The sequence below is a fragment of the Pseudomonas sp. S31 genome, from assembly GCF_016648105.1.
Classification (GTDB): Bacteria; Pseudomonadota; Gammaproteobacteria; order Pseudomonadales; family Pseudomonadaceae; genus Aquipseudomonas.
Window position 1 is genome coordinate 1 of sequence record NZ_JACVVE010000004.1, and the last position, 226,396, is coordinate 226,396.

Below are 226,396 nucleotides of genomic sequence, written 5' to 3' on the forward strand. Positions count from 1 at the left end.
CAACTGGAATCACAATCCAGCGCTCTACCAACTGAGCTACGCCCACCATATTGCAGTGTTGCGGTACAGCCTTACAGAAGCATGGTGCGGACGAAGAGACTCGAACTCTTACAGCTTGCGCCGCTGGAACCTAAATCCAGTGTGTCTACCAATTTCACCACGTCCGCGTAACGCTTAAAACAAAGGCGCCAGATGAACTATCGAGGCGCCTTTGAAGAATATGGGGTGGACGATGGGAATCGAACCCACGACAACTGGAATCACAATCCAGCGCTCTACCAACTGAGCTACGCCCACCATATCGCGATACAACCTTCACTTGCTTGCCCAGAGGCCTGATGGCGCACCCGGCAGGACTCGAACCTGCGACCATCCGCTTAGAAGGCGGATGCTCTATCCAGCTGAGCTACGGGCGCTTAAGCATTCAGCCTAACCGAACAAGCCACTTAACAGATAGCTGCTAAACCACTCATTCTGCCCGACTTGGCCGACCGGTGCTAGGCAGTGCCCGACAAGTGCGGCGAATCTTATAGGCGAGGTCCAGGGTCGTCAACACCTTTCTCAAAAAAATTTAAATTATTGAAGGGCTTAGGGGATTTGCCCGACCACCCGCCTTTGCCCTCGGCGCAGGTCGTGCGAGAATGCGCCCTCTTTAATGTTCCTTTCTCGATGGTTAATCACGCGTCTATGACTGCACACCTAATCGATGGCAAGGCGATCGCCGCCAACCTGCGCCAGCAGATCGCCCAACGTGTCGCGGAGCGTCGCCAGCAAGGCCTGCGCACGCCGGGCCTGGCTGTGATCCTGGTCGGCACCGACCCCGCCTCCCAAGTCTATGTCTCGCACAAGCGCAAGGACTGCGAAGAGGTCGGCTTCATTTCGCAGGCATTCGACCTGCCCAGCGAAACCACGCAGCAGGCCCTGACCGAGCTCATCGACCGCCTCAACGATGACCCGGCGGTGGATGGCATCCTCCTGCAATTGCCGCTGCCAGCGCACCTGGACGCCTCGCTGCTGCTCGAACGCATCCGCCCGGACAAGGACGTGGACGGTTTCCACCCCTACAACATCGGCCGTCTGGCCCAGCGTATCCCGCTGCTGCGCCCCTGCACGCCGAAAGGCATCATGACCCTGCTGCACAGCACCGGCCAGGACCTGTACGGCATGAACGCGGTAATCGTCGGCGCCTCCAACATCGTTGGCCGGCCGATGGCGATGGAACTGCTTCTGGCAGGCTGCACCGTGACCGTTTGCCACCGCTTCACCCAGGACCTCGCCGGCCACGTCGGGCGTGCCGACCTGGTGGTGGTGGCCGCCGGCAAGCCGGGCCTGGTCAAGGGTGAATGGGTCAAGGAAGGCGCGATCGTGATCGACGTCGGCATCAACCGCCAGGACGATGGCAAGCTGGTCGGCGATGTGGTCTACGAGACCGCCCTGCCCCGCGCCGGCTGGATCACCCCGGTACCGGGCGGCGTCGGCCCGATGACCCGCGCCTGCCTGCTGGAAAACACGCTGTACGCGGCTGAAGAGCTGCATAAGTAATACGGCGCAGTGTGAACAACGGCACCTCTGGCAGGTGCCGTTTTCTTTGCCTGGCGTTTGCCCGATAGCGTCGCAGCCGATTCGGCTGTTGCTCCTGGCTAAACAGCCGCCTCTGCTGACAGCCGCCCTGCCTTCAGCCAGGATCGCCAGCCTCCCGGGGGGATAATCATGGGGCAGCCCACTTCAGATGTGGCGCCGCCAGGAGGAGCCCCATGACCCGCTTTATCGATGTGCAAGACCTCGCCCGCCTGGTCAACCGCAAAGGCTTGGCCACCTGCGTCAAGGAGATGGCGGACTACATCCGCCAGGACTACCTGCGCTGGCACGAATTCGAAAAGTGTGCACGCCTGGCCAACCATTCGCCGGACGGGGTGATCGAGCTGATGCCGATTTCCGATACCAGCCGCTACACCTTCAAGTACGTCAACGGCCACCCGATCAACACGCGCAACGGCCTACCGACGGTCATGGCCTTCGGCGTACTCGCCGACGTCGCCACGGGCACCCCGCTGCTACTCAGTGAAATGACCCTGACCACGGCGATCCGCACCGCCGCCACCTCCGCCCTGGCCGCACGCTACCTGGCCCGCGAGGACAGCCGCAGCATGGCGCTGATCGGCAACGGCTCGCAGAGCGAATTCCAGGTCATCGCATTCAACACCTTGCTGGGCATCGACGAGGTGCGCCTGTACGACATCGACCCCAGCGCCTCGGCCAAGCTGGTGGCCAACCTGGCAGGGCGTCCAGGCCTCAAGCTGATCATCGCCAGCAGTGTCGCCGAGGCGGTCAAAGGCGCCGACATCGTCACCACGGTCACCGCCGACAAGGCCTACGCAACCATCCTCACCCCCGAGATGATCGAACCGGGCATGCACCTGAACGCCGTGGGTGGCGACTGCCCCGGCAAGACCGAGCTGCACCGCGATATCGTCGAACGGGCACGGGTGATCGTCGAGTACGAGCCGCAAAGCCGTGTCGAAGGGGAAATCCAACAGATGCCGGCCGATTCGCCCGTCACCGAGTTCTGGCAAGTGCTCGCCGGCCAAGCCCCAGGCCGCGAAGATCGGGCGCAGGTAACCCTGTTCGATTCGGTTGGGTTCGCCCTGGAGGACTACTCTGCCCTGCGTTATGTCATGGACGCGGCACAGGCACTGGGCATTGGCGAGGACATCGAACTGGTGCCAGCCCTGGCCAACCCCAAGGACCTGTACCACCTGCTGCAACCGCGCACCTTCACCAGCTGCGCGCTGCTCCATGCGCGCGAAGCCATGGCCTGAACGCGCCCCAGGCCTGCGTCGGGTTGCAGACGGGCGGCGTAGAAGCGCCTACCCTGTTCCATGCCCCTCCCCGCCACGAGGCCCGAGCATGGACAACAAGGCAAACGCCGCCTACCCGCTGGACCGCATCGACCAGGCCATCCTCGAGGTGTTGCGCCACGATGGCCGCATCACCTTCGAAAAGCTCTCCAGCCTGGTCCACCTCACTCCCCGGCCTTGCCTGGAGCGGGTCCGCAAGCTGGAGCGCAACGGCGTGATCCGCGGCTACGGGGCGATCATCGACCCACAGAAAGTGGCCCCCGGGCTTTCCCTGCTGGTGCTGGTAGCCATATCCAACCTCAGCGGGCGTACCGCGCAGAAGGCGTTCGAGACGACGATGCGCGACTGCCCCGAGGTTTTCGAATGCCAGCTGATCAGCGGCCATTTCGACTACAGCGTGCGCCTGCGCTGCCGTGACATGGAACACTATCGGGTATTGAGCGAGCGCTGGATGAACGACGCCGCGCTGCACATCGACAAACTGGTCGCGCACCCGGAGCTGGCGACGGTCAAGAGCACCCTGCCAGCAGCCTGAACCGTCGGCACGGGTGCTAACCGGCTAGCACCGGCCGCACCGGCAAATCCTCATGCTTGGGGTTTTCCTATGCAGAGCGGCCCAGCATGTCCACAGCACCTTCCTTTCACCTGGCGTTCGTCGATCGCCGTCTACCCACCTGGCTCAAAGCCGCCTCGCCCGCACAAAGGCGCCTGCTCGAACGGCGCATACGCGACAGCCATTCAGCCATGCGGCGCTTGCAGGCCGCCCTGGCCGGGGTGCAGGCACCCGAGCAGTTCTGCCGGACACGGCTCGAGCAATCACTGGCGCATGCGTTCCCCCAGCGCGAGCTACCCACTGTCGACGATGGCTGGTTGCGCCGCGAAGGCCAGGCAGGCGGCATGTCGTGGCTGGAAGCGGCCATGCAGAACTTCGATGCCGGTGACCCGGTGAAGCTCTATATGCATAAGCGCGATGCGACCCGTATGACCCTCGACAGCGAACACTTCGTCAAGGCGGTGCGTAATCTCGACCTCGGCGGCCTCTATCAGGCCCACCTGGGTGACCATCTGGGCAACGACAGCTTCCTCGAGCAATTGCGCCTGCATGATCGCGCCGCGTTCGCCGCCGAGCTGTACCTTGCCCGCTTGCAAGGCCACCTCGACGACAAGGGCATGGCGCTCGGCGATGCGGCCCTTGCCGCGTCGCCAGCTGGCGATGGCAACCATCCGCCCCTGCAATGCAGCTACCTGTCGCTTTTCGGCCTGCCCCTGGCTGGGCCGCTGCTGGTTCGTCGGCGCCCAGGCGACGCCGTCGAAGCCTGCCTGCTCTACCTGCCTGGGCACCCCACCCACGCCATGCGTCAATACCCGTCCCTCAATGCGCTTGGCCAGTCGCTCACGCAGATGCTCTGGCAGGACGGCGAGCGGCGGTTCTTTCTGCGCTACGTGGCCCATGCCGAACAAACACGCTTCGCCCTGAAGCTACGGGAAACCCTCTACCCGTCCTATCCGTACGAGCGCTTGCTGGCCGACACCCCGGTGCTCGAAAAAGGCCAACGGTTCAGTTGGATCAGCCGCGTGTTTCCCAGCCCAAGGGCGATATGGCAGGACACCCTCGACCAGAACGCACGCTTGCCCCTGGACCATACCCCATGGGCCAGGGATTGCTTCGCCGAGCGCGCACGCAGCCAACGCGAGCGCCATTGGCAAGATGCCGCCAGCATCGTGGTGCCCGTCGCGCAGCGCGACGCCGCAGCGCAACTGGCGCGCATCGAAGGCTGGCTACAAGCCGGGCTGAACGTCCTGAACGTGGCCAGCTTCTTCGTCCCTGGGCTGGCCGAGGTCATGTTGGCGGTGGGCGGTGCGCAATTGGTCGATGAGTTTCTCGAGGGCGTGCATGCCGCCAACCAGGCCGACGCCGACGCCGCCATCGGCCACTTGTTCGCAGTGTTCGAGGGCCTGGCGCAATTCGCCGCACTGGGCGCGGCTGGGCATTTCATCGAGCCGCAGGGCACGCTGCATGGCTGGCAACGTATCGGCACGGGTGAGCAGGAGCGCTTGTGGCACGGCAACCTCACGCCGTTCGCCCAACCCCGCCCCTGGCCGGAGGGCATGCCCTTGCCAACCACCGGCGTGCGCGAGTGGCAAGGCCAATCATGGCTGGAGCTCGACGGCCAGGCCCTGCCCGTCGAGGCCGCCGGGAAAGGCCGCTGGCGCCTGGCGGCGGCCCGAGGCCAGCGTCACCAACCCCACGCCCTGGGCAACGGCGAGGGCGCCTGGGTGTTGGACCACGAACGCCCGCTGGCCTGGAGCAGCCAAAGCCTGATGCGCAGGCTCCGCCCGGCGGGCACTGGCCTGGACGATGCCACCCTGGCCAAGGCCCTGCATTGCTCCGGCTACGATGAGGCCACCCTGCGCGAGGTGTTGGTCGACCATCGGCCGCTGCCCGCGCTGCTGCAGGACAGCCTCGAAGCGTTCGACGCCACGCCCACCGCCCTCGCCCAGGCCGGTGATAGCCAGGTGCTGGCCCGGGATTTCCCCGGGCTCAGCCCGCGCGTGCGCAACGAGATCCTGGCGCAGGCTACCCCCCACCAGCGCGCCGAGCTGCAGCGCAGCGGCCGCCTGCCCTTGGCGATGGCCGAAAGCGCCCGCCTGTACCTGCGCCAGACCCGTATCAACCGCGCCTTGGCGCACCTGTGCCGAACGCCGGGCGCCGATCCCGACCGCGATACCCTGGTGTTCGCCAACCTGGCGCGGCTGCCAGGCTGGACGGGCGACATCCGCCTGGAACTGTCCGAAGGGGGTCGGACCTCGCTGGCCGTTGGCCGTCCAGGGGCGACGCTCAAGCGGGTGACTCGCCTTGGCTCGCAATACGAACCCAGCGATGCCGGGGGCCAGGTGCTGGCCAACCGCGGCGACCTGTTCCATGCCATCCTCCGCGCCCTGCCCGACAGTGAACGGCAGGCGCTGGGCCTGCACGTCGGCGACAGCGACGGGCTGCGCGAAGCCCTCTATGCGCTGGCCGCCAACGACCGCGAAGGCACCGCGCGACACTTGGGCATGGCCGCCGTGCGACCGCTGTATCGCCTGCCAAGCCGTTTGCCAGGCAGCCACCGTCTGGGTTACGCGCTCAGTGGCCGTGGGCACGGCTGGCAGGCCGAGAGCGAGCTGTTCGATCAGTTGTATCCGGCAGCTCCCGGCGCTGAGCGGCAGGTGTTGCGCCAGCGCCTACGACACCAGGCCGGACCGCAGCCTGGGGCGCTCAACCGCCTGCTCGAAGGGCTGCGCGACGATTACCAGCAGCTCGATCACGACCTGCAAGCCTGGGTCGAGCAAGGCGCAGGCGAGCAACGCACCCTGCGCGACAATCAGGCCCAGAGCATCCGTCAGGCCTGGCGCCGGCAGAACCCCGAGGGAACGATCGACGACATCGACTACATCGTCCTCGACATCGACGCGCTGCAACTGCCCGACCTGCCCGTGCTCCGGGGCCAACTGGAGCATGTACGCCAATTGCGCGTGTCCGGCCTGATCGACCATGCCGATACCCGGCTCGATGGTTTCCTGCGGGCGTTTCCCCGCCTACGCCAACTGGACCTGGAAGACAATGCGCTGCGCTCGCTGCCCCCGGCCCTAGCCGAGCTTGGCGAACTGCAGATCCTCGACCTGGAGCACAACAATCTCGATTTCTCCCAGGGTGCCGCTGTGCAACCTCTGCTAGGCCTGCGTAACCTGCAGCAGCTCAATCTCAGCCACAGCCTCGACGACCTGCCGGTCGCAGCGCTGGAGCAACTGTCGGCGTTGCCCTCGCTGCAGTTCTTGCAGCTCGCGGACAATGGCCTGGCCCTGGGCGCCCAGCACTTCCAGGCACTGCAACGCTGGCCTGGCCTGACGCACCTGGAACTGGGGCGCAACGCGATCACCCTCAACGAGCAAAGCCGCAGCGCACTGGCGGCCCTGAACCGCCTGCAGCTGCTGTCGCTGCGCCACAACCCGCTGCAACTGGCGCCCGACCTGCGCGGTTGGGCGCGACTGGAGCAGCTGGACCTAGAGAACAGCGGGCTTTCCCATTGGCCCATAGGGCTCGCCGAGCTGATGCACCAGGAGCCCCTCAACCTGGTCGCCATCGACCTGAGCCTGAATACCCTGAGCGATGCGCCCGACCTTCGCGCCAGTACCTTCGCACGGCGAATCCGCGAGGGCGACATAGACCTGCACTACGCCTTCGAGGACAATTCGTTCAGCGAAGCGGCCCTGCGTAGCCTCGACGAGGCGGGCCTGCCGGTGGGCAACGACCTGGCAGAACACGACTGGTCGGAAGGCTGGCCGCCTGCCTTGCGCGTGCACCTCGCCGAATTCTGGCAAACCCCCGACTGGCAACCCCTGCACGACCTCTACCAACGCCTGCCCAGTACCGAAGCCTACGAACTCAGCCCTCTGGCCATGAATGAACGGATGCGCCATACCCTGCAAACCCTGGTCGACGGATCCCAGGATCCATCCGGCTGGGGTTTCAGCGAGTTGCAACAGCGCATCAACGATCGACTCGTGGATGCCGGTCAAGAGTGCGTGGACCAAGCCAGCCTGCTGTTCCAGCAGGTCGAGACCGAAGTATCGCTGTGGCGTACGGCGGCGCACGCCGCACCTGGGGCCGACCACGAACAGGTGGCCGTGGACAGCGCCGCCAGCCTGCTGCGCCAGCAACTGCTCGACCAACGTATCGGCGAGCTGTTCAATGCCCGCCGAGCACGCCGCACGGCCCTCGCCGAGGCCAACGATGACGCCGCCCGTCAAAGGGCGCCGGCACTGGCGAGGCATGACGCGCTCAGCGACCAGCAGCTCAGCGACCCACAACTGCCCCTGGACGAACTGGAAATGGCACTCTACGCCCGCATGCGCCTGCAGGACCGGCTGCGCCTGCCAGCGCAACCCGAGGGCATGCGTTTCGAATACCTCGCCCGCGTGCAAGACAGCACCCTGCAAAGCCTGGCCCAAGCAGTGTGGAACGAGGCATCGGCGTTGCGGCTGCAGCAATGGGTCGTCGACCAGCCGTTCTGGCCACGCTGGTTGCAACGCCTGCGTCCCGCCCCTTTCGAGGCCCTGCAAGTGGAATGGGAAGCGGCCTCGGAGTATTTCGACACGCTCAACGAGCCCGTGACGATCGGCGGCCCCTATATCGGGCCGACAGTGCCACAGGCCTACGTCGACAGCCTGGAAGCCGCGATGGACCAGGTTGCCTGGCGCCGAGCCGGCGTTCTGCAGCGGGTCGACCTGAGCGCTGACAGCGGCCTCTACGCTCAGGCCTCGGCACTGCTGCTGCAAGGCCGCCAGCAGGCCCATGAGCAGTTGCTGGTACGCCTCACCACCCTGCTCAGCCAGGCAAACCCTCAGGCATTCCTCCCCACCGCCAACTGACGCAGGCCCCCACATGCTGCCTGGCAAGCTGCTTGCACAGCAGAGAGCCAGGCGCATGGCTGGGCCTGATCGCGTTGTTTCACGAGCAATCGGATGCACCGCGATAGAGCGCCCGGAGTGCCAATGCCCCACAACTGGTCAGACCGGTAAGGCCATAAACCCTTGCGCAATGCGATTTTTCGCGCTTTCATGGCCACGCGCTGAACATACCGGTAAGACCACAATAATTAAGTCCTGCGCTCTTTCGCCCCCTGCGGCACCGAAGCAAGGACACCGACCAGAGATCACTCCCATGCTCAAATGGTGCTCGCGTTCGATCTTCCTGCAAGTCGTGCTCGGCCTTGCCCTCGGCATCGCCTGCGGCCTCAGCTTCCCCGACCTTTCCTTGCAGCTCAAACCCCTGGGCGACGGCTTCATCAAGCTGATCAAGATGCTCATCGGGCTGATCGTGTTCTGCGTGGTGGTCAGCGGTATCTCCGGCGCTGGCGATCTGAAGAAGGTCGGGCGCATCGGCCTGAAGTCGGTGATCTACTTCGAAGTCCTCACCACCCTGGCCCTGGTCATCGGCCTGGTGTTCGCCTTCAGCAGCGGCATCGGTAGCGGCGCCAACATCCACCTCGACCAGTTGTCCAGCGCCGACGCCAGCAGCCTGGCAGAGCGCGGCCAGCATATTCATGGCGCCACTGCTTTCTTCATGGACCTGATCCCCACCTCGGTGGTAGGTGCCTTCGCCGACAACAATATCCTCCAGGTGCTGCTGTTCTCGGTGCTGTTCGGCAGCGCGCTGAACCTGGTGGGCGACTCGGCCGCCGGCATCTCGCGGCTGATCAACGAACTCAGCCACGTGGTGTTCCGCATCATGGGCATGATCGTGCGCCTGGCGCCGATCGGCGTGTTCGGCGCCATCGCCTTCACCACCAGCAAGTACGGCCTGGAGTCGCTGCAGCACCTGGGCGGTCTGGTGGCGCTGTTCTACCTGACCTGCGCCGGCTTCGTGCTGATCGTCCTCGGCACGGTGATGCGCCTGTCCGGGCTGAAGCTGCTGCCGTTCATCAAGTACCTGCGCGAGGAACTGACCATCGTCCTCGGCACCGCCTCGTCCGACGCCGTGCTGCCGCAGATCATGCGCAAGCTGGAACACCTGGGCATCGGCAGCTCCACCGTTGGCCTGGTGATCCCCACCGGTTATTCGTTCAACCTCGACGGTTTCTCGATCTACCTGACCCTGGCCATCGTGTTCATCGCCAACGCCACCGGCACGCCACTGGAGATGACCGACCTGCTGACCATCCTGCTGGTGTCGCTGGTGACGTCCAAGGGCGCCCATGGCATCCCAGGCTCAGCGCTGGTGATTCTCGCCGCTACCCTGACCGCCGTGCCGGCCATCCCCGTGGTGGGCCTGGTACTGGTGCTGGCGGTGGACTGGTTCATGGGCATCGGCCGGGCGCTGACCAACCTGATCGGCAACTGCGTCGCCACCGTGGCCATCGCGCGCTGGGAGAAGGACATCGACCTGGAACGCGCGCACAACGTGCTCGACGGCAAGCCAGGCTTTGCCCATGCTCCGCGCAAGCCGGGCAATGCCCAGCAACAGGAATTCTGACCAAAGCCGGCCGGCATCGCGCCGGCCACTCCAGGAGCACACCGTGATCAGCTCATCGACCGTCGTCAACTCAGTGGTGGAAAAACTGCGCAAGGCCCTCGCCCGCGGGCAATGGCGCAGCGGCGACATGCTGCCCGGCCAACGCGAACTGGCCGAACAGCTGGGCATCAGCCGCCCCAGCCTGCGCGAAGCGGTGATCGTGCTGGAAACCTTGGGCCTGGTGCGTTCGCTGCCGGGCAAGGGCGTGCTGGTGCTCGATGCCGAGCCAGACAACGCCGAGTCGCCCGGCAGCGAGGCCAGCGCCGCCGCCAGCCTGGCCGACGTGCTGGAGCTGCGCTACACCCTCGAGCCTTTCATCGTCGGCCTGGTCGCACAGTCGGCCAACAGCCAGGACATCGGCCAGTTGCGCCTGACCCTGATGGACATGCGCGAAGCCCTCGAAGCCGAGGACAGCGAAGCCGGCGTGACAGCCTACATCGCCTTCCACGAGGCGCTGTTCGCCCTGACCAGCAACCCGATCTTCCAGAGTGTGGTGCAACAGACCGGCAACGCCCTCAAGCAGAGCGCCGAGATGCTGCGCAACTCACCCGAACACCTGCAAGCGCGCCTGCGCGAGAACGAAGCGGTGGTACGTGCCATCCGCGAGCGCAACAGCGCCCAGGCCAGTTCCCAGATGCGCCAGCATATTCTCGCCGAAGGCCAGCGCATGGGTATCGAGCTGAACATCCCCGAAGAACAACCAGGCCCCTAGCCGTTGGAGCGCGCCATGACTGCCTACCTGCCCGCCTTACTCGCCAACGGCGAAACCCGCCTGTCGGCCGAGCAGATCTACCCTCGCCTGTTCGACGCGATCCTCGAACAACGCCTGCCACCGGGCAGCCTGCTGCCCGAGCAAGCCCTGGGCGATGCCTTCGGCGTCAGCCGCACGGTGATCCGCCGCGTGCTCGGGCGCTTGTCGGACCAGCAGGTGGTAGTGCAGCGCCCCAGCCACACCGCCCACCTGGCTGCCCCCGACCCGCAGCAGGCGCGCCAGGTACTGAGCGCCCGGCGCCTGGCCGAAACCACGCTGATCGGCCTGGCCACCCAACGCGCACGGCCCACACAGATCCGCCAACTGCGCCAACTGGTGGAACGCGAACGCCAGCACCATGAGCGCGGCGAGCGCTGCGCCGCCATCCGCCTGGGTGGGGAGTTTCACCTCAAGCTTGCGCAGGTAGCCGCCAACGCCCCCTTGGCGCGCTTTCTCAACGGCCTGGTGCCGATGACCTCGCTGATCATCGCCCGCTACGAATCGCCCTGCTGCGAGCACTGCGCCTGGGAGGAGCATGCGGCGATCATCGACGCGGTCGAACGCACCGATGGCCCGGCCGCGCTGGCCTTGATGCACGAGCACCTGGACCGCCTGGAAGCCAAGCTCGACCTGGGCTGAACCGGCGATGGGCTGCCAGGCAGTTGCGCGAACACCCCCCTATACTCGGGGAACCCCCGCCTCTCCCCCAAGGAGGCAGCCAAGTGAGCCTGCGCTGTCCAATCCTGCTTTGCCTGCTGCTGGCCCTTGCCGGCTGCGCGAGCAAACGCCCGCCCCCACCACCGCCCCCGGTGGCATTGACGCCGGCGATGTGGCAACGCCTGGACCGCGAGCTGATCGACGCTTCGGTCGGCGCCGCCGGCTCCGCCAACGACTATGCGCGACGCTCGATGCGGGTATGGAAGGAGCAGGTGCAGCAACGCACCGAGCAGGATTTCATCCCCTGGTTCACCGGCTACTGGACCCAGCAGTGGCTGACGCTGAAGGTGGCCTGGTACAAGATCGACAGCGGCGAAGGCCGTGAACCTGCCGAAAAGCGCCTGGCCCTGTACCTGCAGGAGCAATACCAGGAACGGGTGATCGAGCCAGTGGCCGAGCAGATCAACCCCGAAGGCATCCGCGACCGCGCCTGCGAGCTGTACCTGCAACTGTTCGCCCAGCAATTGCCGGCACTGATCGCCCGCTACAACGCGCCTCCCGAACAGGTCAGCCAGCGCCTCAACCGCATCCCCGCCATCGCCCTGGGCCCGCCGGATGCGCGCAACGCCAGCCTGTACCAGCTGCTGCGGGCCAAGCCGCTGGACCAGCAACCGGCTTGGCAAGCCTTGCGCCAGCACCTGCATGTGCAGGCCAGCAAAGGGCCGGGACGGACTGACGTGGGGCTGTCGTCGGTGGCCACCCAGGCCAGCGAGAAGCTGAGCGCCACCCTGGCGCCACGGGGCATCGCCAGCGCCGTCGCCTCGGCGGTGGGCAAGGTGGCCGGGGCGATGATCTCGGTGGCGACGGCCGGCTACGGCATGATCACCCATGATCGTGAACAACCGCAGATGGTCGAGCAACTGCGGGTGATTCTCAACGTGGCGCTGAACCAGGAATGGCAGGAGCTGATGGAGAATCGCCAGAGCGGCGCCATGGCCGGGGTGTACTACCTGTCCGGCCAGGTGGAGGACAGCCTGCTGGCCAGCGCCCCTCGATCGCAGCCGCAGGAGCCGCTGCTGATCCGCCTACCCCCATGACCCCGCCGCACGGCCGTGTAGGAGCGGCTTCAGCCGCGAACACGGGCATCGCCCGTGCCATGCGGCGCCGATCTCAGGCCGCCACCGCCCGCCCGACCTTGCCCCGCCGCACCCAGGCCAGCACCACCGCCGCCATCAGCACGAAGCCCAGGTAGCCGAAGAACGGATACACCTCACCCACCAGGCTGATGAACCCCACCAGGCTGCAGACGAATGCCGCCACCCCGGTCACCACCGAGCCCCAGCGGAACCGCGCGGTGCCCACCGGCAACAGCCGCGAGAGGAACGAGAACAGCGTCCCCACCGCCGTGTTGACGATCATGCCGAAGATGATCAGGCACATCACCACCCCCAGCACCGGCGAAACTTCGCTGGCGATCGACAGCATCGGCATCGGTAGGTCGGCGACGCTGTCCAGGCGCGACAACAACCCCGCGCTCATCACCAGCATCAACCCGCCCAACGCCAGGCCACCGAGCAATCCACCCCAGATAGCGGTCTTCTCGCCCTTGGCCGAGCCCCCGAGAATCGCCAGGATCGGCGCCCCGGCGACGATGTTGTACGACACATACAGCAACGCCCCCAGCAACCAGTGCCGGGTCCCGGCCTGCTGCTGGCTGGCCAGCACATCCAGGGCCGCGAAGCTCTGCTCGCGGGTGAATACCCCGTACAGGGCGATGGCCGACGCCACCAGGATCAGCAGCGGCGTGATCGCGCCGATGGCGAGGATGACATTGCGCACGTCCAGGCACACGATGCCCACCACCAGCAGGGTCACCAGCACGCTGCCGGCCAGCGCCGGGATGCCGAACTGCTGCTCCAGCAAGGCGCCACCGCCCGCCAGCATCACCACGGTGACGGCGAACATGAAGAAGGTGATCAGCCAGTCGACGAACAGCCCCAGGTGGCGCCCGCAGATCGCCTGGATCACATCCTTGTGCGAGGTCGCCCGCTGGCGATTGCCCAACCCTGCCAGGGCCATGCCGAGGAAGGTGAAGAGCGCGGCGCTGACCAGCGCGCCCAGCAGCCCCCAGACCCCGAAATCGACGAAGAACAGCAACAGTTCCCGCCCGGACGCAAAGCCCGCCCCCACGATGACGCCGACGAACGCGCCGGCGATTTTCAGCTGTTCCTGCATGTGGACCTCTGGATTTATTGTTGTTGTGCCCGGCGACCGAACCTGGTTCAGCCGACGTACGCCTGGACTTCGATCTCCACGTCCACGCCCAGCGCCAGGGCCGACGCCACCGTGGAGCGCACCGGCAGCGCAGCGCCGAAGAATTCCTTGTAGACCTCGTTGAAACCGGCGAAATGGCTCATGTCCGACAGCCACACCGTGACCTTGACCACCTGGTCGAAACGCGCCTCGCACGCCGCCAGGCTCTCGGCGATGCGCTCGCAGGCGGCGCGGGTCTGGGCCTGGATATCGCCGCGCACGACTTCACCGCTCGGCGTCATCGGCACCTGGCCGGAGAGGAACAGGAAGCCACCGGCCTTCACCGCACGAGAGAACGGGAACGGCAGGCTGCTGGGAACGCGCTGGATGTCATTGCTCATGAAAATAGCCTCTTGGGTTTATTGGAAACGGGCCGGGGACAAGCGCGCAGGGCTCACCCCCTGGGCAGTCAGGCTCGGGCACAGCGGGCGCCCGAGCAGCAGGTCGGCAGCCAGGCGCGAAGCCCCGGCGGCCGACTGGATGCCATAGCCGCCCTGTGCCGCCAGCCAGAAAAACGCCGGCATGTGCGCATCGAAGCCGATCACCAGGTCGCCATCGGCGACGAACGAGCGCAACCCCGCCCAGCTATGGCTGGGCCGACGGATCGCCAGGGTGGTCATGGCTTCGATGTTGTAGATGCCCAGGGCTATGTCCAGCTCCTCGGGCACCACGTCCTGTGGCTCGACCGGGTCGGCGTTGGCTGGGGAGCCCAGCAGCTGGCCGGCATCGGGCTTGAAATAGAAGCTTTCGTCGACACCGATCACCGCTGGCCAGGCGGCAAAATCCTGGTCGGCCGGGCCAGGGAAGGTGAACGCGCTGCGCCGGCAGGGTTGCAGGCCGATACGCGCCACCCCCGCCTGCTCCGCCACCTGGTCGGCCCAGGCCCCCGCAGCATTGACCAATTGCCGGGCCTGGAGCTGGCTACCATCGGCCAGGCGCACCTGCCACAGCTCATCCTGGTAACGGGCCTGCAACAACTCGGCATTGCAACGCAGCTCGCCGCCGGCCGCCTTGAAACCCCGCAGGAAACCCTGGTGCAGGGCATGCACATCCAGATCCATGGCCCCAGGTTCGTGAACCGCACCAGCAAGAATATCGCCACGCAGGCTCGGCACCATGGCCAGCGCCGCGTCGCGATCGAGCAGGCTCACCTCGGTGCCGTTGGCCTGGTTCTGCGCGTAGGTATCGGCCAGCAATTCGCGCTGTTCGACGCTGGCCACGTACAGGCAGCCACGCGGCTCCAGCAGCGGGTGCTCGCAGAAACCGGCCGGTGGCGCCTCGTAGAACGCCCGGCTGGCCCGGGTCAGTGCCTGGATCTGCGGCGTGCCGTAGGCCTCCATGAACATCGCCGCTGAGCGCCCGGTGGCATGGTAGCCGGGCTGCGACTCGCGCTCGAGCAACAGCACCCGGTGCTCGCCAGCCAGGCGATAGCCCAGGGATGCGCCAGCGATGCCGGCGCCGATGATCAGGGTGTCGTAGATCTGCGTCATGCACGCTCCTGTCGGAAATTATCATTTATGAGAATTCTAATATATGAGAATTTATCAATGTGCAAGCGCCCACGGTAAGATGCCGACCAAAGCCGTACTTCCCTTGCTGTGAATGAGAGCCCGATGCCCGATCAACGCCCCACCCTCCCAGGCCACCCCGGCGAGCTCCCGCTGCTCGACCGCAGCGAGGTCGGCGGCCGCTTGCGCCAGGTACGCAAGGCGCGGCAACTGACGCTCAAGCAGCTGTCGGCACTCAGCGGCGTGCCGGTGTCGACACTGTCGAAAATGGAGTTGGCGCAGGTGTCGGTGAGCTACGAGAAACTGGCCGCTGCCGCCCGCGCCCTGGAGGTGGACATCGCCCAGTTGTTCCGCCCCAGTGGTGCCGTCAGCGCGCCGGGGCCTGCCACGGTGGTGGTCGATTCGCTGCCCGACGCCGCCGGCTACTCCACCGGCACCTACGATTACCATCCGATCGCGGGGGGCTTTCCAGGGCGGCGCATGACCCCCGCCTATGCCCGCATCATCGCCCGCGAACGCGGCCAGTTCGACGATTTTATCCGCCATCCAGGCCAGGAGTTCGCGGTGGTACTGAACGGCCGGGTGCGGATCGAGTTCGAAACCGGCGAGGCGGTGAGCATCGGCCCACAGGAAACAGCCTATTTCGACAGCCAGGTAGGGCACATCTACCTGTCGGAGAGCGAAGATGGCGGCGACGCCCACGTGATGGTCGTGATGACGGATCGCTGAGGCAGGCCGCCTTGGCAGGCCGGTTATAACCTAATAACGAACAAGTCTATTTGGCTATAAAAAAATCTATATGCTGCTTCCATCCGATAACGGGCAAAGCTGGGCAGTCGAGTAGCGTATGGATGTAGGTTCTTTCGGTTTCACCATTGCCGGACTGGTGGTGGGTTTCATCGTCGGCATGACCGGCGTGGGCGGCGGCTCGCTGATGACGCCGATCCTGCTCTGGTTCGGGATCAACCCTGCCACCGCCGTGGGCACCGACCTGCTCTACGCCGCCATCACCAAGGCCAGTGGCGTCTGGGTGCATGGCCGCAACAAGAACATCGACTGGAAGATCACCGGCTACCTGAGCCTGGGCAGCGTACCCGCCGCGGCGCTGACCCTGTGGTTCCTCAGTACCCTGCACACCGACACCTCGGCACTCAACGCGATCATCAAGCAGGGCCTGGCGGCAGTGCTGATCCTCACCGCGCTGGCGATCCTGTTCAAGTCGCGCCTGCAGGCGTTCGCCAACCGCCACGCCGGTGACCACTACCACCTCAGCGACCGCACCCTGAATACCCTGACCGTGCTCACCGGCGTGGTGCTGGGCGTGATGGTCACGCTGACCTCGATCGGTGCCGGCGCACTGGGTACCGTGGCCCTGTTCCTGCTGTACCCGTTCCTGCAGACCCGCCGCCTGGTCGGCACCGAAATCGCCCACGCCGTACCGTTGACCCTGGTCGCCGGCCTGGGCCATGCCGGCATGGGCAACCTCGACTGGTCGCTGCTGGGCTACCTGCTGCTCGGCTCGCTGCCGGGCATCTACCTGGGCAGCCACCTGACCGGGCGCATCTCCGACCGCGTGCTGCGGCCGTGCCTGGCTGGCATGCTGCTGCTGATCGGCTACAAGCTGGCGTTCTGAGCCCCCTTCAGCTCAGGCGCAAGCGCCACTGCCCGGTGTAGCTCAGGCACACGCGGGACAGTGGCAATACGTCGATGCACGAGTGCGCCGCCAATGGCGCGCCCAACACGTCTACCAGCACGGCGCGGATGACCAGCGGATGGGTCACCGCCAGCCAATGCCCTGCCCCCTCGAATGCGCCCAACCAGGCCGCCACCCGCTGGCACAGTTCGGCGAACGACTCGCCCCCATGTGGCTTGCCGTGAGGGTCGCTCAGCCACTGCGCCAGGGCCTCGGGGCGTTCGGCCTGCAACTGCTTGAGCGCCACCCCCTGCCAGCTACCCAGGTCGCAATCGGCCAGCGCCGGCTCCAGCCGAACGGGCTCGCCGAGTAGCGCGGCAGTGTCCTGGGCACGGCGCTCCGGAGCGCTCAACACCTTGGCCAAGGGGTCATGGCCCCACGGTAGTTCGCTCAGCGGCAGGATCGGATCGTCATGACCCGGCAAATGGCCGGTGCGCTGGGCATCGGTCAGGGCATGGCAGACCAAGGTGAGGTGCACGGCTTTCATCGCAAGACTGTTCGTTCGGGGCCAGCCCACTCGTTTATCACGCCATGGCGTTTTTGTCGCGGCCCACGGGAACGCTGCGGTAGGATGCCACTCCAATCTAGGCACATTGCCAGCAGAGCCCGATCGATGTCGACCCGCCCTACCCCCTCCCCCTTGCTGCTCGCCCTGCGTGCAGGTACCCGCGCTTGCCACACGGCCCTGGAGGAACGCCTGCCGTTTTTCCGTGAGGGTTTCGATGTGGCCGGCTACCGTCGGCTGCTCAGTGCCTACTACGGCTTCCATGCACCGCTGGAGCTGACCCTTGCTGGGTATCAAGGCGTCGAACGGGCCAAGGCGCCCGCGCTGGTGCGTGACCTCCTGGCCCTGGGACTGAGCGCGGCGGACATCGATGCCTTGCCGCTGTGCCAGGCACTGCCGGCTGTCGAAGATGAAGCCCGTGCGCTGGGTGTGATGTATGTGCTGGAGGGCTCGACCCTGGGTGGCCAGGTCTTGAAGCGAGCCATGGCCGAACGCCTGGGGCTAGCGCCTGACCGCGGCTTGGGCTTTCTCGATGTGTATGGTGCGGCGTCCGGCAGCTATTGGCGCGCGTTCCTCGAAAGGCTCGCCGATGCCGCGTGCACGCAAGCCGCGCAGGCCGCCACGGTGCAGGCGGCCATCGATACGTTCGTGTGCTTCGAGCGGTGGCTGGCGCAGCGTGGGGTGCTGGATCAGGCAAACACCTGTACCACCCCCCATGCGGGCACCAGAGCCACCAATCCCGCCGCCGTCCTGGGCCAATAGGGCAACAGCGACACGACCAGCAATCCCGCCAGCGACATCATCCCGAACCAGGCCACCGGACCCATGGCCCAGCCCCAGGCCTGGGCACACAGCAACAGGCTGGACAACAGCCCCAGCCAGCCGAGCCCACGCAGCAACCGGCGCAGGGCTTGCGGGCAGGTGCGGCCCCAAACCTGCTTGAAGTGCCGTTCGAGGCCCTGGCACAGAGCAAGCATGCCCGCGTAGGCCAGCACCGCTGCCCCCATCATCGACAGCATCATGCCGTGGCCTCCCCGCGCGCAGACGCCCGCGCAGCGCGCGGCGTCGCCTCGTGATGATGGACGCGCCAGGCGGTCAGGCCCAGCCCGGCACCCAGCACCAGGGCGGTGATGACCACCGCCAGGCGCATGCTGTCGGCCAAACTGCCGAGCAGACCCAGGCTGCAACACAACAACGCCGTCAAGCCCAGTTGCTCGACCCACGCGCGCCGCGCCGGGCGCAATCCGGCATGCAGCAACGCCAACAGCCACACCCCGAAGAACGCCCGCACCTCCCAGTCTTGCCGCAGGGCAAGCTCGGCCGGTAACAGCCGGCTGGCCCAGAGCAGCGCGACACAGGCCAGCAGCAGTCCGCTGATGAACCCCACGTTGCACACCTCGGCCAGCCGGTACCAGCGGCGCGCCGAGGCATCCGCCGTGGCCGTGGTGTATTTACGCCCACGCTTGACGCAGAACAGCACCAGGCCGCTGGCGATCATCAGGCAACTGACCAGCCCGCAGACGAAATACAGCCAGCGCATCGGGTAACCGCCAAATTGGGCGAAGTGCAGGCCGACCATCACCCGCTGGGTGAGTGGCGCCGGGCGCCAATCGGCCACGTCGCTGAGCAGCTCGCCGGTCGTACCGTCGAAGACCATGGCCTGGCCCTTGGACAAGGCGATGCGGTTGCCCAGCTCCGGACGGATCTCGATGCGCGCCCCCGCAGTGTTCGGGTGACTCACGCTGAAACCGCTGAGTGGACCCAGCCGCGCCTCGGCCTGGGCCAGCAACGGCACCACGTCGACCAGCTCGCCCGGCTGCTTGGCCAGGCCCCGAGACTGCTCAAGGCGAGCATTGCCCTGGGTCTGGAAATAGGCACGGTTGTCGCCCTCGAACAGCGCATCGACACCGGCCGGGATGTAGATCAGCATGAAGATCACCAGGCCGGTGTAGGTGATCATCAGATGGAACGGCAGCAACAGCACGGCGCTGGCGTTATGGAAATCCAGCCACGAACGCTGGCCCTTGCCGGGCCTGAAGGTGAAGAACTCCTTGAAGATCTTCTTGTGGATGACGATGCCGGTGACCAGCGCCGCCAGCATCACCAGGGCCAGCGCCCCGACCACGAAGATGCCCCAGTTGCGCGGCAGGTCGAGGGTGAAGTGGAAACGGAAGAAGAAGTTGCCGCCGACGCTCGGTCGCACCTCGATCGCTTCGCCACTGACCGGGTCGAGCTGCACGCTGTGGCCATGGCGCCGGTCACCGGTGGATACGCGCAACCCCGGCGAGCGCTCGCCGGGCAGGCTGACGCCCCAGTTGCCCGCCTTCGGCTCATGGGTTTGCAGGTAGGCGATGGCACGCCGAGCAGCATCGGCCTGGGACACCTCGCTGGTCGGAATTTCCGGCTGCATCCAGTGGTTCAGCTCTTTGTCGAACACCGCCAGGGTGCCGGTGACGAAGATGGCGAACAGCAGCCAGCCGAAGATCAACCCAGCCCAGGTGTGCAGCCAGGCCATCGATTGAGTGAAGGTGTTCTTCATGCCAGCCACCTCATGGCCTGGGGCCAGAAGCCGACCAATGCCAGGGGTGCCGCGAGCGCAAGCGGCGTCCATGCGCGCAGGGCATCACGGCTGGCGAAGGCCCAGAGAATGGCGGCGGTGTAGAAGACGAAGGCTGGCAGCGTGGCAACGATGACCGCGTCGGCGGGTGCCAGAGGCAGCAGCCTGGCCAGGCAGGCGCTGGCGGCGTAGGCCAAGGCATAGCCGCCCAGGAGCGCAGCGCTCGTGCGGGAGAAGATGTGCAGCCAGGTGGGAAGTCTGTTCATCGGTGCTCCTGGGGCTGCTACGCAGCCCATTCGCGGCGCAAGGCCGCTCCTACAGAGGACGCGTACCCCTGTAGGAGCGGCCTTGCGCCGCGATGGGCCGCCAAGCGGCCCCCTGCATCAGAAAGAAATATTCAACGCGGCAAACACCGCCCGCCCTGGCTGGTTATAGGTATTGGCACCCGAACTGCTGGCGTTGCCGCCGCGCAGGATCTGCTTGTCGAACACGTTGTTCACCCCGACCCGCACATCGTAGTTGGCGTTGAACTTGTACCCGGCACTCAGATCCACCAGCCCATAGGCCTCGACGTCCTGCTGCGCCGCTGCGTCGTAGTCTTCCTGAGTCCGGTAGTTGTAGGTCGGCGACTTCTGCTTGCCGAAGTAGGTGCCAGCTACCTGGAACGACAGTTTGTCGGTGGCGCGCCAATCCAAGGTGGTGTTGACCGTGTATTCAGGGATCACCGACAGCGGTTCGCCGGTTTCGCGGTTGTCGTTATCGAGCATCCAGGTCAGGTTGGTGTTCCAGTCCAGGGTCGGCGTCAGCTCCATGAAGAAGTTGCCCTCGATGCCCTCGACCCGCGCCTTGCCGGCGTTTTCCCACTGGGTCACGCGGCGGCCGCTGTTGATCGCGTAGAGCACGTCGGTGCCGCCGATGATCTTGTTCTGGTAGTCGTTGCGGAAGTAGGTGGCGCTGGTGCGCCAGGTGCCACGGTCATACAGCAGGCCGATTTCCTTGTTCACGCTGATCTCGGGCTTGAGGTCGGCGTTGCCCTGCAGGTAGCAGCCACCGGAATTGGTCTGCTGCACGCTGCAACCGTTGCCACGGCTGTACAGCAGATAGTTGGGGTTGGACTGGTACAGGTTCGGCACCTTGTAGGCCCGGGCGATGCCGCCCTTGACGGTCAGGGTATCGGTGATCTTGTGCGACAGGTTCAGGCTCGGGCTGAAGTTGTCGCCGAAGGTCTCGTGGTGATCGAAACGCAGGCCCGGGGTAATGGTGGTGGCGCCGAGTACGATGTTGTCCTCGGCGAAGAACGCGTAGCTGCGCGCGGTCATCTTCGAGTCGCTGCGGTCGAAGCCGCCGATCTGGTCACCGCCGTTGCCGCTGGGGTCGAAGCTCTGCGGGCGGAACGAGCCCTGGTCGTTGAGCGATTCGTAGAGGTACTCGCCGCCCAGGGTCAGCACGTGCTCGGTGCTGCCCATGGCGAACGGCAGGTTGACCTCGCTGGACAACCGCGTGTTGCGCAACCGCGACATGGCCGCACCGCTGTCGTTGATCGCCCCCTCCGGGCCACCGGCCAGGCCTTCGTTGAGGCGCCAGTTGCGCACGTATTCGTAGGCCAGGGTGGTCTTGCTGGTGCCCCAGGTAAAGTCGCCCAGGTGGGTCAGGTCATAGGTGCTGCGCTGCATCACGTTGGTCTCCTTGCCGTACAGGCTGGAGATCAGGTCGATGTTGCTGCCACCGTTGCTGTTCATGGTGTCGCCGGCGTAGATGTTGCCCTGGCGGCTGTAGCCGGCGCTGGCCTCGAGGCGGTGCTCGTCGTTGAGCTTCCAGCTCAGCAGGCCGTTGATGTCCTTGTTGCGCACGCCTTCGCGACCGGCGGCCAGGGCACTGTTGGCGTGGCTGGCGTTGATGTCGAGGTCGTCGGCGTCGGTCTTGGCCAGGCCACCATACAGGCGGAAACCGAGGTTGTCGGTGAGCCCGCCGCCGAGGTTGAAGTTGGCCCGGCGGCTGGCGCCCTCGGCACTGTCTTCTGGCAGTTGGGTATAGAAGGTGACGTTACCCTTGAGTTCTTCGGTGGGGCGCTTGGTGATGATGTTGACCACCCCGCCCATGGCCCCCGAGCCATAGCGCGCCGCCGCCGGGCCACGCAGGATCTCGATGCGCTCGACCGCCTCGGCCGGTACCCAGTTGGTTTCGCCCCGGGTGTCGCGGTCGCCGTTCCAGCCGTAGCGCACGGCATTGCGCGCGCTGGACGGCTTGCCGTCGATGAGGATCAGGGTGTTCTCCGGGCCCATGCCGCGCAAGTCGATTTGACGGTTGTTGCCGCGTGCGCCGCTGGCGCTGTTGCCAGTGAGGTTGACCCCCGGCTCACGACGGATGATGTCGGACAGGTCGTTGGCCGGCGGATGGCGCTTGATGTCCTCGGCGGTGATGATCGACGAACCCAGGGCCTGGCGCGCCTCGCGCTCGGCGGTGACCAGGGTGTCCTGGATCACCAGCGCGTCCTCGGCTACCGGCACTTCCAGCACCTCGCCGGGCACGGCTTGCGAGCTCTCGGCCGCCAGCACGGCAGGCGAAGCCAGCGCGAACAGGGCCAGGGCCAGGCGATTGGGTGAGGTTCTGGGTTGCATCGGTACATCTCCTAGAAGGGTGAGCAAAAGGCAAAATCCGTCTGCGAAGCCGGAACGCCAATGCCCTCCGGCCTCTCAAGCAACGCTTGGGGTGCCACTAGGGATGGTGAATATAGTGATTCTCAAATGAGTTTAAATCTTATTTACGAAATTTACATATCTGACAGGGAACTCAGAGGCTTCCAACGCACACACCGGAGCAGTATCCCGACGCATTGATCCGCAAAGCTTCGACACACTAGCGCGCTTCTTGATGGGGCAGCCAGCAAGCAAAATATCTACGTCAAAGACGTAATGCTGATCTATGGCAAAAGCGCTACCGAGAACATACCCGCTGATGTGCTGCGCAAGATCGCCAAGGAGCTCAACCATGCCCCTCACTGAAAAACAGCTGATGATGCGCGATGCCACCCGCAACATTGGCGAAGAACTGCTCGAATCGATCCGCGATGTAAAAGCGGGACACTATGGTGCGGTGCACCAGGTGGAAGTCACCCAGGCCGCCGAGGCCCGTAGCAAAACCGGCCTATCGCAGGCCAAGTTCGCAGAGCTGCTGGGCGTTTCGGTCCGTACCCTCCAGGAGTGGGAGCAAGGCCGTCGTAAGCCGTCCGGCGCCGCTCGGTCACTCTTGCACATTGCAGCTTCGCGCCCGGATGTGTTTCGCGAGGTGCTCCAGGCCCCCTGAACCCTGACTGATCACGGACGTGGAGGTGTTCTCCGGGCCACCCGCTAGACCAGCACCTCGCTGGGAGTTTGCCGCTGGAACGACCACCCCCCCTCGCCATCGACCTCCAGGCGGTGGGTGTGGAAACTGGCCAAGGTGCTGCGATGGCCGATGCTCACCAGTAAGGTATCGGGCAGTTCATGGCGTAGCAGTGAATACAGGGTGTGCTCGAGCCCTTCGTCCATGGCCGAGGTGGACTCGTCGAGAAACACCACCTGGGGGCGGTTGAACAACACCCGGGCGAACGCCAGGCGCTGCTGCTCGCCGATCGACAGCACCTGCGACCAGTCGTGGTTCGCGCCCAGTTGCTCGGCGAGATGGCCCAGGTTGACCAGGCGAAGAGCCTGCTGCATGCGTGCGTCGTCCTGCGGTTGCGCCACGGCCGGGTAGGCGATGGTGGTGCGCAGGTCGCCCAGCGGCAGGTAGGGGCGCTGCGACAGGAATAACGCCTGGTGTCCCGTGGGCCGCTGTACTTCACCTTGGGCATACGGCCACAGGCCCGCCAGAGCACGCAGCAAGGTGGTCTTGCCACTGCCCGAGGGCCCTTTGATCAATAACGCCTGGCCCGGCTGCAAACGCAGGTCCAGCCCCTCTATCAGGCGATGCCCATCGGGGCGCGAGACCTGCAACTGATGGATATGCAAGGCGTGGGGCTGGTCGTGGGTAGCGACCCGGGGCAACTCGCCCGCCTCGTGGTTGGCCTCGACGAAACCGGTCAGACGGTCGAGCGTGGCGCGATACTGGGCGAATGCATCGTACGACTCGCGGAAGAACGACAGCGAATCCTGGACCTGGCCAAAGGCCTCGGCGGTCTGCATCACATCGCCCAGCTTGATCGCGCCGCTGAAAAAGCGCGGCGCCTGCAGGATGAACGGGAACACCACCGCCACCTGGCTGATGCCGAGGTTGAAGCCGTCGAACTTCAGGCCCCGGAACACCAGCGCCCAGGCGTTGGCGATCAGCGCGGCGAAGCGGCCGAGCAAGGTGCCCCGCTCGACCTGCGCGCCTTGGTAGAAGGCAATGTTCTCGGCGTTTTCACGCAAGCGCATCAGGGCATAACGGAAGTTGGCGGTGAGCTTTTCGTTGAGGAAGTTCAGGCGGATCAACGGCCGCCCGAGGCGGAAGGCGACCCAGGTGGCCACCAGCACATACAGGTACACGGCGAACACCATGGCCCGGGGGATCTCCACCCCGGCCACCGCCAGTGGCGCCGACAGCCCCCAGAGAATGCCCGTGAAGGCCACCAGCGACACCAGCGCACTGACCGCCCCCAGGGCCAGGGTAACGGAACCGGTGACGAAGGCGTTGACGTCGAGCTCGATACGTTGGTCGGGGTTGTCCACCGGATCGGCGACGAAGCGCCCACGGTAATAGGCATCGCCGTGCATCCAGTCGCCGGTCAGGCGCTCGGTGAGCCACGTACGCCAGCGGATGCTGAAGGCCTGGGTCATGTACGAGGTGAACAGCGTGCGCGCGACATGGATGGTCGCCAGTATCCCGAACACCCCGAGCAGGTACCAGAAGGCAGCCTGGTCGAGGGCCTGCAGGGCGCTGTAGAAGCCGTTGTACCAGAACGAGAACAGCACGTTCAGGCGTACCGAGAACAGCGTCAGCACCAGAAGCAGGGCGAACGCCAGCAAGGGCCGCCAACTGCGGCGCAGGTTGAAGTACGGGCCGGCGAGCTGCCAGAACTGCCCGCCCCAGCGCGTGAAACGCACGGCCAGGGTGGCAGCGGCGAGGAAGCCGACGAAGGTGACCAGTGTGGCGATTGCCATCCAGCTCAGGCTCTGTTGCAGGGCCTGGTGCCAGTTCATGTCCATGGAGAGGTGTCCGCAGCGGGTGATTGCGCGAGCGTAGCATCGGGGTGGGCCTCTGCCGGCAAACATGACGGACATTTCATTTAGCCTGCACCGGCCCTTTCGCCGCTGCGATTTACCCGCGAAAGGGCCGGTGCAGTCAACCGCTAGCCCAACGCCTCCAACACCTTCGAATCCACCCCCTCTCCCCCATGCGCCTCGATCCACTCCCCCAACTGCCGGCGCATCGCCGGTGTCCAGAAGCTCTGCAGATGCTGCCGCACCCCCTGCACCGCCAGCCCCCGATCGGGCTCGCTGTCGAAGTAGTGGGCGATCTGGTTGGCCATCTTGACCAGGTTGTCGCTGCTCATCGGCGCACCTCGGCTTTTTCTTCGGCGGTGCGGCGTTCCTTGAGCAGGCGCCGCTGTTCGTCACTGAAGTCCTGGTAGCGCTTCTGCCACTGCGACGGCTGGAACACCTTGACCACCTCGACCGCAGTGACCTTGTATTCCGGGCAGTTGGTGGCCCAGTCGGAGTTGTCGGTGGTGATCACGTTGGCCCCCGACTCGGGGAAGTGGAAGGTGGTGTAGACCACCCCCGGCGCCACCCGCGCGCTGACCTTGGCGCGCAGCACGGTCTGCCCGGCGCGGCTGCCGATACCCACCCAGTCGCCGTCGCCGATGCCACGGCTTTCAGCGTCGCTGGGGTGGATCTCCAGGCGGTCGGCATCATGCCAGGCAACGTTGCCGGTGCGCCGGGTCTGCGCGCCGACGTTGTACTGGCTGAGGATGCGCCCGGTGGTCAGCAACAGGGGGTAGCGGCTGTTGACCTTCTCGTCGGTGGGCACGTAGCCCGTCAGCATGAAGCGCCCCTTGCCGCGTACGAACTGCTCGATGTGCATGGTCGGCGTGCCTTCTGGCGCGGCGTCGTTGCACGGCCACTGCAGGCTGCCACGGCGGTCGAGTTCGGCATAGCTGACGCGCTGGAAGCTCGGGGTCAGGCGGGCGATCTCGTCCATGATCTCGGACGGATGCTGGTAGTTCATCGGATAGCCCAGGGCATTGGCCAGGGCCACCGTGGCCTCCCAGTCGGCCTTGCCGGCCAGCGGCTGCATGACCTTGCGCACCCGCGAGATGCGCCGTTCGGCATTGGTGAAGGTGCCGTCCTTCTCGAGGAACGAGCTGCCTGGCAGGAACACATGGGCGAACTTGGCGGTTTCATTGAGGAAGATGTCCTGCACCACCACGCACTCCATGGCACGCAGCGCGGCAGTGACGTGCTGAGTGTTGGGGTCGCTCTGGGCGATGTCCTCGCCCTGGCAGTACAGCGCCTTGAAACTGCCGTCGAGCGCCGCCTCGAACATGTTGGGGATGCGCAGGCCCGGGTCGGGCTGCAAGGTCACGCCCCAGGCCTGTTCGAACTCGGCACGCACGCCTGCGTTGGAGATGTGCCGGTAACCGGGCAGCTCGTGGGGGAACGAACCCATGTCGCACGAACCCTGCACGTTGTTCTGCCCGCGCAGCGGGTTCACCCCTACCCCTTCGCGGCCGACGTTGCCGGTGGCCATGGCCAGGTTGGCGATGCCCATCACCGCCGTGCTGCCCTGGCTGTGCTCGGTCACGCCCAGGCCATAGTAGATGGCCGCGTTACCGCCGGTAGCGTACAGCCGCGCGGCGGTGCGGATCTGCTGCGCTGGCACGCCGCAAACCGGCCCGAGCACCTCGGGCGCGTTTTCCGCCTGGCTGACGAAATCGCGCCAGCGGGCGAAATCCTCGGTTTCGCAGCGGGCATCGATGAAATGCTGGGCCAGCAGGCCTTCGCTGACGATCACATGGGCCAGGGCATTGAGCATGGCCACGTTGGTGCCGGGGCGCAGTTGCAGGTGCAGGTCGGCGCGGGCATGGGGCGCGTCGACCAGGTCGATGCGCCGCGGGTCGATGACGATCAGCCGCGCGCCCTCGCGCAGCCGGCGCTTGAGCTGCGAGCCGAACACCGGGTGGGCATCGGTGGGGTTGGCGCCGATCACCAGGATCACGTCGGCCTGCATCACCGAGTCGAAACTCTGGGTACCGGCCGACTCGCCAAGGGTCTGCTTCAGGCCATAGCCGGTCGGCGAATGGCAGACTCGCGCGCAGGTGTCGACGTTGTTGTTGCCGAACGCCGTGCGCACCAGCTTCTGCACCAGGTAGGCCTCTTCGTTGGTGCAGCGACTGGAGGTGATGCCACCGATGGCGTCACGCCCGTACTTGAGCTGGATACGCCGGAACTCGCTGGCCGCATAGGTCACCGCCTCATCCCAGCTGACCTCCTGCCACGGGTCTTCCAGGCGCTTGCGGATCATCGGCTTGGTGATGCGGTCGGGGTGGGTGGCATAGCCCCAGGCGAAGCGGCCCTTGACGCAGGCATGGCCATGGTTGGCGCCGCCGTTCTTGTCCGGGACCATGCGCACCAGCTGGTCGCCTTTCATCTCGGCGCGGAACGAACAGCCGACGCCGCAATAGGCGCAGGTAGTGATCACCGCACGTTCCGGCTGGCCCAGCTGAATCAGGCTTTTCTCGCTCAGGGTCGCGGTCGGGCAGGCCTGCACGCAGGCGCCGCACGACACGCATTCGGAAGCGAGGAAGTTGTCGCCGCCGGCCGCCGCCACCCGCGAGTCGAAGCCGCGCCCGGTGATGGTCAGGGCGAAGGTGCCCTGGATATCCTCGCAGGCACGCACGCAGCGGCTGCAGACGATGCACTTGCTCGGCTCGTAGTCGAAGTACGGGTTGGACACGTCCTTCTTCTCGGCCAGGTGGTTGGCACCGTCGTAGCCATAGCGCACCTCGCGCAGGCCGACCTGGCCCGCCACGGTCTGCAGTTCGCAGTTGCCGTTGGCCGAGCAGGTCAGGCAGTCCAGCGGGTGGTCGGAGATGTACAGCTCCATGACGTTGCGACGCAGGTCGGCCAGGCGTGGCGTTTGCGTGCGTACCACCATGCCCTCGGTCACGGGCGTGGTGCACGAGGCTGGGTAGCCGCGCATGCCGTCGATCTCGACCAGGCACATGCGGCACGAGCCGAACGCTTCCAGGCTGTCGGTGGCGCAGAGTTTCGGAATGCTGGTGCCGAGCAGCGCAGCAGCACGCATCACCGAGGTGCCAGCAGGCACGCTGATATTGCGCCCATCGATGTTCAGGCTGACCTGCACGTCGCTGTCACGGGCAGGCGTACCGAGGTCGCTGCTTTTATCAAAAGAGGGGTCGAAGTAATTGATCACTGCGCGGCCTCCGTGGTGGTCAGCCCGAAATCGGCGGGGAAGTACTTGAGGGCGCTGGCCACCGGGTAGGCGGTCATGCCGCCCATGGCGCACAGCGAGCCGTATTGCAGGGTGTCGCACAGCTCGCGCAGCAGCAGGGCCTGGTCATGGCGCTCGGTGAAATCGCTGCTGGCGATCAGCCGGTCGACCACCTCCATGCCGCGCGTCGAGCCGATGCGGCAGGGGGTGCATTTGCCACATGACTCCTCGGCGCAGAACTGCAGGGCGAACCGCGCCATGCTGGCCATGTTCAGGGTATCGTCCGCCACCACCACGCCGCCGTGGCCGAGCATCGCGCCCATGGCGGCGAAGGTCTCGTAGTCCAACGGGGTGTCGAAGTGGCTCGGCGGCACCCAGGCACCCAGCGGGCCGCCGACCTGCGCGGCCTTGAGGGGCCGGCCGCTGGCGGTACCACCGCCGTAGCCTTCGACCAGCTCGCGCAGGGTCAGGCCGAAGGCGCGCTCCACCAGGCCGCCGTGGCGAATGTTGCCGGCCAGCTGGAAGGGCATGGTGCCCAGCGAACGGCCCATGCCGAAGTCGCGGTAGAAGGCCGCACCTTTGGCCAGGATGATCGGCACCGAGGCCAGGGTGAGCACGTTGTGCACCAGCGTCGGCCGACCGAACAGGCCCTGCAGCGCCGGCAGCGGTGGCTTGGCGCGAACGATGCCGCGCTTGCCCTCGATGGATTCGAGCAGCGCGGTTTCCTCGCCGCAGATGTAGGCCCCCGCCCCCACTCGTACTTCCAGCTCGAAGGCCTGGCCACTGCCTGCCACGTCGGTGCCGAGGTAGCCAGCGGCGCGGGCGATGACCAGGGCCTGGTCGAGCACGCGGATCGCATCGGGGTATTCCGAGCGCACGTAGATATAGCCTTTGTCGGCGCCGACCGCGAGGCCGGCGATGATCATGCCTTCGATCAGCAGGAAGGGGTCGCCCTCCATCAGCATGCGGTCGGCGAAGGTGCCGGAGTCGCCCTCGTCGGCATTGCACACCACGTACTTCTGCCCAGGGGTGGCATCACGCACGGTGCGCCACTTGATACCGGCCGGAAACGCCGCGCCACCCCGGCCACGCAGGCCGGAGTCGAGCACTGCGGCGACCACCTCGGCAGCGTCCAGCGCAACGGCGTTGGCCAGGCCGGCGAAGCCGCCGTGGGCGCGGTAGTCGTCCAGCGACAGCGGCCGGGTGATGCCGGCGCGGGCGAACAGCAGGCGCTGCTGGCTCTTGAGGTAGGGGATCTGCTCGACCGGTCCCAGCGCCAGCGAGTGGCCACCCGGTTGGCCAGTCAGGGCATCGAGCAATGTGGGGACGTCTTCCGGGGTGACCGGGCCATAGCCCATGCGCCCTTGCGCACTGTCACATTCCACCAGCGGCTCCAGCCAGTACAGTCCGCGCGAGCTGGTGCGCTGGATGTCGAGGGCCAGCTGGCGCCGTTCGGCCTCGGCCTGCAAGGCACTGGCCACATGTTCGGCACCTACGGCGCGAGCCACCGAGTCGGTGGCAATATAGACCTTCAGCATGCTTCACCCTCCAGGCAACCGTTGACCAGCGCGCGCAGGCGCTCGGGGGTCAGGCGTGCGTGCACCTGGCCATCCAGCTCCAGTGCCGGCGAACAGGCGCAGGCGCCCAGGCAATACACCGGGCGCAGGCTGATGGCGCCGTCGGCGCTGGTGCCGTGATCGTCCAAGGCCAACTGTTCGCGCAGTTGCGCGGCCAATGCCTCGCTGCCGCGGCTCTGACACGATTCGGCGCGGCACAGGCGTAGGGTATGACGAGGCGGGGGCTGGGTACGGAAGTCGTGGTAGAAGCTGATCACCCCACGCACCTCGGCGAGGCTCAGGTTCAGGGCATGGGCGATGTCGTCGACCGCGGCATCGGGGATGAAACCCACGGCATCCTGGATAGCGTGGAGGATGGGCAGTAGCGCACCCGGCCTGCCCTTGTCGCGGGCCAGAATGCTTTGGATGACAGGCAAATGAAGCAGTTCATCAGGCATACAGCGGACCTCGTCGTCACGGGCCCTGCCTGTTGTCATGTTGGTCAGGCGCCCGGCGTGCTCTGCTGCGGCGCGCCAGCCACGTCACGGGGGCGTGGGCTCGGCGGCCTCCCAGCCGATGGCCATGCGTCTGCGCGCATTGGGCTCAAGGGCATCCAACAAGCATGGCACGTGCGCAGCCATGAGGATGTGCGCGAACGACCAGGCGCATTCTGAAACCGACCAGAGGTTCGTTCGTCGGTAGACTTGAGCAGACTCATCAACCCAGCACGACATGGGGCAGGAACCGCGAACTGTCCTTGGTGATCAACGAGTCGTCTTCACGAATCCCCATTCCGCTGGCTTTGCCACCCACGACCCAGGCACCGATCAGCGAGTAGCTGTCGCCAAACTTGGGCAGCGGCGCCAAACCTTGCAGGATGTATGGCGCATCGGTGTAAGGCCCATCTTCGAATACCCGCAGCCCTTCGCTTGTCCGGATGTCGACATTGGCTCCCTCCCGGGAAAAATAAGGCTTGCGCACCCATCCCCTGGGCACCGCCTTCTGGGGCTCGGCATCGACGAACGCTGGTAGCAGGTTCGGGTGACCTTCGTGCCATTGCCACAGCAGCGCCAGGATGCCCTTGTTGGAAATCAGCGCCTTCCACGGCGGCTCGACGAACTGCGTACCGCATCCGGCAATCGCCGCGCCGAACGGCTCATGGAAGATATGTTCCCAGGCATGCAGCTTGAACAGACGCGGAATGCACCGCCCGTGCAGGTCGACGAAACGGCCATCCTCGGCCAGACCGATGTCCTCGAGGTCGATATGCCGGGTACGAATGCCTGCATGTTCGGCCATCTTGCGCAGAAAATCGGTAGTGCCGCGGTCTTCCACCGATCCTGACACGGTCGAGAAGTAGAAGTCGCCTGCGCTGGGCATGGCGGCGAACGCCTGCACCAGGTCGTCCGCGAGGGTGTTGAACTGGCTGGCCTCGGCCGGCAGCACACCACGCTGGATCTGCTCCTCCAGCCAGATCAACTGGAACGCCGCCGCCTCGTACAACGAGGTGGGCGTGTCGTAGTTGGCCTCGATCAGTTTCGCCGGAGCGTGGCCGTCGTAGCTGAAGTCGAAGCGACCATAGAGGTGCGCCTGCCCTGCCTTCCACGAATCACGCACGAGATCGAAGAACGCCGGCGGGATCGCCAGCCGCGCCAGCAGCGCCTCGCTGTCGACGATGCGCTCGACCGCATCCAGGCACAGGGCGTGCAGCTCCTCGGTGGGCGCCAGCAAGTCACGCTCGACCTGGGTTTCGCTGAACTGATAATAGCCCCGCTCGTCCCAATAGCGATCGCCGTCGATGGTATGGAAGGCAAAGCCTTCGCGAGCAGCGGTGGCACGCCAGTCCGGACGTTCGTCACACTCGACCTTGCGCATGCTCAGCCCCCGAAGAAACTGCTGGACCTGCCGCCCCAACCGCTGCGCGCGGCGGCCTGGCTGCCGAAGCCACCACGGGTAACCGAAGCCGAGGAAGCCGAGCGGGCTTCGCTTGATCGTGAGCTACCGGCGCTGCCGGAGCCGTAGTAGCCGCCTCCGCCGCCTGACGCCCCACCGCTACCCTGCTCCTCGTCCTTGCGCATTCGCTGGATACCACCCGCCGTGCCGAAACGCTGGCCAATCCGGCCAAAGCGCTGGCCGCTACCATCGCGATAGGCATACAACGGCTGGCCCGCATAGCGGCGCCCCCCTATACCGCTCCCCTGCGCCAGTAACCCGGCGACCACCGCCGCGGTAGCGATATGGCCATAGCCGCCGCCCTGGGCATAGCCGGCATCGAGTTGCGACTGGGTCACTTCGGCGCTGCTTTGCAGTTCGAAGCCGCTCATGTTCGGTTGGTAGCCTCCGCCTACCGCAAGGCCACACCCCCCCGTGGTGAACTGCGCCTCGCACTGCTCGAGAGTAGGGAATTTGGGGGTCATGGCCGAGTACGCGATCAAGGCATCGCGCTGCGCATCGTTGCAGACCTTGTGCGGCACCTGGTCGGCCACGCAAGCCTCCAGGCTCTCGTAGTTGACCTGCTGGCTGACCGTGTAGGTTTCTTCTCCCGGCCCACAGGCAGTGAGCGCCAGGGGCAGCGAACTGGCCAGCACCAGTTTGACGGAACTGCGTTTCATCGGGTTTCCTCGCGCATCAGGCCGGCGTCATGCAGGCCGAGTTGAGAAAGCCGACGCTGATCGCAACGCTGGCGGCGTAGATGGCGGCCGCCAGCTCACCCTCGGCGATGCGCCGGGACAAGCCGCGCAGCACCAGGCTGGTGAGGCCGAAGGCAAGCAACTGCACCACGCCAGCGATCACCACCCAGGCGACGAAATCAACGATGCTGACGCTGTAGGCGATGATGTTGCTGGCCGGCAGAGAAAAGCCGACCAGTGAGCCACCCAGGGCAATGGCCGCCGCCGGGTTGTTCTCGCGGATCAGGGCGAACTCGCGGTGCGGGGTGAGGCGCGTGTAGATGAACTGGAACAACCAGAACACCAGCAGTGCCACGCTGATGTACAGGATGAAGCCGGTCACGGCCGAAGCGTTAAGCGACTGGCGCAGGGCGTCGAGCATGGGATGTCCTTGTCAGGTGATGTGAAAATCCGTGGGAAACAAAGTGGTGCCGAGCGAGGTGGTGAACAGCAGCGCACCCTGTTCATCCTCCTCGAGCGACAGCAGCAGGAATTCGCGACGTTCGGCCAGACCGGTATCGCGGGCATACAGCATCGACAAGTGCCGGATGCCATGGCGCCCCGCCGGGCCGGTGACTTGCTCGTGCAGTTCGACCCAGGGCGTACGCCCCTCTTCGCGGCCCCATTGGCGCGAGTACAGGTAGCCTTCATGGCTGTAGATCGGCAGGCCAGCCGGGGCCTGCCCGCCGACCAGTTCTTGCACCTGCGCGTCGCCCTGCAGCGGCTGCGCGCTGTGGTAGCCGAACAAGACGATGTCGCCCGCTTCGCGGCCATGCATCAGTACTTGCAGCCAGTAGTCTTCGTTGTCCATGTAGAAGCGCAGCAGGCGCACCGACTGGCCAAGGTCGATTTCGCCTACAGCGGCGATGGTTTCCGGGCCTGGAACCTGAAGCTCGGAAAAGCCAGAGAGCAATGGCCCGAGCGAGGCGGCGGGGGTAAAGGTGGAACCACTGAGCAGGCCGAAGGGCGGGCTGGCCAGGTGTATGGGCGACATCGAACACTCCGGTTGATCGCAGCTTCCTTGCAGGGGGCGTCACGATAACCGGTTTCCCTGGTCCAGCCAATGCAGTGTCTGTTAGAACAAATGTCCTCTAGATGTCGCGTTGGGCGGTCATACGCCACTGTCGCTTATGCGACCGCTGGCACGGGCTGCTCCCCCGCCTCCAGCGCCCGCACCAGCGGCAGCACATGCTCGCCGAAATACGCTACTTCTTCCTGGAAATGCAGGAACCCGGACAGGATGAGGTCCACCCCGACGGCCTTCAGCGCGACGATGCGCTCGGCGATCTGCTGCGGCGTGCCGATCAGGTTGGTCTTGAAGCCGTCGTTGTACTGCACCAGGTCCTCGAAGCTCGACTTGGCCCAGTTGCCCTCGCCCTCGGGGCTTGCAGAGCCGGCATGCTTGACCTCATGACCAAACGCCTTGACCGCCTCGGGGTTGGCCTTGTCGATGATCTCTTGCAACACCGCACGCGCCTCTTGCTCGGTGTCGCGAGCGATGATGAAGGCATTGACGCCGATCTTGACCGAATGCCCGTTGGCCGCTGCCTTGGCGCGGATGTCATCGACCTGGGCCTTGATCCCCTCGACGGTGTTGCCATTGGTGAAGTACCAGTCCGACACCCGTGCCGCCATGTCGCGCGCCGCGCGCGAGCTGCCGCCCTGGAAGATCTCCGGGTGCGGCTGCTGCAGTGGCTTGGGCCGCAGGGTGTAGTCACGCAAGCGATAGAAGTCGCCATTGAAGGTGAAGTTGTCCTCGGTCCAGACGCCTTTGAGGACACGAATGAATTCCTCGGAGCGGCGATAGCGCTCGTCGTGGTCCAGCCAGGGTTCGCCGATGGCGTGGAACTCGCCCTTGAACCAGCCCGACACCACATTGATGGCGATGCGGCCGTTGGTGAACTGGTCGATGCTCGCCAGCTGCTTGGCCGCCAGCGCCGGGTTCCAGGGGCCCGGCAGGATCGCGGCGATGACCTTGAGCTTCTCGGTGGCCGCCAGCAGCGCGTGGCTGATGGTCACCGATTCGTGCTGGTTGTCGGCGCCGTAGCCTGCAGTGAAGCGGATTTGCGACAGGGCGTAGTCGAAACCGGCCTGTTCGGCGATCTGCGCCAGCTTGCGGTTGTAGTCGATGTCCCAGCTGGTGCGCTGCTCGATGTTGCTGACCACCAGGCCACCGCTGACATTGGGGACCCAGTAGGCGAATTTGAGAGGGGTTTGGCTCATGGGGTGGCTCCTTGGCAGTTCCAGAATGGGTATTGGAGCCAGAGCAGCAACCGTGCCAGCTGATGAAAAGCTCATGAATCAACGAGATGAGAAAAACCCAGGCCGTGGTACATGCCCGACGGGCAACAGGGTGTTGGCTGGGTGTTTGGCTGGCAACAGTGGTGAGGCTGACAGGGGGCTGGCTTAGGATTTGTGGGGTGGCGGATATCGAGCGCCGCCCGCGCGGCGCTTCGCGGGTAAACCCGCTCCTACATTGGTTGCAACGTGCCGAACCTGTAAAGCCATGGTTGCCCGCCTTTGCGCCCGCCGAGGTATCGCGGCGGGCCCGGGAAATCTCACAGGCATTATTGGCCCGAAACAATCTGTAGGAGCGGGTTTACCCGCGAAGCGCCGCGCGGGCGGCGCTCGATATCCGCCGCCCCACAAATCCCAAGCCAACCCACCCAGCCTCAACGAAAATCCGCATACGGCTTGAGCGGATTCACCGGCAACGGCAGATTCCCCTGCCACACATCGAAGCTATACCGCAGGTACATCAACACGCGGTTAGGCGCATAGTCCTCGCTGCGCTGGGCCGTGAAGCCGCCGCCCAACACCCAATGGTCATCCAGCCGCCGCTCGACGAACGCCTGGGCCATGTAGCCCACGCCGCTATTGTTATCCCCACCCCGCATCCCGCCGATATTGCTCGACACCAGCAGCGGGTACTGGGCGAGGATATCGTCGTTCACCGAGTCCAGCGGGAACGCCCGTTCGGCGTCACTGCGCGCCCACGAATAGCCCAGCGACCCTTCCAGGTACACCGACCAGTCGGCATTGCGCCAGGCATAGCTGACCGGCAGACCCAGCGACACATAGCGCTGCGGGCTGTAGTAACCACCCTGGCCGAGGGTATAGCCGCCCAGGTCGCGGTCCAGCCGGTGCCGAGGGTCTTGCCGCTGTAGTTGAGGCCACCGAGGATGTTCTGCTCCTCGAAACCCAGCGGCGAAGTGCCGATGTCGGCGCTGAAGCGGTCGGTCTGCCAGCCCACGGCCAAGGTGGTGCCATCGGCGCTTTCCGAACCACCAGGGCAGCCTGCGGGCACCTCGCCGGATGCCGTGCGGCCACGGAACGAGCAACTGCCAAAGGCCTCGCGGTGCAGGCCGTCGGCATCGGTGTCGAAGCACTCGGCGACCATTTCGTCCCAGCCCTTGAGCGAGACACGAATCACCCACAGCGCGCGATCGCCGCCGCGCACCCGTGGCGCATCCTTGAGCAGGGCCAGGATCATCTGCACCGGCGCCTGCGGCTTGAGGTCGAACAACCCGAGACGCCCAGGCCCTTGTGCCGGATCGATGGTCGCGACCAGCTCACGGGCTGAACCGGCGGCATTGACCAGCACCGCACGCACCGAACCCGGCTGCCCGGCCAGCACCTGGCGACTCAGGCGGTCGGCGGTCTCCTGGGTTTCGCAGGTCAGCCAGTAGAGGCCACCGACGCGCATACCCGCTTGTCTCTCGGGCAGCCCGGGCACGGCCAGGGTCGATGCAAACAAAGCGGGCCACCTCCAGATGGCAAGGTCCGTCCAGGCGCCGCACGGATTCCTGCTAAAACAGGTGCGGCGATGAGGTTCCGTTACCCAGATGAATGTAGACGTATTCCTGCGCTTTGCATGGCAGGGGGCAGGATAGCGGCCCTGCCGCGGCGCCATGACGCGTGGGCAATTACCGCGCCCTGGCTAAAGCCTCGGCGCCGGGCTTCGTCATCTCTAGGCCGGTGCTCGCCAAGCGCCGTCCGTTCATTTCTGGAGATAGACCATGCTTCGCACTGCCGCAGCCCTGGCTGCACTGACGCTTTCCGGTTTCGCCTTCGCCGACACCTCGTGCTCGGTGACCATCCATGGCACCGACCAGATGACCTACGACCTCAAGACCATCGCCGTGCCCGCCAGCTGCAAGCAGTTCCAGGTGACCCTGGAGCACCCTGGCAGCCTGCCGAAGAACGTCATGGGCCATAACTGGGTGCTGACCCGCAATGACGACCTCAAAGGCGTGGTCGACGATGGCGCCAAGGCGGGCGAAAGCAACGACTACATCAAGCCGGGCGACGCCCGGGTGCTGGCGCATACCAAGCTGATTGGCGGTGGCGAGAAAGCGACGGTGACCCTGGACACCGCAAAGCTGAGCAAGGGTGATGACTACGTGTTCTTCTGCTCCTACCCATTCCACGCCACCATGATGAAGGGCACCTTGACCCTTAGCGACTGAGCGCAAGGCGCGGTGGTCCCCACGGGGTGACCACCGGGGCCAGGATCAGAGCCCGTCGCGGCGCGGGCCGGGGGCCAGGTAGCGGGCGAACCAGGGGCGGCTCTGGGGCACGCGCTGCATCAGCCGGTCGGCCTCTTGCTCGGGGCTGAAGATCACCTGCAATGCCAGCTTCATGGTTTCGATGTCCAACTCGCTGCCGCCCCCGTTGGGCTTGCCCCAGGCGCCACAGCCCTGGCTCGAAGGCCCCAGCCACGGATCGGCCACGCAGACCCAGCGCCCCGGCGCGAACCAGGGAATGCCCTTGACCGTCATCTGCCGCACTTCGCCCGGGTGGGCCTGTTCATGGGCCAGGAACCAGTCGTTGATACGGTCGTCGATCCAGCCATGAAACGCCCAGAACACCGGATTGACATGGGACGAGAACGGATCGCCGAGAAAATCGTTCTCGGCATCGAACCAGCGCTCGGCGAAGTCATAATTGCGCCGTGCGTAGGGCATCGGCCAGCCGGTCTGCGGGTCGCGGCCCATGGCTGCCCAGCGCATGTGCAACCAGTCGTGGATGCCCAGCTCGATGCGCGAGCCCAACTCGCCCAGGCACAGGGTGCTCAGGTATTCCGGGTCATGCAGCTGCGATTCCCACAGCTGGAAGTTGGCATACAAGCCCTCGCGGCTCTTGATGTGATAGAGCCACTGATCGAAGTGCCCATCGCCATTGGCCTGCCAGGTCGGCGGCACGCTGTAGCCGCTGCGGTTGCTCACGTAGTCGGCGAACGCCTGGGCGTTCTCGCTTACATAGGGCCGCGGCGTTGGCAGGCTCGGCCACGAGCGCAGGTCCTGGACCTCACGTACGCCGTGCAGCATATGCCGGTGCATGAACAGGAAGTCTTCGCCCGAACCATTGCGGTGGCGGTCATGGCCACGGGCATTGCGTTCCTTGCCCAGTGGCCCGGCCTGCCAACCGAGGGCGCGCACGGCCTGGCGGCGTGACTCGTCGATACGGTGCCAGCGGTCGCGCGCGGCATGCCACAGCTGATGGAAGTAGCGCCACCCTGGCGAGACCAGGCGCTCATGCAGCGCAGGCACGTAGGCCAGCCGCTCACGCGCCTGCACGAAGGGTCGACGCTTGGCGACGAACCGCGCCTGAGGCCCGGAGTACCCGGCTTGGCCCCCTGCCAGCCGGACCTGGCCACTGATCGTCGCCTCACCGCCCCCCTGGCTCCACACCGTCCAGATCTCATCGAGCACCGCCTCGCAGTCATACCCCTGGCCAGCGCTGCCGACCAGCTTGAAGCGCAGGTGCGGCAGGCGCTCGGCGGCCAGCCGGCCATATACCTGCAAGCCCTCGCCATACGGCGGCACGCCCAGCAAACCCCGCACCGCCCGTGCCCCCTGGCCCACGTCCAGCAGCAGTTGCAGTGGCCGCGCCAGTTCGCCAAGCGCCTGCTCGCCCCCTACCATGTGCCAGTCCCAGATCCCGGCCAGGCGCTCGCCCAGCAGCGCATTGGGCAGGTCGGCGACCTGCACCGACGGCTCGTCGGAAGCGAGTTCGGCTTCCTGGGCGGCGACCCATTTCTGCCGGGCGTAATACCCTGCGGGCAGCAGTACGCCGGCGGCCCCAAGACCTGCCAGCAATCCTCGACGTGACACCTTCATCCACTGTACTCATGACGTGACTACTGCAGCGAAAACGAATGGTTGCCGGGGCGATTTAGGGATTTGTAAATTCTGTCGCAGTCAGCTCGTTTCACCCAACAAGTTCGAACGGCATGGGGCCGTCCTGCAAGCGGGTCGAAATGGCAATGACGAAACACCGGATTTTATCGCGCAAGTGGCCATGGCTGGTGGCCTTGGTCGTTCTGCTGACAGCCGCAGGCGCCGGTGCCTGGTGGTACTGGGTGTACCTTCCCACCTCGCGTTCCAACCTCGCTATCGAGCACCGGGCCAACGCCTTGCAAGAGCGCATCCTGGCGCTTGATGCCCATCTGGACGTGCCCCTGAACTATGGCAGCGAAGGCCGTGAAGCCGACCGCGATGGCCCGACCCAGTTCGACCTGGTCAAGGCCGGCAAAGCCCGCCTGCGCGGGGCCAGCATCGCCCTCTGGTCATGGCCGGAGTTCTGGAGCGGGCCGAACTGGCCGCACCGCCCTACCGAAGGCTTCCAGGCCGCCATGGCCAACGAGCTGGAGGTGCGTTACAAGATCGTCACCGGCATCGCCCGGGACTTCCCCAACCAGGCCGGCATCGCCTACAGCCCTGCGGACTTCCGCCGCCTGGCCGGCGAAGGCAAATTCGCCATCATCCTCAGCATGCTCAACGCCGCGCCCCTAGGCGACGACATCGACAAGCTCGACCTGTGGGCCGCGCGCGGCGTGCGGGTATTCGGCCCCGGCTACGTGGGCAACAACAGCTGGGTCGACTCCGCCCGCCCACTGCCCTTCCTCGGTGACTCGGTCGACCCGCTGGGCGGCCTTTCCGACATCGGCCGCCGCGCCGTGGCCAAGCTCAACGACTTGGGCATCGTCATCGACGTGTCGCAGATGTCCAGCCAGGCCCTGGCCCAGGTCGCCAAACTCAGCCGCGCGCCGGTGATCGCCTCGCACACCGGCGTGCAGGGCATGATGGATATCCGCCGCAACCTCAGCGACGCCGACCTTGCCGCCATCAAGGCCACCGATGGCGTGGTCAACATCGTCGCCTATTCCAAATACCTCAAGCCGTTCTCCCGCGAGACCATCGCCAGGATGAACGAGCTGCGTGCCCGCTATGGCCTGCCCGACGTGCAGAACCAGACGCAGATGGGCACCACCACCGACCCGGTGTTCTCGATCTGGTCGGAAAAGAAGTTCGGCGAATTCCTCACGCCCTTCTACGACATCCTGCGCCAGGAGCCCGAGGCGACCCTGGCGGACTATGTCGACTCCATCGACTACGCGGTGAAGAAGGTCGGTATCGACCACGTCGGCATCAGTTCGGACTTCAACGACGGTGGTGGCGTGATCGGCTACCAGAACGTCGGCGAGAGCCGCAACGTGACTGCCGAACTCATGCAGCGCGGTTACTCCGACGAGGACATCGCCAAGCTCTGGGGCGGCAACTTCCTGCGTGCCTGGGAAGCCGCCCAGAAGGCCGCCAAGCCGGCCGCCACTCCTGTCGCTCACCTGCAAGGACATCCATGAATCGCCTGAACCTGTTGTGTGCTCTAGGTTGTTTGTCGCTGTCGGCCCCTGCCATGGCTGCCGACCCGGTGGAACCGGGCAAGGTCTTCACCGACTGCAAGAAAGATTGCCCGGAAATGGTGGTGTTGCCTGCCGGCAGTTTCGTCATGGGCACCCCGGATGACGAGGTCGGCAAGCAGGACGACGAAGGCCCGCTGCACACCGTCACCTTCACCCGCCCGTTCGCGGTCAGCCGCTTCACCATCACCGCCGAGCAATGGCAGGCCTACGCCAAGGCCACCGGTACGGTATTGCCCGACGGCGACCTGCGCCCCGGGCGCCTGTGCCAGAACGGCAAGCCGCACTACGACCAGGGCCCACGCCAACCGGCGGTGTGCATGACCTGGTTCGAGGCGCGCGACTACATCGCCTGGCTGGCCAAGACCACCGGCAAGCCCTACCGCATGCTCAGCGAGGCGGAGCGCGAGTATGCGGCCCGCGGCGGCTCCAAAGGCTCGTTCCCCTTCCCGTTCGACAAAGAGGGCGAATACTCGATCAGCAAGCACGCCAACGTCTATGGCCCTGCCGACGGGTTCTCGTTCACCTCGCCGGTGGGCAGCTTCGCGCCCAACGCCTTCGGCATGTACGACATGCACGGCAACGTCTACGAGTGGGTGGAAGACTGCTGGCACACCGACTACGTCGGCGCGCCCACCGATGGTAGCGCCTGGACCACCGGCGGCACCTGCGAGCATCGGCAGATCCGCGGCAACGACTACAGCGAGCCGGCGATCTTTTCGCGCTCGGGCAACCGCAACGAACGCAAACCCGAAGTACGCGGTGACTGGTTGGGCTTTCGCGTAGCGCGCGATCTCGACGGTGCCAAAGAGGATTGACCCCAGAGGAGACGTACCATGACTGCCCTAAGCCGACGCCACTTCGTCGCCAGCGCCACCCTGGCCAGCCTCGCTCCCGCCCTACCCGCCTGGGCTGCGCAAGGCGCCGCGCCGGCGACCGTGGCGCCGCTCGCGGGCGATGACAGCGTACGCCTGGACTACAACGAAAGCCCTTATGGGCCGAGCCCGGCGGCGATCGAGGCCATGGAACGCGGCGCCCGCCACAGTGGGCGCTATGAGTATGAACAACAGGTGCAGCTGATCGAGCTGTTCGCCGAGCAGAACCAGATCCCGGCGGACCACGTCGGGGTGTTCAGCGGCTCGCGCGCCCCCTTGCAGTGCGCCCTGGCAGGCTACGCCGGCAAACGCAGCGTGGTCACCGGCGCGCCCACCTATGATTCGGTGGCCGCCGGGGCCAAGGCCCTCGATACGGCCGTGCACGAGGTGCCCCTGGACGCCCGCCACGCCCACGATGTGCGCGGCATGCTGGCCGCCGACGCCCAGGCCGGCGTGCTCTACCTGTGCAACCCGAACAACCCGACCGGCACGCTCACCCCCCGCGCCGACATCGAGCACCTGGTCGCACACAAGCCCGCCGGCTGCCTGGCGATCATCGACGAGGCCTATATCCATTTTTCCGACGCCCCACCCTGCCTGGACCTGGCGGTGCAGCATGACGACGTGCTGGTACTGCGGACCTTCTCCAAGCTGTATGGCATGGCCGGCGCGCGTTTGGGCCTGGCCATCGGCAAACCTGACGTGCTGGAGGCGCTGCAACGCTTCAATGGCCGCAACTTCGTCAGCCTGGCCGCCGCCCTGGGGGGTATCGCCAGCCTGCAACAGGCCGACCTGGTGGCCGAACGCAAGCGCATCAACCGCCAGGTCCTCGACGGCGTCCTCAAGCGCCTGCGCGCTGCCGGCTACCGCTGTACCGAAGCCCAGGCCAACTGCTTCATGGTCGCCCTCGGGCGCCCTGCCGCGCCGGTCATCGAGGCACTTGAGCAACGTGCGGTGCGCGTGGGGCGGGTGTTCGCCGCCTGGCCAAACTGGATGCGCGTCAGCGTCGGTACCGAGCAACAGATGCGCGCGTTCGAGCAGTCCTTCTTCCGCGTCATGCAACACGCCTGAACCGACTTTCCGTCAAGGAGCCCCGAATTGATGAAGCCCAGCGAGATCTCGACATGACCCCCGCATCGAACAGCCTGGCCGGCGAAACCTGGCGCATCCTCAAGCCCTACTGGCTGGCCGTTCTGGCCTCCATCCTGATGGGAGTGGTCAGCGGCTTGAGCGTGACGTCGCTGCTGGCGACCATCAACCACGCCATGAACCAAGGTGCCGGCCCCACAGGCCGGCTGGCGTTGCAGTTCGCCGGGCTGTGCGTGCTGACCCTGGCCTGCTCGACCGGCTCGCGCCTGTTGACCAACTACATCGGCCAGCGGGTGGTGCGCAACCTCAGGCGCGAGCTGGCCGGCAAAGTGCTGGCGGCGCCCATCGAACAGCTGGAGCGCTTTCGCGGCCACCGGCTGATCCCCATCCTGCTCAACGACGTGACCACCATCAGCACCTTCGCGCTGTCGGTCGCGCCGATGGTCATCGCCTTCACCGTGACCCTGGCCTGCCTGTGCTACCTGGCGGTGCTGTCGTGGCAGATCCTGCTGCTGACGGTGCTGACGGTGATGGTCGGGGTGGGTGCCCAGTACATCGCGCAACGCTTTGGCAACGTGCGCCTGGCCCAGGCCCGCGATGGCGAGGACGAGCTGCAAGGCTACTACCAGGCGATGACCGATGGCGCCAAGGAACTGCGCATCCAGCGCCCCCGTCGCTGGCACCTGCGCGACCAGCTCATCGATGGCGTCACCGAACGCATCGCCCAGGCCAACATCCGCGCGGCGAACATCTTCATCAGCGCAGAAACCTTCGGCTCGATGCTGTTCTTCGCCGTGATCGGCGTGGCAATCGCCTTCCAGGTGCTCTGGCCTGCAGCCGAACGCACCGTGCTCGGCGGCTTCGTGCTGGTGATGCTGTACATGAAGGGCCCGTTGGAGCAACTGGTGCTCAACCTGCCGATGGTCAGCCGCGCGCGCATCGCCCTGGCCCGCGTCGCCGACGTCTCCTGGCGCTTCTCGTCCCCGGAAATCCAGGGGCAACCTGAGCGCCCGTCGGCGCCCTTGCCCTTCCAGCAGATCGAATTGGCTGCGGTGCGCTACGACTACCCGGTGATCGAAGGCAGCGAGCCCTTCACCCTCGGCCCTGTGGACCTGCGCATCGAGCGTGGCGAGATCCTGTTCATCGTCGGTGAAAACGGCTGCGGCAAGACCTCGCTGATCAAGGTGCTGCTGGGCCTCTACCCGCCACAGTCCGGCGAGGTACGCCTGGACGGGCGCTGCGTCAGCGATGCCCAGCGCGACGACTACCGGCAGTTGTTCACCACCATCTTCGCCGACCACCACCTGTTCGACGACCTCAGCCCCGAGGCCGTGGACAAGCCCGAGCTGGTCAGCCGCTACCTCGAACGCCTGGACATCGCCCACAAGGTGAGCCTGGTCCGCGGCAGCTACAGCACCACGGCGCTGTCCACCGGGCAACGCAAGCGGCTGGCCCTGGTCAATGCCTGGCTCGACGAACGCCCGGTGCTGGTCTTCGACGAATGGGCCGCCGACCAGGACCCGTCCTTCCGCCGGGTGTTCTATACCGAGCTGTTACCGGAGTTCAAGCGCCAGGGCCGAACCGTCATCGTGATCTCCCACGATGATCGCTATTTCCATGTCGCCGACCAGTTGATCCGCATGGACAAGGGTCGCGTCACCACCGAACGCGTCGCCGCCCCCCTGCAGCCGGCATGACGCCCCTTTTTCAAGGATGCTTCCCATGAGCAAGAAGAAAATCGCCTACCTGTGGTCGCTGCGCAATGCCGCCGCCGACAAAGCCGGCCAGCAGGTGCCGTACAAGGGCGAACAGCGTTACATGAAGTCGGTGCTGGAGTACCTCGTCGAACAGCTTGAACACACCGAGCTGGGCGAGCATTACCAGTTGCAAACGGTCATCTACGATGACGACGCGCAATCCCCACGCGACCGCGAGCAGCTCGCCGAATACGGGTTCAGCTACGATCCCCGGCAGCGCTGGTTCTACCCTGCGCAACTGCAGGTCCAGGGCCGCCTGGTCAATGACCTGCTGACCCCGATTCCCTCGTCGTATCGCCGCCTGCCCCTGGGCTCCAGCGAGCGCCCGGCGGGCAAGCACGACTTCGAGCAACGGCTGCTCGAACATCTTCAGGCGTTGGATATCGACCTGGTGGTGGTCGACGGGTTGTTGGTCATTCTCGACGAACTGGTGCGGCCGACCAGCCCCTACTACCGGCGCATGGTCAACATCCATCCGGGCATCACCCGCCTGGAGTCGCCCTACGAGCGCCGTGGCGCCTACGCGACCCTGGACGCCCTCAGCGGGGCGCGCGGGCGCAAGGTCGTGGACTGGACGACCAAGGCCGAGATCGACGTCCCCGTGGTCGACAAGACCGGCGCTTCGCTGCATTACATGGATACCGGGATCGACTCGGGGGAAGTGATCCATGATGTGCTGGGTACACAGATCGCCCCGGAAGACACCATTCTCGAGTTGCGTTGGAACAACTTCAATCGAAGCCTGTTTCCAGCGTTGAGCGAAGGGTTGTTGATGTTGGCCAGGGAACGGCAGGATGTGGCGCAGCCGGCCTGACGGGGTGGTTCGACTTGGAATGTAGGGTGTCGCATAAATCGAGCGCCGCCACAACTCTAAAGCCAGGCACAGCGCCCCACCCATAAAAAAGCCCCGGCTCTCACAAGCCGGGGCTTTTCCGTCACACCCGCACCTTACCCAAGCCGCTCCACCAACGCCCGCAACACCCCCTCATCCCGGGTAATTTCCACATGCGTACAGCCCAGCGCAGCAACCCCGGACAAGCCCTGCCCCAACTGCTCCTCCAACTGCCGAACCTGGCGCTCGCGCCCTGCTGTCCACCAGGCCAACGGCTCGGCAACCACAGGCCCGCAGCCACGGAACTGCTCCGCCAGGCGCCGCAACTTGCGCGCCGCATGGAAGATCCCGGCCAGCTCATCGGCACTCAATGCCAGGAACCCATTGGCTCGCCGCGCCTCTCCCTGGCCAAGCTTCGCCAGGAGGGCTGCGAACAGCTCAGCCACCTGCGCCTGGCTCATCTCGTCACCCGCCGCTGCGGGCAACGGGCCCAGTTCGAGTGCCGGGGCAATCAGTGCCCAGAACCCCTGCAGGTCGCTCAGCCAGGTGTCCTCGGCCGGCGCCAACGCCAGGGTTTCGACGAAACTGTCCACCAGCCCGAGAAACGCCACCGCCTCGCCCTGGCGCTCCAGCTCTGCCGTCATCAGCGACACCAGGGTCCCGCCCAACGACCAGCCCAGCAGATGATAGGGCCCGTGGGGCTGCTGCTCGCGCACAAGGCGCACATAGTCCTGGGCGATCGCCTCCAGCGAGTGATCGGCCCAACGCTCATCGACCAGCATCCGCGACTGAATCCCCACCACACTGCGGCGCCCTTCCAGGGCACGGGCGATGGGCTGGTAGTCGAACACCGTGCCAAAACCTCCGTGCACGCAGAACAGCGGCGCGCTACCTGCCACCGCTCGGTTGAGCGGCAGCAGCGCGCCCTGGCTGACACCTGGCGCCAGCAACTGGCGAATGGTCGGTTTGCCGAGCAGGTCACGCACCTTGATCTGCAGGCCCGGCTCATTCAGGTCCCGAACCCGGGCGACCACTTGCATGCAAGTAATGGAGTCGCCGCCCAGTTCGAAGAAGTTGTCCTCCACGCCGACCCGGTCGACCTTCAATACCTGCTTCCAGATGGCGGCCAACTGGCGCTCCAGCGGCGTGCTCGGCTCGACATGACGGTCGGCCTGCCCTTCGGCACTCGGCGCAGGAAGCTTGCTGCGGTCCAGCTTGCCATTGGGGCTCAACGGCATGCTCGGCAACACCATCAACACGCTGGGCACCATGTAGTCCGGCAGGCGCTGGCGCAGATGCGCCTTGAGAACATCGCCCACCTGCTGCGCCGAATGATCGGGCAATGCAGCCACCACATACCCCACCAACTGCCGCCCGGCGGCGCCCGGCAGGTCGATCACCAGGGCCTCGCGCACGCTGGGGTGCGATTGCAGGCACGCCTCGATTTCGCCTGGCTCGATGCGGAAACCGCGAATCTTCACCTGGTGGTCGATCCGCCCGGCGTAGTCGATGACGCCGTCTTCGCCATGCCGGGCGAGGTCGCCCGAACGGTACAGCCGCGCGCCCGGCGCGCCGAACGGGTCGGGAATGAAACGCTCGGCGGTCAGGCCAGGCCGGCCATGGTAACCGCGGGCCAGCAAGGCGCCACCGATCGCCAGTTCGCCCGCTACGCCGGCAGCCGCCAGTTGCCCGTCCACATCCAGCAGGTACAACTCTCGACCCGGCAATGGCCGGCCGATCGGCATGATGGCGGGCAACGCCAGGGCCTGCTCGACATAAGGCTGGCAATCCTGCGCCGAAACCGTGACGGTGGCTTCGGTAGGCCCATAGGTATTGAGCAGTTTCACGTGCTGCAGCCCGGCGGCACGCCATGCAGCCAATCCTTCCGGTGGCATCGCCTCGCCACCGGCGTGCACCTGGTGCAAGCGCCCGTAGTCACGGGGGCCGCGCTCGGCGAAGTCCTTCGCCAGCATGAACCAGTAGGCGGTGGTCAGGTCGACCACACTGATGTCGTTGGCCAGCAGCTCGCGGTAGAACGTCTCGCTGTCCCACAGCTCGTTGCCCCGAATGACCACCGAGGCACCGCACATCAACGCCGGGTACAACTGCTCGACGAAACCGTCGAAGTTGAACGTGGCGAACTGCAGCACGCGGTCATCGCGCCCAAGGTTGAAGAAGCCTTGCGACATGCGCGCATGGGCGGCCAGCGCGCCATGGCTGATGCCCACGCCCTTGGGCCGCCCGGTGGAACCGGAGGTGTACATGATGTACGCCAGGTGGTCCGGGCTCACCGCGCGGCGCTGGCGGGCCTGGCCGTCGCCCAGCCACTGCTGCGCGCGGTCCAGGCACAGCGCGTCCACGCCCTGGGGCAGGGACAGCTGCTGCGCCCAATGGCTCTGGGTGAGCAACAGGCGCATGCCGCTGTCTTCCATCATGTAGTGGAGGCGCTCGGGCGGGTAGGCCGGATCGAGCGGCACGTAGGCGCTGCCGGCCTTGAGGATGGCCAGCAGCCCGACCACCATGTCCAGGCCACGGTCCACTGCCAGACCAATCGGTACGTCAGGGCCCGCCCCGTGTTGCAACAGCGTGGGCAGCAACGCCTCGGCGCGCTCATCGAGCGCCTGGTAGCTTAGGTGCTGGCCAGCACAGATCAATGCCACCGCGTGCGGCTGCGCCGCGACTTGCGCTTCGATGGCCTGCAACACCGTGGCCGGCACCTGGTCGATCGGGCCGCCGCGGCTCCATTGCTGGAGGACCCTGTCGCGTTGGCGGCCAGGCAGCATCGACAGCTCGCCGACCGGCGCCTGGGCGTTCGCGCACATCGCCAGCAGCAGTTCGAGGAAATGCTCGCCCAGTTGCTGGACGGCTGCGTCAGCAAAGCGTGCGCGGTCGAAGCTGTAGTGCACCTTCAACTGCTGACCCAGGGTCACGCCCAGGGTCATCGGGTAGTTGGTCTGTTCGCGGCTATGGACCTGGCCGAATACCAGCCCGCCCGGCGCACCTTGCTGCAACGCCTCGGCCACCGGGTAGTTCTCGAACACCAGCAGCGTGTCGAACAGGCTTTCGCCAGGGCGGCCAGCCCAGCGCTGCACCTCATACAGCGGCGTGTGCTCGTGCTCGCGCAGGCTCAGGTTCTGCGCCTGCAACTGGGCGAGCCATTGCGCCACCGGTTGCTCGGCGCGCACCTGGGCGAACACTGGCAAGGTGTTGATGAACAGGCCCAGTTGCTCCTCGATGCCCACCAGTGCCGCTGGCCGGCCGGCCACGGTCGCGCCGAAGCTGACCCCGGCCTGCCCCGTGTAGCGGTGCAGCAACAGTAGCCAAGCGGCCTGCACCAAGGTGTTGACCGTCAGGTGCTGCTGGCGGCTGAACGCGACCAGGCGCTGGGTGGTGGCTTCGTCGAGCGCCTGGTGCCATTCGCCCTGGCCGTGCGCCAAGGCGCCGTCCGGTTGGCGGATAGCCTGGGCCAGGCGGGTCGGCTCGTCGAATACCTGCAGTTGCTCGGCCCAGAAGGCCTGGTTGGCAGCTGCATCCTGAGCGCCCAGCCATTGGATGTAGTCGCGGAAACGGCCTTTCGGCGCAGGGACCTGGACGCCGGCGTAGCGTTGCAACACCTCGCCGAGCAGGCGCGAATTGCTCCAGCCGTCCATCAGGATGTGGTGGTTGGTATAGATCAGGTGGTGCTGGCCTGGCCCGGTCTGGATGGCCGTCAGGCGCAGCAGCGCGTCTCGCTCCAGGTCGAAGCCGCGTTGCAGGTCGCGCAGGGCAAAGGCTTCCAGGCTCGCCGACAGGTCGTCGCGGCCTTGCCAGTCCAACGCTTGCAGAGGCAGCGTGACCTGCTTGCGGATCAGCTGCAAGGCCTGGGCATGGCCGCTGAGGAAGCTGGCGCGCAGCACCTCGTGGCTGTCCACGGTAGCTTGCCAGGCGGCGCGGAAGCGCTCGATGTCCAGGCCCTGGACATCCAGCCGCAGTTGGTTGACGTAGGCGCCGCCCTCCTCCTGCCCCAGGCTGTGGAACAGCATGCCCTGCTGCATCGGCGACAACGGGTAAAGGTCGGCGATGTCGCGTGCAGGCACCGGCAACTGATCAAGCTGTGCCTGGTCGAGACCGGCCAGCGGCACGTCCGATGGGGTCAGCCCGCCCGCCTGCGCAGCCTCGCAGTGGCTCACCAGGGCCTTGAGCTCTGCAGTGAACGCATCGGCCAGCGCCTGCACCGTCGCCTCATCGTAGACCTGTTGGCTGAAGGTCCAGTTGAGCTCCAGCTCCCCAGCGAACACCTGGCCATTGATCGAAAGCCTGGCCGGCAGCGGGGTGTCGCTGCTCTGGCCGGCGCCGCAGCTTTCCTGCGCCGGAGTGAACAGGCCTTGCTGCGCGTCGAAGCTCTGGTCGAACTGCCCCAGGTAGTTGAACACGATCTGCCCTTGCGGCAAGGCCGCCAGGGCCTGGCGGGCCGATTCATCGCCCAGGTAGCGCAGCATGCCGTAGCCGATGCCCTTGTCCGGCACCGCGCGCAACTGCTCCTTGATCGCCTTGATCGATTCGCCAAGCTCCGCCTGCGGGCTCAGGCACACCGGGTAGACCGTGGTGAACCAGCCCACGGTACGGGTGATATCCAGGTCGTCGAAGAGGTCTTCGCGCCCATGCCCTTCCAGACGGATCAGCGCGGACGGCTGGCCGGTCCAGCGGCAGACCACCCGACTCAGGGCTGTTAGCAGCAGGTCGTTGATCTGCGTGCGGTAGACGTGGGGGATTTCCTGCAGCAAGCGCCGCGTCCACTCACGATCCAGGCGGGTGCGCGCGCTGCGGGTATCGCCCTGGGTCTGCCGCCCCTGAGGCCGGTCACAGGGCAAGGCGTCGGATGCGTCCAGCAGCTGCCCCTGCCAGTACGCCAGGGTGCTGGCGAAGTCTGCTTCGGTGGCGCGTGCGCTCAAGCGTTGTGCCCAGGTCTTGAAGGCATCGCTCTTGGCCGGCAGGCCCGGCGCGCGTCCTGCCGCCAGCGCGGTGTAGGCCTGTTGCAGGTCTTCCAGCACGATACGCCACGACACCCCGTCGATCACCAGGTGGTGCACCACCAGCAGCAGGCGCTGGCCCTGTGCGCCGCGCTCGATCAGCACTGCGCGCAGCAGCTGGCCGTCGGCCAGGCTCAGGCTGCGCTGCGCCTGCTCGGCCACTTCGGCCAGCGCTGCATCGTCGAGGGCTTCGCGTTGCCATAGCACCGAAGGCACCGGGCCGTCGTAGTTCAGGCCATTGTCGACCAGCCGCGCGCGCAGCGCGTCATGGTGACTGAGCAGCGCCTGCAGCGCCGCTTCCAGGACCGACGCTTGCAGCGGCTCGCGCGGGGCCAGCATCACCGCCTGGTTCCAATGGTCGCGGCTGGGAATCTCCGCCTGCACGAAGCTGCTCTGGATCGGTGTCAGCGGCGCCTCACCACTGACCAGTCCTTGGTCGATGGCTACCGTGGCGCCGCGCCGCACCACTTGCGCCAGTTCGCCCACCGTCTGGTGCTCGAACAGCTCCTTGGGCGTGAACTGCAGCCCTTGCTGACGGGCGCGGCTGACCACCTGGATCGACATGATCGAGTCGCCGCCCAGTTCGAAGAAGTTGTCTTCCAGGCCCACTCGTTCAAGCTTCAACACGTCGGCCCAGACCGCCGCCAACTGCGCCTCGGTTTCGTTGCGCGGAGCCACGTAGCCCTGCTGCAGCGCGCTCACGTCCGGCAGCGGCAGGGCCTTGCGGTCCAGCTTGCCGTTGGGCGTCAACGGCAGTGCCGGGATCACCAGCACATGGCTCGGCACCATGTAGTCGGGCAGCAAGGTCTTCAGATGCTGGCGTATCTCGTTGCCTTGCACGGTGCCGCCCTGCTCGGTTTCCAACAAGACCACGTAGGCCACCAGCTGCTTGCCGGCCGGCCCGTCCTGGGCCAGCACCACCGCTTCGCGCACCTGCGGATGGGCCAGCAGACGCGCTTCAACCTCGCCCAGCTCGATACGGAAACCGCGCACCTTGACCTGGTGGTCGACGCGGCTCAGGTACTCCATCAGCCCATCGCCACGGCAACGGGTCTGGTCGCCACTGCGGTACAGCCGCGCACCCGGCGCGCCATACGGGTCGGGCACGAAACGCTCGGCGGTGAGGCCTGGACGGTCCAGGTAGCCCCGGGCCACGCCCTGCCCGCCCAGGTACAGCTCACCGGCCAGGCCTTGTGGTTGCAGACCCAGGCCATCGTCCAGCACATAGCCGCTGCGGTGGCCGACCAACTCGCCGATCGGCGCATAGGCCGCGCCACACGAGTCGTTCACGCCGGCCTTCCAGATCAGTGGCGTGACCACCGTTTCGGTCGGGCCGTAGCCGTTGAAGATCCAGGTCGGTTTCAGCACGCGCCGGGCCAGCGCATAACTGGCCTGGGACACCGCCTCGCCGCCGAAGCAATAGACCCGCACGGCGGGTGGATTGCCTTCGCGTTCCACGTGTTCGGCCAACTGTTGCAGGTAGATCGGCGGGAACACGCCGATGGTCACGCCATGGCGGTGCATCTGCGCGCAGGTTTCGTCCGGCAGCCACAGGCGGTCGTCGCGCACCAGCACGCGGGCGCCGTTGATCAAGGGGTGCATCCAGCCCTCGTGGGCGCCGTCGAAGGCGAACGACATGAAGTGCAGTTCGCAGTCGGCCGGGCTGGTCTCGTAGCGCTCGCCGGTAGCCTGGATATGCATCGCCAGCGGCCCGTGCTCGACCGCAACACCCTTGGGTAGGCCGGTGGAGCCGGAGGTGTAGATGACGTAGGCCAAGTTGCCGGGTGCCAGCGCCACATTGGGATTGGCCGCGCTGTAGCCCTCCAACTGCAATTGGTCGAGCGCAACCCCGGGCGTGCCCTCGGGAAACGGCAGTTGGTCGAGCCACTGGGTTTCGCTCAACACCAGCGTTGCACGGCTATCGCGCATCATGTGCAGCAGCCGCTCGGCCGGATAGGCCACGTCCAGCGGCACGTAGGCACCGCCAGCCTTGAGCACCGCCAGGAAGGCCATCAGGCTCTGCTCGCTGCGGCTCATGGCGATCGCCACGCGACTTTCCGGGCCCACGCCCTGCTCGATCAGCCAATGCGCCAGGCGGTTGGCCTGGGTATTGAGCTCCTCATAGGTAAGCTGGCGCTCAGCACCTGGCACCTGACCGATGACGGCCACCGCCTCCGGGGTGCGCACTACCTGCGCCTCGAACAACGCATGCACGGGCGGCAGGACCACTTCGGGGCCAGTATGGTCCCAGGCCCGCAACAAGGCCTGGCGCTCGCTGGCGCCCAGCAATGGAAGCGCCGCAATTTCCTGGGCCGGGTCTTGGCACACCGCTTCGAGCAGGTTCAACCAATGGCCGGCCAAACGCTCGATGGTCGCGGCATCGAACAGGTCGGTCGAGTACAAGAACGCCGCGCTCAACTCGCCATCGCGCTCGTAGCTGTCCAGGCTCAAGTCGAACTTGGCCACGTGCCCTTGCCCTTCCAGGCGCTCGATGGCCAGCCCCGAGACGCTGCCAACCGCCGTCTTGCTCGCGCTCTGGTGGTTATACATCACCTGGAACAGCGGGTTGTGGCTGACGCTGCGCTCAGGCTGCAGCGCCTCGACCAACTGCTCGAACGGCAGGTCCTGGTGCGCCTGGGCGCCCAGCGCCGCCTGGCGCACCTGGGTCAACAGCTGGTCGAAGCCCAGGCCGACGTCGAACTGCGCGCGCAGCACCTGGGTGTTGACGAAGAAGCCGATCAGCCCTTCGGTCTCGACCCGGTTGCGGTTGGCGATCGGCACCCCGACGCGGATATCGCGCTGGCCACTGTAGCGGTGCAACAAGGTCTGGAACGAGGCCAGCAACAGCATGAACAGCGTCACCCCGCGCTCGCGGGCCAAGCCCTGCAAGGCCTGGCTCAGGGCTGGGCTCAGCGGCACCTGCAAGCGCGCACCTCGGAAGCTCGAACGCGCTGGACGCAAGCGGTCCAGAGGCAGCTCAAGGACCGGCTGCTCGTCGCCCAGTTGCTCGGTCCAGTAGGCCAGTTGGCGGGCCTGCTCACCGGCCTCCATCCACTGGCGTTGCCACTGGGCGTAGTCGGCGTACTGGATCGGCAAGGCTGGCAGCGAGGCTTCACGACCCTGACAAGCGCCCTCGTACAGCGCCACCAGTTCGCGCACCAGGATCGGCGTCGACCAGCCGTCGGAGACGATGTGGTGCAAGGTCAGGGTCAGCACATGCTCGTCAGCGCCCAGGCGCAACAGGCGGGCGCGCAGCAGCGGGCCGGTTTCCAGGTCGAATGGCCGCGCCGCCTCGGTGTCGATCCAGGCCTGCACCTGCGCTGGCTCGACGGGCTCGGGGACAAGGCTGAAGTCACTCGGCGCCTCGATAACCTGCACCGGCTGGTCATCGACCTGCTCGAAGCGGGTACGCAATGTCTCGTGCCGAGCGATCAGGGCAGCGAAGCTGCGCTGCAGGGCCTGCACGTCCAGCGCGCCGACCAGGCGCAGGGCCACGGGGAGGTTGTAGCCGGCACTGGCCGGGTCCAGTTGCCAGAGAATCCACTGGCGCTGCTGGGCATAGGAAAGCCCTGGCCGCTGGCCGGGATCCCGTTTGCAGATGGGGGTGACGCCATACAGATTCACCCCCTGCTTCTTGAGCAAGGCCGCGAGGGCCTTGCGTTCGTCCGCAGACAGTGACTTTACGGAGTCGAGCAGCGCTTGCATGAAAAATCTCTCCTAAGAAATCAGCTCGTTCATTTCCTCCGTTGATAGACGTTTGAGAGCCTCCAGCGATTTAGCCAATTGCTCCTGCAAGGCATCCTGGGCATTGCTCTCGGGCGTGAGCTGCGCACAGAAATCGGCCAGTACCGGGTGTTCGAACAAGGTCGTCAGGGCAACCTGCTGGCCCAACTGCTCGCGCAACCTGACCAGCACCTGCACCGCCAGCAAGGAATGCCCGCCCAGGGCGAAGAAATCATCCTCGCCACCCACGCTGTCGAGCCCCAGCACCTGCGCCCAGATCTCGGCAACCTGGCGAGCCATCGCCCCCAGTGGTTCACTCGCCCCCTGGGCACTTGCCCGACGCGCCGGCGCTGGCAATGCCTTGCGGTCCAGCTTGCCGTTGGGGCTCATGGGCATGGCTGCCAGCAGCGTCAGGTAGCTCGGCACCATGTGCCCTGGCAAGCAGGCCTTCAGATGCTGGGTAATCGATTCGACCAGGCCGGCGCTGGCGTCACCCTGCTCTTCATGGCCCGGCATCGGCACCACGTACGCCGCCAGTTGGGTACCCGCGCCCAGGTCGACATCGACCACCACCGCTTCGCGCACGGCATCCAGTTCGAGCATGCGCGAGACGATCTCGCCAAGCTCGATGCGCAGGCCGCGGATCTTCACCTGATGGTCGAGGCGCCCCAGGTAGTCGATGACGCCGTCATCGCGCAAGCGCACCAGGTCGCCGGTGCGGTACAGGCGCCCGCCGGGCTCTGCGGCGAACGGATCGGGGATGAAGCGTTCGGCGGTCAGGGCAGGACGTCGATGGTAACCACGGGCAAGGCCCATGCCGCCGAGCAGCAATTCACCGTTCACGCCAACCGGCACGCTGTGCATGGCAAGGTCGACGACATGGGTGCGCAGGTTGTCGATCGGTACGCCGATCGGCACGCTGCCGCCGTCCTCAGGGGTGCAGTGCCAATGGGTGACGTCGATGGCAGCTTCCGTGGGCCCATAGAGGTTGTACAAGCGCGCCGTGCCCAGCCGCGTGATCGCCTCTTGCGCCAGCTCCGGGGGCAACGCCTCGCCGCTGCAGACCAGGCGTGTGATGCTGCTGCAGCGTTCGACTGGCGCCGCGGCCAGGAACGCCTGGAGCATCGACGGCACGAAATGCAACGTGGTGATGCCGTTGGCGACGATGGTTTCGAGCAATCGCTGCGGATCACGGTGGTCGCCCGGCTGGGCTACCACCAAGCGCGCACCGGTGATCAGCGGCCAGAAGAACTCCCACACCGAGACATCGAAGCTGAAGGGGGTCTTCTGCAACACCGCGTCCGTTGCATCGAGCGTGTAGGCCTTCTGCATCCAGCACAGCCGGTTGACCAGCGCCCGGTGGCTGTTGCCCGCGCCCTTGGGCCGGCCAGTGGAACCGGAGGTGTAGATGATGTATGCCAGGTCATCGGCACTCGGGCTGCCTGCAAGATTTTCCTCGCCTGCAGCAACGTCGGCGCTGTCGCTGGCATCCAGGCAAAGCACCTGCACCTCATCGGTCAATGGCAATGCCTGGGCGAGCGCGGCCTGGGTCAGCAGCAGGCGCACGCCACTGTCCTGCAGCATGTAGCTCAGGCGGTCGATGGGGTATTCCGGGTCCATGGGCACATAGGCGCCGCCGGCCTTGAGCACGGCCAGCAGGCCAATCACCATCTCCAGGCTGCGATGTGCGGCCACACCCACTGGCACGTCCGGCCCCACCCCCAGTTCACGCAACCTGCGCGCCAGCCGGTTGGCCTGTTCGTTGAGCTGTCGATAACTGAGTTGGCGCTCGCCGAACACCAGGGCGATGGCGTCTGGCGTGCGGTCGACCTGGTCTTCGATCAGGCGATGTACCGGGCGATCCAGCGGGTACACGGCCGCCGTGTCGTTATAGCCCTGCAGCTGCCGATGCTCCTCGGGGCTCAGCATGCGCAACTCACCTACTGGGGCCGTCGCCCGTTCGGCCAGTTGCACCAGCAAGGTAATGAAGTGCTCGCCCAGCCTGTGCACTGCGGCGTCGGTGAACAGCCCGCGGTCGAAGCTGTAGTGCACCTTCAATTGCTGACCGAGGGTCACGGCCAGGGTCATCGGGTAGTTGGTCTGTTCACGGCTGTGTACCTGACCGAACGCCAACCCCGCAGGGGCCCCTTGCTGCAAGGCCTCGGCCACCGGGTAGTTCTCGAACACCAGCAGCGTGTCGAACAGGCTTTCACCGGCACGCCCGGCCCAGCGCTGCACCTCGTACAACGGCGTGTGCTCGTGCTCGCGCAGGCTCAGGTTCTGCGCCTGCAGCTGCGCCAGCCACTGCGCCACCGGTTGCTCCGCGCGCACCTGGGCGAACACTGGCAAGGTGTTGATGAACAGGCCCAGTTGCTCTTCGATGCCCACCAGCGCCGCTGGCCGGCCGGCCACGGTCGCGCCGAAGCTGACCCCGGCCTGCCCGGTGTAGCGGTGCAGCAACAGCAGCCAAGCGGCCTGCACCAAGGTGTTGACCGTCAGGTGCTGCTGGCGGCTGAACGCGACCAGGCGCTGGGTGGTGGCTTCGTCGAGCGCCTGGTGCCATTCGCCCTGGCCTGGCGCCAAGGCGCCCTCCGGCTGGCGGATGGCCTGGGCCAGGCGGGTCGGCTCGTCGAATGCCTGCAGCTGTTCGGCCCAGAAGGCCTGGTTGGCGGCTGCGTCCTGGGCGCCCAGCCATTGGATGTAGTCGCGGAAACGGCCTTTCGGCATGGGGACTTGCACACCGGCGTAGCGCTGCAACACCTCGCCGAGCAGGCGCGAGTTGCTCCAGCCGTCCATCAGGATGTGGTGGTTGGTGTAGATCAGGTGGTGCTGGCCTGGCGCGGTCTGGATGGCTGTCAGGCGCAGCAGGGCGTCGTGCTCCAGGTCAAAGCCGCGCTGGCGGTCACGCTCGGCGAAGGCCGAGAGGTCCGCCGCCAGGTCGTCGCGGCCTTGCCAGTCCAACGCTTGCAGAGGCAGCGTGACCTGCTTGCGGATCAGCTGCAAGGCCTGAGCCTGGCCGCTGAGGAAGCTGGCGCGCAGCACCTCGTGGCTGTCCACGGTGGCTTGCCAGGCGGCGCGGAAGCGCTCGATGTCCAGGCCCTGGACATCGACCCGCAGCTGGTTGACGTAGGCACCGCCCTGCGCCTGCCCCAGGCTGTGGAACAGCATGCCCTGCTGCATCGGCGACAACGGGTAAAGGTCGGCGATGTCGCCCGCAGGCACCGGCAACTGGTCCAGTTGGGCCTGGTCGAGACCGGCCAGCGGCACGTCGGAGGGGGTCAGCCCCGCCATCGCTGGGTTGAGGCAATGATCGATCAGGCCTTCGAGCTCCTGGGTCAGGTCGTTCGCCAGGCCCTGCAGGGTTTCGCGATGGAAAACCTGGGTGCTGTAGGTCCAGTTCAGTTGCAAGACGCCTTCATGCACCTGGCCGTTGATGCTGATCAAGGCTGGCAACGGGGCCGCAGCATCCTGCTTGGCACCGCTGTATTCGCCACTCGGGGCGAGGATCGCGGTGCTTTCGTCGAATGCCTGGTCGAACTGCCCCAGGTAGTTGAACACGATCTGCCCTCGCGGCAACTCCGCCAGGGCCTGGCGGGTCGGCTCATCGCCCAGGTAGCGCAGCATGCCGTAGCCGATGCCCTTGTTCGGCACCGCACGCAGTTGTTCCTTGACCGCCTTGATCGATTCGCCAAGTTCCGCCTGCGGGGTCAGGCAGACCGGGTAGACACTGGTGAACCAGCCCACGGTACGGGTGATATCCAGGTCGTCGAAGAGGTCTTCCCGCCCGTGCCCTTCCAGGCGGATCAGCGCCGATGGCTCACCGGTCCAACGGCAGACCACCCGGCTCAGGGCCGTTAGCAGCAGGTCGTTGATCTGCGTGCGGTAGGTTTGGGCGGTCTGTTGTAGCAACTGGCGGGTGCGTGTGGCATCCAGCTGGCTGCTGACGAAGGCCGCGTCGGCCTGGCGAGCGGCCCCTTCGGGGAAGTCACAGGGCAGCGCCTCCTGGCAGTGCGACAGCGCCGCTTGCCAGTAGGCCGATTCAGCCTGGGTCGCAGGGTCGAGCGCATGGCCAGCCAAGCGAGTGGCCCAGGTCTTGAACGCGTCGCTCTTGGCCGGCAGGCCCGGCGTGCGTCCCGCCGCCAGTGCGGTATAGGCCTGTTGCAGGTCCTCCAGCACGATGCGCCACGACACCCCATCGATCACCAGGTGGTGCACCACCAGCAGCAGGCGCTGGCCCTGTGCGCCGCGCTCGATCAGCACTGCGCGCAGCAGCTGGCCGTCTGCCAGGTTCAGACTACGCTGCGCCTGCTCGGCCACTTCGGCCAGCGCTGCATCGTCCAGGGCTTCGCGTTGCCACAGCACCGACGGCACCGGGCCGTCGTAGTTCAGGCCATTGTCGACCAGCCGCGCGCGCAGCGCGTCGTGGTGGCTGAGCAGCGCCTGCAGTGCCGCTTCCAGAACCGACGCTTGCAGCGGCTCGCGCGGGGCCAGCATCACTGCCTGGTTCCAGTGGTCGCGATGAGGGATGGCTGTCTGCACGAAGCTGCTCTGGATCGGCGTCAGCGGCGCCTGGCCAGTGACCAGCCCTTGGTCGATCGCCACCATGCCGCCGCGCCGCACCACCTGCGCCAGTTCGCCCACCGTCTGGTGCTCGAACAGTTCCTTGGGCGTGAACTGCAGCCCTTGCTGACGCGCGCGGCTGACCACCTGGATCGACATGATCGAGTCGCCGCCCAGTTCGAAGAAGTTGTCTTCCAGGCCCACTCGCTCGAGCTTCAACACATCGGCCCAGACCGCCGCCAACTGCGCCTCGGTGTCGTTGCGCGGGGCCACGTAGCCCTGCTGCAGCGCGCTCACGTCCGGCAGCGGCAGGGCCTTGCGGTCCAGCTTGCCGTTAGGCGTCAGCGGCAGCGCCGGGATCACCAGCACATGACTCGGCACCATGTAGTCGGGCAGCAGGGTCTTCAGGTGCTGGCGTATCTCGTTGCCTTGCACGTCTTGCGAAACCACCACGTAACCCACCAACTGCTTGCCCGCCGGCCCGTCCTGGGCCAGCACCACCGCTTCACGCACCTGCGGGTGGGCCAGCAGACGCGCTTCAACCTCGCCCAGTTCGATACGGAAACCGCGCACCTTGACCTGGTGGTCGACGCGGCTCAGGTACTCCATCAGACCATCGCCACGGCAACGGGTCTGGTCGCCACTGCGGTACAGCCGCGCACCCGGCGCGCCATACGGGTCGGGCACGAAACGCTCGGCGGTAAGCCCCGGGCGGTCCAGGTAGCCCCGGGCCACGCCCTGCCCGCCCAGGTACAGCTCGCCGGCCAGGCCTTGTGGTTGCAGGCCCAGGCCATCGTCCAGCACATAGCCGCTGCGGTGGCCGACCAACTCGCCGATCGGCGCGTAGGCCGCACCACACGAGTCGTTCACGCCGGCCTTCCAGATCAGTGGCGTGACCACCGTTTCGGTCGGGCCGTAGCCGTTGAAGATCCAGGTCGGTTTCAGCACGCGCCGGGCCAGCGCATAACTGGCCTGGGACACCGCCTCGCCGCCGAAGCAATAGACCCGCACGGCCGGTGGATTGCCTTCGCGCTCCACGTGTTCGGCCAACTGTTGCAGGTAGATCGGCGGGAACACGCCGATGGTCACGCCATGGCGGTGCATCTGCGCGCAGGTTTCGTCCGGCAGCCACAGGCGGTCGTCGCGCACCAGCACGCGGGCGCCGTTGATCAACGGGTGCATCCAGCCCTCGTGCGCACCGTCGAAGGCGAACGACATGAAGTGCAGTTCGCAGTCGGCCGGGCTGGTCTCGTAGCGCTCGCCGGTGGCCTGGGTATGCATCGCCAGCGGCCCGTGCTCGACCGCCACGCCCTTGGGCAGGCCGGTGGAGCCGGAGGTGTAGATGACGTAGGCCAGGTTGCCGGGTGCGACAGTCACGCTCGGATTGGCAGCGCTGTATTGGGTGAGGTCGAGTTGGTCCAGGGCCACCCCCGGCGTGCCCTCGGGAAACGGCAGTTGGTCGAGCCACTGCGTTTCGCTCAGCACCAGCGCTGCACGGCTATCGCGCATCATGTGCAGCAGTCGCTCGGCGGGATAGGCCACATCCAGCGGTACATAGGCACCGCCCGCCTTGAGCACCGCGAGGAAGGCCATCAGGCTCTGCTCGCTGCGGCTCATGGCGATCGCCACGCGGCTTTCCGGGCCGACGCCCTGCTCGATCAACCAGTGCGCCAGGCGGTTGGCCTGGGTGTTGAGCTGCTGGTAGGTGAGCTGGCGCTCGGCACCGATCACCGCTACGGCTTCTGGGCTACGCAGCACCTGGGCTTCGAACAGCTGATGCACCGGCGGCAATACGATCTCCGGCCCGGTGTGGTCCCAAGCCTGCAACAAGGCCCGGCGCTCGCCGGCGCCCAGCAGCGGCAAAGACGCGATGTCCTGGCCGGAGTCGAGGCACACCGCCTCGAGCAGGTTCAACCAATGCCCGGCCAAACGCTCGATGGTCGCGGCGTCGAACAGGTCGGTCGAGTACAAGAACGCCGCGCTCAACTCGCCATCGCGCTCATAGCTGTCCAAGCTCAGGTCGAACTTGGCCACGTGCCCTTGCCCTTCCAGGCGCTCGATGGCCAGCCCCGAGACGCTGCCAACCGCCGTCTTGCTCGCGCTCTGGTGGTTGTACATCACCTGGAACAGCGGGTTGTGGCTGACGCTGCGCTCAGGCTGCAGCGCCTCGACCAGTTGCTCGAACGGCAGGTCCTGGTGCGCCTGGGCGCCCAGCGCCGCCTGGCGCACCTGGGTCAACAGCTGGTCGAAGCCCAGGCCGACGTCGAACTGCGCGCGCAGCACCTGGGTGTTGACGAAGAAGCCGATCAGCCCTTCAGTCTCGACCCGGTTGCGGTTGGCGATCGGCACGCCCACGCGGATATCGCGCTGGCCACTGTAGCGGTGCAGCAAGGTCTGGAACGAGGCCAGCAACAGCATGAACAGCGTCACCCCGCGCTCGCGGGCCAGGCCCTGCAAGGCCTGGCTCAGGGCTGGGCTCAGCGGCACCTGCAAGCGCGCACCTCGGAAGCTCGAACGCGCTGGGCGCAAGCGGTCCAGGGGTAATTCGAGCACCGGCTGCTCGTCGCCCAGTTGCTCGGTCCAGTAGGCCAGCTGGCGGGCCTGCTCACCGGCCTCCATCCACTGGCGTTGCCACTGGGCGTAGTCGGCGTACTGGATCGGCAGCGGTGCCAGCGACACCTCGCGCCCCTGGCAGGCGCCCTCGTACAACGCCACCAGCTCACGCACCAGGATCGGCGTCGACCAGCCGTCGGAGACGATGTGGTGAAGGGTCAGGGTCAGCACATGCTCGTCGGCGCCCAGGCGCAACAGGCGAGCGCGCAGCAGCGGGCCGGTTTCCAGGTCGAATGGCCGCGCCGCCTCGGCGTCGATCCAGGCCTGCACCTGCGCCGGTTCGACAGGCTCGGGCACAAGGCTGAAGTCACTCGGCGCCTCGATCACCTGCACCGGCTGGCCATCGACCTGCTCGAAGCGCGTGCGCAAGGTCTCGTGCCGGGCGATCAGGGCAGCGAAGCTGCGCTGCAGGGCACCAACGTCCAAAGGCCCCACCAGGCGCAGCGCCGTCGGAATGTTGTAGGCCGCTCCCTGAGGGTCCAATTGCCACAGCACCCATTGCCGCTGTTGCGCGAACGACAGGCGGGGAGCCTGGCCTGGTGCGCGCGGCATGATCGACTGCTGCGGTGCAGCGCCACTGGCCAGGGCAGCGAAGCCTGCAAGGTCGCTGGTTTCGAACAACCCCCTGAGCGGCAGCTCGATCCGCGCCTGCTGACGCAAGCGGGCAATCATCTGGATGGCCAGCAGCGAATGCCCGCCCAGGCGGAAGAAGTTGTCGGTACGCCCCACCCGATCGACTTCCAATACCTGCGCCCACACCTCGGCGACGGCCTGCTCGGTGGCTCCGACCGGCGCCTGGTAGCGCGCCTGGGCCTTGTCCGGTACCGGCAGCGCCTTGCGGTCCAGCTTGCCGTTAGGGGTCAATGGCAGGGCCGGCAGGACCATGAAGCGCTCGGGCACCATGTAGTCGGGCAGCAGGCCTGCGAGCCGGCCACGCAGGGTTTCGCCCAACCCGGCGGTATCACTCGCCTCGCCCGCCGCCACCAGGTAGGCGACCAACGTCGAGCCGTGCGTCGCGGACAGCGCGACGACCGCGGCTTCTGCCACCTCCGGCTGCGCTTGCAGCGCGCTGACGATTTCGCCAGGTTCCACGCGGAACCCGCGAATCTTGATCTGCTGGTCCACCCGCCCCAGGTAGCGGATTCGCCCGTCCGCCAGGCGGTTCACCCGATCGCCGGTGCGATAGAGCCGCGCCCCGCCGACCGGGTCGTAGGGGTCCGGCACGAAGCGTTCGGCGGTCAGCCCTGGCTTGCCCTGGTAGCCATCGGCCAGACCAGCACCGCCGATGTACAGCTCGCCAGCAGCGCTGCCCGGCGCCCACTGCAACTGCGGGTCGAGCACCGCGACGCGGCAGCGGCTCAAGGGCGCGCCCAGGGTTACCGGCTGGCCAGGCTCAAGCTGGGCCGTGAGCACCCCGACGGTGGTTTCGGTAGGGCCGTAGTGGTTGATCACCGACAAGCCCGGCGCCGCTTCATGAATGCGTGCCAGCAAGTGCTCACTGATCGACTCGCCGCCAACCACCAGGCACACACGCGGCAATACCGCCTGCGGGCTGGAAGCGGCCATCAGCGCCTCGAGGTGCGACGGTACGATCTTCAGCGCATCGATGCCATGCTCGCTCAGGTAACTGGCGAAAGCCTGGGCATCCACGCAGCGTTCGCTGCCCAGCAGGTGCAGGGTCTTGCCCGCGCACAAGGCGCCATAGAACATGGTGTGGCCGAGGTCGGACGCCGGCGTCGAGACCATCGCCAGGCGGGTGATCGCAGGCATCGGCAAGCGCTCGCTGATTGCCTGCGCGTAATGGTTCAGTGCCGCGTGCGACACGCCGACGCCCTTCGGCTGCCCAGTGGTGCCGGAGGTGTACATCACATAGGCCAACTGCCGCGCGTCGACCGCTACCGCAGGTGCCGCGATCGTCACCAGCGCCGGATCGACGGCGAACGCGATGAAGGCGACCTGTGGGGCGAGCGCGGCGAGCTCAGGCGACTGTCCGACCAGGCAGCGCACCCCGGCGTCCTCCAGCAGGTAGGCTTGGCGCGCCGCAGGCAGGCCGGGTTCGAGTGGCAGGTAGGCGGCGCCCAGCTTCATCAGTGCCAGCACCGTCGCCACGAATTCGACGCTGCGCTCGGCCATCACGCCGACCACGTCGCCTGCCGCCACGCCCTGGGCCTGCAACCGACCGGCAAGCCCATTGGCGTTGTTGTCCAGCTCGCGATAGGTCAGTTGCCCATTCTCGGCGACCACAGCCAGAGCCTCCGGCACCCGAGCGGCCTGCTGCTCGAACAACCGATGCACAGGAGCCTGGTCACCGGCCAGTGGCAACGACGCTTGCCACGGGCGCACCAACTCGCCCCGTTCGGTATCGTCCAGCAGCGGAATTTCACCAATTGGCTGCTCAGGTGCCCGACTCACGGCCTGCAGCACATGTTGCCAGTGCGCAGCCAGGCGCTCGATGCTGGCTGGCTCGAACAGCTCGCTGCGGTAGAGGAAGGCGGCCTGCAAGCCTGCTTCGCTTTCGAGGGTTTCGAGGGTCAGGTCGACCTTGGCGCTCGGGGTGTGCGGGTCCAGATGCTCGAGGGTCAGTCCCGAGGCCGACGACGACGGGGCTTTGCGAGCCATCTGATGGTTGAACATGGCCTGGAACAACGGCGTGCTGCCCAGGCTACGCTCCGGCTGCAGCGCCTCGACCAACTGCTCGAACGGCAGGTCCTGATGCGCCTGGGCCTCCTGCGCCGCGCTGCGGACCTGCCCGAGGAACTGGTCGAAGCGCAACTGCGGGCCGAGTTGCCCGCACAGTACCTGGGTGTTGACGAACAGCCCCAGCAGGCCCTGGGTCTCCGCTCGGTTGCGGTTGGCCATGGGCACGCCCACGCGGATCTGCTCCTGCCCGCTGTAGCGGTGCAGCAATACCTGGTAGGTGGCCAGCAGCAACATGAACAGGGTCACGCCCTGCGCCTTGGCCACCGAGCGCAACGACTCGACCAGCTCGGCAGGCAGCGAGACCCGGACCCGAGCGCCCTGGTGGCTGGGGAATCGGCCGCGCGCATGGTCCAGCGGCAACTCCAGCAGCGGATGATCCGAACCCAGCTTCTCTACCCAGTAGGCCAACTGGCGGCTGCGCTCTCCTGCCTCCATCCAGCGTCGCTGCCACAGCGCATAGTCGGCATATTGAACGGGCAGCGGCGCCAGGGTAGGCATCTGCCCGGAGCAGCAACCCTGGTACAGGGTCATCCACTCGTTGACCATGACCTGCATCGAGAAACCGTCGGAGATGATGTGATGCTGGACCAACAGCAGCACATGCTCGTCATCGCTGACCCGCCCCAGCACCACGCGCAGCAGAGGGCCGTTGGCCAGGTCGAAAGGCTCGCCCGACCATTGCTCGACCCAGCGCCCCAGTGCAGCGCCGGTAAGGCCGGGCTCCAGCGCCACCGGGTCGATCACGATGCGCTGCTCGACCCGGTGTTGCAGGATACCCTGCTCACCTTGGGAAAACCGCGTACGCAGGCTTTCGTGACGCGCCACCAGGGCATCGAGACTGGCCTGCAACGCCTCGGTCTGCAACGGGCCGTGCAGGCGTAGCACACTGCAGATGTGATACGCAGCGCTGTCCGGCTGGAGCTGCCAGAGGAACCACTGGCGCTCCTGCGCGTAGGAGGCAGGCATGGGCGCATCGCCTTCGCGCAACGCGGGGATCGGCAACCCGGCAAAGCTCATGCCCTTTTCCAGCAGCCGTTGATAGAACACTTCACGCTGCTGCAACGGCAGCCGGACGAAGCGTTTGACCAGGTCCACGTTCTTATCGAAATCCATGCGTTACAGCCCCGCTTGTCAGGTAGGCAGGCAGCCTCGTGGGGAGGGATGCCCAATGCCTGACAGAACGAGTGATTGGCGCCCGAATTTACCCTGTTATCTGGCGCACTAAATTCCTCGCACGCTCGTTCGTCTTGCTCTCAATGAATGAGTCGATGTTCAACAGCTTTCATTCATCCGTTACCAAACTCCATCAGAGAGCCAACATGCCAACCCTTCACCGCTTGTCTTCATTGACGCCGACACTGGTACTCAACTGGTCGTTGAAAACGCCCGCTGCTGCAGTCTCCCTTGGTCTTGCCGCGAGCTACCCCTGCTTCGCCGCCCAGGCCCAGGAGCAGACCTTCAGCATTCCCGCGCAATCGATGCATTCGGCCCTGCAGACGTTCGCCAAGCAGACCAACATTCAGGTGCTCTACAGCCCGGACGACGTGGCTGGGGTCAATAGCCGCGGCGTCAATGGCAAGTACACGGTAGACCAGGCCATCGTCGAGCTGCTGCGCGGCAGTCCCCTGGTGTACTCGTTCAACGACAACACCCTGACCCTCACGGCGCGCAGCACGTCAGCCGTGGAACTGGGCGCGACCAACGTGCACGGGCAAGGGCTGGGCGCCACCACCGAAGGCACCGGTTCCTACACCACCGGTTCCGCACAGACCGCGACCAAGCTGCCGCTGTCCCTGCGCGAGACGCCGCAATCGGTGACGGTCATCACCCGTCAACGCATCGAGGACCAGGGCCTGGCCAACCTCAACGAGGTGGTGCAGAACACCCCGGGCCTGACCCTGCGCCGCACCGGGCCGGAACGCTCGTCGTACTATGCCCGCGGCTTCTCGCTCGACAACATCATGTACGACGGCCTGCCCACCAGCCTCGACAGCTCTCAGGTGTCCCAGGACCTGCTGTCGGCCGACATGGCCATGTATGACCGGGTCGAAGTGGTGCGCGGCGCCACTGGCCTGATGCAGGGCGCGGGTAACCCCGCGGCGGCCATCAACCTGATCCGCAAGCGCCCGACCCGTGAGTTCAAGGCCAGCATCCAAGGCAGCGCGGGGACCTGGGACCGCTACCGCACCGAGGTCGATGTCGGCGGCCCGCTGAACGACAACGGCAGCGTGCGTGGCCGGATGGTGGCGGCCTACCAGACGGGCAACAGCTTCCGCGATAACTTGGACACCGAACGCAACCTGTTCTACGGCATCATGGAGGCCGACCTCAACGACAGCACCACCCTGACGCTGAGTGCCTCTCGCCAGCAGGACAACACCAACGGCAACGGTTGGACCGGCCTGCCGGTGGGCGTCGGCGGCAAAGACCTGCACCTGTCGCGCTCGACTTCGCTGAGCAACGACTGGGAGTACTGGGACAAGGTCAGCACCTCGGCCTATGCCGCGCTGGAGCACAATCTGGACAACGGCTGGAAGCTCAACGTCTCGGCCACCAAGACCTGGGCCGACTTGGACATGCTCGGCACCTACATCGTCTTTCCCGCGGCCACGCAGGAATATAACCAGTACGTCGGTGCCGGCCACTACCGGGAAACCCAGAACAGCTTCGACGCCTATGCCAGTGGCCCGTTTCGCCTGATGGATCGCGACCATGAACTGGTGGTCGGTGCCAGCCACCGGCGTGTGGTGTTCAACGGCGACGTGCCCTACAACATCCTCCTGAACGGCGATATCGACCCGGAGAACTGGGATTCGGGTGCCACGCCGAAACCGGAGAGCCAGGACAAGTACGGCTGGCAGAACACCAACGCCAAGCTCAACAGTGTCTACGCCACCACCCGCCTGAGCCTGGCCGACCCGTTGAAGCTGATTCTGGGCAGCCGCCTGGACTGGTATGAAAACGATACCAGCGCGCCTTACAAAAACACCGAGAGCGAGCTGAAAGTCACCCGTCACGTCACCAAGTACGCCGGCCTGATCTACGACCTGAACGAGAATCACAGTGTCTACGTCAGCTATACCGATATCTTCAAACCGCAGAACTACCTGGATGAATCCGGCAGTATCATTGCCCCTATCACTGGCAAAAACTATGAGCTGGGTATCAAGGGCGAGTATTTCGATGGCGCGTTGAACGCATCCGCCGCCATCTTCCAGATCGACCAGGAGAACCGCGCCAAATCCTTCAGCTGCAATACCGGTCTGACCACCACGTGTTATGAGGCATCGGGCAAGGTGCGCAGCAAGGGCATCGAGCTCGAACTGCAAGGCCAACTGACGCCGAACTGGGAACTGGCTGCCGGCTATACCTTCGCCGAGGCCAAGTATGTCAAGGATGCCACCAAGGCCAACGAAGGCCGCCTGTTCGACACTGACATCCCCCGCCACCTGTTCAAGATGAGCACCACCTACACCCTGCCAGGGCAGTTCAACCAATGGCGTGTAGGGACATCGCTGTACCACCAGAACCGCATCTACAACAAAGGCGCCACCTACATGATCGAGCAGGATGGCTACACCCTGGTCGACTTCATGGTGGGCTTCAAGCCGACCGAGAATATCGACGCGCGCCTGAACCTGAACAATGCCTTCGACAAGAAGTACTACAACTCGCTGAGCAACAACGTCACGGTGCCCAGCAGCGTCTACGGTGATCCGCGCAACCTGATGCTGTCGGTGAAGTACACGTTCTGATTGATTGCGAGACAGGAAAACGCCCCGGCTGCTTTGGCAGACGGGGCGTTTTTTTATGCGTTGGGTTCTTGCTGATGGGTTGCCTGTGCTGGCCCCTTCGCGGGTAAACCCGCTCCTACAGGGAACCACCATTCTGTAGGAGCGGGTTTCCGCGAAAGGGCACCACCGTCTGTAGGAGCGGGTTTACCCGCGAAAGGGCCAGGGCGGGCAACCCACCCGCCCAACCAAACCCAACCCTACGACACCTGCCCTTCAGGCGCCTCCAACTCCCCAAGCAAACGCTCCAGATCATCCAGGTCATCACTGCTGCCGCTATCATCGCGGTCAATGCTCTGCACATAGTGCTCAAGATCCCGCGCCTGGAACAGCGCCAGCAGCGGCAGCTCGAACGGCAACTGCCCCTGCAACCGCGCCGTGACCTGGGTGGCGAGCAACGAGTGCCCACCCAGCTCGAAGAAGTTATCGCCAAGCCCGACCCTGTCGATCTCCAGCGCCTCAGCCCAGATCGCCGCGACCTGCCGCTGCAGCTCGGTGTGCGGCGCCACGTAGGCGTGCTGCTGGACACCGACATCCGGCGCTGGCAGCGCCTTGCGGTCGAGCTTGCCGTTGGGCGTCAGTGGCAGCGCATCGAGCCGCACCAGGTGCGCCGGGACCATATAGTCCGGCAGCGTGATACGCAGATGCTCACGCAGGTCCGGGACCTCCCCTTGCGCCACCAGGTAAGCCACCAACTGCCGGCCACCCGGCCCCTCGATATCGATCACCACCGCCTCGCGCACCGAGGCATGGGCGAGCAGCGTCTGCTCGATCTCGCCCAGCTCGACGCGAAAACCGCGGATCTTCACCTGGTGGTCGATCCGCCCGACGAACTCGATCACGCCGTCGTCGCGGTAGCGGGTCAGGTCACCGCTGCGGTACAAGCGGCCACCGCCCTGCGCGCTGGTGTCGAACGGGTCAGGCAAGAACTTCTCGGCAGTCAGCGCCGGGCGGCCCAGGTAGCCCCGCGCCAGGCCAGCACCGGCCAGGCACATTTCCCCGGCCGCACCGATCGGCCGTGGGTTGCCGGTGTCGTCGAGCACGTAGCCGGCACTGTTGGGCAGCGGTCTGCCGATGTTGGCCGGGCCGTTCATCTCGCGACGGGTGCAGGTGGAATAGGTGGTGTCCTCCGACGGCCCGTACAGGTCGTACACGTGCTGCACATGGCCCAGCGCATAGAGCTGGTCCACCAGCGTCTGCTTCAACGTCTCGCCCGCCGTGTTGATGATGCGCACGCTGGCCGGTATGTGCCCGGCGTCGTAAAGGGCCTTGATCGCCGATGGCACGGTATTGATCAGGCGCACTCGCTCGCGCGCCGGCAGCAGCGGCAGCGCCAGAGCATTTTGCGCGATCACCGCGTAGCCGCCTGCCGACAAGGTGACGAAAAACTCCCACAGCGACAGGTCGAAGCACACCGAGGTAGCGGCCAGCACGCCCTTGAGATCGTCCTGGCGGTAGTGGCCAAGCGCCCAGCCAATCAGCGCAGTGATGTTGCGCTGCTCGAGCAGTACTCCCTTAGGCCGGCCGGTGGAGCCAGAGGTGTAGATGGTCAACGCCAGGTTGGCGGGCGTGCTCAGGGTGTCGAGGTTTTCCTCGGGGTAGTGCTGCAACGCCAGCGAATCGAGCAGCACCACCTTGGCGGCAGTCGCCCCCGGCAGGCGTTCGAGCAACGAGCCCTGGGACAGCAGCACCCGCGCCTGGCTGTCGCGCAGCATGTAGGCCAGGCGTTCCTGCGGGTAGGCTGGGTCCAGCGGTACATAGGCGCCACCGGCCTTGAAGATCGCCAGCAAGCTCACCACCAGGTCCAGCCCACGCTCCAGGGCCACGCCCACCAGCACTTCCGGGCCCACGCCCTGCTCGCGCAGGTAACGGGCCAACTGGTTGGCGCGGCGATTGAGTTGCGCGTAGGTCAGCTCCTGCGTGCCATGCACCAGGGCGACGGCGTCGGGGCTTCGCGCCGCCTGGTCTTCGATCAACTGGTGGACGCATTGCTCGGCGGGGTACGGCTGCGCATTGCGGTTCCACTCGACCAGCATGCGCTGACGCTCTACGCCGCCGATCATCGGCAATTCTGCGAGCGGCTGGCCGGTGTGACTGACGATGGCCTGCAGCAGGTTGAGCCAATGCTCGCCCAGGCGCTGGATGCGCGGCGCATCGAACAGGTCGCAGGCGTAGTTGATCACCGCCATGACCCCATCGCTACGCTCCAGGGTATTGAGGCTGAGGTCGAACTGCGAAGTCTGCTCGGCAAGGTCCACTTCCGTGGCGCGCATGCCCGACATGCTGTCGCTCGACACCCGCTCGCCTACGGCACTGAGGTGGTTGTACATGACCTGGAACAGCGGGTTGTAGCCCAGCGCTCGTTCGGGTTTCAGTTCCTCGACCAGCACATCGAACGGAATGTCCTTGTGCGCCTGGGCTTGCAAGGCGGTTTCCTTGACGCTGGCCAGCAGTTGGCTGAACGACTGCAGCGGGTCCACCGCAACGCGGGCGACCAGGGTATTGACGAAGAACCCGATCAAGCCTTCCAGCTCCAGGCGATTGCGGTTGGTGACCGGCACACCGATGTTGAGCGTGTCACGCCCACTGTAGCGCGCCAGCAACAGGGCAAACGATGCCAGGAACACATGGAACAGCGAGGCATTGCCCTCCACCGCCAGGCGGCGCAGGTTGGCCGTGAGCTCGGCGGGCAGGCGCACCTCGACACGCCCGCCTCGGTAGCTCTGGACCTGCGGCCGCGGTCGGTCGGCAGGCAACTCCAGCACACTGAAGTCGCCCTCCAGCGCCGCTTGCCAGTAGGCCAACTGAGCTTGCAACTCGCCGCTGGCCAGGCGCTCGCGCTGCCAACTGGCATAGTCGGCGTACTGCACCGCCAGCGGAGGGCGCTGAATCGGTCGGCGGGCAGCGAAGGCGTTATAGACTTCCACCAGTTCGCGCACCATCACCCCCATCGACCAGCCATCGGAGACGATGTGGTGCAGCACCACCGACAGCACATGTTCTTCTGCGCCGATGCGAAGGAGCTGCACGCGAATCAGCGGCCCGCTGGCCAGGTCGAAGGGTTCGGCCCCGCGTGCCTGCAGGTAGTCGACCAGCGCTGCGGCGGACGCGCCAGCCAGGTCGTGTTCGACGATGGCCAGGGCCGTCGCCGGCAGCACGCGCTGGTACGGCACCCCTTGGCGTTCCTCGAACACGGTGCGCAGCGTTTCATGGCGCGCCACCAGTTCGTCGAATGCCGCCCTCAATGCCGCACGGTCAAGGCGCCCTTCCAGACGCACCGCCAATGGCGTGTTGTAGGCAGTGCTGAGGGGGTTGAGTTTCCAGAACATCCATTGCCGGTATTGGGCATGGGACACCGGCAGCGGCTGCGTGCGGTCCACCGGCTGGATATCGCCGCCAAGGTCCTGCCCCAGGCCTTCCACCACCTGGGCGAAGCCTTGCAGGTCGGCGGTGTCGAACAGGGCGCGCAGCGCCACATCGACCTTCAACTGCTGGCGGATGCGCGAAACCACCTGGGTCGCCAGCAGCGAGTGGCCGCCCAGGGCGAAGAAATTGTCGTCCAGCCCCACCTGCCCCACCTGCAGCACATCGGCCCAGATCGCCGCGACCTCGACCTGGGTCGGCGTGCCGGGTGCACGGTACTCGGCGACCGTGGCGGCGGGCGCCGGCAGGGCCTTGGCGTCGACCTTGCCGTTGGCGGTCACCGGCAGGCGTTCGAGCAACAGCAGGTACTGGGGCACCAGATGCTCCGGCAGGGCCTGGCGCAGGCTTGCCCGCAAGCTGTCGAGGAAAGCCCGGCGGGCATCGTCATCGGCCGGCCAGGCCTGGGGCACCAGGTAGGCGGCCAACTGGGCATCACCCTCCTCGCCCACCAGGCGCACCACCACGTTGTCGATCCCCGCTTGCTGGCGCAGGCAGGCGTCGATCTCGGCAAGCTCTACGCGGTAGCCGCGCAGCTTGACCTGGCCATCGATACGCCCGGCGAATTGCAATGCGCCTTCAGCGGTATGCCGAACCCAGTCACCACTGCGGTACATGCGCGCACCGGGCGCGCCGCTCGGGTCCGGCACGAAGCGTTCGGCGGTGAGACCCGCACGCCCCAGGTAACCGCGCGCCAGGCCGGCGCCAGCGATGTACAGCTCGCCTCGCGCAGCACCCGGCACCGGTTGCAGGCAAGCGTCCAGCGCGTAGGCGCGGCTGTTGGCCAGTGGGCGCCCCAGCAGCGGCTGGCTGTCGAGTGCCTGGGTGAGCACGCCGACGGTGGTTTCGGTGGGGCCGTAGTGGTTGATCACGGCCAACCCAGGCGCCAGCTTGGCGATGCGCTGCAACAAGGCTGGGGCGCAGGCTTCGCCGCCGAGGATCAGGCAGCGCCCCGGCAAGGCACCGGCACCCGCGGCCAGCAGGGCTTGCAGGTGCGACGGCACGATCTTCACGGCGTCGATTTCGTGCTGGGTCATGTACGCGGCGAAGGCATCGGCGTCCAGCACCTGGTGCTTGGCCAGCAGGTGCAGGGTCTTGCCATTGCACAGGGCGCCGAACAGCACGGTGTGGCCCAGGTCGGCGGCCGGGGTGCTGACCATCGCCAGTTGCTCGAGCTGCGCCATCGGCAGCCGCTGCTCGAGGCCTTGCACGTAGTTCACCAACGCGCCATGGCTGACGGCCACGCCCTTGGGGGTGCCAGTGGTGCCCGAGGTGTAGATGACGTAGGCCAGGTTGCCGGCGTGCAGCGCCACCTGACGCATAGGTGTGGCGCGATGTTCCCGGGCTGGGTCAACCCAGGCGACGCCATGCGGCAGGCTGGCCGGGTCGATACGCCCCAGCACCCATTTCACGCCACTGTCGGCGAGCATGAACGCCAGCCGGGCCGGGGGCTGGTCGGGCTCGAGCGGCAGGTAGGCAGCGCCGGCCTTGAACACTGCCAGCATGCCCACCAGCATGTCGAGCGAGCGGTCGGCCAGCACCCCGACCCGCTCTTCCACTTCCACGCCCAGCTGCAGCAACGTCTGCGCCAAAGCGTCGGCGCGGGCGACCAGCGCCGCGTAGGTGATCGCCTCATCGCCGCTGAAAGCCGCGATGCGTTGCGGCTGGGCGCTGGCAGCGGTGGCGATCAGGTCATGGATGCACAGCTTGTCATCGGGCCCGGCCACTGCCGGCAGCGGCGGCGCCGATGCGTTCACGGGCAGCGCCAGCTCACCGATACGGGCATCGGGCGTAGCGACCAGGCCTTCGAGCAGAGCCAGCCAGTGCTGGCTCATGGCGGCCACGCTGTGGGCGCTGAACAGGTCCGTGGCGTAGGTGAACACCGCGTGCAGGTGCCCGGCGCTCTCGTAGGTGTCCAACGCCAGGTCGAACCGGGCGCTGTGCTTTTGCAGCGGGACTTTTTCCAGGGCCAGGCCGCTGTCCAGGCGGATCTGCCCGGCATCGGCGATGGCTGCCTGGTGGTTGAACAGCACCTGGAACAACGGGCTGTGGCCACCGCTGCGGTCCAGGTCGAGGGCTTCCACCAGGCGCTCGAACGGCAGGTCCTGGTGCGCCTGGGCGCCGAGTGCCGTGTCCTTGACCCGACGCAGCAGCTCGCCAGCGTCGATCAGCGGATCGATTTCGGTGTGCAGCACCTGGGTGTTGATGAAGCAACCGATCAGGCCTTCCACTTCCGCCCGATGCCGGTTGGCCACCGGCACGCCGACGCGGATGGCCCGCTGGCCGCTGTAGCGCTGCAGCAGCAGTTTGAAGGAGGCCAGCAGGACCATGAACAGCGTGGCGCCCTGGGCCCTGGCCAAGACACCGATCTGCGCACTCAGCGCCAGGGGCACCTGCAGTTCCAGGCGCGCCCCCCGATGGCTCGGCAGTGCCGGGCGGGGATGATCGAAGGGCAGTTCGAGCGGGCTGTGATCGTCGCCCAGCTTGGCCTGCCAGTACTCCAGCTGCCGCGCCTGCTCGCCCGCCTCCAGCCAGCTGCGCTGCCACAGCGCGTAGTCGCGGTACTGGATTGGCAGCGCCGGCAAGGCCGCGACCGAGCCCTGGCAAGCGGCATCGTACAGGCGCACGAACTCGTCGATCAGCACGTTGAGCGACCAGCCGTCGGCGACGATGTGGTGCAGGGTGAGCAGCAGCACATGCTCCTCGGCGGCCAGGTGCAGCAACCGGACCCGCCACAGCGGGCCCTGCAGCAGGTCGAACGGTGCCTGCGCCTCGGCCTCGGCGAGCGCGGTCACCTGCGCTTCGCGCTCGGCCTCGGGCTGCGCGCCGAGGTCATGCCGAACGATTTCGACGGCCGAGGGCGCGAGCACCTGCTGGCGCAAGTGGTCGCCCTCGGCTTGCAAGCGCGTGCGCAGGCTTTCGTGGCGCACCTGCAACTGGTCGAAGGCACTGTGCAGCGCCTGCAGGTTCAACGGGCCCTTGAGGCGCACCGCCATGGGCAGGTTGTAGCCCGCGCCCTCGGGCGCCAGCTGCCAGAGAAACGCCATGCGCCGCTGGGCGTAGGACAGCCCGTCGCGATCCGCGCCGGTGACGTTGGCGGGGATAGGGAACAGGGAAAAATCGACACCTTCTGCTTGCAGGCCGGCCAGGAACAACTGACGCTTTTCCAGCGGCAGTTCGATGAAGCGGCGAGCGAGTTTCAACGAGTTTTCGGCATTCATGCGATGCGTCCTCAAGGATCGGAAGCGGGACTAGGGCCCGGTCGTTACCTCAGAGACGAAAAAGGCAGGGGGTGATTTATGGGGGGTTCGCGGTGTGCGGCTCAAGAGATGCAGTGCCGCGGAGATCGAGCGCCGCCCGCGCGGCGCATCGCGGGACAAGCCCGCTCCTACATTTGTTTCGGGCCAGTATCTCCTGCAACCATCGGCGCGCGGGCCCTTGTTCGTTCCATTCGATATCGCGTCGTACACACCAGGGGCGCGCGCCAATGCATCAGGATTGATTGGCCCGAAACAGATGTGGGAGCGGCGGTGCGGCGATCCGACTTGCCCCGCAAAGCGCCGCGCGGGCGGCGCTCGATCTCACAGGCGCTACAAAACTCAAGCGCACACCCCCAATCACCCCCCAACCGAAGCCCCCACAGCCCGCGCAAAAATCCCCGCCACCTCATCGACCTGCTCCGCACTGATGATCAACGGCGGCAGGAACCGCACCACGCTGCCATGTCGCCCGCCCAGCTCGATGATCATCCCGCGCTTGAGGCACTCACGCTGGATGCGGCTGGCCAGCGCCGGGTCCGCCGGCGGATGGCCGAGGGCATCGGGCGTGCCGGCCGGGTCGACCACCTCGACCCCGAGCATCAGACCACGGCCACGCACATCGCCCAGTTGCGGGCTATTACGCTGCAGCCCCAGCAGATGCTCGTACAGGCGCTGGCCCATGGCAGCGGCGTGCTCTACCAGGTTTTCCGATTCGATATGACGGATCACCGCCGAGCCTGCCGCCATGGCCATCTGGTTGCCGCGGAAGGTACCGGCGTGGGCACCGGGCTGCCAGGTGTCGAGCCAGTCGCGGTAGACCATCACCGACAGCGGCAGGCTGCCGCCGATGGCCTTGGACAGCACCACCACGTCGGGCACGATGTTGGCGTGCTCGAAGGCGAACAACTTGCCGGTACGACCGAAGCCGGTCTGGATTTCATCGACGATCAGCGCCACGCCGGCGCGGGCGGTGATGTCGCGCAGGCCCCGCAGCCACGCATCCGCCGCTGGCACCACGCCGCCCTCGCCCTGCACCACCTCGACGATCACCGCCGCCGGCAACTGCACGCCGCTCTCCGGGTCGTTGAGCAGGTTGTCCAGGTAGCGCAGGTTCACCTCCACGCCCTGCTGGCCACCGAGGCCGAACGGGCAGCGGTAGTCGTACGGGAATGGCATGAACTGCACGCCCTGGCTGAGCAGCGCGCCCAGCGGCGTCTTGGCCTTGAGGTTGCCCATCAGGCTCAAGGCGCCCTGGCTCATGCCGTGATAACCGCCCTGGAAGGCGATGACCGTGCTGCGGCCCGTGGCGATACGCACCAGTTTGAGGGCCGCTTCCACGGCGTCGGTGCCGGTCGGGCCGGTGAACTGGATCTTGGCATTCTTGGCGAACGCCGGTGGCAGCACCGCGAACAGGTCCTGGACGAAACGGTCCTTGACCGGGGTGCTGAGGTCCAGCGTGTGCAGCGGCAACTCGTCGTCCAGCACCTGGCGGATCGCGTCGATCACCACCGGGTGGTTGTGGCCCAGCGCCAGGGTGCCGGCACCGGCCAGGCAGTCGATGAAGGTGCGGCCCTCGACGTCTTCGACGTGGATGCCACGGCCACGCTTGAGCGCCAGTGGAATGCGCCGCGGGTAGCTGCGGGCATTCGACTCCTGCAGTTTCTGTCGCGCCAGGATCGGGTTGTCCTCGAACTGGTAGTTCTTTTCCACGACGTCACCGATACCTGGTTTTTCGGCCAACACTGTGCTCATTGCTGTGCTCCTGAAAGGAAAGATAAAAAGCCGAGAAAGTGCCCGGGCGCGGCGGCGCCCGGTCGATTGAAAACGTGAACCGCTGTCACAGCGCCTCCAGGCGTGCCATCAGGTCATCGATGCGGCTGACCTGCTGCTCGTCCAGGGCGTTGCCGCCCAAGGCCTCGATATGCGCTGCCAGTTCCTGCACCGTGCTGCACTCGAACATCGCTCGCAGCGGCACGCTACGTTGCAGCGCCTGCTGCACCCGCGAGGCAATCTGCGTGGCCAGCAACGAATGCCCGCCGAGGTCGAAGAAATTGTCGGTGACGCCCACGCGCTCGACACCCAGCACCTCGGCCCAGATCTCGGCCAGGGTGCGCTCCAGTTCGCTGGACGGTGCCTGGTACTGCAGAGCGATGCCGAACTCCAGGGCTGGCAGGGCCTTGCGGTCGAGCTTGCCATTGGCGTTCAGTGGCAACTGCGCCAAGGACTGCCAATGACGCGGCACCATGTACTCGGGCAGGCTCTGCGCCAGGTGCTGCTTGATCGCTGGCCAATCCTCGCTGCCGACCACGTAGCCCACCAGGTAGTGCCCGCTGGCGGCCTGCTGGGCCGCCACGGCGGCATCGCGCACCTGGGGCAGTTCGCGCAGGCGCGCTTCGATCTCACCGAGTTCGATGCGGTAGCCACGAATCTTCACCTGGTGGTCGACCCGGCCGACGTATTCCAGCACGCCGTCGACGCGGCGGCGGGCCAGGTCGCCGGTGCGATACAGGCGCTCGCCCGGCGCACCGAAGGGGTTGGGCAGGAAGCTGGCGGCGGTGCGTGCCGGATCGGCCAGGTAGCCGCGGCCGACACCGGTGCCGGCGATGAACAGCTCGGCGTCGGCCAGCGTCGGCACTGGCGACAGGTCGTCACCCAGCAGGTACAAGCGATTGTTGTCGGTGGGCGTGCCAATGGGCAGGTAGCTGCCGGCCGCAGAGGCCTCGTCCACCTTGAACAGTGCCACGTCGTCGCTGCACTCGGCCGGCCCGTAGGCGTTCACCAGCGGCACCTGCGGGTAGCTTTGCAGCCATTGGCGGGCCAGGGCCGGCGGCATGGCCTCGCCGGTCGGCAGCAGCCAGCGCAGGCTGTCGAGGGCGCCGGCCGGCTCGGCCAACAGGCCCTGGATCAGCGACGGCACGCTTTCCAGCACGGTGATACCGGTGTCGCGCACATGGCCGAGCAACGCTGCCGGGTCGTGGGCGATGGCGTCTGGGACGATCTGCACCCGTGCACCGCACAGCGCAGCCGTGAGGAACTGCCACACGGAAATGTCGAAGCTCTGCGAGGCGGTCTGGGCGATCACGTCGTGTTCGTCCAGCGCCAGGTACGGCACCTTGCTCAGCTGGTTGTTGAGCATGCCGGCCTGCTGCACCGCCACGCCCTTGGGCACGCCGGTAGAGCCGGAGGTGTAGATCACATAGGCCAGGTGCTGGCCACTGACGCGAATGCCTGGAGCATGATCGCTGCCCTCGCCGCCTTGCACCTGGTCCCAGACCAGCAGGCGCGGACGCTCGACCGCGTCATCCAGCTCATCCAGCAGCGACTGGGCCAAGCCCTCGCACGCCGCGCTGCATACCAGCACCGGCGCCCGACTGCGTTCGACGATGCCGGCCAGGCGTTGCCGTGGGTGCGCCGGGTCCAGCGGCAGATAACCGGCACCCGCCTTGAGGCTGCCGACGATCATGCCCAGCAGCGGCAAACCACGCTCGGCCAGCAGGGCCACCGGAACGTCCGGTTGCAGGCCGGCGGCCAGCAAGGCGTGGCCCAGGCGGTTGGCGTAGCGATCCAGCTCGGCGTAGCGCCACTGCTCGCCCAGGCAGGCGGCGGCAATGCGCTCGGGGTGCGCTGCCACGCGGGCTTCGAACAGCGGCACGTAGCCCTGCTCCAGAGGGTACTCGCGGGTGCTCTGGTTGCAGTCCTGCAGAACGAATTCACGTTCGTCGTCGGCCAGCAGCGGCAAGGCATCGAGGTCCTGTTCGAAACCATCGGCCAGCGCCAGCAGCAGGCGCTGGAAGTCCCCCAGCAGGCGCTCGATGGTGGCGGGTTCGAAGAAGCGGCGGTCGTAGGACAGGTGCAGGCCCAGGTCGTCGCCAGGGTAGCAGACCACGGTGAGCGGGTAGTTGGTGTGGGTACGGCCTGACCCGGACTTGGCATTCAGACCCTCGGCACCCTCCAGTACGGTGGCATCCACCGGGGCGTTCTCGAACACGAACAGGCTGTCGAACAGCGCCTGGCCCTTGGGCAGCTCGCTGCATTCCTGGATGCTCACCAGCGGCAGGTGCTCATGCTCGCGCGACGACAGGTTGCGCTCGAACAGTTGCTGCAGCCATTGGCGCACGCTGAGTTTCTGTTCTGGCGCCGGCATGGCCACGCGCAGCGGGATACTGTTGATGAACAGGCCCACGCACTGCTGCATCTGCGGCAGGCTGGCCGGGCGCCCGGCCACGGTCACGCCGAACAGCACGTCGCGCTCACCGCTGTAACGGCGCAGGACCAGGGCCCAGGCGGCCTGGGCGAAGGTGTTGACGGTCAGCTGGTGGGCCTGGGCCAGTTCGCGCAAGCGTGCGCCCTGCTCCGGCAGCAAGCGGCTGTGCAGGTCGCCGACCTGCATGCCGCCGTTATCGTGGAGGATCGGCCGGTCGCTGGGGATGTAGGTCGGGCGGGCAAAGCCGGCCAGGGTCTGGCGCCAGTATTGCTGCGAGGTTTCCAGCCCTTGATGGTGCAGCCAGGCAATGAATTCGCGGTAGCGCGGCGGGGTCGCCAGGCGCGCTTCGCTGCCCTGCTCCAGGGCTTTGTAGATCGCCAGGAAGTCGCCCATCATGATCGACCGGCACCAGGCATCGATGAGGATGTGGTGGTTGCTCATGATGAACCAGTGCCGCTCGGGGGCCAGGCGAATCAGCCGCAGGTGCAGCGGCGGGCGCTCCAGCAGTTCGAAGCCAGCCAGGCGCTCGCGCTCGAGCAGCGCCTGCAGGCGCGCTTCATGCTGATCGGCGGGCAATGCGCTCCAGTCCAGGAACTCCACACCATCGCCGTCGCCGCGGTGGATGATCTGCAGCATCTGCTCGCCGGAGCTCCAGCAGAACGACGCGCGCAGGGCTTCATGGCGGGCCACCACGGCGCGCCAGGCCTGGTCGAAACGCTCGACGTCCAGGGCGCTGTCGATGCTGTAGCGGTCCTGCATGAAGTAGATGCCGGTGCCAGGCTCGAGCAGGGTGTGCAACAGCAGGCCTTCCTGCATCGGTGTCAGCGGGAACACGTCCTCGATGTCGGCAGATGCCAACGGCAAGGCATCGAGCTGGGCTTGGCTGAGCCGGGCCAGGGGGAAGTCCGACGGGGTGATGCCGCCGGCCTCGGGTTGCAGGCAGTGCTCGATCAAGGCCTGCAGGTTGCGCTGGTAGGCCTGGGCCAGCTGTTCGATGGTCTGGCCACGGAACAGCTGCTCGCTGTAGGTCCAGCGCAAGGTCAGTTCGCCGCCATAGACCTGGCCGTCCACGCTCAGCCAGTTGGCGAGCGCTGCGTCGCCGCTGTGCTGCGCGCCGCCGGCCTCGGCCAGCGGTCGCAGCCAGGCAGCCTCGGCGAAGCCTTGGTCGAACTGCCCCAGGTAGTTGAAGGTGATGCGGGCCTCGGGCAAGGCCGCCATGGCCGCCCGGCTGGCAGGGTCGGCCAGGTAGCGCAGCACGCCGTGGCCCAGGCCCTTGTGCGGCACGCCGCGCAATTGCTCCTTGATGGCCTTGAGGCTGTCGCCAGCGCTGGCGGCCGGAGTCAGTTGCAGTGGGTAGGCACTGGTGAACCAGCCCACGCTGCGGCTCAGGTCCAGTTCGTCGAACAGCGCTTCACGCCCGTGGCCTTCCAACTGCACCAGCGCCGACGCTTGGCCGGTCCAGGCGCACAGGGTCTGGGCCAGGGCGGTCAGCAGCAGGTCCTCGACCCGCGCGCGGTAGGCCAGGGGCGCCTGCTGCAGCAACTGTCGGGTGGTTTCGGCGCTCAGGGTCAGGCTGACACTGCGCGCGTCACGTTCCAGGTTGGGATTGCCGGTGAAGTCCCGCGGCAGGTCGGTCGGCGCATCGCGCAACTGGCCCTGCCACCAGCCCAGCTCTTCGCGCAGCGACTCGCTGCCGGCATAGGCGGCCAGGCGCTGAGCCCAGTCGCGCACGGCGCTGGTCTTGGCCGGCAGGTCGATGGCCTGGCCTTGCTGCAGTTGGCGATAGGCGGTTTGCAGGTCTTCCAGCAGCACCCGCCAGGACACGCCATCCACCACCAGGTGATGAATGGCCAGCAACAGCCGTGGCTGCTCGCCCGGCACCAGAACCGCACGCAGCAGCGGCCCCTGGTGCAGGTCGAGGCTGCGCTGGGCACGCTCGAACAGCGCCAGGCGTTGTTCGGTGCTGTCGTCTTGGCCCTGCCACAGCAGCGTCTGCTCGGTGTCGATGGCCGAGTAGTGGGCCTGCCATTGGCCAGCACCATCGGCGGCGAACCGCAGGCGCAGGGCGTCATGATGGCTGACCAGCGCTTGCAGGGCCTGCTCCAGCAGGTCGGCCTGCAACGGTTGCTCGGCGCCCAGCAGCAACGACTGGTTCCAATGATGCGCGGCGGCCAGGTCCTGGTCGAAGAACCAGTGCTGGATCGGCGTCAGTGCGCTGGCGCCGCTGACCGGGCCCTGGTCGATGCTGAGCTGCTGGCTTTGCCCGGCGGCAGTGGCCAGGGTGCGCACGGTCTGGTGCTGGAACAGGTCCTTGGCGGTGAAGTGGATACCCGCCTGGCGGGCGCGGCTGACCACCTGGATGGACAGGATCGAATCGCCGCCCAAGGCGAAGAAGTTGTCGTCGATACCGACCCGGGCCACGCCCAGCACGCCCTGCCAGACCTCGGCCAGGCCGCGTTCGACCGCAGTGGTCGGCGCCGCGTAGCTGTGCTGGCTGGCGCTGACGTCCGGCGCTGGCAAGGCACGTCGGTCGAGCTTGCCGTTGGCGGTCAGGGGGAAGCGTTCGAGCACCATCAGGTGCGCAGGGACCATGTGCTCGGGCAGGCCGGCATGCAGGTGCGCACGCACTTGGTCCAGGTCAAGCTCGGCTGCAGCCAGCAGGTAGCCGACCAGCTGTTTGCCGGACGGGCCGTCGATGGCCAGCACCACCGCTTCGCGCACCTGATCGTGGGCCAGCAGGCGTGCTTCGATTTCGCCCAGTTCGATACGGAAGCCACGAACCTTGACCTGATGGTCGATACGTCCCAGGTACTCCAACTGGCCATCTTCGCGCTGGCGCACCAGGTCGCCGGTGCGGTACAGGCGGCCAGCGCCGGTGGCGTCGAACGGGTCGGCGACGAAGCGCTCGGCGCTCAGGCCCGGGCGGCCGTGGTAGCCACGGGCAAGCCCCTGGCCACCCACGTACAGCTCACCGGTGGCACCGGCCGGCACCTGGGCCAGGTCGGCGTCCAGCACGTGCAGTTGGCGGGAACCGACCACACGGCCAATCGGCACATTGACCGCGTCATCGGCCAGGGTCTCGGCCACCCGGCAGGCGGTGGGCATGACCACGGCCTCGGTGGGGCCATAGCCGTTGAACAGGGTCTGCGGGGCGAAGGTCTCGCGCAGGGTATGCACGTGTTCCGGGGTCAGCGCTTCACCGCCGGTGATGCACAGGCGCACCGGCAGGCGCTCGCCGCGGCTGCGCAGCCACTGGGCCAGCTGGCCGCCGTAGCTGGGCGTGAAGCCCAGCACATTGATGCCTTTGGCGCGGATCAACCCGCAAATGGCCTCTGCTTCCCACTGACCTTGCTCGCGCAGTACCACGTGGGCGCCGAACAACAGCGGCACCAACAGGCGCTCGCTGGCGGCGTCGAAGTTGATGGAATAGAAGTGCAGCTCACAGTCGGCCGGCGTGGTGCCGAACAGCTTGCCCACCGCCAGGCAGTGCATGGCCAACGGGCCCTGGTCCACGGCCACGCCCTTGGGCAGGCCGGTGGAGCCGGAGGTGTAGATCATGTAGGCCAGGTGCCCGGGCGCGGAACGCTCGCGAGGATTGCTGTCGGGATAGGCGGCCAGCGCGGCATGGTCCTGCTCCAGGCTCCAGACCTGGACATCGGCAGGCAACGCCCCCTGTCGCAGCAGCTCGTCATGCCCCAGCAGCACGGCGATCCCGCTGTCCTCGATCATGTAGTGCAGGCGCTCGCTGGGGTACTCGGGGTCCAGCGGCACGTAGGCTCCGCCGGCCTTGAGCACGGCCAGCAGGCCGACCACCAGGTCCACCGAGCGGCGCAGGGCCAGGCCGACGCGAACTTCGGGACCCACGCCCAGTTCGATCAGGCGATGGGCCAGGCGGTTGGCCTGGGCATTGAGCTCGGCGTAGCTCAGGGAGCGATCGCCACAGCTGACGGCCAGGCCGTCGGGGGTCGCCTGCGCCTGGCGCTGGAACAGTGCATGGACACTATCTGGCTGGGCCACCGGCGCATCGCCACGCCCTGCGGCCAGCAGTGCCTGGCGCTCGTGCTCGGCCAGCAACGGCAGTTCGCTCAAGGCCTGCTGCGGATCGGCGAGCATGGCCCGCAGCAATTGCTGCCAATGCTCGGCCATGACGGCGATGCGCGCCTCGTCGAACAGGTCGGTGCTGTAGGTCAGGCAGCAGCGCAGCTGCTCGTCGAAGTCGGTGACCTCCAGGTTGAGGTCGAACTTGGTGGCACGGGCGTCGTTGACCAGGTAGTCCACCTTGACGCCGCCGGCCAGCTCGCGCTGCTGCTGGAACTCCCAGCGCTGCACGTTGCACATCACCTGGAACAGCGGGTTCCAGCCAGCGCTGCGCTCGGGCTGCAAGGCTTCGACCAGGTGGTCGAACGGTACGTCCTGGTGCGATTGACCATCGATGGCCACTTGCCGGACCTGCGCCAGCAGCTGCTCGACGCTCATCTGCCCATGGGGACGGATGCGCAGGACCTGGGTGTTGAGGAACGCGCCGATCAGCCCTTCGCTTTCCGGCCGGATACGGTTGGCCAGCGGCACGCCGATGCGCAGGTCGTCCTGGCCACTGTAGCGGTAAAGCAGCACCGACAGCGCGGCGGTCATGGTCATGAACAGGGTGAGGCCGCGTTCACTGTTGAAGCGGGCCACCTGCTCGGCCAGTTGCGCATCCAGGTCGAAGCGGTGCAGCTCGCCGTGATGGCTCTGCACGGCAGGGCGTGGGCGGTCGCTGGGCAGTGCCAGCAGCGGTTGCTCGCCCCCCAGTTGGCCGCGCCAGTAGTCGAGTTGGCGCTGCATCTCGCCACCTTCCAGCCAGCCACGGTGCCAGGCGCTGTAGTCCAGGTATTGCACCGGCAGCGGCGCCAGGGGCGACTCGCGCTCGTCGACGAAGGCTTCGTAGAGGGCCCCTAGTTCGCGGGCGAAGATATCCATCGCCCAGCCTTCGGTGACGATGTGGTGCAGGGTCAGCAGCAGGTGGTGTTCGGCCTCGCCGCTCTTGACCAGGCAGACCCGCAGCAGCGGCCCGCGTTCCAGGTCGAACGGCGCATGGGCCTGCTCGTCGGCCAGGCGGGCGATGCTCGCTGCGCGCTCGTCCGGGCCCTGGTGGCTGATGTCCAGCCATTGCATGGCCACATCGGAGTGGTTCGAGACCTGCTGCCAGGGCTTGCCATCCTCGGACGGGAAGGTGGTGCGCAGGCTCTCATGGCGGTGGATCAACGCCTGCAGGGCACGCTCGAAACTGTCCACGTGCAGCGCTCCGCGCAGGCGCGCCATGCCGCCGACATTGTAGGCCGGGCTTTGCGGGTCCATCTGCCAGAGGAACCACATGCGTTGCTGCGAATAGGACAGCGCCACGCGCTGCTGGCGATCGACCAGGGCGATGGCGCCCTGCTGGTCGACCTGGCCTTCGGCCTTGGCGCGGGCCACCCAGGCAGCGAAGGCTTGCAGGCGACGCGACTCGAACAGGCTGCGCAGCGGCAGCTCCACAGCCAGGGCCTGGCGGGCGCGGGAGACGATGCGCGTGGCCAGCAGCGAGTGGCCGCCCAGTTCGAAGAAGTCATCGTCCAGTCCGACGCGCTCCACCTCTAGCACTTCGGCCCAGATGGCCGCCAGCTCCCGTTCGCAAGCATCGCGCGGGGCGCGGTATTCGCGCAGGCTGGCGTCCGGCTGCGGCAAGGCGCGGCGGTCGAGCTTGCCGGTGGGGCCCAGGGGCAAGGCCGCCAGGCGCAGGATGTGGGTGGGGATCATCGCGTCGGGCAAGCGTTGTTGCAGGGCCTCGCGGATGCGCGCGGCCAGGGCTGCTGGCGGCTCCTCGCCTTCGAGCACCAGGTAGGCCAGCAACTGGCCGCCCCCGGCGCCCTCGCCCAGGACCACGGCGGCCTGCTGCACGCCAGGCTGCGCCAGCAAAGCGTTGCGGATTTCCTCGATCTCGATGCGCACGCCACGCAGCTTCACCTGCTCGTCCAGGCGCCCCAGGTATTCCAGGGCACCGTCGTGGCGCCAGCGCGCCAGGTCACCGCTGCGGTACAACCGGCCACCGCCCTCGGCGGGCAGGAAGCGCGCGGCGGTCAGGCCCGGCTGCCCCAGGTAGCCACGAGCCAGGGCGTTGCCGCCCAACAGCAGCTCGCCTGCCACACCGGCGGCAGCGACCTGCCAGCCAGCGTCGCGGACTTCTACCACGGCGTTGCTCAGGGGGCGGCCGATGGGCACGCGCGCCCCGGCCTCCTCTGCACAAGGCCAGTGGGTGATGTTGATGGCCGCCTCGGTCGGGCCATAGCGGTTGTGCAAGGCGACGTTCGGCAGGCGCTCGCGCACGCGTCGGCAGAGGTCGGCCGGCAGCGCCTCACCGCCGCTGAACAGTTGGCGCAGGCTGACGCACCGTTGTACCTCGGGCTCTTCGATGAACAGTTGCAGCAGCGGCGGCACGAAGTGCAGCACGCTCACGCCTTGCTCGCGTACCAGCGCCACCAGGCGCTGCGGGTCGCGATGATCGCCATCGCCGGCCAGCACCAGGCGGCTGCCGGCGATCAGCGGCAGGAAGCACTCCCACAGCGAGACATCGAAGCTGAGGGACGCCTTTTGCAGCAGCACGTCCTGCTCATCGATGCCGTACTGGCGCTGCATCCAGTCCAGGCGCTCGGCGAGGGCCGCATGGCTGACGCCCACGGCCTTGGGCTGGCCGGTGGAACCGGAGGTGTAGATCACGTAGGCGAGGTTTTCCGGGTGCAGCCCGGGCGCGGGCGCTTCGAGGCTGCCCGGGCCGTCGGCCACGCCGTGCAGTGACAGGGTCGCGACCGCCGTGTGCCCGGCAAAACGCTGCAGTACTGCGGGTTGCCCCAACAGCAACGCTGGGGCGCAGTCCTGGAGCATGAACAGCAGGCGCTGCTGCGGATAGTCGGGGTCCAGCGGCACGTAGACGCCACCGGCCTTGGCGATGGCCACGAGGGCGACCATCAGTTCCAGGGAACGCTCACCCAGCACGCCCACGCGCACTTCCGGGCCCACGCTCTGCCGGCGCAGGCGCAGGGCCAGGGCGTTGGCGGCCCGGTCTAGAGCAGCGTAGGTCATGCGCTGCTCGCCGCAGACCACGGCAATGCCGTCAGGGGTCTTGGCTGCCTGTTCGGCCAGGCGCGCCGGCAACGACCAGCCCGCCTCAGCGTGCGGGTTGCTGCCCCACGCCTGTTGCTGGGCCAATTGACGCTCGTCGAGCAAGGTGATATCCGCCACTGGCTGAGCCGGGTTGGCGCACAGTTGCCCCAACAGCGTCACGAAATGCCCGCCAAGGCGCTGGATAGTGCTGGCTTCGAACAGCGCTTCGGCGTAGTCGAAGGACACCCGCAGGCGGCCTTGGGCGTCCTGCTCGCTGTGCAGTTGCAGGTCGAACTTGGCTTCGCGGCTGTGCCACGGCAGCTCCTCGGCAAACAGGCCTGGCAGGCGGCGCAAGGCACTGCTGTCGCGTTGCAGGTGGTTGAACATCACCTCGAACCCGGCAGCATCGCCCAGGGCTGCGCTGACCTGCTCGTAGTCCACCGCCTGATGGGCGTGGGCGTCCAGCACCGTGCCGCGCACGCTGGCCAGCAGCGCATCGAAACCAGCACGGCCATCGACGGTACTGCGCATGACCTGGGTGTTGATGAAAAAGCCCACCAGGCCTTGGCTGTGGCGATGTTCGCGGGTGGCACTGGGCACGCCGACACGGATGTCAGCCTGGCCGGTATAGCGGTGCAACAGCACCTGCCAGGCCGCCAGCATCAGCATGAAGGTACTGACGCCCTGGGCCTTGGCCGTGGCCGCCACCTGCGCGCAGAGCGTGGCCGGCAGGTTCAGGCTCAGGCGCCGCGCCGCTGAAGGCGCCTGACCGCGGGCATGGTCGAGGGGCAGCGCCAGCGCCTCGCGCTCGCCACCGAGCTGGGCCTGCCAATAGGCCAGCGACGGTGCCGCGTCGATGTCGCGGGCGTTCAGCCAGGCGAGGTAGTCGCCATGATTGATCGGCAGCGCCGGCAAGCTCGCGCCTGCGTCGGCATACAACCGGGCGAACTCATCGAGCAGAATGGCGAACGACCAGCCATCGGCGACGATGTGGTGTACGGTCACCAGCAGCAGGTGGTCCTGCTCATCGACCTGCACCAGGCGCACGCGCAGCAGCGCGCCCTCCTCCAGATCGAACGGGGTGGCGGTTTCCTGGGCGACGATGGCCTGGGCCAGTTCCTCGCGCTGCTCGACGGCCACGTCGCGCAGGTCCTCGTGCTGCACCGAGAAGTCGACGCCCTCCTCGACCTTTTGCAGCGCTACCCCTTCTTGCTCGAAAAAGTAGCTGCGCAGGGCTTCGTGACGTTGCACCAGGATCTTGAAGGCACGGTCCAGGGCGGCGTGATCCAACTCGCCGCGCAGGCGCAGGCCACCCGGCACGTTGTAGGCGGCGCTGTTGGGCTGCAGCTGCCAGAGCAACCACAGGCGGCGCTGCGCGGCACTCAGCGGCAGCGGCTGGCCAGATACGCGGGGCATCGGCGCTTCGGCCTGCTCGCCACGCGCCAGGGCCTGCACCTGAGTGGTGAAATCTGCCAGCGTCGGCGCCTCATAGAGGGTACGCAGCGACAGCTCGATACCCAGTTCGTCGCGCAGCTCGGCGATCATCTGGATGGCCTGGATGGAGTTGCCGCCCTGGCTGAAGAAACTGGCGCCAGACTCCAGCACGTCGACCTTGAGCGTTTCGCGCCACAGGCGCAGCACCTGCCCCGGCAGGTCCTCGGCTGGCGCCGCGCTGGCAGTGCTGGCCTGGCCAGATTGCCACTGGGCCACACAGGCCAGGCTGCCATCACGCCATTGCGCCGCACAGGCCGAGCGTTGCAACTTGCCGCTGGAGGTCTTGGGCAGGCTGCCAGGCTCGAGCAACAGGACCACGGCCGGGGTCTCACGGTGCACGTCGGCCACCTGAGCACGCACCTGCTCGATCAGTTGCTCCAGTGGCTGTTGCTTCTGCGCCCGACGGCCGATCTCGGCGGCGATGCCGAACGACTCCTGACCGTCGTGCTGCAAGGCGAACACCGCCACCCTGCCCTTGCGCACGGCTTCGACGCGGGTCTCGACGGTGCGCTCGATATCCTGGGGGTAGAGGTTCTGGCCGCGGATGATCAACATGTCCTTGAGGCGGCCGCTGACATACAACTGGCCTTGGTGCATGAAGCCCAAATCACCGGTACGCAGCCAGGTGCGGCCATCACGTTCCACGAAGGCACGGGCGCTGGCCTCGGGGTTGCGCCAGTAGCCTCTCGCGATACTGGGGCCGGTGCTGCAGATCTCGCCGACCTCACCTTCGGCCAGCACGTTCTGGCTCAGCGGGTCGAGGATCTGCACCTCATGCCCAGGTTGCGGCCAGCCACAGCTCATCAACTGCGCGCCGACGCCCGGCACCGCGCGGTTGGCGGCGAGCGCTTCGGCATCCAGCGCCAGGGCATCGATGCCCTGCCCTGGAATGCTGCCGGAAACGAACAGGGTGGCCTCGGCCAGACCGTAGCTGGCCAGGAACGCCTTGGGGTCGAAGCCGCAGTTGACGAAGCGCGCGGCGAAATCGTCGAGGCTGTCCTGGCGGATCAGCTCGGCGCCGGAGAACGCCACGCGCCAGCGGCTCAGGTCCAGGCCCGCCAGCTTGCTCTCGGCGATGCGCTCGTGGCAGAGCCGGTAGGCGAAGTCCGGACCACCGCTGATGGTGCCGCCGAAGCGGCTGATCGCATCCAGCCAGCGCAGGGGGCGTTCGAGGAAATACTGCGGCGCCATCAGCACCACCATCACGCCGCTGTAGATGCCTTGCAACAGGCCGCCGATCAGGCCCATGTCATGGTACAGCGGCAGCCAGCTGACGATGACCTCGCCATCGTCGATGCCGTAGCCCTGGCGAATCAGCCAGGCATTGGCTTCCAGGTTGGCGTGGCTGACCTGCACGCCCTTGGGCGTGGAAGTGGAGCCGGAGGTGTACTGCAGGAAGGCGATGTCTTCTGGCTGTGGCAACTCGGCGACCCAGGCCGGTGCGTCCTGGATCTCGTCCACCGCCAGCAGCCCCGGCATGGCCAGGCCATTGGCCTGGGCGCTGTCGCGCAACGTCGGCAACAACTCGGCGGTGGTGAGGATGACGCTGGGCTCGGCGTCGCCGATGATCGACACCAGCCGTTCCAGGTGCTGCGGGCGCATGGATTCTGGCGGATAGGCCGGCACCGCGATGACCCCGGCATAGAGGCAGGCGAAGAACCCGGCCACGTACTCCGGGCCGCTGGGCAGCAACAGCAGCGCCCGCTCGCCGCGCCCGGCACGTTCGGCGATCGCCGCTGCGATCGCGCGAGCACGGGCGTCCAGTTGCCCGTAGCTGAGCAGGAGCCCGTCGTCGCTACGCCCATCGAGAAAACGCAGGGCGGGCGCCTCTGGCTGCCGGGCGGCATGCCGCATCAGTGCGTGAGCCAGGGAAGTCGGGCGCTCGAAGATAGTGGCCATCGCTGTGTCGGTCCTCAGTTCCATGCTTGGGGAACGGCCGCTCCGCAGGGAAGAGGTCGTTTTCATAGGAACAGTGACGGGTGAGGCGGGGGGGAAATTAGGTGCTTCACGAATTGTCGGTGGGGTTCGCCGGTGGTCATGGGGCGCCTGTGAGATCGTGCGGCGCTTCGACTCTCAAGCCAAACCCATCGACAAAGACATATTGCGAATAATTCTCAATAAATCTATTCTGCGCGCCTTCGGGATCATTCGCTCTGGAGCGCCACCTTGCCCGCCGACCTGGACCAGCTGTTTCGCCTGTACCATCGCGATCTGCAGCACATCGCCTATCGCCGCCTGGGCGATCGCGAGCTGGCGGCGGACCTGGCCCAGGATACCTTCGTACGTTACGCGGGCATGGGCGATGCCAGCATCGCCCAACCGAAGTTCTTCCTCATGCGCCTGCTGCGCAACCTGGTGATCGACGTGGTTCGCCGGCGCAAGCGGATCGGCGAGCACAGCGCCCTGCAGGATGTCGAAAGCGAGCTGCTCGACCCGAGGCCGAACCCCGAACAGCTGCTGGAGTTGCGTCGGCAGTTGGCCCAGCTCCAGCAGGCACTGGAGGAACTGCCGAGCAATTGCCGCCAGGCCCTGCTGCTCAACCGCCTGGACGGGCTCGGTCACGCCGCCATCGCCGAACGCCTGGGCGTCTCGCCGAGCATGGTCAACAAATACATCATGCGCGGCCTGCGCCATTGCGTCCGCTGCCTCGCATGACAGGAAAGCGCCATGCCCGTCGATGAAGCCACGCTCGACCAACCGCTGCCGGAACTTCAAGAGCAAGCCTTGCAGTGGCTGGTGGACTTGCACGACGGCAAGCCCGATGCCGGCCGTTGGGACCGTTACCTGGCCTGGAGCGAGCAATCCCCGGCGCACCGCCATGCCGCGCTGGACGCCGAATCACTGTGGGAAAACCTCGGCACCCGCCCGCACCGTCCACGTCGGCGTACCCTGCCCCTGTTGGTGCTGGGCATGGCCGCCATGCTGGGTGTCGGCAGCCTGCACCAGGCTCAGGAACAAGGCTGGCTGGCCGACCAGCATACCGGCCCGGGCGAGCGCCGCGAGCTGCACCTGGCCGATGGCTCGACCCTCATGCTGGCGCCCAATACCCGGGTGGATATTCGCCTGGATGGCGAGCGACGGCGGGTGCGCCTGTACAGCGGGGAACTCTACGTGGAAGTCGCCGCCGATCCCGCCCACCCATTCGACGTCGAGTCGGCCGGCGTGCGCATGCGGGCGCTGGGGACCGCCTTCGATGCGCGCAACGATGGCGGACGGGTGCGTCTGGTGGTAGCCGAGCACCGCGTCGGCATGAGCGTGGGCGATCAGACGCTACGCGTGGACCAAGGCCAGGCGCTGGACTACGCCAACGGCCGCATGGGCACGCCACGCGTAGTCGACGTCGAGGCCGTCACCGCCTGGCGACGGGACCGCCTGGTGTTCGATGGCGAGCCGCTTGGTGAGGTGCTCGATACCCTCGGGCGCTACCATCGCGGGCTGATCTGGGTCAGCGATCCACGCTTGCGTGCGCTGCCGGTGACCGGCTCATTGCCGACCCAGGATGCCGATGCGCAGTTGCGCTGGCTGGAGCAGGTGTTGCCGGTTCGTGTCCAGCAGTGGCCATGGCTGACGCGGATCGGACCATTGGGCCAGGGCCGTCGTTGAACAACGTTTGGCTTGAGAGTTGTGGTGTTGCGTAGATCGCGCGCCGCCCGCGCGATCTGATAGGCGCCCCATAACGACCGGCGAACCTCCCCCGAAAATCCGTGAATAATCAAAAAATTTGTCACTCCCGCTGTCAGCTTTCCCGCCACCATCGTGTATCCCCTTTGAGAGCCGCAATCGACGGCTCATCGTCGAGAGCAGAGGGGATTCACATGCAGCAGTTGTTTCGTCGCGGCGGGTTGTACCTGGCTATCAGTGGCAGCCTCGCGGCCAGCGTCAGTGGCCCGCTGTGGGCCGCCCAGGTGACCCAACCCGCCGTGCGTTCGTTCAGCGTCGCCCCAGGCCCTCTCGGCCAGGCGCTCAACCGTTTCGCCGAGCAGGCCGGGCTGCGCCTGATGGTCACCAGCGACCTGATCGCCCAACGCACCAGCCCCGGGGTCAACGGCAGTGCCAGCACCGAGCAGGCCCTCGCCAGGCTGTTGTCCGGCACCGGGCTGGTCGCGCAGGTCCAGGGCGACCGCCTGATCGTGCTGCCCGCGCCAACCGAGGAACACGCCCTCACCCTGGACGCCAGCCCGGTGGTCGCCACCGCCGAGGAAGAATCCAAGCAGATGCCCGGCGTGTCGATCATCACTGCCCAGGACATCCAGAAGTCGCCGCCGGTCAACGACCTTTCGGACATCATCCGCAAGATGCCGGGCGTGAACCTGACAGGTAACAGCGCCACGGGCGTGCACGGCAACAATCGCCAGATCGACATTCGCGGCATGGGCCCGGAGAACACCCTGATCCTGATCGACGGCAAACCCGTCACCTCACGCAACGCGATCCGCTACAGCGTGACCGGCGACCGCGACACCCGCGGCGACACCAACTGGGTGCCGGCCGAGCAGGTCGAGCGCATCGAGGTGATCCGTGGCCCGGCGGCGGCCCGCTACGGCAATGGCGCGTCAGGTGGGGTGATCAACATCGTCACCAAGCGGCCCGACGACCAGACCCACGGCACCCTGTCGCTGTACACCAACATGCCTACGCACCACGACGAGGGCGCCACCAAACGTGCCAACTTCAGCCTCAGCGGCCCCTTGACCGACACCCTGCACTATCGGCTCTACGGCAATGTCAGCACCACCGACAACGATGACTTCGACATCAACAAGAATCATCAGCCGGCCGGCAGCACCAAGTTGCCCGCAGGGGCCGAAGGGGTACGCAACAAGGACCTCAATGCCTTGCTGACCTGGCGACTCGACGATCGTCAGTCGCTGGAATTCGAGACCTCCTTCAGCCGCCAGGGCAACCTCTATGCCGGCGAGAGCCAAGGCAACGTCGACACCTCGAACAAGCTGGCGGGCAACTACCTGGGCCGCGAAACCAACAAGATGTACCGGCAGACCTACGCCATCACCCACAACGGCGACTGGGACTTCGGCACCAGCAAGTTCTTCCTGCAGTACGAAAACACCCGCAACCGCCGCCTCAACGAAGGCCTGGGTGGCGGCGCCGAAGGCTTGATCAACTCCGATACCTTCACCACCAGCGAATTGAAGAACTGGCTCGCCCACGGCGAGTTCAACTTGCCGTTGGCCACGGCCATACCGCAGACCATGACCCTCGGCGGAGAATGGACGCGCCAGGAGCTGAACGACCCCGCGTCGCTGAGCGCGACCACCTCCACGACCAACCCGCTGGCCGGCTACGCCGGTGTGACGCGCAACAGCGAAGTCGGCGCGACCATCGGCTCGCTGTTCGCCGAGGACAACATCGAACTGGCCGAGGGCACCATGCTCACCCCGGGCGTGCGCATGGACGATCACCAGGACTTCGGCCCCAACTGGTCGCCGAGCCTGAACCTGTCGCAGCGCTTCTGGGACGACTTCACCTTCAAGGCCGGCATCGCCCGCGCCTTCAAGGCGCCCAACCTGTACCAGCTCAATCCCAACTACATGCTGGTCAGCAACGGCAACGGCTGCTCCATGGGCGGCACGAGCGGTTGCTACATTCTCGGTAACGCGCACCTGGACCCTGAAATCAGCGTCAACAAGGAGCTTGGCATTGAATTCAAGCGCGACGGCTGGGTGGCAGGCCTGACGTATTTTCGCAACGACTACCGCAACAAGATCACCGTCGACCTGACCGACTCGGTGGCCAGCGCCGGCAGCTACGAGGTGTACCAATGGGCCAATGCCAAGAAGGCGGTGACCCAGGGCGTCGAAGGTACGCTGCAAATCCCCCTGGCCGACAACCTGACCTGGTCCAACAACGCCACTTGGATGATCGAGTCGAAGAACAAGGACAACGGCAACCCGCTGTCGCTGATTCCCAAGTACACCCTCAACTCCATGCTCGACTGGCAGGTGACGCCCAAGCTGTCCTCGCAACTCAGCCTGACCAGCTACGGTCGCCAGAAACCACCGACCAACGCCACCACCCGCTCCGAGGCCACTGGCGGCGTCAATACGCAGTCGCTCGGCAGCTACAGCCTGGTAGGGGTCAATCTGGGCTACAGCCTGACCGAACACATCCGGCTCGGCGCCGGGGTCAGCAACCTGTTCGACAAGCGCCTGTTCCGCAAGGGCAACGCCAGCGCAGCCGGTGCGGCGTCGTACAACCAGCATGGCAGGGCGATCTACACCAGCCTCACGGCGTCGTTCTGAGCACCCGCGAAACGGCCATCGATGGCAACCCTGCGGCGGCATTTGGAGCCCCAAATGCCGGGTCGAAGGTCGTTGACGCGTTCCGTCTGAAACCCCCGCTGAAAAATGCACTTTGCCCTGCGCAACGGGAGTCACACGTGAACACAGACCTTCCTGTGTTGACTTGAGGTAAGCGATCATGGCTAACAATCAAGACAAGGGCAGCGCCCAAGGCGGCAATGCCCAGAACGATATGGACAAGACCGGCCAGAAAGGAGGCCAGGGATCGGGCGGTGGCATGCAGGACCAGCAAAGAGGTGGACAGCAGTCCGGCCACAAGCCCGAGGACAAGATGAACAAGGACTGGGAAAAATCCAGGGACACGGGAAGCCAGGGTGGGCAGAAAGCCCCAGGCGGAACTCAGCAGAAAGATCAGGACCGTTGATGTTCGTGGATGTCTAGCAACCCCGACAAGCCAGCTCCCCTCGTAGGAGCCGGCTTGCCGGCGATGGTGAAATATCAGGAAACACTCGCCCGACTCGTCTGCATCGGTTAGCATCCCTGCCCAGGAGATGGTGATCCTCCTTGAATCGCCGCAATCCCCTGCGGCTGATGACGCCTACAGATACCTGACCTCCGTCGGGGCTGTAGGCGCATGCGCGCAACTACCCCCTTCGTTGGTCAGCCCGATCCTCTTCGAGCTCATGGCCAATGCAAAAACCACATCGTTTCGAACAACTCGCCCTGCTGCCCTACCTCGGCAAGTGGCTGCTCATCGCCAGCGCAGTCGCCGCACTGGCGGGCAGCGCCTCGGCGTTTTTCCTGATCGCCCTCGACCAGGCCACGAACTGGCGAGAAACCCATCCATGGGTGATCTGGCTGCTACCGGTCGCAGGCTTGCTGGTCGGCCTGGTCTATCACCTGGTCGGCAAACCGGTGGACGCCGGCAACAACCTGCTCATCGACGAAATCCACGACCCAAAGCAGGTGGTGCCCCTGCGCATGGTACCGCTGGTGCTCGGCGGCACGCTGGTGTCGCACCTGTTCGGTGCCTCGGTTGGCCGTGAAGGCACTGCCGTGCAGATGGGCGGCGCCCTGGCCGACCAGCTCACCTACCTGCTGCGCCTGGACCGCAGCGACCGCCGCGTGCTGCTCATGGCCGGTATGGCCGCAGGCTTTTCGTCCGTGTTTGGCACCCCGCTGGCTGGCGCGGTCTTCGGCCTCGAAGTGCTGGCGATCGGGCGTATGCGCTACGACGCGTTGTTCCCCTGCATCGTCGCCGCCATCGTGGCCGACCAGGTGTGCCTGGCCTGGGGCGTTCAGCACAGCCAATACACCGTCGGTGAAATCGTGCCGTTCGGTGTGTGGAGCGTAGCCGCAGTGGTGATCGCCGGCATACTGTTCGGCCTGGTGGGCATGCTCTTCGCCACCGCCACGCACAAGCTCGGGGCCCTGGTGAAACGCTCCATCACCTATGCCCCGTTGCGTCCGTTGCTGGGTGGGGTGGTGATCGCCAGCGCCGTGTTCGCGCTGGATGCCCATCAGTACATCGGGCTGGGCATTGGCGATATCGTGCGTTCGTTCCAGGAGCCGATGCAGCCTTGGGATTTCTTCGGCAAGCTGGTGTTCACCGTGGCGTCGTTGGGCACGGGCTTCAAGGGTGGCGAGGTCACACCGCTGTTCTACATCGGCGCAACGCTGGGCAACGCCTTGGCGCCGGTGTTGCACATGCCGTTTGCATTCATGGCCGGGATTGGCTTCGTGGCAGTTTTTGCAGGAGCGGCCAACACGCCTGTCGCTACCACGTTGATGGCGATGGAGCTGTTTGGTGCCGATATCGGGCCTTGGGCGGCGATCGCTTGCGTGACGGCGTATCTGTTTTCCGGGCATGCGGGGATTTACCAGGCGCAGCGGGTGGGCCACGCAAAGCTTCGGCGCCGGAGCGCAGATAGCGTGTGATTGGCGAAGGCAGAGGTGAGCCGGTAGACGCGGGTTCATCGGGGCGCGGCCTCCGCGAAAGGGCCCGCCCAGCGGATGATCGCCCCTCATCCAAGCGCAGCGTAGCGTTGCAGAAGCCGTGGGTTGCTGATCGCCAGCTTGGCCTGCGTGAGCGCAAGCAGGCTGCTCCACGCAGTGCCCTGATCATGCTCGCCCGTACGTATCGCCAACGCCAGCCGGCGCTCATTCAGGACAGTCTCCACGGCAGGCGTGGCAGTTTCCCGCGCGGCGATCGCCAACGCGTTGGCGATCATGCGGGCCTCGTAATGCAGGTGCTCCGGCAACGCCGGCAGCAGCTTGTCCAGCAAGCTGGCACGCGCCGTCAGCATCAGGTCGCTGGCATCAGGTAGTCGGCTCATCGGGCGCTCCCGGCAGTCAGGTTGAGGATTTCGATCTCAAGCTCCGGCAGCAACCTGCCAGTCAAGGCCAGCTCCAGCGAGCGCTCCTGCCCGCTCAGGTGCCGTTGCGCCTGCTGCAGAGCGATCACGCCCCAGCGTAGATGCGCCAGTACCTGCCAGAACACCAGGTCGGCGCGACTCACCGCCACGCCACCTGCGTTACGGTAGGCTGCCAGGAAGTCGTGCAGATCGCCGATCCCGCCCGCATCGCGCTGCGGTGCGGCAAAGCGCCAACAACGTGCGCTGAACCAGCCAAGGTCTTCGCGTGGGTCGCCGCAACTGGCGAACTCCCAGTCGAGGATACCGCTGAGGCGGCCCTGGTCGACCAGGTAGTTACCCGTGCGAAAGTCCCGATGGATCATCCGCACCGGCAACGCCTCGGGCAGGTTCAGCTCGCACCAGCGCAAGCCCCATTCCAGTACCGGCTGTGGCTCTTCCAGGCTGTCGAGGTACTCCCGGTACGTTTCGATAGCCACCACGGCAGATGGTTTTTCCGGTACCTGCAAGAAAGCCAGGCCCGCCATTTCTGGCGTCAGCCGGTGCAGGTTGGCCAGGCTCTGTGCCAGGTCGTCCAGCAGCAGCCGCGTCTGCGGCTCGCGGGTCAGGCGGTGGCCTGCGGCGCTGCCAGGCAGGTGCTGCATGAGAAAGTAGGGGCGCTGCAAGGTCGGGCTGTGCGCCACCAGCAGCAATGGCCGGGGTGCGCGCACCCCGGCATCGACCACCCGGCTGAGCACGGCGAACTCCTGGCGCCGGCCAAGGCTGACGTTCACCGACGAGGGCGAGTCGGTACGCAGCACCCAACGCTGCCGTCCTGCCTGCAGGCCACCTTCGACATCGACCTCCAGCGCCCAGTTTTCCTGGATGGCGCCGCCCGAGAGGCGCTGCGCCGAATGAATCTGGATGTGCCGGGCGCCCAACTGCGGCGCCAGCTCGGCGGCCAGTGCCTGGCGCAGCGCCGGGGCGTCCAAATGGATGGGTGAAGCGGATTGGCGACTCATCTCGATCCTTGCAGTCAGATACGGCTCGCCAACTCGGCGGGCAGGTGATGGGTAGTGTTGAAACTGCGCAGCGACACCCGGCCCGGCTGGAACACCAGTTCACTCAAGGCCACGTTATCGATTACCAGCAGCAGCTCGGCGAGGCGGCTATGCGGTAGTCCGAGTACCTCTGCCACCAGGGTTGCGATGGTGCCCGCCGAGGTCACCGCCAATACCCGACGGCCCTTGCCCGGCTGCTCGATGAGCTCCTGCAGCCAGGCCATCGCCCGCTTGGCGAAAGGCTCGACCGGCATGCAATCGGCGATATCCTCGGCGCCGGCAGCCCAGCGACGGATCTCTTCGCCATACAGCCGCGCACGCGCAGCAGGCGCCTGCGACCAGGCAACCTTGCCCACCCGCAAGCGCGCCGAGCGCAGCAGCGCATTGCCCTCGGCAAACTCGTCGAGCGCCTCCATGGTCACACCCGCAGCCATTCCCGGCATGGCTGCCGACACGGCGGTGGCGGTGTCCAGGTGGCGCCGTCGCGGGCCGACCATTACCTGGTCGAAGCATAGGTCGCGCTCAGCCAGGGCGACCCCGGTGCTCAGCGCCTGGCGTAATCCCAGCGGCGACAGGCGGTCATAGTCGTCGGCACCGAACGAGGCCTGGCCGTGGCGCAACAGATAGAGACTGGACATGGCAAGCTCCTCAAAGCGAACTGACCAAATGGCCGCCGTCCACCGCCAGGGTGGCCCCGGTGATCGCCCTGCCCGCCTCCGAGGCCAGCAACAGCAAGGCGCCGTCGAGGTCGCGCGGTTCGGCGAAGCGCCGCTGCGGGATGCGCGCCATCAGCCTTTGCCCGGCCTCGCTGGCGAGGAACCCGGCATTGAGTTCGGTACTCACGTAGCCAGGGGCCAGGGCATTGACGCGGATGTCATGCCGAGCGAGCTCCAGCGCCAAGGCCCGGGTCAGTTGCAACACGCCGGCCTTGGACACCGCGTAGGGTGCCACCGCACCGGCCACCCGCTCGCCCAGAATCGACGCGATATTGACGATGCTGCCGCCACGCCGGGCCTGGCGCATATGCCGCGCGCCTTCGGTAGCCACCAGCCAGCAGCCCTTCAGGTTGGTGTCGATGACGTGGTCCCAATCGGCTTCGCTCTGCTCCAGTGCCGGCTTGCCCAAAGAGACCCCGGCATTGTTGACGATGATGTCCAGCCCGCCGTCGGCCTGGGCCGCTTGCAACCCCTGACGCACCGACTCGGCGTCGCACACGTCCAGCGCCAGGGCCTGGGCCCTGCCGCCACGCTCGGCGATACACGCCACCAGCGCCTCGAGCCGCTCGACCCGCCGCGCCGCCACCACTACCTGCGCCCCCGCGGCGGCCAGGGTCTGGGCGAAATGCTCGCCCAGGCCACTGGAAGCGCCGGTCACCAGGGCCCGCTTGCCCGTCAGGTCGAACAACCCGTTCATGCGCCCTCCCCGGCCTTGCAGGCCTGGCGGTCGATATGCCGGGCAATGCTCCAGCGATGGGTTTCCGACGGGCCGTCATAGATGCGGAACGCCCGCAAGTCACGGAAGATCCGCGAGACGATGCGCTCACCCGTTACCCCGCTGCCGCCCAGCACCTGCACGCTGCGGTCGACCACCCGCCACAGCGCCTCGGAACACAGCACCTTGGCCACGCTGGACTCATGCCGCCCCTTGTTTCCCTGATCGAGGAGCCAGGCGCAATGCCAGATCGCCAGGCGCGCGCTGTGCAGGTCCATTTCGTTGTCGGCCAACTGGAAGCCGACGCCTTCGTGGTCGATCAGGCGCTTGCCGAAGGCCTGGCGCTGGGTGGCGTAGGCCACCGCTTCGTCATGCGCCCGGCGGGCCTGGCCGAGCCAGCGCATGCAGTGGGTCAGGCGTGCCGGTGCCAGGCGGACCTGAGCGTAGCGCAGGCCCTGGCCGGGCTCGCCGAGCACGTCCGCGGCAGGCACGCGCAAGCCTTCGAAGCGCACCACGCCGTGGCCGCCGGTGAAACAGGAGTCCAGCGAATCCATCAGACGCTCGACCCGCACGCCAGGCTGGTCCATGTCGGCCAGGAACATCGTGGCCTCGCCATCTTCCAGGCGCGCCATGATGATCGCGAAACCGGCCCCCCGGGCCCCGGTGATGAACCACTTGAGGCCATCGATCACGTAGTCGTCGCCGTCGCGCCGGGCCGTGGTCTGCAGCATCGACGGATCGGACCCGGCCCCCGGCGCCGGTTCGGTCATGCAGAAGCACGAGCGCACCCGGCCCTCGACCAGTGGCCTGAGCCAGCGCTGCTTCTGCGCGGGGCTGGCGACCTGCTCGAGCAGGTGGATATTGCCTTCGTCGGGAGCGTGGATGTTCAACGCCACCGGCCCGAGCGGCGAGTAGCCCGCTTCCTCGAAGACGATGGCCTTGGCCACATGGGACAGGCCCAGGCCACCGAACTCGACACCGGCATGCGGGCTCAGCAGGCCCCATTGCCGGGCATGCGCGACCAGCTCGTCGCGCAGCGCTTCGTGTGGACCGTGGCCGTCCTGGCGGGCATCGTTTTCGTAAGCGGTGACCACCTCGGCGACGAAGTGCCGGGTGCGTTCCTGCAGCGCCTGCAGGGTTGGATCGAGTGTGAAATCCATGACGACTCCTGATTCAGCGCGGGCTCATGCGAATGGCACCGTCCAGGCGCCAGCTGGCACCGTTGACATAGCCGTTCTCGATCATCGACACGGCCAGCGCCGCAAACTCCTCGACCTGCCCCAGGCGTTTCGGGAAAGGGACCGAGGCGCCAAGGGCATCCAGCACCGGCTGGGGCGAGCCCTTGAGCAGCGGGGTATCGAATATGCCGGGCAGGATGGTGTTGACGCGAATGCCCTCGTTGGCCAGGTCGCGGGCCACCGGCAAGGTCATGGCGACCACGCCCCCTTTGGACGCCGAATAAGCCGCCTGGCCGATCTGGCCATCCTCGGCCGCCACCGAGGCAGTGTTGATGATCACCCCACGCTCGCCACCTTCCAGGGGCGCCAGGCTCAGTTGGCCGGCCGCCGACTTGGCCAGGGTGCGGAAGGTACCCAGAAGGTTGATCTGCACGATGCGCTCGAAGGCATCGAGCGGGAAATGGCGAATCTCACCGCTGGTCTTGTCCCGCGAGGCGGTCTTGATGGCATTGCCGGTTCCGGCACAGTTGACCAGCACCCGCTCCTGGCCCAGGGTCGCGCGGCTGGCGGCGAAGCCTTCGTCGACACTGGCGTCGCAGGTGACGTCGACCTTGAAGAAGGCCCCGCCGATCTCGGCGGCCAGCGCCCTGCCCTGTTCATCGTTGAGGTCGAACAGGGCCACTTTCACCCCATGTGCGGCGAGTGCGCGAGCCGCTGCCGCGCCCAGGCCGGAAGCACCGCCGGTGACCACCGCGACAATCGTGTTATCCAGTTTCATGTGGGTTTCTCCTGGCGCTCAGAGGCGCTCGATGATCGTGACGTTGGCCAGCCCGCCGCCTTCGCAGACGGTCTGCAGGCCATAGCGCTTGCCTTCGCGACGCAGCGAATGCAGCAGCGTGGTGATCAGCTTGGTACCGGTGCCCCCGAGCGGGTGGCCCAGGGCGATGGCGCCACCGTTGATGTTGAGGCGCGCAGGGTCCGCGCCGGTGGCCTGGAGCCAGGCCATCGGCACCGGGGCGAAGGCTTCGTTGACTTCGTAGAGGTCGATGTCGGCCAGGCGCAGGCCACTGCGTTCGAGGGCGCGTCGAGTCGCCGGGATCGGCGCCTCGAGCATGATCACCGGGTCATCGCCGAGCACGCTGATGTGATGGACGCGGGCCAGTGGCTGCACGCCCAGGGCCTTCAGGCCGCGCTCGTTGACCACCATCACCCCGGAGGCGCCATCGCAGATCTGGCTGGCGTTGGCGGCGCTGATGCAGCCGCCCTCGACCAGCAGCTTGACCTCGGCGATGCCTTGCAGCGAGGCATCGAAGCGGATGCCTTCATCCTGGGTATGCCAGGCCTGGGAACCATCCTCCAAGGTGATCTGCACCGGCACGATCTCCGCGGCGAAACGCTCCTCCAGGGTGGCGGTGGCCGCCTTGCGATGGCTGTCCAGAGCGAAGGCATCCAGTTGCGCCTTGCCCAGCCCGTACTTGCGGGCGATGGCCTCGGCGCCGTCGAACTGGCTGAACACCACGCCTGGGTAGCGTTGCTGGATGGCCGGGCTGATGTACTGACCATAGCCGGCCTTCTCCGGCAGCCACTGGGCCATGCCCATCGGTACCCGGCTCATGCTTTCCACGCCCCCGGCGATGACCACGTCCTGGGTGCCGGAGAGCACCGCCTGCACGGCAAAATGCAGGGCCTGCTGGGATGACCCGCACTGGCGGTCGACCGTGGTGCCCGGCACGCTTTGCGGGAAACCTGCGGCCAGTACCGCGTTGCGGGCGATGTTGGTCGACTGCTCGCCGAGCTGGCCGACGCAGCCCCAGATGACGTCGTCGATCAGCGCCGGATCGGCATCGCAACGTTGCACCAGCGCCTTGAGCACCTGCGCCGAGAGATCGGCAGGGTGCCAGCCGGACAGCCGGCCATTGCGCCGGCCACCTGCGGTGCGGGCGGCGGCGACGATATAAGCTTCAGCCATTGTTGTTGTCCTCTTGTCATTGGCCAATGGGGGTCAGGCGTCGTAGAAGCGCTTGCCTCGGGCGGCCAGCTCGCGCAGCAGCTCGGGCGCGTGGTACGCCGCGCCCAAGTCGGCGTAGTGGGCGCAGCGCGCCAGCAGGTGCTCGGCACCCAGCCAGTCGGCGTAGGCCAATGCGCCGCCAAGGTAAGCCGGGAAACCCAGGCCCAGCAGCAACGCGGTATCGAGCTCGGCGGCCGAGGCCACCACGCCCTCCTGCAAGGCATGGATCGACTCGACGAGCAGCGCCAGCATCAGCCGCTCGACGATCTGGACGTCGTCGAAGTGGCGCGCCGGGGCCGAACGCGCCGCTTCGACGATGGCATGGGCTTGCAGGTCTGGGGACTTGCGCGGCCGCCCGCCGTCGCCGGCCTGGTAGCGATAGAAGCCGGCGCCGTTCTTCTGACCCAGGCGACCGGCGCCGAGCAGCGCCTTGAGCGCGTTGCCGGGCACCGCCGGCATGCGCGCGGGGAAACCGGCGAAGATCAGGTCGCAGACGTGGCTGCCGGTGTCCAGGCCGACCACATCCTCCAGGTAGGCCGGGCCCATCGGCCAGCCGAACGCCTCGGCGGCGCGGTCCACGGCCTCGAAGTCGGCGCCGTCGTCGAGCAGTTGCAGGAAGGCACGGATGTAGGCCGCAAGGATGCGATTGACCAGGAAGCCTGGGCCGTCCTGCACCACGATCGGCGTCTTGCCCATGGCCAGGGCCAGGCCGACCGCCGTGGCGATGGCGGCATCGCCGGTGCGCTGGCCGCGGATGATCTCCACCAGCGGCATCACCGGCACCGGGTTGAAGAAATGCATGCCGGCGAAGTTCTGCGGCCGTGCCAGAGGCTTGGCCAGGTCATCGATGCGCAAGGACGAAGTGTTCGACAACAACACGGTGTCCGGCCCCACTTCGTGCTCCACCTCGCACAGCACGCGGTGCTTGACGCCCAGATCCTCGACCACGGCCTCGACCAGCACATCGGCCTGGGCGAACCCGGCGTAGTCGAGTTGCGCCACGATAGCGCCGCGCACCTGCCCCGCCCGCGCCTCGCTCAGGCGGCCGGTCGCGACCTGGCGGGCCAGCAGCTTGTCGGCCTCGGCCATGCCCAGGTCGAGGGCTTGCTGGCGAATGTCCTTCATGCGCACCGGGGTGCCGTGCAGGGCACTGGTGTAGGCGATACCACCGCCCATGATGCCGGCCCCGAGCACCAGTGCCTGGCGAATCGGTGCCTGGCCGCCGCGCTGACGCTTGCCGATTTTCTTCACCGATTGGTCGTTGAGGAAGATGCGCACCAGCGAGGCGGCTGCCTGGGTCTTGGCGACCTCGCCGAAGGCCTCGCCTTCCAGGCGCAGCGCTTGCCGGTGGCTCTGGCTCCAGGCCTGTTCCAGCAGGTCGATCACCAGGCCGCGGGCCGGCTGGTGCGGCGCCGCACGCAACTGCTGGCGGGCTTGTTCGAAGGTGCCTGCGGCCGGCGGCACGGCCACACCGCCCAGACGCGCGGCGCGGCGCGCACGCCAGTCCAGGCTGCCATCGACGGCAAGCGCCAGTTGCGCCAGGGCGACTTCACGCAGTTCACCGGCGGTGGCCTTGCGCTCGATCACGCCGACGGCGAGCGCCGCGTCCGCCGACTGCGGCTTGCCACTGACGATCCAGTCCAGCGCCACGTCCACGCGGCTGACCCGCGGCAAGCGCACCGTGCCGCCGTAGCCTGGGATCAACCCCAGGCCGACTTCCGGCAGACCGACCCGCGCCGCCTCGGCCATCACCCGGTAGTCGAAGGCCAGGGCCAACTCCAGGCCGCCGCCCAGGGCGAAACCATTGATCGCCACCACACTCGGCAGCGGCAGTGCTGCCAGGCGCTCGAACAGCTGGTTGGCCTGCCAGGTGTGGGCCACGATGTGCTCGCGACTGCGTTCGAACAACTCGCCGAACTCGGTGATGTCGGCGCCGACCACGAAGACGTCCAGGCCACTGCTGACCAGCAAGCCGCGCAGGCCTTGGCTGTTTTCCAGCAGTTCGGCGGCGCTGGCGAGCTCATCGAGGGTGCGCCGGTCGAGCTTGTTGATCGCCGCATCGGTGCGTTCAAGGGTCAGTTCGGCGAAATCGCCGGCGATGCGCGCCAGGCGCAGGGACTGGCCGCGAAAGAGAATCTCGCTCACTGTGTGCTCCGTTCTTGTTGTTGTGGATCAGCCGGTGAAACGCGCCAGCGATGCCTGCAGGTGATCCTTGGCCTCGGCGACCATGCGCTCGAGCAGCTCGGCGCAACTGGGAACGTCATCGATCAGCCCGACGCATTGGCCGGCGGTGATGATGCCGTCGTCCACCGCGCCGGACTCGAGCGCAGCGCGGCCACGCACACCGGCCACCAGCGGCCGCAGCTCTTCGAAGGCTGCGCCACCTTCGCGGCGTTCGAGGCTGACCACTTCCTCGGAAATGGCGTTGCGCAGCACCCGCGCGGTATTGCGCAGAGTGCGGAAGATCAGCCGCGTGTCGCGCTCGTCGGCGCTCACCAGCGCCTGCTTGATCGCCGGGTGGATCGGCGCTTCCAGGGTGGCGCAGAAACGCGTGCCCATGTTCACGCCCTCGGCGCCCAGCGCCAGCGCCGCCGCCAGGCCGCGCCCATCGGCGATGCCGCCCGAGGCGATGACCGGGATCGACAACCGGCGCACCGCCGCCGGAATCAGCACCAGCCCAGGCACGTCCTCCTCGCCCGGATGGCCCGCGCATTCGAAACCATCGATCGACACCGCATCGACACCATTGCGCTCGGCCGACAGGGCATGGCGCACGGCCACGCACTTGTGGATGACCTTGATGCCAGCGGCCCTGGCCTTGGCGATGAACTCGCGGGGGTTGTTGCCGGCGGTTTCCAGCACCGGCACGCCAGCAGCGATCACCGCATCGAGATAGGCCTCGTAGGGCGGCGGGTTGATCGACGGCAGCAGCGTCAGGTTGACCCCGAACGGTTTGTCGGTGAGGGCGCGGCAGCGATCGATCTCGGCGCTCAACGCCTCGGGCGTCGGTTGGGTCAATGCGGTGATGATGCCCAGGCCGCCCGCGTTGGAGACGGCCGCGGCCAGCTCGGCCCTGCCCACCCACATCATGCCGCCCTGGATGATCGGGTAGCGGATGCCCAGCATTTCAGTGATTCGTGTCTTCATGCCTTCAGCCATCTCTTGCTTCAATGGTCGTGAGGCATGGTCCCGCATCGCCGCCCGGCGCGGCATCGTCGCTTACGACGAATCTTGGCCAGGCGCCTGGCGGTCAGAAGGCGGAAAGGAAGATCTTCAGGGTCTCGATGAAAGCCTGTTCATCGGTCATGGGGTGGGCCTTGATCGCTTCGGCCAGGTGCGGGAACTCCTGCTCGTCGAACTCCGGCATCGGCGCGGTGCCGTTGGCGCGGCTCATCGCACCGATCAGCGCGGAGCCGTAGGTGAGCTTCTCGACGCCTTCGATCACCAGCATGCGCCGCTCGGCGGGTACGTCGTAGCGGTTGACCCAGAAGTCGTAGTACTTGAGCATCAGGTGCCGCGGGAAGAACTGCAGCAACAGCGGAGCCGCCCGCGGGTGGCGCAGGATCGAGGCCCGCACCGCCACCGCCAGCTGGATGAGCTGCTCGCGCCAGTCGTCGGTGTTGTGGGTACGCGGGATGATCGCCTCGACCTGGATCATCCGGGCGATCTCCTCGAGCATTTCCGCCTTACCCTTGAAGTGGTAGTACAGTGACGGCGCCTTGACCCCGAGCTTGCGCGCCACCAGCTGCACGGTCAGGCCCTCGATGCCCTCGTCGTCCACCACTTCCAGCGCGGCGCGCACGGCCAGTTCCTTCGAGATGATCGGTTTGGACGGTCTTCCCAAGTGACATGCTTCCTTTGACTGCTCCGACCGCAGGCGCGGCGGAGTCGGTTGACAGCCGTACGGGCGGCCGGCGGCCACCCTCGATGCGGCATTCTATCAGGCCGCGGCGCGGCGCAGGGCGTCGTATCTGGCAAGGTAGAAGTCGCGGCCGCCAAATTCCCGTTCGAGCAGTGTCACCCGACGGAAATAGCGGCTGATCGCAACCTCGTCGCACATGCCCATGCCACCGTGCAGTTGCACCGCCGCCTGGCCGATGAAGCGGCAGGCCGCCGCCATCACCACCTGCGCCGACGAAGCCGCCTGGCTGCGCCGCTCGGGCACGTGCAGGTTGAGCGTGGCCAGGCGGGAGGCGGAGCCGGCCTTGACCAGGTGCAGGTACATGTCCACCAGGCGGTGCTGCAAGACCTGGAACGAGGCCAGGCGCTGGCCGAACTGGCGACGCTCGCCGAGGTAGGCACGGGTCAGTTCGAGCATCTGCGCCAGCGCCCCCCGCGCTTCGGCGCAGAGCCCGGCGACGGCGATGTCGCGAGCGCCCTCCAACCCTGCCAGGGCCGTGTCCGCCTCACCCAGCAAGGCCGCCGCCGGCAGGCGCAGCTGGCGCAACTCCAGGTCGGCGGCGCAACCACCATCGACGGTCGGGCAGTCGCTGACCCGCAGCCCCGGCGTGTCACGCGGCACCAGGAACAGCGAAAGGCCCTGGGCATCCCCGGGTACCCCGGCAGTGCGCGCCGCCACCAGGAAATGGCTGGCCAGCGGCCCGGACCTGACCATGCACTTGACACCGTCCAGCTGCCACTGGCCGTCACGCCACTGCGCGGCCAGCTCGATGCCGCGAAAATCATAGCGCATACCCGGCTCGGCCCAGGCCAGCACCGGGGTAGCCTGCCCTTGCGCAAGCGCAGCGCGCAACTGCCGGGCGTCGGCACCTGCGGCGCCCTGCAGCAGGTGGCCGGCGACCATCACCAACTCCAGGAATGGCGTGTGCACCAATGCCCTGCCCAACGCCTCCATCACCAGCGCGTGCTCCACATGCAGCGGCGCCTGGTGCGCGTCGGGCACCAGTTCGCCCAGGCCCATCTCGCTCATCAGCCGGCGCCAGAGGCTTTCGCCGGTCACGCTTGCGCTGGGGCGCTCGCGCAAGAAGCGCGCGAGGTTGTCTTGCAGCAGCTGCTGCTCGGTACTCAGGGTGAAGTCCATAACGGCCTCGTCGTTGGGGGCGGCAGCCGCCGCCCGAAATCACCGGGGTCAGTCGGCAAGGATCAGGTCGGCGGCGCGCCAGGCCATGGCCATGGTCGGCCCATTGGTGTTGCCCGCCGGGATCTGCGGGAAGATCGACGCATCCACCACCCGCAAGCCACTGACACCACGCACGCGCAGCGCCGGATCGACCACCGACTCGGCGTCGCTGCCCATGCGGCAGCTACCGACCGCGTGATAGCCGCAACTGCCGTGGCTGTCGTAGGCCGCGAGAATCTGCTCCTCACTGACGCAGTCGGCCCCTGGGAAGGTCTCTTCGGCGATGTACGGCGCCAACGGCGACTGGGCGACGAACTCGCGGGCCAGCTGCAGCGTGCGCACCATCAGTTTGCGGTCGTGCTCGCTGGCCCGGTAGTTGGCCTTGAGCTCCGGCAGCTGGTGCGGGTCGCGGCTGCGGATGTGCACCGAGCCCCGCGAGTCCGGGCGCAGCGGGTAGGCCACCATGCCCATGCCAGCGTGCTTCTCCAGCCCCTGGCGGTGGGTGGCGTAGTCGAAGGTGAAGGGCGCGACCAGGAACTGCACGTCGGGGCGCGGGGCCTGTGGCGAAGACTTTAGCCACACGCCGATCTCATAGGCCGCCGAGGACATCGGCCCGCTGCGACGCAGGACATACTGCAAGGTGTTCTTCAGCAAGCGCAGGCCGGTGTACTCGCGGTTGTCGGAAAGCTCCCGGCCCAGCCGCCATTGCGGCAGGATCCCGCGGTGTTCGATGAGGTTCTGCCCAACCTGCGGGCTGTCCTGCACCACCGCGATGCCCAGGCTTTCGAGCAAGGCCCGCGGGCCGACTCCGGAGCGCTGCAGAATGCCAGGGGAGGCCAGGGTGCCGCAGGCCAGGATCACCTCGCGCCGGGCCTGCAGCTCGCCACTCTGCCCGTCGCCACTGGCCAGCGCGACACCGACCGCCCGCGTGCCGTCGAACAGCACGCGGTCGACGGTGGCGTTGCTGATGACCGTGAGGTTGCCGCGGCCGCGCACTGGGTCGACGAAGGCCCTGGACGCGCTCTGGCGCTGCCCTTTCCAGATGGTCCGCGAGGCATAGCCCACGGCTGGCGCATCGTCGGGCTGGTTGACGTCTTCCTTGCGCGGCAGCCCCATGCTTACCCCAGCGTCGATCACCGCCTCGGTCAGTTCGCTGCGCCGGTCCGGCAGGCTCAGGCGCAAGGGCCCGGCGCCACCCCGGGTCGGCGCGGCGCCCAGCTCGTGATTCTCCAGCGCCCGGTAGGCACCGGCGATATGTTCCCAGGCCCAGTCAGGGCTGCTCTGGGCGGCGATCTCGTCGAAGTCGGCAGGCTGGCCACGCACGTACATCATGCCGTTGATGCTGCTCGAACCGCCCATCAGGCGACCCCGCGCCCAGAGTTCCTCGGCGTGGGCGTTGCCCTCTTCGGGTTGAGCCGGGTACAGCCAGGTGCATTGTGGGTCCTGCATGACCTTGGCCAGGCCCTTGGGCATCTTCACGAAGTAACTGTCGTCCTTGCCCCCGGCTTCCAACAGGGCGACGCGCACGTCGGGGTTGGCGGACAGCCGGTAGGCCAGCACGCAACCTGCCGCCCCCGCGCCGACGATGATGTAGTCGAATTCAGCCATGGCGCACTTCCATTCTTATTGTTGTGTGACCCGGTTGCCGTGCGTCCGCGCGCTTCAGACGATGCGCATGGACAGTTGACAGCGGCCCGAGAGATTTATCTAATCTATGTAGATATTCATGCGCGGTCAACACACACAACAACAACACGCCTCCGATGAGTACCTGCACCCATGATCACAGTCACCTTCGTCCAGCCGGACGACCGCCGAACCCTCGTCAACGCCCCGCTTGGCGCCAACCTCATGGAGGTTGCCGTGGCCAATGGCATCGACGGCATCCTCGCCGACTGCGGCGGCAACCTGGTCTGCGGCACCTGCCACGTCGTCGTTCCAGCGCGCTTCCAGGCCGTGCTGCCGGCGCAAAGCGAGATGGAGCGGGACATGCTCGAATGCGTGCCCGACCCGCAGCCGAACACCCGCCTGTGCTGCCAGATCACCCTCGAAGCGGCCCATGACGGGCTGGAGCTGCATGTTCCGCTGACGCAGCGCTGATCCTCCCGACCCGTACCGCCTGCCACGTCACCGTGCCGAGGCTGAAAAACGCCCTGAAATCTAATTATATTAGTTTTGATGACCATTGCCCTATAACGACAACACGACCAGCAACCTGGTAAGGAACCGTCAATGCTCACCCCCCAACGCCCCGATCACGTCGCCGAGGATCGCCTCTTCGACTTCGACATGTTCAACGTCACCGGCTCCGACGAGCCGGTCGACGATCTTCACGAAGCCTATGCTCGCCGCCTGCATGACCAGGCTCCGGACGTGTTCTATACCCTGCGCAACAGCGGACACTGGGTCATCACCCGCTTTGACGAGATTTCCCAGGTGGTGCGCGACCCCGAGCATTTTTCTGCCTCCGAACAGCAGATTCCGCGGATCGAGCAACCGCCGGTGTTCATACCGCTGAGCCTCGACCCGCCGGCCAACCTGCCCTACCGCCAGGCACTGATGCCGCACTTCTCGCCGAAGAACGTCAAGGCGTTGGAGGAGAAGATCCGCTTCTGGGCCAACAAACTGATCGACGAGGTACTGGAGGACGGTGCCTGTGAGTTCACCCAAGCGGTATCCTCGGCGTTTCCGGTGTCGATCTTCATGGAACTGATGGGCATGCCACTGGCGCGCCTGCGTGAATTCCGCGAGCTCTCCGACCTCTTCTTCTCGACCAATGTCCAGGACGAGCTGCATGCCCTCGGCGGGCAGATCATCGGCATCATGACCGAGTTGATCGAAGCCAAGCGCGTGACGCCTGGCGATGACTTGATCAGCTATCTGCTGGGCGTGGAGATCGAGGGCCGGCCCATTCGCCTCGACGAGATCCAGAACATGTGCTTCCTGCTGTTTCTCGGCGGCATGGACACCGTGGCCAACGCTACCGCATTCACCTTCCGCCAACTGGCCCGGGACCCGCAGCTGCAGGCTCGCTTGGCGGCCGACCCGACACTGATCCCGGCGTTCGTCGACGAGGGCCTGCGCTGCTTCGGCATCATCAGCACGCCGCGCATGGTCGCCAAGGATTGCGAGCGCTTCGGTGTGCAGTTCAAGCAGGGCGACATGGTGTTGAGCCTGCTGCCGATCTCAGGTCGGGACGAACGCCGCAACGAGCGCCCGCACCAGTTCGACATCGATCGCAGCAAGCGTGAATCACTGACCTTCTCGACCGGCGCTCACCTGTGCCTGGGCCACTTCCTCGCCCGGGCGGAAATGCGCATCCTCACCGAGGAGTGGCTCAAGCGCATCCCTGCCTTCAGCCTCAAACCCGAGCAGCCACCGCGCTACCGCATGGGCTATGCCCTGGCGCTGCTGGACCTGCATCTGCAATGGGGCTGAGGCTTCACCCTGGCGGCCATGGCCGCCAGGGTGAAGCTCAGGCGCCGACCGCGCGTGCCCGCTGGAATGCCGGGCGCGCCTTCAGGCGTTCGAGGTAGGCCCGCACAGCCGCCGGGTACTGCTCGCCCAGGCCGAACATTTCGCCCAGCAGCAGTCCGTAGCCCACCGAGATATCCGCCACGGTCAGTTGCTCGCCGCACAGGTAGGCGTTGCCCGCCAGAGCCTGCTCCAAGGCCGGCAGACGCTGCAGCATCTGCCCCCGGTAATCCTCGGCCACCGCCGGCACGCGTTGCTCGCGCGGCAGGAACATCGAATAGCGCAGGACCGTGGCCAGGGGCGCGGCGAGCGCCGTCTCGCCGTGGAAGGTCCAGTCGAGCATCGGGCCGTAGGCCGGCGAGTCGAGCGGCACCAGGCAATGACCGTCGCCATGCTTGCTGGCGAGGTATAGCAGGATCGCGCAGGACTCGTGCAGGCGCACCGCACCATCGACCAGGAACGGCAGCGTGCCGCTGGGGTTCACCTCGAGAAACTGCGGCTGCTTGAGCCGCGGGGGAAAGGCCACCAGCTCCAGTTCGTGGGCCAACTCCAGCTCTTCGAGCAGCCACAGGCAACGCAACGAACGGGTGTCCTTGCTGTGATACAGGGTGATCATGGCACTTCCTCCAGGCAAAAAAAGGCCAGCCGCCCACAGTGGGGTGGCTGGCTGCAAAGGGTATTTCAGCGAATACGCGGCAAGCTCAGATGCGCCTGCGCGTACTGCTCGCGCAGCAGTGGCTTGGCGATCTTGCCGGTGGCCAGGCGCGGCAGGGGCTCGGCGCTGCAGACCATGTAGCGCGGCACCTTGTAGCTGCTCAGGTGGGTGCTGCAATGCTGCAACAGCTCGGGGATGTCACCGCCTTGCAAGCCATGCACGATGGCCAGCGGTGTTTCACCGAAGTTGTCGTCATGGGCGGCGATCACCGCCACCTCGTGGACCCCGGGGTACTCGGAAATCACCCGCTCCACTTCCGCCGCCGAGATGTTCAGGCCGCCGGAGATGATGATGTCCTTGATCCGGTCGAGCATGGTCAACAGCCCCTGCTCGTCGACCACGCCCAGGTCGCCGGTGCGCACCCAGCCATCGACGACCGTCGCCGCGGTGGCTTCGGGGTCGTCCCAATAGCGGACCATGGTGCCCGGGCCCTTGATGACGATCTGCCCCGGTGTGTTGGGTGGGCAGAAGTTGCCCTGCTCGTCGATCACCGCCACGCGGGTGTAGATCGAGCCACGCCCGCATTTTTCCGGGTGGGTGATCGAGGCCTGGTCGGTGTTGAACGTGGCCTGCCCGCCCACTTCGGTCTGCCCGTACAGCTGGCGCAGCAGCACGCCCTTCTCCAGCCAGGCTTCGAGCAACTGCCGCGATACCCGCGCACCGCCCACCAGGCAGTAGTACAAACTGCTCAGGTTGGCGTCACGGAAACCTTCGCAGGCCGCCATGCGCTCGAAGAAGATCGGCGTGCCCATCATGGTGGAGATGCGCTGGGTGACGATGCAGTCCAGCGCCCGGTCGGCATCGAAGGCCTGCTCGAGGAACACCGTGCCGCCATACGCCAGGTACTGCATGAGCACCACATACCCGGCCGAGGTGCTCAAGGGCGCGAACAACAGGATGCGCGCCGCACCGAAGGCGCCAGGGCGAGCCAGGCACGAGTCGGTGATATAGCCCGACATGGTGCGATGGGACAGCACCACGCCCTTGGGCCGACCGGTGGAGCCGCTGGTGGGGATGATCACCAGGTCGGTGTCCAACGGAATCTCGCTGCTGCCCAAGCTGCCAGAGGGCGGCGTGTCGCGCAAGCGCGCCAGTTCGTCGAGGGCGAACACCCGTGCACCGGGAATCTGGTCGCCGATCTTGGCCACCAGTTCCGCGCGCTCGTCGTCATGGAAGATCGCCTTGGTGCGATAGCGGTCCACCAGGAGGTAGGAAGCCTCGCTGAAGGTAAAGCGCGGATTGACCGGTGCCAGGATCGCACCGGCCAGCATCGCGGCCTGGCTCAGTACCACCCAGGTCAGCGAGTTGCCGGCCATGACCCCGATGCGGTCACCGCGCTCGATGCCCTGGGCCACCAGCCACTCTGCCGCCGACTCGGCCCAGCCACGCAGTTGCGCGTAGCTGACCTGGTCGTCGCCCACCACCAGCGCGGGCACGTCCGCGCGCTCGATGGCCCACCAGTTGAAAGTCTCGATAAGCGTACCGGACATCTTGTTTTTATCCTCAGGTCAGCGTGTGGCAGTACCGGCGATACCGCGAGGCGTGAACATAGCGGGAAGTCGCACGGTTTTGTAGAACTTGACTTCGGCAGGCTTGCCCGAGTCCTTGCCCAACCAGGTGAAGGCGTAGTTGCCGCGGTTGAAGTCATAGAAGCTGTAGCTGCCATTGGAAACGCCGCCCAGACCGGTGTACTCGAAGATCGGGTAGGTGTAGCCGACGCGGTACAGCGCTCCGCCATGGTCATAGCCTTCGGTCGCCAGTACCAGCCAGGAGTCCTCGTCGAGGAAGTAGCGACGTTTCTCGTAGGCATGGCGCGCGCCCGGTTTGAGCTCGGCTTCGACGACCCAGACTCGGTGTTTTTCCCAGCGGATGAAGTCCGGGTTGAGGAACTTCTTGCCGAGCACTTGCTTGTAGTCGGCCTGCAAGGTCTTGTAGCTGTTGTACGGCAGGATCATCTCCTGGCGCCCTACCAGCTTGTAGTTGAAGCGGTCCATGCGGCCAGAGAAGAGGAATACTTCATCGTAGAACTGCGTGCCACCGAATGCCGACGACGGGATGTCGTAGGTGTAGTTGGGGGCTACCCGCACACGCCGCTGGCTGGGGTCGTAGAACCAGGCCAGGGTGCCACCGGAGCCGTAGTCCAGGCGTTCCTTGCGCAACTGGGCGTAGCCGGCGACGTTGACCGGCGCGCTGGTGACGATGTTGGCCATGTCGGTCAGACCGGCGTTGTCGGCCGTCTGCAGTTGCGGCTCGTACATGACGTTGGCCTTGTGCATGGTCCCTTGCGACAGGTTGGAGATGCTGCCGTTGGAGTCGATCATGTACGAGCCGGCGGTCAGCTCGAGGTACGGAATGTAGGTGAAGTAGCGGTTCCACATGGCCTCGACCCCGCTCTTGGGCGCAGGGAACGGTACCCCGGCGAAGGCGTTCTCGATGCGGTCGCCTTCGCTCTCCCCGGCCAGCTTGGCCTGGCCGGCTTTCTCGGCAGTGTTCTTCAACACCTCCTCTGGCCAGTGCATGCTGCGATGGGTCGGGTAGACATCGATGCGGTAGCCGTCGAAGCGGTCGAACAGCGCCTGGGTGCCCGGCGTCAGCTGGTCCTTGTACTGGGCCAGGTTCTGCTTGGTGATGCTGTACAGCGGCTTGTCGGCGGCATACGGGTCGATGTAGTCGCCGTTGCCCTTGTAACCGGCTGGCGGCGTGGTCAGGCCGCCGGAATAGGCGGGTATGCTGCCATCGGCATTGGCCCCCTTGATTGCGCCGAACACGGTCAGGTCCTCGGCCCAGGCCGAAGCCGTGGCCATGCCGACCATCGCGGCAAGGCCCAGCGAGGTCAGGCCCAGTTTCCAGTTGCGCATCGTCATCGTTGTTCTCCGCTCTGCGTTTTTTTTTGTTGAACTTTCGCTTTCACTGCTATCGGCTTTCAATGGACGTCGGCTATCGACGCCGAGCGCTGCGGCTCGGACTTGGCGTGTGGCTGGCGCGGGTCGCCGCTCGCCTCATCGACGCCGGCCGGGCAGGCATCGGTGCGGGCGAACTGGCGCTGTAGCAGGAAACAGGACAACGCCGGGATCAGCGCCAGGGCGCCGATCATGTTCCAGATGAACATGAAGGTGAGCAGCCAGCCCATGTCGGCCTGGAACTTGATCGGCGAGAAGATCCAGGTCACCACCGCCACCGACAGGGTCACGCCGATCAGCGCCACCACCTTGCCGGTGAAGTTGAGCGCGTTGCGATAGGCCTGGGCCAATGGCACGCCGGCGCGCAGGTGGGCCAGTTGCACGCTCAGCAGGTACAGCGCGTAGTCCACGCCGATGCCCACGCCCAGCGCCATCACCGGCAAGGTCGCGACCTTCAGGCCGATGCCCAGCCACACCATCAGCGCCTCGCACAACACGGTGGTGATGACCAGGGGAATGATCGCCACCAGCACCGCGCGCCAGGAGCGGAAGGTGATGAAACACAGCAAGATCACCGCCAGGTACACCCAGAGGATCAGTTGGTAGTGCGCCTGGCGCACCATGTCGTTGGTCGCCGCCTCGATGCCGGCGCTGCCGGCCGCCAGCAGGAACTGGCGATCGGGGGTGTCGTGGCTGGCGGCGAACGCCTGGACGTAGTCGACCACCCGCTCCAGGGTTTCGGCCTTGTGGTCGGCCAGGTAGGCGATCAGCGGCGCCACCGAGTAGTTGTCGTTGACCAGGTCCGGGTAGGTCACGGCGATCTGCGACAGGGCATTGGTGGTCATCAGCGGGTCACGCGGGATGCTCAGCCACTTCGGGTTGTTCTCCGAGTTGCCCGAAGTGAAGGCGCGCGCCAGGCTGCCCACCGACACCGTGGTCTGCACCCCCGGCAGGCGCCGCAGCCCCTCCTCCAGACGGTCCATTTCCAGCAGCGTCTCGAAGCTGTTGATCTTGCCCGGTGCAGTGCTGACGATGACTGCGAACTGATCGCTGGAAAGGCCGAAATTGCCGGTGATGAACGCGTTGTCCTGGTTATAGCGCGAGTCCGCGCGCAGTTCCGGCGCCCCTGGGTCGAGGTCGCCGATGCGCATCTCGCGGCTGGCCAGGTAGCCTGCGACCAGCAGCACGGCTGCCACCCCCAGCATGATCCTGGCCGGCCCCGGCTGGGTGAAACGCACCAGGAACTCCAGCCGGCTCGGCGCGTTGTCGGCGCGCAGGCTGCGTTCGGCGGCGCGGGCCGACACGCCGGTGAACGACAGCAACACCGGCAGCAGGATCAGGTTGGTGAAGATCAGCACGCCGACACCGATGCTGGCGGCGATCGCCAGCCCCTGGATCATCGGGATGTCGATCATCACCAGCACGGCAAAGCCCACCACGTCTGCCAGCAGCGCCGTGAGCCCGGCCAGGAACAGCCGGCGGAAGGTATAGCGCGCCGCGACATAGGGGTGGGTGCCACGGCCGATGTCCTGCATCACGCCGTTCATCTTCTGCGCGCCATGGGAGATACCGATGGCGAACACCAGGAACGGCACCAGGATCGAATACGGGTCGATCTCGAAGCCCATCAGGTGGAAGATCCCCAACTGCCAGGCCACCGCTGCCACCGAGCACAGGGTCACCAACAGCGTACTGCGCACGCAGCGGGTATAGACGAAGATGATCGCCATGGCGATGAAGGCGGCGAAGACGAAGAACACCATCACTTTGCCCAGGCCAGCCACCAGGTCGCCCACCAGCTGCGGGAAGCCGACGACATGGATGCCGATCTTGTCGCTCTCGAAGCTGCGAAGGGTCGCCAGGCGCTCGGCGAACTCGGCCGAGTCCACGGTCTTGCCGGTGTCGGCGTAGCGCTCGAGTAGCGGCACGAACAGCAAGCTGGACTGGCCGTTGTTGGCCACCAAGGTGCCCCCGAGGCTGGCCCGGGCGACGTTGCGCTTGAGCAGCGCCAGCGACGCCTGCGAGCCGTTGTAGTCGTCCGGCATCACCGGGCCGCCGACGAAGCCCTGGTCGGTCACTTCGGTCCAGCGCACCGCCGGCATCCACAGCGACTTCATGAATGCACGGTCGACGCCCGGCAGCAGGTAGATGGTGTCGTTGATGCGCTTGAGGGTGTCGAGGTATTCCTCGTCATAGATATCGCCCTGCTTGTTCTCCACCACCACCCGCACCGCATTGCCCAACCCGCCAAGGAACTGCGCATTGTCGAAATAGTTGCGAATGAAGGGGTGCGACTGCGGGATCATCTGGTTGAAGTTGGCGCCCACGGTCAGCTTGGTCGCCTGCCAGCCGAGCAGCACGGTGGCCAGCAACGACAACAGGATGACCAGGCCACGGGTGTTGAAGATCAGGCGCTCGATGCGGTCGCCGCTGCGCCGGTCGAACTGCGCCAGGCTCGCCACCACGGGCATGTCGTTGAGGCGGGAAACGCCACTGTTCATTGCTGGTCACCTCGTTTTACTTGCAGGTTCGCCGCGGGTTCCTGGCGCAGGCCCTGGACGCCGGCGAACAGCGTTCTGCCGGGGCTAACGGCGACATCGGTGTAGAGCATCGGCGCACGCGCGCCAACCGCCTGGAAATGCCCAAGGTCGGCCGCCAGGGCCAGCACCTCGCCACCGGCGGTGATCGCCGTGAAGGTGCGTTGCCCTGGGTCGTAGGCGATACGCGTGACCAGCTGAGTCAGCCCGGTACGCAGCGCCGACCAGTGCTCGCCGGCATCGAAGCTGGCGTACAACGTGCCGGCCAACCCGCCCGCGAGCAGTACCTGGTCGTGCCCGGCGATACTGAAGAACGAGCCCTGATGCGGCGTTTCGATACGGCGGAACTGCCGTGTGCGGGCGTCGGCCTTGAACACCACGCCTTGCTCGGAGGTGATGAACAACTGGTCGCCCACCTGGGCGATGGCGTTGAGGTGCAGGAAGTCAGGGTTGTCGATCTGCTGCAGCGCCGGGCGCCAGTGTTCGCCGCCATCCTCGCTGGCTACCAAGGTACCGAACGGGCCGATGGCCAGGCCGTTGCGCGGATCGACGAAGTGCACCGCGAAGAACGGCAGTACCGGCCCTGCCTTGAAGTTGGCCTGCAACTGCTGCAGGTAGGTGTCGCGCGCATCCGGATCGAGGGTGTCGTCGGTTTCGTAGTCATGGCTGAATTGCGCCAGCAGCTGACGCCCGTCGAACTGCTTGTGCCAGCTGCGGCCGCCGTCACGGCTGGCCAGGATCACGCCGTCCTGGCCGACCGCCCAGCCCAGTGCGGGGGAGACGAACGACACGTCGAGCAGGTCGGAGCTGACCGGTGAGGCCACCTGCTGCCAGTGCTGGCCGTCATCCTCGCTGCGCAGGATCACCCCACGCAGGCCCACGGCCAGCAGCGCATCGCCCGCTCGCGCCAGCGCCTGCATGGGCAGGTTGGCCAGGGTGCCGGGGTATTGCTGCGCCGGGGTGTCCAGCGGATCGGCGAAGCCCTGCGCCATGGCCAGGTCTGCCGCACCGAGGGCGAGCGTGAGACAGAGCCCTGCACGGAGGAGTTTTTCGGTGCACTTCAGGCGCCACATACGGGAGTCCTTGTTGTTATTGGTTTTCTCGGTGCGATCCCCGACAGGCCGGGGCTGGCTTCGATTTTAAGAGGCTGGGCCGTGTTGCCATCGTCGGATACGACGATTTGGAAGCGGTGGGGAGGCTGGCAAGGATGGCGTGAGTGATGTGGGGGGGCGCCGATCGAGCGCCGCGCGGGCGGCGCTCGATTTCAGCGGCGCTGCATCTCTTCAGCCAAACCCCACGAAGCGCCGCACACATTCAAAACGTCGTCTGCGCCGTAATCGAAACCCAATCGCGATCGTTGAGCATGTATGGCCCGTTACCACCGTCATACACCTCCAGCCCGGACGGTGTCAGGGTGGTCCCGCCGGCACGCGCGCGGCTGCCGATGTACTCGACCTTCAGCGTGTGCCTGTTCATGTAGGTGGCCGCCACCCCCACCGAGAACTTGTACGACCCCTGCGCCGTGCCACCAAGCACGCCAGGGTTGCCCTTCAGCCCCACGGTCAGGCTGCTCGGCATGCTCATGTTGACGCCAGGGAACACCTGGTTCCATTCCGGCGTGAACGACAGCGCCAAGGCCGTGGCACTGCGGGTCGAGCAACCATCCCACTTGTTGCCGGCACAGCCATCGTAGCCTTCGCCGTTGTACAGCGACTTGTTGCTCGAATCGACCGACAGCACCCGGGTATGCGCCAGTTCGGCGATGAACGTGCCGGACTCGTACAGCGGTGTACTGCCCAATGGCACCAGCACGTTGGCGATCAGGTTGACCACGTTGCCGGTCGCCCCCCGATCAGGGTCGTCGGCGACGAAGCCCGGTGCGGTATTGAGCGCGGTGCCATCGCGGTAGGACAGCTCCAGGCCCAGGCTGTTGTTACCCAATGGCGTGTCGACGCTGATGCCGAACAGATCGACGTCCTGGTTGTAGGACAGGAAGTAGTTGGGTGCCCCACCCTGCAGCCGCAACAGCGGCGCCCACGGCTGCACCTCGTCGAGCTTGCGGTAGTAGACGCCGATGGTGGTGTCCGGCGTCGCCTGCCAGGAAGCATTCACACCGAAGTTGTTGTGCAGGTCGGGGGCTCGCTCGTTGGACCCGCGCGGCACGCCGAGCATGTTGTCCTGGCCGTTGAACAGGAAGTCCGCAGGTGCCAGGTAGGTACCGCCCTGGGGCAGGACGTTCTCGGCACGCTGCAGGAAGTACTGGAAGCCAACGGCGAATTCGGAGGTCAGCTGGGTGCTCAGGTTCACCTGGTTGCGCGGGATGAACAGCGCCTTGGCCGGCGTACCGGGTGCGGCAGCCCCGGCGATGCCATCGATGGCGCCCTGGGAGTAGGAAATACTCTGGAACGGGAAGAACAGGCCGTTACCCCAGTACTGGGTATTGCGCCCCAGGCGCACGGTGTAGGAGCGATCGGCAAAGATGTCGGAGTACTGCACGAAGGCATCGAGCAGACGCCCGCCGGTGATGTACTTGTCTTTCACGCCGTCGTTGTAGTGCCCCTTGGAGTAGGCCGAGAGCGATTCGTAGCTGACGCCTGGGGCGTACTCGCCTGGGTTGCTCTTGACGTCATCGTTGTAGGCGAAGTCGTGCCAGCCCTGGGCCGATACCCGCAGCGCCAGCTTGTCCTTGTAGGTGCCGCCCAGCTCGGTGAGCAGGTTGAAGCGGTTGGTCACCACGTCGCCGCGGCTGCGGAACTTGTACTCCGACTCGTCGTAGGCCGGGTCGTTGCCGATCTTGTTGCTGACATCGCGGGCACGGAAACCGAGGTTGTAGGTGAGGGTGTTGTCCCAGTAGCCATCCCAGTCCTCGGTCTGGAACGTGAACGCCTGCGCGTTGCCGCTGCAGGCCGCCGCCATCACCATCGCCGGCAGAAGTGCCAACTGCATCGCCTTGTTGCCAGACGCTCTCCGACTGACCTTCATCAGCGGTTCTCCTCTTGTAGTTATTCTTGGATCTCGATGACCATCCTCTTCCGGACACCAGCCCGGAGTCGCAATCAACGCTAAGGCATCGTCTGTCGATGCCCCATCGTCGGTTGCGACGATTTTCTCGACGGCTTGGCCCGGGTCGCCGCCTCAGCGAAACAGCGGTTCGCCCTGCCAGTCGAAACACGCCGGCAGGTCGCGCGAAACCTTGCCCGGAAACTGCGCCGGGCGCTTCTCCAGAAACGCCGCGACACCCTCGTGGGCATCGGCCGAACGGCCCCGTGCCTGCACCGCCCGGCTGTCCAGTTCATGGGCCTGCATCGGGTGGTCGGCGGCGCTCATGCGCCAGATCATCTGCCGGGTCACGGCGAGAGAAACCGGCGCGCTGTGCTCGACGAAACTGCGCGCCATGTCCTTGGCCGCCGCCAGCAGTTTTTCCGGATCGTGGGTTGAATGCAGCAGGCCTCGGGCCAGGGCCTCGTCGGCCTTGACCAGGCGCCCCGAATAGCACCACTGCAGCGCCGTCGAGACCCCCACCGCCCGAGACAGGAACCACGACGACGCCGCCTCCGGCACGATGCCGCGCCGGGCGAAGACGAAGCCGAAGCGCGCCTCGGTCGAGGCCAGGCGCACGTCCATGGCCAGTTGCATCGTGGCCCCCACTCCGACCGCCGCACCGTTCACCGCGGCGATGATCGGTTTCAGGCTGCGAAAGATGCGCAAGGTGAGCAGGCCGCCTTCGTCGCGCATCACCTCGTCGCCGGCGTAGTCGAAACTGCCCGCACCAGACGACAGGTCGGCACCGGCGCAGAAGGCGCGCCCGGCCCCAGTGACCACCACGGCGCGGACGCGATCATCGCTGTCGGTGAAGTCGAGCGCCTGGAGAAACGCTTGGACCATCGCCGAGGTGAAGGCGTTGAGCTTGTCCGGGCGGTTGAGCTGGAGCACGGCGATACCGTCGTCGTCCAGGGTCAACAGCAGGTTGTCGTAGGTCGGGCAACTCATGAAGGGGTCTCCAGTGGCTGAGAGGAAAACGCCGAAAGCAGTTCGAGGACATCCGCCGTCGCCGGCTCCAGCACGCCCTCGCGCACCAGCTGCGCACGCGCAGCGGCGTCCAGGCCAAGCAGGGTTTCGGCAATCTCGTGGGTGTGCTGGCCCATGAACGGCGCAGGGCGGATCTGCGGCGCTGGCAGCGGGCCGAGCGCCGGGGTGTTTTCCGTCAGCAGCGGCGCGTCCAGGCCCGGCTGGTGCAAGGTGCGGAAGAAGCCACGGGCTTGCAGCTGCGGATCGGCGGCGAGCTGGTCGAGGCGCAGCATGTCGCCTGCCGGCACTCCCTGGGCCTGGAGTTGCTCGCGCACCTGCGCAGGCGTGCGCTGGGCGGTCCAGTGCGCCAGTCCGGCTTCGAGTTCCTCGGCATGCGCCAGGCGCCCCCGGGCATCGGCCAGGCGTGGGTCGTGCAACCAGTCCTCACGCTGCAACACCGCGCACAGCGCCTGCCACTGGGCATCGCCCTTGACGTTGACCACGCACCACTCGTCATCGCCGGCGCAGGGGAACACATTGCCCGGCGCGTCGAAACGGTCACGGTTGCCGCGCGCCACGAAGGATCCTGCGGCAACCGACTCCTCCAGGTATTCGCTGGCCAGGGTGGCCAGGATGGCTTCTGCCTGGCAGACGCTGACGCGCCCGCCCTGGCCGGTGCGCTCACGGCGGATCAGGGCTGCGGCGATGGCTGCGGCAGACACCCGCGCGGCGAAGTGATCGGGGAAGATCGTCGTGCTGTCGCTGTAGCCGGCGTCGGTCTCGGGGTAGCGCCACAACCAGGTCAGGCCGGTGCTGGCACGCACCAGCGGCCCGTAGCCCATGCTGCGGCTGAGCGGGCCATGATTACCCAGGGCGCTGCTGTCAGCCATGATGATGTCGGGCTTGACCTCGCGCAGTACCGCATGGTCGATGCCCAGCGACTCGAGCGTGCCCGGCTTGAAGTTGGACAGCACCACGTCGGCCTGGGCCACCAACTGCTTGAACAGCTCGACACCCCGCGGATCGCGCAGGTTCAAGCCGAACGAGCGCTTGCCCCGCGAGCCTTGGGCGAAGGAAATGCTCATCGGCCGATTGTCCAGCGACTGGCGCAGGCCATCGGGATAGGCGCCGCTTTCCACCTTGATCACCTCGGCGCCCTGGTCGGCCAGCAGCCTCCCGAGTTCGGCACCCGCGACGATCACCCCCAGGTCGAGCACGCGGATGCCGGCAAACGGGCGGCGCTGTGCCTGCAACGTCCCGGGTGCCGGGGCCGGTGGCCAATGAAGGCGGTTGTCGGCGCCCAGCGCTGGCGCCGGATGGCGCACGCCCGCTGGCTGTCCATCGATCTCGACGAAACCGAACGGCAGGCGCCCACTGAGCCCTGGCGCCAGGGGCAATTCGACAAAGCTTTCGCGGGCGCGAAAGTGCGGGTCTTCCAGCACCTGTTGCGGCTGCGACACCGCGGCGATCGGCACGCCGCGACGCTGCCCTTCGGCCACCAGTTCAGCCACCGGCTGATCGCGAAAGTGCTCGGCGATCACGGCGTTGATTTCGCGGATCACCTTGAACCGGCGCGACAGGCTGGCGAACGCCGGGTCGGTGAACGGATGGTCGTCACCCAGCCAGGCCGACATGCCCTGCCATTGCCGGGGGTTGAGCAGGCAGATGCGCACCGCGCCATCGCGGCAGGCGAAAATCGGGTAGCCATTGCCGAACGGCGGCCGACCCCGCGGCGCCAGCTCCAGGGCACTGCGACCACCGGCGGCGCTACCGGTCACGCCCATGCCGGGGTCGAGCACCTGCAGGGTCGACTCGTGCACGGAAAAGTCGAAGTAGCCCCCTTCCCCGCCCCGGCGCACGTTCAACAACGCGCTCAAGGCCACCCAGGCGGCCTGCAGCGCGGCGGTCTGGTAGGCCAGCTCACCCGGTGGAAGCAGCGGCATGGAGCCCTTGATGCCCGAGCGCGCCAGCACCCCACCCATGGCCAGCAGCACGGCGTTGCTGGCGCTGAAATCGGCGTAGGGGCCACTGCGCCCGAAGTCGGTCAGGCTCAGGCTGACCAGGTCGGCGCGCAGGTGTGCGGCAAGCCCGGTCTCGGCCAGCCAACCCTTGGCCGTGGACTCGAGGAAGATGTCGGCACCGTCGAGCAACTGGCCCAGCCGCTGGATCGACGCAGGGTCGTCCAGGTCGAGTTCGAGGCTGCGTTTGTTGGCGTTGTGGCTGGCGAAGTGCAGGCTGGCGCCGGCCTTCAAGGGTGGCCGATTGCGCGATGGCAGGCCGCCTTTGGGCTCGACCAGCAAGACCTCGGCGCCCAGGTCGGCGAGAAATCGGCCACAGCCTTCCAGATGGCCGAAGGTGAGTTCGAGCACGCGCACCCCAGACAACGGGAGGGTGGCCTGCAGAGCGGGGTTGTCCATCTTTGTGCCTCTTGTTCTGGCGCGGTTGGCCCCGAGTATCGGGCGAGGGCCTGGGTGGGGTCGTCATCGGTTCCGACGATTTTTCCGCAGCAGTTTGATGAGCTGCGCGACCCTGTAGGAGCGGGTTTACCCGCGAAACAGGCGACGCAGTGGATGGCACGGGCTTCGCCCGTGTTCGCGGGCAAGTCGGATCGCCGCACCGCCGCTCCCACAGGGTGGAGCAGGCTTTTCAAGTTTTGAGCAAGACAGTTGCTCACACAGGAACTGCACCCCATTGGGCGTCGCAGCGGCTACTCCAGGTCGGCCAGGAAGGCCAGGATGGCGCTGTTGAAGATGTCGTTGCGATCACCGGCCACCATGTGCCCGGCTCCCTCGACATCGACGCTGGCGGCATGGGGCATCAGCGCCAGCAACTGGCTGGCGCCCTCGTGGCTGACCACGTCGCTCTGCTTGCCGCGCACCAGCAAGGTCGGTACCCGCACGCGGCGCGCTGCGGCTTCCATCCGCGCGGTCATGAGGCTGGCGTCGATGCGCCGATCACCGACCTGGAACGCCGGGTCCCAATGCCAGTAGAGACGGCCGTCCGGGCCTTCGCGCAGGTTCTTCAGCAGCCCGTCGCTGGAACTGGGGCGCGGCCGGTTCGGCAGGTAGCGCGCCACCGCGTCGGCGGCTTCCTGCACCGTGGCGAAACCGCCCAGGTTGCCCTGCATGAAGGCGCGAATCTGCTCGACGCCGCCGCTGGACATGCGCGGCACCACGTCGACCAGCACCAGCGCCCGTGCCAGCGAGGCCTCGGCTTCGCCCACCGCCACCAGCGCCGTGGCGCCGCCCAGCGAGGCACCGATGATCACCGGTGGTTGGTCGAGGGTGTCGATGACCGCGCGCAGGTCGCCGACGAACGCCTCCAGGGTGTAGTCGGCGTCAGGTGCCCAGTCGCTGTCGCCATGGCCGCGCAGGTCCAGCGAGATGACGTGATAGCCGGCGCCAGCCAGGTCGCTGGCGGCCTTGCCCCAGGAGTGCCGGGTCTGGCCACCGCCGTGCAACAGGATGACGCTGGCCTGGCCGGCGCCACCGCCGATGTCGGCGGCCAGGTTCACCCCACGGCTACCGGCCAGGGCCGCGCCGCGCAGGGTGTGGGTGGATGCTTCACAGTGCATGCAATCGTCTCCATTCTAGGGCGCTAGCGCGCCTGTTTCAGGCATACCGCGTGCTGCGGTACGCTGGCGAAGCGTTGGCGCAGCTCGCGCTTGAGCACCTTGCCGGAATAGGTGCGCGGCAACGGCGCGTCCAGCAGCACCAGAAAACGCGGCCGCTTGTAGTCGGCCAGTTGCTCCAGGCACCGCGCCTTCAAGCGCTCGATGTCCACCTCGGCGCCGTAGGCAACGATCATCGGCACCTCGCCCCAACCCTGGTCAGGCACGCCGATGATGGCGAACTCGGCGCCGCCCAGCACATCGGCCAGGGTGTGTTCGAGCTCTGCCGGGTAGACGTTCAGGCCACCGGAAATCAGCATGTCCTTGCTGCGGTCGACGATGGTCAGGAAACCCTCCTCGTCCATGCGCCCGGTGTCGCCGGTGAGCAGCCAGCGGCCCTGGCGAATCGCGTCGGTGTCCTCGGGCTTGTTCAGGTAGCCCTGCATCACGATCGGCCCGGCCACGCAGATCTCACCCACCTCCCCTGGCGCCGCCGGCTCGCCCGCGGCATTCAGCACACAGACCTCGGCTTGCATCACCGCGCGCCCGGCGGAGCCGAACTTGCGCTGGGCCTCGTCATGGAACAGCAAGGTGGCGAAACCGCCAGACACCTCGGTGAGGCCGTAGCCCTGGGTGATCGAGACCCCCGCCTGCTGCCACGACTGCAACAGGAACGGGCTTACCGGCGCGCCCCCGGCGACCAGGTTGCGCAGGCTGGAGAAGTCCATCTCGGCGAACGCCGGGTGCTGGCGCATGCGCTCGAGCAGCACCGGCACCACGGTCCAGGTGTTGATTCGTTCGCGGGTGATCAGTTGCATCAGCTCCTCGGTGTCGAAGCTCGCCGCCAGTACGGTGGTCGAGCCCGGGAACAGGCCGTCGCGGATGTAGTTGCACATGCCGCCGGTGTAGGCCAGCGGCAGCGAGACCAGCAGCTTGTCGACATGGCTGATGCCGCAGGGGATGACCCGGGCCAGGCTCGACGCCAGCAGGTTGGCGTGGCTGATCATCGCGCCCTTGGGCACCCCGGTGGTACCGGAGGTGTAGCAGATCAGCGCGATGTCCTCGGGGGGGACCCGCACCTCGGGCAATTGTTCCGGCGGCAGGCGCAGTGCATCCAGGGGTTGGACGCCGGGCGCTGGGTCCACCGAGAACACCCGCAGCCCCGCTGCGGCCTCGCGGGCCTCGTCGAGAATCCCCGCGAGCGCGGCCTCGGTGACGATCAACGTTAGCCCGGCATCGGTCACCGGGTAGAGCATCTCGCGCGGGGTGAAACGCACGTTGAGCAGGGTCACCGCCACGCCGAGCTTCCAGGCCCCGAGCAGGGTCTCGATGAAGGCATTGCGGTTGTGCATGAGGATGCCCATGCGATCGCCCCGGCGTAGACCGTGGGCGTGGAGGCCGGCGGCGATGCCGTCGCTGCCGCGGTCCAGCTCGCCCCAGCTGAGGTCGCCATCATGGCTGCGCAAAGCCAGGCGCTCCGGCCAGCGGCGCGCCCAGTAACGCAAGGTTTCGTTGAGGTTTTGCATAGAGAGGGTTCCGCTCGCTCAGTCGGCTTGCGCCAGGTAGATGGCTTCGCTGGCCTGCAGGCGCGCCAGCGCCTCGTCGTCCAGGCCCAGGTGTTCGCGCAGCAGTGCGCTGGAGTCCTGCCATTGCTCAGGGGCGGCGCCGGGCGCGAAGCGCTGGCCGCTGGTCTTCACCGGCGAGGACGAAAGGCGCAGATGGCCGGCACCGGGTTGCTCGACCTCGTACAGGTTGTCGCGGGCCAGGAAGTGCGGGTCGTGCACCAGGGTGTCGGTGCTGTTGGCCGGCCCGGCGGGAATGTCGTGCGCGACGAATAGGGCCATCCACTGCTCGTAGTCGCGGCTGGCGAACAGCTCGCTCAGCGCCACGTGGACCGCCTCGTCGGCAGCGCCGGAGTCGTCGATGCGCTGGTAGATCTGCGCCAGGTCCGGGCGATCGAGCACTTCGCAGAAGCGGTTCCAGAACCGGGGGAACAGCCCCTGGAAGAAAATGCCGCGCTCGTCCCGGGTACGGTAGGCACTCAGCCTCGGCCAGCCGGCCATGCGCTTGTGGCTGTTGAGAAAACCCGGGCGTTCGTGCAGCAGCGCGGCGTTGGCACTGGCGTTCACCGCGTCGGGCAGCCAGTGCGCGGCCGATTCCGCGCCACTGACTTCGATGTAGGCCCCCTGCCCGGTGCGCTGCGCGCGCAGCAGCGCCGATAGCGTACCCAGCGCAGCGTTGAGCCCCATGGCATGCATGCCCACCGGCACCACGCCACCGGCCGCCTGCAGCTCGGGCGGCAAGGCGTAGGGGTTGAGCGAGGACAGCGCGCCAAAGGCATCGAACGACGGGCCATGGGAGCCTTGGGTGTGATAGGGGCCGGTGCTACCCAGGCCCGACAGCGAGCAGAACACCAGCTTGGGGTTCTGTTCACGCAATGTCTCGTAACCCAACCCCAGGCGCTCCAGCACACCGGCGCGCATGCCTTCGATGACAACATCGCTCTGGGCCGCCAGCTGCAAGAAGATCGCCGCCCCTTCCGGGTGCTTGAGGTTCAGGCCCAGGCTGCGCTTGCCACGGTTCCAGCGCAGGTGCAGGAAGCTCAGGCCATCGGGCGCGCCCACCGCATGCTGGCCGCTGCGCCGCACCGGGTCGCCGTCGGCGCCTTCCACCTTGATCACCTGCGCGCCCATGTCGGCAAGGTAACCGCCCAGGCTGGACGGGCCGAGCTGCGCCACTTCGAGCACGCGCAAGCCATTGAGAAAGTCATAACCGGACATCGGGTGTTTCCTCGTTATTGTTGTTGTCCGGCGCACCCCAGGCGCGCCGTTTCAGGCCTGGCCAGCGGCCGCATCGATATCCCGTTGCAGCTGGCGGTGCAGGTGCGCGCACGCCAGCTCGCTGCGCCCGTAGCGGTATTGGCCTTGCGGCCAGGCTTCGGCGTTCTGCTGGATGAAGCGCTCCATCGGCCAGTCTTCCTGGGTAGCCGCGTGCTGGAGGATTTCCCAGCTCTTGTCGACGCGGGCGCGCAGGGCGTCGTCGAGGATCGCGTCGCGCACCAGAAAGCGCAGGTGGGTGATCGAACGCCCCGGCTGCCCGACGCAGGGCCAGACGGTCCAGAACTCGACGTGCTCGGGTGCGGCGATCATCATCGAATTGGGGTAGATGACCAGGTTCGAGCCGATGTACTTCGAGCCGCCGCTGAAGCCGGCCTCGGCCTTGGCCAGGGCCTTGAGCTTGGTGCGCGCGCCGAAATGCTGGCAGTGCCGGCCATAGTCCTTGAACACCCCGACGTTGGACTCGATCAGGTCACCGACGCCGCCCGGGTGCAGGAAGCGCGGGTGGATGATGTCGATGGCACCATCCATCACCAGCTTCCAGTTGATGTCGAGGGTGAAGGTCTTGTCGATCACCACACTGGAGGCCTCGAGCTGCCAAGGCGCCATCTGCGCGTCGACCTCTGCCCCGAGATACTCGGCCAGGGCCGTTGCACCCTGCTCGGACAGCACCGCGAACACCAGGCCGTGGCGTTCTTCGGTGGGAAAGGCGATGAGGCTGTTGCAGCCGCGGTCGATCTTTTCGAACGACGACTCGAACGGCACCGTGCGCAGGCGCCCGCCGTCGCGGTCGTAGGACCAGCCGTGGTACTGGCACATGAACACCCGCTTGTTGCCCTGGGCAGCCTGTTCGACCCGGCCGCCACGGTGGCGGCACATGTTCAGGTAGACCTGCGCCTTGCCATCGCTCTGACGGGCGATCAGCAACGGCATGTCGAGGATCTCGCGGGTGAGGAAATCACCGTTGTCGCGGATTTCCGAAGCATGCGCGACCACCATCGGCAGCGACTTCATCACCGCCACCTCGGACGCCGCGCGGTCGTGGCTGACGAAGTCGCTGGCGGGCACGAACAGGTCATGCTCGGCCAGGTCGGTGGTGTCTTCGCGCAAGTGGGTGACGAGGCGTTGCGAGACGGCCTCGTTCACTGCGATATCGAGTTTCTTCTCGGGCTGCATGGGGTTCTCCGGTATCGCCGTTGAACGGCTGTAATAGGTCTGGGGTGATGGCTTCAGCTGCGGCTGCCGCGCGGCGGTACATCCGCGTAGCGCCGTTGCCAGCGGCGCAATGTGCCTTCGATGGCGAACCGGTAGAGCGTGCCGTAGGGTGGATGCATGGCCCGCAGCAAGCCGAACGGGCCACCCTGCCAGTACACCGCGCGGGCGTGGCTGAAACAGCGAAAGCCTTCGATGCCGAAGCCATAGGCGCCCATGCCGCTATGGCCGACGCCGCCGAACGGCAGGTCCTTGACCGACAGGTGCATCAGCGTGTCGTTGACCGTGGCGCCGCCGGAAAAGCTGGCATCCAGCACTTGCTGCGCGGCGTGTCGGCTGCGCGAGAACACGTACAGCCCAAGCGGTTTCTCACCTTGGCGCAGGGCCTGCATGGCGGGCAGTAGCGCATCGCAGCTACGCAGCACCAGCACCGGGCCGAACAGTTCCTCGCGGCTGGCGCGCAATGTCGGTGCCGGGTCGACGATCACCGTCGGTGCCATGCGCAGACGTGCCTCGTCGCACGCCTGCGTGCCCAGGGTCAGTACCTGGGCGCCGGCCTGCCGGGCTTCCTCGACGATCGCCTGCAGGCGTTGATAATGCTGCGCACTGAACAGCCCGCAGAGGTCGTCGCCCTGCGTCTGGCGCCTTACCTCGGCGTCCATCGCCGCGAGCAGCGATGGTTGCAACGCCGCCGGCACGTAGGCGGTATCGGGGCACAGGCAGCCTTGGCCGCCGTTCATCAACTTGCCCAAGGCCAAGCGCCGCCCCGCCTCGTCCACATCGGCATCGGCCAGGACGAACACCGGGCACTTGCCGCCGAGCTCCAGGGTCAACGGCGTGAGGTTCTCCGCCGCCGACGCCGCCACCGCGCGCCCTACTCCGGTGCTGCCGGTGAACAGCAGGTGATCCAGCGGCAATGCGGTAAACGCCTGGGAGGTCTGCAAGCCGCCCAGTGCGACGCTGACCTCGTCCGCGGCGAAGTATTCGCGCACAGCCGCATCGAGGGCGGCGGCACAGGCCGGGGTCTGGTCGCTGGGGCGCAGGAAGGCACGATTGCCGGCCGCCAGGATGGTCGCCAGGGGCAGCAGCAACAGCGTCAACGGTGCATTCCAGGGCGCGACCACACCGACCACGCCGAGCGGCTGGTACTGCACCTGCGCCCGCGCGCCGAACAGCGAGAACGGTTGCGGCGCGCCACGCTTTTGCGGCTTCATCCAGGCTGCCAGCTTGCGCTCGGCGTGGCGCATCGCCTCCAGGGGCATGAACAAGTCGGTCAACCGCGCCAGCTCGGCCCGGCGCCCCGGAAAGTCTTGCAGCGAGGCGGCCAGCAGGGCATCGGCGTGCTTGAGGGTCATGGCGATGGCACGACGAATGCGGTCGCGACGCACCTCGAAAGTGACCGGCAATTCGCTGAGGAACCCCGCGCGCATCTGTTCGAGCCTGGCCCGCAGGGCGGCCTGGTCATGCTCGGCGTACAGGGCGAAGAAGTCGTTCATGTTCATCTCCCTCTCAGGCCGCCAGCGCATGGGCGGCCGCCAGTACGAAATCGCTGCCGCGTTCGCCGATCATGATCGCCGCCGCGTTGGTGTTGGCGCTCAGCAGCCGCGGCATGACCGAGGCATCGACCACCCGCAGGCCCTGCACGCCACGCACGTTCAGGCGCGGGTCGAGCACGGCCTGGGCATCGCTGCCCATCCGGCAGGTGCCCACCGGGTGGTAGCAGACCACCGCATTGGCCCGGACGAAGCGCTCCCACGCCGCATCGTCCGCAGGGCGCGGCGACGGCGTACGGTCGCCATGGACGAACCGACGCAGCGGGTCGGCGGCGAACAATCGTTCCATCAGCCTGCACGCCGCGACCAGGGTGCCCAGGTCACGCGGATCGCCCAGCAACTGGTGGGAGAGCAACGGCAACACGTCGGGGTCGGCGCTGCGCAAGCGCACCTGGCCGCGGCTGAAGGGATGACAGACGTTGGCCTGGATCATCACCGTCGGCTCCCGGGTCATCTGCGCGAGGGCCGAGCAGCGAACGTCCGGCGCCATGTCGTAGCTCAGCGGCAGGAAATGCAACTGCAGGTCGGGCTCGGCCAGGCCGTCGCGGGACTTGGCGCAGGCCATTGCCTGCACCGCCGGCGTGACCATCGGCCCACGCTTGCGCAACAGGTAGTTGCCCAGGTGGCGGACCACGTCGAGCGCCCCCATCTGGCTGTTGTAGGTGGGCACGTTGACCCGCTTGTTGATCCCGACACCCGCGTGTTCCTGGAGGTTGGCGCCCACGCCGGGCAGGTCCGCCACCACTGCGATGCCCTGTTCCAGCAGGTGCGCGGCGGGGCCGACGCCGGAGCGCATGAGCAGCGTCGGCGAACCGACGGTGCCGGCGCTGACGATCACCTCGGAGCGCGCCTCGATGCGCAGCAACCGGCCTGCCGATAGGGCTTCGACACCTACTGCGCGCTGACCGTTGAACAGCACGCGACGGGCAATGCATTGAGTGAGCACGCGCAGGTTGGGCCGCTTGCGCGCTTGCGCCAGGTAGCCCTGGGCGGTGCCGCAGCGCTGACCCTCGCGCTGGGTAGCCAGGGCCAGGAACGCGCCGTGCTGATCACCGCCACAGTAGTCGTCCAAGGTGGCGAGCCCTTCGGCCGCGCACGCCTGGACGAACACTGGCGACAGCGGGTGCGGGTCGCGCTGCGGCGCGACGCTCAGCGGGCCGCCCTGGCCATGGGCTGGGTGCAGTGGGCCGGCGAAATCCTCGGCGCGACGAAAGTACGGCAGGCATTCGTCGAAGCTCCAGCCGCTGCAGCCAGAGGCGGCCCAGTGGTCGTAGTCGCTGCGACTGCCACGGATGTAGACCTGGCCGTTGATCGAGCTGCTGCCACCGAGCAGGCGGCCCCCGGACCAGTCGAAACGCCGCCCGCCGATCGAGGCATCCGCCGCGCTGGGGTATTGCCAGTCGAAGCGTGGATTGCCGATCAGCCGCGACATGCCGGCCGGCATTCGCACCAGGAAGGAGTCGGCCTCGCCGCCCGCTTCGAGCAGGATGACCTGGAAGCGTCCTCCGCTGCTCAGCCGGTTCGCCAGTACACAGCCTGCGCTACCGCCACCGACGATGACGTAGTCGGCGACCAGGGTTTGCGGGTTGGATGACTGCATTTCGCGCCTCGATGCTTGGGTTGAGGGGGGCTGCCGATGCTCGGCAGGGAGCCTTGCAGGCCAGTAGCCACGGGGGTTGGGACGAGTATCGGGGAGGCCCTGGCGAGGGGCATCGTCGTAACCGACGAATCAGTGTGGTGACTGCGAGGGGCTCGCCTACCCGATCAAACCGCAATCAACCCCTCGCGCCGGGCGATGGCCAGCGCCTCGAGCCGACTGCGGGCGTTGAGCTTGGCGTTGATGCTGCGCAGATGGGTCCGCACCGTGCTTTCCGACACGAACAGTTTTTCCGCCAGGGCGTCGTTGCTCTGCCCGCTGGCCACCAGGGCCAGCACCTGCAGCTCCTTGGCGGTCAGGTTGCCGGCACTGCCCGCCGCGCCTTCCGCCAGCTTCAGGCCCGAGCCGTCGGCCAACTGCACGGCGAAACCACGTAGGCCAGGCACGAACTGGCCGGTCTTCAAGGCCAGCGCCAAGGCCGCCCGCCCCTCGTCCCGAAACGGCTGCAGCAACTGCTTCGGCTCGGCGAACTCAAGGGCGGCCTCCATGGCGCGCACGGCGGCGTGCTCGTTGCCACGCCGCTCCAGGGCCATGGCCAGCAGGATGCGCAGGCTCAGCGCCCGGCGCTGGCGAGCGGCGGCCAGGGCCTTCTCCAGTGCCTCGGCCAGACGCTCGGGCAATTGACTGTCGCCGCCCTCATGCAAGCTCACGCGGGCGTCCATCAGTTGCCAGGTATCAGCATCACCCGGCAACAGGTGCAAATCCTCGACCAGCGCCGCGCAGGGGTCGTCGCGTAGCGGCTCTAGAAGCTCGCGGGCCAACGTGGCATCGCCGCGCACCAGCGCACAGCGCACGCCTTCCAGACGCGCGCTGAACACCATCCGTGGCAACTTGCCCGCACGCCCCAGACACTCCAGCGCTGCCAGGGTGGCCTGGGCCAAGGTGCTGTCACCGCGCCCGATGAGGATCCGTGCCTGCAGCTTGTGGGCCAGGATGATCTGGTCCAGCAAGCCGGTCTGGCGCAGCATCGGCATGTGCAGCTCGAGCAGGCCGAGCACTTCGTCGCAGCGGCCCATCTCGTACAACGCCAGGGCCTCGAGCGTGGCGACCAGGGAGTTGCCGCGCCCACTGCTACTGGCCTGCCCGCGCACGCTGCGCAGTGTGTCGAGCGCACGCTGCGGCTGCGCCTTGAACAGCCAGGCCATGGCACTGATCGAGGCGGCATAGTCGCCGACGAAACCACCCGCCTGCACCAGGCGTTGCGGCGCACCGTCGAGGTTGCCGTCGACCAGTTGCAGCAGCGCCAAGGTACAGTGATGAATACCGCTTGCGAACGAATCCATGGCCGCGCTGCCCGCCCACGGCCGCGCTCGCTCGCGTAGTGCCTCGACGCGGTCGCGCATGCTCAACCAGGTCAGCTCCAACGCTTGCAAGCCACGCTCCTGCTCGGCGCTCAGCACCATTCGCCAGAGGCGGTGGACGATGGCCAGCGCAGCGTCCTGGTCGTTGCAGAACAACAGCGCCCAGGCCAACGTCAGCTGCAGCCCAGGGGCTTGCGCCAGCAGCCCCTCCTCGTCCAGTGCCTGCAGCCAGCGCGCCAGCGAGCGCATGCGCCCGGCGCCGAGCAGCGCCTGTTCGAACTGCAGCAGCAGGCGCAGCAACAAAGGCCGGTCCCCCATCTGGTAGGCATGCTCCAGGGCCGCCTCGGGCTGGCCGGCGTCGAGCAGTGTTTCCAGGGCGGCCCGATGCAGCTCGCGCACGCGTTGGGCCGAGGTGCGCCAGTGCTGGCTGCGCAGGCTGAACATCAGCGGCCGGGGAAACCGCGAGCGGGCGTGGATCAGCACGTCATGGTGCTCGGCCAGGCGCCGCAACAGCTTGTGGCTGCCCGGCTGGCCGCGCATGCGGTCGAGCAGGTCGGGGGGCATCGGGTCGACGGTGCTGGCGTCCAGGGCGAAATCCAGCAGCGCCGGTTCGAGGCTTTCCAGGACCTCTTCCTGGAACCATGCCTGCAACAGGTGCTGGGCATCGAGTGCGCTGTCCCCCGGGTCGCTGGCACACAGCAAGGCGACCACGGCCGGCCACCCCTCGCTGTAGCGCCAGATACTCATCAGCGCCGCCGCATTCAGCGGCCGGGCCGCCTGGGTCAGGGCAGCGCCGAGTTCGTCAAGGGTGAACAACAGGTCTTCGAGGCGCAGCGCCTGTTCTCGGCCAGACACCACGCCACGGTGAAACACCTGCAGCGGCCGCCGGCTGGCGATCACCAGCCGCCCCTGCGGCGGCAGGCTGCCCAGGCATTGCTCGAGCGCCTTGGGCTCCCTGGCCAGCAGGTCGTCGGCATCGTCGAGAAAGATCACGAAACGCGAACGCCCGCGGCCCATGGCCGAGAAACGCGCGAACAACGACAGCAAGGTAGCGCGCAGGGAAGAGCCCGGTGCCAGGCCGGTCTCCAGCGAAAGCATGGCCGACTGCATGCCCGGCCCCAAAGCCTGGAGCAACTGGCCGAGCAGCACCGACTTGCCACTGCCGGCCGGCCCCTGGATCAGCGTTATCTTCTGGCGTTCGATATTTTCCAGGGTCGGAATGATCAGTCGAGGACGCGGCAACGGTCGTAGCTCGACCGCGCACTGCGCCAGAACCTGACACATTTCTTGCAGCGCCCAGCCTGTACGACCTGCGCTAGAGGGAACCGTAGGCATCACATTGGCACTCGATGAGCGCCAGCCGAGGGGGTTCGGCCGGCGCCTTGTTGTTATTGTCTGGCCTTAAGCTAAACCTAACGGTAGTAGTTAATCAATCACCCTTCAATCGGTCTCAGGGAAACACCGGCGCACGCTTGCCCAAGAAGGCGGCCAGGCCCTCCTGGAAGGCTGAGTGGGCCAACAGTTCGCGTTGGCGATCTGCCTCGTACTGCAACTGCTCGTCCAACGAAGAGCGCGTGGCGCTGTCGAGCGACGCCTTGAGTTCGGCAGTGGCGTGGCGCGGCATGGCTGCCAGACGCGCGGCCAGGCTGCGCGCAACGTCCATCAGCTCGGCATCGGCCACGCAGGCCCAGATCAGCCCCCACTCGGCAGCCTGGCGCGCCGCGATACGGTCGCCCAGCAACAGCATGCCGCGCGCACGCGCGTCGCCACACAGGCGCGGCAACATCCAGGTCATGCCGAGATCCGGCACGATACCCAGGCGTGGGATGAACGGCATCAGGAACCCGGCCGATTCACTTGCCACCACGATGTCGGCGGCCAGCGCCAGGCTGGCCCCGGCACCGGCAGCGATGCCATTGACCGCAGCGATGATGGGCACAGGCGACGCACGCAGCTCGCGGATCATCGGGTTGGATTGTTCGAGCATGGCGCGGTAAGTGTGCTCGGCCTGGGCCTGGCCGTCGCCCTGGGCAAGGATGTCGGCCAGGTCGGCCCCGGCGGAAAATGCCCTGCCGGCGCCGGTGATGATCAGCGCGCGGACCTGCTGCTGCGCCTGCAACCGCGCCAGCACGTCGCGCACCTCCGCCTGCATGGGGCCGCTGAGGCCATTGAGCTTCTCCGGCAGGTCGAGGGTGAGGATGGCCAACGCGCCCTCGGCCCGGTAGCTGATGTAGCGGTAGCTCTGTGTCATCTGCAGTGTCCTTCGATGGGTAGTCGGGACGACGGCTAGCGGGCGCCGTCGTTTTCGTGAAAGCGTCCCTGGCGGCTGGCCAGGTCGCGCAGCAGCGGTGGCGCCTCGTAGGCTTCGCCCAGGTGGCGATAGCGGGCGCAACGCGCCACGACCTGCGCGGCGCCCAGCTCGTCGGCGTAGCGCAAGGCACCCCCGCGCAGCGGGGGGAAACCGATGCCCAGCGACAAGGCGCGGTCCAGTTCCATGGCGCTGCCGACGACCGACTCCTGCAGGGCATGCACCGCTTCGATGATCATCGGCAGCATCAGGCGATCCAGGATCTGCCCGTCTTCCAGGTGCAGCGCTTCGCTGGCCACCTGCTCGCGCAGCAACTGCCTGGCCTGCAGGTTGACCGAACGCTCCAGGCGCCCATCCTCCCCGCTTCGGTAGCGGTAGAAGCCCGCGCCGCCCTTTTGCCCGAGCAGGCCTGCGTCCAGCAGCACACGAAAGGCATTGCGCGGCAGGTGTGGCATGCGCTCGGGATAACCGGCGAAGATCAGGTCGCAGGACAGCGTGCCGATGTCCAGGCCCACCACATCCTCCAGATAGGCCGGCCCCATCGGCCAGCCGAACGCTTCGGCAGCGCGATCGATACGTTCGAAGTCCACGCCATCGGCGAGCAGGCGCAAGAAGGCATGCATGTAGGCCATGAGAATGCGGTTGACCAGGAACCCCGGCCCGTCGCGCACGACGATGGGGATCTTGCCCATCGCCTGGGCCTGCTTGACGGCCGTCTGAACCGCGTAGTCGCTGGTCTGGCGCCCGCGGATGACCTCCACCAGCGGCATCAGTGGCGCAGGGTTGAAGAAATGCATGCCGGCAAAGTTGTGCGGGCGCTGCAGGCCCGCAGCCAGGTCGTCGATGCGCAGCGAAGAGGTGTTGGACAACAACACCGCATCGGCAGCCACCAGGCCTTCCACCTCGCCCAGCACCTTGTTCTTGATGCCGAGGTTGTCCACCACCGCCTCGATCACCACGCTGGCGCATTCGAAGCCCTGGTAGTCCAGCTGGGTACGCAGCACCCCACCCAGCTCGGCGGCCCCCAGGCCAGCGCCATGGCGCGCGAGCCAGCGTTGCATGTCGTGCTGCGCCTGCATCAGCGCCTGGCCGCGGACGTCCTTCAGGCGTACCGGCAAGCCATGGCTGGCGCAGGTGTAGGCGATGCCGGTGCCCATCACCCCAGCACCGACCACGCAGGTTCGCAGCAGCAGGTCTTCGCACGCGGCGAAAGCATCGTCATCACCCGGATCGAGAGGGAAGCTCGCCACGGCCGGCCCTCAGCGTACGGCCGAAGCCAGCGCGGGGTGGAAGCGCTCGCCCGCCTCGGCTTTGCGACGCAGCCAGTCAGAGGGGCGGAAGCGTTCGCCCCAACGCTCGGCCAGGCCGTCACACTGCTCGACGAAGGCTGCCAGGCCTAGGGTGTCGATGTACGACAGCACACCGCCGGTCCAGGTCGGGAAACCGATGCCCAGGGTCGAGCCCAGGTCGGCATCGGCCGCGTCGGTGATCACCCCCTCCTCCACGCAGCGCGCGGACTCCAGGGCCTGGATGGTCAGCAGGCGCAGGCGCACGTCCTCGAGCGCTGGCTGTTGCGACGCTTGCGGCCAGTGCTGCGCAAGGCCCGCCCAGAGCCGCTTGACGCCCGCCTCGGGGTACTCGTAGAAACCGCCACCGGCGCGCCGGCCAGGGCGCTTGAGCTGGTTGACCATGGTCTTCACCAGGCCAATGGCGGCGCCACGCTGGAAGCGCGGGGCCAAGCCCAGTTCGATGGCCTGGCGGTTGACCTTCAGTTGCAGCTCCAGCGACACCTCGTCGGCCACCGCCAGCGGCCCCACGGGCATGCCGGCCTGGCGCGCGCCCTGCTCGATCAGCGCCGGGGCGATGCCGTCCTCGAGCATCAGGAAGCCTTCGTCGACGAAGCTGCCGAATACCCGGCTGGTGAAGAACCCAGGGCTGTCATTGACCAGGATCGGCGTCTTGCGCAACTGCCCGACGAAGTCCATGGCGGCGGCCAGGGTCGCGTCGCTGGTGCTGCGACCACGGATGATCTCCACCAGCGGCATGCGCTCGACCGGCGAGAAGAAATGCAGGCCGATGAAGTCCGCCGGGCGTGGGAACGATTCGGCCAGCAGGGAAATCGGCAAGGTCGAGGTATTGCTGGCGAACAGCGCCTGGGCCGGCATCGCCGCCACCGCGCGGGCAGTGACTTCGGCCTTGACCGCCAGGTCCTCGAACACCGCCTCGATGACCAGCTCGACCGCGCCCAGGTCGGCATAGTCGGCGGTCGGGCATATACGTCCGAGCACGGCCTCGGCCTGGGTCGCCGGCAACTGGCCCCGGCCTACGGCACGCTCGAGGTCGGCGGCCAACCGCGCATGGGCGGCCTGGGCCTGCTCCAGCGAGGCGTCGAGCAACGTCACGTCGATGCCGGCCTGGGCGGCCACCCGGGCGATGCCGGCGCCCATCTGCCCGGCGCCGAGCACGCCGATGCGGCTGAAGGCACGGCTGGCGAAGCCTTGCGGCCGGCGCACGAGCTTGTCGGCGGCGGCCTTGTTGATGAACTGGGTACGGATCAGGTTGCGCGCCACCGGGCCGGTGAGCAATTGGGCGAAGTAGTTGCGCTCGATGCGCAGGCCGGTGTCGATGTCCACCACCATGCCCTCGCCGACACAGGAGAGGATCGCCAGCGGTGCCGGGTAATTGCCCCGCGAGGCCACGTGGGCCTGGAGCAGACGCGCAGTCAGCGGGCCGTGGGGGAACGCCAGGTTGCCCAGGTCTCGCGGTTTCCAGCCCTTGCGGTCCCAGGGCTGGCAGGCGTCCGGGTTGCCCAGTACCCAGGCCTTGGCACGCGCCAGCAACTGGTCGGGAGCCGCCAGCTCGTCGACCAGCCCGAGCTCCAGCGCACGCTGTGGCCCGACCGGCTTGCCTTCGAGCAGCAGCGGCAGGGCCTGGGCCACGCCGATCAGGCGCGGCAGGCGCTGGGTGCCGCCACCGCCGGGCAGCAGGCCGACGCTGACCTCCGGCAGGCCGAGCTGGGCGTCGGGGTTTTCGCTGAGCACACGGTAGTGGGTGCCCAGCGCCAGCTCCAGGCCACCGCCCAGGGCCAGGCCGCCGATGGCGGTGGCCACCGGCTTGCCCAAGGTCTCGATGCGCCGGGTGAGGTTCTGCAGGTAGGCGCTCTGTTCGCGCGCCTCGACCTTGCTGGTACCGCGGTCAAAGGCTTCGACCAGGGCCATGAGGTCGGCGCCGGCGATGAAGCCACGGGCCTTGGCCGAGTAGAGCACTGCGCCCTTGACCGCATCATCGCCGCCCAGGCGTGTGAACAGTTGGTCCAGCTCCTGTTGCAACTGCGGGGTGAGGATGTTCAGGCTGCGCCCAGGTACGTCGATGCCGATCAGGGCCACGCCGTCTTCGATGTTGTACTTGATGGTTTGCATGTCCACTGCCTCAAATGCGCTCGATGACGGTTGCCGTGGCCATGCCAGCGGCCGCACACAGGGTGATGAGCGCGCGCTTGCCGCCACGGCGCTCCAGTTCGTCGAGGGCCGTGCCCACCAGCATGGCGCCGGTCGCGCCCAGCGGATGCCCCATGGCGATCGAACCGCCATTGACGTTGATCCGCTCGTGATCGACGCCGGTTTCGCGCATGAAGCGCAGCACTACCGAGGCGAAGGCCTCGTTCACCTCGAACAGGTCGATGTCGTCGAAGCCCAGGCCCAGGCGTTGCAGCAGCTTGGCGCTGCACGGCGCAGGGCCGGTGAGCATGATGGTCGGCTCGCTGCCGATGGACTGGTAGCCCAGCACCCGGCCGCGCGGCTGCAGGCCATTGCGCAGGCCGAACGCGCGGCTGCCGATCAGCACCGCGCTGGCGCCATCGACGATGCCCGACGAGTTGCCACCGGTGTGCACGTGCTCGATGCGCTCCACCTGCGGGTAGCGCTGCTGGGCCAGGGCGTCGTAGCCCGATTCACCCATGGCGGCGAAGGCCGGCTTGAGCCGGGCCAGGTCTTCCGGGCGGGTCGCGGGGCGCATGTACTCGTCATGGGCCAGCAGCACTTCGCCGATGACATCGCGAACCGGCACCACGGATCTGGCGAAGTAGCCCTGGTTCCAGGCATGCGCGGCGCGGCGCTGGCTTTCCACCGCGAAGGCATCGATCTGCTCGCGGCTGTAGCCGTCGAGCGTCGCGATCAGGTCCGCACCGATACCTTGCGGGGTGTAGTAGGCCTTCCAGTTGGTCTGCGGGTCGGCGTACCAGGGGCCGCCGTCACCGCCCATCGGCGTGCGCGACATGGACTCCACGCCGCCGGCGACGATCGCCTCGGCCTGGCCGCTGGCAACCAACGCCGCGCCCAGGTTGACCGCCTCCAGGGCGGAGGCGCAGAAGCGATTGATCTGCTGGCCCGGTACCGCTTCGGCATAGTCGGCGACGATGGCGGCCAGGCGGCCGAGGTTGGCCCCTTGCTCGCCGATCGGCGCGACGCAGCCGAGGATGACGTCATTGACCCGGGCGGTATCCAGGTGGTTGCGCTCGCGCAGCGCCATCAGCGTTTGCGCGGCGAGCTGCACGGGGGTGATCTGGGCCAGGGATCCATCCATCCGCCCCTTGCCACGGGGCGTGCGGACGTGGTCGTAGAGGTATGCGTCTGTCACCGGCGACTCCAATCCAGTAGGTAAGTGAGCCTCGCAAGAGAGGCGGACGGCTCGCATGCTAGCGTCGCCTGCCCGCCCCGCCTTCGTCGCTTCCGACGATTGTGGGTGCTTGCCTCGACGCAACCGCTCATGCGCCGAGCGGTAGCTTGCAAATGGATCTGCCGGGCCATAATCTAACGACGTTAGTTAAAAACGCGACCGACCAGAACAACAATCACAAGGAACCCGCGATGAGTACCGAAACCCCGATTCGCTACCAGCGCCTGAGCGACTTGACCGCCAGCCAGATCGAGGCCATCCGCGCCATTCCCGCCCACGACGAAGCCGACTGCGAAGCCATCCGCGCCACGCGCCCGGTGGCCATGTTCCTCGACGAGGCGGTTTTCCAACGCGAGCAGGCGCGTGTGTTCCGTCGCCTGCCGGTGGCCATCACGCCTTCGGCCATGGTGCCTGACACCGGCAGCCTGCTGCCCCACGACGCCTACGGCGTGCCACTGATCGTGTCCCGCGACCAGCACGGCAAGGTGCATGTGTTCATCAACGCCTGCATGCACAAGGGCTCGACCCTGGTGCCAGGCTGCGAGGTGCAGAAAGGCGCGCGGATCACCTGCCCCTACCATGCCTGGTCGTGGCGCCTGGACGGCAGCCTGGCGGGCGTAGCACGCGGCGAGACCTTCGACTGCCTGGACAAGCACAAACGCAACCTGGTGGAACTGCCCAGCAAGGAAGCTGGCGGCATCGTCTGGGCCATTCTCGATCGCCACGCGCAAGCGGATTTCAGCCTGCTCGACGACGCCATCGTGGCCGACCTCGACGCCCTGCAGTTGGGCCAGCAGTACCTCTATGGCCACAAGCAGTTCGACCTCGACGCCAACTGGAAGCAGGTCATCGAACCTTTCCTCGAGGGCTATCACGTACAACGCCTGCATGCCAACTCCGTGGGCCCGCTGTTCGCCGACGTGCCCACCGTGGTCAGCCGCCTGGGCGATCACATCCGCCAGGTGTCGGGCAAGGTCGAGTTCGCCCCCGATGGCCTGGAGAACGAGAAGAACATCCACAAGACCATCACCCACGCCTACCTGCTGTTCCCCAACACCGTGATCATCACCAGCCCGTACTACATGAGCGTGATGATCGTGATCCCCACGTCGGCCGGAAAGACCCGGGTGATGTACCACATGCTGACCCTGAACCGGCCAGACAACCCCAAATCCGAAGCGCTGTACAAGACCTCCTACGAGACCGTGCTCGGCGTCTTCGGCAACGAGGACTTCGTCGCCGCCGAGTATTGCTACAAGGGGCTCGGCACGGGGGTACTGGATGACATCGAAGTGGTCTACTCGGGCCTCGAGCAGTGCATCCTGATGCAGTACGAGACCTTGGAAAAACACATGAACTGACGGCCAGGCGCGGCGTACCGTGCGCCGCCCCCCAGTACCGGGCAAGGAGGGACAATGACCAACAACAAGACCTCTGCCAGCCGCTCCCTGCGGTCGGATGTAACCAGCCTGGCGGGCTTTCGCGCGCGCCAGGCGAACGAGCAGCCCCACCTGCTGCCCCGCGAGCAACTGCTGGAGCGCTTCAACCAGGCCAGCCGTGCGCTGACCCTGGTGCATGCGCCGATGGGCTATGGCAAGACCACCCTGCTGCGACAGTTCCTGGCGGCACGCCAGGCACGCCGCGCATGCCACTGGCTGACGCTGTCGGAACATGACAACGATATCGATCACTTCGCCGGGCGCCTGGAGCAGGTGTTCGCCCGCAGTACCCCGCAGGACGCCCGCCACAGTGCCTTCGAGCGCCTGGAGAGCGTACTGCTGGGCACGCCGTTCTGCCTGTTCCTGGACGAGTTCGAGTGCATCGTCAACGAAGGCGTACTCAGCTTCATGCGCGAACTGCTCAAGCGCCTGGGCAGCGGCAGCGAGATCATTCTCGGCTCGCGCAGCATCCCGGCGATCGGCGTGCCACGCCTGCGCGCCAAGGGCGCGGTGCTGGAAATCACCGCCCACCAACTGAGCTTCACCCCGGACGAGATCCGCCGCCTGCTGCAAACCCGCGCCGGGCATACCCTGAGCGACCAGCAACTGGCATTGCTGCATCGGCGCAGTGGTGGCTGGGCGGCGTTCATCGGGCTGTTCGGCAGCAGTTTCGACGGCCCCTTGAGCGATGAAGCGCTGCACCTGCGAATGGGTGCCGGGGGCGCCTCCATGGGCAATTTGATTTCGCGCCACGTGCTGGAGGGTCTGGCGACCGACACCCGGCAGTTCATCGGCGACTCGAGCATCCTCGGCGAATTCGAGGTCGACCTCTGCGACCATGCCCTCGGTCGCCACGACAGCCGCGAACGCATCGCCGGCCTGGAACGCCAGCAGCTGTTCATCAGCCGGGTCGACCCGCTGCGCGAGCGCTACCGCTACCACAGCCTGTTCGCCGACATCCTGCAGCGCGGCATCAGCACCGAGCGACGGCGTGAGATCCACCGCCGCGCCGGCCAGTGGTACGTGCTGCGCGGCCAGCCGGTGGCAGCGGTGAACCATCTGCTGCAGGCCGATTGCGTCGACCAGGCCATACGCGTGATCGAGCAGATCTCCCAGGACCTGCTCGCCCAGGGCCGCTCGCGCCTGCTGCTGCGCTGGTTCGACCAGTTGCCGGCCGAGCGCGTGCGCAACCACCAGGCACTGACCTTGACCTTGAGCTGGGCCCTGGGCCTGAGCCGACGCCATGCCGAGATGCAACAGCAGCTGGGTGCCCTGGCCGAGGAGGCCAGCCTGCTTCCCGGCCAGCAACGCGAGTGCCAGGCGATTCGCGCCGTGAGCCTGGCGATGATCGACCGTACCCACGAAAGCCTGGCGCTGCTGCAGCAGGAGCCCGACCTGCGGGAAGAGGCGTACCCGTTGCATCAACAGGTCATGCTGCACATCGTCATCTACGGCCTGATCGCCCGCAACGACTTCGCCGCCGCCCACCAGGCGCTGGCGCGCTCCTTGGACAGCGGCCAGGACCGCCGCGAGTCTTTCACGCGGGTCATGGCCAACAGCTTCAGCGCCGCCATCGACCTGATCCAGGGGCGGCTGAGCACGGCACTCGGCCAACTGGCCAGCGCCCCGGCCGCTGGCGCATCGGCGCACCTGCTGTACCGCCACGGCAGCCGCAGCCTCAACGACGTGACCCTGGCCATCGCCCTGTACGAACGCAACGAACTGGACCGCTGCCAGCAGCTGTTGAGCGAGCTGCTGCCACTGGTTGCCGAGAACGGCACGCCCGACCAACTGGTCTACGCGCACCTGCTGATGGCGCGTATCCATGCACTGCGCCAGGAACCCAACCTGGCCAACGAGTATCTGGACGAACTCGATGCGCTGAGCTGCGTCCACGACATCCCGCGACTGAGCAGCAGTGCCTGGCTGGGGCGTGCCTGGATGGCCTGGAAGCATGGCGACCTGGCCGGCGCCAACTACGCCTATCGACGGGCGACCGCGCAGATGGGCCAGCCCGGCGCGGGCCTGCTGGTGGTCTACCAACACGAGTCGGACTGGCCGGCCATGATGCAACTGCGCCTGGCGGTGGAAGGCAAGGTCACCACCGCCACCCTCGACGAGCTGAAGAAAGCCATCGCCACGGCCCGCCAGGAGGGGCGTGTGCGGCGCTCGCTGGAGCTGCACATCCTGCTGGCCCGGGCGCACCTGAACCTGGGGCACAAGGACGACCAGGCCCTGGAGCTGCTGGCCGCGCCCCTGCGCCACGCCATCAACCAGGGCTATACCCGCCTGTTCCTCGACGAAGGGCCGGACATCTGCCGCCTGGCCCTGCGCTGGTGCGAGACCAACCGCGCCCTGCTGCGCAACGACAGCGGCCAGGACCCCTTGCTCGAGCACTTCATGCTCGCCCTTGGCCAGGCCCTGGCCGAGGATGCGCGCCAGCCCCAGGACAACATCCTGCTGTCGCCGCGCGAGATCGAAGTGTTGCGGCTGCTGGAAACCGGCATGCGCAACACCGAGATGGCCGAGAAGCTGTTCGTTTCGGAGACCACGGTACGCACCCACCTGCGCAGTATCAACGCCAAGCTGGGGGCACGCAGCAGGACCGAGGCGGTTTCGTTGGCGCGGCACATGCATTTGATTTGAGGCAGAACGCAAAAAAGGGGCGCTGTACTCGGCAGCGCCCCAGGTTCTACCCTCTGGCAACGGGCCTCAACGCTTGCGGTCGTCGAGCCCCAGCTTGCGACCGATGATTTCCTTCATGATCTCGCTGGTACCGGCAAAGATCCGCGTGATCCGCGCATCGCGGTACATCCGGCAGATCCGATATTCCTCCATGTAACCCGCCCCACCGAACAGCTGCAGGCACTCGTCGATCACCTTGCCTTCCAGCTCCGAAGTCAGCAGCTTGATCTGCGCCGCCACCTCCCCGCTCAGCTCGCGCTTGTTGTGCAGCAGCACGCACTGGTCGAGGAAGGTCTGCACGGCATCGAGCTGCGAACGCAGCTCGGCCATCTTGAAGCGCGAGTTCTGGAAACTGCCGACGCTGCTACCGAAAGCCGTGCGTTCCTGGATGTACTCCAGGGTCAGGTCGAACGCGGTCTGTGCGCTGGCCAGCGACAGCACGGAGCCGGTCAGGCGCTCTTCGGCCAAGCCCTGCATCATGTAGCTGAAGCCCTTGGTCGGGTCGCCCAGTACGTTGGCCTTGGGCACCTTCACATCCTGGAAGAACAACTCGGCGGTGTCCTGGGCATCCAGGCCCATCTTGTGCAACTTTTGCCCGCGGCTGAAGCCCGGCATGCCCTCTTCGACCAGGAACAGGCCAATGCCGTAGCGAGCATCTGGTACCGTGCGCGCAGCCACCAACACCACGTCGGCGATCAGGCCATTGGAGATGTAGGTCTTCGAACCGTTGAGTAGCCAGTGGTCACCCTTGTCCTCAGCACGCATCTTCATGCCGCCCAGGTCCGAACCCGCACCCGGTTCGGTCATCGCCACCGCGAGGATGGTTTCGCCGCTGATGCAACCTGGCAGAAAACGCGCCTTCTGCTCGGCGCTGCCGAAGTGGCCGATGTAGGGCGCCACCAGCCGCGAATGCAGTTGCATGTAGAAGCCGACTTCGCCGTAGCGAACGTTTTCCTCGTAGAGGATCTGGTCGTAACGGAAGTCATCAATGGCCAGGCCACCGTATTCTTCGGGCGCCCACATCAACAGGTAGCCCTGTGCGCCAAGATCGCGCCAGGCCTGGCGGTCGACCCGCCCGGCCTCGCGCCAGCCCTGGGCACGCGGGGCGATTTCGCCCAGGACGTAGCGACGCACGCTGTCCCGGAACTGTTCATGCTCGGCGTCGAAAATCACCCGCGGCATCATGCTGATCATCTCCTGGTTCTTGTCGTTGTAAGGCTGCTCAGTACTGCGAAGCCGGCATGTGCACCACCATGCCGTCCATCTCGGCGCTCACCACCACCTGGCACCCCAGGCGGCTGGTGGCTTGCGGTTCGGCGACGCAATCGAGCATCTCGCGCTCGATACGGCTCGGCGCCTCGAGCCGTGCGTAGTCCTGGTCGCTCAGGTAGCAATGGCAGGTCGCGCAGCTGCACGAGCCACCACACTCCCCAAGGATCCCATCGATGCCGTTGGCCAGGGCCACCTGCATCAGGTTGCTGCCGGTGGCGGCCTCCACTTCATGGGTGGCGCCGTCGTGGGCGACGAAAGTAATCAGCGGCATACAGGGCCCCTCAAAGAAAACAGGCTTGGAAATCGACCGATTCATCGGCCAACAGGCGCGGATCGGCCGTGCGGCCTTCGGCCAGGAATCGCTTGCTGAAGGTGAACTCTTTCGGCCGGTTCACCGCATCCACCGCCAGCAGCCGCTCGCCACGGAAGTAGAAGGCCGAGAAGCTGCGGCCCTGGCGGTGATCGCCACGGATCACCACCTGGTCGTAGCCCGCCGAGAGCCCGGCGATCTGCAGCTTGAGGTCGTACTGGTCCGACCAGAACCACGGCAAGGCCCGGTAGCTGGCCGGCTTGCCACAGATCGACTGGGCGGCGACGCGGGCCTGGTCGGTGGCGTTCTGCACCGACTCCAGGCGCATCCAGGCGTCATAGATCGGGTTGTGATGGCGGGTGCAATCACCCACCGCGTATACATCCGGGCACTGGGTGCGGGCCTGCTCGTCGACGACGATACCGTGCTCGCAGTCCAGGCCCAGTTGCCGCGCCAACGCCACGTTCGGCAGCACGCCGATGCCGACCACCACCAGGTCGGCAACCAGGCGACGACCGTCGGCCAGCAGCACGGCTTCGACCTGACCGTCGCCTTCGATGCATTCGAGCGCAGCGTCGAGCACGATCTCGACACCTTCTTCCTGGTGCACTCGACTGTAGAATTCCGATACCTGCTCGGCAGTGACCCGCTGCAAGACCCGCGACTGCGCCTCCAGCACGGTCACCTGCATGCCTTGCTTGCGCAGCGAAGCAGCGGTCTCCAGGCCGATGTACCCAGCGCCGACCACCACCGCGTGGCCACCGGCCCTGATGAACCGGCGCAGATTCAACACATCGTCGCGAACGCGCAGGTAGCAGACGCCGTCGAGTTCCGCGCCGGGCAGCGCCAGCCGGCGCACATCGGCACCGGTGGCAAGGATCAGCTGCGTGTAGCCCAGGCGCGTGCCGTCATCGCACAGCAAGCTGCGATTGTGCGCGTCCACTGCGCTGACGCGCGTGCCCAAGCGTACGTCGATGTGCTGCTTGGCGTAGAACTCGGCCGGGCGGATCAGCAGTTCGTCATCGCCCTTGCCGTCGCAGAGGTAGGCCTTGGACAACGGTGGCCGGTGATACGGCAACAGGCTGTCGGCCGAGACCAGCGTGATGGCTCCGGCAAAGCCTTCCTGGCGCAGGCTCGCGGCAGCCTGGGCCCCGGCGTGGCTGCCGCCGACGATGACGCAATGGGATGGGTTGGACATGTTCAAGCCTCCTGGTGCCAGCACGTCAAAGGTCATCGCGGCCGAACAGCGCCGAACTCACGGTCGGCGCCCCGGGGCCACCGGCCATCAGGCAGATCTTCGCGTCGGGCACCGGGTTGGCCGACTCGCCGCGCAACACCCGCACCGATTCGATGGCCATGCCGATGCCGTGCACGAAGCCGTGGGCGAAATTGCCGCCGGCGGTGTTCACCGGCAGCCGGCCGCTGGGTGCGATCAGGTTGTCGTAGCGGATGACCTCGGCGACGTTCTCGTAGCTGCAGAAGCCGTGGTCGATCAGCGAGGCGACGCCCTGAGCGCTGAAGTTTTCGTACAGCTGCACCACGTCGACGTCGGCTGGGGTGACGTCGGTCTGCTGCCACAGGCGTTGGGCGATAGGGCGCATGCCCGCCGAGGCGTAATCCAGGTCGTTTTCACACAGGTCGCCCCAGCCCTTGGCCGTGCCGTTGGCAACGCCAAGCAGGCGCACCGGCGCCTTGCGCAGGTCGCGCGCGCGCTCGCTGGACACCAGCAGCAAGGCACCGGCGCCGTCGTTCTCCCGCGAGCAATCGAACAGGCGGAAGGGCTCGGCGATCCAACGCCCTTCGCGGTAGGCTTGCAGGTCCAGCGGCTGGCCGTAGGCGGTAGCCTCGGGGTTGCGCGAGCCGTGGTAGTACGAGGCTCGCACCAATTCCTCGGCCACCGACTTCGGTACCTGGTGGTGTTCGTACAGACGCTGTGCGCGCAGGGCGCAGATCTGCGCTGGCGAAACCAGGCCGGCGCCCACCAGGTGGTCGTTCAAGTGGTGGCGCATCACCGCCGCCGACATGCGCCCGCTGTTGTTCTGCACCAGGGCGCGGAACACCACCACGGCGCTGGCCTGGCCGGTGGCGATGGCCGAGGCGGCCAGGCCGAAGGCGCCGGCGATGCCACCGCCGCCGCCGCCCCACATCTGCGCATTGAGGCGCAGCTCGCGGGTGCCGAGGTCCGACATCAGCCGCACCGGCTCGTTCTTGTCGTCGCCATAGGAGACGAAGCCATCGATCAGCGCCGGATCGAACCCGGCGTCGGCGCAAGCGTCGACGATGGCATGCACCAATACGCCCTGCTCCGGCAGCGGCGCCTGGCCGCGCTTGTATTGACGCAGGCCGATACCGGCCACCGAGACCGCGCCCTTGAGGTCGAAACTGCCCATGTCAGCGGCCCTCCTGCACGGTGGCACTGCTGCCATCGACGCACCAGCGCAGCGACAGCAGCGGCTCACCTTCGAACTGGTCGGCGTGCACCCGGGCACTGACCGGAAGGCCGATCGCTGGCTGACCCGCGTTACCCTCCAGGGTGCCGAGCAGACGCTTGCCGCCGGCGCCGTCGAGTTCGACCACCACGCTGATGTAGGGCACCGGCAGGTCGCGTGGGCCGCCGAAATCGTGCCAGGAGCGGGTCCAGCTGTAGATCCGGCCCTGTGGGGCCACGGCGTGCCAGCTGTGCTCCCAGCCGCCGCATTCGCCACAGCGCCACACCGCAGGCCAGTTCCACTGCCCGCAGCCATCGCAACGCTGCATCTTCAAGTTTCCCTGGGCCAGCGCGGCCCAGTATTCGCCATCGGCGCCTATGCCTTTCATCGTGAGACTCCTGTTTTCCGTTCTGGCGCTTGGCCGTTTCTTGTTCTTCGGAAGTGGCTCAAAGACCCAACACGGTCTTGGCCAGGATGTTGCGTTGGATCTCGTTGGCACCGGCGTAGATGGTGCCGGCGCGCTCGTTGAAGTAACGCAGCGGCGCCAGTGCGGCCAGCCGCTCACCGGCGAAACCGGTCTCCCCGTGCTCGCGCAGCACCGGGCCGCCGGGGCAGCCGGCCTGGGGCTGGAAAGCCGCGCCGTAATGCCCGGCGGCCTCCAGGCCCAGCTCGGTCACGGCCTGCTGCAGTTCGGTGCCGAGGATCTTCATCACCGAGGCGGCCGCGCCGGGCGAACCGCCGCGTGACAAGGTCGACAAGGTTTCCAGCTCGTACAGCTCCAGGGCGTTGACCTGGCACTCGACCTCGGCCAGGCGCGCGGCGAACAGTGGGTCGTCGGCCAGGCAGCCGCCACGGTCGGCCGGCGCAGTGCCTGCGAAGGCCCGCAGCTCGGCCAGGCGCACCTGCATCTGCGGCGCGTAGGCCGCGCCACCGCGCTCGAATTCCAGCAGGTACTTGGCGACCGTCCAACCTTCGCCGATGCGCCCGATCACGTTGCCCTTGGGCACCCGTACATCGCTGAAATGGATTTCGTTCTGGATGTGCTCGCCAGTCAGCGACACGATCGGGCGCACTTGCACGCCTGGGCTGTGCATGTCGATCAGGAGGAAGGTGATGCCCTTCTGCGGTTTGTCTTCACGGGCACTGCGCACCAGACAGAACACCCAGTTGGCGACATGGGCATGGGTACTCCAGAGCTTGGTGCCGTTGCACAGCAGCATGTCGCCCTGCTCCACCGCCGACATGCTCAAGGCCGCCAGGTCCGAGCCGGCCTCGGCCTCGGAGTAGCCCTGGCACCAGAAGTGCTCGCCACTGAGCATGCGCGGCAGGAAGAAAGCCTTCTGTTGCTCGGTACCAAAGGCGATCAGCGCCGGCGCGCACATCTGGATGCCCATCGGCGACACCGGCGGCGCGCCAGCGTAGGCTTTCTCCTGGGCGAAGATGTAGTGCTGCGCCACGCTCCAGTCGCAACCGCCATGCGCCACCGGCCATGAAGGTGCCAGCCAGCCCTGCTCGAGCAGCTTGCGCTGCCAGCGCAGGCAGCGTTGGTGCTCGCCGTAGACACTGGTCAGCCACTGCCCCGCCTCGCGCAGCTCGTCGCTCAGCGCGTGGGCGAAGAAGGCCTTCACCTCCTCGCGAAAGGCGTTTTCCTGCTCGCTCCATTGAATGTTCATCGCCAGCCCCTCTCAGTTCGATGTCCAGCGCGGCGCGCGCTTTTCGGCAAAGGCGCGCGGCCCTTCCAGTACGTCCGGCGAGCGGAACAGGGCGCGGGTCGCCGGGTTACGGCCCATGGCCTGGTAGGCCTGTTCCAGCGAGGCGGCGCCCTGGCCCAGGCGCACGGCCTCCTTCGAGGCGCGAATGGACATCGGGCTGCAGGCGACGATCTGCTCGGCCCAGGCGAAGGCGGCCGGCAGCAGCGCCGCGGGCTCCACCACCTGATTGACCAGGCCAAGCTCCAGCGCCTCGTCGGCCTTCACGGTACGGCCGGTGAGGATCATGCCCATGGCCTGCTTCAGGCCGACTTGCTGCGGCAGGCGCAGCAGCCCGCCGGCCAGGGCAGCGAGGCCGACCTTGGGTTCGGGCAAGGCAAAGGTGGCGGTGCTGGAGGCGACGATCAGGTCGCAGGCCAGGGCGATCTCGAAACCACCGCCCAGGGCCACGCCGTTGACTGCGGCGATCACTGGCTTGTTCAGGTCGAAGCGTGCGGTCAGCCCGGCGAAACCGGTGACCGGCACCTCGACCTGTTCGCCACGGGCCATGACGCCGGCGGTGTACTTCAGGTCGTTGCCAGCAGAGAAGGCGCGCTCCCCTGCCCCGGTAATGATCGCCACCCACTGCTGCGGATCGCGGGCGAAGTCGTCGAAGATCTGCGCCAGCTCGGCGTTGGCGTCACGGTGCAGGGCATTCATCTGCTCGGGGCGGTCGATGGTGACCAGGGTGACATGACCGTGACGCTCGACACGGGCGAAGCGGTATTGGGCCGGTTGCGGCTGTTCGCTCAGGCGCCAGCAAGGCTTGCCGAAGACATCGATGTGCACGAAGCCTTCTTGCCCGATCGCATTGCGCTCCAGCGACAACAACAGGGCCATGGCCTGCTGGTCTTCCGGCAGTACCCGTGCCAGGGTGCGTGCACCCTCGGGCGTGCGCAACACCAGCACGCCCTGGCTGGGCTGGCCGTCACGACCGTGCAGCACGGTGTAGGTCTCGATCCGTGCCGGTCCTTGGTAGGTATCGAGCACCGGCGGCACCGGCGCTTGCCGGGCGTCGACCTGGGCTTGCAGGGACGCGCTGGGCGAAAGCGCCTGCGCCGGTGCCTGGCGCCCCAGCACCAGGCTCTGGTGCTTGGTCACGAAACCGCCCTGGCCATACAGCAGGCCACGCCCCTCGGGCAGTTCGCGCAGCGCCCGCACCATGCTGCAGGCCGCGTGCCCCATGTAGTTGTTCAGTGGCCCGCCGAAGAAGCTGAGCCCGCCACACACCGTGGGCTGCAGCGGGCCGTCGGGTGCCAGGCCAAGGTTGGCCAGGGCCATTTTCGGTACTACCGGAAAGCAGCTGTACAGTTCGATATGGTCGAACGCCTCGGCGCCGCCGACCAAGCCGACCGCGGCATCGAGCACGGCTTGTTGGGCGAGGCTGCCGGCATGGTCGGCGCGGTCGAGAAAGTCATCTGGCTCGCTGGCATTGGCGCCGCCCCAGATGTAGATCAGATGCTCCGGCGCCACGCCAAGCTCAAGGGCGCGCTCCAGGCTGGTGACGAGGATGGCGCTGGCCTGGTTGACGTTGGGGTTGGCCACCATCCACTTGGTATAGGGCCAGCAGATCGGGCGGTTGTCCGCGCTTGGTGTGGCGATCGCCGTAGCATCGGGCGCATCGCGCAACCAGGCGTTGGGATTGCTCGCCGCCACCTGTGCGTAACGGGCCCACAACCGTGCCGAGTCCTCACGCCCTTGCGCCGGGCTGACGCCTTCGCGCGCCTGCCAGGCCATTTCGTACAGCGGGTACATCTGCGCCGGTTCGCGAATGCCCAAGGCGCGTGCCAGCGGACGGGTGGCGATGGCATCGTTGGCGAAACGGCAGGCGCTGGCCTTGTCGGCCATGGGCGTCCAGTCCAGGCGCAGGCCCTGCTTGCGTGCCTTGCCCAGCGAACTCATGGCTTCGCCGCCGACGATCAGGGTGGTCTGTGCCTGGCCCGAAGCGATGCGCAGCGCCGCTTCGTGCAGCAGGCGCACCGGGGTCTCGCCGCCCATCGAGGCATTCGAGCGTCGGGCCGGGGTCAGCGCCAGGCGCTCGCAGAGGCTTGCTGCCGGGTCCTGATAGCGCCAACTGACGAAGCCCACCACCTCCAGGGCATCGACCTGGGCCAGCAGCTCGACGCCACTGTCGCGCTCGGCAGCACGTGCCGCCCTTTCCATCAGCGCCAAGGGCTCCAGGGCATGTTCCAGCGCTGACGGGCGGTCGACATGTTCACCGACACCGATGATCACCGGGGTGGTAGCAGGATTGAGCATCTGCACTTCCTCAAGGCTACGGGCTGGGGCCCTTGTTGTTGTTCTGTGCCGGGCGCGCCGGCAAGGGCACGTCAACGGAATGGGATTAATCTAACAACAATAGATTTAACTTGAAAAGCCCCTTGCACGCACCCGCTCATCAGCTAATTCAAATAGGCGAAAACGACGATTGACGAAGTTTTTTTATCTAACTACCGTAGGTTATTCGACGTGATTCCCCTGCCTGCCGGGTCCGACGACCACGGCGGCCACACAACAACAAGAGCCCAAGGAGTCCCCATGCCTCTCGCCATCGCCGCGCAGATGATCATCGGCGCAGAAACGGTAGGTACCGAACGCCAGCTGGACGTCATCAACCCGGCCACCGCCGAAGTCATCGGCCATGCCCCGGATGCCGGGCAGGCCGAACTCGACCAGGCCGTGGCCTGCGCCCGCAAGGCCTTCCCGGCCTGGAAGGCCACCGCCCACGACCAACGCCGCCAGCTGCTCAAGCAGTTCGCCCAGCGCATGGTCGAACACGTCGACGAACTGGCCGAGCTGTTCACCCTGGAACACGGCCGCCCGCTGGCCCTGGCCAAGGAGGAGATCCTCGGCGCCTCGTACTGGATTCGCGGCATCGCCCAGTTGGAACTGCCGGTGGAAGTGGTCGAGGAAACCGACACCCGCCGCGTCGAGGTGCACCATGAGCCACTGGGCGTGGTCTGCGCCCTGGTGCCGTGGAACTTCCCGATCCTGCTTGCCGCATGGAAGATCTCCCACGCCCTGGCCACCGGCAATACCCTGGTGCTCAAGCCCTCGCCCTTCACCCCGCTGACCACTCTGCGCCTCGGCGAGCTGACCCGCGACATCTTCCCCGCCGGGGTGCTCAACATCATCAGCGGTGGCGACCACCTGGGCCCGCTGATGACCAGCCACAAGGGCTTCGCCAAGATTTCCTTCACCGGCTCCACCGCCACCGGCAAGCGCATCATGGAATCGGCGGCCAAGGACCTGAAGCGCATCACCCTGGAACTGGGTGGCAACGATGCCGCCATCGTCTTGCCGGATGTCGACGTCGATGCCGTAGCACAGAAGCTGTTCATGGGCGCGTTCTTCAACAGCGGCCAGGTCTGCGTGGCGTGCAAGCGCCTGTACATCCACGAGGCCATCTACGAGCGCCTGCGCGACAAGCTGCATCAGTTGGCGCAGACCTTGCCGATCGGCGACGGCATGCAGCCTGGCGTGCTGTTCGGCCCGATCCAGAACCGCCCGCAATACCAGCGCGTGCTGCAACTGCGAGACGAAGCCCGCGAGGCTGGCCTGGTGCTGCTGGAAGGTGCTCCCGTGCCGGAGCGCGGTTATTTCATGCCGCTGACGCTGGTGGACAACCCGCCGGAAGATTCGCGGGTGGTCGCCGAAGAAGCCTTCGGCCCGATCCTGCCGCTGCTGCGTTTCAGCGATATCGACGAGGTCATCGCCCGCGCCAACGCCAGCGAATACGGCCTCGCTGGAGCCGTGTGGAGCCAGGATGTGGCCAAAGCGGTGGAAATCGCCAAACGCCTGGAGACCGGGACCGTGTGGATCAACCAGAACCTCGAGTCCTCGCCCACCGTGCCGCTGGGCGGCCACAAGCAGTCCGGCATCGGCGTGGAAAACGGCGTTGCCGGGCTGATGGAGTTCACCCAGCCCAAGTCGATCTTCATTCCCAAGTCTGCCTGACCTGACGGCCGCATTCCTGTGGCGTGCGGCCGTTTCTCATCCTAGGAATCAACGCATGAATGACACGTCGCTTCACGCGAGGGCAGCGCTTCGCGTCGATCTCACCGGCCAGCTGGCGCTGGTCACCGGAGCTGGCAGCGGCTTGGGCCAGCGCTTCGCAACGGTATTGGCGGCAGCCGGGGCGAAGGTGATCCTGTGTGGCCGTCGCATCGAACGTTTGCAGGCCGTTGCCGAGCACATCCGTGCCGACGGCGGCCAGGCCTACGTCGAGCCGCTGGACCTGCGTGACGCCGCAAGCCTGGCCGAGCGTATTGCCGGCATGATCAGCGCCTACGGCGCCATCGACATCCTGGTCAACAATGCCGGCATCGGCGACACCAGCGAGGCCGTGGGCATGGAAGTCGAGGCCATGGATGAACTGTTCGCCACCAACCTGCGCGCCCCGTTCATCATTGCCAGCGAAGTGGCCCGCGGGCTGATGGCCAGTGGGCGCCCGGGACGGGTGGTCAACCTGGCGTCGGTGGGGGCCGTGCATTACAGCAGTGGCATGCGCGCGGCGTTCTACTGCTCGCTCAAGGCCGCGGTGATCCGCATGAGCGAGGCCCTGGCACTGGAGTGGGCCAAACAAGGCATCAACGTCAATGCCATCGCGCCAGGATTGTTCGAGACCGAGATGACCGAGGCGCACCTGGCGCGATACCGCGAGCGCATGGTCGAGCGCATGCCACGCAAGCGGGCTGGGATGCCGGAGCAGTTGGATAGCACCCTGCTTTACCTGGTGTCGCCTGCTTCGGAATTCGTGACCGGGGTCTGCATTCGGGTGGATGATGGGCAGTATCCACGGTAATCCAAGCCCCTGCGTTCTGCGCAGGCTTGTCGCAGCGTCTACCGAGGTTACAATTTCATCACCTGATCGCGATTGTGCAATCCCGATCCCGAACGGATAATCACGACCCGATTCAACAGATCCTGCAAGTTCCTGTACAGGGGGTACGCATGCCAATCAAAGCCGCAGCCCCGGCGCTCATCGTCGCCGCACTTGCTCTGGTCGTCGACTACTCGACTGCCAAGTTGAAATCCCCCTCTGCCACCCTCCATGGGTCGTGCTCCACCTCGCCAACCCTCAGTCACCTGCGCGGGGTGCTTGCAGACGTCACCCATGGCTGGCTCAAATTGGACTTGGGCTACGCAAAGACTGTTGCTGCGATTGTGAACTCGAATCGCTTCGATGAAGCCAAGTACCTTCGGAATATCGAGTTGCTCAAGGCTGTGCGGCAGCTGGAAAGCGACCTGAAACGCGCTGAGGTTCCCTCGGCTCTGAGCGATGACCACATCAACCTGCGCCGGGCAGTCGCAAAGGTGCGAGGAAGGCTGATCACCATCGACGGGGTGTATCAGCAATTTCTGATGAAACCTGAACAATTCCCGAGTCAGCTGAGCGCTGACGGCTTACGCGATCTGGCAGACCACACTACGCGAAGGCTTGGCCACCTGGCCTGAATGTGTGGATGGCAATCGAAGTCGCCTTCCACCCGGATACCTTTGACGCATTCTTCGCACCTGTGGATGTCAAACACCCCGGCCTATCAGACCTTCTGAAACGCGAATTCCACCGCTACATCGAGTCGCGGCGGCAAATCATCCCATCGATTTTCGGACGAGACGTCCCTTACACCCAGCCGTCTCACGCACTTCAAGCGTGCCTGATGCACATCCACATCAAAATCCCACCTGCGACCTTTCCCCAGAACACGCCTCAGCATGATCGGGTGTGCAAGCGAGGGTGCCCAAGGGATGATGCGGCTCTGGTGTATGTCCCCGGTGAGCTTTACGAAGACCGGCACCTGGTTTTGGCTTTCCTCTGGCCCGATGCCCATGGCAAGGCCCGCGACAACCGCTCAATGGGCTACCTCGCCCGCTTGGCCCGGGAATGGCGAGATGTGAACTAAGGTAACGAGAGGTATCCACCAGAGGGATCGCCGTCGCCCGATCAGCTACCCGAATGGCTGAACATCCCTTTGAGCAGCCCCTGGAAAAACAACTTCACCGTATCCCAAGCCCGCGTGAACACTCCGCCAGGCGCTTCATCCTGCAACGCAATGAGTGGCCGGGTGGCAAGTTCATGGTCGCCATCGAGCAACGTCAGGGTGCCGACCACATCGCCCTTGGCCAAGGGCGCCACCAGCGGCCCATCGATCTTCACTTGAGTCGTGACCTTGCGTCTGCTGTTCTTCGGCAAGGTCAAGGTCACGTCGTCCAGCAACCCAACTGGTACGGTGCTCTCCTCGCCCTTCCAGAGCACCGGGTTGGCCAGCACGTCCATGGCCTTGGCGTAGGTCTCGGTGCTGGTGAAGCGAAAACCGTAGGTCAGCAGCTTCTGCGCATCGTTGGCGCGGTTCTGCATGGAGTTGGAGCCGAACACGGCAGTGATCAGGCGGCGCCCGTCGCGCTTGGCCGAGGTCACCATGCAGAAGCCGGCGGCTTCGGTATGACCCGTCTTCAGGCCATCCACGGTGGGGTCGCGCCACAGCAGCAGGTTGCGGTTGGGTTGGCGGATGCCGTTCCAGGTAAAGTACTTGTGCTTGTAGAGCGAGTAGTACGCCGACTCGTCGGTGATGATCGTGCGGGCCAGCTTGGCCATGTCCAGTGCCGATGAATAATGCTGCGACGACGGCAGGCCGGTGGGGTTTTCGAAATGGGTGTTGCGCAAGTCCAGGCGTTTGGCGGTGAGGTTCATCAGCCCGGCGAACGATTCTTCGCTGCCGGCGATGTGTTCGGCCAGGGCCACGCTGGCATCATTGCCGGAATCGATCACCACGCCTTTCAACAGGTCGTGGATGGTCACCTCGCTGCCGGGGTCGAGAAACATCCGTGAACCCTGGGTGCGCCAGGCGTTCTCGCTCACCGTGACCAGGTCGGTCGGGTGCACCCGGCCGCTCTGGATCTCGTTGGTAGCGATGTACACGGTCATCAATTTGGTGAGACTGGCTGGCGGCAGGCGTTCGTCAGGATCATGGCTGGTGATCACTTCACCGCTGGCCGCGTCCATGAGCACCCAGGATTTTGCCGACAGCTGGGGTGGCGATGGGATGGGGCCGGCAGGCGTTGGCGCCGCCTGAACGGCAGCAGCGCCCAGGCAGACAGCGATCAGGGCGAGCCGCGATATCGGGTGTTTCACGAAAAAAGAGCCTTGGTCTGACGAGGGGCCCCAAACCTAGGTCAGGGCCCCCTACCCCTCAACTTAACCACCGTTAAGAAAAGTTTAGGAATCGCTGCCCGAAGCTTGCGCCAGCGGGCAGGTGAGGCTCACCCGCGTACCGATATCACCCGGCCCCGCTTCGATGGCCAGGGCGAAACCGTGCAGCCTGGCGATGGCCGCCACCAGCGACAGGCCCAGGCCATTACCGGGCTGCTGGCGCGTCTCGTCCCCCCGGTAGAGCCGCCGCGTCACGCTGTTGCGCTCGCTCGGCGCGATGCCCGGGCCGTTGTCGACCACCTCGATGACCAGCGTCAGCCCACGCAGCAGACAACGCAAATAGATGACGCCGCCCGGCTGGGTGAACTTGATGGCGTTGTCCATCAGGTTGACCAGCGCCTCGAACAACAGCGCGGGGTCGCCCTGCAAAGGCGGACAGTCGTCGCAGGCCTGGAGGATGAGCTGCTGGTGCTTGTCCTGGGCCAAGGGCTCGTAGAACTCATGCGCCTGCGCCAGCAGCCGCTCTGGCTGGAACGTCTCGAAGGCCGAGCGCCGCCGGGTATCTTCGAGTTCGGAGATCCGCAGCAGCCCCTGGAACCGGGACATGATGGCCTCGCTCTCCTCCAGGGCCAGGTTCAGGCTGCGCAGGTGCTCAGGGTGCAATGGCAACTTCTGCAGTTGGTACAGGCGCGCATGCAGGCGCGTGAGTGGCGTGCGCAGGTCGTGAGCGATGGCATCGCACACGCCCTTCACCTCCAGCATCAGTTGCTCGATGTGCTCGAGCATGGTGTTGACGGCATTGGACAGCATGTCCAGTTCGTCTCGCCGTGCCGAGAGCGGCAGACGCTCGCGCAGATTGCCGGAGACGATGCGCTCGGTGGTGTGCTGCAAGCGCTCCACGCGCCGCAACGGCCGCCTGCGCAACAGCCGCCAGCCGATCAGGCCTGGCACCAGGGTCAGTGACAGCCCCCAGAACAACGCCTGGCCAATGATGCCGCCCACCGCCGAGATCGAACCGCCGTCACGAGTGAGCACCAGCACCCTGCCGTCCGGGCGGTCGATGCGCAGGGCGTGGCTGCTGCGTGTGACTTCCCTGGGTAGAGCGATGCTCAAGGCCCGTTCCAGGTAGTGCACCTGGCCATCGTCGGGCAAGTTGCCGGGCAGCTTCAACAGCGTGCCCGCGAGGTGCCGGCCCTGGGCGTCGAACAAGCCGTAGGCGTCGATGCCTGGGGTCGAGTACCACTCGCTTTCGGCCAGGTCGGCGGCCAGTGCCTCGTCGTCGACCTTCTGGTAGTAATGCGCCCGCTGCAGCAACGAGCGTTGCGCCACGGTGCCCAGGTAACCTGCGATCTCCCAGTACAGCACCCCCGTGAACACCGCGCCCCAGGCCACGAAGAACACCGCGTACAAGCCGATCAGCCGGCTGCTGCTGGAGCGCCAGCGGTCAGTCGTTCTTGACCAGAACATAGCCTGAACCGCGAATCGTCTGAATGGTCGGAGCGCCTGGCCCGGTGATTTTCTTGCGCAGCCGGGTCAGGTGCACGTCGATGATGTTGGTGCCGGGGTCGAAGTGATAACCCCAGACTTCCTGGAACAGCATGGTGCGCGTCACCCGTTGGCCAGCATTGCGCATCAGGTAGGTGAGGATCTTGAATTCGGTGGGCAGCAGCGTGATCGACCGCCCATCGAGCATCACCGTCTGCACGATGAGGTTGACCTGCAGGCCAGCGAACTGCAGGCAGTGCTCGGTCTCGTCGGCAGCCGGTTCGCGCAGCAGCACCTCCAGGCGCGCGATCATCTCGACCATGGAAAAGGGCTTGGTCAGGTAGTCGTCGCCGCCGGAGCGCAGGCCACGGACCCGCTCGTCGACGTCGGACAAAGCACTGATCATCAGCACCGGGGTCTGGATGCCGAGTTGGCGCAAGGTGCTGACGATGGTCAGCCCATCGAAGTCGGGAAGCATGCGGTCGAGGGTGATCACATCGTGGTCGCCATTGATGGCCAGGGCCAGGCCCTCGCGGCCTTTGTCGGCCCATTGGGCACGAAAGCCGTGGGCTTCCAGCTCGGTGACGATCGCTTGCGCCGTGACCGCATCGTCCTCGATGACTAAAGCATGGTTCATTGGGGCCTCCAGGCTGACGGGCCTATAGTGTAACGACATGACGCGGCGCGCCTGGGGCGCAGCCCGGCAAATTAAACTTTCTTAACGCTGGTTAAGGCAGGTGGCCGCAACGGCCTGCTTTAGCGTGCGTTGTTTTGCATAGGAGACATGTGGCTGTGCCCATGCCATTCACTCGCCGCTTGCTACTCTGCGTAGCGCTGGCCCTGGCCACAGGGCCGGCGCTGGCAATCGAAAAGGCGGCATCGACGCTGCAAGTCGTCAGTCCCAAGGGCCTGGCCAAGGTGGTCGAAGCCTTGGCTACGGATTTTCAACAGCAAGCCAACGTAAAGGTGGTGGTGCATGGCGTGGATGAGGACGGAGTGGAGTCACGCCTGCGCCAACGGCCCGGTGCGGACGCCGATATTGACCTGGTGATCGCCAGGCGCTCGACGATCGATACCCTGGTGGCCGAACACAGGGTGATGCGTGACAGCCGGGTCGACCTGGGCAAGTCACTGATCGCCGTGGCGGTGCCCAGCGAGGCTCCATCGCCCGCCATCGACTCGGTGGCGACGCTGCGCGAGACGCTGATGCAGGCGAGTTCGGTGGCCACTGCCAATAGCGGAAGTGGCGTGTACATCTCCCACTGGCTGCTGCCCCGGCTCAAGTTGGGGGATGCCTTCAAGCCGGGCGCCAGGGTGCAGGCAGTCGATAGCGTCGGCGAGGCCATTGCCTCGGGCAAGTCGCAATTGGGATTGGAGCAGATCAGCAAGCTGCAGGGCGTTGAGGGTATTCGGATCGTTGGGCTGATTCCTGATGAGCTTCAGCAGATGGTCGTGTACAGCGGCGCGGTGGCGCAGGACACGGCCCACCTGGCGCAATCAGAGGCGTTGCTGGCGTATCTGCGTGAAGCCAATGGGGGCAAGGCGCTGGTGGCGATTGGCTTATGACCCGCGATCGCGCATGCTGGTCGGCCGTAACTCTGCCCATCGACGGTATTCCATGAGCCAGCCTGTTTTCCCCCAGCCTTTTGAAGCGATCGGCTGCTCCCAATGTCGCGACCTATCGAACTTGGGTTTCGACATCACCATGGCCTTCCAGCCCATCGTCCACGTGCCTTCGGGCAGGCCGTTCGCCTACGAGGCCCTGGTGCGCGGCCTCGATGGCGAAGGTGCGGCGCAGATCCTGGCCAAGGTCTCGACCGACAACCTATACCGTTTCGACCAGGCGTGCCGGGTCAAGGCCATCGAACAGGCAGCAGCGCTGGGCCTGGGGCGCCTGGGCGATTGCAAGTTGAGCATCAACTTTTTGCCCAACGCCGTGTACCGCGCCAGCACCTGCATCCGCGCCACGCTGGAGGCCACCCGCACGTTCGACTTTCCGGCCAGCCGGCTGATGTTCGAGGTGACCGAGGGCGAGCGGATCGAGGATACCGAGCACCTCAAGGCGATTTTCAAGGAGTACGACCGGCAGGGGTTCACCACAGCCATAGACGATTTTGGTTCGGGCTATTCAGGGCTGAACCTGCTGGCTGAATTTCAACCGGATGTGCTGAAGCTGGACATGGCCCTCACCCGCAGGATCAGCCAGGATCCGGTGCGCCAGGCGATCGTCGCGGGCATCGTGCTGGTGGCCGAGCGGCTGGGCATCACGCTGATCGCCGAGGGGATCGAGACCGATGCCGAATGCCAGGCGTTAGCGGGGTTGGGGATCGAGTTGATGCAGGGGTATTTGTTTGCTCGGCCAGAGGTGGGCGGGTTGCCGTTGGCGGAGCGGTTGGTTGAATGAGCCCTGGCATTGCTCGGCGCTTATCTGGATGCGGGTGGCAAAAACAGGCGAAATTGTGGGACTGGGACGGGATTAACTTGGGAATTAGGCTCTTTTTTGTAGGCCGGTTCCGAAAGATACTTTTGGCGCTTTTGAGCCATTGCGGTGGGCAGGTTTGGGTCCTAGTCTCGGGTTGTCGTAGCGAAAGCGGCGACCGGCTTTGACAGGCTGACTCAAATTGAAAACCATGGCTTTGTAGTTATGGCGGCTGTGTATGGGGCATCCTCGGGTGCGCCGGGTTTCCTCAATTTGACCGGTCTGTCAACCCGTACACAGTTGCCACCCTTCGTTTGACAGCAAATGGCGGCGGCTCTCATTCACAAATTGAGGAGTTGACCATGCTGAAACTTGTTCCCGATCCACCTTTCATTTTCTGTTCCCTGCAAGCGATTTCGGCTTCGCATCCGATGAGCTTCAAGATCCCGCGAGCGGTCGATATGTATCTTGCGCCCGCTGGCCTCTTCGCGGGTAAACCCGCTCCTACAGGGTCGGCGCTGAACTTGACTACAGCGGTGATCCTGTAGGAGCGGGTTTACCCGCGAAGAGGCCAGCACAGGCAACCAATAACCCAGCGCATTCAACCAATGCCATGTTTCGCCTGGGCGGGTGTCGGCGTTTACAAGCCCGCATCACCTCAGTACGGCGTAGCTATAGAACCGGGGAGCGGTACGTGTGACCGCAGGCTTGCAATGACAGACCGGGGCGCCGGCACCCAGCCCAGGCACCTAATGCCATCAGGGAGATGGAAGATGAACAGGGATGATGAGAAAACCACGGTCGGCAAGACCAAGTTCTACCAAGGTGAAAACCAGACCCACTGTTCTGCATCGAGCCAGGCATCCCGTGCCAGTTTGCTCGGGAACAGGCTTTGGAGTTGTTTGGGTATGCGCAGGAACTGACCATCAGCGGGTTGATGGAAGACAAGGCCCATTTGATCTGGGCTTCGCATTACCTGGGGGCATTGGCCAAGGCACTTATGGATGATGCGGAGTTGGGCATGGCGCGTTGAGCGTAGCTGCCCACGCGGGCCCTACCGCCGACACGCCGGCTTCTGCCACTGCAACGGTGATCGTTGGCGGGATGGGCTGCTACCGCAAGGACAGCATCATGGTGAGCGGGGAAATATACGGGCAGCGAACAAAGCCTGCCTTTTTCTCATAGAACTCCGCCAGCGACGGGTTCAAAGGGTGAACCAGAAGCGCCGCAGTACCTATTTCCTCAGCAGAGATGAGCACCCGGCGGATGGCATCCTGAAGGAGCCCTTCGGCAAAGCCGGAACCTTGCGCTCTCAACGTCACACCCATGCGGCCCAGAATTGTCGCAGGATGAACATTAGGCGTATTCCGCTGTAGCTTCTTAGGCACCACGAACTCACGGGCTATTGAGCCACTTGACAAAGTGTAGAACGCCGCGACCCGGTTGGTACCTTTGAAGCAAGCAACGAACACCACAGCCTGCTTATTTTCCTGCGCCTTCCTTGCGTGCTTGTGAAGATACTCATTAATCGAGGACTCTCCACAATCAAAATCACTGAAATCGTGAAACGAATTCAGCTTTTCGGGTTTGCTCAGCTCCAAGGGGAGGGCTTGGACATCAATTTCTGTAGACACTTGTTATCCCTCAATGGGTTTTCATCAAGTGCCTTCTCAAAACGGTCAAACGCTTCATCGCTTAGCAGGAACAACTGACGATCCATGATCACCTCTTCAGCCCTCTTGCAGGCAGCGTCCAGGATGAAGCTAGTTCTATCGGTCCCAAGCAGTTCCACTGCCGCATCGATCAGGCTTCGTTTCTTCGTGTCGACCCGCATGTTAATTGGGACGGGCTTTTCTCGCTCTATGATTTGAGCTGACATCATTTACACCTCGACAAGATTTGAGTGATTGGTCCCTCACCTCATTATGGGCCAGCGCCAAGCGGCATTCGCCTGAGAAAATGAAGCTGTTTGGAAAACGTGAATACGGACATTTAGCACTCCTTAAGACGCTTGGAAGCCCCGGCGACAAGGGGGCAATCGGTCCTGCTGAGCAGCTAGCACTCCCTTTTGGGATACGGAGGATTTCTCACCAGCGAACTGTAGCACCGCGTGTATGCATCGTCTACACGTGTATGCATTTGACTTACAAAAAACTTTCTAAGCCTCACAGCCGCGCGCGTCCGGGTAATGAGCTCGCTCAGCGCACCCGCCAAAGCTGATCAATCCGCGTCGTATACGACCGGCTCATCAACTCCCGCCGCATCCCCCAGTCGGGAACTCGCGGCGCCATGGCAGTGCGCACAGTCCCGCGCCCATACTTCCCATTGATATCGTCCAGCACCGACATCAAGCGATCACAAGCCACCGGCTGTGTCGCGGCAAAGAGATCGCCCGTGACCTCCCCCGGCTGCCGCAGATCCATCAGCAACACCTCGGCCTTGCTGTATCGGTAACCCGGTCGATACACCCGTTCCACCGCCGCCGTACCTGCGCGGGTGAGCATTAGCGTGTCGTTGGTGGGGTACGGCAACTCCACCATCACGCCTTGGGCGTACTTGGCCTCGTCAGGATTGAACATCCCAGTGCGAATACTCACCCGCAACCGCTTGCAAACCGACGCCTGAGCTCGCAGCTTCTCAGCCGCACGCGCAACGTAGGTCGCCACCGCCTCCTTGATCGGCGCCAGCTCCGACAACCGTGAGCCAAACATCCGGCTGCAGCATATCTCCTGCTTGGGCGGCGCCGCGTCCTCCAGTTCCAGGCACGCGGTGCCGTCCAGCTCCCTGGCGGTTTTCTCCACCACCACGCTGAACTTGTCCCTGAGCATCTGCGGATTCGCCCTGGCCAGGTCCATCGCCTTGTAAATGCCCATGGCCTGGAGGTGTGCCGTCATGCGCCGGCCGATCCCCCACACTTCGTTCACCTCGGTGTTGCGCAACACCCAATCGCGTTCGAATGCCGTACAGATGTTCACCACCCCGCCGGTGTGCGCGAGCAAACGCTTGGCCATATGGTTGGCCAGCTTCGCCAGGGTCTTGGTATGGGCGATCCCGACCCCTACCGGGATGCCGGTGCATTTCAATACCTTGGCGCGAATGTCGCGCCCCAATTGGGTCAGGTCCCCCTGGACGCCAGACAGCTCGACGAAGCATTCATCGATGGAATACACCTCCGCAGCCGGAACCATCGACTCGATCAACGACATGACCCGCTCGCTCATGTCGCCGTACAGCGCGTAGTTCGAGGAAAACGCCACCACGCCGTGGCGACGCAGCCTTTCCTTGCACTGGAAATAGGGCTCGCCCATCTTCACGTAGGGCTTGGCGTCGTACGACCTGGCGATCACGCAGCCGTCGTTGTTGCTCAGTACCACGATGGGCGTCCTGGCCAGGTCTGGCCGAAACACACGTTCGCAGCTCGCGTAGAACGAGTTGCAATCGATTAGCGCGAACACCTGGTCAGATGTCATGGTCACGCACACTCTTGCGCACCACACCCCACTCCACCAGCTCATCGCCTTCCATGATGTAGCGCGGCGGGTAGGCCTTGTTGTCGGAGAGCAGCATGGTGATGCCGTCACGTCGGTGCAGCCGCTTGCAGATGGGCTCACCGTTCAGCGCGGCGATGATCACCTCCCCATGGCGCGCTTCCTTGCTCCGGTCCACGGCCAGCAGATCACCAGGGAATATCCCCGCGCCAATCATGCTGTCACCTTCAACCTGAACCAGGTAGGTGTGCGGCGCGCGCAGTTCCAGAAGCTCATCCAGACTGATGTGACGCTCGATGTGATCGTCGGCAGGCGACGGGAACCCGGCGGGCACATGGAACGAGTACAGCGGAAGCAACTCGCCATGGGCATTCAAGGTCCCTAGGAAGGTGATGGTCATGATAGGTCAAGCTCAATGGCAACTGTATATGCATACAGTTAACTGACCATCACGAATTCGGTCAATAGCCAGACGACGGACGAGGATGAGATATGTGTGGGAGGTACTCGATCTACGAAGCGATGGACCACTACCTGAAGCAGCTATCGCTCGACTTGGAGGTGATCAATGGCTACGACCATGAGCGCATCAACCGCTACAACGTGGCGCCATCGACGCGAGTGGAGATCATCCGGCCGGTAGGCGGAGGCTTGAGCGTGGATCGAGTGAAGTGGGGATGGGCGCCCTTCTGGGCGAAGGGCAAGCGCCCCGATCCGATCAACGCTCGGGCCGAAACGGTGATGACGGGGAAATTCTTCAAGGACCTGTGGCCGGGCGGTCGGACCCTGGCGCCGGCGAACGGTTGGTTCGAGTGGATACCTGACCCCACCGACCCGAAGCGCAAGCAGCCCTACTACATCACGGCGGCCAGTGATGAACCGCTGTACTTTGCTGCCCTAGCCGAGGTTCACGCGGGGTTCGAGCCCCATGAACGGGACGGCTTCGTGATCATCACGGCGGCCGCCGATGAGGGCCTGCTCGACATACACGACCGCAAGCCACTGGTATTGACACCTGCCGTTGCCAAGGAATGGTTGGACCCAGAAACGACAGCGGCTCGGGCCGAAGAGATCGTGCGTGACAGTTGCCGGCCAGCCGCTGACTTCAAGTGGCGTCCCGTCGGCAAGCGAGTCGGGAACGTGCGCAACGAGGGGCCTGGGCTGATAGAGCCGGTTGACCTTCCTCGATCAGGCCAGCTGTTCTGACCTGGCCTGCAGCCTTCTCTGGGACGTGGACTACCGACGCAATGGGTTAGTGTTCAAGGTACTCGTAATCATGTGCCCGGACGAATGTATTGCCGGATCTGCCCCCTGTCCCATGGCAAGTAACATGACGGGATTGAGCAGTGCATACCCGACTGATAGCATATAGCTATCAACTTCAATGCTCATTTAGGAAGGGAATCCATGTCAAAGAAGGCTATTGCTGCAGTGCTGGTTGTCATGGGGATGTTGACCGGCATGCAGAATGCCGTGGGTGAAGACAACCTGTTCAAAAAATATGCTTATGACACGCCGATTGCCAAATATAACCAGGCAGCAGGCTACTACGACTGTTCAACTGAGGTAGGGGCCACTGCACGGTGCCTGGACGACGTGGATTTCCTGGATCAGAAGTTCACAGCGGCCCTGGTTTTCAGTGGTGACAAGCTGATGTCGGTTTCGCTGATTGCACCCTTTGACCGTGACCTGTACGGTCGCGCCATTGGCGCTCTTGCAAAAACATTTACTCTGGTATCGCTCACTGACGGGAAATCCGTGCTGGATCTCGTTGAGCTCGCGAGTAAAGCAAAAAACAAGGATGAATACACGGCGAAACTCTCGAACTACGAGAATGCTGCATTGGGTGGCGACGGTTTGACCTACTCCTTTGTTGAAGGGCTCACCCTTGCCAAGGTCAAGGGGGCTACTAGCGTCCATAATATGATGACTTCAGCGCCTGCCAACACCAGGGGCGCTGATTTGATCATCTCTGACGACGGGGACGAATCCAGGATCATCATTAGTTTTTCTTTCCCGAAACTGGATGAAAACAAGCTTGTTCAGCAAGCCAAGAAGCCAGTTGAGTCGTTCTAACCTCGTGCCTCTGGTTGTGGAGCCCCGCCATAGCGGGGCTTCTGGTTTTCAGAGTGCTGCATCCTGATACCAGCATTTCGAGTGGCCAGGACAGTTGAATCATCTCGGGTCTGATAACGGCGAATGACCGCTATCGATCCATCCCGACGTTCGCCTCTAGTTAAAATTCAGGCTTGAAGTGTCGTCCGCACGCGATTGCTGGCAGCCCATCAGTGATGCCACAATGCTGCCCCAAGCCTTACACGCTGAACGACAGGCGCGACCCACGGACCCTCTACCATGCCCAGCCTCCGTCGCTGCTCTAACACGCCAGGTCAGCCGCAGAGACGTCTGTCGGGGCGTCTGCGTCGACTGCTGTGTTTCGTGCTGTTCTCGGCTCAGGCTGCGTGGGCGAGCCCGAGCACCCAACAGAATGGCGGCGTACAGGTAATTGATGTACAGCTACGTTGGAAACATCAATTCCAGTTCGCGGGCTATTACGCTGCTATCGCACAGGGATATTATCGCGAAGAAGGTTTGGAGGTGCGCTTACACGAAGGTGGTCCCAATATCACTCCCGTCGAAGAAGTGCTTTCCGGGCGCGCCCAATATGCCGAAGCCAACAGCGAACTGCTTTACGCACGCCTGCATGGAAAGCCCTTGGTCGCGCTTGCGGTGATTTTTCAGCATTCCCCCTCTGTGCTTCTGGCTCGCACTGACCAAGGGGTTCGCACCGCCCACGACCTGATCGACAAGCCGGTTATGCTGATGGACGCACAGACCGATGCCGATTTTCTAGCGATGTTTCACAGCGAGGGTATACCCCTCGAAAAACTGCAACTGCTGCCCAGCAGTTATCAGGTCGAGGACTTGGCCAACGGCAAAGTGACGGCCTTCAATTCGTACTTGACCAACGAGCCCTTCTACTTGCAACAACGCGGTGTGGAGTACAACGTTATCTCGCCCGTCACCTACGGGATCGACTTCTACAGCGACATCCTGTTCACCACGCAAGCCGAAATTGATGAGCATCCACAACGGGTCGAGGCTTTCCGCCGCGCCACGCTGCGTGGTTGGCGCTACGCGATGGATAACCCCCAGCAAATCATTGATCTGCTGCTCAATGAGTATTCGGTAGAGAAAAGCCGCGCGCACCTGGAGTTCGAAGCCCAAGCCATGCGCCCACTGGTGCAATCGGACTTGATCGAGATCGGTCATATGAATCCGGGGCGCTGGCAACGCATGGCTGAAACGTTCCTCGAACTGGGCATGGTCAAAAGCATCGACGGCCTGGAAAACTTCATCTACGACGCCAACCCGCCACATCTTGTCGAGCGGCTGCGCAAGACGATCGTCCTGATCAGTATTGGCGGAGTGCTTGTCCTGATGTTTACGCTGGTGCTGTTGAACACCCAACGCCATCTGCGCAACGAGATCAAGCTACGCAAGCTCGCTGAAGAGGAAGTCCGCAAGCTGGCCTTCCATGACAGCCTGACTGGCTTGCCCAATCGCAATAGTTTCGTTCCCTTCGTCAGCCAGAAACTGCTAGACGCCAAGCGTCGTGGTGAGCATTTGGCGCTGTGCTATATCGACTTGAATAACTTCAAGCAGATCAATGATTGTTTTGGCCACCAAGCGGGCGATGCCGTCCTGATTCATGTAGCCTCGGCCATCAAATCCCATATTCGCGAGTTTGAAATCGCCGCGCGCATGGGCGGCGATGAATTTGTCTTACTGCTCGACGGCGCGCTTCACAAACGCGATGTCCAGCGCATCACCCAGGAAATCTGCAAGGCTGTCGAGCAACCCATGCCTTGGAAAGACCACCAGATCAAGGTCAGCGCCAGCCTTGGTGTGGCCTGGTATCCGGAAGATGGCGAACTGCTCGACGACCTGATGTTCAAGGCCGATATCGCCATGTTCCAAAGCAAAACCAGCAACGCTGCGCGGGCCTGAGCCCTTTCTATCAGCTGTTCTCCTGTAGGAGCGGGTTTACCCGCGATGGGGCGCGCAGCGGCCCCAACTGGTCCCGCGAACTCACATTACGGCGATAGGCGCAGAGCCAATGTCCCCACCCAGCTGCAGCGCAGGCCCGGAACGCGCTTTCCTGATAAACTGCCGCACCCCATTTTCCACCTGCGCGGCGAACGCCGTAGCCCGCCGCGTTGCTTGATTTCAGCAATCAGCGCAGGCCACGGCAGTACACGAGAGAACCGAAATGCACCCGAAACAAGCAGAAAACCCCAGCAACGTCGCCGATACAGTGGTCCGGAGGTTTTCTGTTGCACCGATGATGGACTGGACGGATAGACATTGTCGCTTCTTCCTGCGCCTACTCTCCAAACACACCCTGCTCTACACCGAAATGGTCACCACCGGCGCCCTGCTCCACAACGACGCCCAACGTTTTTTGCGACACGATACCTCCGAGCACCCACTGGCCCTGCAACTGGGCGGCAGTGTCCCGGCCGACCTGGCCGCCTGCGCCAAGCTTGCCGAAGCAGCCGGCTACGACGAGGTCAACCTGAACGTCGGCTGCCCCAGCGACCGGGTGCAAAACAACATGATCGGCGCTTGCCTCATGGCCCACCCGGCGCTGGTGGCCGACTGCGTGAAGGCCATGCGCGACGCGGTGTCCACGCCGATCACGGTCAAGCACCGCATCGGTATCAATGGCCGCGACAGCTATGCCGAGCTGTGCGACTTCGTCGGCCAGGTGCGTGAAGCAGGCTGCCGCAGCTTCACCGTCCATGCGCGTATCGCCATCCTCGAAGGCCTGTCGCCGAAGGAAAACCGCGAAATCCCGCCGCTGCGCTACGACGTTGCCGCACAACTAAAAGCGGATTTCCCCGACCTGGAAATCGTCCTCAACGGCGGCATCAAGACCTTGGCCGAGTGCCAGGCACATCTTGATACCTTCGATGGGGTGATGTTGGGCCGCGAGGCGTACCATAATCCCTATCTGCTGGCCGAAGTGGACCAGCAGCTGTTCGCCAGTGAGGTCGCCGTGGTCAGCCGCAGCGAGGCGCTGGAACAGCTGCGGCCGTACATCGTCGCCCACCTGCAGAACGGTGGCGCCATGCACCACATCACGCGCCATATCCTCGGGCTGGGCCAGGGCTTCCCGGGGGCGCGGCGGTTCCGCCAGTTGCTGTCGGCAGACATCCACAAGGCGCCGGAACCGCTGGTGGTGTTCGACCAGGCAGCCGAGTTGCTGCAGGGGCGCTGACGGAAGGAACCCCAGGCGCGCTTTCGACTCGAACCCTCACGCCCTGCCCCGCACCCGATGATGGCCCTTGAGTGGCCGCCGGGGCTCGGGTAAGGTCGAATCAACGCACAGGACAGAGCACGCCATGACCTCCAAGCTGGAACAACTCAAGCAGTTCACCACCGTGGTCGCCGACACCGGGGACCTGGACGCCATCACCCGCCTGAAGCCGGTCGATGCCACCACCAACCCGTCGCTGCTGCTCAAGGCCGCCGCCATCCCCGGCTACGCCGAACTGCTCAAGCAGGTGAAAAGCGACGCCAAGGGCAATGTCGACCTGGCCTGTGACAAATTCGCCGTGGCCGTGGGCGCGGGCATTCTCAAGGTGATCCCAGGTCGCATCTCCACCGAGGTGGATGCGCGCCTGTCCTTCGACGAGCCTGCCCTGCTGAACAAGGCCCGCCACCTGATCGCCGAGTACGAAAAAGCCGGCATTGGCCGCGACCGCGTGCTGATCAAGCTGGCCTCCACCTGGGAAGGCATCCGCGCCGCCGAAAAGCTGGAAAAAGAAGGCATCCAGACCAACCTGACCCTGCTGTTCTCCTTCGCCCAGGCCCAAGCCTGTGCCGACGCTGGGGTGTTCCTGATCTCGCCGTTCGTGGGCCGCATCTACGACTGGTACAAGAAGAGCACCGGCCAGGAGTACGTAGGCGCCGAAGACCCTGGCGTGCAGTCGGTCACGCGCATCTACGACTACTACAAGACCAACGGCTACAACACCGTGGTCATGGGCGCCAGCTTCCGCAACATCGGCCAGATCGAGCAACTGGCCGGCTGCGACCGCCTGACCATCAGCCCCGAGTTGCTGCAACAGCTGAGCGACGACCAGGGCGAGTTGCCACGCGTGCTCAAGCCGGGCAATGCCGGCGAGGCCAAGCAGGTGCTGAACGAAAGCCAGTTCCGCTGGGCCATGAACGAAGACGCCATGGCTACCGACAAGCTGGCCGAGGGCATTCGCCAGTTCGCGCGCGACCAGGAGAAGCTCGAGAAGCTGATGGCTGACAAAGGCTGAAACACATCGGGTTTGCCTGGCGGGCGGGAAATGTTCAGCATTTTCCGCCCGTTTTGTTTTGCCTTGCCGTAGAAGCGGTTTGGATTCACGGGCCTATTCGCGGGCAAGCCCGCTCCCACAGAAGCACCACTGAACCGGAGAACGGTGGGGTACCTGTGAGAGCGGGCTTGCCCGCGAATAGGCCCAAATGCCACCAGAGCTGTCGATGACCTCCTCCACTCCCTTGCCCCTCGTTCTCGCCGGCCCGGTACTGCGCCGTCTGGAGCCCCAACGCCTGGCCGTCTGGCTGGTCACCACGCAGCCAGAGCCACCGACCTTCAGTGTGGACACCCCTGGCGTATTCCCAGATATGCAGTGCCAATCCTTGCCGATCGGCACGCACGCCTTCGTCCACCTGCTCGACGTCCGCTTCAGCCAGCCCCTGCCTTGTGACGTCGCCATCAACTACGACATACGCGTCGCAGATCAGGGCATCGCCGACTGGGCACCACACCTGCTCTACCCCGGCCAGGCACACCCCAGCTTCGTGCTGCGCGGGCGCCTCGACCAACTGCTCCACGGCTCTTGCCGCAAGCCGCACCACCCAGCTCGCGACGGCCTGCTCTGCGCCGACCGCTTGCTGCAGGACTGCCAGCAGCCCGAGCAGCGCCCCGCGTTGCTGATGATGAGCGGCGACCAAGTCTATGCCGATGACGTGGCGGGCCCCATGCTGCGCGCCATCCACCAGTTGATCGCGCGCCTTGGGCTGTTCGACGAGCAACTGCACGGTGCTCGGGTGGCCGACAGCGCCGCGCTGTACCAACACCCGGCCTGCTACTACCACCGCGCCGACCTGCTGCCGGCCCAGGCGCGCAACGAAAGCCTGCGCGAGCGCTTCTTCGGCGGCAAACGCAAGCCGATCTTCTCGTCCAGTAACGCCGACAACCACCTGGTGACCTTCGCCGAAGTCATGGCCATGTACCTGCTGGTCTGGTCGCCTACGCCTTGGCGCCTGGTACGCCTGGACATGCCGGAGGGTCTGAGCCACGAACAGCAGGCGCGCTATCGCCAGGAACTGCCGCTGATCGAGGCCTTCGCCGCCGATCTGGGCCAGGTCGCCCGGGTGATGGCCCACCTGCCCTGCCTGATGATCTTCGACGACCACGACATCACCGATGACTGGAACCTGTCCGCGCAATGGGAAGAAACCGCCTACGGTCATCCGTTCTCACGGCGGATCATCGGCAACGCGTTGTTGGGCTACCTGCTGTGCCAGGGCTGGGGTAACGACCCTGATAGCTGCCAGGCACTGGTAGAGCGCTACCGGACGCTGGCGAGCGAACCGATACCCTACACAGCGCAGGATGAGCTGATCGATGCCCTGCTTGCCTTCCAGGGCTGGCAATTTTCGCTGCCCAGCAATCCGCCGCTGCTGGTGCTCGACACCCGCACCCGCCGCTGGCGCAGCGAAAGCGATCCGGCCAAGCCCTCCGGGCTGCTGGACTGGGAGGCACTGACAGAGCTGCAACAGGCGCTACTGGACCACCCCTCGGCGGTGATCGTGTCGCCGGCGCCGCTCTTCGGGGTCAAGCTGATCGAAACGGTGCAGCGAGTGTTCAGTTGGCTGGGGTACCCGCTGCTGGTGGATGCCGAGAACTGGATGGCCCATCGCGGGGCGGCCCAGGTGATCCTGAACATCTTCCGCCATTCACGCACGCCCGGGCATTACGTGATCCTGTCCGGGGATGTGCATTACTCGTTCGTCTACGAGGTGCTGATCCGCCACCGTCAGCGCAGCCCGCACTTGTGGCAGGTGACCAGCAGCGGCATCAAGAACGAGTTTCCCCGGCGCCTGCTGGATGTGCTGGATCGCTTGAACCGCTGGTTGTACTCGCCGCGTTCGCCGCTGAACTGGTTCACCAAGCGCCGACAGATGCAGGTGGTGCCACGCACACCCAGCCATAGCCAGGCGGGAGAGCGGTTATGGAACAGCGCGGGGTTGGGGCAGGTGTTTTTCGATGAACAGGGGCGGCCGGCGCGGGTGTATCAGCTCAATGCCGATGGGCGGGAGGCTACGGGGTTCTTGGGGCCGGAGTGACTTCGCAAGAGATGTGAAGTTTTTACCGGCCCTTTCGCGGGTAAACCCGCTCCTACAGGTTCGCTAACCCCTTGTAGGAGCGGGTTTACCCGCGAAGAGGCCCGCCCAGGCTACAGATCAGGTCCGCTCCAGCGCACTGACCAAATCATGGAACGCCTCACGATTGGAGTCGTTCAGCCCCATGAGAATCTTGTGCGCCTCCAGCACCTTGGAGCGCACCACATCCTCGTTCTGGTCCTGCGAAGGCAGGTCGGTCAGGCACTCCGTGCACGGCACCGGGCGATCGACGATGTTGAACACCTGGTCGAAGCCCATGGACTGCAGCAGGCGGGAGATATCCGGGTTGGTGGTGACCACGGTGGGCAGCAGGCCGACCTTCTGCCGCGACAGGATCGACAGCTTGGCCAGCAGGCCCAGCGTCGTGCTGTCGATGCTTTCGGTTTCGGTCAGGTCGATGACGATCGCCGAGAAATTCAACGCGGTGAAGATCTTCTCGATCGTGGCATCCAGCGCAGAACACAAGGTCAGGCGCACTTCGCCGACGAATTTCAGGACGAAGGTACCGCTCTGCTCGGCGAACTGGATTCTACCGGTACTCATTGAAGGTTCCTGCTCAACACCAATAGGGCGATATCATCCGGCATCTCCCCAAGCGTAGCCAATCCAAAACGTTGTCGCAGCCCATCCAGGCTACCACCCGCGGCCTTGACGATATCCGGCAAGGCTGCCTCTTTATCTTTGAGCGTATCCCCTGGCAAAAGGTCCAGAATGCCATCGGACATCAGGCTCAGGCTGAACTGCTCGGGCAATTCGATGACCTGGTCCTGGTACGTGGCTTCGTCGAACAGACCGACCGGCAGGCCACGGCCCTCGAGGTAGCGGGCCTGGCCAGGGGTATACAGCACCGGCAGCGGCAAATGGCCACCCACGGCGTAGGTCAGCAACCCGGTTTCTTCGTCGATCACACCACCGACCATGGTCACATGCTTGCCCAGCTTGCAGTTGATCAGCCCACGGTTGATGTGGCTGAGCACCTCCGAGGGCTTGAATTCGCGCATCTTGCCGCTGCGCTTGAATTCGAACAGCAGGCGGGTGGTCATGAACTTCAGCAACACGGTGACGAACGCCGACGACGCACCATGCCCGGACACGTCCGCGAGATAGAACGCGATACGCCGCTCGTCCACGCGGAAGTAATCGGTGAAATCGCCCGACAGGTACAGCGACGGGATGATCTGATGCTCGAAGGCGAACCCGCCCACAGCCCAGGGGCTTTCCGGCAGCATGTTCATCTGCACCTGGCGCCCGGCGGTCTGGTCTTCCTGCAACAGGTGCAGGCTGGCCTCCAGCTCGCGGTTGGCGGCCTCGAGCTTGTCGCGGTAGCGCTGGTTTTCCAGCACCAGGCGCGAACGGTCCAGGGCTCGACGCACCGAATGCTCGAGCACGGCCAGGTCTTCCAGCGGCTTGATCAGGTAGTCGGCTGCACCCAGGCGCAAGGCCTCGACGGCGTCACTCATCACACCGGCACCAGACACCACGATCACCGGCAACTGCGGCGCGCGCTCGCTGATCTGGCGGATCAGTTCGAGCCCGCCCATCTGCGGCATGCGCAGATCGCAGATCACGAGGTCGGGCTGGTGTTCTTCGAAGACCTGGAGCCCCTGCTGGCCGTTACCGGCCTGGAGGACGCTGAAGCCACTGTCTTCCAGATAGGCGGCGAGGCTTGCACGGACCACGTCGTCATCATCGATGATCAGCAGCGTTGCACTGATTTTCTGCATGTGGGCGAACGGCGCCGATTTGGGTTGGTGCAGGGGCGTCTGCAAGGCTGACATCCGGCTGCTGGGATACTCTGTAGTAACACTCTACTTGAGTTGTAGGCCAAGAATACGGGCCAGGCAACCGGCAGAGGTACCTTGTAAGGCGCAGACGGTACTCCCATCCGCCAGGCGTTTCAAGCATACGAGGGTCGAGTTCGGTGCACTTTACAGGGCAAATCACCGGCAGTTATAAGAAAGCCGACCAGCGCAACCCGATGGGAAGGACGCAACATGCCCCAGACGCCCTCCAACCACAGCGAGAAACGCGACTTCATCCGCATGCGCATCGACACCGAGGTCAGCCTGCTGCACGCCGGCCAGGTGATTGCGGCGGTGTGCCTGGACCTCTCCAGCGGCGGCATGCAGGTGCGCGCGCCGCAGCGCTTCCAGGTGAGCGATCACCTGGAGGTACGTATCGACTCCGACCACCCGGCGCTGAAGGGCCTGCATGCCAGCACCGAGGTGGTGTGGATCGCCGACCAGCCGGGCGGGCAGCAAAAATTCGGCCTGCGTATCCTGGCGATGCATTGAACTGTAACTAATCGTTTATCCGGCATTCGCGGGCAAGCCCGCGAATGAGGCTGCACTGCAGCCCCGGACTACTCAGAAGTCGTCTTCGACTTCGCCGTCCCTGACCTTGAACTCGCGGTTCTGCAGGTAGGCGTTGCGCAGGAAGATGTACTTGTCACCCTGGATGAGCTTCTCGGCTGGCAGCAGGCTGGCACGGGTGTCGATCACGTCCAGGGCGAAGATCGAGTTGCGCGTCGGCACGTGGTCGATGTAGCGGTACGGCTTGGTGTAGGTGTCCGGATACTTGGCCACGCCATCACGCACGGTGCTCGGCCCCAGCAGCGGTATGACCACATACGGGCCGCTCGGCACGCCCCAGTAGCCCAGGGTCTGGCCGAAGTCCTCGTCGTTGCGCTGCAGGCCCATCTTGGTGCCCACGTCGAAGAAGCCGCCCAGGCCGAAGGTGGTGTTGACGATCAGCCGCGCAGTGTCCACGCCCGCCGCATGGGGTTTGAGCTGCAACACGTCGTTGGCGAGGTTGGTGACATCGCCGAGGTTGCGGAAGATGTTGTGGATACCGTCTTCGAGAAACTGCGGCGTGACGGCCTGGTAGCCCTTGGCCAACGGCTTCAGGGCATAGGTGTCGAGGACGTCGTTGAACTTGAAGATCGGCCGGTTGACCGCCTCCCAGGGATCCTCCTCGGTGGCCGCCTGGGTAGCTGCCACGGGTGCCAGCAGCAGGCTGGCACAAACACAGGCCTGGGTGACTCGCTCGATCACACCGGCACCGATCCTACGCATAGATGTCTCTCCATCGAAATTCTCGGCCGCGACGGGCTCTGGCACGCCGCTGTAAGGCGGCAAGTATAAAGGCTTGTGGGCTGATACGCAGCTTTGCACAGGATTGATCAATTTTCCGTGAATACGTTTCATCGTCATCGCCTCGTAACAATCGTGCAATAGTCTGCGGACTATTTCAGGGAAGTTACCATGCACGACGCGCCCGCCTTCACCGCTGTGCTGTTCGGCCTGCGCGGCTGCCTGGTCCAGGCCGCCAACGGCAGCCCCCTGCCCGCACCGGGGGCATTGGAGACATTGACCGGGCTGCGTCGACGGCAAGTGCCGTGTATCTGGCTGGACGACCTGGCCAGCGCGCAGAGCCAGCGCCTGGCCAGTGTGCTGCCACAATGGCTGCCCGGGCACAGCGTCAACGGTGTGCGCTGGCCAGCGCCGAACGCTTGCTGGCAAGCCCTGATGAGCCTCGACAGCCAGCGCCTGGACGGCTGCGTGCTGGTGAGTGGCGAACCGCGCCTGCTGCAGTCGGGCCTCAATGCCGGGCTGTGGACAGTCGGCCTGGCGGCCTGCAGCCCTTCCTGCGACCTCTCCTCCAACGCCTGGCAGGCGATGACCCCGCAAGACCAGGAACTGGCACGCGGCAAGGCGACCCTGGAGCTGTTCCGCCTGGGGGTGCATTCGGTGATCGATCACCTGGAGGCGCTGGACACTTGCCTGGCGGACATCGCCCAACGTCGGCGCAAGGGTGAAAAACCCTGACACAGCCCCGTTGACGAGGATCATGCAAAGCGGCGGCGAGTGGATTACGCTGAAAGCACGCCAGAACCTTTGCGGCTTCGCTGAGGTCCATGGCTTGCCAAGTCATTGATGGAGAACAACCAATGCCTGCCCGCGAATTGCAAGAGCGTTTGAATAGCCTGCGCGAGCAACTGGATCGGAACGTGCCGCTTTCGGATGAGGAACTGGCTGCCCTGCACGAGGAAGCCAGGCAGATCGAGGCACAACTCAAGCTCGAGGAGGCCACGCCGGACAACAACCTGGTGGATGGGGTCAACATGGCCATCGAGCGCTTCGAGGCCGACCACCCGGACCTGACCGCCACCCTGCGCAGCATCGCCAACTCGCTGCACAGCATGGGTATCTAGAACGTGGGGCCGCTTTGCGGCCCCAATTACAGAGAACCTACTGACGTACCAATCGCAGGTTCGCCGGACTGATCGCCCCGGTGCTGCGGTACGGATTGATGTCCAGCCCACCCCGGCGCACATAGCGCGCATACACCGTCAGGTGCTCGGGCTGCAGCAAGTTCTTCAAGTCCAGGTAGATCCGCTCCACACACTGCTCGTGGAAGTCGGCATGCTGACGGAAGCTGATCAGGTAGGTCAGCAGGCTGGCAGGGTCCAGCGCACTGCCCTTGTATTCCACCACCACGCTACCCCAGTCCGGCTGGCCGGTGACCGGGCAGTTGGATTTGAGCAGGTGGCTGTGCAGGGTTTCTTCCACCACCCGCTCGGGGTTGCAGCGCAGCAACTCGGGCTGTGGTTGCTCGTAGTTGCTGATGGCCACGTCCAGCGCATCGATGCACAGCCCTGGCAACGCCACCACGCCCTGCGCCTCGACCTCTGCCAGGGTACGCACGCGCACACCGACCGGCTTGCCGGCAGCGGCCGACAGGTCCTTCTGCAGGCACGCCTGCAACGCGTCGATGGAGGCGAACACCGTCTGGTTCAGAGAGTTGAGGTACAGCTTGAACGACTTCGACTCGATGATGTTCGGCGAATCGGCCGGGATGGCGAACTCGCCGATGGCCACCACCGGTTTGCCCGACGGCAGCAACCACGACAGCTCGAAGCAGTTCCAGTAGTCGACGCCCTGCCACGGCAGAGTCTGGGCGGTGACGCCCAGCTCGGCCCATTTGGCCGTGCGCGGGATCGGGAAGAGCAGCGCAGGCGTGTAGGTGGCGATGTATTCGCTGGACTTGCCCAGCGGGGAGTGTTCGGCAGCGGGATGCATGGAAACTGACCTGAAGGTTCGAAATTGCCCCTAGTCTACCGGTTTTGCACTTCGCCTTGGAGCGCCGTTCACTCGATGGTCAGCGGCCCGACCATGCCGGCCTGGTAGTGCCCCGGCACGTTGCAGGCGAATTCGATGGGCGCCGACTGGCGGAAGGTCCAGGTCAGCTCGGCGCGCTGGCCGGGCTGCACCAGCACGGTATTGCCGCTGTCATGGCCATGGGCGCCGTGGTCCATCTGGCCATGGTCCATGCCCTCGTGGTTCATCTGGCCACTGAACAGCTTGCCCTGCATGGCGATCATCTCTTTCTGGTGCTCGGCATGCATGGCCTTGTCGCCCAGGTTGAACTCATGGGGCAGATTGCCTTCGTTGATGAGCACGAAGCGCACGGTTTCACCGGCCTTGACGTCGAGGCTGCGTGGTTCGAAGGCGATGTCCTTCATGTGTACTTCGATCGTGCGGGTGGCCTTGCTGGCCGGGGCGGGCTCGCCGAAGGCGAACGATGCCGCTTCGCCGGCCCAGGTGGGCAGGCTGGCGAACGCCAGGGCGGCGGCGGCGAACAGGTGTTTCATGGTTGCTCCGAACATGACAGCGGGATAAGACCACTCTATTGCGGTATGGCTGGCGGCTGCCTGACAGCGAGATTACAACTTTGTCAGCTTGGGCGAGCGGGCATATCGTCACGTATCATTTCAACCCAGAGCCGCGCGATCACTGTGGAAGGGGGCTTGCCCGCGAAGCAGCCACCGCGGGGCATGGCACCGGCATAGCCGGTGTTCGCGGGCAAGCCCGCTCCCACAGAGAACGTCGCTACCTGGAAAATCATCACCCATGAAACTGCTGATCGTCGAAGACCAGGCCCGCACCGGCCAATACCTGTGCCAAGGCCTCAGCGAGGCCGGTTTCGCCACCGAGCTCGCCGCTGATGGAAACACCGGCCAGCACCTGGCGCTCACTGGCGACCACGACCTGCTGATCCTCGACGTGATGCTGCCTGGGCGCGATGGCTGGCAGATCCTCCAGGCCGTGCGCCACGCAGGCCTCGACACCCCAGTACTGTTCCTCACTGCCCGCGACGCCGTGGAAGACCGCGTGCACGGCCTGGAACTGGGCGCCGACGACTACCTGATCAAACCTTTCGCCTTCTCCGAGCTGCTAGCCCGGGTGCGCACCCTGCTGCGCCGCGGCACGGGTGCCAGCCAGGACACCCTCCTGGCCCTGGCCGACCTGCGCCTGGACCTGATCCGCCGCCGCGCCGAACGCGCCGGACAGCGCATCGACCTGACCGCCAAGGAATTCGCCTTGCTCGAACTGCTGCTGCGCCGCCAGGGCGAGGTACTGCCCAAGTCGCTGATCGCCTCGCAGGTGTGGGACATGAACTTCGACAGCGACACCAATGTGATCGAAGTCGCCGTGCGCCGCCTGCGCCTGAAGATCGACGACCCGCACCCGAACAAGCTGATCCACACCGTGCGCGGCATGGGCTACGTGCTCGAGGAGCGCCACGACTGATGCGCAAGCTCTCCCTCGGCGGCCGCCTGGCGTTGCTGTTCGCCGCCTGCGCCGCCACCGTGTCACTGGCCGCAGGGCTGCTGTTCAGCCACGCCAGCGCCCAGCACTTCATCGAACTGGATCAACAGCTGCTGGCCTCGCGCCTGTCATTGCTGCGCAGCCAGCTGGCTGGGCTGCACCAACCAGCCGACCTGCCAGCGCGCCTGCCGGCCCTGCGCAACGAGCTGGCCCACCAGGCCGATCTCGGCCTGCGCATCAGCGCCCGCGATGGCACGACCTGGTTCGACAGCCACCCCGCACTGCCCGAGTCGCCCTCCCCCACGGGCCTGGCCACCTTGCACGCAGACGGCATCGACTACCGCAGCCTGGCCGAGCCGCTGGAGGCCAGCGACCCGCAATCGCCGCGCCTGACCCTGTTTCTCGACATCACCCACCACCAGCACTTCCTCGAGGGCATGCAGCGCCTGATCTGGCTGACCGTCGGCCTGTCGGCCGTGGCCACCGCGCTGCTCGGCGCCTGGGCTGCACGCCGTGGCTTGCGGCCGCTGCGGCAGATGGGGCGAATCGCCGCCAGTGTCTCGGCACGCTCGCTGACCACCCGCCTGCCGCATGCCCAGATGCCGGAAGAACTCGCAGAGCTGGCCAGTACCGTCAATGCCATGCTGCAGCGCCTGGACGACGCCTTCCAGCGGCTCTCGGCGTTTTCCGCCGACATCGCCCACGAACTGCGCACGCCGCTATCCAACCTGCTGACCCACACCCAGGTCACCCTCACCCGTCCGCGCAGCCTCGAGGAGTATCGCGAAGCGCTGCACGGCAATCTCGAGGAACTGCAATGGATGGCGCAGATGGTCAACGACATGCTGTTCCTGGCCAAGGCCGACCATGGCTTGCTGGTGCCGGGGCAGTCGGCGCTGGCCCTGCACGAGGAAGTGGATGCGCTGCTGGAGTACTACATGCCCTTGGCCGAGGATGGCGATGTCCAGTTGCTGCGCGAGGGCGAAGCGATGCTGCAAGGCGACCGGCACATGCTGCGTCGGGCGCTGTCCAATCTGCTGGACAACGCGCTGCGCCATACCCCGCCGGGCGGGCAGATTCGCGTAACTCTGGGGCCTGGGGGGCAGGTTGGCGTGGCCAACACCGGCGCCGCGATCGAGGCGGCCGCGCTACCGCGCCTGTTCGACCGTTTCTATCGGGCAGACCCGGCACGCCGGGCGGGTGGTAGCGAACATGCGGGATTGGGGCTGGCGATTACCCGGTCGATCGTGCAGGCCCATGGCGGGAGCATTCGGGCCGAGTGCGAGGGGGGATGGACGCGGTTCGTGATCGAGTTGCCCGGTATCCGGTGAGATTGGGGCTGCTTCGCAGCCCTTCGTGGGCTTGCCCGCGAAGGGGCCCTGGCAGGCTCCTCAGACCGCCAGGCCAATCGCTGGCTGCACCTGCGAGGCCCGGTAGGCCGGGTAGATGGTCGCCAGGAAGCTCATCACCAGCCCCGCCGCGCAGATCATCAGCACATCCCCACCCTGCAACTCGGAAGGCAAGCTGCTGATGAAATACACGTCCGACGTAAAGATGTGCTGGCCACTCACCCGCTCCAGCCAGCCGACGATCTGGCTGACGTTGAGCGCGGCGATCACGCCGAGCACGCCGCCGATCAAGGTGCCGACGATGCCGATCAGGCTGCCCTGGACCATGAACGTGCCCATGATCTGCGCCGGCGTCGCCCCCAACGTGCGCAAGATGGCGATGTCCGGCCCCTTGTCGTTCACCACCATCACCAGGGTGGCGATGATGTTGAACGCCGCCACCGCGATGATCATCAGCAACAACAGGCCGATCATGGTCTTTTCCATCTTCATGGCGCTGAACAGGCTACCCTGGGTGTGCGACCAGTCATCGGCGCGGTAGCCATCGCCCAGGCTGGCGGCGATCGCCTTGGATACCTGCGGTGCGGCATACAGGTCGTGCAGTTTCAGGCGCACGCCCTGCACCTGGCCCGGCGCCCAGCGCTGCATCTCGCCCGCATCGGCCACGTGGATATAGGCCTGGGAGCCGTCGAGCTCGGCGCCGACCTTGAAGATGCCGACCACCGTCAGGCGCTGCATGCGCGGGGTGATACCGCCTGGAGCCTTGCTGATTTCCGGCACGATCAGGGTCAGCTTGTCGCCGGTATTGAGGCGGAAACGCCGCGCGGTGAGTTCACCGATCACCACCCCGTACTCACCCGGCACCAGCGCCTGCAGGCGCCCCTGGACGATGTGCTGGCCGACGATGGACACCTGATCTTCCTCGGCCGGGTCGATGCCACTGACCTGGATCGGCTGCATCGCGCCCTTGTACGAGAGCATGCCTTCCATCTCGGTGATCGGCGCCGCGGCCATCACCGCCGGGTTCTTCAGCGCGGCATCGGCCACCTGGCGCCAGTCGGCCAGCGGCTGCTCGCCGAGGATACTGGCATGGGGCACCAGGCCAAGGATCCGCGAGCTCATCTCACGCTGGAAGCCGTTCATCACCGACAGCACCACGATCATCGCCAGCACGCCCAGCGACAGGCCGATCATCGAGGTCATGGAGATGAACGAGATGAAGTGGTTGCGGCGCTTGGCACGGGTGTAGCGTGCGCCGATGAAAATGGGCAAGGGTCTGAACATGTACGAAACACCCACTGTAAAAAAGGAACGGGGCAGCGCAAGGCGCCCCGTGCAATCGGTCAGATCGCCACCAGGTGGCCGTCGTCGAGTTTCAACACGCGGTCCATCTGACGCGCCAGGTTGAGGTCGTGGGTCACCACCAGGAACGCCGTGCGCGAGGCACTGGACAACTCCTGCATCAACTCCTGGATACCCTGGCCGGTGTGGTGGTCGAGGTTGCCGGTGGGTTCGTCGAGCATGACCAGGCCTGGGCGGTTGACCAGGGCGCGAGCGATGGCCACGCGCTGGCGCTCGCCACCGGACAGCTCGGCCGGCTTGTGGTGCAGGCGATGGCCCAGGCCCACGCGCTTGAGCAGCGCCTCGGCACGCTCGCGCGCCTCGGGGATCGGCGTGCTGCCGATCAGCAGTGGCATGCACACGTTCTCCATGGCGGTGAACTCCGGCAGCAAGTGGTGGAACTGGTAGACAAAGCCCAGCTCACGGTTGCGCAACAGGCCCCGGGCGCGCTCGCCAAGCGCCGACAGCTCCTCGCCGGCCAGCCAGACGCTGCCCTGGGTCGGCCGGTCGAGGCCGCCGAGCAGGTTGAGCAAGGTACTCTTGCCCGAGCCCGAGGTACCGACGATGGCCACCCGCTCGCCTGGGTGCAGTTCGAGGTTGAGACCCGACAGCACCTGCACCGACTCCGGGCCGGTGTCGTAGGACTTGCCCAGGTTGCGGCAACTCAGGACGGCTTTATCACTCATGCGCGAATCACTCATAACGTAGCGCCTCTGCTGGCTGGGTGCGGGCAGCACGCCAGGCCGGGTACAGGGTGGCGAGGAAACTCAGGACCAGTGCCGCAGCACAGACCATGTACACGTCCTGGGCCTGGATCTGCGACGGCAGGTAATCGATGAAATACACGTCGGCGTTGAGGAACTTGTGCCCGATCAGCTTCTCGATGCCGGCGATGGCGGCACTGACGTTGAGCGCGGCGAGAATGCCGACCACAGCGCCGATCAGCGTGCCGATGACCCCGATCACGGTACCCTGGACCATGAAGATCAGCATGATCTGGGTCGGCGTGGCACCCAGCGTGCGGAGGATGGCGATGTCACCACGCTTGTCGTTGACCACCATCACCAGGGTGGAAATGATGTTGAACGCCGCCACCGCCACGATCAGCAGCAATAGCAGGCCGATCATGGCCTTTTCCATGCGGATCGCCTGGTACAGGTTGCCGTGGGTGCGGGTCCAGTCGCGGCTGTAGAACTCCTGGTCGCCCAGGTGCTGGGCGATGTCCCAGGCCACGCGCGGCGCCTGGAACAGGTCATCGAACTTCAGGCGCAGGCCTTGTACCTGATCGGCCTTCCAGCGGTGCAGGCGCGACAGGTCGGCGATGTTGGTCAGGCCCAGGTAGCCGTCGATTTCACCCGCGCCGACGTGGAAAGTGCCGACCACGGTGAAGCGCTTCATACGCGGGAACATGCCGGCCGGGGTGACGCTGACCTCGGGGGCGACGAAGGTCAGCTTGTCGCCGATGGCCACGCCCAGCTTGGCCGCGGCCTTGTCGCCGATCATGATGCCCCACTCGCCCGGCGCCAGTTTGTCCAGGCTGCCTTGCAGGGTGAAGTTGTCGATGATCGAGACGTCGCGCTCGCGGGCCGGGTCGATGCCGTTGAGCAGCACCTTCTGCACCTTGCCGTCGTGGGTCAGCAGGCCCTGCATCTGGGTGTAGGGCGCCACCGCCAGCACGTGCGGATTCTGCTTTACTTGTTGGGCAAGGGCCGGCCAGTCGTTGAGCGGCTGGCCGCTTTCGAGCGTGGCGTGAGGGATCATGCCAAGCACGCGGGTACGCATCTCGTGGTCGAAGCCGTTCATGACCGAGAGCACCACGATCATCACTACCACGCCCAGGGCGAGGCCGATCATCGAGGTCAGGGAAATGAACGAGACGAAATGGTTACGGCGCTTGGCACGGGTGTAACGCGTACCGATGAATGCGAAAAGAGGTCTGAACATGTCGGGGCTTGTTCGGATGAAAGGGAACGTCCTTGTGGCGAGGCGCCTACGGCGGCTTTACACTCGGACCACCGCCGCTACCATGGGTTCGCCATGACGACATTAGACGAAGAAGATCGCCGCGAATACTACCGCATCGAGGATAGGATCGCACTGGAAATCAGCCCCTTGAGCGCGGCCGAAGCCCTGGAGCCAGAACTGTTGCAGGATGATTCGCCGCTGTTCAACCTGCTCAGCGAACTTCATCTTTCCGACTTCGAATCCCAGCACCTGCTGCGCCAGCTGAGCGACAAGGACCGCACCCTGGCCGCCTTCCTGCGCGCCCAGAACAAACGCCTCGACCTGCTCAGCGCGGTAGTGGCACAGACCCTCATCGGCACGGTCGGCGAACCGCAGCCAGTGATCATTTCCGAAGGCGGCATCGAATTCGACCAGGCGCAGCCGCTCGACCCCGGTACCCGGGTGAAAGTGAAAATGGTGCTGATGCCACGCGCCCATGGTCTGTTGTTGCGTGGCCGGGTGATCCACTGCGGCGTGCGCCCCGAAGGCGGCGTCGAGATCGGCATCGAATTCACCGACATGACCGACGCCCAGCGGCAACTGCTGGCCCGTCACATCCTGCAGCGCCAGCAGCAGCAACGGCGCCAGCAGCTGGATAACGACGATACCGCGTCCTGAGCCCCTCTCCCACTGATTTGAAGGAACGAACGTGACCCTGATCTACGGCCACCGCGGCGCCAAGGGCGAAGCCCCCGAAAACACCCTGAACAGCTTCCGTCAGTGCCTGTCCCACGGCGTCGACCGCTGCGAACTGGACCTGCACCTGTCGGCCGACAACGAGCTAATGGTGATCCACGACCCGACCCTCAAGCGCACCACCGGCCGGCGCGGCAAGGTGGTTGAGCACCCGGCGGCGGACCTGGTCAAGATCGATGCGCGCAAGGGCGGCCCCGGGCATGTGCAGCCCTGCCCCATTCCGAGACTGGAAGAACTGTTCGAGAAATGCCCGTTCGAGCACTGGCAACTGGAGGTCAAGAGCGCTTCGCGTACCCGCGCCGCCACCACCGTGCTGGCGATCCGCGAGCTGGCCCAGCAATACGGCCTGCTGGACAAGATCACCATCACCTCCAGCTCTCGGGAAGTGCTGGGCGCGGCGCAGGAACTGGTACCGGACGTACAACGCGGGCTGGTTGCCGAATACGCCTGGCTCGACCCACTGAAGGTCGCGCAGAACTATGGCTGCCAGATGCTGGCGTTGAACTGGACGCTGTGCACTCCCGAGCGCCTACTGAAAGCCCAGGGCCAGGGTTTGCACGTATCGGTGTGGACGGTCAACGAGCCGGCGCTGATGCGCCGACTCGCCGATTTTGGCGTGGACAGCCTGATTACAGACTTTCCCGGTTTGGCCAAGACCACCCTCGGGTAGGGCTGAAATCGGTCTCCCCGACCGGCTCAGGCCACCGGCCGGAGCCGCTCAAAAAAGCCGGTTCAGGCCGTCGTAGGCAGCTACCCGATAGGCTTCGGCCATGGTCGGGTAGTTGAAGGTGGTGTTGACGAAATACTTCAGGTTGTTCTGCTCGCCCGGCTGGTTCATGATCGCCTGGCCGATGTGGACGATCTCCGAAGCCTGGTAGCCGAAGCAGTGCACGCCGAGGATTTCCAGGGTTTCGCGATGGAACAGGATCTTCAGCATGCCTTGCGGCTCGCCGGCGATCTGCGCGCGGGCCATGCTCTTGAAGAAGGCCTTGCCCACTTCGTACGGCACCTTGGCCTGGGTCAGTTCCTGCTCGTTCTTGCCGATCGAGCTGATCTCCGGAATGGTGTAGATACCGGTCGGCACGTCGTCGACGAAGCGCCAGCTGCCGTTGTCGACGATGCTGCCAGCGGCCGAGCGGCCCTGGTCGTGAGCGGCACTGGCCAGGCTCGGCCAGCCGATCACGTCACCGGCGCCGTAGATGTTCGGCACGCTGGAGCGGTAGCTGTTGTCGACGTCGATCTGGCCACGGCTGTTGACCTTGATGCCGATGTTCTCCAGGCCCAGCTTGTCGGTGTTGCCGGTACGGCCGTTGCACCACAGCAAGGCGTCGGCCTTGATCTTCTTGCCCGACTTCAGGTGCAGGATCACACCGTTGTCCAGGCCTTCGACGCGCTCGTACTCTTCGTTGTGGCGCACGGTGATGTTGTTGTTGCTGAAGTGGTAGCTCAGCGCCTGGGAAATTTCCGAGTCGAGGAAGCTCAGCAGCTGGCCGCGGTTGTCGACCAGCTCTACCAGCACGCCCAGGCCGCTGAAGATCGAGGCGTATTCGCAACCGATCACGCCGGCGCCGTAGACGATCAACTTGCGCGGGGTGTGGCTGAGGCTGAGGATGGTGTCGCTGTCGTAGACACGCGGGTGATTGAAGTCGATATCGGCCGGGCGGTAAGGGCGCGAGCCGGTGGCGATGATGATGTGCTTGGCGTTCAGGCGCTCGACCACGCCATTGGCGCAGACCACCTCGATGGTCTGCTCGTCGGCGAAGCTGCCGGTGCCGACGAACACGTCCACGCGGTTGCGGGCGTAGTAGCCGGTGCGCGAGGCCACCTGCTTGGAGATCACCTTCTCGGCGCTCTTGAGCACGTCCGGGAAGGAGAACCAGCGCGGCTCGCCGATGGCGCGGAACATCGGGTTGGTGTTGAACTGCATGATCTGCCGCACCGAGTGACGCAGTGCCTTGGACGGAATGGTGCCCAGGTGGGTGCAGTTGCCGCCGACCTGACGACGGCTGTCGACCATCGCCACCTTGCGCCCCGCTTTCGCGGCATTCATTGCCGCGCCTTCTCCGGCCGGGCCAGAACCCAGCACCACTACGTCGTAGTTGTAGACAGCCATGCGTACTCCTTCAGAACTGGCCCGCGGGCCACGGTCGCTCGCGGGGCTCGATCATGCCGCCGTAGCGCCATGAGAAAATTCACGTGCAGTCTAATCAAGCGTGAACGCCGCGCACATTAACCCTTGGTCGCGTCGTAGGCCAATTTTGCCTGCACTACATGTCATTGCCACGTCCTGGGCGGCGATCCTGCGTCACTGTCCTTTCACTCGCCTTGCACCACCCGCTCGAACGCGGGCGTAGCTCGAGCGCCGGCCATTCTCCTCGAAATAGTGCCGATAGTCACTGGGCTCTCGGTTGCCCCGCGAAGAGGCCGGCACAGGCAACACAAAATCTGGATAAAAAAACGGGAACCCGAAGGTTCCCGTTTTTTCATGGCCTTACCAGCGAATCAGCGTGGAAACGCTGGCGGGTTCACACCGGCCATCTCTTCCATCACGCGGACCACCTGGCAGCTGTAGCCGAACTCGTTGTCGTACCAGACGTACAGAACAACGCGGTTGTCGTTGCAGATGGTCGCTTCGGCGTCGACCACACCGGCGTGGCGCGAGCCGACGAAGTCGGTGGAAACCACTTCCTGCGAGCTGACGTAGTCGATCTGCTTGTGCAGCTCCGAGTGCATGGCCGCCTGGCGCAGGTACTCGTTGATCTCGTCGCGGTTGGTGGCCTTTTCCAGGTTCAGGTTGAGGATGGCCATCGAGACGTTCGGCGTCGGCACGCGAATGGCGTTGCCGGTCAGCTTGCCCTTGAGCACCGGCAGCGCCTTGGCGGCGGCGGTGGCGGCACCGGTCTCGGTGATGACCATGTTCAGCGGCGCGGCACGGCCACGACGGCTGCCCTTGTGGAAGTTGTCGATCAGGTTCTGGTCGTTGGTGAACGAGTGAACGGTTTCGACGTGGCCGTTGACGATGCCGAACTGGTCGTTGACAGCCTTCAGTACCGGCACGATGGCGTTGGTGGTGCAGGAAGCCGCCGAGATGATCTTGTCATCGGCAGTGATGTCGCCGTGGTTGATGCCGTGCACGATGTTCTTCAGCGCGCCCTTGCCAGGTGCGGTGAGGATCACGCGGGCAGCGCCCGGGCAGGCCAGGTGCTGGCCGAGGCCGTCGGCGTCACGCCATACACCGGTGTTGTCGACGATCAGCGCGTTGTCGATACCGTACTGGGTGTAGTCGACTTCGCTTGGGCTCTTGGCGTAGATCACCTGGATCAGGTTGCCGTTGGCGGTGATGGTGTTGTTGGCTTCGTCGACGGTGATGGTGCCGTCGAACGGACCGTGCACCGAATCACGGCGCAGCAGGCTGGCACGCTTGACCAGGTCGTTCTCGGCGCCCTTGCGCACGACGATGGCACGCAGGCGCAGGCCGTCGCCGCCACCGGTCTTCTCGATCAGGATGCGCGCCAGCAGGCGGCCGATGCGGCCGAAGCCGTACAGTACGACGTCGGTGCCCTTGCGGGCCGAGGCGTTTTGCTGGCCAACCACGTCGGCCAGTTCGTCACGCACGAACTGCTCGGCGCTGCGGCCGTTGCCTTCGAGCTTGAATTTGTTGGCGAGCTTGCCCAGGTCGACCGAGGCAGCGCCGAGCTTCAGCTCGCTCATGGCCTTGAGCAGGGGGAATGTTTCGTGAACGGACAGTTCGGTCTCGTCGGTCTGGCGATGACGCGCAAAACGATGAGCCTTGAGGATAGAGATAACCGAACGGTTGATCAGGCTGCGGCCATAAATCGAGCTCACCACGTTGTTGTTGCGGTAGAGCTGACCGATAAGCGGGATCATCGCTTCAGCAAGCGCTTCACGGTCGATCCACTCACCAAGACACTGGTCGGGCTTCTGAGTCACGGGAACCTTCCACATGTAGGGACAGAAAAAAGGGGCTACATTATGACGCCCCGGCGCGTAACCGGCAATGAGCGCCTGTCGCCAGCGCCGCGCCCTACTGCCAAAGCCTTTGCAACCTGACAGCAGCCCCCGGCACCGGTACAATCGATCTCTTTGCCGCAACGCTTGGAGTCCAATCTCCCGTGTCAGTTCTGCGCCTACCGAAAATGTCGGCTACGGCCGGCAAACAAACCTGGGGCAACCTGCCTGGTGCAGCCCTCAGCCTTGCCATCGCCGAAGCCGCCAGCAGCGCCGGCCGCTTCACCCTGTTGCTGACCGCCGACAGCCAGGCTGCCGACCGCCTGGAACAGGAACTGCGCTTCTTCGCCCCGCAGTTGCCGGTGCTGCCATTTCCCGACTGGGAAACCCTGCCCTACGACCTGTTCTCGCCGCACCAGGACATCATCTCGCAGCGCATCGCCAGCCTCTACCAGCTGCCGGAGCTGAGCCACGGCATTCTCGTCGTGCCCATCACCACTGCCCTGCACCGCCTGGCGCCGACGCGCTTCCTGCTGGGCAGCAGCCTGGTGCTGGACGTAGGCCAGCGGATCGACGTCGAGCTCATGCGCACGCGCCTGGAAGCCAGCGGCTATCGCTGCGTCGACACGGTCTACGAGCATGGTGAGTTCGCCGTGCGCGGCGCACTGATCGACCTGTTCCCGATGGGCAGCAAGCTGCCCTACCGCATCGACCTGTTCGACGACGAGATCGAGACCCTGCGCACCTTCGACCCGGAGACCCAGCGCTCGATCGACAAGGTCGACTCGGTGCGCCTGCTGCCGGCGCGCGAGTTCCCCATGCAGAAGGAAGAGGTCACGCGCTTCAAGGCACGTTTCCGCGAGCGTTTCGACGTCGACTTCCGCCGCAGCGCGATCTTCCAGGACCTGGCCAGCGGTATCATCCCGGCCGGCATCGAGTACTACCTGCCGCTGTTCTTCGAACAAACCTCGACCCTGTTCGACTACCTGCCGACCGACACCCAGGTGTTCTCGCTGCCAGGCGTGGAACAGGCGGCCGAACACTTCTGGAACGACGTGCGCGGGCGCTATGAAGAGCGCCGCGGCGACCTGACCCGGCCGCTGCTGCCGCCGGCCGAGCTGTTCCTGCCGGTCGAGGATTGCTTCGCCCAGCTCAAGCAATGGCCGCGCGTGGTGGTCAGCGCCGAGCCGGTCGAATCTGGGGCGGGCCGCGAAAGCTTCCCGGCACGCGCCCTGCCCAACCTGGCGATCGAGGCCAAGGCCAACCAGCCACTGGCCGAGCTGGCCGGCTTCCTCGACCAATTCGCCGGCCGCGTGCTGTTCACCGCCGAATCGGCCGGGCGCCGCGAAGTCCTGCTGGAGTTGCTCGAACGCCTCAAGCTGCGCCCGCAGACGGTGGACGGCTGGGCCGATTTCCTCAGCGGCAGCGAGCGCTTGGCGATCACCATCGCGCCGCTCGACGAGGGCTTGCTGCTGGACGACCCCGCCATCGCCCTGATCGCCGAGAGTCCGCTGTTCGGCCAGCGCGTGATGCAGCGCCGGCGCCGCGAAAAACGCGGCGAGGCAGCCAACGACGCGGTGATCAAGAACCTCACCGAACTGCGCGAAGGCGCGCCGGTGGTGCACATCGACCATGGCGTGGGCCGCTACCTGGGCCTGGCCACCCTGGAAATCGACGGCCAGGCCGCCGAATTCCTCACCTTGGAATACGCCGAGGGCGCCAAGCTCTACGTGCCGGTGGCCAACCTGCACCTGATCGCCCGTTACACCGGCAGCGACGATGCCCTGGCACCGCTGCACCGACTCGGCTCCGAGGCCTGGCAGAAGGCCAAACGCAAGGCCGCCGAGCAGGTCCGCGACGTTGCCGCCGAACTGCTCGACATCTATGCCCGGCGCGCTGCGCGCAAGGGCTATGCGTTCGCCGACCCGGCGGCTGACTACGCCACCTTCAGCGCCGGCTTCCCGTTCGAGGAGACCCCCGACCAGCAGGCCGCCATCGAGGCCGTGCGGGTCGACATGCTGGCCCCCAAGCCGATGGACCGCCTGGTCTGCGGCGACGTCGGCTTCGGCAAGACCGAGGTGGCCATGCGCGCGGCGTTCATCGCCGTGCACAGCGGCCGCCAGGTGGCGGTACTGGTGCCCACCACCCTGCTCGCCCAGCAGCACTACAACAGCTTCCGCGACCGTTTCGCCGAATGGCCGGTGAAGGTCGAGGTGATGAGCCGCTTCAAGTCGGCCAAGGAAGTGGCGGCCGCCGCCGCCGACCTCGCCGAAGGCAAGATCGACATCCTCATCGGCACGCACAAGCTGCTGCAGGACGACGTGCGCTTCAAGGACCTGGGCCTGGCCATCATCGACGAGGAGCACCGCTTCGGCGTGCGCCAGAAGGAGCAGCTCAAGGCCCTGCGCAGCGAAGTCGACATCCTGACCCTGACCGCCACGCCGATTCCACGCACGCTGAACATGGCCGTGGCCGGCATGCGCGACCTGTCGATCATCGCCACGCCGCCGGCCCGCCGTCTGTCGGTGCGCACCTTCGTCATGGAGCAGAACAACAGCACGGTCAAGGAAGCGCTGCTGCGTGAACTGCTGCGCGGCGGCCAGGTGTACTACCTGCACAACGATGTGAAAACCATCGAGAAATGCGCCGCCGACCTGGCCGAGCTGGTACCGGAAGCGCGTATCGGCATCGGCCATGGGCAGATGCGCGAACGCGAACTGGAACAGGTGATGAGCGACTTCTACCACAAGCGCTTCAACGTGCTGGTAGCCTCGACCATCATCGAGACCGGCATCGACGTGCCGAGCGCCAACACCATCGTCATCGAGCGCGCCGACAAGTTCGGCCTGGCCCAGTTGCACCAGCTGCGTGGGCGGGTCGGGCGCAGCCACCACCAGGCCTACGCCTACCTGCTGACGCCGACCCGGCAGAAGGTCAGCAGCGATGCCGAGAAGCGCCTGGAGGCCATCGCCAACACCCAGGACCTGGGCGCGGGCTTCGTCCTGGCCACCAACGACCTGGAGATCCGCGGCGCCGGCGAGTTGCTTGGCGAAGGCCAGAGCGGGCAGATCCAGGCCGTAGGCTTCACCCTGTACATGGAAATGCTCGAACGCGCGGTCAAGGCCATCCGCAAGGGCACCCAGCCGAACCTCGAACAGCCCCTGGGCGGCGGCCCGGAGATCAACCTGCGTCTGCCGGCGCTGATCCCCGAGGACTACCTGCCAGACGTCCACGCACGCCTGATCCTCTACAAACGCATCGCCTCGGCGGCCGACGAAGAGGGCCTCAAGGACCTGCAGGTGGAAATGATCGATCGCTTCGGCCTGCTGCCCGAGCCGACCAAGAACCTGATGCGCCTGACCTCGCTCAAGCTGCAGGCGGAAAAGCTCGGCATCAAGAAGGTCGACGCCGGGCCCAATGGCGGCAAGCTCGAGTTCGAGGCCGAGACCCCGGTCGATCCGCTGACCCTGATCAAGCTGATCCAGGGCCAGCCCAAGCGCTACAAGTTCGAAGGTGCGACCCAGTTCCGCTTCCTGGTGCCGATGGAACGCCCCGACGAACGTTTCAATACCCTGGAGGCGCTGTTCGAGCGCCTGACCCCACAGTCTGCCTAAGGAAGATCCATGCGTGCCATTCGTTGCCTGACCTTGCTGCTGGCGCTGTTCGCGCCAGCCGCCTTCGCCGAAGGCCTCTATCAGGTAGAAATGATCCTGGTGCGGCAGAACGCCGTGCCTGCGGTGACCAGCCCGTTCGCCCCAGAAGACTGGAGCGCCGGTGCGCCACGCCTGGACAGCAGCGCCGAACGGCGCCTGGCCCTGGAAGACGAAGCCACCCGCCTGGAGGCCACCGCCGACTACACCGTGCTGCTGCACAAGGCCTGGCAGCAACAGGTTGGCAGCGAGCCGAGCCGCATCGCCCTGGGCGCTGGCGAAGAACGCTTCGGCCACTTTCCCATCGAAGGCAACCTGAGCCTCACCGAAGGCCGCTTCATCAGCGTGCAGGCCAACTTCTGGGTCAACGACCTGGACGGCAACGGCAACGTGCTGCGCAGCGAGCAGTTCAAGCAGATCAACAGCAACATGAAAGGCGGCCAACTGACCTTCATCGACGGCGGGCACCTGGCACTGCTGCTCAAGGTCACGCCACCGAACGCGCCGAAGATGCCGGCGATGGATCCGGAGTTGATGGAGCAGTAAGCCGATGAAGCACGATGCCTTTGAACTGGTGAACGAATACCCGAACTGGACCCAGTCGTTCACCAAGATCACCCTGCAACGCGGCGAACGTTATGCCGATGAGGGCAGGGTTGAGCTTGAGAGCATCTATGGATCGGTCGTCGAGGCCACTTGCCGAGGCAGCGGAAACAGCCGCTATCGACAAACCATCCATGTAACGGTGACACGCGGGCGCTGCGAGGTGGACGGCGAATGCGACTGCCCAGTGGGACACAACTGCAAGCATTGCGCTGCCGCCCTCTTTTGCCTGACCCCTCCCGATTCTATGGCCTCGAATGCGAAAGCGAGCCCAACGACTCTCCCGCTCGAATTGCAGAACTGGCTGACCGGCCTGGAGCAGGCCCCGCACAAAGCCGCCCCAACCCATGACAAACGCGGGCGCATGGTGTGCTACCAGCTCCTGCTGACGGATGACGCCGGCTGCGCTTTGCGGGTGCGCAAGGGCACACCTACGCAAGATGGCGTGCGCTTCAGTCGCGTGCAATCGCTGCATGAGTTCCTCTACGAACCGCCAAAATTCGTGACCGAAGAAGACATTCGCATCCTGCGGCTGTTGTCGGCCTTGAACCAGGGTGGCGGCCAGGATTCTGGCTACAAGCTCAAAGGTCTGGAAGGCGGCGAACTGTTCCAGCGCGTCCTGGACACCGGGCGGCTGTTTCTCATCGAAGACCTCCCGTTCATGCACAAAGGCCCGCCCCGTCGGGCCGAATTTCGCTGGGTGCGCCTGGACAGCGGGCACTACCGTGGCTCCTGGTACAGCGATGGGAAAGCGCTGAGTTGCGTCATACCGTTATTGCCGCTGTACTACTTCGACCTATCCACCAATGAAGTTGGCAAGGTCGAACATGCACTGGAACCGCATGTCGCTGCGCAATTGACGCTGGCACCGGACGTGCCGGAGCACTTAGTCATACCCCTTAGCCACAAGCTCAATGCCCTCAGCCATAGCGTCCCTACGCCGACCCAGGTGCAAGAGCAAGTGATCGAAGATGTACAACCCAGACCGCGACTGACCCTCGGCAGCCTCGAGTTCAGCGCCTACACGCCCAAGACCGGCCGTATGCAGCGCCAGATGCAGCACCGCGCCGCGCTGGCGTTCGATTACGACGGCCTGCGCACCAGCGGCAACGAAGACAAACCCTTGACCCGCCTGGTGGGCAGCACCAGCCAGCGCATCCGCCGCCAGCCCCAGGCCGAGCAGGCGTTGCGCAAGAAGCTCCACGACCTCGGCTTCAAGCCCGCCACCCGCCAGAGCAAGGCCCTGCCCGACAGCGCCGGCGAGATGCTGCAACTGCCCGACGACGAAGCCTGGCTGCAGTTCGCCCGCGATGGCCTGCCGCGCTTGCGCGAGGCTGGCTGGGAAATCGACACCCATCGCGACTTCGCCTTCAACCTGCACGAGGTGGACGACTGGTACGCGCACATCGATGAAGGCCCGGGCCACGAATGGTTCGACCTGGAGCTGGGTATCGTCGTCGACGGCCAACGCCACAGCCTGCTGCCGATCGTGCTGCAACTGCTGCGCAGCAACCCCGAACTGCTGCGCCCCAGCGAACTGGCGCGGCGCAGCGACGACGAACACCTGCTGATCGACCTCAACCGCGGCCGCCTGGACAGCCCGGCGCTGCGCGTCGCCCTGCCCTACGGGCGGATCAAGGCGGTGATGGGCACCCTCGGCGACCTCTACCTGCACGAGGACGCCGCTGGCCCCAGCCTGCGCATGGAGCGCGCCGATGCCGCGCGCCTGAACGACATCGAAGGCCTGCCGCTGCACTGGGAAGGCGGCGCCCATGTGCGCGACCTTGGGCGGCGCCTGCGCGACGCCCGCGAGCTGCAGGTCGAGCCCCCCGCCGGGCTCGCCGCCACCTTGCGCCCCTATCAGCAGCAGGGCCTGAACTGGCTGCAGGCGCTGCGCGAGATGGACACTGGCGGCATCCTCGGCGACGACATGGGCCTGGGCAAGACCCTGCAGACCCTGGCCCACCTGCTGCTGGAAAAACAGGCCGGGCGCCTGCAGACGCCCGCCCTGGCGGTGATGCCCACCAGCCTGGTGCCCAACTGGCTCGACGAAGCCCAGCGCTTCGCCCCCGGGCTGCGCGTGCTGGCCTTGCAGGGCGCGGGGCGCAGCAAGCATTTCGCCAAGTTGCACGAATACGACCTGGTGCTGACCACCTACGCCCTGGTGCCTCGCGACCTCGACCATCTGCGCCAGCAACCCTGGCATGTGCTGGTGCTCGACGAAGCACAGAACATCAAGACCAGCACCAGCAAGGCCACCCAGGCGGTATGCGAGCTGCAAGCCGGCCAGCGGCTGTGCCTGACCGGCACGCCGATGGAAAACAACCTGGGCGAACTGTGGTCGATCTTCCACTTCCTGATGCCGGGTTGGCTGGGCGACGTCAAGCGCTTCAACCAGGACTACCGCACGCCCATCGAGCGCCATGGCGACGCCGAGCGCATGGGCCACCTGGCCGCCCGCATCCGCCCGTTCCTGCTACGTCGGACCAAGGAACAGGTGGCCACCGAGCTGCCGGCCAAGACCGAAATGGTGCACTGGGTCGAGCTCAGCGACGCCCAGCGCGACACCTACGAGGCGGTGCGGGTGGCGATGGACAAGAAAGTGCGCGACGAGGTCGCCCGCAATGGCGCGGCGCGCAGCCAGATCGTGATCCTCGATGCGTTGCTCAAGCTACGCCAGGTCTGCTGTGACCTACGCCTGGTGCGTGGCCTGGAGGTCAAGGGCAACCAGGCCGACAAGGGCAAGCTCGGCGCCCTGCTGGAGATGCTCGACGAGCTGCTCAGCGAAGGCCGGCGCGTGCTGCTGTTCTCGCAGTTCACCTCGATGCTCGCGCTGATCGAGCCAGAGCTGGAAAAACGCGGGGTGCGCTACAGCCTGCTGACCGGCGACACCCGCGATCGGCGTGCGCCGGTGCGGCAGTTCCAGAACGGTGACAGCGAGGTGTTCCTGATCAGCCTCAAGGCTGGTGGTACCGGGCTGAACCTGACGGCAGCCGACACGGTGATCCACTTCGACCCGTGGTGGAACCCGGCCAGCGAGAACCAGGCCACCGACCGCGCCTACCGGATCGGCCAGGACAAGCCGGTGTTCGTGTTCAAGTTGATCACGCGGGGGACGGTGGAAGAGAAGATCCAAGCGCTGCAGCAGGAGAAAGCGGCGCTGGCGGCGAGCCTGCTCGACGGCGGGCAGGCGGGCCAGTGGCGGCTCGGGGATGACGAGATCGAGGCGCTGTTCGCGCCCCTGCCTGGCAAGCGAGCCCGCTAGCCTGTACCGGCCTCTTCGCGGGGCAAGCCCGCACAGGTATTACCGATCCCTGTAGGAGCGGGTTCACCCGCGAAGAGGCCCGCGAGATCAATCCACCAGCTGTGCTTCCTTCAACGCCCCAAGCGCCTCCAGCCACCGCGGCTGCTGACGATAATCAGTCCGCGCGAACCCTTGCCCGCGCATCCGCGCAATCCGCGGCGACGGCTTGACCTTCAAGCGCTGCGCCGCGCTCAAGGCCAGCTCGGCGGCCGCCCGGTCATTGCACACAAGGCCCATGTCACAACCGGCACTCAAGGCCGCCTCGATACGATTGGCGGCATCACCTACCACATGCGCCCCCGCCATCGACAAATCATCGCTGAAGATCACCCCATCGAAGCCCAGCTCACCGCGCAGGATGTCCTGCAACCAACGCCGCGAGAAGCCGGCTGGCTGGTTGTCCACCTGCGGATAGATAACGTGCGCCGGCATCACCGCCGCCAGCTGGCCACTGAGCCGGGTGAACGGCACCAGATCGGCCTGACGCAGCTGCTCCAGGCTGCGCTCGTCGGTGGGAATGGCCACATGGGAGTCGGCTTCCGCCCAGCCGTGGCCGGGGAAGTGCTTGCCACAGGCGGCCATGCCAGCGGCATTCATGCCGCGGATGAACGCCGCCGCCAGTTGCGTGGCGCGTTCGGGATCACCCTCGAAAGCACGGCTACCGACCACCGCGCTGCGCTGGTGGTCGAGGTCGAGCACCGGGGCGAAGCTCAGGTCGAGGCCGACCGCCAGCACTTCGGTGGCCATCAACCAACCGCACTGCTCGGCCAGGTATTGGGCATTGGCGTTGTCGGCGATCGCGCGCATGGCCGGCAGACGCACGAAACCCTGGCGCAAGCGTTGGACGCGCCCTCCCTCCTGGTCCACGGCGAGAATCAGGTCGGGGCGAATGGCGCGAATGGACGCGCACAATTCGCGGACCTGGCGCGGGCTGGCGATATTGCGGGCGAAGATGATCAGGCCGGCGACTTCGGGTTGGCGCAGCAGCTGGCGATCTTCGGCGGTCAACCAGTGGCCGGCGATATCCACCATCAGGGAGCCCTGCAGGCTGACGGTCATAGGGAATCCTTCATTGGGAACTGGGTTCAGGCCTTGGCGGTGCCGACGGCGGTCTTGCTGCGCGGGCGCAACTGGGCAGACGCCATGGCCTGGTCAGTGACGCCGCTGTCGGCACGCATGCCCGCGGCGAGGAACGGTACCATCAGGCGCATGACCTGCTCAATGGAGGTATTGATGCCGAAATCGGTCTCAGCGATGGCGCGCAAGGCCTTGATGCCAGACATGCTGAACGCTGCGGCGCCGAGCATGAAGTGCACCCGCCAGAACAGCTCGAGCGGCGGAATGCGGGGCGCGGCTTCGTTGACCAGCAGCATGTAGCGACGGAACACCTTGCCGTACATGTCTTCCAGGTAACGCCGCAAGTGGCCCTGGCTCTGGCTGAAGGCCAGGCCCAGCAGGCGCATGAAGATGGACAGGTCGTTGTTGCTGCGCGGCTGCACGATCAGCGCTTGCTCGACCAGCATCTCGAGCAGTTCCTCTAGGCTGGGCTTTTGCTCCGGCTTGGCCTGGCGACGCTCCAGCTCGCGCTCGAGGCTGGCGCAGAACGGCCCGAGGAAACGCGAGAACACCGCCTGGATCAGCGCCTTCTTGGAACCGAAATGGTAGTTCACCGCCGCCAGGTTGACCCCGGCCTTGCTGGTGATCAGGCGCAACGAGGTTTCCGCGAACCCCCTTTCCGCGAACAGCTGCTCGGCAGCATCGAGAATGCGTTCAACGGTTTCCGATTGGGCCATGACTACTCCGCCAGACAAACAAGTGTTTGAAACATACGTTTCAGCTTATGTCCTGTCAAGGCTCGCTGACTGCCGGGTCGACATTAAATCACAGCCCGCCGATTCTCGCTGCAACCCAACGCTGGCGCTGGGTCGAGGGCTGCCCCTCCGCCGCCGGAAAGGCTTTGTCGCAGCGTGACGCTTGCAGTGCGCCACCTACTGTATATAATCCCAGTCACTGTATAAAAAGACAGAGCGACTCGCCATGTTGAAACTGACGCCACGCCAAGCCGAAATCCTGGCCTTCATCAAACGTTGCCTCGAAGACAACGGCTTCCCGCCAACGCGCGCGGAAATCGCTCAGGAGCTGGGCTTCAAGTCGCCCAACGCCGCCGAGGAACACCTCAAGGCCCTGGCCCGCAAGGGCGCTATCGAAATGACCCCAGGCGCATCCCGGGGTATCCGCATCCCTGGCCTCGAGGCCAAGGCCGAAGAAGCCGGCCTGCCGATCATCGGCCGGGTCGCGGCGGGCGCACCGATTCTCGCCGAGCAGCACATCGAGCAATCCTGCAACATCAACCCGGCCTTCTTCCATCCGCAAGCCGACTACCTGTTGCGTGTGCACGGCATGAGCATGAAAGACGTCGGCATCCTCGACGGCGACCTGCTGGCCGTACATACCTGCCGCGAGGCACGCAACGGCCAGATCGTGGTCGCCCGCATCGGTGACGAAGTCACCGTCAAGCGCTTCAAGCGCGAGGGCAGCAGAGTATGGCTGCTGGCAGAAAACCCGGAATTCGCCCCTATCGAAGTCGACCTGAAAGAACAGGAACTGGTGATCGAGGGCTTGAGCGTCGGCGTCATTCGCCGCTGAATCAGGAGGCGTCATGCAGCAGTTCATCCAAGCACCCCAACAGGTCCAGCTTCCACTGTTCGAAGCCTTCCTCGCGCAACCCGTGCTGCCTGGCATCAAGCCCAAGCAGGCAGCGCCGAGGAGCAGCGAGCCGGAGCTGTTCAGCGAACTGACGCTGCGCGGCGCCCCCGAACACTGCCAGAGCCTGCTGGCCCCCGTTCTGCGCGAGCTGAGCGAAGAGGAAGATGCACGCTGGCTGACCCTGATCGCACCACCGGCGAGCCTGACCCAGGCCTGGTTGCGCGATGCCGGGCTCAACCGCGAACGCATCCTGCTGCTGCATCCACGCGGCGCCCAGAGCGCCCTGCAACTGGCCCGTGAAGCCCTGCGCCTGGGGCGCAGCCACACCGTGGTCACCTGGCTGGGCAACCTCAATGCCAGCAGCCGCCAACAACTGACCCGCGCTGCCGGTACCGGAAACGCACAAAGCCTGAACATCCGCCTCGGCTGATGTTCAGGCTTTGCCTATGACGCCAGTATCGACTCGCTGGCGTTGAAGCTTCAGTGCAGTACGCGTGGCCCTTCGTCGCGCTCCAGCTCACCGTCCATTAGCCGCCCCGCCATCTGCACGCCGACGCTCAACATGGCCTTGGCCACTTCCACGTACTGGCCTTGCAGGAACACCTTGGCGTCCTCCGAAAATTCCAACGTTACCAGCGAGCCTTCGTCCTCGGCACGACGCAGTTCGATTCGGCCATCCGGCAACTCGACAATTTCCAGAAACGACGTTGACATATAGGGCAGTTCTCCACGTAAGGCGGCTAGTGTACCAGCCGCAGCAGAGATCAGCACTCACTCAACGCGTCACGGAAACGTCTCACCAAGCCCTTGAGGTTGTTGCGCCAGCTTTCCAGTTCATGCCGCGACAGCGCAGGTGGCTCGGGCTCACCGAGATTGACCGCCTGGATCAGGGGCTGGGTGACATCGGTTTTTGGCGTTTTTTTCGCGACCGGTGGTCGGAACAAATCGGCATAAGCATCGACCAGTTGCGCCAGCCAGGTTTCGCGCTGTCGAACCAGTTCGAGCATCTCGGCGACTTCCGGGATGGCGATACTGTTCAAAGCATCGTCTGCCAGCGCCTGCTCCACCGAGGCCACCACCGGCAACCGGTAGAAACCACCAATCTCATGGCACAGTCCGAGCAGCGCACCATACAGATGGAACAACGCCGACTCGCGCTCCGCCTGGACCAAGCCCCGGGCATTCATGGCCTGGCTCTGCTCGGCCTTGGCCATTGAGTCGAGGGCGAGCCCGGCGAAGAACAGTTTCTGGTTGGTGCGGGTGTAGAGTTCCTGGGCCATTTCGGATGACCTCCCTGAGGCTGCAAGGCGAATAGCACCATCATAAATGATTGGGGCTGCAAAGCGGCCCCAATCACAATACCCAGGAATCAGCGCTTGTCTTCAACCTTCCACGCACCACCGTCGTAGAACGCCTTCCACCCGGTCGGCTTGCCGTCAACCTCGGACTGCACATACTGCTCCTTGGTCTTGCGGCTGTAGCGGATCACCGCAGGACGGCCATCAGGGTCCTTCTGCGGAGCATCGCAGAGGAAGTGGTACTTCGGATCGATCTCATGCTTGTGCGGCAGGATCTCCAGCACCAGCGGCGCGCGGGTCTCCCGGTTTTTCGGGAACTGGCTGGCAGCCAGGAACAGCCCCGATGCACCGTCACGCAGCACGTAGGTGTCGTCGACCTTCTCGCACTTGAGCTCGGGCATGTCCACCTTGTCCATCTTCGGTGGCGCCGCCTCGCCGCTCTTGAGCAGCTTGCGGGTGTTCTTGCATGCAGGGTTGGTGCAACCGAAGAACTTGCCGAAACGGCCGGTCTTGAGCTGCATCTCGCTGCCACACTTGTCGCACTCCAGGCTCGGCCCTTCGTAGCCCTTGATGCGGTAGCTGCCCTCTTCGATCTCGTAGCCAGCACAGTCCGGGTTGTTACCGCAGATGTGCAGCTTGTGCTTCTCGTCCAGCAGGTAGGCATCCATCGCCGTGGCGCAAATCGGGCAACGGTGCTTGCCCAGCAGCACGCGCGACTCCGATTCACCCTCGTCGTCGGCAGCGATCTCGTCGCCCGGCACCAGGTTGACGGTGGCCTTGCAGCGCTCTTTCGGTGGCAGGCTGTAACCCGAGCAACCGAGGAACACACCGGTGGAAGCTGTGCGGATCATCATCGGCCGGCCACATTCCTTGCACGGAATGTTGGTCATGGTCGGCTGGTTGGCGCGCATGCCGCTTTCGGCGGACTCGGCGGTCAGCAGTTTGTTGCTGAAGTCGCCGTAGAACTCGTCGAGCACGTTCTTCCAGTCGCGTTCGCCCTGGGCCACGTCGTCGAGGTTCTCTTCCATGCCGGCAGTGAAGCCGTAGTCCATGAGGTTGGAGAAGCTCTCGGACAAGCGCTCGGTAACGATGTCGCCCATCTTCTCGGAGTAGAAGCGACGATTGTGCAGGGTGACGTAACCGCGGTCCTGGATGGTGGAAATGATCGCCGCGTAGGTCGACGGGCGGCCAATGCCGCGTTTTTCCATTTCCTTGACCAGGCTGGCTTCGGTGAAGCGCGCCGGCGGCTTGGTGAAGTGCTGGCTCGGGTCGAGCTGAATCAACTTGAGCGCTTCGCCCTGGGCCATTTCCGGCAGCACATCGTCTTCTCCCGGCTTGCTCTGCTGGGACAGCACACGGGTGTAGCCGTCGAACTTGAGGATGCGGCCCTTGGCTCGCAGCTCGAAATCGCCAGCTGCCACGGTGACACTGGTGGACAGGTATTGCGCCGGAGGCATCTGGCAGGCCAGGAACTGGCGCCAGATCAGCTCGTACAGGCGCTCCGCGTCGCGCTCCATGCCACTGAGCTTGGTCGGATGGGTGTTGACGTCGGAAGGACGAATCGCTTCGTGCGCTTCCTGGGCGCCCTCCTTGCTGCCGTACACCAGCGGGGCTTCCGGCAGGTACTGCTTGCCGAACTCGCGCTCGATGTAGCTGCGGGCCATGTCCAGGGCATCGGCCGACAGGTTGGTCGAGTCGGTACGCATGTAGGTGATGTAACCCGCTTCGTACAGACGCTGGGCCATCATCATGGTCTTCTTCACCCCGAAGCCCAGGCGGTTGCTCGCTGCCTGCTGCAGGGTGGAGGTGATGAACGGGGCCGACGGCTTGCTGCTGGTCGGGCGGTCTTCACGCTTGATCACGCTGTAGCTGGACGCCTTGAGCTTCTCCAGCGCGGCCATGGCCTGGGCTTCGTTCAGCGGCTTGAAGGCCTCGCCCTTCTCGCGCGCCACGTCGAAGCGCACCTTGGCGTTCTTGGCGGTGCCGAGGTCGGCGTGCACTTCCCAGTACTCTTCTGGGACGAAGGCACGGATCTCGCGCTCACGCTCGACCACCAGCTTCACTGCCACCGACTGCACGCGGCCGGCAGAGAGGCCACGGGCGATCTTGGCCCACAGCAGCGGCGAGACCATGTAGCCCACCACGCGGTCGAGGAAGCGCCGCGCCTGCTGGGCGTTGACCCGGTCGATATCCAGTTCGCCAGGCTGCGAGAACGCTTCCTGGATCGCTTTCTTGGTGATTTCGTTGAACACCACGCGCTTGTAGCGGGTGTCGTCACCCCCGATGGCCTCGCGCAGGTGCCAGGCAATGGCTTCCCCTTCGCGGTCCAAGTCGGTTGCGAGATAGATGGTGTCGGCATCCTTGGCCAGGCGGCGCAGCTCTTCGATCACCTTCTCCTTGCCGGGAAGGATCTCGTACTTGGCCTTCCAGCCGTGGTCCGGATCGACGCCCATGCGCGCCACCAGTTGGCGACGGGCCTTTTCCTTCGGCGACAGCGCCGGTGCCTCACCCGCAGCGGCCTTGCCACGCTTGGCGGCCGGCTCTTTGCTCGCGCTGGCCGAACCGCTGGTGGGGAGGTCTCGGATATGGCCGATACTCGACTTCACCACGTACTGGTTGCCCAGGTACTTGTTGATGGTCTTGGCCTTGGCCGGGGATTCCACAATGACCAGCGATTTGCCCATGGATCGGAGTATTCCTGAATCTGAAGATGAAAAACGCGTCAGGTGCCGGACGCGGCACCGCTATATATAGTGGCGAAACAGAGAGGTCAAGTTCGGTCGACTATTCGCCGACTTTCACCGACAGCGCAGGCAACCCCTCTTCGGCCTTGACCAAAGCAAAGCGTGGCACCTGCTCGCCGTCAACCTCGACGGACTCCTGGAACATCGAAAGTGGCCTTACCCAGAACCCGTAATCACCATACAGGCATTGGTAGAAAACCATCCACTCTTCGCTTTCGGAATGCCGCGCGACGCTGAAGACACGGTACTCAGGCCCCTTGTAGTGACGGTATACGCCTGGTTGTATCTGCATGTCGCCTGTCCTCTTGAAACAAAACCTGTAAAAAACAAAAACCGGGGCACAGGGCCCCGGCTGCTGCCTTGCGACGCGATCAGACGCGTTCGAAGACAGTGGTGATGCCCTGGCCCAGGCCTACGCACATGGTGGCGATACCCAGGGTGCCGCCATTCTGCTTCATGACGTTGAGCAGGGTGCCGGAAATCCGTGCCCCGGAGCAACCGAACGGGTGGCCCAAGGCGATGGCGCCGCCGTGCAGGTTAACCTTCTCATCCATCTTGTCGAGCACTTTCAGATCCTTGAGCACCGGCAGGGCCTGTGCGGCGAAGGCTTCGTTGAGCTCGATGAAGTCGATATCGGCCATGGTCAGGCCAGCACGCTTGAGGGCTTTCTGGGTCGACGGCACTGGGCCGTAGCCCATGATCGCCGGGTCGACGCCAGCCACCGCCATGGAGCGGATGACCGCCAACGGCTGGATACCGAGGTCCATGGCACGCTGACCGGACATGACGATCATGCACGAGGCGCCATCAGTGATCTGCGACGAGGTACCGGCGGTGACGGTACCGCCCTTGGGATTGAACGCCGGCTTGAGCGAGGCCAGCCCTTCGAGGGTGGTTTCCGGGCGAATGGTCTCGTCGAAGTCGAAGACCTTGAGGAAGCCGTTCTCGTCGTAGCCCTGCATCGGGATGATCTCATCCTTGAACTTGCCTTCGACCGTGGCCTTGTGCGCCAGCTGGTGCGAGCGCAGGCCGAACAGGTCTTGCTGTTCGCGGGTGATGCCGTGCATCTTGCCGAGCATCTCGGCAGTAAGGCCCATCATCCCGGAAGCCTTGGCGGCGTGCAAGGACAGGTGCGGGTTGGGGTCGACGCCATGCATCATGCTGACGTGGCCCATGTGCTCGACCCCGCCGATGACGAACACATCGCCGTTGCCGGTCATGATCGCCTGGGCAGCGGTGTGCAGCGCGCTCATCGACGAGCCGCACAGGCGGCTGACGGTCTGTGCCGCCGAGGTGTGTGGGATCGGCGTCATCAGCGAGGCCATGCGGGCGATGTTCCAACCCTGCTCCAGGGTCTGGTTGACGCAGCCCCAGATCACGTCCTCGACTTCCTTGGGATCGACCTTGTCGTTGCGTGCCAGCAACTGGGTGATCAGGTGCGCCGACATGTCTTCGGCGCGAGTGTTGCGGTGCATGCCACCCTTGGAGCGGCCCATCGGCGTGCGACCGAAGTCGACAATCACCACGTCTCTTGGATTCAGGCTCATATCAATAATCTCGCTCTAGCTCGTTGACCACTCAGTTGAAGAAGCGCTGGCCGTTCTTGGCCATTTCACGCAACTTCGCGGTCGGGTGGTACAGCGGGCCCAGGTCGGCGTACTGGTCGGCCAGGGCAACGAATTCGGCCACCCCGATCGAGTCGATGTAGCGCAGCGCGCCCCCCCGGAACGGAGGGAAACCGATGCCGTAGACCAGGCCCATGTCCGCCTCGGCGGCGGTCTCGACGATGCCGTCTTCCAGGCAGCGCACGGTCTCCAGACACAGCGGGATCATCATCCAGTTGATGATGTCCTCGTCGCTGACCTCACGCTGCTCGCCCAGGATCGGCTTGAGCACGTCGAGCACGGTGGCATCGAAGACTTTCTTCGGCTTGCCGCGCTTGTCGGTCTCGTAGGCATAGAAGCCCTTGCCGTTCTTCTGGCCGAGGCGGTTGGCCTCGTACAGGGCGTCGATGGCCGAGCGCTGCTCGTCCTTCATGCGGTCGGGGAAGCCTTCGGCCATGACGTCGCGGCCATGGTGGCCGGTGTCGATGCCGACCACGTCCATCAGGTAGGCCGGACCCATCGGCCAGCCGAATTTCTCCATGACCTTGTCGATGCGCACGAAGTCGACACCTGCACTCACCAGCTTGGCGAAGCCGCCGAAGTACGGGAACAGCACGCGGTTGACCAAAAAGCCTGGGCAGTCGTTGACCACGATCGGGTTCTTGCCCATCTTCTTGGCGTAGGCCACGGTGGTGGCGACAGCCACGTCACTGGACTTCTCGCCACGGATGACTTCCACCAGCGGCATCATGTGCACCGGGTTGAAGAAGTGCATGCCGACGAAGTTTTCCGGGCGCTTGAGCGCCTTGGCCAGCAGGCTGATGGAGATGGTCGAGGTGTTGGAGGCGATGATCGCATCTTCCTTGACCTGGCCTTCCACCTCCGCCAGCACCGCTTGCTTGACCTTGGGGTTCTCGACCACGGCCTCGACGACGATGTCGACGTGGGAGAAGTCGCCGTAGGACAGGGTCGGGCGGATAGCATTGAGCGCCTCGGCCATCTTCGCCGGGCTCAGGCGGCCCTTCTCCACGCGCTTGCCGAGCAGCTTGGAGGCCTCGTTCAGGCCCAGCTGGATGGCTTCCTCGCGGATATCCTTCATCAGGATGGGGGTGCCCTTGACCGCCGACTGGTAGGCGATACCGCCACCCATGATGCCGGCGCCGAGCACGGCAGCCTGCTTCACGTCGTGGGCGATCTGGTCGTGGGCCTTGGCCTTGCGCTTGAGTTCCTGGTCGTTGAGGAACAAGCCGATCAGGCTTTCGGCGACCGAGGTCTTGGCCAGCTTGGCAAAGCCTGCGGCTTCGACTTCCAGGGCCTTGTCACGGCCGAAGTTGGCGGCCTTCTGGATCGACTTGATGGCCTCGACCGGTGCCGGGTAGTTCGGCCCGGCCTGGCCGGCGACGAAACCTTTGGCGGTTTCGAAGGCCATCATCTGCTCGATGGCGTTGAGCTTGAGTTTTTCCAGCTTCGGTTGGCGCTTGGCCTTGTAATCCAGCTCGCCGGAGATGGCGCGCTTGATCAGATCCAGGGCAGCGGCCGAGAGCAGCTCAGGGGCCACCACGGCGTCGACGGCGCCGACCTTGAGGGCGTCCTCGGCACGGTTTTCCTTGCCGGCGGCGATCCACTCGATGGCGTTGTCCGAGCCGATCAGGCGCGGCAGGCGCACGGTGCCGCCGAAGCCTGGGTAGATGCCCAGCTTGACTTCCGGCAGGCCGATCTTGGCGCTGCTGGACATGACCCGGTAATCGGCCGCCAGGCACATTTCCAGGCCACCGCCCAGGGCGATGCCATTGATGGCGGCCACGGTCGGCACCTCGAGGTCTTCGAAGGCGTTGAAGATACGATTGGCTTCCAGGTTGCCGGCAACCAGCTCGGCCTCGGGCAGCTTGAAGTTGTCGACGAACTCGGTGATGTCGGCGCCGACGATGAACACGTCCTTGCCACTGCTGACGATCACACCCTTGACCGAGGCGTCGGCCTTGATGGCGTCCACGGCCTGGCGCAGCTCGGCCAGGGTCAGGCGATTGAACTTGTTGACGGACTCACCCTTGAGGTCGAACTTCAGTTCGACGATGCCGCTTTCAAGAGCCTTAACCGTGATGGCTTTACCTTCGTAAATCATCAACTGATCTCCACGATATGGAAGCTGAACTGTACACGCCGATCGCTGCTGGCCAAGCCGCTCTTGCGGCCCTCGCCCCAGGCTCACCCATCGGCGCGATAGTCGGGATTCTGTACGAGCGGTGTGACATACAAACGCTCAATTCATACGCCCGTTTGATTTGGGTGTGCACACATTCTCCGAAAAAATCAGCGTTGTCAAATGCTCGCAAGCGGGTTGAAAACGCGACTTTCCGGTCATGATGCCGAATAAAGGTAGTACGCATGATGACGGTGATCGCTGGACATTCATGCGGGCGATTGCGCTGAATTTGGTTGGGAGCGGTGACAACAATCGATGGTGCCGATAGGAAATTACCGGCTATAGTGAGGGAGCTTGTCCGGCCTGCCTGGCCTTATCGAGGTAGATGCGGAGGTGGTTCGCCCACCTTCGCATTTTTTATGCGAGGGTTTCGAAGGCGTGGGCAATATCCTGCAACACAGATTTCTCGCCGCGCTCGCTCCAGTACAGGGCAATCATGCGCTTGTCGGCCTCGACCTTGTAGACGGTCTCGGGCAGGCGCGCGAACACCTCGGCCAGGCGCGCGTCCTCGCACACTTCCCGCCACTGGTTCCACCACACCCCTGGGCTCACCTGCCAGTAACACCAGCTGTCCTCATGGCCCCGACGCCGCGCCCGATGGTACTGCGGGCAAGGGCTCGGTGGCTCGCGCTCAAGCCAGTGCGGCCACTGCTGGGGCGCCAACTGCATGGCCAGGCCCATGCGCCGTGCCTCCAGGCGCAAGCTCATCTGCTCACCCTGCTTGCGCGACAAGCGCAACCACGAAAGCGGGCTGAGAATCAGCGCAAGGATTGACACAACCAGCCATACCGTCATATCTGTAGATTCCATAAAGCGTTGCAAATGAGCGGGTTACTCATCTTTCACGGAAGACCTGCCATAAAGCGACCATACTTCTACTATCGCGATTGTCAGGAGTGATGCTCATGTCCTACGAACATTTGCTGGTCGCCGTCGACCTCACCGAAGAATGCGACCCGGTGATCAAGCGCGCCATGAAGCTGGCCGAACCCACGGGTGCCAAGGTCTCGCTGGTGCATATCGTCGAACCGATGGCCATGGCTTTCGGTGGGGACGTGCCGATGGACCTGTCGCAACTGCAGCAGCAGCAGTTCGACCAGGCCAAGGAGCGCATGGACCGCCTGTTCAACAAATACCCTGACATCAAGCGTGGTGACTCGCACCTGACCTATGGACAGCCGCGCCAGGAAATCCACCAACTGGCCAAGGACCAGAACTGCGACCTGATCGTGGTCGGCAGCCATGGCCGACATGGCCTGGCCCTGCTGCTGGGGTCCACGGCCAACGATGTACTGCACGGCGCGCCGTGCGATGTGTTGGCGGTGCGGTTGCTGAAGAAGGAGTGATGCAACCTGTGCAGTCCTCTTCGCGGCGGTTCGGCGCGAAGAGGCCAGCACATGGGACTCAGCCTTCCAGCTCAGCCCAACGCTCCACCAGCACATCCAGCTCGCCCTGCAGCTTCTCGATCTTCGCCAGCACTGCCGAGGTCTCGGCGATCGGGCGCTGATAGAAACCTGCGGCGTTGACCTCTTCCTGCGCCTCGGCCATGCGCTGCTCCAGTTCGTCGATCTGCCCCGGCAACATCTCCAGCTCACGCTGCAGCTTGTAGCTCAATTTCTTCTTCGAAGCATCGGCCGCCGCAACAACCGGCGCGGGCGCCACCTCGACCGCCGGCTTCTCCACCACCGCGCTGTTGAGCTCGGACTTGCCACCCTTGCTCTCGGTCACGCCCAGCAGCTTCGGCGAGCCGCCCTGGCGGATCCAGTCCTCGTAGCCCCCGACGTACTCGCGCACCTTGCCCTGCCCTTCGAAGACCAGGGTACTGGTGACCACGTTGTCGAGGAAGGCCCGGTCGTGGCTGACCATCAGCACCGTGCCCTTGTAGTTGGACAGCACTTCCTCGAGCAGCTCGAGGGTCTCGACGTCCAGGTCGTTGGTCGGTTCGTCGAGCACCAGCAGGTTGGCCGGTTTGCTGAACAGCTTGGCCAGCAGCAGACGCGCACGCTCGCCACCGGACAGGGCCTTGACCGGCGTACGGGCACGCTGCGGGCTGAACAGGAAGTCGCCCAGGTAGCTCAGCACATGGCGGTTCTGGCCATCGATCTCGATGAAGTCCCGGCCTTCGGCCAGGTTGTCTATCACGGTCTTTTCCAGGTCCAGCTGGTGGCGCATCTGGTCGAAGTAGGCAACTTCCAGCTTGGTGCCGCGCTCGACCTTGCCCGACGTAGGTTCCAGGTCGCCCAGCATCAGCTTGAGCAGCGTGGTCTTGCCGGTACCGTTGGCGCCCAGCAGGCCGATACGATCCTGGCGCTGCAGGACCATGGAGAAATCCTTCACCAGCATCGGGCCATCGGCGTGGGCGAAGCTGACGTTCTCCAGCACCATGACCTGCTTGCCGGATTTCTCCGCGGCTTCGATCTGGATGTTGGCCTTGCCCTGGCGTTCACGCCGCTCGCTGCGCTCGACCCGCAGCGCCTTGAGCGCACGCACGCGGCCTTCGTTGCGGGTACGACGGGCCTTGATGCCTTGGCGAATCCACACCTCCTCCTGGGCCAGGCGCTTGTCGAACAGCGCGTTGGCGGTTTCCTCGGCGGCCAGCGCGGCTTCCTTGTGCACCAGGAAGCTGGCGTAGTCGCCGTTCCAGTCGATCAGACCGCCGCGGTCGAGTTCGAGGATGCGGGTGGCCAGGTTCTGCAGGAACGAACGGTCGTGGGTGATGAACAGCACCGCGCCGCCGAAGCCACGCAGGGCCTCTTCGAGCCAGGCGATGGCACCGATGTCCAGGTGGTTGGTAGGCTCGTCGAGCAGCAGCAGATCGGGCTCCGACACCAGTGCCTGGGCCAGCAGCACGCGACGGCGCCAACCGCCGGAGAGCTCCGCCAGGGTCTTGTCGGCCGGCAGTTGCAGGCGGCTCAGGGTGCTTTCGACCACTTGCTGCAGGCGCCAGCCGTCACGCGCTTCGAGCTCATGCTGGACGTGCATCAGCTGTTCCAGGTCGTCATCGCCCTGGATGTTCTGGCTGAGGTGGTGGAACTGCGCCAGCAACTCGCCAACACCATCGAGGCCGGCGGCCACCACGTCGAACACAGTCCGCTCGTCGGCCACCGGCAGTTCCTGCGGCAGCTCGCCGATCTTCAGGCCAGGTGCGCGCCAGATCTCGCCGTCGTCGCCCTTTTGCTCGCCCTTGACCAGGCGCAGCATGCTCGACTTGCCAGTACCGTTGCGGCCGATGATGCACACCCGCTCGCCACGGGCGATCTGCCAGGACACTTTGTCCAGCAGCGGCATGGCGCCGAATGCGAGGGACACATCGCTGAATTTGAGCAGGGTCATGTTCGTCTCCAGAAAGCGGGCGCGCATTCTACCTGACTTGGGCCTGCACGGCATCAGCCGGTCTGGTGATACAAGGCTTTACGACGCCCGGTCGCGGTAAATGCCTTGATACAAGCACAGTGCTTTCACCCACTACCGGCAAACGGCTAAGCTAAGCCCAATAGCTTCGAACAGTGCTGGCTCCGCCGTCACTTCCCCATGGTTCAACTGCCCGGACGTATCATGCGCAGCCGCCTGTTACAGATTGCTTCATGCCTGCTGCTCACCGCCGCCACCGCGAGCGCGGCGCAGGCCACCGACCTTGCCCAGCAACGCCAATTCTACGACGAGGCCAAGCGCGCCCTGGCCAAGGGCGACAAAGGTCCCTACCTGCGTTATGCCCAGGCACTGCGCGACTACCCGCTCACTCCGTACCTGGCCTACGACGAATTGACCGCGCGCCTGAAAAGCGCCAGCAACGAAGAGATCGAAGGCTTCCTCGCCAAGCATGGCGACCTGCCCCAGGCCAACTGGATGAAACTGCGCTGGTTGCGCTGGCTGGCCGAGCGTGGCGAGTGGGACACCTTCAGCCGCTACTACGACCCCAAGCTCAATTTCACCGAACTCGACTGCCTGAACGGCCAATACCAGCTGAGCCACGGCCTGCGCGCCGAAGGCTTCGCCACCGCGGAAAAGGCCTGGAACGTCGGCAAGTCGCAACCGGCCACCTGCGACACCTTGTTCGGCATGTGGGCCGCGGAGGGCCAGCTCACCGAAGCCAAGCGCTGGCAACGCGCCAAGCTGGCGGCCCAGGCGCGCAACTACAGCCTGGCCAACAGCCTGGTCAAGACGCTGCCCACCCTCGGTGCGCAAGGCAAGCTGCTGGTCGATGTGGCGCAGAAACCCGAGCTGCTCAACCAGCCGTCGCGGTTCGCCCCGGCCAACGAGGCGATGTCCGACGTGGTCAGCCTCGGCTTGCGCCGCCTGGCCCGCCAGGACCCGGACGGGGCCATGGGGCTGCTCGACGACTACGCCCAGCGCATGCACTTCTCGCGTGACGAGAAAGTCGCCATCGCCCGCGAAATCGGCCTGACCCTGGCCCGCCGCTACGATCCGCGCGCACTCGACCTGATGACCCGCTACGACCCGGAGCTGCGCGACAACACCGTCAGCGAGTGGCGCCTGCGCCTGCTGCTGCGCCTGGGCCGCTGGGAAGAGGCCTACGAGCTGACCAAGCGCCTGCCACAGGAACTGGCCAGCAGCAGCCGCTGGCAATACTGGCAGGCACGCAGCCTGGAGCTGGCCCAGCCGAACAACCCGCAGATCCCGCTGCTGTACAAGACCGTTGCCCGTGAGCGCGACTTCTACGGTTTCCTCGCCGCCGATCGGGCGCAGACGCCCTACCAGTTGAACAACCGTCCTCTGGTGCTGAGCCCGCAACTGGTCAACAAGGTGCGCAACACCCCGGGCATCCAGCGCGCCCTGGAATTCCACGCCCGCGGCCAGATCGTCGAGGGCCGCCGCGAGTGGTACCACGTCAGCCGGCACTTCACGCGTGACGAGATGGTCGCCCAGGCCCGCATGGCCTACGACCTGCGCTGGTACTTCCCGGCCATCCGCACCATCAGCCAGGCCAAGTACTGGGACGACCTGGATATCCGTTTCCCGATGGCCCACCGCGACACCCTGGTGCGCGAAGCCAAGGTCCGCGGGCTGCACTCGAGCTGGGTGTTCGCCATCACCCGACAGGAGAGCGCCTTCATGGAGGACGCCCGCTCCCCCGTCGGCGCCAGCGGCCTGATGCAGCTGATGCCGGCCACCGCCAAGGAGACCGCACGCAAGTTCAGCATTCCGCTGGCCTCGCCTGCGCAGGTGCTCAACCCGGACAAGAACATCCAGCTCGGCGCGGCCTACCTGAGCCAGGTGCACAGCCAGTTCAACGGCAACCGGGTCCTGGCCTCGGCGGCCTACAACGCCGGCCCCGGGCGCGTGCGCCAATGGCTCAAGGGAGCCAAGCACCTGAGCTTCGACGTGTGGGTCGAGTCGATTCCATTCGACGAGACACGCCAGTATGTGCAGAACGTGCTGTCCTACTCGGTCATCTACGGCCAGAAGCTCAATTCACCGCAGCCGCTGGTGGATTGGCACGAACGGTATTTCGACGATATGTGAACCCACGCAGGTCCACTGTCGCGCTCACTGGCGAAACGCGATCACTGTAGGAGCGGCCTCGTGCCGCGATGGGCTGCGCAGCGGCCCCGACGATTTAGGCTTACGGCATAGATCCAAGGGGCCGCTTCGCAGCCCATCGCGGCACAAGGCCGCTCCTACACAGGTGGCAGTGGATTCACCGATGCGCCAACACCGCCCTATTCCAGCACTTCCACGCTCATTCCCAGCTCGAGCACGCCCCGGCCATCCACTGCCAGGTTCTGGCCGAACAGCACATCGCCCTCCTTCTCGCGGAAGGTCTTGAGCGTGGTCAACGGCTCACGGTCCGGGCTACGCTCGCCGGTGGCCGGGTCCAGCGTGGTCAGGATGCAGCGCACACTGGGCTTGAGCAGGCGAAACTCGAGCTCGCCGATACGAATCCGTTTCCAGCCATCCTCGGCGAACGGTTCAGCGCCCTGCACCACCAGGTTCGGCCTGAAGCGCAACATCTCCATGGGCCGGCCAATGCGCCGGTTCAATTCATCCAGCGAGCCCTGGCCGATCAACAACAACGGAAAGCCATCGGGAAACGCCGCCCGGTCGCTATTCAGGCCATAGCCATTGGGCAGGTAGCGGGCCCGCGGCTCGGGGCAATGGACCAGGCGCACCGGCTTGCCCAGCAGCTCACTCAGCCAGGCCGCTGCTTCGTCGCCAGCATCGGGAACCCGCAAGGTATCACGCCAGATGGTCACACCACGCAGGTCGTCGTCGGCGGCCGGTATCGGCACTTCCAGGAGTGCCTGGCCCGGCGCCTGCAGCAATAGCTTCCCAGCCTCGCCATGGCTCGCCTGGAGACGCCCCAATTGCGGCCAGGCGCGCTGGGTGAGGAAACGGCCGTTTTCCGCTTCCACCACCATCCAGCGCCGATCACCCTGCAATCCCAGGTAATCCACCGCCGACGCCTGCAGGCTTTGCCCCTGCCCCGACTTCACCGGATAACGATACAACTCACTGAGATACATCCCTACCTGCCTCGCGCCATCGCAAAGTGCCCAGCTTATACCTGGCAGGCGCGGCGATCACCCCGCAGCGACGTCCAGTTGCAGGCGTTGCTTGACCACCTCGACCAGGCGATCGGGCTGGAACTTGGAGAGGAAGTTGTCGCAGCCGACCTTCTTCACCATCGACTCGTTGAAGCTGCCCGACAACGAGGTATGCAGCACTACATAGAGACGGCGCAAGCGCGCATCGTTGCGGATCTCGGTGGTCAGACGGTAGCCGTCCATCTCCGGCATCTCGGCATCGGTGAACACCATCAGCAGCTTTTCGCACACGTCTTCGCCAGCGTCGGCCCAGGCCTTGAGCATGCGCAGTGCCTTGAGGCCGTCGCTGGCCACGTGCAATTTCATCCCCAACTGCGAGAGCGTGTCACGCAATTGCGCCAGCGCCACGCTGGAATCGTCGACCAGCAGCACCTCGCGGCCACGGGCACGGGCCAGAACCGGGTCGGCCAGCTTGTCGTTGGACACCCGTGCGTTGTACGGCACGATCTCGGCCAGGACCTTCTCCACGTCGATCACCTCCACCAACTGATCGTCGACCTTGGTGATGGCGGTCAGGTAGTGCTGGCGCCCGGCACTGCTCGGTGGCGGCATGATGGCATCCCAGTTCATGTTGACGATGCGATCGACGCCACCGACCAGGAAGGCTTGCACCGAGCGATTGTACTCGGCGACGATGATGGTGCTGCCGGGCCCCGGTTGCAGCGGGCGCATGCCGATGGCCTGGGACAGGTCGATCACCGGCAGGGTCTGACCGCGCAGGTTGACCACGCCACAGACATAGGCATGGCGCTGCGGCATCAGGGTCAGCTTGGGCAGTTGCAGTACTTCCTGGACCTTGAATACGTTGATCGCGAACAGCTGGCGACCCGCCAGGCGGAACATCAGGATTTCCAGGCGGTTCTCACCTACCAGTTGCGTGCGTTGGTCTACTGTGTCGAGAATGCCAGCCATTGGAAAGCCCCCAGGCTTGAGTCGAAAAAGGTGAAATCATCTGCCCTGTATCGGCGGCTTCGCGCCCAGCTTGACCCCCTGAAAGAATTGCTGCGAAGCTAATTGATATCACTTTACCATCATGCTTTACTTCAAGCATTCCAGTGGCTTGAGGCCCTCACAAGGCGCTGTCGCAATTTGTCGCACCCTAGACGCCCATCAGGGAAACCCCTACTCGCAATCGGGTGCAACCTGATGTTCGCGATATCCTTTAGCCATTAATGTGACGCCATTCTCATTGCATGAATGGAGTCAGGCTTTTGCTAGCAATCGTCTTCGCGTGGCAACCCTTCGCTCCTGCCCCCCGTGCCGGAGCCTCATGATGGATAGCCACCCCTCGAACAGCAGCGCCTTGCAGGACTTCCTGTTGGACGCACAGGTACTGTTGACCCAGTCCCAGGAATGCCTGCACCACCTGGAACTGATCGACAACGACCCTGACGCTTGCCATTGCCTGCATAACGCCCTCGACACCCTCGCCCGCCGCGCCAGCGACCTGGGCCTGGTCGAAGTCGCCCACTACGCTTACGGCCTGCAACTGCTGCTTGCCCCTGCATGCCACCAGCAGCGCCTGCTTTCCGAGGCCCTACCTGCCGTGGAAGCCTGCCTGACCCTGCTGGCCTGGCAACTCGAACTGGTAGACATCCGCACCGGCCGATTGAACCTCGATGCGAGCGAACAGACCGCTCTGCTGTCCGACCTGGCCAACGCGCTGGGCCAACCCCTGCCCCAGGTGTGCGCGGAGTGCAAAACCCTCGGCAGCCTTTGCTCGCACCCGCATCTGCCAGCCAGCGTGCTCTCCGGCGCAAGCAATCATCCTCATTAGCGACCCCAAGAGCAACTAAGCGCAATCATGCGCACCTATGGCCTGGGTGCTGATCAAGTTGAACAAGCTGTATCGCCAGGCGATATGCCGAAACGGAAAAGTTGAACTTGATCGACGAGCAAGTAGTAGCACTTAGCCACCCATAGCGTCCAGCAAACGGCATTTTCGCCCCGTAAATACAGACGTTTCGAGCTCCCACCCAGCCGCGACCAAATCGACTCGAAGTGTTACCATATGCACCGGCCAAGCCGTTTGACTCGCATGTAAAGACAACTTTAGTGCGTACTCGCGATTTGCTCGAAAGCACCACGCCAAAGCCTCTGGTTAGACATGCGCAAGGCCTCCATCAGCAAGACTTCAGTGGCTTCCCAACCTATGTTTCCACGCTTGAAGATTCCTCCGTGTCGTTGCTCCAGCACCGTGCTGATGCGCTGGACGACCACAGTGCTGTGCGTGGCATCGCTGGCCGCCAACCTCGCCGTCTTCAGTGCCGGCTCCCGCCTGCCGGCCAGCCTGGTGGTACTGCAACTGGTCGCCATGCTCGGCGTAGGCTGGCACCTGCGCCACTGGGCGCGCTCGATCAGCCTGCGCCCCGCCGAACTCGCCGACCGCATGCTCAAGGTTCAGGAAAACGAGCGCCAGCGTCTGAGTCGCGAGCTGCACGACGACATCGGCCAATCGCTCACCGCCGCCAAGTTGCAGCTGCAGTGGCTGCAACGTCGCCTGCCGAGCGAACTGCAAGGCCAGTGCGACACCCTGCGCAGTACCCTGGAAACCACCCTGAGCAACGTCCGCGACGTCACCGCCCTGCTCAATCCTCGCCAGCTGGCGAGCCTGGGGCTGGAAGCGAGCTTGCGCGCGCACCTGCTGCGCACCTTGGACCGCAGCGACCTGAGCTGGAGCCTGGAGTGCCAGCAGCGCCTGGGCGGAATTTCCGAAGAGGTGGCGATGGCCGCCTACCGCATCACCCAGGAAGCCGTGACCAATGTGCTGCGCCATGCCCAGGCACGTAACCTGAGCATACGCCTGCAGCGCAGCCCGGCGGGCCTTGCCCTGCTGATCCAGGACGATGGCCGCGGCTTCATTCCGGCCGCCGACCCCGCCACCGCCGGCCAGCGCGGCATGGCCGGCATGCAGGAACGTGCCACCGCCTTGCAAGGCCAACTGCAGATCACCAGTCAGCTCGGCCTCGGCACACGGATCGATGTCCTGTTCCCATGGCCACCCCGCACCCACGAACGCGCCAGGACCCCTGTCTCCGATGACCTGTAGATTGCTGCTGGTGGATGACCACTCGCTGATACGTGCCGGGGTACGCGCCCTGGTCTCCGACATCCCAGGCTATGCCGTGGTCGGGGAAGCCGACGACGGCGACCAGCTTCTGGAGCAGGTCCACAGCCTGACGCCAGACATCGTCCTGCTGGACATCTCGATGCGCTCGACCAGCGGCCTGGATGCCCTGACCCAACTGCGCGCCGAGGGCAACGCCTGCAAGGTGCTGATCCTGTCCATGCACACCGACCCGGACCTGATCATGCGGGCCCTGGAAAGCGGCGCCCACGGCTACCTGCTCAAGGACACCACCGCCACCGAACTGGAGCAGGCCCTGACTGCCCTGCGCGCCGGCGAACGCTACTTGAGCCCGGCGATCGCCCACACCGTGATCAACCAGGCACTGATGCGTGCCAAGACGGGCAAGCAGCCCAACGCCGACCGACATAACCTCACCGCACGGCAGCTGGAGATCCTGCGCTTGATCGTGCGCGGCAAATCGACCCGCGAGATCGCCAACGGCCTGGGGCTGTCGATCAAGACCGTGGAGACCCACCGCTCGCAGATCATGAAACGCCTGCAGATCTACGACGTGGCGGGCCTGGTGCTGTTCGCCGTGCGCGAGAAAATCATCAGCCTGGACGACTGAGCAACGCCGAATCGGCCGGCAGGTGCAGCCGCAGCGCTCCGGGCAGCGCCGCGAAGCGCAGGCTGTTGGCCTGCAGCGGTTCGCCATCGAGATTGATGTCCAAGCCCTGCGAACTCTTGATCTCCACCCACGGCAGGCGCGCACGCACGAACAAGCCATCACCGGCCAGCAGGTCGCGCAAGGCGCCCACCACCTCCTGGGGCGCGGGCAGGATGGCGATATCCAGCAGGCCGTCGTCGGCCACTGCATCCGGGCACAACACCTGCCCACCGCCGGCCTGGCGGCCATTGCCGATGCCCAGGGCGAGCAACTGGCCCTGCCAGTGGAAGCCCTCACCTTGAAGCTCCACCGCCGCTGGCTGCAGCTCGCTGAAGCGGGTCAGGCCGGTGAACAGGTAGGCGGCGCCGCCCAGCACCTTTTTCAGGTCTTCCGAGGTATTGGCCGTGACCTGGCTGCCAAAGCCGCCCGTGGCCATGTTCAGGAACAACTGCTCGCCAACCTGCCCCAGGTCCACCGCCCGTGCCGGCTGGGCCAGCAGCGCCAGGGCCGCGGCAGGCTCCAACGGCACGCCCGCGGCACGGGCAAAATCGTTGGCGGTGCCCAACGGCAGCAAGGCCAGGCTGGCCTGGGTCCGGGCCAGGCCCATGGCTTCGGCCACATCGCGCAGGGTGCCATCACCGCCGCCCGCGACGATTCGCTCATAACCGGCCGCCAGCGCCTCGTCGACCAGGCGCTGGGCATCTCCAGCCTCCCAGGTCACCCGAACGTCGATGGCCACGCCACTCTCGCGCAGGGCGCCGACCGCCTCGCGCACTTCCTCGTTGGCGGCCTGCTTGCCATGCAGGATCAACATCGTCTTGGGCCCTTGCATCGCGCTACCCCCTGAAAGCTTCGGTAAATGGGTTCAACCCGTATTCCGACCACGGGCAGAGGCACAATGCTGCATGACCCTATCGACAGATGATGTGTCGAGCGCTGGGCGAATGCTGCATCGTGGGCTTTACTGTTAGCTAAGGACGCGCCCCGGCAGCGGCCAATGGCTGGCTACCCCGTGGCGCGTTTTTTTCATCCGTGGCCGTCAGCGAGGATTCTGGGTCATGCGCATACTCTGGACCCTGCCCTATCTGCCCTGGCCGACCACCAGCGGCAGCAAGACCCGGCAATACCACCTGCTGCGCGAGCTGGCGCGACACGGCCATCGCATCACCTTGCTGGTGCAGGCCAAGGTCCCGCTCGGCGATGCCGCCCGCGAAGCCCTGGAGCCGTTGCTCGAGCGCCTGGTGGTCTTGCCCCGGCGGGCGGTGCAGAGCCCGCTCAACCTGTTGGCCTCACCGATCATCGACTACCCCATGCGGGTCATCATCAATGGCCTGGCGCCGTGCCTGCGGCACCGGTTCGAGCAGTTGCTGGACGAACCCTGGGACATCATCCAGATCGAGCACAGCTACAGCTTCCAACCCTTCGAAAAAGCCTTGCAGGCCCGCGGCCTGCCCTACCTGCTGAGCGAGCACACCCTGGAATCGGTGATGGGCGGGGCCTGCCACGACCGCCTGCCGCTTTGGCTGCGTCCGCTCAATGCCTTCGACCGCTGGCGCTACCGGCGCTGGGAGCAACGGGTATTGCGCCAACCCACCGAGGTGGTGGCAGTCAGCGCACATGATGCCGAACTGATCAGCCAGATCGTCCAACGCCCGGTCAACGTCGTGGTCAACGGCGTGGATTGCGACTACTACCAGGCCGTGCGCCCGGCAATGCACAGCCAGCGCCTGCTGTTCGTCGGCGACTTCGAGTGCGCGGCCAACCTCGAGGCCATCGAATGGGCCCTGGAAGAGGTAATGCCGCAGGTGTGGATGAGCAACCCGGCGGTGCGCCTGGCCATTGCAGGGCATGCCCTGCCCACCAGCTGGAAGCGCCACTGGAACGACCCCCGCATCGAATGGGTGGGCTACCGCCCCGACCTGCGCGAACTGCAACGGCGTGCGGCGATTTTCTTCGCCCCACTGCGCTACGCCGGGGGCTCCAAGGTCAAGATCCTCGAAGCCTTGGCCGCCGGACTACCGGTGATCAGCAGCGCCAAGGGCGTATCCGGGCTTGCGTTGAACAATGGCGAGCACTACCTGGGCAGTGACGACGGTGGGCAACTGGCGCTGTTGATCACCCAACTGCTCAATCAACCTTGGCGCATGAGCCAGCTGAGCGAGGCTGGCCGGGCCTTCGCCCGCCAGCGCCACGACTGGAGCGTGGTCGCCCAGCAACTGGAAACCGTGCACATGCGCCTGACCCAGGCGACCCCGGCCGGCGCCACGCAATCACGTGGCGCCTGGCTGGGGCGTTCAGCCAAGTAGCTCGCTGAAGGGGATGAACGGCACGCTATCCCCCGGCTTGGGCGTGCTGCCCTCGAGCACCTCGACCAAGCCCTCGGCCCAGGCCGCGCTGCGCAGCACGCCGGAACTCTGGTTCTTGTAGATGCGCACCTGGCCGTTGTCGATACGTGCACGCAGGTACTCGCGACGGGTACCTGCCTTGGGCCAGTCGAAGCCCGCCGGCATGTCGAAGCGCAGTGGCGTGACTTCGGCCACGCCCTGGCGGCGCAGCAGGTAAGGTCGCGTAAGCAGGCCGAAGGTGACCAGGGTCGACGCCGGATTACCTGGCAGGCCGATCACCGGCACCCCTTGGTAGTGCCCGAATGTCAGCGGCTTGCCGGGCTTGATCGCCAGTTTCCACAATGCCAGCTCACCCGCTTCACGCAAGGCTGCGCCGAGATAGTCGGCCTCGCCCACCGAGACACCACCGGTGGACAGGATCAGGTCGACATCGCCCAAGCCGCCAAGGCACTGGCGGGTGAGTTCGAGATCGTCCGGCAGGATGCCGGCATCGACCACGTCGCAGCCCAGCCGTTGCAGCCAGCTCACCAGCAGGCGCCGGTTGCTGTTGTAGATCTGCCCAGGCCCCAGCGGCAGGCCAGGCTCGACCAGTTCGTCCCCGGTGGACAGCACCGCCACGCGCACCCGCCGCACGACGCTCAACCGGCCGTGGCCGAGAGTCGCGGCGAGGCCCAGTTCGATCGGCCCGAGACGCGTGCCGGCCACCATCACCTGCTCGCCCTTGCGGGTTTCCTGGCCTTGCGGGCGTACGTTCTGGTCGCGCTTGAGCGGCTGGAGGAAACGCACGCGGCCGTCGTCCAGGCACTCGGTGTTTTCCTGCATCTCGACGCAGTCGGCACCTTCGGGCAACGGCGCGCCGGTGAAGATCCGAGCGCAGGTGCCAGGCTGCAACGGCTGCGGCGCATGGCCGGCGAAGATACGCTGGCTCACCGGCAACGGCGCACCGGCAAGGTCCGCCAGGCGCAGGGCGTAACCGTCCATGGCGCTGTTGGGCCAGGGCGGCAGGTCGAGCGTGGCGATCAGGTCCTCGGCCAGCACGCGGCCTTCGGCCTCGGCCAGGTCGACCACCTCCGTGTCGTCGATCGGCGCCGATTCGGCCAGCGCCAACAGGCGCTCCAGGGCCTCTTCGACGGGCATCAGCGGGCGCGGCTGCATGGCCTCAACCACGGCTGTCGCAGGCCGCTGCCTGCTTCAGGTGGGGGACGAAGTTGCACGGCCGATGACGGGCATCGAGCTGCTCGGCGAGGATACCGTCCCAGCCGGTGCGCACGGCGTTGGTCGAACCCGGCAGGCAGCAGACCAGAGTGCCATTGGCCAGCCCGGCCAATGCACGCGACTGCACGGTGGAGGTGCCGATGTCGGCCACGGAGATCTGTCGGAACAGCTCGCCAAAGCCCTCGACCTGCTTGTCCAGCAGGCAGGTGACGGCCTCTGGGGTACTGTCGCGACCGGTGAACCCGGTACCCCCGGTGATCAGCACCACTTGCACGCTGTCGTCGGCGATCCAGGTGGCGACCTGTGCGCGGATCTTGTACAAGTCATCCTTGAGCAGCACCCGCGCGGCCAACTGGTGCCCGGCTTCGGTCAGGCGGTCGACGAACAGCTGGCCGGAGGTGTCGGTCTCGAATGTGCGGGTATCACTGACCGTGAGCACGGCAATGTTCAGCGCCACGAAGGGGGTATCTGCCTTGGCTTTCATGGGTTCCGTCGCAAGGTGGAGAAGATGCGCCTGTTATATCACAGCGGGCCGTGGCCAACCGCGCCGTTGTTTCCGGTCAATGCTGGCGGATTGGCGCTATGCTCAACTGTGCATGGAACTTGCGTGGACGCGCTGCGTCTTACTGTCATCTGCATCATCGTACTGGAGAAACACAATGATTCAACGGACCCTTCCCGCCTTCCTGCTCGCCCTGGGCCTCGGCGCCCTCGCCGGCTGCGCCTCGCCGACCGTCATCACTCTGAACGACGGTCGTGAGATCCAGGCGGTGGATACGCCCTCCTTCGACGAGGACTCGGGTTTCTATGAATTCGAGCAACTGGACGGCAAGCGCACGCGCCTGAACAAAGACCAGATCCGTACCGTCAAAGAGCTGTGATAGCGCCCCCCTTTTTGGCAAACGCCCTTTTAACAACAAGGGCTTGCGCGCAAAAATGGGATGCAGTAGGATTTTGTTCATCGGAGTGTAGCGCAGCCAGGTAGCGCGTCTCGTTCGGGACGAGAAGGCCGCAGGTTCGAATCCTGTCTCTCCGACCAAAATCCTGAAAAAAGCCCGCCTTGCGCGGGCTTTTTCGTGCCTGAAAACCGCCAGGGCGGTGTGTAGGGGCGGCCTTGTGCCGCCCCTACAGGGATCGTCAGGCAGTCAAGCGCGACGTTACCTCGCCAAGCTGACCCGACAGGCCATGCAAACGCTGCCCGGCCTGCTCGGTGTGCTGCACAGCCTCCTGGTTGGCGGTGGCGATGCGAGTGATTTCGATCAGGTTGCGCGAGATGTCTTCGGCGACGCTGGTCTGCTCCTCGGCGGCCGTAGCGATCTGTCGGTTCATGTCGCGAATCGCCTCCACCGCCAGGGTGATGCGCTGCAGCATCTGACCGGCATGCTGCACCTGCTCGGCGCCCTGTTCGCTGCGCTGCTGCCCACTTTCGATAGCCTTCACCGCCTCCACCGCGCCAGACTGCACCGCATCGATGATCTGGTGGATCTCGGCGATCGACGCTGCGGTCCGCTGCGCCAGGCTGCGTACCTCGTCGGCGACCACTGCGAAACCGCGCCCGGCCTCATCGGCACGCGCCGCCTCGATGGCTGCGTTGAGCGCCAGCAGGTTGGTCTGTTCGGCAATGCCTCGGATCACCTCGAGTACCTTGCCGATGCGCGTGCTGTCGGTCTCCAGGTCGCGGATCACCGCCGCGGTACCGGCGATTTCCCGGTTGACCGCACCGATGATGTCGATGGTCTGTTGCATCACTTGCTCACCGGCCTGGGCACTCTGATCGGCATCGTCGGCAGCACGCGCTGCCTCGGCCGCGTGGCGCGCCACTTCCTGGGCGGTGGCCGACATCTCGTGCATGGCGGTGGCGACCTGGTCGGTCCGCTGGAACTGGTCCTGGGTACCCCGTGCCATGTCGCTGGCGATGCTGCTCAGTTGGCCGCTGGCGCCTTCGAGCTCCTGGGCGTTGTCCTTGAGCCGGCCGACCGTATCGGCAAGGAAGTCGCGCAGGGTATTGGCCGCACGCGCCAGGCGCCCCAGTTCATCTTCGCGACGGCTGTCGACGCGGGTGGCAAAGCGGCCCTGGCTCAGTTGCGCGACGTAGTCGATCAACTGGCGGATCGGCTCGATCAGGCTGCGGTTGACCAGCCACAGGCTGAACAACCCGACCAGCACCGCCGAACCCAGCATCACCAGCAGGCCCAGCCACACCGTGCGCTCGGCGCTGGCACTGATGCTGGACGCGCGCTCGCCGGCATCGGCACGCAACTGCTCGACCAGCGCGCTCATCTGCTCGCTGGCGGCACGGTCCACGCCCTTCACCGCCAGGTCACCGGCCACCGGGTCGCCACCGGCCGCCAGGAACGCTTGACGGCCTTTTTCATAAGCCTGGCCGAGCTGGCGATGACTGTCGCGCAGTTCCCGCAGCGGCGCCGCCAGCTTGCCGTTGGCGGTGCTGGCGATCAGTTGCTCGAGCAATTGCTGTACCTGCTGTTCACGGGCCTCGAACTGCTGCCAGTACTTGTCGAGGTCCGCCGGGTTGCGTCCGCGCAGCAACACGTTCTTCCACTCCTGTACCTGGATCTTGAATTGCAGGTTGGCTTCGTCGATCAGTTGCGAGGCGCGCAGCGGCCCATCGACCAGCTCGGCATAGCCGCGCACGCTGGACGACAGGAACTGGAAGCACACCAGGGCGATCAGCAGCATCGCCACCAGGCTGCCGCCAAGCAAGCTGAGGATTTGGACTCTGAGGGATTTACGCAACATAGGATCTCGGAAAGCAGGAAGTGGAAACGGTGCCGTCGAGGCAACGCGACAGGCATCCATGCTCTGGTTCGCCGGCCAAAAAAAAGCTGCCATCGTTCGATAGCAGCCAGGTCGAGCACGCATACAACAGCTGAGCCAGATACTCCCAGGCTATTGCTACAAAATTGTTACAACCGTGCGACAGGGGCGCCGCTGGCGAACTGCAGGGAGGCCAGGCGCGCGTACAGCGGGCTGCGTTCGAGCAACTGCTGGTGATTGCCTACGGCCACCACCCGTCCCTTGTCGATCACCGCGATCCGGTCGGCATGCTGCACGGTGGCCAGCCGGTGGGCGATCACCAGTGTGGTGCGTCCGGCCATCAACCCAGGTAACGCCTGCTGGATCAGGTGCTCGCTCTGCGCATCGAGGGCGCTGGTGGCCTCGTCGAGCAGCAGGATCGGCGCATCCACCAGCAACGCCCGGGCAATCGCCAAGCGTTGGCGCTGGCCGCCCGAAAGGCCGATGCCACCCTCGCCCACCAAGGTCTGGTAGCCCTGGGGCATCTGTTGGATGAACTCGTCGGCGTAGGCGCTGCGCGCTGCGGCCTCGACCTCGGCCTGGCTGGCCTCGGGCCGGCCGTAGCGAATGTTGGCCTCGACACTGCCGCGAAACAGCGCCGGGTTTTGCGCCACCAGGGCGAACTGGCCGCGCAGGTCGCTGGGCTGCAAGTCGGCGATGGGCTGGCCGTCGAGCAGGATGCGCCCCTGCTGGGGGTCATAGAAGCGCAGCAGCAGGTCGAACAGGGTCGACTTGCCGGCCCCCGAAGGGCCCACCAGGGCCAAGGTCTGGCCGGGCTCGATGACCAGGTCGAAATGGTCGATGGCGGCCACCGTGGGCCGCGACGGGTAGGCGAAGCACACGTCCTGCAAGACGATATGGCCCCTCGCTCGCCCGCTGGCTGGCGTACTGTCCAGAGCCGGCGGCAGGATGGCGCTACGCGCCGCCAGCAGCTCGCCGATACGCTCGGCGGCGCCGGCGGCACGCTGCAACTCGCCAATCACCTCGCTGAGGGTACCGAAGGCACTGCCGACGATCAGGCTGTAGAACACGAACGCCGCCAGCTCACCGCCGCTGATGCGCCCAGCGATGACATCCATGCCACCGACCCACAGCATCGCCCCTACCGCGCCGAGTACCAGCACGATCACCAGGGTGATCAACCAGGCCCGCTGGGCAATACGCCGGCGCGCCACATCGAAGGCCGCTTCTACCGTGCCGGCGAACAGCGCCCGGTCGTGCGCCTGGTGGTTGTAGGCCTGCACGGTCTTGATCTGGCCCAGGGTCTCGGCCACATAGCTGCCCACGTCCGCCACCCGGTCCTGGCTCTGCCGCGACAGAGTGCGCACCCGCCGCCCGAACAGCAGGATCGGCGCCAGCACCAGTGGCAGCGCCACCACGACGATACTGGTGAGTTTCGGATTGGTGACGAACAGCAGCACCACGCCCCCGACCACCATCAGCGCGTTGCGCAGGAACATCGACAGCGACGAGCCGATCACCGACTGCAGCAAGGTCGTGTCTGCGGTCAGCCGCGACTGGATCTCGGAACTGCGATTGTCTTCGAAAAAACCAGGGTGCAGGCCGATCAGGTGATCGAACACCGCCCGGCGAATATCGGCCACGCAGCGCTCGCCAATCCAGGACACCAGGTAGAAGCGGCTGAAGGTGCCGATAGCCAGGGCCACTACCAGCAGCAGGAACAGGCCGATGGTCTGGTTGAGCTGGTGGGCCGAGCGGGTCATGAAACCCTGATCGACCAGCAGGCGGATGCCCTGGCCCATGGACAAGGTGATGGCGGCGGTGACCACCAGAGCCAGCAAGGCCAGCAGCGCTTGCCGGCGGTACGGGCGGATGAATCGCCAGGCCAGCTGCAAGGCGCGGCGTTGACGCGGGGAAACGGGTTCGACCATGGACTGCTCGTTGCGCACGGGAAAGGCTTCAGCCTACCACTCATCAAGCATCACGGAACTCTGGCGGGCATGCAGGCGTCGCAGCTATGACCGGCGCGCAGTCGGAGGGAGAGCTGCGGCAGTGTCTATAGCCTTTCGTTCTAATGGGGCTATGGAGCTTTGTCGCGCTTTCTGTTGGACTGTGTTTGCCGTGACGGCCGACGGAGTTGTCACAGGCTGGTCACGGCGCAGGGTTACCCTGAGCTTGAACCTGATGAGGAGACAGGAAATGAGCTTGCAGCATAGCAGCGATACCACCAAGACCCAGACCCCACCGCAGCCTCGCGTATGCGGCTCGATCATCGACGCCGAAGGCCGCGAGGTACCGATCACCGAGCAGATGATCCAGCAGGCCTGCAAGACCCTGGAAGACAGCCGGGTCGAGAAAGTCAAAAAGGCCTGAGTCGAGAATTCCTTGCAACCCGGCGCTTGCGCCGGGTTTTTATTTGCCTGCGGGATGAGCAGGGTTCGTCTTTCAGACCTGCTCGGCACCCAACGCACTGACCACCTGCGCCAACTGCGGCGCCTCGCCCTGCACGCGCACCTTCAAGCCATCGATCTCGCGGCGTTGCGGATACTGCTTGCGCAGCAGGTCGAAGGCCGCCTTCTGCTGCGCCACGTCTTCGCTCAGGCTACGGCGGAAATCGGCATCGTCACGCCGCGGGTCGTACACCGCACGGCACAGCGTGGCCAGGACCCAGGCCGGGTCGGCGCTGGCATCGAACTCCAGTTGCGCCAGCGGCGCCTTGGGCAGCAGGTCGGCCAGGCGCACCTGCTCGGCCTGGCCGATGAAACGGCACAGGGCCTGGTAGATCTGCGCCGTACCGCGCTGCCGGCCATCCAGGCTGTAGCCGGCGATGTGCGGGGTGGCCAAGGTACACAGGTCGGCCAGTTGAAGGTCCACCTGCGGCTCGCCCTCCCACACGTCGAGCACGGCATGCACGTCTTCGCGGTCGAGCAACAGCTCCCGCAGGGCCTGATTGTCGACCACCGGCCCACGGCTGGCATTGATCAACCAGGCGCCGGGGCGCAGGGCCGCGAGCTGCCGCTCACCGAGCAGATGCCAGGTCGGGTGCTCACCATCTCGCTGCAACGGCGTGTGCACGCTGATCACGTCGCATTGACCGAGGATGGTCGGCAAATCGACAAAATCACCGCCTTCGGCGGCTTGGCGCAACGGGTCGCACACCAGCACCTTCCAACCCAGGCCATGCAACACGCGCACCAGGCGCCCGCCGACCTCCCCCGCCCCTACCACGCCGTACACGCGCTCAGCCAGCGCCACGCCGTCGAGGTCGGCCAGGGTCAGCAAGCTGCCGAGCACATAGTCGACCACGCCGCGGGCATTGCAGCCCGGCGCGCTGCTCCAGTGGATGCCAGCTTCGGCGAAATAGCCGAGGTCCAGGTGATCGGTGCCGATGGTGCAGGTGCCGACGAAGCGCACCTGGCTGCCTTCGAGCAGTTGCCGGTCGACCTTGGTCACCGAGCGTACCAGCAGCACATCGGCATCCTTGACGCAGGCAGCGTCGATGCTTCGGCCAGGGTAGCGGCGGATTTCGCCGAAACCTTGGAAGAAGGCATCGAGCAGCGGGATATTCTCGTCGGCAACTATCAGCATGGCGCTCTCCTGTCAGGGGAACGCAGTGTAGGCGCTACGGGCAGGGGGTTCCAGCGCGGTTCAGTCGGCTTTCTTGCGAATCCAGTACAGGTAGGTGCCGGCCTCTTCCTGCTGGCCGAGCAGTTCGTGGCCGAGGAAGTTGCAGAACTTTGGGATATCACGGCGGGTCGAGGGGTCGGTGGCGATCACTTTCAGCAAGCCGCCGGCGGCCAGGTCACGCACATGCTGATGCAGCATCATCACCGGTTCCGGGCAGTTCAGGCCGGTAGCGTCGAGGGTGGCGTCGGGGATGAAATCGGTCATGGAGGGCTCCGCGAAATATTCGCCATTGTCGCGCATTGTTGGGGGAGGACCAAGGGGG

The 226,396-nt window shown here is 65.6% G+C and carries 159 protein-coding genes, 4 tRNA genes, 3 pseudogenes and 1 riboswitch; of the genes and pseudogenes, 63 read left to right on the forward strand and 103 right to left on the reverse strand.

The window, feature by feature from the left end; genetic code table 11:
* Positions 1-82: 82 nt before the first annotated feature.
* From IAE37_RS04780 to IAE37_RS04790, 3 genes are all read right to left on the reverse strand, one after another.
* Positions 83-167 (reverse strand) — tRNA-Leu (locus IAE37_RS04780).
* A 54-nt stretch (positions 168-221) separates the two neighbouring features.
* Positions 222-297 (reverse strand) — tRNA-His (locus tag IAE37_RS04785).
* 42 nt (positions 298-339) lie between these two features.
* Positions 340-416, reverse strand: a tRNA-Arg gene (locus IAE37_RS04790).
* A 271-nt stretch (positions 417-687) separates the two neighbouring features.
* On the opposite strand from IAE37_RS04790, the gene folD reads away from it, so the two are divergent.
* The 8 genes from folD (at position 688) to IAE37_RS04830 (ending at position 12,417) form a co-directional block, all read left to right on the forward strand.
* On the forward strand, positions 688-1,542 hold the full coding sequence (gene folD / locus IAE37_RS04795; protein ID WP_201170018.1) for a bifunctional methylenetetrahydrofolate dehydrogenase/methenyltetrahydrofolate cyclohydrolase FolD: 855 nt from the start codon (positions 688-690) through the stop codon (positions 1,540-1,542).
* A 212-nt stretch (positions 1,543-1,754) separates the two neighbouring features.
* Positions 1,755-2,819 (forward strand): ornithine cyclodeaminase, encoded by a 1,065-nt coding sequence (locus IAE37_RS04800; RefSeq protein ID WP_201170020.1) that lies wholly within the window; start codon positions 1,755-1,757, stop codon positions 2,817-2,819.
* An 88-nt stretch (positions 2,820-2,907) separates the two neighbouring features.
* A complete protein-coding gene (locus tag IAE37_RS04805; RefSeq protein ID WP_201170022.1) occupies positions 2,908-3,393 on the forward strand; it encodes an Lrp/AsnC family transcriptional regulator in 486 nt (161 codons plus the stop codon).
* Positions 3,394-3,479: 86 nt separating this feature from the next.
* Positions 3,480-8,270, forward strand: a complete 4,791-nt coding sequence (locus IAE37_RS04810) for a dermonecrotic toxin domain-containing protein (RefSeq protein ID WP_201170024.1) — start codon at positions 3,480-3,482, stop codon at positions 8,268-8,270.
* Positions 8,271-8,562: 292 nt separating this feature from the next.
* On the forward strand, positions 8,563-9,873 hold the full coding sequence (locus IAE37_RS04815) for a C4-dicarboxylate transporter DctA (RefSeq protein ID WP_201170026.1): 1,311 nt from the start codon (positions 8,563-8,565) through the stop codon (positions 9,871-9,873).
* Between the two features lie 43 nt (positions 9,874-9,916).
* Positions 9,917-10,624 carry a FadR/GntR family transcriptional regulator gene (locus IAE37_RS04820; protein ID WP_201170028.1) on the forward strand — a complete coding sequence of 236 codons (708 nt, stop codon included), beginning with the start codon at positions 9,917-9,919 and terminating at the stop codon, positions 10,622-10,624.
* 15 nt (positions 10,625-10,639) lie between these two features.
* On the forward strand, positions 10,640-11,302 hold the full coding sequence (locus IAE37_RS04825; RefSeq protein WP_201170030.1) for a GntR family transcriptional regulator: 663 nt from the start codon (positions 10,640-10,642) through the stop codon (positions 11,300-11,302).
* A gap of 83 nt (positions 11,303-11,385) precedes the next feature.
* Positions 11,386-12,417 (forward strand): hypothetical protein, encoded by a 1,032-nt coding sequence (locus IAE37_RS04830; RefSeq protein WP_201170033.1) that lies wholly within the window; start codon positions 11,386-11,388, stop codon positions 12,415-12,417.
* A gap of 73 nt (positions 12,418-12,490) precedes the next feature.
* Here the strand turns inward: IAE37_RS04830 and IAE37_RS04835 are convergent, their stop codons facing one another.
* The 3 genes from IAE37_RS04835 to IAE37_RS04845 are packed head-to-tail and all read right to left on the reverse strand — an operon-like array spanning position 12,491 to position 15,123.
* The gene (locus IAE37_RS04835; RefSeq protein WP_201170035.1) at positions 12,491-13,555 is read right to left on the reverse strand and encodes a YkvI family membrane protein; all 1,065 of its coding nucleotides are present in this window, start codon (positions 13,553-13,555) and stop codon (positions 12,491-12,493) included.
* 47 nt (positions 13,556-13,602) lie between these two features.
* Complete coding sequence (locus tag IAE37_RS04840) at positions 13,603-13,974, reverse strand: RidA family protein (RefSeq protein WP_201170037.1); 372 nt, start codon at positions 13,972-13,974, stop codon at positions 13,603-13,605.
* An 18-nt stretch (positions 13,975-13,992) separates the two neighbouring features.
* Positions 13,993-15,123: an NAD(P)/FAD-dependent oxidoreductase gene (locus IAE37_RS04845; protein WP_201170039.1), complete on the reverse strand. Its 1,131-nt coding sequence runs from the start codon at positions 15,121-15,123 to the stop codon at positions 13,993-13,995.
* A gap of 123 nt (positions 15,124-15,246) precedes the next feature.
* Here IAE37_RS04845 and IAE37_RS04850 point away from each other — a divergent pair, with 123 nt between their 5' ends.
* Positions 15,247-15,870 carry a helix-turn-helix domain-containing protein gene (locus IAE37_RS04850; protein WP_201170041.1) on the forward strand — a complete coding sequence of 208 codons (624 nt, stop codon included), beginning with the start codon at positions 15,247-15,249 and terminating at the stop codon, positions 15,868-15,870.
* A gap of 118 nt (positions 15,871-15,988) precedes the next feature.
* The gene (locus IAE37_RS04855) at positions 15,989-16,774 is read left to right on the forward strand and encodes a sulfite exporter TauE/SafE family protein (RefSeq protein ID WP_201170043.1); all 786 of its coding nucleotides are present in this window, start codon (positions 15,989-15,991) and stop codon (positions 16,772-16,774) included.
* 7 nt (positions 16,775-16,781) lie between these two features.
* On the opposite strand, the gene IAE37_RS04860 is transcribed toward IAE37_RS04855, so the two are convergent.
* Positions 16,782-17,321, reverse strand: coding sequence for a histidine phosphatase family protein (locus tag IAE37_RS04860; RefSeq protein ID WP_201170045.1), 540 nt, complete (start codon positions 17,319-17,321; stop codon positions 16,782-16,784).
* A 126-nt stretch (positions 17,322-17,447) separates the two neighbouring features.
* Here IAE37_RS04860 and IAE37_RS04865 point away from each other — a divergent pair, with 126 nt between their 5' ends.
* Complete coding sequence (locus tag IAE37_RS04865; RefSeq protein WP_201170048.1) at positions 17,448-18,101, forward strand: biliverdin-producing heme oxygenase; 654 nt, start codon at positions 17,448-17,450, stop codon at positions 18,099-18,101.
* Here IAE37_RS04865 and IAE37_RS04870 read toward each other — a convergent pair.
* From IAE37_RS04870 to IAE37_RS04885, 4 genes are all read right to left on the reverse strand, one after another.
* Positions 18,029-18,361: a DUF3325 domain-containing protein gene (locus IAE37_RS04870; RefSeq protein WP_201170051.1), complete on the reverse strand. Its 333-nt coding sequence runs from the start codon at positions 18,359-18,361 to the stop codon at positions 18,029-18,031. The genes IAE37_RS04865 and IAE37_RS04870 overlap by 73 nt on opposite strands.
* Positions 18,358-19,878, reverse strand: a complete 1,521-nt coding sequence (locus IAE37_RS04875; RefSeq protein ID WP_201170054.1) for a PepSY-associated TM helix domain-containing protein — start codon at positions 19,876-19,878, stop codon at positions 18,358-18,360. The genes IAE37_RS04870 and IAE37_RS04875 overlap by 4 nt, the downstream gene beginning before the upstream one ends.
* The gene (locus IAE37_RS04880) at positions 19,875-20,162 is read right to left on the reverse strand and encodes an iron transporter (RefSeq protein WP_201170057.1); all 288 of its coding nucleotides are present in this window, start codon (positions 20,160-20,162) and stop codon (positions 19,875-19,877) included. Before IAE37_RS04880 ends, IAE37_RS04875 begins: the two co-directional genes overlap by 4 nt.
* Before the next feature lie 117 nt (positions 20,163-20,279).
* On the reverse strand, positions 20,280-22,514 hold the full coding sequence (locus IAE37_RS04885) for a TonB-dependent siderophore receptor (protein ID WP_201170059.1): 2,235 nt from the start codon (positions 22,512-22,514) through the stop codon (positions 20,280-20,282).
* A gap of 370 nt (positions 22,515-22,884) precedes the next feature.
* Between IAE37_RS04885 and IAE37_RS04890 the strand changes: the two genes are divergently transcribed.
* Entirely contained in the window at positions 22,885-23,199 is a 315-nt protein-coding gene (locus IAE37_RS04890) for a helix-turn-helix domain-containing protein (protein ID WP_201170068.1), read from the forward strand.
* A 44-nt stretch (positions 23,200-23,243) separates the two neighbouring features.
* Here the strand turns inward: IAE37_RS04890 and IAE37_RS04895 are convergent, their stop codons facing one another.
* From IAE37_RS04895 to IAE37_RS28730, 12 genes and pseudogenes are all read right to left on the reverse strand, one after another.
* Positions 23,244-25,058 (reverse strand): ABC transporter ATP-binding protein/permease, encoded by a 1,815-nt coding sequence (locus IAE37_RS04895; protein ID WP_201170070.1) that lies wholly within the window; start codon positions 25,056-25,058, stop codon positions 23,244-23,246.
* A gap of 143 nt (positions 25,059-25,201) precedes the next feature.
* On the reverse strand, positions 25,202-25,405 hold the full coding sequence (locus IAE37_RS04900) for a formate dehydrogenase subunit delta (protein WP_201170073.1): 204 nt from the start codon (positions 25,403-25,405) through the stop codon (positions 25,202-25,204).
* A complete protein-coding gene (fdhF, locus tag IAE37_RS04905; RefSeq protein WP_201170075.1) occupies positions 25,402-28,287 on the reverse strand; it encodes a formate dehydrogenase subunit alpha in 2,886 nt (961 codons plus the stop codon). Before fdhF ends, IAE37_RS04900 begins: the two co-directional genes overlap by 4 nt.
* Positions 28,284-29,843 (reverse strand): formate dehydrogenase beta subunit, encoded by a 1,560-nt coding sequence (locus IAE37_RS04910; RefSeq protein ID WP_201170077.1) that lies wholly within the window; start codon positions 29,841-29,843, stop codon positions 28,284-28,286. Before IAE37_RS04910 ends, fdhF begins: the two co-directional genes overlap by 4 nt.
* Positions 29,837-30,319, reverse strand: a complete 483-nt coding sequence (locus IAE37_RS04915; protein WP_201170079.1) for a formate dehydrogenase subunit gamma — start codon at positions 30,317-30,319, stop codon at positions 29,837-29,839. The genes IAE37_RS04910 and IAE37_RS04915 overlap by 7 nt, the downstream gene beginning before the upstream one ends.
* Positions 30,320-30,578: 259 nt before the next feature.
* Positions 30,579-31,736 carry a glutathionylspermidine synthase family protein gene (locus IAE37_RS04920; protein ID WP_201170081.1) on the reverse strand — a complete coding sequence of 386 codons (1,158 nt, stop codon included), beginning with the start codon at positions 31,734-31,736 and terminating at the stop codon, positions 30,579-30,581.
* A 2-nt stretch (positions 31,737-31,738) separates the two neighbouring features.
* Entirely contained in the window at positions 31,739-32,473 is a 735-nt protein-coding gene (locus IAE37_RS04925; RefSeq protein WP_201170083.1) for a DUF1190 domain-containing protein, read from the reverse strand.
* Positions 32,474-32,489: 16 nt separating this feature from the next.
* Complete coding sequence (locus IAE37_RS04930) at positions 32,490-32,912, reverse strand: DUF350 domain-containing protein (RefSeq protein ID WP_201170086.1); 423 nt, start codon at positions 32,910-32,912, stop codon at positions 32,490-32,492.
* A gap of 12 nt (positions 32,913-32,924) precedes the next feature.
* Positions 32,925-33,524, reverse strand: a complete 600-nt coding sequence (locus IAE37_RS04935) for a DUF2491 family protein (protein WP_201170088.1) — start codon at positions 33,522-33,524, stop codon at positions 32,925-32,927.
* 134 nt (positions 33,525-33,658) lie between these two features.
* Positions 33,659-34,753 carry a dimethylsulfone monooxygenase SfnG gene (gene sfnG / locus IAE37_RS04940; RefSeq protein WP_201170090.1) on the reverse strand — a complete coding sequence of 365 codons (1,095 nt, stop codon included), beginning with the start codon at positions 34,751-34,753 and terminating at the stop codon, positions 33,659-33,661.
* A gap of 449 nt (positions 34,754-35,202) precedes the next feature.
* Complete coding sequence (locus tag IAE37_RS28725) at positions 35,203-35,607, reverse strand: cellulose synthase subunit BcsC-related outer membrane protein (protein ID WP_328822693.1); 405 nt, start codon at positions 35,605-35,607, stop codon at positions 35,203-35,205.
* 62 nt (positions 35,608-35,669) lie between these two features.
* A pseudogene (locus tag IAE37_RS28730) lies at positions 35,670-36,443 on the reverse strand (cellulose synthase subunit BcsC-related outer membrane protein); the annotation flags it as partial.
* 106 nt (positions 36,444-36,549) lie between these two features.
* On the opposite strand from IAE37_RS28730, the gene azu reads away from it, so the two are divergent.
* Positions 36,550-36,999: an azurin gene (gene azu, locus IAE37_RS04955; protein WP_201170095.1), complete on the forward strand. Its 450-nt coding sequence runs from the start codon at positions 36,550-36,552 to the stop codon at positions 36,997-36,999.
* 45 nt (positions 37,000-37,044) lie between these two features.
* Here azu and pvdP read toward each other — a convergent pair whose 3' ends face one another.
* Positions 37,045-38,652, reverse strand: coding sequence for a pyoverdine maturation tyrosinase PvdP (gene pvdP / locus IAE37_RS04960; RefSeq protein WP_201170097.1), 1,608 nt, complete (start codon positions 38,650-38,652; stop codon positions 37,045-37,047).
* 146 nt (positions 38,653-38,798) lie between these two features.
* Between pvdP and IAE37_RS04965 the strand changes: the two genes are divergently transcribed.
* Genes IAE37_RS04965 through IAE37_RS04985 form a run of 5 tightly spaced genes read left to right on the forward strand, consistent with a single transcriptional unit; the run spans position 38,799 to position 44,767 of the window.
* Positions 38,799-40,175 carry a dipeptidase gene (locus tag IAE37_RS04965; protein WP_201170630.1) on the forward strand — a complete coding sequence of 459 codons (1,377 nt, stop codon included), beginning with the start codon at positions 38,799-38,801 and terminating at the stop codon, positions 40,173-40,175.
* Entirely contained in the window at positions 40,172-41,050 is an 879-nt protein-coding gene (gene pvdO / locus IAE37_RS04970) for a dihydropyoverdine dehydrogenase (RefSeq protein ID WP_201170099.1), read from the forward strand. Before IAE37_RS04965 ends, pvdO begins: the two co-directional genes overlap by 4 nt.
* An 18-nt stretch (positions 41,051-41,068) precedes the next feature.
* Entirely contained in the window at positions 41,069-42,178 is a 1,110-nt protein-coding gene (gene ptaA / locus IAE37_RS04975) for a pyoverdine biosynthesis transaminase PtaA (protein ID WP_201170109.1), read from the forward strand.
* A 53-nt stretch (positions 42,179-42,231) separates the two neighbouring features.
* On the forward strand, positions 42,232-43,893 hold the full coding sequence (locus IAE37_RS04980) for a cyclic peptide export ABC transporter (RefSeq protein ID WP_201170113.1): 1,662 nt from the start codon (positions 42,232-42,234) through the stop codon (positions 43,891-43,893).
* 25 nt (positions 43,894-43,918) lie between these two features.
* The gene (locus IAE37_RS04985; RefSeq protein WP_201170115.1) at positions 43,919-44,767 is read left to right on the forward strand and encodes a N(5)-hydroxyornithine transformylase PvdF; all 849 of its coding nucleotides are present in this window, start codon (positions 43,919-43,921) and stop codon (positions 44,765-44,767) included.
* A gap of 134 nt (positions 44,768-44,901) precedes the next feature.
* On the opposite strand, the gene IAE37_RS04990 is transcribed toward IAE37_RS04985, so the two are convergent.
* Together IAE37_RS04990 and IAE37_RS04995 are read right to left on the reverse strand one after the other, a co-directional pair.
* Positions 44,902-53,499 (reverse strand): non-ribosomal peptide synthetase, encoded by an 8,598-nt coding sequence (locus tag IAE37_RS04990; protein WP_201170126.1) that lies wholly within the window; start codon positions 53,497-53,499, stop codon positions 44,902-44,904.
* A 12-nt stretch (positions 53,500-53,511) separates the two neighbouring features.
* Positions 53,512-64,503: a non-ribosomal peptide synthetase gene (locus tag IAE37_RS04995; RefSeq protein WP_201170137.1), complete on the reverse strand. Its 10,992-nt coding sequence runs from the start codon at positions 64,501-64,503 to the stop codon at positions 53,512-53,514.
* Between the two features lie 206 nt (positions 64,504-64,709).
* Between IAE37_RS04995 and IAE37_RS05000 the strand changes: the two genes are divergently transcribed.
* Positions 64,710-67,145: a TonB-dependent siderophore receptor gene (locus tag IAE37_RS05000; RefSeq protein ID WP_201170140.1), complete on the forward strand. Its 2,436-nt coding sequence runs from the start codon at positions 64,710-64,712 to the stop codon at positions 67,143-67,145.
* Positions 67,146-67,381: 236 nt separating this feature from the next.
* Here the strand turns inward: IAE37_RS05000 and IAE37_RS05005 are convergent, their stop codons facing one another.
* From IAE37_RS05005 to IAE37_RS05015, 3 genes are all read right to left on the reverse strand, one after another.
* Positions 67,382-73,822, reverse strand: a complete 6,441-nt coding sequence (locus tag IAE37_RS05005) for a non-ribosomal peptide synthetase (RefSeq protein WP_201170143.1) — start codon at positions 73,820-73,822, stop codon at positions 67,382-67,384.
* A gap of 396 nt (positions 73,823-74,218) precedes the next feature.
* Complete coding sequence (locus IAE37_RS05010) at positions 74,219-75,613, reverse strand: aspartate aminotransferase family protein (protein WP_201170146.1); 1,395 nt, start codon at positions 75,611-75,613, stop codon at positions 74,219-74,221.
* Positions 75,614-75,698: 85 nt separating this feature from the next.
* Complete coding sequence (locus tag IAE37_RS05015) at positions 75,699-88,574, reverse strand: non-ribosomal peptide synthase/polyketide synthase (RefSeq protein ID WP_201170149.1); 12,876 nt, start codon at positions 88,572-88,574, stop codon at positions 75,699-75,701.
* Positions 88,575-88,841: 267 nt separating this feature from the next.
* Between IAE37_RS05015 and IAE37_RS05020 the strand changes: the two genes are divergently transcribed.
* From IAE37_RS05020 to IAE37_RS05040, 5 genes are all read left to right on the forward strand, one after another.
* Positions 88,842-89,330 (forward strand): RNA polymerase sigma factor, encoded by a 489-nt coding sequence (locus tag IAE37_RS05020; protein ID WP_201170152.1) that lies wholly within the window; start codon positions 88,842-88,844, stop codon positions 89,328-89,330.
* A gap of 12 nt (positions 89,331-89,342) precedes the next feature.
* A complete protein-coding gene (locus tag IAE37_RS05025; RefSeq protein ID WP_201170155.1) occupies positions 89,343-90,278 on the forward strand; it encodes a FecR family protein in 936 nt (311 codons plus the stop codon).
* Between the two features lie 212 nt (positions 90,279-90,490).
* The gene (locus IAE37_RS05030; protein WP_328822694.1) at positions 90,491-92,935 is read left to right on the forward strand and encodes a FepA family TonB-dependent siderophore receptor; all 2,445 of its coding nucleotides are present in this window, start codon (positions 90,491-90,493) and stop codon (positions 92,933-92,935) included.
* A 178-nt stretch (positions 92,936-93,113) separates the two neighbouring features.
* Positions 93,114-93,359 carry a hypothetical protein gene (locus IAE37_RS05035; RefSeq protein ID WP_201170158.1) on the forward strand — a complete coding sequence of 82 codons (246 nt, stop codon included), beginning with the start codon at positions 93,114-93,116 and terminating at the stop codon, positions 93,357-93,359.
* 114 nt (positions 93,360-93,473) lie between these two features.
* A riboswitch (Fluoride riboswitch) is annotated at positions 93,474-93,543 on the forward strand.
* Positions 93,544-93,625: 82 nt separating this feature from the next.
* A complete protein-coding gene (locus IAE37_RS05040) occupies positions 93,626-94,873 on the forward strand; it encodes a voltage-gated chloride channel family protein (protein ID WP_201170161.1) in 1,248 nt (415 codons plus the stop codon).
* A gap of 86 nt (positions 94,874-94,959) precedes the next feature.
* Here IAE37_RS05040 and IAE37_RS05045 read toward each other — a convergent pair whose 3' ends face one another.
* From IAE37_RS05045 to IAE37_RS05100, 12 genes are all read right to left on the reverse strand, one after another.
* Complete coding sequence (locus IAE37_RS05045; protein WP_201170162.1) at positions 94,960-95,271, reverse strand: DUF6285 domain-containing protein; 312 nt, start codon at positions 95,269-95,271, stop codon at positions 94,960-94,962.
* Entirely contained in the window at positions 95,268-96,308 is a 1,041-nt protein-coding gene (locus IAE37_RS05050) for a phosphotransferase family protein (protein WP_201170164.1), read from the reverse strand. Before IAE37_RS05050 ends, IAE37_RS05045 begins: the two co-directional genes overlap by 4 nt.
* A 14-nt stretch (positions 96,309-96,322) precedes the next feature.
* Positions 96,323-96,985 carry a histidine phosphatase family protein gene (locus IAE37_RS05055; protein ID WP_201170167.1) on the reverse strand — a complete coding sequence of 221 codons (663 nt, stop codon included), beginning with the start codon at positions 96,983-96,985 and terminating at the stop codon, positions 96,323-96,325.
* Positions 96,986-96,995: 10 nt separating this feature from the next.
* The gene (locus IAE37_RS05060) at positions 96,996-97,760 is read right to left on the reverse strand and encodes an SDR family NAD(P)-dependent oxidoreductase (protein WP_201170169.1); all 765 of its coding nucleotides are present in this window, start codon (positions 97,758-97,760) and stop codon (positions 96,996-96,998) included.
* Positions 97,757-98,938 carry an acyl-CoA dehydrogenase family protein gene (locus tag IAE37_RS05065; protein ID WP_201170171.1) on the reverse strand — a complete coding sequence of 394 codons (1,182 nt, stop codon included), beginning with the start codon at positions 98,936-98,938 and terminating at the stop codon, positions 97,757-97,759. Before IAE37_RS05065 ends, IAE37_RS05060 begins: the two co-directional genes overlap by 4 nt.
* 13 nt (positions 98,939-98,951) lie before the next feature.
* Positions 98,952-99,734, reverse strand: a complete 783-nt coding sequence (locus tag IAE37_RS05070; RefSeq protein ID WP_201170174.1) for an SDR family NAD(P)-dependent oxidoreductase — start codon at positions 99,732-99,734, stop codon at positions 98,952-98,954.
* Positions 99,735-99,752: 18 nt separating this feature from the next.
* Positions 99,753-100,925 (reverse strand): acetyl-CoA C-acetyltransferase, encoded by a 1,173-nt coding sequence (locus IAE37_RS05075; RefSeq protein ID WP_201170177.1) that lies wholly within the window; start codon positions 100,923-100,925, stop codon positions 99,753-99,755.
* Positions 100,926-100,958: 33 nt separating this feature from the next.
* Positions 100,959-103,109 carry a fatty acid oxidation complex subunit alpha FadB gene (gene fadB, locus IAE37_RS05080; protein ID WP_328822695.1) on the reverse strand — a complete coding sequence of 717 codons (2,151 nt, stop codon included), beginning with the start codon at positions 103,107-103,109 and terminating at the stop codon, positions 100,959-100,961.
* 27 nt (positions 103,110-103,136) lie between these two features.
* Complete coding sequence (locus tag IAE37_RS05085) at positions 103,137-104,111, reverse strand: NAD(P)H-dependent flavin oxidoreductase (RefSeq protein ID WP_201170180.1); 975 nt, start codon at positions 104,109-104,111, stop codon at positions 103,137-103,139.
* A gap of 103 nt (positions 104,112-104,214) precedes the next feature.
* The gene (locus IAE37_RS05090) at positions 104,215-104,808 is read right to left on the reverse strand and encodes a TetR/AcrR family transcriptional regulator (RefSeq protein ID WP_201170183.1); all 594 of its coding nucleotides are present in this window, start codon (positions 104,806-104,808) and stop codon (positions 104,215-104,217) included.
* A 96-nt stretch (positions 104,809-104,904) separates the two neighbouring features.
* Positions 104,905-106,005, reverse strand: coding sequence for an acyl-CoA dehydrogenase family protein (locus IAE37_RS05095; protein ID WP_201170199.1), 1,101 nt, complete (start codon positions 106,003-106,005; stop codon positions 104,905-104,907).
* A 48-nt stretch (positions 106,006-106,053) separates the two neighbouring features.
* Complete coding sequence (locus IAE37_RS05100; RefSeq protein ID WP_201170202.1) at positions 106,054-107,652, reverse strand: GMC family oxidoreductase; 1,599 nt, start codon at positions 107,650-107,652, stop codon at positions 106,054-106,056.
* Between the two features lie 171 nt (positions 107,653-107,823).
* Here IAE37_RS05100 and IAE37_RS05105 point away from each other — a divergent pair, with 171 nt between their 5' ends.
* Both IAE37_RS05105 and IAE37_RS05110 read left to right on the forward strand, forming a co-directional pair.
* A complete protein-coding gene (locus IAE37_RS05105; protein WP_201170205.1) occupies positions 107,824-108,144 on the forward strand; it encodes a 2Fe-2S iron-sulfur cluster-binding protein in 321 nt (106 codons plus the stop codon).
* 132 nt (positions 108,145-108,276) lie between these two features.
* Positions 108,277-109,482: a cytochrome P450 gene (locus IAE37_RS05110; protein ID WP_201170208.1), complete on the forward strand. Its 1,206-nt coding sequence runs from the start codon at positions 108,277-108,279 to the stop codon at positions 109,480-109,482.
* 37 nt (positions 109,483-109,519) lie between these two features.
* Here the strand turns inward: IAE37_RS05110 and IAE37_RS05115 are convergent, their stop codons facing one another.
* The 19 genes from IAE37_RS05115 to IAE37_RS05205 form a co-directional block, all read right to left on the reverse strand.
* Entirely contained in the window at positions 109,520-110,134 is a 615-nt protein-coding gene (locus tag IAE37_RS05115) for a glutathione S-transferase family protein (protein WP_201170211.1), read from the reverse strand.
* Between the two features lie 65 nt (positions 110,135-110,199).
* Positions 110,200-111,723 carry a class I adenylate-forming enzyme family protein gene (locus IAE37_RS05120; protein WP_201170214.1) on the reverse strand — a complete coding sequence of 508 codons (1,524 nt, stop codon included), beginning with the start codon at positions 111,721-111,723 and terminating at the stop codon, positions 110,200-110,202.
* 18 nt (positions 111,724-111,741) lie between these two features.
* On the reverse strand, positions 111,742-113,097 hold the full coding sequence (locus IAE37_RS05125) for a DUF1329 domain-containing protein (protein WP_201170218.1): 1,356 nt from the start codon (positions 113,095-113,097) through the stop codon (positions 111,742-111,744).
* 59 nt (positions 113,098-113,156) lie between these two features.
* Positions 113,157-115,634: an efflux RND transporter permease subunit gene (locus IAE37_RS05130; RefSeq protein ID WP_201170221.1), complete on the reverse strand. Its 2,478-nt coding sequence runs from the start codon at positions 115,632-115,634 to the stop codon at positions 113,157-113,159.
* Positions 115,631-116,743 (reverse strand): WD40/YVTN/BNR-like repeat-containing protein, encoded by a 1,113-nt coding sequence (locus IAE37_RS05135; protein ID WP_201170224.1) that lies wholly within the window; start codon positions 116,741-116,743, stop codon positions 115,631-115,633. The genes IAE37_RS05130 and IAE37_RS05135 overlap by 4 nt, the downstream gene beginning before the upstream one ends.
* 241 nt (positions 116,744-116,984) lie before the next feature.
* Complete coding sequence (locus tag IAE37_RS05140; protein WP_201170227.1) at positions 116,985-118,652, reverse strand: DUF1302 domain-containing protein; 1,668 nt, start codon at positions 118,650-118,652, stop codon at positions 116,985-116,987.
* 153 nt (positions 118,653-118,805) lie between these two features.
* Positions 118,806-119,660, reverse strand: coding sequence for a crotonase/enoyl-CoA hydratase family protein (locus IAE37_RS05145; protein WP_201170230.1), 855 nt, complete (start codon positions 119,658-119,660; stop codon positions 118,806-118,808).
* Positions 119,657-122,095, reverse strand: coding sequence for a CaiB/BaiF CoA transferase family protein (locus IAE37_RS05150; RefSeq protein ID WP_201170233.1), 2,439 nt, complete (start codon positions 122,093-122,095; stop codon positions 119,657-119,659). The genes IAE37_RS05145 and IAE37_RS05150 overlap by 4 nt, the downstream gene beginning before the upstream one ends.
* A gap of 290 nt (positions 122,096-122,385) precedes the next feature.
* Positions 122,386-123,252 (reverse strand): alpha/beta fold hydrolase, encoded by an 867-nt coding sequence (locus IAE37_RS05155; RefSeq protein WP_201170237.1) that lies wholly within the window; start codon positions 123,250-123,252, stop codon positions 122,386-122,388.
* A gap of 23 nt (positions 123,253-123,275) precedes the next feature.
* On the reverse strand, positions 123,276-124,814 hold the full coding sequence (locus IAE37_RS05160) for a class I adenylate-forming enzyme family protein (RefSeq protein ID WP_201170240.1): 1,539 nt from the start codon (positions 124,812-124,814) through the stop codon (positions 123,276-123,278).
* A gap of 18 nt (positions 124,815-124,832) precedes the next feature.
* Positions 124,833-126,068 carry a CaiB/BaiF CoA transferase family protein gene (locus IAE37_RS05165; protein ID WP_201170243.1) on the reverse strand — a complete coding sequence of 412 codons (1,236 nt, stop codon included), beginning with the start codon at positions 126,066-126,068 and terminating at the stop codon, positions 124,833-124,835.
* 51 nt (positions 126,069-126,119) lie between these two features.
* Positions 126,120-127,301 carry an aromatic ring-hydroxylating oxygenase subunit alpha gene (locus IAE37_RS05170; protein ID WP_201170257.1) on the reverse strand — a complete coding sequence of 394 codons (1,182 nt, stop codon included), beginning with the start codon at positions 127,299-127,301 and terminating at the stop codon, positions 126,120-126,122.
* Positions 127,302-127,354: 53 nt separating this feature from the next.
* On the reverse strand, positions 127,355-128,833 hold the full coding sequence (locus IAE37_RS05175) for an aldehyde dehydrogenase family protein (protein ID WP_201170261.1): 1,479 nt from the start codon (positions 128,831-128,833) through the stop codon (positions 127,355-127,357).
* 13 nt (positions 128,834-128,846) lie between these two features.
* A complete protein-coding gene (locus IAE37_RS05180) occupies positions 128,847-130,490 on the reverse strand; it encodes a GMC family oxidoreductase (protein WP_201170263.1) in 1,644 nt (547 codons plus the stop codon).
* Between the two features lie 164 nt (positions 130,491-130,654).
* Entirely contained in the window at positions 130,655-133,132 is a 2,478-nt protein-coding gene (locus tag IAE37_RS05185; RefSeq protein ID WP_201170266.1) for a helix-turn-helix transcriptional regulator, read from the reverse strand.
* 166 nt (positions 133,133-133,298) lie between these two features.
* A complete protein-coding gene (locus IAE37_RS05190) occupies positions 133,299-134,099 on the reverse strand; it encodes an enoyl-CoA hydratase-related protein (protein WP_201170268.1) in 801 nt (266 codons plus the stop codon).
* Between the two features lie 35 nt (positions 134,100-134,134).
* Positions 134,135-135,406 (reverse strand): 3-hydroxyacyl-CoA dehydrogenase NAD-binding domain-containing protein, encoded by a 1,272-nt coding sequence (locus tag IAE37_RS05195; protein WP_201170270.1) that lies wholly within the window; start codon positions 135,404-135,406, stop codon positions 134,135-134,137.
* A 9-nt stretch (positions 135,407-135,415) separates the two neighbouring features.
* Complete coding sequence (locus IAE37_RS05200; protein WP_201170272.1) at positions 135,416-137,575, reverse strand: 3-hydroxyacyl-CoA dehydrogenase NAD-binding domain-containing protein; 2,160 nt, start codon at positions 137,573-137,575, stop codon at positions 135,416-135,418.
* A gap of 10 nt (positions 137,576-137,585) precedes the next feature.
* Positions 137,586-138,791, reverse strand: coding sequence for an acetyl-CoA C-acetyltransferase (locus IAE37_RS05205; RefSeq protein WP_201170274.1), 1,206 nt, complete (start codon positions 138,789-138,791; stop codon positions 137,586-137,588).
* A gap of 230 nt (positions 138,792-139,021) precedes the next feature.
* Between IAE37_RS05205 and IAE37_RS05210 the strand changes: the two genes are divergently transcribed.
* Both IAE37_RS05210 and IAE37_RS05215 read left to right on the forward strand, forming a co-directional pair.
* Positions 139,022-140,191, forward strand: a complete 1,170-nt coding sequence (locus IAE37_RS05210; protein ID WP_201170289.1) for an aromatic ring-hydroxylating oxygenase subunit alpha — start codon at positions 139,022-139,024, stop codon at positions 140,189-140,191.
* A 54-nt stretch (positions 140,192-140,245) separates the two neighbouring features.
* Positions 140,246-142,915: a LuxR C-terminal-related transcriptional regulator gene (locus IAE37_RS05215; RefSeq protein ID WP_201170291.1), complete on the forward strand. Its 2,670-nt coding sequence runs from the start codon at positions 140,246-140,248 to the stop codon at positions 142,913-142,915.
* Positions 142,916-142,981: 66 nt separating this feature from the next.
* Here IAE37_RS05215 and IAE37_RS05220 read toward each other — a convergent pair whose 3' ends face one another.
* Genes IAE37_RS05220 through IAE37_RS28740 form a run of 7 tightly spaced genes read right to left on the reverse strand, consistent with a single transcriptional unit; the run spans position 142,982 to position 150,972 of the window.
* A complete protein-coding gene (locus IAE37_RS05220; protein WP_236409805.1) occupies positions 142,982-144,139 on the reverse strand; it encodes an acyl-CoA dehydrogenase family protein in 1,158 nt (385 codons plus the stop codon).
* Positions 144,140-144,176: 37 nt separating this feature from the next.
* Positions 144,177-144,497 carry a 2Fe-2S iron-sulfur cluster-binding protein gene (locus IAE37_RS05225; protein WP_201170293.1) on the reverse strand — a complete coding sequence of 107 codons (321 nt, stop codon included), beginning with the start codon at positions 144,495-144,497 and terminating at the stop codon, positions 144,177-144,179.
* A gap of 10 nt (positions 144,498-144,507) precedes the next feature.
* Positions 144,508-145,734, reverse strand: coding sequence for an NAD(P)/FAD-dependent oxidoreductase (locus IAE37_RS05230; protein ID WP_201170295.1), 1,227 nt, complete (start codon positions 145,732-145,734; stop codon positions 144,508-144,510).
* Positions 145,735-145,759: 25 nt separating this feature from the next.
* Entirely contained in the window at positions 145,760-146,926 is a 1,167-nt protein-coding gene (locus tag IAE37_RS05235) for a thiolase C-terminal domain-containing protein (protein WP_201170297.1), read from the reverse strand.
* 1 nt (position 146,927) lies between these two features.
* Complete coding sequence (locus IAE37_RS05240; protein ID WP_201170315.1) at positions 146,928-147,353, reverse strand: Zn-ribbon domain-containing OB-fold protein; 426 nt, start codon at positions 147,351-147,353, stop codon at positions 146,928-146,930.
* A gap of 58 nt (positions 147,354-147,411) precedes the next feature.
* On the reverse strand, positions 147,412-148,638 hold the full coding sequence (locus tag IAE37_RS05245; protein ID WP_201170329.1) for an acyl-CoA dehydrogenase family protein: 1,227 nt from the start codon (positions 148,636-148,638) through the stop codon (positions 147,412-147,414).
* Positions 148,639-148,650: 12 nt separating this feature from the next.
* A complete protein-coding gene (locus IAE37_RS28740; RefSeq protein ID WP_236409797.1) occupies positions 148,651-150,972 on the reverse strand; it encodes an enoyl-CoA hydratase-related protein in 2,322 nt (773 codons plus the stop codon).
* Between the two features lie 279 nt (positions 150,973-151,251).
* On the opposite strand from IAE37_RS28740, the gene IAE37_RS05255 reads away from it, so the two are divergent.
* From IAE37_RS05255 to IAE37_RS05270, 4 genes are all read left to right on the forward strand, one after another.
* Positions 151,252-152,670 carry an aldehyde dehydrogenase family protein gene (locus tag IAE37_RS05255; protein WP_201170331.1) on the forward strand — a complete coding sequence of 473 codons (1,419 nt, stop codon included), beginning with the start codon at positions 151,252-151,254 and terminating at the stop codon, positions 152,668-152,670.
* Between the two features lie 55 nt (positions 152,671-152,725).
* Entirely contained in the window at positions 152,726-153,517 is a 792-nt protein-coding gene (locus IAE37_RS05260; RefSeq protein WP_201170333.1) for an SDR family NAD(P)-dependent oxidoreductase, read from the forward strand.
* 149 nt (positions 153,518-153,666) lie between these two features.
* A complete protein-coding gene (locus IAE37_RS05265; RefSeq protein ID WP_201170335.1) occupies positions 153,667-154,170 on the forward strand; it encodes a hypothetical protein in 504 nt (167 codons plus the stop codon).
* Between the two features lie 8 nt (positions 154,171-154,178).
* Positions 154,179-154,619: a type II toxin-antitoxin system YafO family toxin gene (locus IAE37_RS05270; RefSeq protein ID WP_201170346.1), complete on the forward strand. Its 441-nt coding sequence runs from the start codon at positions 154,179-154,181 to the stop codon at positions 154,617-154,619.
* Positions 154,620-154,660: 41 nt separating this feature from the next.
* On the opposite strand, the gene IAE37_RS05275 is transcribed toward IAE37_RS05270, so the two are convergent.
* From IAE37_RS05275 to IAE37_RS05285, 3 genes are all read right to left on the reverse strand, one after another.
* The gene (locus tag IAE37_RS05275; RefSeq protein ID WP_201170349.1) at positions 154,661-155,848 is read right to left on the reverse strand and encodes a D-alanyl-D-alanine carboxypeptidase family protein; all 1,188 of its coding nucleotides are present in this window, start codon (positions 155,846-155,848) and stop codon (positions 154,661-154,663) included.
* An 84-nt stretch (positions 155,849-155,932) separates the two neighbouring features.
* Positions 155,933-157,333, reverse strand: a complete 1,401-nt coding sequence (locus IAE37_RS05280) for a sensor histidine kinase (RefSeq protein WP_201170353.1) — start codon at positions 157,331-157,333, stop codon at positions 155,933-155,935.
* The gene (locus tag IAE37_RS05285; RefSeq protein WP_201170355.1) at positions 157,311-157,988 is read right to left on the reverse strand and encodes a response regulator transcription factor; all 678 of its coding nucleotides are present in this window, start codon (positions 157,986-157,988) and stop codon (positions 157,311-157,313) included. The genes IAE37_RS05280 and IAE37_RS05285 overlap by 23 nt, the downstream gene beginning before the upstream one ends.
* Positions 157,989-158,149: 161 nt before the next feature.
* Between IAE37_RS05285 and IAE37_RS05290 the strand changes: the two genes are divergently transcribed.
* The 4 genes and pseudogenes from IAE37_RS05290 to IAE37_RS05305 all read left to right on the forward strand — a co-directional run bounded on the left by IAE37_RS05290 (position 158,150) and on the right by IAE37_RS05305 (position 160,803).
* Positions 158,150-158,917: a substrate-binding domain-containing protein gene (locus tag IAE37_RS05290; RefSeq protein ID WP_201170357.1), complete on the forward strand. Its 768-nt coding sequence runs from the start codon at positions 158,150-158,152 to the stop codon at positions 158,915-158,917.
* Positions 158,918-158,969: 52 nt separating this feature from the next.
* On the forward strand, positions 158,970-159,755 hold the full coding sequence (locus tag IAE37_RS05295) for an EAL domain-containing protein (RefSeq protein ID WP_201170650.1): 786 nt from the start codon (positions 158,970-158,972) through the stop codon (positions 159,753-159,755).
* A 377-nt stretch (positions 159,756-160,132) separates the two neighbouring features.
* The gene (locus IAE37_RS05300; RefSeq protein ID WP_201170359.1) at positions 160,133-160,318 is read left to right on the forward strand and encodes a hypothetical protein; all 186 of its coding nucleotides are present in this window, start codon (positions 160,133-160,135) and stop codon (positions 160,316-160,318) included.
* A gap of 225 nt (positions 160,319-160,543) precedes the next feature.
* Positions 160,544-160,803, forward strand: a pseudogene (locus IAE37_RS05305) (DUF3077 domain-containing protein).
* A 79-nt stretch (positions 160,804-160,882) separates the two neighbouring features.
* Here IAE37_RS05305 and IAE37_RS05310 read toward each other — a convergent pair.
* From IAE37_RS05310 to IAE37_RS05325, 4 genes are all read right to left on the reverse strand, one after another.
* Positions 160,883-161,404 (reverse strand): hypothetical protein, encoded by a 522-nt coding sequence (locus IAE37_RS05310; RefSeq protein ID WP_328822696.1) that lies wholly within the window; start codon positions 161,402-161,404, stop codon positions 160,883-160,885.
* Positions 161,362-161,649, reverse strand: a complete 288-nt coding sequence (locus IAE37_RS05315; RefSeq protein WP_201170361.1) for a type II toxin-antitoxin system TacA family antitoxin — start codon at positions 161,647-161,649, stop codon at positions 161,362-161,364. The genes IAE37_RS05310 and IAE37_RS05315 overlap by 43 nt, the downstream gene beginning before the upstream one ends.
* A 319-nt stretch (positions 161,650-161,968) precedes the next feature.
* On the reverse strand, positions 161,969-163,240 hold the full coding sequence (gene umuC, locus IAE37_RS05320; RefSeq protein ID WP_201170662.1) for a translesion error-prone DNA polymerase V subunit UmuC: 1,272 nt from the start codon (positions 163,238-163,240) through the stop codon (positions 161,969-161,971).
* Positions 163,230-163,658 (reverse strand): LexA family protein, encoded by a 429-nt coding sequence (locus IAE37_RS05325; RefSeq protein WP_201170363.1) that lies wholly within the window; start codon positions 163,656-163,658, stop codon positions 163,230-163,232. The genes umuC and IAE37_RS05325 overlap by 11 nt, the downstream gene beginning before the upstream one ends.
* 92 nt (positions 163,659-163,750) lie before the next feature.
* Between IAE37_RS05325 and IAE37_RS05330 the strand changes: the two genes are divergently transcribed.
* From IAE37_RS05330 to IAE37_RS05355, 6 genes are all read left to right on the forward strand, one after another.
* Entirely contained in the window at positions 163,751-164,464 is a 714-nt protein-coding gene (locus tag IAE37_RS05330; protein WP_201170366.1) for an SOS response-associated peptidase, read from the forward strand.
* Between the two features lie 201 nt (positions 164,465-164,665).
* Complete coding sequence (locus IAE37_RS05335; RefSeq protein ID WP_201170369.1) at positions 164,666-165,334, forward strand: hypothetical protein; 669 nt, start codon at positions 164,666-164,668, stop codon at positions 165,332-165,334.
* 279 nt (positions 165,335-165,613) lie between these two features.
* Complete coding sequence (locus IAE37_RS05340; RefSeq protein WP_201170377.1) at positions 165,614-167,269, forward strand: GGDEF domain-containing protein; 1,656 nt, start codon at positions 165,614-165,616, stop codon at positions 167,267-167,269.
* 262 nt (positions 167,270-167,531) lie between these two features.
* On the forward strand, positions 167,532-168,542 hold the full coding sequence (gene dusA / locus IAE37_RS05345; RefSeq protein ID WP_201170380.1) for a tRNA dihydrouridine(20/20a) synthase DusA: 1,011 nt from the start codon (positions 167,532-167,534) through the stop codon (positions 168,540-168,542).
* A 124-nt stretch (positions 168,543-168,666) separates the two neighbouring features.
* Complete coding sequence (gene tal / locus IAE37_RS05350; RefSeq protein ID WP_201170383.1) at positions 168,667-169,593, forward strand: transaldolase; 927 nt, start codon at positions 168,667-168,669, stop codon at positions 169,591-169,593.
* Between the two features lie 205 nt (positions 169,594-169,798).
* Positions 169,799-171,670: an alkaline phosphatase D family protein gene (locus tag IAE37_RS05355; RefSeq protein ID WP_201170386.1), complete on the forward strand. Its 1,872-nt coding sequence runs from the start codon at positions 169,799-169,801 to the stop codon at positions 171,668-171,670.
* 117 nt (positions 171,671-171,787) lie between these two features.
* Here IAE37_RS05355 and rssC read toward each other — a convergent pair whose 3' ends face one another.
* A complete protein-coding gene (rssC, locus tag IAE37_RS05360) occupies positions 171,788-172,270 on the reverse strand; it encodes an anti-sigma factor antagonist RssC (protein ID WP_167069222.1) in 483 nt (160 codons plus the stop codon).
* Positions 172,267-173,451 (reverse strand): two-component system response regulator RssB, encoded by a 1,185-nt coding sequence (gene rssB / locus IAE37_RS05365; RefSeq protein WP_201170679.1) that lies wholly within the window; start codon positions 173,449-173,451, stop codon positions 172,267-172,269. The genes rssC and rssB overlap by 4 nt, the downstream gene beginning before the upstream one ends.
* A gap of 270 nt (positions 173,452-173,721) precedes the next feature.
* Here rssB and IAE37_RS05370 point away from each other — a divergent pair, with 270 nt between their 5' ends.
* Positions 173,722-174,021, forward strand: coding sequence for a PilZ domain-containing protein (locus IAE37_RS05370; protein WP_201170389.1), 300 nt, complete (start codon positions 173,722-173,724; stop codon positions 174,019-174,021).
* Between the two features lie 72 nt (positions 174,022-174,093).
* Here the strand turns inward: IAE37_RS05370 and IAE37_RS05375 are convergent, their stop codons facing one another.
* Positions 174,094-174,801 carry an MlaA family lipoprotein gene (locus IAE37_RS05375; protein WP_201170391.1) on the reverse strand — a complete coding sequence of 236 codons (708 nt, stop codon included), beginning with the start codon at positions 174,799-174,801 and terminating at the stop codon, positions 174,094-174,096.
* Positions 174,802-174,990: 189 nt separating this feature from the next.
* Between IAE37_RS05375 and IAE37_RS05380 the strand changes: the two genes are divergently transcribed.
* Complete coding sequence (locus IAE37_RS05380; RefSeq protein ID WP_201170412.1) at positions 174,991-175,554, forward strand: phosphonoacetaldehyde phosphonohydrolase-related protein; 564 nt, start codon at positions 174,991-174,993, stop codon at positions 175,552-175,554.
* A 122-nt stretch (positions 175,555-175,676) separates the two neighbouring features.
* Entirely contained in the window at positions 175,677-175,940 is a 264-nt protein-coding gene (locus IAE37_RS05385) for a DUF4404 family protein (protein WP_136913712.1), read from the forward strand.
* A gap of 37 nt (positions 175,941-175,977) precedes the next feature.
* Here the strand turns inward: IAE37_RS05385 and queF are convergent, their stop codons facing one another.
* Complete coding sequence (gene queF, locus IAE37_RS05390; protein WP_201170421.1) at positions 175,978-176,808, reverse strand: NADPH-dependent 7-cyano-7-deazaguanine reductase QueF; 831 nt, start codon at positions 176,806-176,808, stop codon at positions 175,978-175,980.
* Positions 176,809-176,876: 68 nt separating this feature from the next.
* Positions 176,877-177,380, reverse strand: a complete 504-nt coding sequence (locus IAE37_RS05395; RefSeq protein WP_201170423.1) for a cupredoxin domain-containing protein — start codon at positions 177,378-177,380, stop codon at positions 176,877-176,879.
* 259 nt (positions 177,381-177,639) lie between these two features.
* Here IAE37_RS05395 and IAE37_RS05400 point away from each other — a divergent pair, with 259 nt between their 5' ends.
* Entirely contained in the window at positions 177,640-178,320 is a 681-nt protein-coding gene (locus tag IAE37_RS05400) for a heavy metal response regulator transcription factor (protein ID WP_201170426.1), read from the forward strand.
* Positions 178,320-179,669, forward strand: a complete 1,350-nt coding sequence (locus tag IAE37_RS05405) for a heavy metal sensor histidine kinase (protein ID WP_328822697.1) — start codon at positions 178,320-178,322, stop codon at positions 179,667-179,669. The genes IAE37_RS05400 and IAE37_RS05405 overlap by 1 nt, the downstream gene beginning before the upstream one ends.
* Positions 179,670-179,729: 60 nt before the next feature.
* Here the strand turns inward: IAE37_RS05405 and IAE37_RS05410 are convergent, their stop codons facing one another.
* Genes IAE37_RS05410 through IAE37_RS05420 form a run of 3 tightly spaced genes read right to left on the reverse strand, consistent with a single transcriptional unit; the run spans position 179,730 to position 182,972 of the window.
* Positions 179,730-180,971 carry a lipoprotein-releasing ABC transporter permease subunit gene (locus IAE37_RS05410; protein WP_201170427.1) on the reverse strand — a complete coding sequence of 414 codons (1,242 nt, stop codon included), beginning with the start codon at positions 180,969-180,971 and terminating at the stop codon, positions 179,730-179,732.
* Positions 180,972-181,030: 59 nt separating this feature from the next.
* Positions 181,031-181,714 carry a lipoprotein-releasing ABC transporter ATP-binding protein LolD gene (gene lolD, locus IAE37_RS05415; protein ID WP_201170430.1) on the reverse strand — a complete coding sequence of 228 codons (684 nt, stop codon included), beginning with the start codon at positions 181,712-181,714 and terminating at the stop codon, positions 181,031-181,033.
* Positions 181,715-181,721: 7 nt separating this feature from the next.
* Positions 181,722-182,972 carry a lipoprotein-releasing ABC transporter permease subunit gene (locus tag IAE37_RS05420; protein WP_201170432.1) on the reverse strand — a complete coding sequence of 417 codons (1,251 nt, stop codon included), beginning with the start codon at positions 182,970-182,972 and terminating at the stop codon, positions 181,722-181,724.
* Between the two features lie 93 nt (positions 182,973-183,065).
* On the opposite strand from IAE37_RS05420, the gene IAE37_RS05425 reads away from it, so the two are divergent.
* Positions 183,066-183,650 (forward strand): PilZ domain-containing protein, encoded by a 585-nt coding sequence (locus IAE37_RS05425; protein WP_201170435.1) that lies wholly within the window; start codon positions 183,066-183,068, stop codon positions 183,648-183,650.
* A 31-nt stretch (positions 183,651-183,681) separates the two neighbouring features.
* The gene (locus tag IAE37_RS05430; RefSeq protein WP_201170438.1) at positions 183,682-184,398 is read left to right on the forward strand and encodes a glycerophosphodiester phosphodiesterase; all 717 of its coding nucleotides are present in this window, start codon (positions 183,682-183,684) and stop codon (positions 184,396-184,398) included.
* A 48-nt stretch (positions 184,399-184,446) separates the two neighbouring features.
* On the opposite strand, the gene sthA is transcribed toward IAE37_RS05430, so the two are convergent.
* Both sthA and IAE37_RS05440 read right to left on the reverse strand, forming a co-directional pair.
* The gene (sthA, locus tag IAE37_RS05435; protein ID WP_201170454.1) at positions 184,447-185,841 is read right to left on the reverse strand and encodes a Si-specific NAD(P)(+) transhydrogenase; all 1,395 of its coding nucleotides are present in this window, start codon (positions 185,839-185,841) and stop codon (positions 184,447-184,449) included.
* A gap of 389 nt (positions 185,842-186,230) precedes the next feature.
* Complete coding sequence (locus IAE37_RS05440; RefSeq protein WP_201170458.1) at positions 186,231-187,694, reverse strand: glyceraldehyde-3-phosphate dehydrogenase; 1,464 nt, start codon at positions 187,692-187,694, stop codon at positions 186,231-186,233.
* A 167-nt stretch (positions 187,695-187,861) separates the two neighbouring features.
* Between IAE37_RS05440 and mfd the strand changes: the two genes are divergently transcribed.
* From mfd to IAE37_RS05455, 3 genes are read left to right on the forward strand one after another with little or no spacing between them, the layout of a single operon-like run.
* A complete protein-coding gene (mfd, locus tag IAE37_RS05445) occupies positions 187,862-191,311 on the forward strand; it encodes a transcription-repair coupling factor (RefSeq protein WP_201170462.1) in 3,450 nt (1,149 codons plus the stop codon).
* 9 nt (positions 191,312-191,320) lie between these two features.
* Positions 191,321-191,893 (forward strand): CsiV family protein, encoded by a 573-nt coding sequence (locus tag IAE37_RS05450; RefSeq protein WP_201170465.1) that lies wholly within the window; start codon positions 191,321-191,323, stop codon positions 191,891-191,893.
* A 4-nt stretch (positions 191,894-191,897) separates the two neighbouring features.
* Positions 191,898-195,215, forward strand: coding sequence for a DEAD/DEAH box helicase (locus tag IAE37_RS05455; RefSeq protein ID WP_201170477.1), 3,318 nt, complete (start codon positions 191,898-191,900; stop codon positions 195,213-195,215).
* A gap of 87 nt (positions 195,216-195,302) precedes the next feature.
* Here IAE37_RS05455 and nagZ read toward each other — a convergent pair whose 3' ends face one another.
* Positions 195,303-196,301 (reverse strand): beta-N-acetylhexosaminidase, encoded by a 999-nt coding sequence (gene nagZ, locus IAE37_RS05460; RefSeq protein ID WP_201170685.1) that lies wholly within the window; start codon positions 196,299-196,301, stop codon positions 195,303-195,305.
* Positions 196,302-196,339: 38 nt separating this feature from the next.
* A complete protein-coding gene (locus IAE37_RS05465) occupies positions 196,340-197,047 on the reverse strand; it encodes a TetR/AcrR family transcriptional regulator (protein WP_201170479.1) in 708 nt (235 codons plus the stop codon).
* Between the two features lie 244 nt (positions 197,048-197,291).
* On the opposite strand from IAE37_RS05465, the gene lexA reads away from it, so the two are divergent.
* Positions 197,292-197,900 (forward strand): transcriptional repressor LexA, encoded by a 609-nt coding sequence (gene lexA / locus IAE37_RS05470; protein WP_201170481.1) that lies wholly within the window; start codon positions 197,292-197,294, stop codon positions 197,898-197,900.
* A 13-nt stretch (positions 197,901-197,913) separates the two neighbouring features.
* Entirely contained in the window at positions 197,914-198,390 is a 477-nt protein-coding gene (gene sulA / locus IAE37_RS05475; RefSeq protein ID WP_201170485.1) for an SOS-induced cell division inhibitor SulA, read from the forward strand.
* A gap of 50 nt (positions 198,391-198,440) precedes the next feature.
* Here the strand turns inward: sulA and IAE37_RS05480 are convergent, their stop codons facing one another.
* The 7 genes from IAE37_RS05480 to IAE37_RS05510 all read right to left on the reverse strand — a co-directional run bounded on the left by IAE37_RS05480 (position 198,441) and on the right by IAE37_RS05510 (position 206,604).
* A complete protein-coding gene (locus IAE37_RS05480; protein WP_201170488.1) occupies positions 198,441-198,674 on the reverse strand; it encodes a hypothetical protein in 234 nt (77 codons plus the stop codon).
* 50 nt (positions 198,675-198,724) lie between these two features.
* The gene (locus IAE37_RS05485; protein WP_201170492.1) at positions 198,725-199,240 is read right to left on the reverse strand and encodes a DUF6586 family protein; all 516 of its coding nucleotides are present in this window, start codon (positions 199,238-199,240) and stop codon (positions 198,725-198,727) included.
* 89 nt (positions 199,241-199,329) lie between these two features.
* Entirely contained in the window at positions 199,330-201,942 is a 2,613-nt protein-coding gene (gene topA / locus IAE37_RS05490) for a type I DNA topoisomerase (RefSeq protein ID WP_201170504.1), read from the reverse strand.
* Positions 201,943-202,042: 100 nt separating this feature from the next.
* The gene (locus IAE37_RS05495) at positions 202,043-202,294 is read right to left on the reverse strand and encodes a DUF1653 domain-containing protein (protein ID WP_201170506.1); all 252 of its coding nucleotides are present in this window, start codon (positions 202,292-202,294) and stop codon (positions 202,043-202,045) included.
* 79 nt (positions 202,295-202,373) lie between these two features.
* Complete coding sequence (fadA, locus tag IAE37_RS05500; protein ID WP_201170520.1) at positions 202,374-203,549, reverse strand: acetyl-CoA C-acyltransferase FadA; 1,176 nt, start codon at positions 203,547-203,549, stop codon at positions 202,374-202,376.
* A gap of 31 nt (positions 203,550-203,580) precedes the next feature.
* Positions 203,581-205,728, reverse strand: coding sequence for a fatty acid oxidation complex subunit alpha FadB (gene fadB, locus IAE37_RS05505; protein ID WP_201170522.1), 2,148 nt, complete (start codon positions 205,726-205,728; stop codon positions 203,581-203,583).
* 438 nt (positions 205,729-206,166) lie between these two features.
* Positions 206,167-206,604: a hypothetical protein gene (locus IAE37_RS05510; protein ID WP_201170524.1), complete on the reverse strand. Its 438-nt coding sequence runs from the start codon at positions 206,602-206,604 to the stop codon at positions 206,167-206,169.
* Positions 206,605-206,714: 110 nt separating this feature from the next.
* Between IAE37_RS05510 and IAE37_RS05515 the strand changes: the two genes are divergently transcribed.
* Positions 206,715-207,155, forward strand: coding sequence for a universal stress protein (locus IAE37_RS05515; RefSeq protein WP_201170526.1), 441 nt, complete (start codon positions 206,715-206,717; stop codon positions 207,153-207,155).
* 58 nt (positions 207,156-207,213) lie between these two features.
* Here IAE37_RS05515 and IAE37_RS05520 read toward each other — a convergent pair whose 3' ends face one another.
* The gene (locus tag IAE37_RS05520) at positions 207,214-209,142 is read right to left on the reverse strand and encodes an ATP-binding cassette domain-containing protein (RefSeq protein WP_201170537.1); all 1,929 of its coding nucleotides are present in this window, start codon (positions 209,140-209,142) and stop codon (positions 207,214-207,216) included.
* A gap of 222 nt (positions 209,143-209,364) precedes the next feature.
* Here IAE37_RS05520 and IAE37_RS05525 point away from each other — a divergent pair, with 222 nt between their 5' ends.
* Complete coding sequence (locus IAE37_RS05525; RefSeq protein WP_201170557.1) at positions 209,365-211,293, forward strand: transglycosylase SLT domain-containing protein; 1,929 nt, start codon at positions 209,365-209,367, stop codon at positions 211,291-211,293.
* A 197-nt stretch (positions 211,294-211,490) separates the two neighbouring features.
* Here IAE37_RS05525 and IAE37_RS05530 read toward each other — a convergent pair whose 3' ends face one another.
* The gene (locus tag IAE37_RS05530) at positions 211,491-212,294 is read right to left on the reverse strand and encodes an MOSC domain-containing protein (RefSeq protein ID WP_201170560.1); all 804 of its coding nucleotides are present in this window, start codon (positions 212,292-212,294) and stop codon (positions 211,491-211,493) included.
* A 57-nt stretch (positions 212,295-212,351) separates the two neighbouring features.
* Positions 212,352-213,287 carry a chemotaxis protein CheV gene (locus IAE37_RS05535; RefSeq protein ID WP_201170563.1) on the reverse strand — a complete coding sequence of 312 codons (936 nt, stop codon included), beginning with the start codon at positions 213,285-213,287 and terminating at the stop codon, positions 212,352-212,354.
* Between the two features lie 361 nt (positions 213,288-213,648).
* Here IAE37_RS05535 and IAE37_RS05540 point away from each other — a divergent pair, with 361 nt between their 5' ends.
* The 3 genes from IAE37_RS05540 to IAE37_RS05550 all read left to right on the forward strand — a co-directional run bounded on the left by IAE37_RS05540 (position 213,649) and on the right by IAE37_RS05550 (position 216,073).
* Positions 213,649-214,152: a histidine kinase gene (locus tag IAE37_RS05540; RefSeq protein WP_236409798.1), complete on the forward strand. Its 504-nt coding sequence runs from the start codon at positions 213,649-213,651 to the stop codon at positions 214,150-214,152.
* Positions 214,153-214,527: 375 nt separating this feature from the next.
* Positions 214,528-215,424 carry a sensor histidine kinase gene (locus tag IAE37_RS05545; RefSeq protein ID WP_201170570.1) on the forward strand — a complete coding sequence of 299 codons (897 nt, stop codon included), beginning with the start codon at positions 214,528-214,530 and terminating at the stop codon, positions 215,422-215,424.
* Positions 215,414-216,073 (forward strand): response regulator, encoded by a 660-nt coding sequence (locus IAE37_RS05550; RefSeq protein WP_201170573.1) that lies wholly within the window; start codon positions 215,414-215,416, stop codon positions 216,071-216,073. Before IAE37_RS05545 ends, IAE37_RS05550 begins: the two co-directional genes overlap by 11 nt.
* Here IAE37_RS05550 and yegS read toward each other — a convergent pair.
* Complete coding sequence (gene yegS, locus IAE37_RS05555; RefSeq protein ID WP_201170581.1) at positions 216,057-216,944, reverse strand: lipid kinase YegS; 888 nt, start codon at positions 216,942-216,944, stop codon at positions 216,057-216,059. The genes IAE37_RS05550 and yegS overlap by 17 nt on opposite strands.
* A gap of 226 nt (positions 216,945-217,170) precedes the next feature.
* Between yegS and IAE37_RS05560 the strand changes: the two genes are divergently transcribed.
* Positions 217,171-218,418, forward strand: coding sequence for a glycosyltransferase family 4 protein (locus IAE37_RS05560; protein ID WP_201170584.1), 1,248 nt, complete (start codon positions 217,171-217,173; stop codon positions 218,416-218,418).
* On the opposite strand, the gene IAE37_RS05565 is transcribed toward IAE37_RS05560, so the two are convergent.
* Both IAE37_RS05565 and moaB read right to left on the reverse strand, forming a co-directional pair.
* A complete protein-coding gene (locus IAE37_RS05565) occupies positions 218,407-219,612 on the reverse strand; it encodes a molybdopterin molybdotransferase MoeA (RefSeq protein ID WP_201170587.1) in 1,206 nt (401 codons plus the stop codon). The genes IAE37_RS05560 and IAE37_RS05565 overlap by 12 nt on opposite strands.
* Positions 219,613-219,616: 4 nt before the next feature.
* Positions 219,617-220,156, reverse strand: coding sequence for a molybdenum cofactor biosynthesis protein B (gene moaB / locus IAE37_RS05570; RefSeq protein WP_201170599.1), 540 nt, complete (start codon positions 220,154-220,156; stop codon positions 219,617-219,619).
* A gap of 175 nt (positions 220,157-220,331) precedes the next feature.
* Between moaB and IAE37_RS05575 the strand changes: the two genes are divergently transcribed.
* Positions 220,332-220,553 carry a YgdI/YgdR family lipoprotein gene (locus tag IAE37_RS05575; protein ID WP_027596642.1) on the forward strand — a complete coding sequence of 74 codons (222 nt, stop codon included), beginning with the start codon at positions 220,332-220,334 and terminating at the stop codon, positions 220,551-220,553.
* A gap of 81 nt (positions 220,554-220,634) precedes the next feature.
* Positions 220,635-220,711: transfer RNA gene (locus tag IAE37_RS05580), tRNA-Pro, on the forward strand.
* Positions 220,712-220,809: 98 nt separating this feature from the next.
* Here IAE37_RS05580 and IAE37_RS05585 read toward each other — a convergent pair.
* Both IAE37_RS05585 and IAE37_RS05590 read right to left on the reverse strand, forming a co-directional pair.
* Positions 220,810-222,084 (reverse strand): annotated as a pseudogene (locus IAE37_RS05585) (methyl-accepting chemotaxis protein); the annotation flags it as partial.
* A gap of 512 nt (positions 222,085-222,596) precedes the next feature.
* Complete coding sequence (locus IAE37_RS05590) at positions 222,597-224,378, reverse strand: ABC transporter transmembrane domain-containing protein (protein ID WP_201170612.1); 1,782 nt, start codon at positions 224,376-224,378, stop codon at positions 222,597-222,599.
* Positions 224,379-224,646: 268 nt separating this feature from the next.
* Here IAE37_RS05590 and IAE37_RS05595 point away from each other — a divergent pair, with 268 nt between their 5' ends.
* The gene (locus IAE37_RS05595) at positions 224,647-224,820 is read left to right on the forward strand and encodes a PA1571 family protein (RefSeq protein ID WP_201170614.1); all 174 of its coding nucleotides are present in this window, start codon (positions 224,647-224,649) and stop codon (positions 224,818-224,820) included.
* A 72-nt stretch (positions 224,821-224,892) separates the two neighbouring features.
* Here IAE37_RS05595 and pdxB read toward each other — a convergent pair whose 3' ends face one another.
* Both pdxB and tusA read right to left on the reverse strand, forming a co-directional pair.
* Positions 224,893-226,035 (reverse strand): 4-phosphoerythronate dehydrogenase PdxB, encoded by a 1,143-nt coding sequence (pdxB, locus tag IAE37_RS05600; RefSeq protein WP_201170624.1) that lies wholly within the window; start codon positions 226,033-226,035, stop codon positions 224,893-224,895.
* 60 nt (positions 226,036-226,095) lie between these two features.
* The gene (gene tusA, locus IAE37_RS05605; RefSeq protein WP_201170627.1) at positions 226,096-226,338 is read right to left on the reverse strand and encodes a sulfurtransferase TusA; all 243 of its coding nucleotides are present in this window, start codon (positions 226,336-226,338) and stop codon (positions 226,096-226,098) included.
* Between the last annotated feature and the right edge of the window lie 58 nt (positions 226,339-226,396).

Excerpts from the sequence above, each read along its gene's own strand:
- IAE37_RS04915 (WP_201170079.1), bottom strand. The coding sequence starts at position 30,319 with ATGCCTGATGAACTGCTTCATTTGCCTGTCATCCAAAGCATTCTGGCC.
- IAE37_RS05525 (WP_201170557.1), top strand. The coding sequence starts at position 209,365 with ATGCGCAGCCGCCTGTTACAGATTGCTTCATGCCTGCTGCTCACCGCC.
- IAE37_RS05055 (WP_201170167.1), bottom strand. The coding sequence starts at position 96,985 with ATGTCCAGTCTCTATCTGTTGCGCCACGGCCAGGCCTCGTTCGGTGCC.
- IAE37_RS04870 (WP_201170051.1), bottom strand. The coding sequence starts at position 18,361 with ATGATGCTGTCGATGATGGGGGCAGCGGTGCTGGCCTACGCGGGCATG.
- IAE37_RS05575 (WP_027596642.1), top strand. The coding sequence starts at position 220,332 with ATGATTCAACGGACCCTTCCCGCCTTCCTGCTCGCCCTGGGCCTCGGC.
- IAE37_RS05270 (WP_201170346.1), top strand. The coding sequence starts at position 154,179 with ATGGCAATCGAAGTCGCCTTCCACCCGGATACCTTTGACGCATTCTTC.
- IAE37_RS05515 (WP_201170526.1), top strand. The coding sequence starts at position 206,715 with ATGTCCTACGAACATTTGCTGGTCGCCGTCGACCTCACCGAAGAATGC.
- IAE37_RS05210 (WP_201170289.1), top strand. The coding sequence starts at position 139,022 with ATGAGTACCGAAACCCCGATTCGCTACCAGCGCCTGAGCGACTTGACC.
- IAE37_RS04980 (WP_201170113.1), top strand. The coding sequence starts at position 42,232 with ATGACCCCCGCATCGAACAGCCTGGCCGGCGAAACCTGGCGCATCCTC.
- IAE37_RS05260 (WP_201170333.1), top strand. The coding sequence starts at position 152,726 with ATGAATGACACGTCGCTTCACGCGAGGGCAGCGCTTCGCGTCGATCTC.
- IAE37_RS04935 (WP_201170088.1), bottom strand. The coding sequence starts at position 33,524 with ATGTCGCCCATACACCTGGCCAGCCCGCCCTTCGGCCTGCTCAGTGGT.
- fadB (WP_201170522.1), bottom strand. The coding sequence starts at position 205,728 with ATGATTTACGAAGGTAAAGCCATCACGGTTAAGGCTCTTGAAAGCGGC.
- IAE37_RS28740 (WP_236409797.1), bottom strand. The coding sequence starts at position 150,972 with ATGCTCAATCCTGCTACCACCCCGGTGATCATCGGTGTCGGTGAACAT.
- IAE37_RS05150 (WP_201170233.1), bottom strand. The coding sequence starts at position 122,095 with ATGGACAACCCCGCTCTGCAGGCCACCCTCCCGTTGTCTGGGGTGCGC.
- IAE37_RS05045 (WP_201170162.1), bottom strand. The coding sequence starts at position 95,271 with ATGAGCCGACTACCTGATGCCAGCGACCTGATGCTGACGGCGCGTGCC.
- IAE37_RS05280 (WP_201170353.1), bottom strand. The coding sequence starts at position 157,333 with ATGTTCTGGTCAAGAACGACTGACCGCTGGCGCTCCAGCAGCAGCCGG.
- IAE37_RS05335 (WP_201170369.1), top strand. The coding sequence starts at position 164,666 with ATGTCAAAGAAGGCTATTGCTGCAGTGCTGGTTGTCATGGGGATGTTG.
- IAE37_RS05010 (WP_201170146.1), bottom strand. The coding sequence starts at position 75,613 with ATGAGCACAGTGTTGGCCGAAAAACCAGGTATCGGTGACGTCGTGGAA.
- IAE37_RS04880 (WP_201170057.1), bottom strand. The coding sequence starts at position 20,162 with ATGAACAGACTTCCCACCTGGCTGCACATCTTCTCCCGCACGAGCGCT.
- IAE37_RS04900 (WP_201170073.1), bottom strand. The coding sequence starts at position 25,405 with ATGAGCAGCGACAACCTGGTCAAGATGGCCAACCAGATCGCCCACTAC.
- IAE37_RS05535 (WP_201170563.1), bottom strand. The coding sequence starts at position 213,287 with ATGGCTGGCATTCTCGACACAGTAGACCAACGCACGCAACTGGTAGGT.
- IAE37_RS05225 (WP_201170293.1), bottom strand. The coding sequence starts at position 144,497 with ATGCCGCTGATTACTTTCGTCGCCCACGACGGCGCCACCCATGAAGTG.
- IAE37_RS05455 (WP_201170477.1), top strand. The coding sequence starts at position 191,898 with ATGAAGCACGATGCCTTTGAACTGGTGAACGAATACCCGAACTGGACC.
- IAE37_RS05000 (WP_201170140.1), top strand. The coding sequence starts at position 64,710 with ATGCCAACCCTTCACCGCTTGTCTTCATTGACGCCGACACTGGTACTC.
- tusA (WP_201170627.1), bottom strand. The coding sequence starts at position 226,338 with ATGACCGATTTCATCCCCGACGCCACCCTCGACGCTACCGGCCTGAAC.
- IAE37_RS05230 (WP_201170295.1), bottom strand. The coding sequence starts at position 145,734 with ATGTCCAACCCATCCCATTGCGTCATCGTCGGCGGCAGCCACGCCGGG.
- IAE37_RS05565 (WP_201170587.1), bottom strand. The coding sequence starts at position 219,612 with ATGCAGCCGCGCCCGCTGATGCCCGTCGAAGAGGCCCTGGAGCGCCTG.
- IAE37_RS05075 (WP_201170177.1), bottom strand. The coding sequence starts at position 100,925 with ATGGCTGAAGCTTATATCGTCGCCGCCGCCCGCACCGCAGGTGGCCGG.
- IAE37_RS04990 (WP_201170126.1), bottom strand. The coding sequence starts at position 53,499 with ATGCAAGCGCTGCTCGACTCCGTAAAGTCACTGTCTGCGGACGAACGC.
- IAE37_RS05410 (WP_201170427.1), bottom strand. The coding sequence starts at position 180,971 with ATGTTCAGACCCTTGCCCATTTTCATCGGCGCACGCTACACCCGTGCC.
- IAE37_RS05060 (WP_201170169.1), bottom strand. The coding sequence starts at position 97,760 with ATGAACGGGTTGTTCGACCTGACGGGCAAGCGGGCCCTGGTGACCGGC.
- IAE37_RS04840 (WP_201170037.1), bottom strand. The coding sequence starts at position 13,974 with ATGAGCAATGACATCCAGCGCGTTCCCAGCAGCCTGCCGTTCCCGTTC.
- dusA (WP_201170380.1), top strand. The coding sequence starts at position 167,532 with ATGCACCCGAAACAAGCAGAAAACCCCAGCAACGTCGCCGATACAGTG.
- tal (WP_201170383.1), top strand. The coding sequence starts at position 168,667 with ATGACCTCCAAGCTGGAACAACTCAAGCAGTTCACCACCGTGGTCGCC.
- folD (WP_201170018.1), top strand. The coding sequence starts at position 688 with ATGACTGCACACCTAATCGATGGCAAGGCGATCGCCGCCAACCTGCGC.
- IAE37_RS05215 (WP_201170291.1), top strand. The coding sequence starts at position 140,246 with ATGACCAACAACAAGACCTCTGCCAGCCGCTCCCTGCGGTCGGATGTA.
- IAE37_RS05085 (WP_201170180.1), bottom strand. The coding sequence starts at position 104,111 with ATGAAGACACGAATCACTGAAATGCTGGGCATCCGCTACCCGATCATC.
- IAE37_RS05450 (WP_201170465.1), top strand. The coding sequence starts at position 191,321 with ATGCGTGCCATTCGTTGCCTGACCTTGCTGCTGGCGCTGTTCGCGCCA.
- IAE37_RS05530 (WP_201170560.1), bottom strand. The coding sequence starts at position 212,294 with ATGTATCTCAGTGAGTTGTATCGTTATCCGGTGAAGTCGGGGCAGGGG.
- IAE37_RS05130 (WP_201170221.1), bottom strand. The coding sequence starts at position 115,634 with ATGAACAGTGGCGTTTCCCGCCTCAACGACATGCCCGTGGTGGCGAGC.
- IAE37_RS05110 (WP_201170208.1), top strand. The coding sequence starts at position 108,277 with ATGCTCACCCCCCAACGCCCCGATCACGTCGCCGAGGATCGCCTCTTC.
- IAE37_RS05030 (WP_328822694.1), top strand. The coding sequence starts at position 90,491 with ATGCAGCAGTTGTTTCGTCGCGGCGGGTTGTACCTGGCTATCAGTGGC.
- IAE37_RS05560 (WP_201170584.1), top strand. The coding sequence starts at position 217,171 with ATGCGCATACTCTGGACCCTGCCCTATCTGCCCTGGCCGACCACCAGC.
- IAE37_RS05290 (WP_201170357.1), top strand. The coding sequence starts at position 158,150 with ATGCCATTCACTCGCCGCTTGCTACTCTGCGTAGCGCTGGCCCTGGCC.
- IAE37_RS05400 (WP_201170426.1), top strand. The coding sequence starts at position 177,640 with ATGAAACTGCTGATCGTCGAAGACCAGGCCCGCACCGGCCAATACCTG.
- IAE37_RS04810 (WP_201170024.1), top strand. The coding sequence starts at position 3,480 with ATGTCCACAGCACCTTCCTTTCACCTGGCGTTCGTCGATCGCCGTCTA.
- IAE37_RS04910 (WP_201170077.1), bottom strand. The coding sequence starts at position 29,843 with ATGCTGAAGGTCTATATTGCCACCGACTCGGTGGCTCGCGCCGTAGGT.
- pdxB (WP_201170624.1), bottom strand. The coding sequence starts at position 226,035 with ATGCTGATAGTTGCCGACGAGAATATCCCGCTGCTCGATGCCTTCTTC.
- IAE37_RS05545 (WP_201170570.1), top strand. The coding sequence starts at position 214,528 with ATGTTTCCACGCTTGAAGATTCCTCCGTGTCGTTGCTCCAGCACCGTG.
- IAE37_RS05595 (WP_201170614.1), top strand. The coding sequence starts at position 224,647 with ATGAGCTTGCAGCATAGCAGCGATACCACCAAGACCCAGACCCCACCG.
- IAE37_RS05220 (WP_236409805.1), bottom strand. The coding sequence starts at position 144,139 with ATGATGCCGCGGGTGATTTTCGACGCCGAGCATGAACAGTTCCGGGAC.
- IAE37_RS04890 (WP_201170068.1), top strand. The coding sequence starts at position 22,885 with ATGCCCCTCACTGAAAAACAGCTGATGATGCGCGATGCCACCCGCAAC.
- umuC (WP_201170662.1), bottom strand. The coding sequence starts at position 163,240 with ATGACATCTGACCAGGTGTTCGCGCTAATCGATTGCAACTCGTTCTAC.
- IAE37_RS05440 (WP_201170458.1), bottom strand. The coding sequence starts at position 187,694 with ATGTGGAAGGTTCCCGTGACTCAGAAGCCCGACCAGTGTCTTGGTGAG.
- queF (WP_201170421.1), bottom strand. The coding sequence starts at position 176,808 with ATGCATCCCGCTGCCGAACACTCCCCGCTGGGCAAGTCCAGCGAATAC.
- IAE37_RS05065 (WP_201170171.1), bottom strand. The coding sequence starts at position 98,938 with ATGGATTTCACACTCGATCCAACCCTGCAGGCGCTGCAGGAACGCACC.
- IAE37_RS05480 (WP_201170488.1), bottom strand. The coding sequence starts at position 198,674 with ATGTCAACGTCGTTTCTGGAAATTGTCGAGTTGCCGGATGGCCGAATC.
- IAE37_RS05265 (WP_201170335.1), top strand. The coding sequence starts at position 153,667 with ATGCCAATCAAAGCCGCAGCCCCGGCGCTCATCGTCGCCGCACTTGCT.
- IAE37_RS05315 (WP_201170361.1), bottom strand. The coding sequence starts at position 161,649 with ATGTCAGCTCAAATCATAGAGCGAGAAAAGCCCGTCCCAATTAACATG.
- azu (WP_201170095.1), top strand. The coding sequence starts at position 36,550 with ATGCTTCGCACTGCCGCAGCCCTGGCTGCACTGACGCTTTCCGGTTTC.
- IAE37_RS04920 (WP_201170081.1), bottom strand. The coding sequence starts at position 31,736 with ATGCGCAAGGTCGAGTGTGACGAACGTCCGGACTGGCGTGCCACCGCT.
- pvdP (WP_201170097.1), bottom strand. The coding sequence starts at position 38,652 with ATGAAGGTGTCACGTCGAGGATTGCTGGCAGGTCTTGGGGCCGCCGGC.
- sulA (WP_201170485.1), top strand. The coding sequence starts at position 197,914 with ATGCAGCAGTTCATCCAAGCACCCCAACAGGTCCAGCTTCCACTGTTC.
- IAE37_RS04885 (WP_201170059.1), bottom strand. The coding sequence starts at position 22,514 with ATGCAACCCAGAACCTCACCCAATCGCCTGGCCCTGGCCCTGTTCGCG.
- IAE37_RS05035 (WP_201170158.1), top strand. The coding sequence starts at position 93,114 with ATGGCTAACAATCAAGACAAGGGCAGCGCCCAAGGCGGCAATGCCCAG.
- IAE37_RS05325 (WP_201170363.1), bottom strand. The coding sequence starts at position 163,658 with ATGACCATCACCTTCCTAGGGACCTTGAATGCCCATGGCGAGTTGCTT.
- IAE37_RS05255 (WP_201170331.1), top strand. The coding sequence starts at position 151,252 with ATGCCTCTCGCCATCGCCGCGCAGATGATCATCGGCGCAGAAACGGTA.
- IAE37_RS05135 (WP_201170224.1), bottom strand. The coding sequence starts at position 116,743 with ATGTGGCGCCTGAAGTGCACCGAAAAACTCCTCCGTGCAGGGCTCTGT.
- IAE37_RS05375 (WP_201170391.1), bottom strand. The coding sequence starts at position 174,801 with ATGCGTAGGATCGGTGCCGGTGTGATCGAGCGAGTCACCCAGGCCTGT.
- IAE37_RS04865 (WP_201170048.1), top strand. The coding sequence starts at position 17,448 with ATGTCGACCCGCCCTACCCCCTCCCCCTTGCTGCTCGCCCTGCGTGCA.
- IAE37_RS05140 (WP_201170227.1), bottom strand. The coding sequence starts at position 118,652 with ATGAAGGTCAGTCGGAGAGCGTCTGGCAACAAGGCGATGCAGTTGGCA.
- IAE37_RS05485 (WP_201170492.1), bottom strand. The coding sequence starts at position 199,240 with ATGGCCCAGGAACTCTACACCCGCACCAACCAGAAACTGTTCTTCGCC.
- sthA (WP_201170454.1), bottom strand. The coding sequence starts at position 185,841 with ATGGCTGTCTACAACTACGACGTAGTGGTGCTGGGTTCTGGCCCGGCC.
- pvdO (WP_201170099.1), top strand. The coding sequence starts at position 40,172 with ATGAATCGCCTGAACCTGTTGTGTGCTCTAGGTTGTTTGTCGCTGTCG.
- IAE37_RS05040 (WP_201170161.1), top strand. The coding sequence starts at position 93,626 with ATGCAAAAACCACATCGTTTCGAACAACTCGCCCTGCTGCCCTACCTC.
- moaB (WP_201170599.1), bottom strand. The coding sequence starts at position 220,156 with ATGAAAGCCAAGGCAGATACCCCCTTCGTGGCGCTGAACATTGCCGTG.
- IAE37_RS05120 (WP_201170214.1), bottom strand. The coding sequence starts at position 111,723 with ATGTCCGGTACGCTTATCGAGACTTTCAACTGGTGGGCCATCGAGCGC.
- IAE37_RS05590 (WP_201170612.1), bottom strand. The coding sequence starts at position 224,378 with ATGGTCGAACCCGTTTCCCCGCGTCAACGCCGCGCCTTGCAGCTGGCC.
- IAE37_RS05510 (WP_201170524.1), bottom strand. The coding sequence starts at position 206,604 with ATGACGGTATGGCTGGTTGTGTCAATCCTTGCGCTGATTCTCAGCCCG.
- IAE37_RS05550 (WP_201170573.1), top strand. The coding sequence starts at position 215,414 with ATGACCTGTAGATTGCTGCTGGTGGATGACCACTCGCTGATACGTGCC.
- sfnG (WP_201170090.1), bottom strand. The coding sequence starts at position 34,753 with ATGAGCCAAACCCCTCTCAAATTCGCCTACTGGGTCCCCAATGTCAGC.
- IAE37_RS04985 (WP_201170115.1), top strand. The coding sequence starts at position 43,919 with ATGAGCAAGAAGAAAATCGCCTACCTGTGGTCGCTGCGCAATGCCGCC.
- IAE37_RS05185 (WP_201170266.1), bottom strand. The coding sequence starts at position 133,132 with ATGTGTCAGGTTCTGGCGCAGTGCGCGGTCGAGCTACGACCGTTGCCG.
- IAE37_RS05145 (WP_201170230.1), bottom strand. The coding sequence starts at position 119,660 with ATGAGTTGCCCGACCTACGACAACCTGCTGTTGACCCTGGACGACGAC.
- IAE37_RS05025 (WP_201170155.1), top strand. The coding sequence starts at position 89,343 with ATGCCCGTCGATGAAGCCACGCTCGACCAACCGCTGCCGGAACTTCAA.
- IAE37_RS05420 (WP_201170432.1), bottom strand. The coding sequence starts at position 182,972 with ATGTTCAGACCTCTTTTCGCATTCATCGGTACGCGTTACACCCGTGCC.
- IAE37_RS04845 (WP_201170039.1), bottom strand. The coding sequence starts at position 15,123 with ATGACGCAGATCTACGACACCCTGATCATCGGCGCCGGCATCGCTGGC.
- IAE37_RS05160 (WP_201170240.1), bottom strand. The coding sequence starts at position 124,814 with ATGCAAAACCTCAACGAAACCTTGCGTTACTGGGCGCGCCGCTGGCCG.
- IAE37_RS05050 (WP_201170164.1), bottom strand. The coding sequence starts at position 96,308 with ATGAGTCGCCAATCCGCTTCACCCATCCATTTGGACGCCCCGGCGCTG.
- IAE37_RS05170 (WP_201170257.1), bottom strand. The coding sequence starts at position 127,301 with ATGCAGCCCGAGAAGAAACTCGATATCGCAGTGAACGAGGCCGTCTCG.
- IAE37_RS05155 (WP_201170237.1), bottom strand. The coding sequence starts at position 123,252 with ATGCACTGTGAAGCATCCACCCACACCCTGCGCGGCGCGGCCCTGGCC.
- IAE37_RS05495 (WP_201170506.1), bottom strand. The coding sequence starts at position 202,294 with ATGCAGATACAACCAGGCGTATACCGTCACTACAAGGGGCCTGAGTAC.
- IAE37_RS04815 (WP_201170026.1), top strand. The coding sequence starts at position 8,563 with ATGCTCAAATGGTGCTCGCGTTCGATCTTCCTGCAAGTCGTGCTCGGC.
- IAE37_RS05165 (WP_201170243.1), bottom strand. The coding sequence starts at position 126,068 with ATGTCCGGTTATGACTTTCTCAATGGCTTGCGCGTGCTCGAAGTGGCG.
- IAE37_RS05330 (WP_201170366.1), top strand. The coding sequence starts at position 163,751 with ATGTGTGGGAGGTACTCGATCTACGAAGCGATGGACCACTACCTGAAG.
- IAE37_RS04995 (WP_201170137.1), bottom strand. The coding sequence starts at position 64,503 with ATGGATTTCGATAAGAACGTGGACCTGGTCAAACGCTTCGTCCGGCTG.
- IAE37_RS05465 (WP_201170479.1), bottom strand. The coding sequence starts at position 197,047 with ATGGCCCAATCGGAAACCGTTGAACGCATTCTCGATGCTGCCGAGCAG.
- IAE37_RS04965 (WP_201170630.1), top strand. The coding sequence starts at position 38,799 with ATGACGAAACACCGGATTTTATCGCGCAAGTGGCCATGGCTGGTGGCC.
- IAE37_RS05190 (WP_201170268.1), bottom strand. The coding sequence starts at position 134,099 with ATGACACAGAGCTACCGCTACATCAGCTACCGGGCCGAGGGCGCGTTG.
- IAE37_RS05095 (WP_201170199.1), bottom strand. The coding sequence starts at position 106,005 with ATGGACTTCACCCTGAGTACCGAGCAGCAGCTGCTGCAAGACAACCTC.
- IAE37_RS05240 (WP_201170315.1), bottom strand. The coding sequence starts at position 147,353 with ATGAAAGGCATAGGCGCCGATGGCGAATACTGGGCCGCGCTGGCCCAG.
- IAE37_RS05425 (WP_201170435.1), top strand. The coding sequence starts at position 183,066 with ATGACGACATTAGACGAAGAAGATCGCCGCGAATACTACCGCATCGAG.
- IAE37_RS04925 (WP_201170083.1), bottom strand. The coding sequence starts at position 32,473 with ATGAAACGCAGTTCCGTCAAACTGGTGCTGGCCAGTTCGCTGCCCCTG.
- yegS (WP_201170581.1), bottom strand. The coding sequence starts at position 216,944 with ATGCAAGGGCCCAAGACGATGTTGATCCTGCATGGCAAGCAGGCCGCC.
- IAE37_RS04850 (WP_201170041.1), top strand. The coding sequence starts at position 15,247 with ATGCCCGATCAACGCCCCACCCTCCCAGGCCACCCCGGCGAGCTCCCG.
- IAE37_RS05300 (WP_201170359.1), top strand. The coding sequence starts at position 160,133 with ATGCTGAAACTTGTTCCCGATCCACCTTTCATTTTCTGTTCCCTGCAA.
- IAE37_RS05015 (WP_201170149.1), bottom strand. The coding sequence starts at position 88,574 with ATGGCCACTATCTTCGAGCGCCCGACTTCCCTGGCTCACGCACTGATG.
- IAE37_RS05295 (WP_201170650.1), top strand. The coding sequence starts at position 158,970 with ATGAGCCAGCCTGTTTTCCCCCAGCCTTTTGAAGCGATCGGCTGCTCC.
- IAE37_RS04930 (WP_201170086.1), bottom strand. The coding sequence starts at position 32,912 with ATGCTCGACGCCCTGCGCCAGTCGCTTAACGCTTCGGCCGTGACCGGC.
- IAE37_RS05405 (WP_328822697.1), top strand. The coding sequence starts at position 178,320 with ATGCGCAAGCTCTCCCTCGGCGGCCGCCTGGCGTTGCTGTTCGCCGCC.
- IAE37_RS04855 (WP_201170043.1), top strand. The coding sequence starts at position 15,989 with ATGGATGTAGGTTCTTTCGGTTTCACCATTGCCGGACTGGTGGTGGGT.
- IAE37_RS05380 (WP_201170412.1), top strand. The coding sequence starts at position 174,991 with ATGCACGACGCGCCCGCCTTCACCGCTGTGCTGTTCGGCCTGCGCGGC.
- IAE37_RS05245 (WP_201170329.1), bottom strand. The coding sequence starts at position 148,638 with ATGAACATTCAATGGAGCGAGCAGGAAAACGCCTTTCGCGAGGAGGTG.
- IAE37_RS05370 (WP_201170389.1), top strand. The coding sequence starts at position 173,722 with ATGCCCCAGACGCCCTCCAACCACAGCGAGAAACGCGACTTCATCCGC.
- IAE37_RS04800 (WP_201170020.1), top strand. The coding sequence starts at position 1,755 with ATGACCCGCTTTATCGATGTGCAAGACCTCGCCCGCCTGGTCAACCGC.
- IAE37_RS05520 (WP_201170537.1), bottom strand. The coding sequence starts at position 209,142 with ATGACCCTGCTCAAATTCAGCGATGTGTCCCTCGCATTCGGCGCCATG.
- IAE37_RS04835 (WP_201170035.1), bottom strand. The coding sequence starts at position 13,555 with ATGCAGGAACAGCTGAAAATCGCCGGCGCGTTCGTCGGCGTCATCGTG.
- IAE37_RS05395 (WP_201170423.1), bottom strand. The coding sequence starts at position 177,380 with ATGAAACACCTGTTCGCCGCCGCCGCCCTGGCGTTCGCCAGCCTGCCC.
- IAE37_RS05340 (WP_201170377.1), top strand. The coding sequence starts at position 165,614 with ATGCCCAGCCTCCGTCGCTGCTCTAACACGCCAGGTCAGCCGCAGAGA.
- IAE37_RS05175 (WP_201170261.1), bottom strand. The coding sequence starts at position 128,833 with ATGAACGACTTCTTCGCCCTGTACGCCGAGCATGACCAGGCCGCCCTG.
- IAE37_RS05105 (WP_201170205.1), top strand. The coding sequence starts at position 107,824 with ATGATCACAGTCACCTTCGTCCAGCCGGACGACCGCCGAACCCTCGTC.
- rssB (WP_201170679.1), bottom strand. The coding sequence starts at position 173,451 with ATGCAGAAAATCAGTGCAACGCTGCTGATCATCGATGATGACGACGTG.
- IAE37_RS05005 (WP_201170143.1), bottom strand. The coding sequence starts at position 73,822 with ATGAATGCCGAAAACTCGTTGAAACTCGCTCGCCGCTTCATCGAACTG.
- IAE37_RS04805 (WP_201170022.1), top strand. The coding sequence starts at position 2,908 with ATGGACAACAAGGCAAACGCCGCCTACCCGCTGGACCGCATCGACCAG.
- IAE37_RS05235 (WP_201170297.1), bottom strand. The coding sequence starts at position 146,926 with ATGGGCAGTTTCGACCTCAAGGGCGCGGTCTCGGTGGCCGGTATCGGC.
- IAE37_RS04860 (WP_201170045.1), bottom strand. The coding sequence starts at position 17,321 with ATGAAAGCCGTGCACCTCACCTTGGTCTGCCATGCCCTGACCGATGCC.
- IAE37_RS05070 (WP_201170174.1), bottom strand. The coding sequence starts at position 99,734 with ATGAAACTGGATAACACGATTGTCGCGGTGGTCACCGGCGGTGCTTCC.
- lolD (WP_201170430.1), bottom strand. The coding sequence starts at position 181,714 with ATGAGTGATAAAGCCGTCCTGAGTTGCCGCAACCTGGGCAAGTCCTAC.
- topA (WP_201170504.1), bottom strand. The coding sequence starts at position 201,942 with ATGGGCAAATCGCTGGTCATTGTGGAATCCCCGGCCAAGGCCAAGACC.
- ptaA (WP_201170109.1), top strand. The coding sequence starts at position 41,069 with ATGACTGCCCTAAGCCGACGCCACTTCGTCGCCAGCGCCACCCTGGCC.
- IAE37_RS05200 (WP_201170272.1), bottom strand. The coding sequence starts at position 137,575 with ATGCAAACCATCAAGTACAACATCGAAGACGGCGTGGCCCTGATCGGC.
- rssC (WP_167069222.1), bottom strand. The coding sequence starts at position 172,270 with ATGAGTACCGGTAGAATCCAGTTCGCCGAGCAGAGCGGTACCTTCGTC.
- IAE37_RS04895 (WP_201170070.1), bottom strand. The coding sequence starts at position 25,058 with ATGGACATGAACTGGCACCAGGCCCTGCAACAGAGCCTGAGCTGGATG.
- fadA (WP_201170520.1), bottom strand. The coding sequence starts at position 203,549 with ATGAGCCTGAATCCAAGAGACGTGGTGATTGTCGACTTCGGTCGCACG.
- IAE37_RS05125 (WP_201170218.1), bottom strand. The coding sequence starts at position 113,097 with ATGACGATGCGCAACTGGAAACTGGGCCTGACCTCGCTGGGCCTTGCC.
- IAE37_RS05115 (WP_201170211.1), bottom strand. The coding sequence starts at position 110,134 with ATGATCACCCTGTATCACAGCAAGGACACCCGTTCGTTGCGTTGCCTG.
- IAE37_RS05180 (WP_201170263.1), bottom strand. The coding sequence starts at position 130,490 with ATGCAGTCATCCAACCCGCAAACCCTGGTCGCCGACTACGTCATCGTC.
- IAE37_RS04825 (WP_201170030.1), top strand. The coding sequence starts at position 10,640 with ATGACTGCCTACCTGCCCGCCTTACTCGCCAACGGCGAAACCCGCCTG.
- IAE37_RS05100 (WP_201170202.1), bottom strand. The coding sequence starts at position 107,652 with ATGGCTGAATTCGACTACATCATCGTCGGCGCGGGGGCGGCAGGTTGC.
- IAE37_RS04875 (WP_201170054.1), bottom strand. The coding sequence starts at position 19,878 with ATGAAGAACACCTTCACTCAATCGATGGCCTGGCTGCACACCTGGGCT.
- IAE37_RS05285 (WP_201170355.1), bottom strand. The coding sequence starts at position 157,988 with ATGAACCATGCTTTAGTCATCGAGGACGATGCGGTCACGGCGCAAGCG.
- IAE37_RS05540 (WP_236409798.1), top strand. The coding sequence starts at position 213,649 with ATGGATAGCCACCCCTCGAACAGCAGCGCCTTGCAGGACTTCCTGTTG.
- IAE37_RS05355 (WP_201170386.1), top strand. The coding sequence starts at position 169,799 with ATGACCTCCTCCACTCCCTTGCCCCTCGTTCTCGCCGGCCCGGTACTG.
- IAE37_RS05385 (WP_136913712.1), top strand. The coding sequence starts at position 175,677 with ATGCCTGCCCGCGAATTGCAAGAGCGTTTGAATAGCCTGCGCGAGCAA.
- lexA (WP_201170481.1), top strand. The coding sequence starts at position 197,292 with ATGTTGAAACTGACGCCACGCCAAGCCGAAATCCTGGCCTTCATCAAA.